Here is a 230686-nt window from a genome sequence, read left to right on the forward strand (position 1 = left end):
GCCATCTCGAATCCTCCGCTAAACTTTCTTGCTCTGATCAGGGAAATCTAAGTTCGTCAGCGCCGATCTCGGCGAAGTAAGGCGCGACCATTTCCGGCGTCACGTCCTCGATTCTTGGCGGCGACCATTTCGGATTGCGGTCCTTGTCGATTACGGCCGCGCGCACGCCCTCGCGGAAATCGTCGCTCGCGAAGACTTCCAGCGCGGCGCGATATTCTCGCACCAGACATTCCTCCAGCGAGCGCGCGTTGCGCGCCAGCCGCAGCAGCTTGAGCGTCACCACCATGCCGCGCGGCGACTTTTCGTTCAGCGTCTTCAGCGTCGCCTGCGCGAAGTCAGAGCCATCGCGCTGCAGCGCTGCGAAGATGTCTTCCATGCGATCGTGGGAGAACAACGCGTCGATCTTCGCCTGCTGCGCAGCGACCGGCCCGGCCGTTTCTCCAGTCGAGAAGCCGTCGATCAGCTTCCTGACGTCAGCCGACGTCGTGCCCGACGCCACCTTCGTCAATGCCTCGCGCAAGGCCGGCAGTTTTGATGACGGCACCACCGCATCGGCAAACTTTGCATGAATGGCATCTGGACCGTTCATGGTCTGCCCGGTCAATCCAAAATACGTGCCGATCTCGCCGGGCGAATGCGACAACAGCCAGGTGCCGCCGACGTCAGGGAAGAAGCCGAGGCCGACCTCGGGCATCGCGAGTTTCGTCTTCTCGGTGACGACGCGATGGCTCGAATGCGCGGACAGCCCGACGCCGCCGCCCATCACGATGCCATCCATGAAAGCGACATAGGGTTTTGGGAACTTCTTGATGCGGGCGTTGAGGATGTATTCATCCCGCCACAGGATCTTGCCGAGATCGCCCTTCACTTTCGAGCTTTCCCAGAGCGCGCGGATGTCGCCGCCGGCGCACAGCCCGCGCTCGCCCGCTCCTTCAAGCACGATCACGGCAACATCGGGATCCGCCTCAAAGACATCGAGCGCCTTGTCGACGTCGTGGAACATCTCCAGCGTCACGGCATTGATCGCCTTCGGCCGGTTCAGGCGGATGATGCCGGCTGAGCCTTCCTTGCGCGCGATCAGGTCGCCGTCTGCAATGGCCGCATCCGTCATCGCGCCCCCTCGATCAGCTTGCGCGACACGATCAGCCGCATGATTTCGTTGGTGCCTTCCAGAATCTGGTGCACGCGCAGGTCGCGCACGATTTTTTCGATGCCGTATTCGCTCAAGTAGCCGTAGCCGCCATGCAGTTGCAGCGCCTGGTTGGCGACCTCGAATCCGACATCGGTGCCAAAACGCTTGGCCATCGCGCACAGCATGGTGGCATCCGCATCCTTGCGGTCGAGCGCAGCCGCCGCGCGCCATACAAAAGTCCGCGCCGCTTCCAGCTCGGTCGCCATGTCGGCGAGGCGGAACTGCAGCGCCTGGAATTCATCGAGACGTTTGCCGAAGGCTTTTCGCTCCTTCATGTAGGCGAGCGACTTGTCGAGCGCGCTCTGCGCGCCGCCGAGCGAGCACGCCGCGATGTTGAGGCGGCCGCCGTCGAGGCCGGCCATTGCAATCTTGAAGCCGATACCCTCCTCGCCCAGCCGGTTTTCGACCGGCACGCGGGCGTTCTCAAACATCACCGCGCGCGTGGGCTGGGCGTTCCAGCCCATCTTGCGCTCGTTGGCGCCGAACGAGACGCCGGGCGTTTCGGCCGGAACGACAAGCGTCGAGATGCCGCCGGGCCCCTCGCCGCCAGTCCGCACCATCACGACGTAGAGATCGCCGCCACCGGCGCCGGAGATGAACTGTTTCTGGCCGTTGAGGACATAGTGATCGCCGTCGCGTACCGCGCGGGTGCGCAGCGCCGCGGCGTCCGAGCCGGAGCCCGGCTCGGTCAAGCAATAGCTTGCCAGCAGCTCCATGGTGCAGAGCTTTGGCAGCCACTTTTGCCGCTGGCTGTCATTGCCATAGGCATCGATCATCCAGGACGCCATGTTGTGGATCGAGATGAAGGCCGACACCGTCGGACAACCGGTCGCCAGCGCCTCGAAGATCAGGGCGGCGTCGAAACGGGTCATTGCGGAGCCGCCGACGTCGTCCTTGATGTAGATGCCGCCGATGCCGAGGCTCGCGGCCTCGCGCATCACTTCAACAGGAAAATGCTTCTCCTCGTCCCAGCGCAGCGCATGCGGCGCGATCTTCTCCGCGGCGAATTCGCGCGCCATGTCGCGAACCGCCACCTGGTCCTCGTTGAGAGCGAACTGCATTCTTGCCGCTTACCCCTTAAGGTTACCCCACCGTCATTGCGAGCGCAGCTAAGCAATCCACCTCGCCGCCCAGGGATAGATGGATTGCTTCGTCGCTGCGCTCCCTTGCGCAAACGCTTCGCGTTTGTCGCAGGCAATGACGGCGTCTAGCACACGACTACTTCATCAACGGAATCGAGAACTCCGCGCCTTCCTTGACACCGGACGGCCAGCGCGAGGTCACCGTCTTGGTCTTGGTGTAGAAGCGGACCGAGTCCGGACCGTGCTGGTTGAGGTCGCCGAAGCCCGACTTCTTCCAGCCGCCGAAGGTGTAGTAGGCGATCGGCACCGGGATCGGCACGTTGATGCCGACCATGCCGACATTGACCTTGGCGGCAAAGTCACGCGCCGCGTCGCCGTCGCGGGTGAAGATCGCAACGCCGTTGCCGTAATCATGTTCGGACGGCAACGCCAGCGCTTCCTTATAGTCGTGGGCGCGCACCACCGAGAGCACGGGGCCAAAAATCTCTTCCTTGTAAATCCGCATGTCCTTGGTGACGTTGTCGAACAGCGAGCCGCCAAGATAAAAGCCCTTCTCGTAGCCCTGCATCTTGAAGCCGCGGCCGTCGACGGCGAGCGTGGCGCCTTCCTTGATGCCGATATCGATGTAGTTCTTCACCTTCTCGACCGCCTCGCGCGTCACCAGCGGACCGTAATCGGCGGACGGATCGACCGAGGTGCCGATCTTGAGCGACTCCACGCGCGGGATCAGCTTTTCCATCAGGCGGTCGGCGGTGGTCTTGCCGACGGGAACGGCGACGGAGACCGCCATGCAGCGCTCGCCGGCCGAGCCGTAGCCGGCGCCGATCAGCGCGTCGACCGTCTGGTCCATGTCGGCGTCGGGCATCACGATGGCGTGGTTCTTGGCGCCGCCAAAACACTGGCAGCGCTTGCCGGTTTGGGCCGCGCGCTCATAGATGTACTGCGCGATCGGCGTCGAGCCGACGAAGCCGATCGCCTTGATATCAGGGTCGTCGAGAATAGCGTCGACGGCTTCCTTGTCGCCGTTCACGACGTTGAGGATGCCGGGCGGCAGCCCCGCTTCCATCATCAGTTCGGCCAGCCGCATCGGCACGCCGGGATCGCGCTCCGAAGGTTTGAGGATAAAGGCGTTGCCGCAGGCGATCGCGGGCGCGAACTTCCACATCGGGATCATCGCCGGGAAATTGAACGGCGTGATGCCGGCAACGACGCCAAGCGGTTGGCGCAGGGAGTAGATGTCGATGCCGGGGCCGGCGCCTTCGGTGTATTCGCCCTTCATCAAATGCGGAATGCCGCAAGCGAATTCCGCGACTTCGAGGCCGCGCTGGATGTCGCCCTTGGCGTCAGGAACTGTCTTGCCGTGCTCGCGCGCCAGCAATTCAGCGAGCTTGTCATAGTCGCGCTGCACCAGTTCGAGGAACTTCATCATCACCCGCGCGCGGCGCTGCGGATTGGTGTTGGCCCATTCGGGCTGGGCGAGTGCGGCGTTTTCGACGGCCGCGCGGACTTCCGCTTTTGACGCCAGCGCCACCTTGGCCTGGACGTCGCCGGTCATCGGCTCAAACACGTCGGCCGTCCGGCCGGACGTTCCCTTGACCTCTTTGCCGCCGATAAAGTGTCCGATTGAGCGCATGAATGATCTCCCTAAGGTCCCGTCTGGGATCGCTTTCGAGCCCCTTTTTGACCTGCATTTCTTGGGATACAAGTCCGATATATTGCACCATAGATGTGCGGAAATGCTGGATCAAGGCACCAAGACGATCGACTGGGATGACTTCCGTTTCGTGCTGGCGATCGTCCGCGGCGGCTCGGTTTCCGCTGCCGCCAAGCAGCTATCTGTCGACCATGCCACCGTGATCCGCCGTGTCGACCGGCTGGAACGGCATCTCTCCGCAAAACTGTTCAACCGCCGCAAGACCGGCTACCTCCTGACCGAAGCCGGCCAGCGCGTCGCCGACAGTGCCGAAGCGATGGAATCCACCATCGTCGCCAACCAGGAGGCGGTCGGCGGCTCGCGCGCCCAGCTCACCGGCACGGTCCGGATCGGCGCCCCCGACGGGTTCGGCAGCCATTTCCTGGCGGCGCGGCTTCTGAAATTCACCGAGCGGTATCCCGATCTCGATCTGCAGCTCGTCGCCACCGCGCGCCTGTTCAGCCTGTCGAAACGCGAGGCCGATATCGCGATCAGCCTCTCCATGCCCAAGGAGGGCCGGATCGTCGGGCGCAAGCTGCTTGACTACAGCCTCGGGCTCTATGCCGCGCCGGCCTATCTCGACCGGGCATCGAAAATCACTTCCCGCGGCGACCTGCCGGGGCATCGCTTCGTCGGCTATATCGAGGAACTGCTGTTCACGCCGGAGCTGGATTACCTGCCCCAGGTTTCGCCGAAGATCTCGGCCAAATTCCGCAGCGCCAATCTGATCGCGCAGCTCAACGCCACCATTGCCGGCTTTGGTATTGCGGTGCTGCCGCATTTCATGGCGAAGGCGCATCCCGAACTGCGCGCGGTGCTACCCGACGAGGTCAGGATCTCGCGCACGTTCTGGATGCTGATGCACGCCGACAGCAAGGACCTGGCGCGGATCAGGGCGGTGGCCGATTACATCCACGAGACGGTGGAAAGCGAGCGCGCGCTGTTTGGCGGGCGGTGAGCTGTAGGGCGGGCAAAGCGAAGCGTGCCCACCATCTTTCCGCGCGTTGGCTGGATGGTGGGCACGCTGCGCTCTGCCACCCTACGATTCCGCGATCAATTCACCTTTGCCCGCGTCTTCTTCGCGACCGGCTTCGCCTCGGCGCGCGTCAGCGCCGCATCGCGGCCGGCGAGGAGAATTTCGTCGGACAGTTCGCCGCTGCCGGCAACGCGCGACATCACCAGGGTGCCCATCATCGTCGCCAGCGTACCCATGGCCTGCCGGCGCGCCGTCTTGCGCGGCACGTCGGGAATCTGGTCGGCGATCACATCGATCAACTGCTCCAGCTTGGCGGCAAAGGCCTTGCGCGTCTTCGCGCTTTCCCGGGCGATCTCGGCACCCAACGTCGTAACGGCGCAACCGCGGCCGGGATCGTCGCGATGAACCGTCGAGACGTAGGAATCGATGATCGTCGACAGCCGCTTCTCCGGCGGCGTTTCAGCGGCGATTTTTCGCCAGTGCTCGACCGAGCGGTCCATCGCATAGGCAAAAGCCTCGATGACGAGCGCCTCGCGGGAATCGAAATGCGCGTAGAAGCCGCCATGGGTCAAGCCCGCTTCCTTCATCAGGTCGGCGACGCCGATGCCATGCGCGCCCTTTTCGCGAAGCCGCACCGAGGCTTTTTTTACGATCCGTGCGTGGGTCTCCTGCTTGTGCTCTCTCGAATAACGCATCAACGCATCCTATTAAATGTCCCTGGTCATATAATAGCAGTTGCGCGCAGGAAAAGCTGCATCTAATTCGTCTTTTCAACGCCGATGATCGTGAACGTTCCGGTCGCGTGCACTGCAAGATTGCCTGCACGGTCGCGGACGAAGCCTTCGGCATAGCTGGTCTGGCGGCCGAACTTTATCACTTTGCCTTCCGCCGAGATCGCGCCCGAGCGCACCGACAATGGCCGCAGATAGGTCAGCTTGAGGTCCAGCGTGACCGAGGCCTGCCCCGCCGGCTGCATGGTGGTGATGGCACAACCCATGGCAGTATCCAGGCGTGCCGCGGCCGTCGCGCCGTGGAGCAGTCCGATGGTGTTTTCGAGGCTTTCATCCGGATCCAGTTCCATCACGACCCGGCCGGGCTCGGCGATGCACATCTCGAAACCGATCAGCCGCGCCATCGGCGGCGGTGGCAGGATGCCGTCGCGGATCGCGCACATGGTCTCGAAGCCCGGACATTCCGAATGCCGCCCGGGCAATCGGCCCCGGCGCCTGCCATTCCACCACCCGATGCCCGCGCATATCGAACGAAAACAGATCGACAGTCTCGGTCATGGTCATGGCGGCTCCTTTAGATGACGATCATAATTCTATATCGTGCGAGCGTTCGCGCAATGCCCCCCGCCCGCCCTTGACAAGCCGGCGCAATGTCCCGGAAGTGATGGCAACGAACAGACAGGCCCGGAAAAACAGAATGGAAATGCTCAATCCTCATTGCGGCATCGACCGCGACGACAGAGGCGTCGTTCGCCTCGCGATCTGCAATGCGGGCCCTCTCAACATCCTCTCCTCCCCCGTCACCGACGGTGTGCGCGAAGGGTTCGAGCGGCTCGCCAGCGACAAAACCATTCGCGCGATCATCCTCGCCGGACGGAGCGAGAAGAGCATGATCGGCGGCGCCGACATCAAGGAGATGGCGCGCCTCGACCAGAAGTCGGCGGAAGCCTTCATCACGCGGCTGCGCGACCTCTGCGAGGCCGTGCGCCACTTTCCGGCGCCGGTGATCGCACGGCTTCCCGGCTGGTGTCTCGGTGGCGGGTTGGAAGTCGCCGCCGCCTGCGATTTCCGGATTGCGGCCCACGATGCCAAATTCGGCATGCCGGAAGTGCGCGTCGGCATCCCCTCGGTGATCCATGCCGCGCTGCTGCCGCGGCTGATCGGGTGGGGCCGCGCCCGCTGGCTGGTCATGACGGCGGAAAATATCGACGCGCCTACCGCGCTCGCCTGGGGCCTCGTCGACGTGGTCGCCAAGGAAGGCGGGCTCGATGCCGCGGTCGAGCATACGGTGCAGGCGCTGCTCGAATGCGGGCCCGAAGCGCTGCGTTCGCAGAAGGAGTTGCTGCGGCAATGGGAGGAGCTGCCGTTGACCGAATCCGTCAACTTGAGCGTCGGCATATTCGGAAAGTCCTTTCTGACCGGCGAGCCGCAGCGGCTGATGCAGGGATTTCTCGCTCGGAAGAAATAGTAGTGCCTCAGTTTGGCGGTAAGCTTCGTAAGGGAGGCCTTAGGCGATGATCTGCTTGAAAATTACCGACGAGGGAGCCGATCTCCGCGTTACTTATGACGAGTTGCTCATGCTGAACAATGCGCTGAATGAGGTCTGTAACGGTGTCCACATTCACGAAAAGGCATTTCAAACGCGGTTAGCATTTGAACGGAGCGATCTTCGCGCCTTGTTGGCACAGATCAACGAGTTGCTGCCATAAATTTCAAGCTGAGACACTGCCTCGTCGATCGATCAATTTCTCTCATGCGAATGATGAGATTTTTGATCGGATTGCCTGGTTGCGAATTCTGCTGCGCATAATATTACACCCATAATCCAATCGCCGATTTTGCGTGGATCGCGCTGGCGTCGTCGTGTCCTGAAATGAGGGAAGTACGACATTCAAGTCGGACCAACGTCACGTCAGAATACGTAAAGCCGCCTTAAGCAAACTTTCCCACCCGAATTCGCCGAGGCCCAATGATCTCGAATTGGCTTTCAGCCGCCCTCGCCCGCCGCAATATCCATTACGGCTGGGTGATGGTCGCCGTGACCTTCCTCACCGCCCTGATCTCCGCCGGCACGGTCGGCGCGCCCGGCGTCTTCATCGTGCCCTTGCAGAAGGAATTCGGCTGGACGACGGCGGAGATTTCTTCCGCGCTGTCGATCCGCTTCATCCTGTTCGGGCTGATGGCGCCCTTCGCTGCCGCGCTGATGAACCGCTACGGTCTGCGCAATGTGACGCTGTTGGCACTGCTGATCGTCGTCTCCGGCCTGGTGGCGTCGCTGGCGATGACACAGGTCTGGCAGCTCATGCTGCTGTGGGGCGTGGTGATCGGGCTCGGCACCGGCATGACGGCGCTGGTGCTGGGCGCAACGATTGCTGCACGCTGGTTCGTGGCGCGCCGCGGTCTCGTCGTTGGCATCCTGACCGCGAGCGTCGCCACCGGGCAGCTCGCCTTCCTGCCGCTGCTGGCGAGCCTGACCGATACGTATGGCTGGCGGATCGCACTGGCGCTGGTGTGCGTGATGCTCGGCGTCGCGGCCTTCGCCGTGCTGATGATCATGCGCGACCGGCCGAGCGATGTGGGCTTAAGGCCATTCGGCGACGAAGGCACCGAGCCGCTGCCGGCGCCTCCCGCAAACAACACCCCGATCATGGCAGCGGCGCTCGGCACGCTGCGCGATGCCTCGAAGTCGGGCGTGTTCTGGATCCTGTTCGCCACATTCTTCATCTGCGGCGCCTCTACCAACGGCCTGGTCCAGGTTCACCTGATTCCGATGTGCCTCGATTTCGGCATTCCGCAGGTGCAGGCGGCGAGCCTGCTGGCTGCGATGGGCATATTCGATTTCGTCGGCACCATCGCTTCCGGCTGGCTGTCGGACCGCTACGACAATCGCTGGCTCCTGTTCTGGTATTACGGGCTGCGCGGCCTGTCGCTGCTGTTTCTGCCGTTCTCCGATTTCACCCTCTACGGCCTGTCGCTGTTTGCGATGTTCTATGGACTCGACTGGATCGCAACCGTACCGCCGACGGTGCGGCTCACGGCACAGCGGTTCGGCGCGGAGCGCGCCAACTTGGTGTTCGGCTGGATTTTTGCCGGCCATCAGTTGGGGGCGGGTGTCGCGGCCTTCGGTGCGGGCCTGTCGCGGACGGTACTGCAGACCTATCTGCCGGCGTTCTTTGTCGCCGGTGCGCTCTGCGTGGTGGCGGCGTTGATTGTTCTGGCGATCTCGCGGCCGAAAGCGGCGGTGGCGTGAGAGAACACGTCATTCCGGGATGGTGCGTTAGCACCAGACCCGGAATCTCGAGATTCCGGGTTCGATGCTGCGCATCGCCCCGGAATAACATCCCATCACGGCCGCGTCGACATGTTGCTCGGCGGACCTACGCTGCGGATCGGCTCCGCCAATCGTGCGAACTCGCACAGCAGCGAACGCGTCTTGCGCGGGTCGATCACCTCCTCGACCCAGAATTTCTCGGCGGAGCGGAACGGCGAGCGCAGCTTGTTGAGGCGGTCCTCGATCTCCTTCAGCTTCGCGGCCGGATCATCCGACCCGTCGATATCGGCGCGGTAGGCAGCCTCGATGCCGCCTTCGAGCGGCAGCGAGCCCCAATAGGCCGACGGCCAGGCATAGCGCATCGAATAGCGGTTGGCCGGCTGGTGCACGACGCCGGCGACGCCGAACGCGTTGCGCACGATGATGGTGCACCAAGGCACGGTCGACTGGTTGACCGCCGCCATCGCCCGCACGCCGTGGCGGATGGTCGCCGACTTCTCGGCCTCGAGCCCGATCATGAAGCCGGGACAATCCATCAGGTAAACCACCGGCAGATGGAAGGTCTCGGCGAAATCGACCCAGCGCACCACTTTCTGGCATGCCTCCGCCGTCCACGACCCGCCATAGTGAAAGGGATCACTCGCCAGCAGCAGCACCGCGCGGCCCTCGAACCGGGCAAGGCCCGTGATGATCGGGCGGCCGAAATTGGCGTTCACTTCAAAGAACGAACCCTTGTCGACAACGGCGTCGATGATCGGGCGCATCTTGTAGACCTGGCGGCGGTTGCGCGGCACCGCCTTCAACAGCGATTCTTCCGCGCGCTCCGAATCATCCGTGCATGGCGTGGTCGGCGGCAGGTCATATACCGAGGACGGCAGATAGGACAGAAAACGCCTGGCGCGTTCGAACGCCTCCTCCTCGGTATCGACGGCATCATCGACGCCGCCGGCGCGGGTCTGGATCTCGGCGCCGCCAAGCTCCTGCTTCGTCAGGTCCTGGCCAAGACGTTTTACGACCGGCGGGCCTGCGACGAACATCGCGGAATTTCTGGTCATGACGGAATAATGGCTGGCGGCAAGCCGTGCCGCGCCAAGGCCCGCGACCGAACCGAGGCCGAGCGCGACCACGGGCACCCGCGCCATGTTCGCCGTCGTGAACCAATACCAGCGCGTGCCGCCGACCCCGCCGGGCAGATTCGCAGCGCCGCGCGTCTCGATCGTCTTCACCGAGCCGCCGCCGCCCGAGCCCTCGATGACGCGGATGATCGGCAGGCGAAAATCATGCGCCATCTCCTCGGCCATCAGCGGCTTGGCCGAGATCGAGGCATCGGCCGAGCCGCCGCGCACGGTGAAATCGTCGCCGACGACAACCACGGTGCGGCCGTCGACCCTGCCGCGGCCGAACACGCAGTTGGCCGGCGTCAGGTGCTTGAGTTCGCTGCTTTCGTCGTATTGCGGCGATGCCGGAAATCGCGCCGATCTCGTGAAAGGAATTCTTGTCGATCAGTTTGTCGATGCGCTCACGAACCGTGAGCCGGCCCTGGTCATGCTGGCGCTTGACCTTGTCAACGCCTCCCATCTCGCGCGCGAACGCTTCGCGCCGAGCGAGCTCGTCGAGCTCCGGCTTCCAGTTCATTCGTATCCTCCGTCTTGATGATCTTGTTGTTATTGTGGGCCGGCACCGGAAGCGGCTTTCTTTCGATCCGGTTGGCGAAGATATCACCCTCGGCGCCTTCCAGCAGGCCGCCGATCGCAACGCCGAGTTCGAGCATCTGCGGCGCCACTTCCTGGTGCAACCGCTCCTCGTCGAACATCGCGGCGAGAAGGCCGATCGTTACGACGACAAAGGTTTGATATTGCGGCGACCACACCGGCACCGCGCAGCCGTTGATATGCGGGCTCCAGGTGCCGCAGCCCACGACATAGCCGTGTTCGCGCAGGTGGCGGCGGTTATCTTCGATGCGCGGCTTCAACTGCCCCGCATTTTCCGGGATCTCGCGCTCCATTTCGGCGATCAGGGCGTCGCCGACGTCGGTGTCGAGCGCTGCGGTGTAGGCAAAGCCGGCCGCGGTGCTGGTCATCGAGATGCGGCTGCCGGTGCCTTCGTGCAGGCCGAGCGCATTCGCCGCGCGCGCGAATTCGAGATAGACGAGGTGATAGCGATCGGGAATCACGAAGCCGACGGTGCCCGGCAATTGATCGGCGACGTCCTGCAGACGCAGCCTGATCAGATTGCGAAGCTGCAACCCCTTCATCATCGAGGTGCTCATCGCCACCGCGCTTGGCCCGATGCGGTATTTCTGGTCGCGCGGCAGATAAACGAGCTGGCCCATCCGCGTCAGCGTGTGCGTGAGCCGCGACACCGTCGACCGCGGCAGTCCGCAGCGGCTGGAAATTTCCAGATTACCTAGTCTGGCTTCATGACCCTCGAAGCAGCGCAGGACGTCGAACGCCCGCGACACCACCTGGATCACGTCACCCTCGCCCGCCAGATCGCTGGCGAGCATTCCCTGTTTGCTAAGCCTTTCCGAGCGTCTTCCCATTGTTATGGCTCCATGGCCTAATTCCGCCCTGCGGAACAAAATTCCACTTGCAGAACAAACTACCTCAGGCAATCTGCGGCCACAACAAAAAGCCGTTCACGAGGACAGCCTGTCCGTCAGACGGTCCCCGGGAGAACGGACATGCCAGAGATCAAGATTGTCACCGAAGTCGCCGGACGCGTGTGCGCGCTTCCCGTCGCAACTGGTGGCAATGTCGGCGATGGCGACGAGATCGCTTTCGTGGAAGCCATGAAGATGGAAATTCCGGTCACGTCGACGACGGCAGGAAAGATCAAGGCCATCCTGGTCAAACTCGACGACGTTATCGCCGAAGGACAGGTTGTCGCGATCATCGAAGCTTAACCGGATCACGGCATAAACTTTTTTGAACGAGTTCCGCGACAATCTGTCCAGCTCTGGTATTGACGTGTACGCACGTGATGTTTCCATCGCCAGCCGCGATATGACATGATCGACGCTAACGAGAGAATTTTCGCATAGCGAAACAATCTGAGGGGAAAATTATGATCTACCGCTTGAAGGCGCTCGCACCACTCGCCCTTGCAGGCATCTCATGGCTGACCTTGCCGGCGGCTTATGCGGAAGACGTCAAGCTGCCGCCGACCATGGTGGTCACCGCCTATGACACCGGTACGGCAGGCTTCAACATCGCCGTCGGCGTCGGCAAGATGATGAAGGACAAATACGGCACCGACGTTCGCGTGCTGCCCGCCGGCAATGACGTGGCGCGACTGGCGCCGCTGCGCGCCAAGCGCGCGGCGATGTCCGCAATGGGTTCCGGCACCTATTTCGCCCAGGAAGGCGTGTTCGAGTTCGGTACCAAGGAATGGGGCCCCCAGCCCTTGCAGCTCGTGCTGTCCACGGTCGATTGCAACGCCGCCACGCTCGGCGTCGCCAAGGATTCCGGTGTGACCGAGATCAAGCAGCTCAAGGGCAAGCGCGTGGGCTTTGTGGTCGGTTCGCCGGCGCTGAATCAGAACGCGCTCGCCATCCTGGCTTTCGGCGACCTCAAGCAAAGCGACGTCAAGGTCGTCGAGTTCTCGAGCTACGGCGCGATGTGGAAGGGCATGATCAACAACGACGTCGACGCTGCTTTCGCCACCACCATCACCGGCCCGGCGAAGGAACTCGAGACATCACCGCGCGGCATCATCTGGCCGCCCTTGCCCCACAAAGACAAGGCCGGCTGGGAGCGCGTGAAAAAGGTCGGCTCGTTCTTTTTCCCGCACGTCGCGACCTGCGGCGCCGGCATCTCCAAGGACAAGCCGATCGAGCTCGGCAACTATCCCTACCCGATTTTCATGGCATACGGGACGCTGCCCGCCGACGAAGTCTATGCCATCACCAAGGCGATGATCACGGGCTACGACGCCTATAAGGACTCCGCGCCGGGCGCGGCCGGTCTTGCGGCCGACCGCCAGACCAAGAACTGGGTGGTTCCGGTGCATCCGGGCGCCGCCAGGGCACTGAAGGAAGCCGGTCAATGGACCGACGCGCAGGAAGCCTACAACAAGGAATTGCTGAAGCGCCAGCAAGTGCTGGCCGCCGCATGGACGGACTACGGCAAGTCCAGCCCGCCATCGGATGACAAGGCGTTTCTCGAAGGCTGGATGAAGGCACGCGCCGCGGCGCTGGCAAAGGCGAACATGCCCAACGGCTTTGAGTAGTGCTGCCTCACTCGCCTGGGGTCCAAGGCGAATACCGTCTAGGGGGAATGATGTCACCTGCTGCGAGTGATAGCGTAGCCGCGCCTGCAAATCGAATTGAGTTCGACGACCCGCATGCCAACATGCAGGAAGCCGAAGTCACGCGGGTGCGGACATTGCGCGGGGCGTGGCGCTGGACGCTGGTGGTTGCAACTGCGGTAACCATCCTGCTGTGCATCAACCAGCAATTCTCCCTGCGCTTCTTCCTCGGCTACACCCAGCTCAACACCGAGTACTTCTATCTCCTGATCGCGCTGATGCTACCGTTCACGTTCCTGATCTTTCCGGGGACCGGGAGCGCGCCGCTCGATCGAATTCCCTGGTATGACATCCTGCTGTTTGTCGCCAGTTTCGCCTGCGCAATCCTCCTGATGCGCAGCGTCCGCAAGGCGGCAGAGGCCGGCTGGGAATTCGGCGGCGCGCCGACCTACGTGATCGTCGCCGGCGTCATCATGTGGGTCGTGCTGATGGAAGCGTTGCGGCGCACCGGCGGCTGGAGCCTGCTGCTGAGCGTGCTGCCGTTTACGGTGTACCCCCTGTTCGCCGATGCGACGTGGCTGGGGCCGTTTCGCGGCACCCAATCGACACTCGAACAAGCGACGGCGTATCACGTGCTTTCGGGCGAAAGCCTGCTCGGCATTCCGATCCAGGCCTTTGCCGATACCGTGATCGGCTTTCTGGTGTTCGGCACCGCGCTGATGATGACGGGCGCCGGGAAATTCTTCATCAACCTGTCGTTTGCGATGTGCGGCACCTTCCGCGGCGGCGCCGCCAAGGTCTGCATCTTTGCCAGCGGCCTGCTCGGCATGATGTCGGGCTCGATCATCTCCAACGTGCTGACCGCCGGCACCATGACCATTCCGGTCATGAAGAAGAGCGGTTTCCGCGCCTCCTATGCCGCTGCGATCGAGGCCTGCGCCTCGACCGGCGCCGTGCTGGCGCCGCCGGTGATGGGCGCGACCGCGTTCGTCATCGCGCAGTTCCTCAACGTCAGCTACGCGGACGTCGCGCTTGCTGCGATCATTCCGGCGACCCTCTACTACATCGGCCTGTTCATGCAGGTGGATTCCTATGCCGCCCGCCACGGGTTGAAGGGCATTCCGCGCGCCGAGCTGCCGAAGGTATGGGACACGATCAAGGACGGCTGGTACTACGTTTTCGTCATCGCGCTGCTGATCGTGATGCTGCTCTACTTCAAGCGCGAGAGCCACGCGCCGTTCTACGCCACTGCGCTTCTTTTGGTGCTGAACCAGCTCTTCTCGAAGGATACCCGCTGGACGCTTGGGACGATCAGCAAGTTCCTTGAGGTCAACGGCCGCACATTCGTCGAGCTGGTCGGCATCCTTGCCGGATGCGGGCTCTTGATCGGCGCGTTCTCGATGACCGGCGTGGTCTCGAGCCTCGCCAACGACCTGTTGCGGATCGCCGGCGACAACGCACTCCTGCTGCTCGTGATGTGCGCCTTCACCAGCCTCGTGCTCGGGCTCGGGCTGACGACGACGGCCTGCTATATCTTCCTCGCCATCCTGGTGGCGCCTGCGCTGGAAAAACTCGGCCTCAACCGCATGGCCGTGCACATGTTCATCTTCTATTGGGGCATGCTGTCCTCGATCACACCGCCGGTCGCCATCGCCTCCTTTGCCGCGGCCGGCATCGCCGGCTCGCCAGCAATGAAGACGGGGTGGGAATCGATGTGGGTCGGCAGCATCATCTATTTCATCCCGTTCTTCTTCGTGCTGAACCCGGCGCTGGTGCTGCAGGGACCAAGCCCGTATCTCGAAGGGCTCGGACTGATGGCGCTGGCAGGCTTCGGCACGCTGTTCATCTGCGGCGGCATTCAGGGCTATCAGGTCTTTGTCGGCGATCTCAGAGCCGCCGGCGCGTTGGAATGGCCGCTGCGGGTGTTGTTCGTAGTTGGTGGCTTCGTGGTGGCGACGCCGGGCGGCGGGATCATGCCGTTGTCGCAGATGCAGGTGACCCTGCTCGGTCTCGCCATTCTCATTCCTACGGCGCTGGTCGCGCTGCTGCTGGTGCGCCGCCAGACGCTGGCGCCGCCGAACGGGTTGCACGCACCCTGATTGCGTTGCACAACAGGAGGCGATGAAACAATCGCCTCTTCCTTTCACGACCAGTCCCACAGCCTGGACCAGTTCGAAACCGCCGTTGCTGCGGTTCCTGAAAGCCTGCCACGCCGAATTCACCTCCGAGACCGGTGGCGCGGTCGCCGACTACATCCCTGAACTCGGCAAGGCCGATCCTGCCCATTTCGGCATCAGCCTCGCCACCCTCGACGGTCATGTCTACGAAGTCGGCGACACGCAGGTCCCCTTCACCATTCAGTCGATGTCAAAGCCCTTCGTGTTCGCGCTGGCGCTCGACACGCTGGGGGCAGCACGGGTCGAGAGCGTCATCGGCGTCGAGCCTTCGGGCGATCCCTTCAATTCGATCCGCCTCAACGCCGAGAACCATCCCTTCAACCCGATGGTCAATGCCGGCGCCATCTCCTGCTCCGGCCTGATCCACGAGGCCAAGGGCGATGCGGCATTCGAATACATCAGGCAGGCGCTGGGCCGGTTTGCCGGGCGCGAGCTCGATGTCGACGATGCCGTTTATGCTTCCGAAAGCGCGACCGGCGATCGCAATCGCGCGATCGGCTACCTCCTGCGCACCAACGCGGTGATCAAGGAGAACGTAGCCGCCGTGCTGGAGGTCTATTTCCGGCAATGCGCCATCCTGGTGACGGCGCGTGATATCGCGGTGATGGCGGCGACGCTCGCCAACCGCGGCATCAATCCGGTGACCGGCGAGCAGGTGATGACGCCGTATGCCATCTCGCGCACGCTTTCGGTGATGACGAGCTCCGGCATGTATGATTATGCGGGAGAGTGGATCTACCGGATCGGCATCCCTGCCAAGAGCGGGGTTGGCGGCGGCATTCTCGCAGCACTCCCGGCGCGGCTCGGGCTCGGCAGCTATTCGCCAAAACTCGACAAGCACGGCAACAGCGTGCGCGGCATCAAGGTCTGCGAGGCGCTATCGTCACATTACGACCTTCACATGCTCAACCGCAGCGACGATGCGCGCAACAGCATCATCGCCGATTACGACATCGGCAACAGCCCCTCGCGGCGCGTGCGGCGCGCGCAGGAGCAGACCATCCTCGCCGCGCACCACCAGGATGTCCGCGTGATCGAGCTGGTCGGGACGCTGTCGTTTTCAAACGTCGACTACGTCTCGCGCCAGCTTGCGGCCAGGCCGCGGCCGCAACTCGTCATTTTCGACCTGCGCCGCGTCACCGCCATGACCCGCGCCGGCGCCCGCCTGCTCGCCGAGGAATTCCGCGAGCTCGCCGCGCACCACGTCACGGTGATTCTGTCCGGCATCAGGCGCTCGTCGCCGGACTGGAAAATGATCGCGGAATGGACTGAGGGTCTCATCAATATCCGCAACTACTACCTGCTCGACGCCGCGATCGAATGGGCGGAAGACCAGCTCGTCTATCGCTACGGCGGCGCCATCGACTTCTTCGAGGCGACCGAACTCTCCGAGCAATCGCTGCTGGCGGGGCTGACGGAGGAGGAATTGACCGATCTCGCTTCGCTCGCGTCAATCCGGACCTATCAAACCGGCGAGAAGATCATCTCCGCCGGCGATGTCGCCGCATCGCTGTTCTTCTTGCGGAGCGGCGCAGTCCACGTCACCCTGCCCGACGGCGTGAGGCTGGCGACGTTGACGGCGGGAATGCCCTTTGGCGAAATGGCGCTGCTGGAGCCGCAACGTTCCGCCGACGTGCTGGCCGACATGGCCGCGACCGCGTATGAAGTTTCACTCAGTGATTTCGAGCGCTTCCGAAAACAGCACCCGCGCGCCGGCGAGCGCATCATGCGCAACCTTGCGCAATTGCTGGCCGATCGCCTGATCCTCGCCAACGCCAAGCTGGACCTGCTGACGTCGGGTTAGATTTGGGGCGCGGTCACGGGCCGCATGGTTCGAGACGCCCAGCGCCGCCGGGCTCCTCACCATGAGGGCTTAGAGTCAATCCAGATCTCAGACCTCATCCTGAGGAGCATCGCGAAAAGCGATGCGTCTCGAAGGATGAAGCCACCGACGGCACCTATCCCGCCTTGCCCCGCCCGTTCTTTTCGGCAGCACGCCGCAAAGCCTCCGCGAGCGCGCCGCCCTGCTCCTGCGGCTTGCGCGGCGACGACGACGTCATCGACGCCTTGGAATACTCGCGCATCTTGCTATCCGACAGCTTGGGGCCCTTGTCGCCGATTTCGTCGTCGAGCCGCAGCGTCAACGCGATGCGCTTGCGGGCGACCTCGACCTCCAGCACCTTGACCTTGACGATGTCGCCCGGCTTCACGACCTCGCGCGGGTCCTTGATGAAGTTTTTCGACATCGCCGAGATGTGCACCAGGCCGTCCTGGTGGACGCCGATATCGATGAAGGCGCCGAACGCCGCCACGTTCGTCACCGTGCCTTCCAGGATCATGCCGCGCTTGAGATCCTTGATCTCCTCGACGCCCTCCTTGAACACCGCGGCTTTGAACGCCGGGCGCGGGTCGCGGCCCGGCTTTTCCAATTCGCGCAGGATATCTGTTACCGTCGGCAGGCCAAAGGTTTCGTCGACAAAGGCCTGCGGCTTCAACTGGCGCACGACATCGGCATTGCCGATCAGCGCCTTGATATCGCTCTTGGTCGCGGCGAGAATCCGGCGCACCACCGGATAGGCTTCGGGATGCACGCCGGAGGAATCCAGCGGGTCTTCGCCATTGTTGATGCGCAGGAAGCCGGCGCATTGCTCGAACGCCTTGGGTCCGAGCCGCGGCACTTCCTTCAGCTCCTTGCGCGACTTGAACGGCCCGTTGGCGTCGCGATGCTGCACAATGCTTTGCGCAAGCCCCGCACCGATGCCCGACACCCGCGCCAGCAACGGCGCGGAAGCGGTGTTGGCATCGACGCCGACGGCGTTGACGCAATCTTCGACCACGGCATCGAGCGAACGCGCCAGCTTGGCTTCGCCGAGGTCGTGCTGGTACTGGCCGACGCCGATTGCCTTCGGATCGATCTTGACGAGTTCGGCGAGCGGGTCCTGTAGACGCCGCGCGATCGACACCGCGCCGCGCAAGGTGACGTCGAGCTCCGGCAGCTCTTCCGACGCAAAGGCCGAGGCGGAGTAGACCGATGCTCCGGCTTCCGACACCACGATCTTAGACATCTTGAGATCCGGCAGCAGCTTGACGAGCTCGGTCGCCAACTTGTCTGTCTCGCGCGAGGCGGTGCCGTTGCCGATCGCGATCAGCTCGACGCGGTGCGCGACCGCGAGTTTGCCGAGCGTCGCCAGTGCCGCATCCCATTGCCGCTGCGGCTCGTGCGGATAGATCGTCGTGGTCGCCACCACCTTGCCCGTCGCATCGACGATGGCGGTCTTGACGCCGGAGCGGTAGCCGGGATCGAGCCCCATGGTGACGCGGGCGCCGGCGGGTGCCGCCAGCAGCAGGTCGCGCAGATTCGAGGCGAACACGCGCACGCCCTCGGTCTCGGCCGCCGTCCATAGCCGCATCCGCAGGTCGATGTTGAGATGCACCTGGATCTTGGTGCGCCACGCCCAGCGCGCGGTCTCCACCAGCCAATGGTCGCCCGGGCGCTTCTGATCGGCGATGCCAAAGCGCTGCATGATCTTGAGTTCATAGGCGCTGGGGACGCCGGCCTCGGGCACATTCGCCTCGGGCTGCATCTGCAGCTCCAGAATTTCTTCCTTCTCGCCGCGGAACAGCGCGAGGATGCGGTGTGAAGGCAGCTTGTGCAGCGACTGGTTGAAATCGAAATAGTCCTTGAACTTCTCGCCTTCGAGCTTCTTGCCCTTGCGTACGGTGGAGATCATCAGCGCGCTGGTCCACATCTCCTCGCGCAGCCGTCCGATCAGGTCGGCGTCTTCGGCGAATCGCTCCACCAGAATCGCGCGGGCGCCTTCGAGGGCGGCTGCGACGTCCGCCACCTGCTTTTCGGCATCGACAAAGCCGGCAGCGACGACCTGCGGATCATTCTGCGGCTGGGTCAGCAACAGCTCGGACAATGGCTCAAGTCCGGCTTCCTTGGCGATTTCGGCCTTGGTGCGGCGCTTCGGCTTGAACGGCAGGTAGATGTCTTCCAGGCGCCCCTTGGTGTCGGCCGCCAGAATCTGTGCTTCCAGCGCAGCGTCGAGCTTGCCCTGCTCGCGGATCGAATCAAGGATCGCGACCCGGCGCGCTTCGAGCTCGCGCAAGTAAGTCAGGCGCTCTTCCAGGGTGCGCAACTGCGCGTCATCGAGCCCGCCGGTGATTTCCTTGCGGTAGCGCGCCACGAACGGCACCGTGGCGCCGCCGTCCAGCAGTTCGACCGTCGCCGCGATCTGCTCCTCGCGAACGCCAAGCTCTTGCGCAATCTGTCGATTGATATTTGCCACGCGACCTCTTTCCAAAGCCGTTTGCGGCGGGAGGACCGGCCGCGGGGACGCAGCTTATGGACCATCTCGGATTGATTTGCCAACCCGCCGCACGAAAGAAATTGATCTGTGGATCGGCCCATCGGTCAACAACCCGCACGCGGGATTCGCAGTGGAAAACACGCCGAGATAGGGGTGGATTGATGGCCTCGTAATGTGTAAACGGGCGCTCCCTCCCGGAGCTCCCATGTCGATCTGCGGTCTTGATTTCGGAACGTCGAACACGACGCTAGGCACCATGGAAGGCCCGGCGCCGGTTCTGGTGGCGCTGGAGGCGGCGCACAGCACGATTCCCAGCGCGATCTTCTATGAGGCGGATGGCGGCGTTCTGATCGGCCGCAGGGCCATGGAAGCCTATGTCGAAGGCACGGCCGGCCGCCTGATGCGCAGCCTCAAATCGGTGCTCGGTACCTCGCTGATCGAGGAAACCACCCGGCTGGGCCGAGCGCGAGTCAGCTTCCGTGATGTGATTGCCTATTACCTCGGCGCAGTCAAACGTCGCGCGGAACAGACCACGGGCCGCCAACTGCGCCATGTCGTTCATGGCCGTCCCGTACATTTCGTCGATAATGCGCCGGACGCCGACCGCAAGGCGGAGCAAACCCTGCGATCGATTGCGCAGGGGATCGGTTTCGAGGAGGTCACTTTTCAGTTCGAACCGATTGCGGCGGCGCTGGACTATGAGCGGCAAACCACTTCCGAGGAACTCGCATTGATCGCCGATATCGGCGGCGGCACATCCGACTTCTCGATCGTGCGGCTGGGTCCCGAACGCCACGGCAAGGCCGATCGTACAGCCGATATTCTCGCCAATGACGGCGTCCGCATCGGTGGCACCGATTTCGACCGTCAGCTCAGTCTCGGCGTGGTCATGCCGCTGTTCGGATTCCGCAGCGCCATGAAGCGCGCCGGGCTCGACGTGCCGTCGAGCTATTTTCACGACCTCGCCACCTGGTCGAATATCAACCGCATGTATGAACCGCGCGTGATGGCGGATATCCGCCAGGTCCGGCTGCAGGCCAGCCAGCCGGAACTTCTCGACCGGCTGATCCGCGTGGTCCACGAGCAGCGCGGCCATACGCTGGCAATGGAAGTCGAAGATGCCAAGATCGCCCTGTCCGAGAAGCGGCGGGCGGACATTCCGCTGGAGTGGGTTGCCCCCGGTCTCAGCGCCGACATCGGCCGCCCCGACCTCGTCAACCATACCAGGCAGTTGGCCGACCGCATCGCGGCGCGCATCAGGAACTGCCTCGTTCAGGCGGGATTGGCCGCTGAAGATATCGACTCCGTGTTCCTGACCGGCGGCTCGGTAAACCTCGCCCACGTCCACAAGGCAATCACCCAAGCCGTGCCGTCGGCCCGCATCGTCGAAGGCGACATCTTCGGCGCCGTCGGCAAGGGGCTGACGCTGGAGGCGCTACGGCGATACGGCCCCGCGAATTGAGATCAGCGGCTCTCGGACCCAGCCGCCGCTCACCCCACCACTTCCGTCACCGGCTGCATGTCGATGGCAAAGGTTTCCAGAAACTTCGACGTCATGACGTAGAAGCCGACCGAAAGCTGCAGTTCGACCAATGCGGCCGGCGTCAGCTTGGCGGCAATCGCGTTGAACGTTGCCTCCGTCGGTTTGTGACGCCTGACGATCTCGTCGGTGAAGGCGAGCGCGGCGCGCTGCACGTCGTTGAAGCAGGTCGCCGCCTCCCAGTTTTCCAGCGCCTCGTTCTGCTCGTCGGTCACGCCGACGTTCTTGCCAATTCGCTTATGGGCGACGATCTCGTAAGGCGCCTCGCACAGGATGCCGGTGCGGGTGATGGCGAGCTCGCGCACGATCGGGTCCAGTTCGCCCTTGTGCCTGATGGCTCCGCCCAGCCGGCAGTATTGTTCGAGGTAGCTCGGCGAGTGCGCCATCATCCGGAAGATGTTCGCATTGCGGTTTTTGCCGAGCAGTTCGCGGGTGCGATCGTTGTGCTTGGCAGGATCGCTGTATTCGATGCGGGCCATTCGTCACCTTGGGCTTTGGATTTTCTGATTTGCTGACAGAGAGATCATGCACTGCAGCAGGGAGCCGATCAACCGTCGAAACGTTGCGGTCGCAGGTTGGGCCTACGCTCAAGCCGTCAAACACGCTCCAAAAAACTCCCTTTCTCGTGCACAAACCGGCTGCGAGCGAGCCAAATTGCCGCCTCAATGCTGGTCGATTCTCCGGACTGTCGATATTCGCTGAGTGGGGACTCAAAAGAGCGAATACTCGTCGCGGGGTGTTCCGAGTAAAACCAAACTGAGCTCATCAGGCCTTCGCAGGCAAGGATGACTCATGCCCAAGTCTAGGGAGTTAGGCATGAAGGAAGCCACCAGGAAGGCGGCCTCGGAAGCACTTGCGCAGATGCTGGCGGTAACAGCGATGCTCGTCATCGCCAGCGTTGTGTTCTACTGGCACTGAATGTTGACGCGTCGAAGCACTCAGATTTTTCACCCGTTCCGCGTAATTCTGGGTTGCTTCGTTGCGTGAGCATTTTAGCTGAACCTCACTTCGTTTTCTCGAAATACGGGACCAGCCTTCCTGCAAACAGCCGATAGCTTGCAGTAACGGAATCGCCGATCGCGAGATCATTGGCGCCATGGGCCATCATGCGAAAGCCCTCGGCCGCATCGACCAGCACGATATTGTAGGGAACGTGGGCGCGGGTTTCCGGCGTCGCGGCGCGGCAGACCAGCGACGTCGCATAGACCATCGCCCTCCCGCTGGCGCGCTTCTCGACCGGATCAGGTGCCCCACAGGCGGCGCAGAAACTGCGGTGAAAATACTGCGCCTTCCCGCAAGCGCCGCAGGATTGATAGACGATGGCCTCGGCGCCCTTGGTCCAGTCGGCGCGTTTTTCGCTCATCGCACCCGCTCCAGGAACATGCTGACGTGTGACGACAGCACGCCGCCATCGCCATGCAACAGCGCGATCGAGGCATCGCGGACCTGCCGGGGGCCGGCACGCCCGGTCATCTGCAGATGCGTCTCGACGAGATGCGCCATGGCGCCACCGACGCCGCAATGGCCGTAGCTCAAGAGACCGCCATGGGTGTTGAGCGGCATGGCGCCGTTGCGGCCAAAATGCCCTGCCCGCACCCGCGCGGCTGCCTCGCCGCGCCCGGCAAGCCCGAGATCTTCCAGCAGCATCGCCAGCGTGATGGTGAAGCTGTCATAGACCGCGGCGTAACGTACGTCCGAGATCGCGAGACCGGATGCGGCCTTGGCCTTGGCGACAGCTATTTCGGCACCGAGTTCGCTTAGAGCGGGAGCCGCCGTGACGTGCTGATGGGTATGCGCCTGCGCGCAGCCGCGCACGCGAATGCCGGTCGCGCCGGTGCGCTCGCGGCTGACGACGAACGCCGCGCCGCCATCCGACACCGGGCAGCAATCCAGCAGCTTCAGCGGCATCGCAACCGGCTTTGAGGCCATCACGTCGGCGACGGTGATCGGTTCGTGGAACTGCGCACCGGGATGGGTCATCGCGTGCGCGCGCATCAGAACCGCGAACTCGGCGAGATCTTCCTCGGTGACGCCGTATTCGTGCATGTAGCGCGAGGCGACGAGGCCGTAATAGGCGGGAATGGTCGGCCCCAGCGGCACCTCGTAATCGGGATGGCCGACCTGCGCCAGCGCCTGGATCGAGGCATCACGGCTCTGGCCGGTGAGACGGTTTTCGCCGCCGACCACAAGCATATGCCCTGCGACGCCGGCGTCGACCAGATGATGCGCCAGCATGGTCATCGCAAGCCCGGTGGCGCCGCCGACCTGCACGGCATGTGCGTAGGACGGCTGGATGCCAAAATGCTCGGCGAACACGGTTGCGAGCATGATGTGCGGCGACACTGTCGAATAGCCGCAAAGAATGCCGTCGATCTCGGATCGCTTCAGCCCGGCGTCGGCGACGGCAAGCTCGGCCGCCTTGCTCATGAGATCGAGCGAGGACGAGCCTTCGTGCTTGCCATAGGACGTCAGTCCGACGCCGGTGATGAAGCTCATGGTTCTCTAACCGCGTTGAACTTCGTCATTCCGGGATGGTCCGAAGGACCAGACCCGGAATCTCGAGATTCCGGGTTCGTCGCTTCGCGCCGCCCCGGAATGACGTTGTGGGTAGACCGATTTCCCATCCTCAGTACGACTTCGGCAGCCCCAGCACCTTCTCGGCGATGAAGCTGAGGATAAGCTGCGGGCTGATCGGCGCGATGCGCGGGATCAGGGATTCCCGCAAATAGCGCTCGACGTGATATTCCTTGGCGTAACCGAAACCGCCGTGCGTCATCACCGCCTGCTCGCAGGCGTGGAAGCCGGCTTCGGCGGCGAGATATTTCGCGGCGTTGGCGGCCGGACCGCACTGCATGCCCTGGTCGTATTGCCAGCCGGCCGAGAGCACCATCAGCCACGCGGCTTCCAGTTCCATCCAGTTCTTCGCTAAGGGGTGCTGGATGCCCTGGTTCATGCCGATCGGGCGATTGAACACGACACGGTTCTTCGCATAGGCCGCGGCCCGCGATAGCGCGACCTGCCCCAGCCCCACCGCTTCCGCTGCGATCAGGATGCGCTCGGGGTTCATGCCGTGCAGGATATATTCGAAGCCGCGGCCCTCTTCACCCAGACGATCCTCGACCGGAATTTCAAAATTCTCGAAGAACAGTTCGTTTGAATCGACGGGCTTGCGGCCCATCTTCTCGATCTCGTGCACGGTGACGCGCTGCTTGTCGAAATCCGTATAGAACAGGCTCAAACCGTGGGTCGGGTTCTTCACCTCTTCCAGCGGCGTGGTGCGCGCCAGCAGCAGGATCTTGTTGGCGACCTGGGCGGTGGAAATCCAGACCTTCTGGCCATTGACGATATATCTGTCGCCCTTGCGCACCGCGCGGGTTTTCAACTGCGTGGTGTTGAGCCCGGTGTTGGGCTCGGTCACCGCAAAGCAGGACTTGTCGCGGCCGTCGATGATCGGCGGCAGCATGCGCGTGCATTGCTCCTTGGTGCCGAACACGACCACGGGATTGAGCCCGAACACGTTCATATGCACGGCGGACGCACCCGACATGCCGGCCCCGGATTCCGCAATCGTCCGCATCATGATCGCGGCGTCAGTAATGCCGAGCCCGGACCCGCCATATTCCTCGGGGATGCAGATGCCGAGCCAGCCGGCATCCGCCAGCGCACGGTGGAAGTCGGCGGGGTAGCCGCCCTCCTTGTCCTTCTTCAGCCAATAGGCATCGTCGAAGCGCGAGCAGATTTTGCCGACCGCGTCGCGGATCGATTCCTGGTTGGCGGATAGCGCGAAATCCATGTGTCCGTCCTATGTGTTTGGCACGGCCTTGGTGACACCATCGCGCACCAAAGCGGCAATGTCGTCCGCCGAGAAACCCGCTTCGCTGAGGATTTCAGCGCCGTGCTCGCTGAGGCGCGGCGCCAGCCGCTTGGTTTCAATCGGCGTTTCGGAAAATCGCGCCGATGGCTTCATGTTGCGGATGCGGCCCTCGGTCGGATGATCGACGACCGGGAAGAAATCGGTTGCGACGATGTGGGGATCGCCGAGCAGGCTCTCGAGATCATGCATCGGCATGACCGGCACGTCGGCCTTCTCCAGGATCGCCGACCATTCGGCGGTGGTTTTGGTCTCGAGGATGCGCGCCAACTCGGCATAGACAGCGTCGATATTGGCGGCGCGGCCGGCGAAGGTCGAAAATTTCGGGTGGACGCGAAGATCGTCACGCCCGGTGGCGTCGAAGAAATTCTGCCACTGCTTGTCGTTATAGACGATAACGCAGATATAGCCGTCGGAGGTCTTGTAAGGCCGGCGGTCCGGCGACAGGTGCCGGGCGTAGCCGCCCTTGTCGAGCGGCGGCTCATAGGTGAGCCCGCCCATGTGGTCGCCCATCACGAAACCGGCCATGGTTTCGAACATCGGAATATCGACGCGCTGGCCGCGCCCGGTGCGGTTACGATCGACGAGACTGGCGCAAATCGCGCCCACCGCGGTGAGCCCGACGATACGGTCGACCAGCGCATTGGGGACATAGCGCGGCACACCGTCTGCCGTTTGCGCCATCAGCGCCGGCAGTGCGGTCGCGCCCTGGATCAGGTCGTCATAGGCGGGTTTTGCTGCATAGGGCCCGTCCTGGCCGAAGCCGAATACGCCGGCGTAGATCAGGCGCGGATTGATTTTCGCGACCACGTCGTAGCCGAGGTTCAGCCGCGCCATTGCCTGCGGGCGCACATTGTAAACCAGCACGTCGGCAGATTTGATCAGCCGCAGCACGGCGTCACGCCCCGCCGGCTTCTTCAAATCGAGGCAGATCGAGCGCTTGCTGCGGTTGGTGTTGAGGAACACCGGCCCCATGCCGGGATGACGGGTCGGCCCGATCTGCCGCGTCACGTCGCCGTCGAGCGATTCAACCTTGATGACGTCGGCGCCGTAATCGCCGAGCATCTGGGTAGCATAGGGCCCCATCAGCACGGTCGTCATGTCGATGACCTTGATGCCCGCCAATGGTCCCATGGATCAGCCTGCTCCCGATACGCGGCCATCATCGGTCCGCATTGTTGTCTGGGAACCAAGTAACGGCAGGCGCTTACGAAGATCAAGGCGCGCTCAGCGTATGGGCGTATGCGCGATAGCGGTTATTTCTTCGATGGCTATTTCTTCGATAGTTACTTCTTGGCCCTGGCGTCGCGTTCCCGGGTCAGCCGTTCCAACTCTTCATTCTGCTGACTGAGCCGGTCGGCGATACGCGCTTCGTTCCGTTCGCCGGAGGCCGCGGCAGCCTGTTCGATCAACTGACGGATGTTGTCTTCCAGAATCCTGATCCGGTTGTTCAGTTCTGCCTCTGACATCGAACTTTCGTTGCTCATAATGCACGCTCCGGAAAACTGTAGGGTGGGTAAAGCCACCGGGTCGCGCGAATGCGCGCCCGATGGCAGGCTCCGCGTGCCCACCCAGTCTCACCTCTCGGCACTCATGGTGGGCACGGCGCAGGTGCGCCTTTGCCCACCCTACGGATCGGATGCCTCCCTTTCGCGCGGCACGATGCAACGCTACTTCGCGGGCTCCAGCACGGAGACGTAGTTCGCCACCGCCGCGCCGCCCATATTGAAGATGCCGGCAAGTTTTGCGTTGTTGAGCTGCATGCCCTCGGGCGCCTGGCCGACGAGCTGCATCGCGCTCATCACGTGCATGGAGACACCGGTGGCGCCGATCGGGTGGCCCTTGGCCTTCAGGCCGCCGGACGGATTGACCGGCAGCTTGCCGTCCTTCTGGGTCCAGCCCTCTTTGATGGCGCGAGCGCCTTGCCCGCGTGGCGTCAGGCCCATCGCTTCATATTCGATCAGTTCGGCGACGGTGAAGCAGTCGTGGGTTTCGACAAAAGACAGGTCGGACAGTTGAACGCCGGCCTGCGCCAGCGCGCGCTGCCAGGCCACCGTGCAGCCTTCGAACTGCAGGATGTCGCGCTTGGACATCGGCAGGAAATCCTGCGCATGCGCGGTGGCACGGAAATTCACCGCCTTGCCCATCGTCTTGGCAGTCTCCGAATCCGTCAGCACCAGCGCTGCCGCGCCGTCCGACACCAGCGAGCAATCCGTGCGCTTCAGGGGGCCGGCGACATAGGGATTCTTCTCGCTCTCGGCGCGGCAGAACTCGAAGCCATAATCCTTGCGCATCTGCGCATAAGGGTTGGCGACGCCGTTCTTGTGGTTCTTGGCCGCGATCATCGCCAGCGCGTCCGACTGGTCGCCGTATTTCTGGAAATAGCTTTGCGCGATCTTGCCGAACACGCCGGCAAAGCCGCCGACGGTATCGCCATCCTCGGGCAAATAGGACGCCTTCAGGAGGTAGCGTCCGATATCGGCCGACGGCGTCCGCGTCATTTGCTCGACGCCGACCACCAGCACGATCCTGGCCGCGCCCGAGGCGATCGCCCGGATACCCTGGTGCACCGCCGCCGAGCCGGTGGCACAGGCATTTTCGACCCGCGTAGCTGGCTTGAAGCGCAGTTTCGGGTCGGCCTGCAGCACCAGCGAGGCGGTAAAATCCTGCGGTGAGAAGCCCGCGTTGAAATGCCCGAGCACGATCTCGTCGACGTCTTCGGCCGCGATGCCGGCGTCGGCAAGCGCATCGGTCGCAACCTTGACTACGAGGCTCTCGACGGTTTCCGCGTCGAACTTGCCGAATGGCGTGTGCGCCCATCCGACGATGCTGGCTGTCATGGTCGTTCTCCCTATTTCGGTTCTGAAGGCTTATGTAGCCTATCGGGGAACAGACTTCACGCCGGTTTCAGCGATTTCATCGCCCGCGCGCACATGGCGGTTATGCCGGGCCAGTTCCCGGATCGGATGTCGGCGGGCGGGCAGAGCCAGGAACCGCCAACCGCCACGACATTTGGTTCGGCCAGCCAGGAGGCTGCATTGGCCTCCCCGATGCCGCCAGTCGGGCAAACCCTGACATTCGGAAACGGCCCCGCCAGCGCCCGAAGTGCCTTGATACCGCCGGACTGCTCAGCCGGGAAGAATTTAACGATGTCGAAGCCGGCCGCCAGCGCCTGCATCAGCTCGGAAGCGGTTGCAATCCCTGGGGCAAATGGCAGGTCGCTCGCGGCGGCGGCTTTCAAGAGCTCCGGCGTCGCGCCCGGGCTGATGCCGAATTTGGCCCCGAGCGCGCGCGCCCGCGCCAAGTCGTCGGCGTTCAGGATCGTGCCAATGCCGACGATAGCGTCCGGCACCTCTGCGATCATGGCCTTGGCGGCATCCGCGGCGACCGGCGTCCGCAAGGTGACTTCCAGCACGCGCACCCCGCCTGCCACCAGCGCACGAGCGAGCGGCACCGCGTCTTCCAGCCGCTCGATGGTGAGCACCGGGATCACCGTCGCGAACTTGAAGATCGTGGCGAGCTGTTCCTGCCTTGTGGCTGCGGTCATGGAGATGCCTTGCGAGAGGTAGCGGGAATGAGGTCGGGCGGCATCGCCGCACGCGGGATGATCGCCCCGGGGTGGCATACCACAACGCCGGCGAGGCGGTGTCCCGTGCGGGCGGCCTCAACCGGGTCCGCGCCGGCAAGGCGCGCGGCAACATAGGCGGCGGCAAAACTGTCGCCGGCCGCCGTGGTATCGACGACGGGCGCTCGCAACGGCTCGGCCTGCGTCCGATGCAGCACACCTTCAAAGCGCAGAACCGTTGCGGGTTTGAGCAATTTCAGCACGACCTCCGCGCTGGGTATGCGTGATAGCAACTCATCGTCGCTCTCGTAGGGAAAGAGCGGCAACAAATCCTCAAGCGAGGCCAGAACGATGTCAGAAATCTCAAAGGCTTCGCGAAAGACCACGCGCGCGATATCCGGATCGGGCCAGCCGCGCGCACGAAAATTAGTGTCGAACGCAAAACGCGTCCCTCTCTCCCGCGCGCGCTTGATCGCCGCAAACAGCCGCGCCCGCCCCTTCGGGCTGTAGAGCGACAGTGTAATGGCCGAGAGATAGATGACATCGTAGCTGGCGAGCGCATTCAGTATCTCCGGTGTCTCCGGTAGATCCATCAGGCTGCGGGCGGCAGCACTGTCGCGCCAGTGAAAGAACCGACGTTCGCCTTTGTCGTCGGTTTCGATCATGTAGAGACCCGGCAGTTTGCCGGGCAGCCGCGCCACGCGCGCCGTCCCTATCCCCTCCGCGGCCCAGCCTGCTATCATCTCATCGCTCAGACTATCGTCGCCAAGCGCGGTGATGTAGTCGGCGCCGGCGCCGAGGCGCGCGAGATACACGGCGGTATTGAGCGTATCGCCGCCATAGCCGCGCGAATACAGGCCGCCTTCGGCCCGCTTCAGTTCGACCATGCATTCGCCGATGCAGGCTACCTTGCTCATGACCGCATCCGCGCGATTGGACGTGAGATCGCGTCAGGCCGCGAACTTACCGCCGAGTTCATCCTCGATATGGATCCGGATGATGTCGTCAAACGTCTTTTCCGCGGTGGTGAAGCCGAGCTTGAGGGCGCGGTCGGTGGAAAAATCGCGCGGCCAGCCAGAGACGATACCGATGATGGTCGGGTCGGGCACGCGCTTGATGCGCGCGGTGACGTTCTTGCCGGCGACGCGGTCGAGCGCCGCGATCTGTTCACCGACAGTCACCGACATGCCGGGCATGCTGAGGTTACGCCGCGGCCCCATCGCGTCAAGATCCATGGTGCCGGCGTGGACCAGAAAGCCCACCGCCGATTTCGGCGAGGCGTGCCAGTGCCGCACATCCTCGGAGACCGGCAATACGGCCTCCTCGCCGGCGAGCGGCTCGCGAATGATGTTGGAGAAGAAGCCGGAGGCCGCCTTGTTCGGCCTGCCCGGCCGTACGCAGATCGTCGGCAGGCGGATCGAGATGCCGTCGAGCAGGCCCTTCCGGGTGTAATCGTTGATCAGGAGTTCGCAGATTGACTTCTGCGTGCCATAGCTCGTCAGCGGGGTATGGAAGAATTCGTCGCCGATCTTTTCCGGGAAAGGCGCGCCGAACACTGCGATCGAGGACGTGAACACCAGCCGCGGCTTGTAGCCGCCGCCGGCGTGGCGGATGGCATCGATCAGGTATCGCGTGCCGTCGAGATTGATCCGGTAGCCCTTGTCGAATTCGGCCTCGGCCTCGCCGGAAACGATCGCGGCGAGATGGAAGATCACGTCCGGTCGATGCGCGATCAGCGGCTCCGCCGCGCCGGGATCGGCAAAATCGGAAGCCACGACTTGTACAGGGATCGACGCGTTGGGCTTGGTGGGCGCCACCACGTCCTGCAGTGTCATTCGGGTGATGTCGTGCTTGCCGAGGCGGCCGTCGCGCAGCAACCGTTCGGTCAGCTTGCGGCCCACCATGCCGGCGGCGCCGAGAATCAGAATGTGCAAGACCCGTCTCCTTTTTGAACCCTGTTATCTACACGGGCCTCCAAGCGCTTACTCTTTCACGGCTCCCGTCATGGCCGACACATAATGCTCGACGAAGAAGGCGTAAAGGATGACCAGCGGCAGCGAGCCCGCCAGCGCACCCGCCATCAGCGAGCCCCAGCGATAGATATCGCCATCGACGAATTCGTTGACGATTGCGACCGGCACCGTCTTGTTGGAGGTCGATTGCAGGAACGTCAGCGCATAGATGAACTCGTTCCAGCACAGCGTGAAGCAGAAGATGAACGCCGAGATCAGGCCGGGAATCGCCAGCGGCAGCACGATCTTGATCAGGATCTGCCAGCGGCTGGCGCCATCGATCAGCGCACATTCCTCCAGCTCGAACGGGATGGTTTTGAAGTAGCCCATCAGCAGCCAGGTCGAGAACGGGATCAGGATGGTCGGATAGGTCAGGATCAACGCCATCGGCGAGTCGAACAGGCCGTACTGGAAGACGACGGTCGCCAGCGGAATGAACAGGATCGACGGCGGCACCAGATAGGCCAGGAAGATCAGGCCGCCGACCATATTGGCGCCCTTGTAGCGTAACCGGACGATGGCATAGGCCGCGAGCACGCTCGCGATGATCGACAGGATGGTGGCGCAGACCGCGACATACATCGTGTTCCAGAGCCACATCGGATAGTGGCTTTCGAACAGGAGCTTGTAAAAGTGCTTGAAGGTCGGATTCCACGTCCAGAACGGATTGTACCTGTCGAGATCGAGCAACTGCTCGTCCGGTTTGATCGCCGTCAGCCCCATCCAGTAGAACGGGAACAGCAGCACGATGACAATGATCGACAACGGCAGATAGAGCGTCACCAGCCGGCGCGGCACCGACTGCAGATAGCTCATGCCTTCGCTGTGATCGTCCCTCGCGATGGTTGGCGCCGAGCTATGCAGGACGGCCTTGAGATCGATCCGTGAGGTGGGGAGATCAGTCATTGTTTTCCCCTTGCTGCCACTTGCGGCGCTGCAGGCCGAACCAAGACACCATGATGGCGGCGAGGAGGAACGGGATCATCGCGCTCGAGATCGCCGCGCCCTCGCCCAACTGACCCGCAATGATCGCGCGCTGGTACGACAGCGTCGCCATCAGATGCGTGGCATTGACCGGACCGCCCCGCGTCATCGCCCAGATCAACTGGAAGTCGGTGAAGGTGAACAGCACCGAGAAAGTCATCACGACGGCGATGATCGGCGTCAATAGCGGATAGGTGATGAAGCGGAACATCTGCCAGCGCGACGCGCCATCGAGCGTCGCGGCCTCATAGAGCGACGGCTGCACGGTCTGCAGGCCGGCGAGCAGTGTGATCGCGACGAACGGCACGCCGCGCCAGATGTTGGCGAAGATTACGCAAATGCGGGCCCAGGTCGTGTCGCCGAGGAAATTGATGTTCTGGGTGATCAGGCCCATCTGCTTCAACGACCACGAGATGATCGAGAATTGAGAATCGAAGATCCACCAGAATGCCAGCGCCGACAGCACCGTCGGCACGATGAAAGGAATCAGAACCAGCGCCCGCAGCATCGCCTTGAACGGCATGTTCTCGTTCAACAGCAGCGCCAGATAGAGCCCTATTCCGAATTTGATGGCGCTCGCGATAAACGTGTAGAGAAGCGTGTTGAATACCGAGAGCCAGAAGATCGCGTCATCCCACAGCCATTCGTAATTCTCGGTCCCGACATACTGCCCTACCCGGCCAATACGTGTATCCGTGAATGAGAGCCAGATACCGAGGCCAAGGGGATAGGCCAGAAAGAAGATCAGGAAGGCCAGCGCCGGCACCATGAACCAGAAGCCCAGCCAGTTACGGTTGTGCTTGAGCTGGTCCCACGCGCTGGCCTCGCGGATCTCCGTCTTGGCGCGTCGTGGCGCGATTGCGATGTCAGCCATGCCTGATGTCCCGATTACTGCTTCTTGCTGCGCGTGACTTGCCGGAAAGCCGCCCCCCCCGCTTTTCCGGATCACGCCTGTATTGACGGAGCGGACGGCGGCACCCGCCGTCCGCTCCGGTTCGTCAGCGGTAGATGCGCTTCAATTGCCGTTCGGCTTCCGCGATCGCCGTCTTGGCATCCTTGGCGCCGGTTGCGTAGTTGGCGAACATGTCGACCACCAGGAAGTCGGCGATCGCAGTCGCCGCCTTCTCGCCGGGCGTACCGATGCCGGACGCAGGCAGCGCGCGCTTGCTGGCCTGGCTGAACACCTGGTTCTTCGGATCCGCCGTCCAGACCGGCGAGTTGTCGTAGGCATTGAGCGTGTGGGTGAGATAACCGCGCGCGCCCGAAAGCCACTTATCGTAGTTTTCCTTCTCCAGCATGAAGGCGACAAAAGCCTTCGCGGCGTTCGGATATTTGGTGAACTTGAACGCCAGGATCGGAACGCAAAGCTGCAGCTCGGTCGGCTTGCCGATCGGCCCAACCGGCCACAGTGCGTGATAGGTGTCTTCCGTGAGCTCCTTTTTGCTCGCATCGTCCTTTGCCGCGACATAAATCGAGATGCCGTTGGCGGTGCAATGCAGTTCGCCGGCCAGGAACGCCTTGTTGTTCGACGAATCGTTCCAGGACGCGACGCCAGGAATGAAGGTCTCCGATAGCGCCTTGCAGTATTCGAGCGCCTTCACCGTCTCCGGCGAGTTGATGATGACCTTGTTGTCCTTGTCGACGGTGTAGGCGCCGTGACCCCAGAGGATCCAGTGCAGCCAGGCATTGGCGTCGCCCGAGGCGTGGCCGAGCGGGAAACCAGCCGGCGTGTTGTTCTTCTTCAGTGCCTTGCACATCTCGAGGAAACCCGGGAAGTCCTTCGGGAATTCCTTGAAACCAGCCTTTTCCATCGACGATTTGCGATAGGTCATGTAGCCGCCGATGGTCGCGACGGGAATGCCAAGCCAGTTGTTGCCCTGCTTGCAGGTCACCGCCGCCGCATCGGTCCAGCCGCCATATTTCTTGCCGAGATAATCGGCAACATCGTTCAACTGCAGCACCTGCGCCGGGAACAGTTGCGGCAGAGTGTGCAGACCCCAGGCGAGGTCGAGGCCCGAGCCGGTGTTGGCGGCAACGGACGCCTTCGGCTGCACGTCCTCGAACGACTCCGAGAACACGTTCATTTCGGTGCCGGTCGCGGCCTTGAACGCGGCGACCATCGCGTTGAACGCATCGTCCTCCGCCGGCACGAAGCGCTTCCAGCGCATCACGGTGAGCTTGGCGCCCTGCTCCGCCTTCCACGGCGAGGCCTGCGCCCAGGCCTTGGCGAAATCGAGCAGTGCGGGTCCGGTCAATGCGCCGGCGGCTGCCAGCGCGGTGCCGCCTTGAAGCAGAGAGCGGCGGGTAAAGTCATTCATAGTCCATCCTCCCTTTGAGTATTTTTGGTTATTGCTCAGCCCATTTGGTTATTTCAGCCATTCAGTCGCTTGCCGGTCGTCTCGTCGAACAGATGCACGAGCGCCGGATCCGGCTTGAGCCGGACCTTGTCGCCCGGACTGAATTGATGCCGCTCGCGGAACACGGCGACCACCTGCTCACCGCCGAGCTTGGCGAAGACCTGGGTTTCCGAACCGGTCGGCTCGACCACGACGATCTCGGCCTCGGCGCCGTCATCGGCGATGGTGAAATGCTCGGGCCGCACGCCGTAAACCGCCGGCTGGCCTTCCGAATTGGCGGGCGCCGTCTGCAGCGGCAGCTTGACGCCGTTCGGGCCTTCGAAGCCGGCGACGCCGTTCGACTTCACCTTGCCTTTAAGGAAATTCATCGCGGGCGAGCCGATGAAGCCCGCGACGAACTGGTTGGCCGGGGTGTCATAGAGTTCGAGCGGAGTGCCCATCTGCTCGACGATGCCGTCATGCATCACCACGATCTTGTCGGCCATCGTCATGGCCTCGATCTGGTCGTGGGTAACGTAGACCGTCGTGGTCTTGAGCCGCTGGTGCAGTTCCTTGATCTCTGTGCGCATCGCAACACGCAGCTTGGCGTCGAGGTTGGACAAGGGCTCGTCGAACAGGAACACTTGGGGGTCGCGCACGATGGCGCGGCCCATGGCGACGCGCTGGCGCTGGCCGCCCGACAATTGCCGGGGATAGCGATCGAGCAACGGGGTCAGTGCCAGGATTTCCGCGGCGCGCTTGACGCCAGTCGAGATTTCCTCGGGCTTGGCGCCGCGCAGCTTGAGCGAAAAGCCCATATTGTCGGCGACCGTCATGTGCGGATAGAGCGCATAGTTCTGAAACACCATGGCAATGTCGCGCTCTTTGGGCTGGACATTGTTGACCACACGATCGCCGATCGAAATCGTGCCGGAGGTGATGTTTTCGAGGCCCGCAAGCATCCGCAGCAACGTCGACTTGCCGCAGCCGGAGGGGCCGACGAGCACGACGAACTCGCCATCCTCGATCGGAATCGACACGCCGTGCAAAACTTCAAAGTTTCCGAACGACTTGCGCACGTCGCGAATCTGTACCGACGACATCGAACTCACTCCCCTCATTTTCTGTTTTGTGGCGCCACAGACGGGCGACGACGCCATGCTGTCTTTTCGACTCTAATGCCGGAAGTCGAATTCAACGGTCATTATCATCCGCAGTTTGGCGGCTTTTAGCAATCCGATGGTAGCGCTGTCAATAATTGTTCAAACGTCTAATTTGTTGTGATATGAGCGCAAGATGGGACGAAAACAGACAAAGTCTGGCAAAATCCGCCTCACCGAGGTCGCCAAGCTCGCTGGCGTCAGCCCAATCACGGCATCACGTTTTTTCAGGAACCCCGAAGCGCTGTCGCTTAGCAAGCGGGAACGCGTCGATAGCGCCGTGAAGGAACTGGGTTACGTACCCAATCTCGCGGCGCGGGCGCTGGCCTCGCACCGTACCGAAGTCATCGGCGTTGTCATTCCTTCTCTCACCAACAACGTGTTCGCCGATGTGTTGCGCGGCATCTACGATTCCTCCGAAGGTAGCCGCTACACCATTCAACTTGCCAATACGCGCTACAGCATCCTGCAGGAGGAAAAGCTGCTGCGCCTGTTTCGGGCGCAGAAGCCTGCGGGATTGATCGTCACCGGCATCAACCAAACCGCGGAATCGCGCACGATCCTGGAGTCGATGAATTGCCCGGTCACGCAGATCATGGAGATCGGCGACAGTCCCGTCGACATGATGGTCGGCTTTTCACACTACGACGCAGCTTCTGCCGCGATTTCGCACATCCTCGAGCAGGGACGCCGCCGCATCGGATTTCTCGGTGCGCGAATGGACCCCCGCGTGCAGCGGCGGTTCGAAGGGTATCGTGATGCCATGAAAGCGGCCTCGCTGTTCGACCCGAACCTCATCGTCACCACGTCCGTGCCCACGACCGTCACGCTGGGCGGAACGCTGTTCGCCGACCTCCTTGCCCAGACGCCCGATATCGACGCCGTCTTCTGCGTCAACGACGACCTCGCGCTCGGCGTTCTCTTCGAATGCCAGCGTCGGCAGATATCGATTCCCCGTGACTTGGCAATTGTCGGCTTCAACGACCTGGAGTTCACCGCCGCCGCGGTGCCCTCGATCACCAGCGTGCGAACCAATCGCTATGAAATGGGTCGGCACGCCATCACCATGGTGATCGACGCGATCGAGGGCCGTCGTCCCCAGACGCCGGTGCTCGACCTTGGCTTTCAGTTGGTCGTTCGTGAAAGCTCAACGCGACAAAGCACCATGATGGCCGGGTCTGTGGGCATAGATTGAGCGTGGATAGAAAATGGTAGCGCTATCTTTTGGCCCGAACTAAGATCGGCTGCTCAATAGAACACGGGCGAAGCGCGTTGCAGCGGATGAAATTTTCAGCATGGTGCGATCGCCGCCGTGATTTTAGCCGCCTATGAGCTTGCAGTGCGGGAGGAACCAATGAAAAAGAACGACAACAAGACTGCCACCAATGGCAAGGGCCGAAGACTACGTTCCCTCGAGTGGTTCGATAATCCGCATAATCCGGGGATGACGGCGCTCTATCTCGAGCGCTACCTCAATTACGGCCTGACCCGGGAGGAATTGCAATCCGGCAAGCCGATCATCGGCATCGCCCAGACCGGCAACGACCTCTCCCCGTGCAACCGCCACCATCTCGAACTGGCGCATCGCGTACGCGAGGGCATTCGGGCCGCCGGCGGCATCGCCATGGAATTCCCAACGCATCCGATCCAGGAGACCGGCAAACGGCCGACGGCGGCACTCGACCGCAACCTCGCCTATCTCGGCCTGGTCGAAGTCCTGTTCGGCTATCCCCTCGACGGCGTGGTGCTGACCACCGGCTGCGACAAGACAACGCCGGCCTGCCTGATGGCGGCGGCGACCGTCAATCTGCCCGCAATCGTGCTCTCGGGCGGCCCGATGCTGAACGGCTGGCACAACGGCGAGCGCACCGGCTCCGGCACCATCGTCTGGAAAGCCCGCGAGATGCTTGCCGCCGGCGAGATCGACTACAACGGCTTCATCGAACTCGTGGCGTCCTCGACCCCGTCGGTCGGCCATTGCAATACCATGGGCACGGCCTCGACCATGAACTCGCTGGCGGAAGCGCTCGGCATGTCGCTGCCGGGCTGCGCCGCGATTCCGGCGCCGCACCGCGAGCGCGGTCAGATCGCCTACGAGACGGGAAAACGGATCGTCGAAATGGTCTGGGAGGATCTCAAGCCCTCCGACATCCTGACCCGCAAGGCGTTCGAGAACTGCATCGTGGTGAATTCAGCGATCGGCGGCTCGACCAACGCGCCGATCCACATCAACGCGCTGGCGCGGCATATCGGCGTCGAGCTCTCGATCGACGACTGGCAGAAACATGGCCACGACATCCCGCTCTTGGTGAACATGCAGCCGGCCGGCTTCTATCTCGGCGAGGAATACCATCGCGCCGGCGGCGTGCCGGCGGTGGTGCGCGAATTGATGGCGCACAAGCGCATCCACGAGGACGCCGTCACAGTCAACGGCCGTACCATCGGCGAGAACTGCCGCGAGGCGCCAAAGCCCGACGGCGACGTGATCTGGAGCTACGACAAGCCGCTGGTGAAAGATGCGGGCTTCCTGGTGCTGCGCGGCAACCTGTTCGATTCCGCAATCATGAAGACCAGCGTGATTTCGAAGGAATTCCGCGACCGCTATTTGATCAATCCGAAAGACCCGAATGCGTTCGAGGGGCGCGCCGTCGTGTTCGAGGGACCGGAGGACTATCACGACCGGATCGACGATCCCTCGCTCAATATCGACGAGCACTGCGTGCTGTTCATCCGAGGCGCCGGGCCGATCGGCTATCCCGGCGGCGCCGAGGTCGTCAACATGCAGCCGCCGGCGGCGCTGATCAAACGCGGCATCCTCTCGCTGCCCTGCATCGGCGACGGAAGGCAGTCCGGCACCTCGGGTTCACCCTCGATCCTCAACGCCTCGCCCGAGGCCGCCGCCGATGGCGGACTGGCGATCTTAAGGACCGGCGACAAGGTTCGCATCGACCTCAACACGGGCGACGCCAACATCTTGATCTCGAGCGATGAATTGAAGAAGCGCCGCGCCGAGTTGAAGGACAAGGGCGGCTTCCCCTACCCGGCCCACCAGACGCCGTGGCAGGAGCTCTACCGCTCGACCGTCGGACAGCAGGCCACCGGCGCCTGCATGGAGCTCGCCACGCGCTATCAGAATATCGCCGGCACGGTCGGCGTGGCGCGGGACAATCATTAAGCCATCGCTCATCAGGCAACCACCGTCATTGCGAGCGTAGCGAAGCAATCCAGAAATCCCTCTGCGGAAACGGTCTGGATTGCTTCGTCGCGGAGTTTATCATCGGGCCGGCCGGAGGCCGGACCCGTTGGCTCCTCGCAATGACGAACGAAGAAACAAGGAGAAAAAGACCATGTCAGACCGCCTGAAGGGCAAGCGCGCATTCGTCACCGCGGCGGCCGTTGGAATCGGCCGCGCCTGCGCCGTGGCTTTTGCGCGTGAAGGGGCGACGGTGTTCGCCACCGATATCGACGAGGCCAACCTTGCCGCGCTCAAGAGTGAAGGCATCGCCGACGTGGCAAGGCTCGACGTCCGCGACAGCGCGGCCGTCGCCGCCATGGCCAAGCGCGCCGGCAAGACCGACATCCTGCTCAACGCCGCAGGCTTCGTGCATCACGGCAACGTGCTGGACTGCTCCGACGAGGACTGGGACTTTTCATTCGACCTCAACGTCAAGTCGATGCACCGCACCATCCGCGCATTCCTGCCGGGCATGCTTGAAAATGGCCGCGGCGCGATCGTGAACATCTCTTCCGCCGCCGGCGTGTTCAAGGCCGCACCGAACCGCTACGTCTACGGTGCGACCAAGGCTGCGGTCGCGGCGCTGACGCGCTCGGTCGCCACCGACTTCGTCGCCAAAGGTATCAGGTGCAACTGCATCTGCCCCGGCACCATCGAGACGCCCTCGATGCTGGAGCGTGCGGCGGCAGCAGGCCCCAACGGGCGCGAGATGTTCATCGCGCGGCAGCCGATGGGGCGACTCGGCACCGCCGAGGAGATCGCGTCGCTCGCCGTTTATCTCGCCAGCGACGAAAGCGCGTTCACGACCGGCGTCGCGCACGTCATCGACGGCGGCTGGACGCTGTAAACGCAATCCTCATCCTGAGGAGCCGCGAAGCGGCGTCTCGAAGGATGGGCCACGGGCCTCATGGTTCGAGACGCGCAATAGCGCTCCTCACCATGAGGAACATCGAGCGGAAGGGACCATCTTCATGAACAAGATCGATCTGAACGGCCGTTGCGCCGTCGTCACCGGCGGGGCGCAGGGTTTTGGGCGCGCGATCACCGAACGCTTCGTCGCATCGGGTGCGAAGGTCGCGATCTGGGATTTTGACCTGCCGCTCGCGGAAAGAGCCGCGAAGGAAATCGGCCCGGCTGTGTCCGCCTTCAAGGTCGACGTCTCCGACCTCGCCGCTGTCGAGAAGACTCGCGACGAAACGCTGAAGACACTCGGCAAGATCGACATCCTCGTCAACAATGCCGGCATCGCCGGCATCAACAAGACGGTCTGGGAAACCGACCTCGACGAATGGCGCAAAGTGCTGCGCATCAATCTCGACGGCCCCTTCATCTGCTGCAAGGCAGTGGTGCCTGCGATGCTGCAGCAAAAATACGGCCGCATCGTCAACATCGCTTCCATCGCCGGCAAGGAAGGCAATCCCAACGCCGCGCATTATTCGGCCTCGAAGGCCGGCCTGATCGCGCTGACCAAGTCGCTCGGCAAGGAGCTCGCGCAGCACGACATCCTCGTCAACGCGGTGACGCCGGCGGCGGCGAAAACCGCGATCTTCGACCAACTGACGCAGCAGCACATCGATTTCATGCTGTCAAAGATTCCGAAGGGGCGGTTTGTGCTGGTGGAAGAACTCGCGGCGATGGTGGCGTGGCTGGCGTCGGAAGATTGCGCGTTCTCGACCGGTGCGGTGTTCGATATCTCGGGCGGCCGGGCGACGTACTAGTTAATCGACACTCGGGACAATCGCGTTGCAGGACGCCGGCCCGAAGTCGTAGCGATCCAGATGCCAGCGAACACCGCGAGGATGCCGGCAACAAGATTCCAGCGGAGCGGTTCGTCCAGCAAGGCCGCGCCAACCAGCGACGCGGTGATCGGATTGACGGTGACCGAGATCGCGACGCGGGTCGGCGTTGTGCGCGCCAGCGCGAACGCCCAAAGATAAAACGTTAGCGCGCTGCCGAAGGCACCGAGATATATGGCAGCCAGCCATTGCGGGACCTCGAAAGCTGCGACCGGCGCAAAACTGCCGCGCCAGTACGAGACCAGGACAAGACACACAGCCCCGACGCCCATGGATGCGGTCGTGAAGGGAATCGGCCCGGAGCGAGCGATGAATGGCTTGGACCAGATGCTGTAGAGCGCCATGCACAGGGCCGCGGCGATCATCAGTAAATCGCCGCGCCAGGCCCCCGGCGGCGCGGAAGCAAGGTTCGACAAAAGCGCCAGGGCGACCCCGAGCGTCGCGGTCACGACACCGATCGATTTGCGTACCGTAAGGGCCTCGCTGCCGAGCGCCGCTCCCACCACCATCGTCAGCAACGGAAGCGTCGACAGGGCCAGGGCGCCTCGCGCCGCTGTCGTGAAAATCAGAGACGCATTGAACAGGATCGGGAACAGGGCGAAGTACAGCACACCCAACCCGGCAACGCTCAACCAGTCGGGACGCCGCGGCCACTGCGCGCCTTGCAGAAGGGCCACCGGCAACAACAGCAAAAAACCGATGCCGAACCGAAACGAACCGATCGCCAGCGGATCAACCGCATTCACCAGATAGCGCGTTGCTCCGATCGAAGTCCCGCCCAGGCCGCTCGATAGGATCGCCGCCAACACGCCCCATGCCTCGCTCATACACTTTCCCCTTCCGGCTTGCGTGCAAGGTAGGGAGGGTTTAGTAATCAAGAAATGGAATTTCCGTGATGGAGGAAATAACATTTACTTATGAGCGCGCCCGTCCTCGATCCGGATCTCTTGAAGGCTTTCGTGGCGGTGGCCGACAGCCGCTCGTTCACGCGCGCGGCTACCCAGCTTAATCGAACCCAATCCGCGGTTAGCATGCAGATCAAGCGCCTGGAGGAACGCCTCGGCGTCGAACTGTTCAATCGCACGAAAGCCAATGTCGATTTGAGCTCCGCAGGCGAAGGGCTGCTCGGATACGCAAGGCGTATCCTGACGCTAAACGACGAGGCTGTCGGTAAGTTGCGGGAGCGCAAGATCGAAGGCGTTGTGCGCCTGGGCGTGATGGACGACTACGGAACGTTGATCGTTCCGCCTGTGCTGGCGAGCTTTGCCGCCTGTTACCCGCTGGTCCATGTCGAGATGGAGATAGGGCTCACCTCTTCCATGCCCGCGCGCCTCGGCAAGGCCTATGACCTCGTCATTGCGATGCACCCGGAGGGACATGGCGAGGGCGAATTCCTGCGCCGCGAACAGGCCGCCTGGGCAACCGGTGCGTTTCACCCCGTTGAGCAGCAAAATCCGTTGCCGCTTGCGCTTTATCCGCAGGGCTGCCTGTTCCGAAAATGGGCAATTGAGGCATTGGATGCCGCCAAGCGGCCCTGGCGGCTGGCTTTCGTCAGCCACAGCCTTGCGGCCGTCGAGTCGGTTGCGGCGCAGGGGCTTGCGGTGACGATCGTAAAGGCAGGTACATTTCCGCCGAAGCTACGCCCCCTGTCGGAGCGCGACGGCATGCCGCGACTGCCGGCCGCGGACATTTGCCTGCACCGCACCGCGAATCTGTCACGGGCGGGCACGCTGCTCGCGGACCACTTGCGCTCTACCATCTCAAACCATCTTGATGAGGTTTCGGTGCGGCGTGCAACGCGCGACGCTATTCCGATCGCCTTCAACTGAGCGGTGTCTCGTGAACATCTCACTCTACGGCATATCGGTCTGGGTGCTCCCACTCCTCATCGCCATCACCTTCCACGAGGCCGCCCACGCTTTCGTGGCGTATCGGCTCGGGGATAAGACCGCATGGGAGCTTGGCCGGGTTAGCTTCAACCCCTTCAAGCATATCGACCCATTCGGGACCGTCATTCTCCCCGGCATTCTGCTGCTATCGCATTCGCCGTTCGTGTTTGGTTATGCCAAGCCGGTCCCGGTGAACTTCCGGAACCTGAACAACCCCCGGCTCGACATGGTTTGGGTGGCGCTGGCCGGACCCGCCACCAACATCATTCTGGCGATCATCGTGGCGTTAGCCTTCCATGCCTTGCCTCTGGTACCGGCAGAGGCCGCCAAATGGACCGCGGACAACCTCAAAAACGCCTTCCTGATCAATATCGTGCTGGCGATCTTCAACATGATGCCGATCCCGCCGCTGGATGGCGGCCGGGTCGCCGTCGGACTCTTGCCGCGGGTGCTGGCTTACCCGCTGTCGCGGCTGGAACCGTATGGGATGCTGATTTTGATCGGCCTTCTGATCCTGCTTCCCATCATCGGCGCGCAGCTCGGCCTAAATCTTGATGTTATTTCGGCGATACTGCGGACACTGACCGGTTATGTGATCAACGCGCTTCTCTTCATCACCGGCAACGCTTAAGCTTCAAATAGAAACGAACCCACAAGGGATGAACCGACCCGGGCCATGGCGACAAAAGCTGCCGATATGTTGATTGCGCGACGCGCCGACACCCGCGCGAGGGCAGATTTTGCAACATGGAAAATGCTGGCCAAGCTCAACGGCTTCACCGCCCTGCCCGCTGAAGCGCAAAACTTTCTTGAAGGCTACAGGCAGTTGCTCCTTGCGAAGATGACCGAGGCGGACGCTTCCGAGGCCACCATCCAGCTCATGTACAAGAGCTACTATGCGGAGATGGGCGGCTCCGGAACGCCGCCCGAGATTCCTTCGCGCACGAGCGAGCCGGCCACCGACAGCGGCAACGTCACCGCTTTCCGCCGTCCGGCCCCCCGGCCAAAACAACAGGCCGCATCCGGCCAAGCGGCAAAACCGCGGCTGCCGGTGGCGCTGATTTTCATCTGCCTCGCCATCGTCTACGTCAGCATCCGCTACTTCTGGCGCTGAGCTTCGAACGAAGTAATTGCGTCGGCCCGCCGGATTGACGCGGTGACGATGGGCCGAATCCACCTTCTCCCGTTCGGAAAGAGGACGCGGCTTTCACGGCCACGCCGCGTAGGACGGACCGCTGCGTGCGTGCTCCAGTCGAATCTGCCGACGATAGCTGCCCGGTGATGCGCCGCAATACTTGCGGAAGAAGCGATTGAAATAGGCGGGATCGCGGAAACCCAGGCCGTATCCGATCTGCTCGACGGGAAGATCGAGCTGCTGCAGACGCGTACAGGCCTCGCGCACCAGGCGCTCATGGATCATCGCGCGCGGGCCGCAGTTTTTCTCCCGTTGGCAATGGGCGTGCAGCTTGTCGGATGTGACGCCGAGCGCATCCGCATAGCGCGCCACCGGCCAGCCGTCGCGGTAGTGCAGTTCGACCATTTGCAGGAAATTGCCGACCAGCGCCGGACCACCGCCACGCGCTGCAACCTCGTGACGCTCATCATGCGAGGCGCTGAGCCGGCAGAGTTGCAGACACAGCAACAGCAGATGTGACGCGATCAGCGTCGCGCCGCCGAAGCCGGGCCCGCGCAACTCCGCCACGATCGCGCGGCAGGATTCGGCGATCGTGTCGAGATGTGGAGGGAGCGTCTCGCCGGCAACCAGCGCAACGCGCTCAGTGGTCCTGCGCAGATGCAGCGCCTCGGCACTGCCCGCGATAATCTTGATCAGGAAAGCATCGTCCACCGACAACAGGAAGCCACGCGCGCCGGGACCAACGTGCAGCGCTGCATCGGTGCTGCCCGGCAACCAGAGCAGCGCCGGCGCTTCGAGCGCGACGCCCGTTCCGTGCCATGAAGCCCGGCCGCGGTCCGATTGCAGCAACAATAGATGCGCCCGGCGCTCTGCCTTCTGGCGGATGACCCACGATCGAGCCGCCAGGGCAGCCGAAAAAGCCTCCGCACGTACCGCCAGCGCGACGCCGACCGGCAGTCCGTTCAGCCCTGGTGATGCCGACATGCCCCCTCTCCTGAGACAATCCGCCGCCAGTGAAGCGGAAGATTTGCCAGAAAAGTACAATCTTTCCCCGGCTTCGTCCAATTCCAAGCTTCCGGCAACCTCCCCTAACGTCAGGGCGATCACGAGCGCCAGTTTCAATGGCGCCGGTCGACGCACCCTGGGAGGACAAGATGATGACATTCCTGACGCGGCGCACTGCCTTGCTGGCGGCCGCCACCTGCGCCGCTACGCTCGGCCTGACCGCCATCGCTGAGGCGCAAACCTCGATCAAGATCGGCTACGCGATTTCGCGCACCGGCCCCAACACCGGAGGCGCCGCGGTCACCACCATCCCCAACTACGAATTGTGGGTGAAGGAGGTGAATGCCGCCGGTGGCATCAAGCTCGGTGACAAGCGCGTGCCGATCGAGGTCGTGCAATATGACGACCGCTCCAATGCCGAAGAGGCGGTGCGCGCGCTCGAGCGGCTGATCAACCAGGACAAGGTCGATTTCATCCTGCCGCCATGGGGCACCGGCCTCAACCTCGCCGTCGGCCCGACGCTCAACCGCGAAGGCTATCCGCACCTCGCCGCCACAGCCGTGACCGACCGCGCGCCCGACCTCGCCAAGCGCTGGCCCAACAGTTTCTGGCTGCTCGGCACCAGCGCGGACGCCGCAAAATCGCTGGTCGAATTGCTGAACAAATTGCGCGACGAAAAGAAGATCGGCGACACCGTGGCGATGGTCAGCATTGCCGACGGCTTCGGGATCGATCTGTCGTCGGCGGCGCGGCCGGCACTCACCAACGCGAAGTTCAAGCTCGCTTACGACAAGAGCTATCCGATCGGCACGCAGGATCTGGCGCCGATCGTCAACGAGATCAAGGCGCTCAACCCGGATGTCTTCATTGCCTTCAGCTATCCGCCGGATACGCTGGCGCTGACCGAGCAATCGCGGATCGCAGGCCTCAATCCGAAGGTTTTCTATACCGGCGTCGGCACCGCCTTCCCGCTCTACAAGCAAAAATTCGGCAAGAACACCGAAGGCGTGATGGGCATCGGCGGCTGGAGCGGCGACAGTCCGGCGATCAAGGACTATCTCGCCCGCCACAAGGCCGCCGCCGCCAACGGGGCGGAGCCGGACCGTTGGGCGAGCGCGGTCACTTATGCCAGCCTGCAGATGCTGCAGCAGGCGATCGAGCGCGTCGGCAAGATCGACCGCGCCGCCGTGATCAAGGATCTGCAGACCGGCACGTTCGACACCGTGATCGGCAAGGTCAAGCTCGAGAACAATATGCCGACGCGTTACTGGTGGGTCGGCCAGTGGCAGGATGGCGAGTTCTATGGCATCGCACCGGCGAAGAACGAAGGCGCGCGCACCGCGATCGTCCCGAAGCCGGCGTGGGTGGCCCCGTAACGTCAAGATAGGGACGCGGCCAGCACGCCAATGACCAACGCCATTCTGACCGGCCTGATGCTGGGCGGCATGTATGCGCTCATCGCCATGGGGCTCACGCTCCAGTACGGCGTTGCGCGCATCATGAACCTCTCTTACGGCGAGTTCCTGATCGCCGCCGCCTTTGCATCGCACTGGCTGTTCACGGGCTGGGCGATCAGTCCGCTTGTCGGACTGGCGCTGGTCGTCCCCCTCGCTTTCGTGCTGAACTTTGCAATCTACAAACTGCTGCTGACGCCGTTGGTGCGCCGCGCGCCGAACCGCGACGCGCTCGAGGTCGACAGCATTCTCGCAACCTTTGGCCTCACCTTCGTCATTCAGGGCTTGATGCTCGCGCTGTTCGGCGGAGCCTATTACAGCTATTCGTTCCTGGCCTTCCCTGTGCAATTTCTCGGCGAGACTGTCGCAGCCAACCGCCTCGCCGCGCTTGGGATCACCATCCTGCTCGGTCTGGCGCTGTATGCCGCGCTGACACGGACCCGCGCCGGCACGGCGGTACGCGCCGTCGCCGTCGATCCTTTCGCCGCCCAGCTTGTCGCCATCAATGTGCCGCAGGCCTCGGCCCTGACATTTGCATTGGGTGGCGCGCTGGTCGCCGCCGCTGGCGTGCTGGTCAGCACCTTTCTCACCTTCAGCGCGTCCTCCGGCGTCGTCTTCACGATGAAGGCTTTGATCGTCGTCGTGATGGGCGGCGTCGGCAACATGCTGGGCTGCCTGGTCGCAGGCCTGGCGCTTGGTCTCAGCGAGGCGCTGGTTGCCTCCTATGTCGATCCCGGGCTCACGCTTGCAGTCAATTTCGCACTGTTTCTCGCCGTGTTGCTGGTGAAGCCGGCCGGCCTGTTTGGCAGGGCGACGCGATGAGCGCGCGTATCGCCGGCTTCGGTGCCACAGCGCTCGCAGCGCTTGCGCTGCTGGCGCTCGTTCCGCGCCTCGGCAATGCCTACTACCTCGCGCTCGCCATCAGCCTTTTGCAATACACCGTGCTGGCGACGGCCTGGGGCATGTTCTCTGGACCCACCCGCTACGTCTCATTGGCAACCACCGCCTTCTTCGGTGTCGGCGCCTATACCGTTGCCGTGCTCGGCGAGATCTTGCCATGGCCGCTCGTACTGCTGACCGCAGCCGCGCTCGGCGCCGTGGTGGCCGCCATCGTCGGACTCTCGACGCTGCGCTTGAGCGGCGTGTATTTCGTCATTTTCACCTTTGGATTGACTGAACTGATCCGCCAGCTTGTGGTCTGGTTCGAGGTCAACAAGTCGCGCGTGCTCGGGCGCTATGTCTTTGTCGACATCACGCAGGCCGATATTTACTGGCAATTGCTGGCGCTGACCGCCGCCGTATTCCTGCTGGGCTGGCTGATCGCGCGCTCCCACCTCGGCTTTGCGCTGCGGGTGATCGGCGAAGACGAGACCGTCGCAAAACATTGCGGGATCAACACCACCTTTGCCAAGGTCGCCCTGTTCACGATCAGCGCCACGGTCATGACGCTGGTCGGCGCAATCATGGCGCCGCGCTGGACCTATATTGAGCCGTCGATCGCCTTCAATTCGATGATCTCGTTTCAGGTGCTGATCATGGCGCTGCTCGGCGGCGCGCACCGGCTGTGGGGGCCGGTACTTGGCGCGGTGCCGCTTACGCTACTGTTCGAACTGCTGAGTGCGCGCTTTCCGAACACGTTCACCATCATCCTCGGCTGCATCTTCCTGCTGATCGTCTACATGCTGCCGAGGGGCGTCGCGGGATTGTTCGAGAAGCTGTCGACGACGGCGGGCGGCAAACCCACACAGCGGGTGGCCGCATGAGCCAGGGCAACGGAACACCAGTGCTGACGATCAGTGGGTTGCGGCGCGCGTTCGGCGGGCTCGTCGCGGTCAACGATCTCGACTTTACGGTCGCCCAAGGCGAAATCATGGGCCTGCTCGGCCCCAACGGGTCGGGCAAGACCACGGCGCTCAATCTGATCTCGGGCGTGCTGCGCCCCGATGCCGGCACCATCCGCCTGACGGGCCAGAACATCGCAGGCCTTGCGTCGTACCGGATCGCGCGGCTCGGCCTTGCCCGGACATTCCAGCTCGTCCGCGTGCTCGACGGCATGGATTGCCGCGAGAACATCAAGGCGGGGTTGGCGTTCCAGGGACCGCATCTGCCCGCCTCCGAGGCAGAACTGCGGATCGATACGCTGCTTGATCGCGTCGGTCTTGCCGGGCACGACCAGCGGCCCGCGGCGGACCTCACCTATATCGACCGCAAGCGCCTGGAACTCGCACGCGCCCTCGCGGCAAAGCCGCGACTGCTGCTGCTCGACGAATGGCTCGCCGGTCTCAATCCATCCGAGCTTGCGATCGGCATCGACCTGATCCGATCATTGCGGGCTGACGGAATCACCATCGTGCTGGTCGAGCATGTGATGAGCGCGGTTCGCGCGCTTTGCGACCGCTGCATCGTCATGAGCAGCGGCCGCAAGATCGCCGAAGGCGCCACTGTGGATGTGCTGAGCGATGCGGCCGTCGTGAAGGCCTATCTTGGCGGGGTAGCCGCCGATGCTTGAGGTCAAAAATCTCAGCCTCGCTTACGGCCTGCATCGGGCGCTCGACGGCGTCGCCCTCAGCGTCGGCCGCCGTGAGATCGTAACGATCCTGGGCGCCAATGGCGCTGGCAAGACCTCGCTCCTGAAAGCCATCGCGGGCGTCGTGCGTACGCTTCCCGGCAAGCAGGTGCGTCTCGGCGGCCGCGATATCTCCGCGCTTGCCGCCCACGACATCGTCGAAAGCGGGCTGGCGCTGGTGCCGGAAGGCCGCGGCATCTTTGGCGACCTCACGGTGAAGGAAAATCTTCTGCTCGGCGCCAATCCGAAGCGCGCCCGCGAGGGCGAAGCGGCGCGGCGCGAGCAGGTGCTTGCGCTGTTTCCACGCCTGCGCGAACGCGCCGCCCAAATCGCGCGCACCATGAGCGGCGGCGAACAGCAGATGCTCGCCATCGGCCGCGCGCTGATGTCCAATCCGGATATCCTGTTGCTCGACGAACCGTCGCTCGGGCTCTCGCCCGCGATGGTGCAGGAGTTGTTCGCCACCTTGCTGCGGGTGCGCGAGGCCGGTGTCGGGCTTTTGCTTGTCGAACAGAACGCGCAGGAGAGCCTGCGGATCGCCGATCGCGGCTATGTGCTCGAAAACGGTGTCATCGTCGGGCACGGCACTGCCGATCAACTGAAGTCCGATCCCGCCGTCCAGCGTGCCTATCTCGGCGGCGTACCGCCGGCCACCGCATCATCATCGTAACGCCACGCGTGAGGAGAGAAAGCTATGTATGAAATTTCGCTGCTGCTCGAAAGCAAGGATGTCCCGGCATCGAACGGCGCGACGTTCGATCGCCTCAACCCGGTCACCGGCGATCTCGCAAGCCGCGCCGCGGCAGCCCAGATCGCGGATGCGAAGCGCGCGGCCGACACTGCAGCCGCCGCCTTCCCCGCATGGTCCGCTACCGGTCCGAACGCGAGACGCACGATCCTGTTGAAGGCTGCCGATCTTCTGGCGTCGAAAGCACCCCAGTTCATCGAGCTGATGGCGGCGGAGACCGGCGCGACGGCCGGCTGGGCCGGCTTCAATGTTCACTTGGCCGCCGGCATGCTGCGCGAAGCGGCGGCCATCACCACGCAGATTTCGGGCGAAGTCATCCCTTCCGACAAGCCGGGCTGTATCGCGATGGCAGTGCGCCAGCCCGCCGGCGTGGTGCTGAGCATGGCGCCGTGGAACGCGCCGGTCATTCTCGGCGTACGCGCCATCGCGCTGCCGCTTGCCTGCGGCAACACCGTGGTGCTGAAGGCCTCCGAAATCTGCCCGGGCACCCACCGGCTGATCGCCGAATGCCTGCGCGACGCCGGCCTGCCGCCCGGCGTGCTCAATGTCATCACCAACGCGCCGGAAGATGCCCCTGCGCTGATCGAAATGCTGATCGGCCATCCCGCCGTGCGGCGCGTCAATTTCACCGGCTCGACGCGCGTCGGCCGCATCATCGCGCAGGTGGCGGCCAAGTATCTCAAGCCTGCCCTGCTCGAACTCGGCGGCAAGGCACCGATGATCGTGCTCGACGATGCCGACATCGACGCCGCCGTTGCCGCCGCAGCGTTCGGCGCCTTCATGAACCAGGGCCAGATCTGCATGTCGACCGAGCGCCTCGTCGTCGACGAGAAGATTGCTGATGCCTTCGTAACGAAGCTCGCGGCGAAAGCCGGATCGCTTGTCGCCGGCGATCCGCGCAAGGGTAACGCGCCGCTGGGATCGCTGATCGGCACCGATGCCGCGGCCCGCATCCAGGCCTTGATCAACGACGCCGTCAGCAAGGGCGCCAAGGTGGTCGCAGGCGGGCGCAGCGAGGGAACGCTGATGTCGGCGACGGTGATCGACGGCGTCAACTCGTCGATGCGGATCTACGGCGAGGAATCGTTCGGTCCGGTAGTCTGCGTCGTGCGCGTCAACGGCGCGGACGAAGCCGTTCGCGTCGCCAATGACACTGAATACGGGCTATCGGCAGCAGTATTCGGACGCGACATCGCGCGCGCGTTCGAGGTCGCCAAGCGCATCGATTCCGGCATCTGCCACGTCAACGGGCCCACGGTTCACGACGAAGCGCAGATGCCGTTCGGCGGCGTCAAGGCGTCGGGCTATGGCCGCTTCGGCGGCAAGGCCGGCATCGCCGAATTCACCGAGTTGCGCTGGATCACGATCGAAACCGGGCCACAGCATTATCCGATCTAGTTCTACTGCGTCACACCCGTTCAAACCCTCATCCTGAGGAGCCCGCAGAGCGGGCGTCTCGAAGGATGCAGGCCACAGACGGGGCCTCATGGTTCGAGACGCGCTTCGCGCTCCTCACCATGAGGAACTTATGACGCAGTAGGGCTAGTGGAATGCGCGGGCGTCAGCTCTTGTTCTTGACGCGGAAGATCACCGGCAACGTGAATGTCAGGCCTTCGTCGGCGATGACAGGCGGCGGCATCGGCACCGGATCGGAGCGGCGCACCATCGCCAGCGCCGCCTCGTCGAAGGCCGGATCGCCCGACCCCTTCTCGATATCGGTCGAGAGCACGCGGCCCATGCGGTCGAGCGTGAAGCGAATCTGAATCTCGGCGGATTTTTGCTGCCGTTCTTTCGGGTAGCGCTTGTGCTTGTCGAGATGCGCGACCAGCTCCTTTTGCCAGGTCGCGCGCGCGCGTCGTGCGCTCTCGCCGGTGCCTATCACCGGTGCGATGGAACGCTGCCCTTCCGGAATGTCCTCTGAACTCGGCGTCGCGGTCGCCTCGGAGGCAACCGACTCGGTGGAGGCCTGCGTCTGCACCGCCGCGATCTTCGGGTCGTCCTCTTCCGGCTTCTTCGACTCGTTCTCCGTCACCACCCGGTCGGCCTCTTCGGGCTCCGTCGGCTTGTCCTGCGGCAACTCGGTTTCCTTGACCTCGGCCTTCTGCTCGGCGAGCTGCGGCGATGCCGCGGAAGCATCGGTATCCGGACCCGGCGGCAGATCGGTCACCTCGCGGCGAACGGAGGCCATCTCGAGCCCGATCTCGATCGCCGACGCGCCGAGGGCGTCATCGGCTTCTTCGGTCTGCAAATGTGCGATCGCCAGCGCAGCGCCGCCGATGTGGAGCGCGAGCGCAATCACCGCGGCAGAAATCCAGAGCCGCCGCGAAGGCTTTTGTTCGTCGAGGCCGGTCAAGGCTTTGCCGGCGCCGCTTGCGCCGCCGCTGCTTCGGGAACGCCTTCGAGCGCCACCAGCTTGATTTGTGGAATAGCCGCCGGCGCGCAGGATTTCGAGCACGTCCATCAATTCGCCATAGGGCACGGCGCGGTCAGCGCGCAGGAAGACGTGGCGCTCCTTGCTGCTGTCCGGCATCGCATCGAGCGAGCGCACCAGGTCGACGCGCTTGACCATGTTCTCACCGATCGCAACCGAGAGGTCAGGCTTGATGCTGACATAGGTCGGCTTGTCCGGCTTCTTCTGCGGGGTTGCGGTCGACGTCGGCAAATCGATCGGCAGGTCGACGGTCGACAATGGCGCCGCGACCATGAAGATGATCAAGAGAACCAGAACGACGTCGATGAACGGCGTGACGTTGATCTCGTGCGATTCAGCGAAATCGCTGTCATCATCGAGGTCGTGTTCTGCGATTGACGCGCCCATCGCCTACTCCGCCGCCGCGCGGGCATGCGAGCCGCCGTGTGAACTAACGTGGGTACGGTCGAGATCGCGCGACAGCAACCGTCCCGCAGCGCCCGATGCGCGGCTGACCAGTTCCATGTAACCCTTGGTGACGCGCGCGAAGTGATTGTAGATGATGACTGCCGGGATCGCGGCGACGAGACCGATCGCGGTCGCAAGCAGCGCTTCGGCGATGCCGGGCGCCACCACGGCGAGGTTCGTGGTCTGCGATTTCGAAATGCCGATAAAACTGTTCATGATGCCCCAGACGGTGCCGAACAGTCCGACGAACGGCGAGGTCGCGCCGATGGTCGCTAGCAGGCCCATACCGAGCCGGATCCGACGCGCCTCGGCGCGCACGATCTCCGAAAAGCTCGACGCGGCGCGCTCCTTGATGCCGGCGTCGCTCGAGATGCCCGCCGATAGCCGTGCCTCGCGCATCGCTGCCGCAAGGAAGGACGACAATACGCTGCCCTTGGCGCCCAGCGCGAATTGCGCTTCCGCCAGCGACCTCGCGTCGGCGATCTTGGCCAGCGCCCGGCGCACCTTGCGCCGAACCACACTCAGTTCAATCATCTTGGCGATGAAGATGGTCCAGGTCACCAGCGAGGCAAAGGCGAGACCGATCATGACCGCCTTGACCACCACGTCAGCCGACATGAACATCGACCAGGGCGACAATTCGCGGAGTTCAGCGGCAGCCGACTTCAGCAATTTGCTCTCGCGTTCCGCAGGCGTCGCGGTTGAATCCGAAGGTGCGGCCGGCGCAGCCGCCGGCTGGGGCGGCGTGGCCGGGACCGGCGATACGGCGGGCGCCTGCTGGGCCGCAGGTGCGGACGACGCGGCAGGAGGCGTGCCCTGCTGGGCCGACGACGGCGCCGCCAGCGACAGGATCGCCAGCGCCGACATCACCGCAAATAGCTTAACGCGAGAAAGAGACATGTTCTTCATACTTCGGCCCAGTAGCGGATCAGGTGGTGATAGATACCGGTCAATTTGACCGTTTCAGGGTCGTCCCGCCCAAGCCGCTCCACCAGGGCCTGGATCGAGGTATCGAGATCGAAGATCAGGCTGCGGGCGTAGGCATCCCGTACCACGCTCTGGAGCCGGGAAAAAGATGCCACACGCATACCCCGCGTGACCGGCGCGACCAGATGCAACTAGACGCAGGACTAAGACACGAGGTCACCGGCCGCGAGCTTGATTTCGTGGGAACCGTAGAGATCCTCGACCACCAGCTCGCCGCCGTCGCTTCGTCCGGCTCCGATAGGACGTGCCGCTGATGAATTTCAGCTCGCAGCAACCGACAGGCGGCGGACAAATCCTGCACCGTGGTACCGAGCGAAACTTTCGGGGTCAACGCGGTTGGGGCGAGACGCCGCTTGAATCCATCCAGATCAAAACGATTCTAATTTGCGGTTCGTTCGACGGCCATGAATGAGATTGCGAGCCACGCGGTCGTCATGTCGATCCTCACGCGTGCGCTGCCGCAACCTTTCCAATTGTTTAGGATTCTCAAGCGCTCGTGCATGTACGCCCCGAGGGCGCCGGGACAATATCTGTCTCCGCCGGGAACCGTTCTGGGTGCCATTGCCTGTTCTCCGAAACAAGTAGGTCGGCATGTCGAGATCACGCACCATCCGTTGGGTCTTGTTGGTCGCAGCGATTGCCGGGCTGGGCTATTTGGGCTGGCAGCGATTCCATGGCGAGGAACACCTGGCGCAGGCTGACGCCGGGAAGCGCGCGCCGGCCCGCGCCGCCGTCCCCGTCAAGACTGCCCCGGTCGAGAAGGCCGATTTTCCGGTCTATCTGACCGGGCTTGGCACCGTGCAAGGCTTCAACACCGTCGTAGTGCGCAGCCGCGTCGACGGCCAGATCAACAGGATCGCCTTTCAGGAGGGCCAGCTCGTCAAGGAGGGCGATACCCTGGCCGAGATCGATCCGCGGCCGTTCCAGGCCGCGCTCGATCAGGCCAAGGCCAAGAAGGCGCAGGACGCCGCCAATCTCGCCAATGCCAGTCTCGACCTGCAGCGCTCTACCAGGCTCGGCGAATTCGCGACCCGGCAACAGACCGATACGCAGCGCTCGACCGTCGCGCAACTGACGGCGCAGGTTGAGGCCGACACGGCAGCGATCTCCAACGCCCAAACCCAGCTTGATTACGCCACTGTCAAGGCACCGATTTCCGGTATCGCCGGGCTGCGCCAGGTCGATGTCGGCAATATCGTCAACGCCGCAACCCAGACCGGCATCGTCACCATTGCCCAGATCGAGCCGATCGCGGTGATCTTTACCGCCCCGGAAGACCAGTTACCCGATATCAAGGCAGCGCTGGCCACCGCTCCTCCCCGGACCATCGCGCTCTCCACCGACGGCAAGCGGGTGCTGTCCACCGGCACGCTCTCGCTGATCAACAACCAGGTCGACACGTCGAGCGGGACGATCAGGCTCAAGGCGGTATTCGACAACAAGGATCACGCGCTGTGGCCCGGCCAGTCGGTTTCGACGCGGCTGCTCGTTGCGACGCTGAAAGACGCCACCGTGATTCCGGATGACGCCGTTCAACATGGCGCCGATGGTCTCTACGCCTACGCGGTCAACCAGGACAACAAGGCCGAGCTCCGCAAGATCAAGGTGACGCGCTCGATCGACGGCCGCTCGGTGGTCGACGAGGGACTTTCGCTCGGCGAGCAGGTGATCACGGCAGGTCAATTCAAGGTTCAGCCCGGCTCGCTCGTGACCACGGCGGTCGCCAGTTCCGATCCGGCCCAAGCCAAGGTTGCCCAGGAATGAGCGGCGGAATCTCCGCGCCCTTCATTCGCTACCCGATCGGCACCTCGCTGATGATGGCGGGGATCATGTTCATCGGCCTCGTCGCCTACCCGCTGTTGCCCGTCGCCCCCCTGCCGCAAGTCGACTTCCCGACCATCCAGGTCACCGCCAACCTGCCGGGTGGCAGCCCGGAAACCATGGCCTCGTCGGTGGCGCAGCCGCTTGAGCGCCAGTTCGCGCAGATTCCAGGCGTCGCGCAGATGACGTCTACGAGCTATCTCGGCACGACCGCTGTCAACATCCAGTTCGATCTCAACCGCTCGATCGACGCGGCCGCCAACGACGTGCAGGCCGCGATCAATGCGGCCAGCGGCCAGTTGCCGAAAAACCTCCCCTCGCCCCCGATCTACCGCAAGGTCAACCCGGCGGATTCGCCGATCCTGATCATGGCGGCTACTTCGGACACACTGCCGCTCACGACCGTCAGCGACTCCGTAGACGCCCAGCTCGCGCAGCAGATCAGCCAGATCTCAGGCGTTGCCCAGGTCATCATCGGCGGTCAGCAGAAGCCGGCGATCCGCGTTCAGATCGACCCGGCGAAACTCGTCGCCAAGGGCCTGTCACTGGAGGACGTGCGCAGCCAGATCGCGATCACGACCGTTGACAGCCCGAAGGGCAATATCGACGGCGAGCGGCGTGCCTACACCATTTACGCCAATGATCAGCTAACGGATTCCAAGGACTGGAACGACGTCATTATCGCCTATCGCAATGGCGGTCCGTTGCGGATCCGCGATATCGGCCAGGCCGTCACCGGCCCGGAGGACGCCAAGCAGGCGGCCTGGGCGAATGGTAAGCGCGGCGTATTCCTGGTGATATTCAAGCAGCCCGGCGCCAACGTCATCGAGACCGTCGACCAGATCAAGGGGACGCTGCCCCGCCTGCTCGCTGCGCTCCCACCGGCTATCAAGGTCGAGGTGATGAGTGATCGCACCACGACGATCCGTGCCGCCGTCGAGGATGTCCAATTCACCATGCTGCTCACGATCGCGCTGGTCGTAATGGTGATCTTCATCTTCCTGCGCAATTTCTGGGCGACGGTAATCCCCGCGGTGACGGTGCCGTTGGCGCTGCTCGGCGCCTGCGCGCTGATGTGGGTGTGCGGCTATTCGCTCGACAATCTCTCGCTGATGGCGCTCACGATTGCCGTCGGCTTCGTGGTCGACGACGCCATCGTGATGCTGGAAAACATTACGCGCTACATCGAGAAAGGCGAAAGGCCGCTGGCTGCTGCCTTCAAGGGCGCCAGCGAAATCGGCTTCACCATCGTGTCGATCAGCATCTCGCTGATCGCCGTGCTGATTCCGCTATTGCTGATGGGCGGCATCATCGGCCGGCTGTTTCGTGAATTCGCGGTTGTCCTCGCAATGACCATCTTCGTGTCGATGATCGTGTCGCTGACGCTGACGCCGATGATGGCCTCGCGCTTCCTGCGCGGGCATGGCGAGGTCAGGCACGGCCGGGTCTATCAATGGAGCGAGCGCGCCTTCGATGCGATGCTGCGCTTCTACGAGCGCGGCCTCGATCTCGCGCTGCGCTGGAAGTTGACGACCCTGATGATCTTCTTCGCCACGCTCGGGCTGTCCGTCTATCTGTTCGTGATCATCCCGAAGGGCTTCTTCCCGCAGCAGGACAATGGCCTGATCACCGCCACTTCGGAAGCCAGCCAGGACATCTCATTCGCCGACATGAAGCGTCGTCAGGAGGAACTCGGAAAGATCGTGCAGGCCGACCCCGATGTGGCCTCGATCGCAATGGTGATCGGTGGCTCCGGACGCGCCGGCAATAACGGCAATCTCTACATCACGCTGAAGCCGCGCGACGAGCGCAAGGCATCCGCGCAGCAAATCATCGCGCGCCTGCGTCCGCAGCTCGAGAAGGTCGATGGCGCCCGTCTCTATATGCAGGCGGCTCAGGACGTTCGCCTCGGCGGCCGGCCGACGCGAACCCAGTTCGAATTCACGCTGCAGGACGCCAATTTGGCCGAGCTGAACGAATGGGCGCCAAAAATCCTGGCCAAGATGCAGACGCTGCCGCAGCTTCGCGATGTTGCGACCGACCAGCAGACCAACGGCACCACGCTCGAGCTGAAAATCAACCGCGACACCGCCGCGCGCTACGGCATCCAGCCGCAACTGATCGACGACACGCTGTATGACGCGTTCGGCCAGCGCCAGGTGACGCAGTACTTTACGCAGCTCAACACCTACAAGGTGGTGCTCGAAGTGCTGCCGGAATTGCAGGGCAGCCTCGACACCTTGAACAAGATCTACCTGAAATCGCCAGCCACCGGCGACCAGGTGCCGCTTTCGACCTTTGCCACCTGGACCAGCGTGCCGGTGCGGCCGCTGTCGATCAGCCATCAAGGCCAATTCCCGGCGACCACGATCAGCTTCAATCTCGCGCAGGGCGTAGCACTGGGCCAGGCGACCGACGCGATTCAAAAAGCGATGGTCGAGCTCGGCGCGCCGACGACGCTCAATTCGAGCTTCCAGGGCACCGCGCAGGCGTTCCAGCAATCGCTCGGCACGGTGCCGCTGCTGATCCTCGCAGCGCTCGTGGTGGTGTACCTGATCCTCGGCATTCTCTACGAAAGTTACATCCACCCGCTCACGATTCTATCCACGCTGCCGTCCGCGGGCGTCGGTGCGCTCGCCATCCTGATGCTGTTCGGATTCGATTTCAGCCTGATTGCCCTGATCGGGATTGTGCTTCTGATCGGCATCGTGAAGAAGAACGGCATCATGATGGTCGACTTCGCGATCACGGCCGAGCGCGACGAGCAGCTCGAGCCCGAAGCCGCGATCCGAAAGGCGGCGCTATTGCGATTCCGCCCGATCATGATGACGACGATGGCGGCGATGCTCGGCGGCGTACCGCTGATGCTCGGTACCGGCACGGGATCGGAAATTCGCCAGCCGCTCGGTTATGCCATGGTCGGCGGCCTGCTCGTCAGCCAGGCGCTGACGCTGTTCACGACGCCGGTGGTCTATCTCTATCTCGACCGGCTTTCGAACGCGTTTGCTCGCTGGAGCCGTTCGACCGGTTCGCACCATGATGAGCATCCGGACGCACACGGCTCGGTCAAGCAAGCGGCCGAATGACTTGACTTTGCCCGGCAACCGACACATCCGAAGGTAGTTTCCTTCGGAGCCGGTTCAGTGAAAATTTTAATCAAATTAGCGGTTGTGGCCACAGCGATATTCGGCATGTGCGGCCATGGCCACGCCCAGGCGCTCAAGACCAAGAATGCTGCGCCGGCGGCGCAGGCAACGCCAGCTCCCGCCGCCGGCCCGGCCGAGGGCGCCAATACGCCCGCGCCTCCCGGCTGGGTTGCACGGTGCAGCAGCGCCAGCCGCGGCGCGCCACTCGAATGCGCGATCGAGCAAAGCGCCGTTCTGACCAAGACCGGTCAGTTGATCGTGCTGATCAATATCCGCGTGCCCGCCGAAACCCGCGTCCCGGTCGCCCTCGTGCAGTTGCCGCTCGGGCTCAACCTGCCGGCCGGAGCCAAGCTTCAGGTCGACGACGGCAAGACGTCCGACCTGCAGGTTCAGACCTGCGAGGCGCGCGGCTGCTACGCCAACGCCCAGATTTCGCCTGACATGCTGGCCGCGTTGAAATCCGGCAAACAGTTAAAGGTCTCGTTCCAGAATATGGCCAAGGAAACGATTACGATTCCGATGCCCCTGGCGGATTTCGCCGCGGCGTATGAGAAGATTAAGTAAGGTAAGTTTGGTCGGTTGCGGCAGCGTTGCCCCACACAAAGTTGTCATTCCCCGCGAAGGCGGGGAATACGCCGCGGCCTATCGATCAACTACTACTGCCCTCTGGAATACTGGATCGCCCGGCGGAGCCTGTCATCGGGCGCGCATTCGCGCGACCCGGTGACGGGCGACGACGGCTGAGGGCGCTCGCTACTGCCGCGCCATCTCCGCCGCAGCTACGCCGTCGCCATCCAGCTTCTGGTCGGCATGCATGTCGACCGTCACCTTCAGCAACTGCCCGGTGAATTCGAACGGCGCCTCGTAGTGCGAGACCGGGCTGGAGCGGTCGCGGCCGATGTCGAGGCCGGACCACGAGATGAAATTGTTGAAGGCAAGCTGGGTCTGGATCGAGCCTGCCGCTTCACCGTCGATCAGAAGCGTATAGGCCGTCACGCCGGTGCGGGAGCCCTTGGCCGGCGGCTCTTTGCGCACCAGACGCTCGACATGCACGCCGAGCCGGTGCGCGCCTGACGGCACCTTGCGATCGGAGGTCACGATCTCATGGCCGCCGCCGATATTGAGATCGTGCACCAGCCGGCCGTCCCTGATGTAAAGGCTGTAGCCCGAGGTCGCATCGCCATGGGCGATCAGCACGCCCTCGGCGCCTTCATCGCCGATTTCCACGTGCGCTTCGATGGTGTAGCTGCGGCTGCGGACATCGGGCGCGACGTCGGTCGGCACGTGTCCCATGCCGGCGTGAAACGTGAACTTGTTGCGTGCGCCGTGGAAACGTGCCGCGTTCTCCGCAAAGCGCGGGCCGAAGCGGTCGTCGAGCGGCAGCACGTTGTGCTTCTCGGCCTCGCTCCACCACAGCTTGATCATCGCATCAAGCCGCTCGGGATGCTCGGCTGCCAAATCGTCCGTTTCCGCAAAATCCTGCGCGAGGTGGAACAGCTCCCATTTGTCGTTCTCGAACGGCGTGCCCGAGGGATGGAAGGAGACCGCCTTCCAGCCGTCATGCCAGAGGCCGCGATGCCCGAACATTTCAAAGTATTGCGGCGATGATTTTGACGGCGCCGACGCATCGGCAATAGAGCGTACAAAACTCTCGCCTTCGAGCGGCAACTGGGGAACGCCGCCGATTTCCGAGGGCGGCTTGATGCCGATCAGGTCGAGCAAGGTCGGCGTCAGGTCGCAGGCGTGAACGAATTGATGGCGCACCTCGCCTTGCGCTGCAATCTTCTTCGGCCAGGTCAGGATAAAGGGATCGCGGATGCCGCCGCCATGGGTGTTCTGCTTGTAGCGGCGCAGCGGCGTGTTCGACGCCATCGCCCAGCCATGCGGAAAGTTGCTGTGCGAGTGCGGCCCGCCGATATCGTCGATCCGCCGCAGTTTTTCCGCCATCGGCTCGGGGCGGAAATTGTACGGCCCCATTGCGTTGACAAAGCCCCACGGCCCGCCCTCCTGGCTGGCGCCATTGTCCGACAAGACCAGGATCAGCGTGTTGTCGCGGATGCCGGCCTTATCGAGAAAGTCGATCAGCCGGGTCAGATGCTGGTCGGCGTGATCGAGCATGCCGGCGAAGGCTGCCTGCAGGCGCGTGAACACACGCTTTTCGTCCGCGCTATGCTCGTCCCATGCCTTCACGCCGTCGTTGCGCGCGGGCAATCGGGTTTCCTGCGGCACGATTCCCATCGCCTTCTGCCGCGCGATCCGCTGCTCGCGCTCGACATCCCAGCCATGGGCGAACATCGGGTCGTAGCTCTTGATGATATCGATGGGCGCCTGATGCGGCGCGTGGCAGGCGCCAAGCGCCACCCAGGTCAGCCACGGCACATCCGGACGGTCGGCGGTGTGGTCGGCGATGAAGCGGATCGACTGGTCGATCAGATCTGGCGTCAGGTGATAGCCGTCCGCATAGATGCCGGGCGGATCGATATGGGTATTGTCGGATACGAGCTCCGGCGCAAACTGATCGGTCTCTGCATCAAGGAAGCCGTAGAACCGATCGAAACCGCGCCCCAGCGGCCAGCCGTCGAACGGCCCGGTCGCGCCGCTTTCGGTCAAAGGCGTGACGTGCCATTTGCCGACCATGTAATTGCGATAGCCGTGCGGCCGCAGCATTTCCGCCAGCGTCCCCGCCTCGCGCGCGATCTTGCCGCGATAGCCGGGATAGCCGCTATCGAAATTGGCGAGACAGCCGACGCCGACCGAATGATGGTTGCGGCCGGTCAGTAGCGCCGCGCGCGTCGTCGAACACATCGCCGTGGTGTGGAAGCCTGAATAGCGCAGGCCTTCGGCGGCAAGCTTGTCGATGGTCGGCGTCCTGATCGCAGAGCCGTAGCAGCCGAAATCGGAGAAGCCGACATCGTCGAACAGCACCACCAGAATGTTCGGCGCGCCTTGCGGCGGCTTGGCCGCTTGCGGCCACCAGGGTTTTGAGCCGGCCACCGTCTTGCCGATCGTGCCGCCGAACGGTTTTGCGTTACCTGCCGCCATGCTTTTCCTCCCTCGCCTTTGGACGCGACCGCGGTTGATCCGCCGTTCGCCCGGCTCACGGCAACGCGCCAGCCGGCGCATTGCCAAAAATCATAATCCGAATTATGATTATGATTAATTCATGTGGAGACGCAAGTTCCGGATGCAGCCATCGGCCGAACTCGACCTTCCCGGCGTCACCCCGTCGCGGCAGAAGCGCAGCCGCGAGACCACGGCCGCCCTGCTCCAGGCCGGTGCCGAGATGCTGCGCACTCACAGCCTTGCGGAATTGTCGATCGAAGCGCTGTGCCGGCAGGTCGGCGCCACCGTCGGCGCGTTCTACAGCCGGTTCGAAAGCAAGGACGCCTATTTCAATGCGCTGATGGCTCTTGCTGCGCGCGACGGGGAAAGCAGACTGTCGCGGATGAAGGAGGATCAGCGATTGGCCACCGGCGATCTCGCCGACCTCAGCCGCCTGCTGGTCCGCGGAACGATCGGCTGGATACGCAAGCACGAAGGCGTGCTGCGGGCCGCACTCCAGCACGACGACACAAGGCCGGACCGGTGGTCGACCTTCAAAGGACTGGCGCGTGCCAACGTGGCGGACGCCACGCCAATCCTGCTTGGCGCCATGGGCCGGAGCAACAAGGCGGCGAAGACACGCGCCATCGCCTTCGGCTTTCAGGTCGTGCTGGGAACGCTGGTCAACGCCATCCTCAACGATCCCGGCCCGTTATCCATTCACGACCGGGAAATGGAGGAGCGGCTCGGCAGTTGCCTGCTGCTGTTGCTCCAGGCGGAGATGACGGCGCCGACAGCTCGCAGTCCGCGCGGGCGCAAAAAGCCGGTTCGTCGTTCGCCGCGGTAACGCGCGGCACGTGGCAAGCGCCGCCTGGATTACGGAGGCACACGCAGAACAGGCCCGCCGGGTTGCGAGCATGCCGCCTCCGCGGGATGCCAGGCTCGCCATGCGAAGACTGTGCTCGTGCATCCTCTTTCGACGACGCTAGAGTCAATACCCGCGTGTCAATCAAGATCCAAAGTAGAGACAACCAGAGCTCTAGATCCCCGGACCGAAGTCGTCTGCCAAGCCAAGCCGCGTAAGCTCGCGACTCTAGTCGAGGACTTGATTTCAGCTTTGTTGAAGTTGGATTTCCTCACGATGAGTTGGAGTGGACAGATTTGAATCTGCGCCCCCTGCGTCCCGAACGTAAGGAGCAGCCGAAAAGTTCAAATAGAACAATGAAGTTCAGTCGGGACTCACGGCATTCGTCGCCGTTTGTTCACGAGGTTTCGGTGGTCAATCGGTGGTCGGCTGCATTGGGGAAACAGCACCGTCATACGATCAGATCGTGCGGCACATGATGCTGCGCGACCTTGGCGTGATCGTCGGCGTTTTGCTCCGCGAGCGAAAGCCCCGCCGGTTCTGCATCCTGGATCGCTGCCAGCTCATCATGTCCGGCGACGTGCCGGCCATGCGCGGTCGAAGCCTGACCGTTGCCCACATCTGCCACAGTGTCATGGTTGGAGGCGGCTATCTCGCTCTTGAACTGGAATGAATCTCCGAGTACTGGGGCGGCTGTCATCTCTGCGTGCCCAGCATCGGCGGGGGCAGGTTGGTCCTTGCTGGCAGCGTTCGGGTTCGATCCTGAATGTGAGTTGTTGGACGGGTCTGCAGACGCTGCATGCAAGTCACGCTGCGATTGGCCGTGACTTGCACCACTCCCCGGCGTTGCATCATGCGCGGCATGCTGCTCAGTAGCTGCGGAGGCGTCTTTAGAGGCGGCGTGCAAATCACGCTGCGATTGCCCCGGTGTCACATCATGCGCGGCATGCTGCTCGGTGGCTGCGGGACCGTTTTCGGAAGTGGTATGCGAGTCGCGCTGCGATTGGCCGGGATTGGCAGCGCTTCCCGGCGTTGCATCATGCGCGGCGTGCTGCTCGGCGGCTGCGGGACCGTTTTCAGAAGTGGTATGCGAGTCGCGCTGCGATTGGCCGGGATTGGCAGCGCTTCCCGGCGTTGCATCATGCGCGGCATGCTGCTCGGCGGCTGCGGGACCGCTTTCGGAAGTGGCATGCAAGTCGCGCTGCGATTGGCCGGGATTGGCAGCGCTTCCCGGCGCTACGCTATGCTCGGCGTGCTGCGACGCGGCGGATGCGGTTGCCACGGCAAAGCCGCTATGATCGATCGTGCCTCCCGCGAGCGTGGCGGCGGCATCGTTGGTCGTCATTGCGACGGTGCTTGCGTGGATCGGCCCCTGATCGAATGTGAAGTGATCCTCCACTGGCCCGGTCGTGTAACTGCGCGGAAGCTCGATCGAAGACGCGCTGGCGAGGGTGACGGCGTCATCCCCGCCGTCTTCGGTCGCATGTCTCGGAGCTTGGCCGAGACTGGCAAACCGGGCAGAACTGGTTGGATCGACCCGCTCCCGCGCGAAATGGAAGATGAAACTCTCGTCGGCTGTGGTCCAGGTGCTATCTGTGACGCGCGCAGTCTCGCTGACAGTCGCTTCGACGGAAGCCTCGGCGCCACTCGTCGTCAGAACGTCTCCTGCCGTCATCGCGGCCAGCGCCGGATCGATCGCCTCGCCGGTGGCCGCAACGGTCGCTGTTGCCGGCTCGTGGACGAAATCCGACTCCTGAACGAACGCAGCGCCCTGAAGGTGGATTTCCAGCAGGGCCGCATCGCCTATATCGAGGGCCTGATCGGTCTGATTCACGTACACGATGGTTTGATTGTTCGCGCTGTCATAGATCCACGCGATGGTATGCGGCGGCACCGTCTTAGCTGTCGGAGAGAGCGCCATGAACGCCAGCGCGCCAAAGGCCGCCAGATTGATCCTGTCCGACCCGGATTTGAAATCGGTAGTGGTATCGAACTGGGCCGAGCTGGAATCCGCCACGGCGAGATAGGCGAAGCTGTCGTCGCCGTTGTTGCCGTTGACGGTTCCGGATCCTCCGTAGGTCGTGTCATTGCCGGATCTTGCATGCAGAGGGTCATCATTGCCGGTGTCGTTGACGGTATCCTCGCTGGCGCCCGCATAGACGATTTGAAATTGATCGCCGCCTCCCGCGATGGTGTCGCCTCGGGGAGTCCCGAAGACTGGCGGATCGGATATTTCGCGGTCCCCCAAGGCGAGGTTGTCGAAATCGTTGGGGCCCGCATCGGTGCTGCCACGGATGGTAACCGTCACCGCTTGCTTGCTGCCGCCTGCGGTAGTCACCGTGAAGGTATCGGTCAGGGTATCGCCGACATCGAGCGCCTGCACGGCGCTGTTGGCGTTGTCGAGCGTGTAGGTCCACACTCCGGCCACCGTCATCATGAAGGTGCCGTAGCTGCCAGTGCTCAGCCTCGGCGAGCTGACTGCCGTGAACGTATTGGCGGGGTTGTTGACGTCGGAATCGATGAGTTTGCCGGTCGCGGTCGGCGTGCCCGGTGTGGCATTGGGAACGCCGATAGTGACCTTATGGGTTTGGCTGCCCGAGAGCGTGCCGTCCGAAACCGTAATTGTAGAGGTTTCGATTGTGGGCGCTGTCAACGCATTGACTGTGTCATTGCTGGGAACGTAGGTGTAAACGCCGGTCGCGCCGTTGAGGTAGAGCGTATCATAGAAACCGGTCCTCGACACATCGTACGCTACGCCGTTCAACACCGTTTCACCGGTGGTGCTCCCGCTGATGCCGTAGGCCTCCTCGCGGGTGCTGCTGGCAACGAGGGTTCCGTTCGACGCGTCCGCGGCCTGGACGTCGTCCATCGTTGCGAAGGTCAGTGCCGCAAGCGCACCGAACCCGCCGTATCGTCGTGATATGGCGAGCGCCGCGAGTACCGTCCGATTGTTGATCTCAAGCTTCTGATATATGTGGTGGAGGTGCACCTTGATGGTGCCTTGGGAAATATTCAGCCGGCGCGCAATCGCTTTGTTCGACAAGCCTTCGGACACCAGACGCATGATTTCGCGCTCGCGGTCCGTCAGCACGGCCAGCACATCTTCGACATTGGCGTCGTTTACTTCCTTGCCGCTTGGCGCCAAGTCTGGGGACGGTTCTGGCAGAAAACTGATGCCCTCCACCACTAATCTCAGGGAATGCAGCAAAGTTTCGGGGCTCGCGTGCTTCGAAATCGCACTGCAAGCACCGGCAGCGATTGCCGCGGCGAGATCCTGTTCGACTGATGCGGTGAAGAAAACCAGCCGGGTGGAAAGATTCTCGGCGTTGGCAATGGCGAGAATTTCAGATGCCGTCAGGTCAGGCAATGAGTCCTCGAGAAGCGCGACATCGGGTGCCAAACTCCGAATCGCTTCAACACAGCTCGCGCCATCGCGACAGGACGCAATAATCTCGAGGTCACGATGAGCCGCGAATACTGACGTCAAGCCCTGCAGAACGATCGGGTGTCGGTCTGCGATCACCAACCGGGTACGACGCATGAGCGGTCCTCGACCTGCCCTCTGTGTAAAGCCCGCCAATCCCGCCGTACGTGGAGGGCAACGGCGGCGGCATTTACCTCATTCCGACGAATCCCAAACAATCAGGGTACGTGGTCCTTCCTGCTACCACCAACGGCATATTGATTAGCATCCTTTACAGATGCTGGTCCACTTTCGAATCTTCCGCGCGGATTTATGCGTCTTCCGGCAGCGATGGCACGGGCGTGACCGTTCCGGCGATCAGCAGCCAAGAGCTCGTGCTGCCAGCCCTATTGTCGCTTGTGCCAACAGTGATTGAACCACGGGGTGATGCCGCGCCGGTAGTCGAACCCGACGAATTGGCGGCATCTAGGGAATTCGTCCCTGGAGCATCCGGCACCTTGGCACCATTTCCAGCTCCGCTCGGATCGCTAGCCGAAGTGTTCAGTCCACCGAAGTTTGCCGGCCCGGATGGCACGCGACCGTGGCTGCCGTCCCAGCCCTGCCAGCCGTCGGTGCGCTGGCCGCCGCCGGCCGACGCTCCACCAGGCCGTCAGCCGAGTCCTGCTAGTTATCTTCAGCCCTAGCGAGTGCTTCTAGTAGGCGATTCAGGAACACTGCCTGACCTTTCAGGATCTTAAGCCGCGCCTCGGCAACGCTAAACCAGGACGCGCGATCGATCTCAGGGAATGATTGCCGTCGCCCAGATCGCGGAGGCCATTCCATCTCGAATGTGTTGCTCTGAAGATTGGCTGGATCCCAATCGTCTTGAATTGCCCACATGTGCACGACCTTTCCGCCTGGTTGCTTGGCACTGCCAAGCGGAATGGCTTCGCCGCCCGGACAGTGCCCGGTCTCTTCTGCGAACTCCCGATGTGCGGCCGAACGCGGGGTCTCGTCTGGTCCGATCAGGCCTTTCGGAATGGTCCAGGCACCTCGATCCTTACGATTCCAAAACGGGCCTCCCGGGTGCCCCAGTAAAACTTGAAGGTCCTTGTTCCTTTGACGGAACAGCAAGAGGCCTGCGCTTCGCATTTTGGATGAGGCGCTGACAGGCATCGACGGCCTAGCAAATCGTCGCATGCAATAGTTCCGCTCCCGACAACGACCGAATTTCCCGATTATAGAAAGGCCTGCTTTGTGGATCGACCAATCAGGTTGGCCACCGAAGAAGGATGCGAGTCCGGCCGAATAGGGACGCAAGGCCGCATTCCGCGGTAGGCCCCGGCGCCCCTCGTACCCGCCGTTGACAGTTTGCTGGCGCGTCCGACTCGCGGGAACGCCTGAAGCGATCCTTCGGCTAATCCAGAATGGCTACCTAACCATCGCGCTTCCAATGAGGCGGAGCTTCGCCGAAGCTCCAACCATGCGGGCCGAGGAAGTGATCCGGACGTTCGAGGCGGTAAGGAGGACAATTCCCTACGAGATCGGCAAACGGCGCACGGGCGACGTTGCCGTGTGCTACGCCGATCCGACCCTTGCCAAGGAATCCATGGGCTGGAAGGCGACACGGTCGTTGACGCAGACGTGCGCCGATCATTGGCACTGGCAATCGAAGGATCCCGACGGCCACAAAACCGATACGTCGCCTCAAGGAAGCGAGAAAATCGCGGGATGAAGCAGAGCTGCCGATCGTGAAGTTACGATGAATCCAACCGAGTACGCCTTAATCAAGCCACATAGAGGGCAATGGCCACCATACTCGACATCAACTGCCGGAACATCACGGCGGACCGGCCGCCGGTTTTGCTTGCGGCTGGACCCGTCTTGCTCCGCCCGCTCGGGATGGCGGGCATTCCGGCGATCGTTGCCTCAAGTGAGGACGCCCCGGCATTCGCCTCCCGCTATTGCGGCGGGCGCTGCATCCTTCCGCCCCGGAACGAGCCAGACGCGCTGATCGAGGCGCTTCTCGATACCGGGGACCGGCTTCTCCGCGCGCTCGGCCGCCGGGTTCCCTTGATGTATGGCGAGGACTATTTCCTCGAACTCATCTACATGCATCGCGCCCGTTTCGAGGAGAAGTTTCTGCTGCTCCTGAGCGATCCGGAAGTAGCGCTCGGGCTGCTGACGAAAGACCGCTTCGAGGCGCTGGCGCGCGGCAGAGACCTTCCGGTGCCGCGCAGCCTGCCCTGGGATTTACTTTCCGAGATCGAGGACCCGGTGCTCGCCAAGCCCCGCTCGAAATTCAGCTGGTATCATTCGCCGCTTCAGATCCAGCTTTTCAGCGACCACGGCAAGGCGCTCATTTTCGAGAACGGCCGCGCTGCAGCCGCCGATCCGCGCGTCGGGCGCTTTCGCGATCATCTCACATTTCAGGAGTACGTTCGGGGAGACGATCGCCAGCTCTGGTCATTCCACGGTGTCGCCGACGAGCATGGAAAGGTCCTTGCCTCGTTCGTCGGCCGGAAGTTGCGCACGTTTCCGCTACTAACCGGCGAGAGCTCGTTCATCGAGTTGATCCACGACGACGCTCTCGCGACGTTCGGGCGGCGGATGGCCGAGCAGGTGCCTCTGAAGGGCGCGTTCAAAATGGACTTCAAGACGGATGTGGAATCCGGCGAGCACTTTCTTCTTGAGGTGAACGCGCGCTTCAATCTCTGGCATTACCTCGGCGCGGCGAATGGCCTCAACCTCATGGAGGTCGCGTACGACTACCTTGTCGCGGGCAAGCGGCCACCGCCGCTGTCCTATCGCACGGACACGCGCTGGCTTTGCATGCCGCTCGATTGGCGCGCCTATCGTCAGCTCGCCGCACGTCGGCAGCTGAGCCTGATTGGTTGGCTGTCCTCGATCCTCTTTACGCGCACCGTCTACAACGTCTTCGCCTGGAGCGATCCGACGCCCCTGGCGATGGACTTCGTTCGCAAGGTTCGTAAATTGCTCGGGCTGATGAAGGTATGGTCGCGACGATGGCTCTCTACGGCGTGTTAGGCGATATCCACGGCAACCGCGAAGCTCTTGTCGCGACGCTCGCGGCGCTGGAAGATCACCATCCCGAACAACTCCTGTGCATCGGCGACACCATCGGCTACAACGCCGATTCTGACGATTGCGTCGCTATTTTGCGGGAGTGCGGCGTCGTCTCCATTGCGGGAAACCACGATCTTATCGGCATCAGCCGCCTCGGCTTCGAGCGCTGCTCGAACAAGGCGATGCATGCGCTCAAACGCACGCGCCGACTGCTCCAGCCCGAAACCATGGAATATCTGCGCTCGCTGCCGAGAACCGTCCAGATCGAAGACAGCGTGGTGCTCGTTCACGGCGGCGTGCGCGATGTGCAACAGTACATGACCACGCCGCTTCATATCGAAGAGAACGTCCGTTACCTTCGCGCGGACTTTCCCGGCCGCCGCGTCTGCTTCTATGGTCACGTGCATCAGCAAAAGATCTTCGAGGTCGCAGACGATGGAAGCGTTCGCGACCTTCTCGCGGACGGTGTCGTGAAACTGCGGTTGGATCGGGAATACTTCGTCAATCCGGGATCACTGGACGCTTCGCGCAAGCCAGCGCCAAAATTCGCAGAATTTGCTCTTTTTGATAGCGGTCCAATGACCGTAGAATTCTTCCGCGTGCCTTATGACGATATGCTCACTGAAGCGAAGGCGGCTGGCGCCGGCTATCGCATCGGTCCGTGGCGGGACCGCTTCTACGCCCTGCAGCGTAAGGTTCCCGGTTTTCGATGAGCACCCCGGTGGAGGAGTTGACGAAAAATCTTTTCGTGTCCGCAAACCGCACGTCAGTATCCCGACGGTCCTCGTGAGCGAGGCCTATTGAGCCGCTCGCGGGAGCCGCGCCTTGCGCGAAGTCATGTAGCAGCGGACGCAACGCACCAGGCGGCGGTCGATCCGAGCCAACGATGCGGACGATGGTCTGCGTCAGGGCATTTGCGCTTAAGCTACGCTTCCGGGTTATTCGTTTCTAACCTCGACGACTCCGAGGCGGTTCACTTTCCAGGTAGACACTCGCTCCGTCATCCTGCGAGATCGCAATGGCTGCGAGCACCGTCCGGTTGCTGATCTCAAGCTTCTGAAAGATGTGATGGAGATGCACCTTGATGGTGCCGTTGCTGATGTTCAGGCGTCGGCCAATTTCCTTGTTCGAGAGCCCTTCGGACACCAACCGCATGATCTGGCGCTCGCGGTCTGTCAGCACAGCGACGGCGTTCTCCGTGAGCGCGCTTTGCTCCCGAAATCCGGCCTGATCGGCTGCAGGCTGCGGAAACGGCCGCCGATCTCCCGCAACCTGGCGCAAGAGCTGCACGAGAATTCCGGGCTCCACCTCCTTTGAGATGAAGCTGTAACCGTCGGTAGCGGCTGACATGACCAACTCACTTTCCACTTCAGATGAAGTGAAAAAGACGAACCGCGTGGACGGATTCTCGGCATTTACGATGGAGAGAATCTCTGGCCTGCTCACGCCAGGCATCGAGCCGTCGAGAATAGCTATGTCCGGCGCTAGATTCCGAATTGCCTCGACGCAGCCCGGACCATCCGTGAAAGATGCAACAATCTTGAAATCGGAGTGGGCTCCAAGCACGTTGCTCAAGCCCTTCAAGACTACGGGATGCCGATCCGCAATCACCACGCTGATACTACGCATTGGGCAGTCCTCAGCCTGTCCCCGATGTTAACCCCGCCCCCCAGCATTTATTCATCCCCCTGCTCGATGCCAGAATATATAATCGACCATGACGGTAGGCTAAACCTCCTCTGAATGAATGGACACTTGTAGTAGGCTCGGGAAGGTGTCGAATGGAAGAACGTCCGTCACGTCAGTTGTTCCGGAGGATTACAAGCGTCGAGTTGGCGATGTCGAGCCGTCGTTCGATCACGTCGGTGGCCAAGGAACTCGGTCTGCGCGACTCGGTACCGCGGCGCTGGTGGACAAGTTCCGGCAGGAGCCGACATCGGCGGCGTGGCGCCCCACCAAGCAGACGACGCCGATGTCGGCAGACCAGGCTGGGGAGATCGCCCGGCTGCGCCAGGAGAACGAGCGGCTGCGCATCTAGCGCGACATCTTAAAAAAGTCGATCGCGATCTTTGCCGGAACGCGGACATGAGCTTCCGCTTCATTGAGGACTACCGCGACACCGTATCTGGTACGGCTCATGTGTGCCGTGCTCGAGGTCTCGCCGGCCGGCTATTATGCTGGCGCGAGCGTCCGGGTTCGCACCACCGATAGCCGTCACACTCTGCCGATCGCGCCGAACCTGATCGCGCGTGACTTCACCGCCGCCGCTCCTAGCCAGGTCTGGCTGGCCGACATCACTTACATTCCAACCGCGGAGGCTGGTTGTGTCTGGCTGCCAGCAACGGCCGGGTGCCGGATTGATCCATCATTCCGATCGCGGCGTGCAGTACGCTTCACATGAATATCGGTCGGTCCTCGCCGCAGCCGACATCATCGCATCGATGAGCCGCAAGGCCCGACGGCCGTTTGCTCTTATGACCGATACCCTGCACGTAACGGACGGCTTATAACCAAAGGTATATTTGGATAGCGGGAATTCGAATCTAACATTCGAGTCATCGAAATTCATCAACCCGACGCTGCAAAAGTAAAACAATTCCACCCGACTGAAGCTGCCAAATTCTAGAAAGACGAAGGCGAAGAAGGCTCCACCGATCGGGAAAGCCCCGATTCAAGGCCAGAATTACCGTGTTCTTGCATTTGTCGAAATTGTCAAATTGCGTAATGGCTGGGAGGGTGAAATGCGGAGGCGGCGATCTTTTGCAACGTGCATCGTCGGGAAAAGCGTACTGATCAGAGAGGGTATTGCTAGAATTCTAGGCGCGGCAAATTTTCGCACCCTAGCGTCGGTGTCATGCGCCGATGATTTGTCGCCGAACAAACTCCAATCGCACCCATCGCTGGTTCTCATTGTCCATGCGGGCGATGATTTCGAATCCGCCGTTGAACAAATTGAGCTCTCGCGGGAGCGGCATCCGAAAGCACGCATTGCGGTCGTAGCCGACCACTATCGGCTAGAAGAGATGGTTGCGGCCTTCCAGGCGGGCGCCAGCGGCTATTTCATCGATGTCATGACGTGCGATGTATTCGTCAAATCCATTGAACTGGTGATGATGGGTGAAACAATCTTTCCGCCGGCATTCATGTCATCCATTCTCCAGCCTGAAAGCGACCACTTCGCCAGGCCGGAGCCGCGCAACGACAATGCTCGGGCGATCGCCTTCACCGCGGAGCGCAGCATTACGCAACAACTGTCCCCTCGGGAACAATCAATCATGCAATGCCTGATCGCGGGCGATTCCAACAAGTCCATTGCGCGCAAGATCGATATCGCGGAGGCGACCGTAAAGGTTCATGTCAAGGCGATCCTTCGCAAGATCCGGGTCCAGAACCGGACCCAAGCAGCAATTTGGGGGATGAATAACGGTTCACTGGTGCGGCCGAAAATTAATGGCTCCGGTACAAGCGAGCAATTTCCGGATTCGCTCCCGATTGTTTCCAATAGCAAGCAGATCGAGGGAGTAGTACGGCCCCAGTTGATCCATCAACCCACCGATCGCGTGAAGGCTCCCAACATTGGCCGCCTGATACGCAGCGGAACAGCACGGCTCGGAAAATAGGCCGGGCAACTATCAGGACTCTCGCGGCCCTTGGTTCTTGAGCGGAATTATACCGAAGCTGTCGATTGGGCCTGAGCCGGTTGTGCGCATGTTGTGTAGGACAAGATCGAGGCCAGCGAGGCCCGGCATGACTGCGCAATTGCCTAACGGAAAGCTCCGACATGATCCTATTGACCGGAGGCGCTGGCTACATCGGGTCCCATGTCTCTGTCGCGTTACTTGACGCTGGGCTCGATGTCGTCGCGGTCGATAACCTCTCCAACAGCAACGAAGCGTCTCTCGAACGTGTGCAAGCCATTTGCGGACGATCGCTCGTCTTTCGACATGCCGACATCTGTAATGAAGAGGCGATCTACGAGATATTGCGTGCTTACGAAGTGACCGCCGTCATTCACCTCGCGGGGTTCAAGGCGGTAGGCGACTCCAGCGTTCGGCCCATGAGTTATTACGAGAATAACGTCTTGGGAACGATGCGGCTGGTGTCTGCCATGACGAGAGCAAGCGTGAAGACGCTCGTTTTTAGTTCGTCCGCAACCGTTTATGGGTCTCCCATGTACCTGCCGCTGGACGAGAAGCATCCCGTCGGACCGACCAATCCGTACGGCCGCACAAAGCTTTTCATCGAAGAAATACTACGGGATCTTTATAGGTCCGATGAAAGTTGGCAGATTGGTATTCTGCGCTACTTCAATCCGGTTGGCGCGCATGAAAGCGGGCTCATCGGTGAAGACCCTTTGGGCGTTCCGAGCAACCTGTTGCCGTTTGTGGCGCAAGTGGCGATCGGAAAGCGTGAGAAGCTACACATTTGGGGAAACGACTATGATACTTCGGATGGCACGGGAATCCGCGACTTTATTCATGTCGTAGATCTTGCATCCGGGCATCTAAGTGCTCTGAACCACCTGAAACAACCCGGCGTACTGACCGTCAATCTCGGAACAGGAAGCGGGAGCAGCGTCTTGGAGGTGGTTCGGACATTCGAGGTTGTGAGCGGCAGGCGAATTCCCTACGTGATCGACGAACGCAGGGTTGGTGACGTTGCAATTTGTTATGCTGATCCGACGCTCGCGAGGAAGCTATTGGGCTGGACATCGAGGCGCTCATTGACACAGATGTGCGCCGACCATTGGCGTTGGCAGATGAAAAGCCCAAACGGCTATCGTCGCACCCCGCTCTTGAAGGTTCGCGAACAGTCGCAGCCCGTCCATTGAAATCGTCCACGTATTGCGCGGCCTCCTTGGTTCCTGCAGCGTCGGCCTTCGCGTAGAGGTCTTGCGCCTTGACCGCATCGCGCGGCCATTGGCGGATGCACAACAAGCGATGGCTGTCTGCAATTTCTGTTGCGATGCGCCCCACCGATGCCAACCGTATTACTCGCAGGAGGAGCCTTCCTACCTCTTCGGACTAGGCTACCGCGCGTTGTGTCTGCCCTGCACCGGGACACAATGCCTCGAGCATTGCATTCCATCGTTCCCTCCGGTCGCGCGCCCTGGGCGACCATCTTGGCGTCCTGAGGAGCCGCCAGCGACGGAACGCATCAACTGTTTCCGTTCAAGCCTAGACGGCAACCAGATGTGGCTCCTCCTGTTTGCGGGCTCGGCGCGCGTAGTCGCGGCGAAAAAATGCAACGGTCGGCCTCAGTCCGTCTTGCAGTCTTACGGTCGGTTGCCAGCCCAATTCGGCTTTGGCGAGGGAAGTATCGGGTCGGCGTTGTCTGGGGTCGTCGCGGGGCAACGGTAAATTGACAAGTTTTGACGACGAGCCGGTTTCGGCGAGCACCAGTTCCGCAAGCTCGCGAATCGTGAATTCTCCTTCATTTCCCAAATTGACTGGTCCGATGAATGAATCTCGACTGTCCATGAGGCGCACCAGACCGTCTATCAAGTCATCAACGTAACAGAACGAACGCGTCTGGCTGCCGTTGCCATAGAGTGTAATCGGCTCGCCGCTGAGTGCCTGAATAATGAAATTGGACACTACTCGACCGTCATTCCAATGCATCCGCGGACCGTATGTGTTGAAGATACGAGCGACCTTGATTTCGACACCGCATTGTCGATGATAATCGAAGAATAAGGTTTCGGCGCAACGCTTTCCCTCATCATAGCAGGATCGAGGTCCAACAGGGTTCACGTGACCCCAATAATCCTCGGTTTGAGGATGAACCGAAGGATCGCCATAAACCTCGCTTGTCGAAGCCTGTAGAATTCGGCACTTCAGACGCTTGGCGAGGCCCAGCATGTTAATCGCGCCGAGGACCGACGTTTTTGTGGTCTGCACCGGGTCGTGCTGGTACTGAATCGGCGACGCCGGGCAGGCCAAATTGTAGATTTCGTCGACTTCGACGTACAAGGGAAAGGTGATGTCGTGGCGTATGAATTCAAAGCGCGGAGTTGCATGCAGATGTCCAATGTTGTGCTTGGTTCCCGTGAAGAGATTGTCCGCGCAGACAACGTCATGGCCGTCGGAAAGCAGTCGATCGATTAAATGGGAGCCTAGAAAGCCGGCTCCACCGGTGACCAGAACGCGTTTGCAACTATCATAATTGCGTCGCATATTACTCTCCGTTCGAAATCAATGGGCTGACGCTGCATTGTGGCAGCGGCGTCGACAGTCACCTCCCAGACGTGGCGCCCTTCCGATCCGAGGGCATCTCGCGCAGCGAATCGCCCCCGGTCGTATCGGTCCGGCCCATCGCTATGGAGTAGTTGAAGAACTGCTCTGCCTCTGGAGAGCCGCACCAAGACCGTCCTGATATCGCAGGGTGACCTCGACGGCATCCCCCGGACGCAGTTCGGTATCTTCGCTTGCGACAATCCGTTCCAGTCCCTTCTCGCTTTTTCTAACGATGGCAATCTCCGCTCTCGTGTCCGCTCCTCGTACGAGCTGTGATCGAACCATCGCGGTGTACTGAATCTTCTCGGCGACGCTCTGCAGCTTTTCGCGAATTTGGTTGAGCTTTACGCTGGTGTCCTGCAACTCGCGGAGCAGGTCGAGCCGTCGCTGGTCGTCGAGCTTTACCAGCCTTCTGGCGACCTCGTCCTGGTGCTGCTTGATCGACAGTAGTTGCGCAGAGGTCTGCAGTTTCCGAGTCGATGACAGCAGCACCCCGCGCCGGGCATCCGTAACGCGAGGGCTGGTCAATGACCCCTTGCCGTAGAGATCGGACACTTTCTGCAGCTCTTCGAGGTCTGACTGCAATCCCTCTGCCTCTTTCTTCTGCTGCTCCGAGAGCACGCGGACCTGATCCTCTCCCTGTCGGACGCTGCGCTGAAGGAACTCCTTTTCCCGCTGATAGTCACTCTGCTTTGTCTTCAGATATTCCGTTTCTGCATCGACGATTTCCGATATCGTCGATCGAGCTACGGGCACGTCCGTCAGAACGCCTGGATTGAGTTGCGTCCGCTCTCCGAGCTCATTCTTGATGCGCCACATACGCGCCTGCTCTTTGGCGAGTTCTGTCCAAAGCGATCCGTACTCGCTTCTCAAGTCCGCCGACTCGAGATAGGGATTACTCATTCTGATGCGCATGATGTCGTAGCCACCCGCCATGGCGACGAGTTGGCGCGCGGTGATGGCTGGACGATAAGAGTACTCACCCGGCTTCGACACGTCCCCATTTACGTATAGGGGCCTGTATTCGGCCACGATCGCCGTAACCTCATCTGCATCAATCACGATGACGCCCTCACGGCCATCCGGAGCCCTCTGTCGATACACCTTGCTAGCCAGTGCGGACCCAATTTTGGATCGGATCTGCGGCAGGGAGAGGCCGGCTACAGGAACCGTTCCGACTAGTGGTAATGAAATGTTCCCGTCAATTTGGACGGCAGCACGATGCCGCAGGTCCGGCACGCCTGCCACCGCGACCTCCAGTACATCTCCAACGTTTACTCGATACTCGGCGTTGGCTTGAGTGACGGAAATCGTCAGGCCGACAGCCACCAAGCCCCATCTGCAACGACCCAAGCTGCCGCCAAAGGCATCGATACGAATGCAATTGCGCTGTCTGGAGTTCGGCATGGCGGCAACTCTCTGTACGGACGTATTCACCGGAAATCCTTCGAATCGTTTCGCGGAAGGCAGCACATAGCCATCCCGCGCATCCGGCCGACCGTCGAGCCAGACGCTCCGCAAAATCAACGTTCTGTTCACTCATTGGGCGCCGGACGGCTCAGTGCCCTCTTCCGCCATGTTCGATTGATCCTCTATCAAAGTCGCATTCTCATCATTGGAATGGGCATTGCGAGCCGATTGCTTTCCAACAATTTTAGTCCCGCAATGCCGCAGCTCAATCGACCATCGTAGTTACCCCTTTCTACCCATTTATTGCCACTTCGAACCGTTGTCTCCGATGGTACTGATTTGGCCAGCGAGACAGAGTGACTGGGTGGCAAGGTGCTATGAGTTATGCCTCGTTTGCCAATGTGCCGGCCTCTACCAAGTTTCCAGCAGAGTCGGTCGACGTCGGCAGGGAAGCCCCAGTACGCATCGGCAGGGGCCGCTTGGCTGTCCTGTTGGTACTGGCAGCGGCGAGCGAATTCCTGCTCGTAACCGCTGCGGCCTATGCCGCAGCCTTCCTCTATTATCGGTTGGTGCTGCTGCACTCGCCGGATCCCGCCCAGTACATTCCGGAATCCCTTCTGATCGCTACCTTGCAATTGCTGGTTTCCATAGGGCACCGGCAATACTCACGGATTCAGACGCAGCCCCGCCACGTCTTCCTATGGAACGGCGCCAGCGGCGTCTTCCTCGTATTCTCCTTCTTTGTCTCGACGATATTCCTTTTGAAAGTCTCCGAAGACTACTCGCGCGCTACTGTCATAGCTCAAGCTGTGAGCGTTCTCCTTACGGTGCTCTGCACCCGTGCACTTTGGTTCTCATTACTACAGCCTTCGATTGCCTCAGGGTTGATAGATGCCAGGCGCGTCATTCTCATAGGAGACCCGAATCACTGCTTGCATTTTTCCGCGCGAGCAGCCGCCACCGGAATTCGAACCATCCGCTCGTTCGACTTTCCGACATTTCGCGCCGACTCTTCAGGACCGTCGCGCACCAGCACCGTCCAAGTACTGCCTGATGCCCGCTCACTGGTCGCGGATTGCCGCCCCCTTCGAGCGGATGACATTGTAATTTTGACTTCGGAGCCGGATATTCCGGTTGCTCTCGTCCTTGCCGGCGCCCTATCCGAGCTCCCAGTTGACGTTCACGTCGTCCCTGTTGGGACTGTCGATCTCATGGCCGTGTCGCGGATCACTCAGTTCGGCAACATGGTGACGATGCGGATCTTTCAGTGTCCCCTCACTCCATTCAACCGAGCAATAAAGCGAGCATTCGACGTCGTCGCTGCAATCGCCGGACTTATTGTAGCTAGCCCCGTCCTCGCTATCGTGGCGTTTGCAATCAAGCTCGACTCCCGTGGGCCCGTGCTGTTTCGTCAGAGGCGGCATGGCTACAACAACGAGCCCATTCACGTGCTTAAATTCAGATCCATGACCGTGATGGAAGAAGGCGACAATTTCAGACCTGCCACCAGACACGATCCACGTGTGACTCGTCTGGGACGTATCATGCGCCGTACGAACATCGATGAGCTTCCACAGCTATTGAATGTTCTCGTCGGCGACATGTCGCTCGTCGGGCCCCGTCCACAGCCAACCGCTCAAAACGAGGCGTTCGCTGAGCTGATTTCGTCATTTTTCCGTCGTCACAACGTCAAGCCTGGCATTACCGGCTGGGCTCAGGTCAATGGGTATCGTGGCGACACCGATACTCTCGAGAAGATGCAGCGCCGTGTGGAGCATGATCTCTACTATATCGACAACTGGTCGCTTCTTTTCGATCTCAAAATCATGGTCATGACCCTCTTTTCCAGAAAGGTGTACTGGAATGCTTATTGACGCGGCTCCGTCTGCTGCAACCAACCGACCTTTTCATTTAGTGAATCCCCAGGGTGCATTGGAATTGGGCATCCGCACCCCGTGCGCTTCGTATCATGATGTGCGGAGCCTCAGGTTGACACTACTAGCGGCAGTACAAGAAAATGCTGAAGACCAATAGACCGGACAATCCGGTAGAATCGGACGCTATGCCCCCTGAATTTCGCCTGCCGACCGAGTCGCTGGCGGGAGGGGTGGCATTTATTCGACGACGCACCTCGCTCATATTATCGACGTGTTTGATAACGCTTGGCGTTGGTCTCCTCTACCTCATTGCTGCAGTGCCGACGTTTACTGCCGACGCGCAACTCGTCGTAGAGTCGAAAGCGGCTGCGAGAGACGCCGCGTCCGTATCAACGATCGTGGAAAGTCAGATCGCAATCATAAAGTCTGAGAGTATCGCTCGTGCCGTAATAGGGAAACTAAGCCTGGCAGAGGATCCGGAATTTGTCCCGGAAAATGGCGTCCTGCGCAGCATGATCAAATCGATATCCCGGCTGCTCGGCTGGATCAAACCGGAAACGGAATCTGGCGCAACGAGGTATGCCCTGAGATCGTTCGAACGCAAGCTTTCGGCCAAGCGCGTCGGCCTTACGTACATTATCGAGATTAGCTTCGACTCCGTCGATCCTGACCGAGCGACGCAGATCCTCAACACCGTTGCGGAAACATATATCGCCGACCAAATGGACTCAAAATACAAATCGGTTTTGCGAAATGAGAAGTGGGTCAAGGATCGGATAAGCGAGCTGAGCAACGAAGCGTCGACTGCCCAAAAAGCATTGACGAACTATCGAAAGAACAGGAACGATACCGCGGATTCCGCAGAGACGGTCGATGCAGGCACACCCGCGTCCCAATTGACGGCAAGGACGCAAGGTGAGCTCCGAGAATTGGAGGCCGCCGCGGAATCCACCGCCAGGACTTATGATAATTTTCTCCGTCTCCTGCGTTACATCGAGGCGCAGCAGCAATCCTCGCCGGTATTGGAAGCCCGTCTGCTCGCCGAAGCTTCCCGTCCCTTGAGGGCCAGTTCGCCAAAAGTCGGAGTCGTGCTTGGAATATCGACCATTGGAGGCGCGCTTCTCGGCGTCGTTCTCGGAATGCTGCGCGATCTGTCAGATCGAAGCCTCCGCACCAGCGAGCAAGTCTGGAAAGCGCTTCAGATAGCCTGCATCGGAGTTGTCCCAGGGATCAAGTCCGACGGCGCCGTGCTTGGCTCGTTGTTTGCGGATAGCGCGCGTCGCCACAAGCGTGCTTTATCCAACCCTGTAGCTAGAAAGATCGCGCGTAGCGCGAGTCCAATCTGGACCATTACGGATGCGCCACAGTCTCGATTTGCGGATTCATTTATTGAGATCAAGCTAGCCATCGATTCCATGAACCGTCGGGGCAAGCGAAACCAGGTTATCGGGATTACCTCAACGCAAGCCGACGAGGGCAAGTCGACTGTTGCAGCGGCCTTAGCGTTACTCATGGCAAACACTGGGGCCAGAGTTATTTTGGTGGACTGCAACTTACGAAATCAATCACTCTCGGCCGCCTTGGCTCCGTCTGCGGAACTTGGTGTTTTGGATGTCATGTCGGGAGCGGCTTCAGTGCGCGAAACGGCGTGGATCGAGTCCACAACACAATTGGCTTTTCTACCGGTCGGCAACAAATCTCGACCAATCTACGCGAGTGAAGTCCTGGCATCTGAGCTGCTCGACAAACTGATTTGTGCTCTTCGCCAAGACTACGAGTACGTCATTGTTGATTTGCCGGCAGTGGAACCGTTTGCGGACGCGCGGGCCGCGGTGAATGTGTTGGATTCGTTCATTTTTGTGATTGAAGCGAGCCGTACGAATGCCGATGTCGTAAAGCGCGGGCTCGATGTTATTCGACATGAGAACGTCGCCGGCATCGTACTCAATAGAGCAAAATGCGATGGCGTGTAGGCGCATCTGGTATGCAAAGCGCGTGGTGCGAAGCTCTGCTGGTCCGTTCGTTAAGCAAATGCAAAGTACTGTTCGATGAGCCTGTCTATCAACAACGGAGATAGTGATCACCATCTCGGTGACCGCCGATCTGCTGAACTCGGAATGTCGCTCCGAGTCGTGCCGAAAGGACCTGCCCACAAAGCCGGTGCGCCGGGCCCGATTGCTGCGTTCGGTGAAAAGCCGGCTCGTGATTCCGAGGCGAGCCACCGACTATTCTGCGTTGCCAAGGATCGTTATCCCCCGTTTCGAGTGGACATGACCGAGCTGTTTTCACGGTGGCTCGTAGGTACGGGATGTCGCGTCGACTGGTTGATGGCGAGAAGTGGCCCCGGTCCGTCGGAGATTGTGATTGCTTCGCCTGGGGAGCGCACTTTCGTGCTCGGCAGCGGATCGATCCGCGCCCGGCTCGCAGGTCTGCGCCTCATGCTAAGGGCCGGCCTCGCCATTCTGCGCGGCGAGTACGACATTGTTCAGGCTCGCGACCGGTCGACATCATCACTTCTATTTCTCCTGCTGGCCAGATTGGCCGGTCGGCCGTTCGTATACTGGATGTCCTTTCCAATGCTGGAAGAGACACTCCAGCGGGCTCGCGACCGAAGAGAAGCTATTCCCGGCTGGCGCCGGTTGGCGATGCGGGCCTATGTGACGGCGGGAAGGCCTATCCTTTACCGCATCGTTCTGCAGGCCGCGGATCACGTCTTTGCCCAGAGCGCGCGAATGAAGGCCACACTCATTGAACGGGGGGTCGCGGCGCACAAAATAACGCCGGTTCCGATGGCGGTCTCGGTTGATCGATTCAACCTGTCGAACATAGCACCGACCGATGACCGGCGCCTGGGCGGGAGGAATGTCCTCCTCTACATCGGATCGAGCGGGCCGAGCCGCCGGATCGACGTCATCGTTCGGGCGCTGGGCGCGGTGGTGCGCAAGGGCTATGACGCCGTTCTCGTGCTGCTTGGCAACACGCGACCGACGGATCGCGACTCATTGCTTGACATCGCCAAGGAGGAAGGGATGGCTGATCGGCTGATCTTCACCGGGCATCTCCCCCTTGCACAGGCGCTCGGCTATGTCCGGCGCGCAGATGTCTGTCTGTCCCCCTACCCCGCCATCCCGATTTTAGCCGACGGAACCCCGACCAAGCTGGTGGAGTATCTTGCGATGGGCCGTCCGGTGGTCGCGAACGATCATCCCGACCAGCGCGAGATCCTGGAGGCGAGTGGAGCAGGATTGATTACCGACCTCTCTTCCGAAGGTTTCGCCGAGGCAATCGCCACTCTGCTTTCCGATAGAACCGTCGCGGAGTCCATGGCTGGGCGCGGCCCGCCCTGGATTGCTGCACACCGATCGTACGCCGTGCTTGCCGAGTTGGTCAGCTCCGTGTACGCGGAGCTTGTTCGAGTGAGACCACGGTGACGCCCGCAGGTTTGCCCCTAACCTATCAGTTCCGCGAGGAGCCTCGCCCGATACTCGCCGGGGACGTGTCCCGAAATTCTGCGAGTACGCCGGCCCATACATTCCTGATCATGTTCCTCGCAGCCGGTCTGCTGTTCGAAATCGGCGCATTCCGAATGCAGTTGTCTGGAAACGATCCCTTCGTCCCGATCGACGTGGGAGCAGCATCCATGACGGTCCAGATCCTGCTCGGATCGATCATTCTTGCTGCTGGCGGACTGCTCCTTTGCTCACGTCGGGCGAGCGACATGGCGCTCGGCACTTGGCCCATTTTCCTAATGCCGGCCATGGCGTTTGCGTCGATGCTTTGGTCTCCCGATCCCGGCTTCACGCTTCGAAAGGGCGTCGCCTTCACCGGATCGGTGCTGTTCGGGTTTTTGGTGGCGACAGTATTGAATACCCAAGACGCCGTTCGCCTGTTAGGCCGCGTCCTGTCGCTCACAATCTTGCTCAGCGTCGTTTATGTATTTCTTGCTCCGCGCTACGGAGTGCACAATGCTTCAGATTATTTCCAGTCAGTGCACGTCGGACACTGGCGCGGGGTTTTTTCCCATCGGACTGCATTGGGGCACGTCGCCGGCGTCAGCATGGGTTTGCTAATCTGCTATGGAAGCCTCATATGGCCGTCACGTATCATTCGCTATGGGATCGTGATTGTTTCAATTGCGTGTATCATTAACGCCGGCTCTGGTGGCGGCTTCCTGACGGCAGCAATCTTTCCCTCGGCGCTACTAGTCACGCAATGGTTGACCAGATTAAAACCCGCTCGCCGCGGCACGGTCCTCCTCTTGCTGCTCGCAACCATGCTGCCGGCGTTCCTTTTTGCACCGAAGCTGCTTACCGCGGTGCTTTCCGTCCTTGGTAAGCAACCCGATCTAACAGGTCGTATCCCCTTGTGGGACACGTTACTCATCTTGGCACAGGAGCACCTTCTCTTTGGATACGGATATGCCGCCGGTTTCGTCTACGAGGTCCAACCCCAGATTTTGGCCGCGACGGGATACGAATATCCGCACTGCCACAATGGGTATCTTGAGGTACTGATTGCCTTCGGCTATTTCGGGCTTGGTATCTGCTTAGCTGTCATAATCTGGCTCTTGACGGTAACGGGGCGGCTCGTTGTCGCTCCTCCCGCTCACCTCGGTCATTTGAGTGGGTTTCCCTTCGTTGTTGTCATCTACACGCTTGGCGCCAACTGCATCGAATCCTATCTGATAACCGAGTGCTACGCAGTCGTACTGCTTGCACTGGCAGCGGGCCTCACAACAAGAGCAAGGATTGAAGTGCGAGACCTCCACGCGCTTACCGCCAGCTTCCGCCGGGGTTGACCATGTATAGCCAAAGTCAATTGAGCGCTGGCGGGAGCAACCGGTCGCTCCCTGAAGGACGAGACGAAATTTACGTCAGGCCCCGAATTAGGCGTGCGCTTTGCATTCATATCAGTGCGAGAGCCGCGAACCTGATCCTCGCATTCGGATTTCAGGTCCTCGTCGTCAAGAGTCTGCCGGTCGGGGACTACGCGACCTACGCCATCCTCCTTGCCGCCTTGATGCTCGGGCAGAACATATTGTCATTCGGCATCGAACGGACGGTGTACCGGTTTGTCCCCGATCTAACATTGCGCGGAGAACGCGACGCATTGCTCGCCCTGGGGCTCGGGATCGTGGTGGCGCGCGTCGCCGGGATTACGCTGTTCCTCATCGCTATCGAATACGGCTTCCTCGACTGGTTCACGTCCGAAAAGCTTACAACCACCACGCGTATTGCATTCACCGTATGGTACATCGCGACAAGCATCTTCAGTGATGCCGATGCGCTGGCGCAGACCTGGATTGCTCATACCCGGTTAGCAATCGCGACGACCGTGGAAATCATCAGCCGCTTTGCCGCGGTCGTAGTCCTTCTCGCAACGGGCCACGCCGCTACCGCCGAGCTGATTGTTGTGAGCAGCGCCGCGACTGCCCTGCTGGCATTGGCCACGGTCGTCATCCTTCTTGTGCCAGTCGTCACCCGGTTGTGGCGAAGCCAGGTCGCCGCGGACACTCCTATGCCGATCTACGTTAAGCAAGCGCCACGCTTCGCTGCAACGATCTATCTGGCACACTTTGCCTGGGTGGTGTCGAACCCTTCCGTCGTGCGGCTGGTAGCGGCCACTGGTCTCGACGTGCTGGCCCTTGCCGGATTTTCCTTTGCACAAAGTCTCCTGGGATCGCTGCAGCGTGGCCTCCCAGGGAGACTGGTGCTGCCGGGCTTGGAGCCGATGGTCATGGCCAACATGGCCCAGGGGGTATCGCGCGAAAGACTTTTCGCTCCACTATCGCTTGTATACAAGCTCGACCTCGTTTGTAGCCTTGCTATCGTGATAGCCACTTCGGTAGCCGGCGAAGCGATCGTCCGGATACTGGCGACGCCGGCATATGCCGAATATTTCTTTGTGTTGCCGGTGCTTGCGGGCATGATGGCTATCAACACAGCCTACAGAATTTTCGAAATCGTAGGTAACTTAAATTTCAAGCAGAAGGTGTTCCTGCTCCTATCTCCCCTTGGATTGGCGTCGGCCGGTGCGATCTATGTCACCATAGGAAGGTACGGCATTTGGAGCGCACTTGCGTTCCCTATGGTAGAGAGTTTTGCAAGGTTTTGCATTTTTCTATTTGTTTATCGAAGAGAGATGGTGGGTCGTGCCATCGACCTCGTAACGATGACTCAATTCGCCCTCGTCGGCCTTCCTATTATCCTGGCGGGTTTGGCCGTCAAGGAAGTGATCGGAGTTGCCTCAGATCATGCAGCGCTAGCCGTCGCGGGCGGATGCGTCGCCGCGATGATCGGCGCCATTCTCCTCCTGCGCCCGATACGCCCGGACGAGCGGGAGGTGGCATTGAGCATCATACCTGAATCGTGGTCTGGGCCTCGCAATCTTACCGTGTGGCTAACGCATTGATCGGGGAGGATGAGATGGCCGAGTTGAAACATCCAGATTTGGTTTACGACGTCGGAATGAGCCGAGGTGAAGATACTGAATTCTATTTGAAGAAAGGCTACCGGGTTGTTGGTTTCGAGGCCGATCCGCTGCTTGTGGATCACTGCCGAAAGCGCTTTGCGGCTGCGCTCGCAGACGGTCAGTTAGATATTGTTGCAGGTGTGATCTGCCCTGATCCACCAGCGTCTGGAACTGTCGCTTTTTATCGCAGCACGAACGATCAGTGGGGTACCGCCCGTCTGGAGTGGGCCGAGCGAAACCAACAGCTCGGGAGCAGCTCTTCGGTGATACAGCTTGAGACGGTTGATTTCGCCGGCTGTCTCGCCAAGTTCGGAATCCCTCATTATATGAAGATCGATATAGAGGGTGCGGACCTCGTCTGCGCCAAGATGCTGCTGCAGTTTACGGAACGCCCAGACTATCTCTCGATCGAGTCCACAAAAACGGATTTCTCGGCTCTACTTGGCGAGTTTGATCTCTTGTCCAAGCTTGGTTACTCCCGCTTTGCGGTAGTACAGCAGCAGACGATCGATGGCAGGTCGTATAAAGGACAATCGCTTACCGGCAATACGGTACAACATGTCTTTCCGCGGGGCGCATCGGGGCCCTTCGGTAACGAGATCGCGGAGCCGTATTTGTCGCCGGCTGAAGCGATCAGGGATTATGAACGTATTTTTAGAATGTACCGATTGTTCGGCGACGACTCGCCCTTGCGGCGGAACATCATTGGCCGGCAGCTCTACAAGACCTCGTCGCGTCTGCAGAAACATCTCCGAGTGGCGATACCTGGTTGGTATGATACCCACGCGGCGCTGCATTGAAAGTGAGCTGCACGCCGCATCGAGCTCGCTCTGCATTTTGCGGCGGACGCTCGCAATCCGTCCGGTTCGATTTCTTAGGATTCCGTCATGAACACACTGACGCGGTCGTCCCAAACGGAAAGCGAAAAACGTTGCGCCGGGACCAAAGGGACGGAAGGAAGCTTAAGTCGCGATGTCAGCGGCCCCCACGTACCGGTCTCCGCACGTGCTCCAATGAGACCGAATGCTCACCCCAAGGGAACCCGCATTCAAGTGGATAACGGCACGCTCGAAATGTCCGCCGATCAGGACGCACTTCGCGTGATGGTGGTCACTCCCTTTGGCCAGTATGGCCGAGGAGGAATTGATCGGCTGACGGATCTCATCATTGATTCCATCGGCCAGCGCAAGGAACTCGGGGTTGAGGCAGAGCGACTGGTGACCAGGGGAGAGAAGAGATGGTGGCCGCTCGTTTTTGCGCGCGCACTGATTCAGTTAGTAGCCGCGACCAGACGGCGTGAGGTTGACCTGCTACACATTCAACTTGCATGGCGCGGCAGCGTCTACCGCAAACTCATGATCGCGGCGATTGCGCGGTATTCGGGAGTTCCCTACGTCGTGCATCTTCACAGCGGCCGGTTCGGGCGTTTCTGGGCTAACTCCGGAGTATATTTGGCCGGGAGGATCGACCGGCTCTTGATCGATAGTGCGGCGATCATTGTTCTGGGGCAGTGTTGGGCGCGCCTCATTGTGGATCGGCTGCCAGACGTGAGGGACAAGATCACAATTCTTCCGAACGCGTCCCCCCCGCCGAGCGGGCCAAATCGCGACCGGGCGCAGGGTGAGCCGATCCGAATTACCTTTCTGGGTCAAGTTCGACCCGAGAAGGGAGTTCCGCAACTCATTGACGCACTCGGAAGATTATCAACCCGCGCCGACTGGTCGGCGACGATAGCCGGACATGGCGAATTGGATCAGAGTCGTGCCCATGCTCAACGGTTGGCAATTGTCGATCGAGTGAATCTACCGGGCTGGCTTGGCCCCCACGAAACCGCGACGCTGCTCCGCAGCACCGATATCCTGGTGCTCCCGTCGTTCGTGGAAAATCTCCCGATGGTAGTGATAGAGGGCTTTGCCCATGGCATAGCCGTGATTGCAACGCCAGTTGGCGCAGTACCCGAAGTCATTGATCACGAACGCAACGGCCTGCTCGTGCCAGTCGGCGATATCGGGGCGCTCGCTGCTGCGCTTGATCGGCTGATCGAGAATGGGGAGTTGCGGCGAAGACTGGGCGACGCTGCTCGTCGCGACTATGCCGAGCGATATGAGATCAGCGCCTATATCACACGCCTGGTTTCAACCTGGCGAAGGGCGGCGAGATGTTGAAGTATGCGACCGTCCCTTCGCGATGGCATTTCACGGTAGAACGCATGGTCGACGGCCACACGGACGTTGTCCAGACGCTCTTGCGCCACCAGTGATGGCCCGCACACGAATTGAATAGACCTGCCGCGGTACTTTTATCGCTTCGATTATGTAGACGGGATCTCGTCATCATGAGCCTCGCCCGAAGATCTGCTGGCACTATGTCCCGAGCCTGGTTCATGACCGGCGTTGCCGACGGCGCATCCAGCAAACAGAAAGCATGGGCGTGGCCGAACTGGGTAACCCAACTGGTCGCAGCCGTTTGAAACGTGGACTAGGGAGATTTGTTTCCGGACGTTTCTGCGCGCGAGCTTTGAGATGCTGACCGAAAATTTTGTTACAACACATCGACGGTGGTTGCTACGCGGGACGACGGAATGTGGTTACACCAATCAGATCGATCAACGTGGGTACGACAGCATAGGCTGCCATCGCTGATAGTGCTAATCTTGTTGCAATTCTTCGCGCTCCCAGGCTTGGTGGCAGCAGACAGCCGGGGCAGCAGGATCTTTCCGAGCGGCACTACTTCGGGCGGTGCTCACAGCTCGACTGCGATGGATATCGCGGCTGGCACAGACCAAGTGCCGCCGGCCCCGACCAGTAGGGTGGCAACGAAAACGGAGATCACCTCGTTCTCCGGCGCCAATGACTCAACCATAGTGATCGGTGGAATCAGCGGCCGAGTCCAGAACGCAAACCAAAGTTGGAGCCTGACCTCGCCGGATAGCCACACGCTCCGTTTTGAGGTCCACCCCGGCGATCATTGGAGCAATTCCGGCTGGAGCGATCTTTTGAATAACGACGGGGCTGAGCGTTCTGAAATCGAGCTCGAACCACGGTTTGAATCCGGCACCATCGTAAGTGTGTCTTACAGCTTTATGATCGAAACCGGAGCAAAAAATACTTCACCATGGCTGGTCGTCGGTCAATTTCGTCAAACCAATGCAAACGGTCCGCCTCCATTCGCCATAGCAATGGCTGGGGAACATATGCAAATCATTATCCGAAATGTGCCCTCAACCGCGTTCGTAGCTTATCGAGACCCGAATCCCATTCAACGGGGTCGATACTATTCCATGCGCATTCAAGTGAAGTTTGGCGACAAAAAAGACGGAGCCCTCAGTGTTTGGCGGGATGACGTCCCGCTTATCAGCTACCAAGGGTCGATAGGATACGGGCGCAGTGAGACGTACTATTGGAAGGAAGGGATCTACCGCGCGCGCGGGAGTACCGCATCGATCGCGGCGTACTACCAAGATCTGCAGGTAGCCGCCGCGCGACCGGCACTCCCCCAACAGTGATACTATTGGCCGCCTCGGAACTCCTGACCGCCACACGCTGCTTCGCGTTACGGCATCAGCGCGGGCTATCGCGTCGGCTCAATTCAGGTACGGCGGCGCGCCGCTGGCGGCTTGATGAAGATCTTAGACTGAATACCCTTTCATAAGCACTTAGAAGGTTTGCCGTCTCGTGGTCCCAGGCGAGCTCGTCATGGATTCTCTTCTGGCCGAATGCGCCCATACGGTCACGCCGCGCTGGATCATCTAGAAGTTCCAGTATCTTGTCGCCGAACTCCGCTGTATCCGTATTCTGTACATATAGGGACGCCTCTCCAGCCGAAACGCGCCCTTCGGTGAGATCAAATTGGACGATAGGCTTACCAATGGCCATGTACTCCATGGTCTTATTCATCGTTGATTTGTCGTTCATCGCGTTGGGGCGGTCCGGATCCACGCAGACGTCTGCCGTCGAAAGTATTGTGAACAGTGTCTCATCATCAACACGGCCAGTAAACGTGACCAACTCGTCCAACTCAAAGGTCATTGCAAGTTTCTTGGCCTCCTCTAATGCCGGCCCACTCCCGACAATGACGAACTGGACATCATCGCGGCCTCTCTTGCGGATGTGCTTGATCGATTCCAGTAACAGATCGATCCCTTCCGGTTCTCCAATAACGCCCACATATGCGACCAGGAATTTGCTTCCCTTTTTCCAGGCCGGGTCTGGTGGAAGTGATCGCACGCGCGAAAGGTTCGGACCGGAGCGCACAACGAACACCCGGTCCGAGTTCATTCTCCCTCGTTCAATGGCGATGGTACGGTATGACTGGTTTGCCGCTATCGATAGGTCAGATAATGCGAATGTCATGCGCTCAAGCAGAACCAAGACCCGCCAGAGCAGGCCACGGCGTCCGAATTTTGCCTCGTAGAACTCCGGGTTGATGTCGTGTTGATCGTAAATGAATGACTTTCCAAACAGGAACTTATGAAATGCACCAACTACGAAAATGAGATCCGGCGGATTACAAGCGTGGACGACATCAAACCCGCGCGTTGTGAGCACTTTCATACTCAGCACGAACTCGCAAAACAATGCCGCGCCATATTCGGCGAAATAGCTTAGTACCCCGCGCCCCTCTTTCGGCAACCAGTGGCGATAAACGGCGATTCCCTCAATGATCTCAAATGAAGCCGTTGCACCCGGCCCCTTGGGACAAATTACAGACACTTCATAGCCATGCCGCGACAAGGTAGTGGCTTCCGACCACACGCGGCGATCGAATGGGACTGGAAGATTCTCGACGATGATGAGCACCCGGCGGCGAACCGAACCGCTAATGCCGGGTTGTAAAGCGGGCGCGTCGACAGCCAGTCCCGTGGGAGTAGCATCCGGGCCGGCCAATTCGCGGAGTTCGCTCTCGACGCCGACCGACTTGGGCTTCGCTAAACCCGCTTGGGCTGGGTGGCTTGCGTCGCAATCGTCACGAAAGCGTGTTAACATCGATGACCCGCCCGGCGCGTAATGCCATTGCTTTTGCCCACCCTCTGGTATCGACGACAAGGTCGAATGGCTCCGACTCGGCGACCGATTTCGGGACTAGTAGTTTGCGGAGTGCGGGCAGACTCGAGAACGCATAGCCAAGATTCTGCCCCAACAATTTTGATGGCTCGACTTGGGGATCGTAGATCGACAAGTCGATGTGCGATTGAAGGAATTTGCGAGCCAAGTCGATATTGGGACTCTCGCGAAGATCGTCGCTGTCCTCCTTGAAGGCTAGTCCAAGCATAAGCACGTGCCCGCCTGCCGGCACTGCTTTCACACAATTCTCAAACAGGAAATTCTTATGCGCATCATTCGACCTCAGAAGCGCATCCACAAGGTGAGCATGTGCCCCGACGTCGCTTGCGATGTATTGCAGCGCGCGAACGTCTTTCGGTAGGCATGAGCCGCCAAATGCGCCACCTGGCCTCAAGTAATAGGGCGAAATGTTGAGCTTCGTGTCAGAGATGAATATCCTATGGACAGTGGCCGCGCTGATACCGAGCTTGTCGCAAACGCGACCAACTTCGTTGGCAAAAGCAATCTTTACTGCATGAAATGTGTTATCGACGAATTTTGTCATCTCCGCCGCACGGTAGGTCGTGTAGAAGACCGGTGCGTTGATTGTTGCGTTCAACTCGTCGAGAGCCGGGCACCTTTCTCCGTTCTTCGTCCCAATCACGACCTTCGGTGGATTGAAGAAGTCTTCGATCGCCACGGATTCGCGCAAGAATTCTGGATTGTAGACGAGTTCGACAAGATCCATCCTACCCTTCAATGCGTCCTCAAAAATCGGGAGTACCAGTTCCTCGATCGTGCCGGGCCGCACCGTGGAGCGAAATACGACAGTCAACATCGTTGCTCGAGCGGAGCCGACCGACTCCGCGATCTGATGGGAAACCTCGACGATAAAGCTCATGTTGTGAGATCCGTCCGGCGCACTGGGCGTTCCCACACACACTATTGCCATGGCGCAACTGTCGAGATGCCCGCTCGCATCCTTGGTCGCACTCAGTAAACCTTTTCTGACGGCACGTGCTACGAACTCGTCGAGCCCGGGCTCCACGATCGGCGACTTGCCCGCATTGACTATCGCCACTTTTTCATCGCTGACGTCGACACCGATGACCTCGTGACCGTTCCTGGCAAGGCAAGCGGCCGCGGTCATGCCGACGTAACCAAGTCCGAACACTGCAATTTTCATCCTACCACAATAGTCTTGGGGTGTGCCGAGCACGTGTGAGCAAAAGGGTTGTCGTCGGGGGCTGAGTGGCTACCCAGTTGGGAGTACTCCGGTGACGAACTAATTCTTCGACCGCCGTCGTATGTGTTAATCCGCAACGAGAACGCCGAGCTCAACCACGCGCAATCGCTTTGATCGAAAAAGCCGGCTTCGCCGACTGGACCTATTGCGATTCACGCCACTCTTGTAACCAAGCGACTAAAGGTAATAGGACCAGGGGATAGGAGAGCATCTATTGTGCGCTGGTGGTCTTTGCACAGGCACTGGTCCAATTCGCTGTCGCCGCAAGCCGTCGTGGTGAGGTTGACCTAATCCACATTCAGTTCGCATGGCGCGGGAGCGCGTATCGCAAGCTGCTTATCGCGGCTGTAGCACGCTATTCTGGAATGCCTTATATCGTTCATCTTCGCGCCGGCGAGTTCGATCAGTTCTGGTCAGCGTGCGGGACATATTTGCGCGGAGCATCAACCGATTGTTCGAGGATAGTGCGGCCATTATCGTGCATGGCAACTATGGCGCGCGCGTCATTCTCGATCGGCTTCCCACCCTTCAGGATAAGATCACGATCCTTCCGAACGCAAGCACGTCACCTACCCAGCCAAAATCCGGGCCCGCCGCCCTATCTACTGCCGGCCGAGCCTGGCGCCAATCATCCGGCGACTGTTCTCCAACAATCGATGTGCAGCCAACTGGACCCCGCTCATTCGTGCAGCGAAAGATGTTTCCGAGTCAAACGAACTACTAACGCCAATGCGAGGAAGCGCGAATTGATTTAATTTATGGTTGCTTAGCTGATCGTGTCGTGTTGTTACGGCGCTAGAATAGCCCGCTTCACTGGCGAGACGCTCTTCACGCGGACCACATGCCCCGGGGGTGCCATACGGATAAGCGAGGTGCCGAACGGACAACTGAAGTAGATTCTCGAGATAGTTGCGGTTATCGACCAACTCGGCTCGCGCTGAGGACACGTCCAAGGTTGCGAGCGCTGCGTGTGAAGTTGTGTGCCCGCCAATTGATGCGAGAGGATGACGTGCCAAATTTTGAAGCGCGCACGTGTCCAGGAAGTATCGCTCGTTCAACGCTGACATCGAAATACCAGCCTTGTTGAACGTCGTCGCAAGCGCTGCGACACGCTTGTAGTCTTGGTGAACCCACTGGACCACTTTTGTTAGAGCAAGTCGCTTGCGTCGGAAGTCAGGACAGTGAATCCGAATGCCCATTGCATCGATCGTAATGTCATCACTTGAGCGAATTTGCTCGCGCAATCCCAACCACCACGATTGCAGGGTCCGCGTCAAGGCGGCGGTGGGTATGTACACCATGAATGGAGCGTTGTTGCGCTCGAGGATTGGAAGGGCCACCGAGACATTGTCTCGGTATCCGTCATCAAAAGTAAGAACCGCATAGCGACGCGATCGGTCATTCCTGGCCAACTTCTCAAGACATTCCTCAAGGCTAACAATTGCCCATCCCTCTCGCTGCAGCCAACTGATCGAGTATTCAAAAAGCTCAACCGAAGTACCGGTCATCAATTCCGACCGACAATCCCGTTGAATTTCGTGGAACATCACGATCGCTGCCCTGCCAGCGAAGATTCTGCGAAAAACTGGAAAAAGTCCAATGCCGCCGATTCCATGAAACAGGCCATTTTTTAACAACTGCTTCACTGGAGGGCGCAGCTGGAATCCATTCCGGCAGCAGCCTAACCACGTTGCGGAAACTTCCTCCCGGATTTCCGGCACACCCGAATCTCGACATTCATCGATCATCCATGAGTCAGGTGAGCCGTGCATAAGGCTCAATGACTCAGCTCTGTCTGATACGAAATTGCGCACGAGCCTCCTCCTCGCGCCGAGGTTCATTCTCGAGGTCACCCTGCGCTCAGTTTGCAGTCCGTCGCGGCGCTTGCGATGGCAAGGCGTACTCAAATACGGCGTATGAGAAGTGGAGAACAATTCGATGGCAAAATTCCTTGAGCTCCTTGTAATCGCCGCCATTCTCTGACCGAGAGAGTTCGCGAAGACGTGATGCAGTTTCGCTAGCTCAGTGAGGAATGTACGCGGGTACAACAGAGATCGAACGCACCATCACCTCCTCCTGCATGGCGCGTGTCACTTCACTGCAAGTTTAAGCAAAAGGGTCGAGACGTTCACCGGGGACGGAGAAGAGTTCACTTGGGGCATAGTGGCTACCCAATTCTGGGTACTAGACCCGCCGGACCGACCGCCAAAATGCTTCGATCAAGCCGACATCGACGACGGAGATCATGCCGTCGCGAAGTCGCTCGCTATGATGGGTTTACGTCTTCGCTGTTCGATGTTTCGGCCTCGGTCCGCGGCTGCGGTGCGCTCGTGGCGCCACGCATCTCTCAAGGTCACGCACCTTCCTGGATTACTGGACTCACTTGGACGGCGCCCGGTTGATCTGTGCTTCGTGGGCGTACCGGTTGCGGCTATTCGGCTCGCAAGGACCTCGAGCTTTCCTCGATAAGTTCTGCTCGATTATCTGCCATTCGCGCCGCTCCTTGTTCTCATGGTCGGCTGCACCGGCGCAACTCATTGCGCGTCAGCCGGCAGGCTTGCCTTCGCAGAATGGCAAGTGTCTTCACAGGCGCCAAGATGACGATCGCGCTGCTGAATCGTCTGTTCCATCACTTGGACACCGATCACGCACCCGTCGCGCTCGCGACTTCTCCGCCACGTCGACCGATTCAGTTTTGTCCGAGTGGCAGGCGGATAGTGCATGTTTTCAGCGCCATACTTCCGGGTACGTATTGCCGCCGTATACGTGTGTATAAAGTCACATTCTGAAATTTTTTTCGCCACACTTCCTAATTAGCCATCCGGCTGAGCAGTCGGGGGGCAACTTCAAAACCCACTGCCCATTGAAATCCGTTCGCGGCGCCAAGCGCGTTGCGACCATGCGCTGTGTCACTCGCCATCGCGATGCGCGGCACATGAACTCTGTTCGCTGAGCTACGCGCTGCGAACATGTGGTATGTCGCGCGTCATCGCACGCGCGGCAGTGGAATTCCCCGTCTTCAACGTTCAAAAGGATCACGGAATGGCTTCCGAACCAATCACCTCTTTCTCGGGTGCAAATGGCTCTAGCATAACAATCGATGGATATGGCGCGCGCGTCCAGAACGCGAACGAGGCGTGGAGCCTGACGTCGCCCGATTCCCAAACGCTCCGATTTTCGGTCCACTCCGGCGATCATTGGAGCAGCCCCGGCTACAGCGATTCTACAGCGGAGCGTTCCGAGATAGAGCTATCCCAACGTTATTCAAGCGGCACTCCCATAAATGTATCCTACGGTCTTACCCTAGAGCCCGGGGCGGCAAATACTGCTTCATGGATGGTCCTCGGCCAGTTTCATCAAAGCAGCATAAGCGGCTCGCCTCCATTCGCCGTCGCAATGTTCGGCGAACATATGAGTATCATCGTTCGTGACAGCTCCGGTAAGGAGAATGTCATTTATAGAGACCCGAACCCCATTCAGCGGGGGCATGAATATTCCATGAATATTCAAGTCAATTTTGACAGCTCGGGAAACGGATATGCCAAAGTTTGGCGGGATGGGGTGCAGATCGCCAATTACCAGGGTCCGATAGGATATGGGAGTGGCGAACAGTATTATTGGAAGGAAGGCGTCTACCGTGCGCCGGCCCCGGAAACGCTTACGGCGACTTACAGCAACTTGGACATCTGGACTGGGGCGGCATCGGCACCGACACAGCCGACGACCCCAACCTCGCCCACGTCGCCAACCACCCCGGAAAACCTCGCGCCGACGGTGACGCAGGCATCCGCTTCACCGGGGACGGGAGTCGCAGATAACGGCGATACCATCACAATGACGCTCGGCTTCAGCGAGGCCGTGGCCGTCACCGGCACGCCTACGCTGTCACTCAACGATGGCGGCACGGCCACCTATGTCGGTGGCTCGGGCACGAGCTCGCTCACCTTCAAAACGACCGTCGCACCGACCGACAAGGACACGCCGGCGCTCGCGATCACCGGGGTCAATCTTCCGAGCGGCGCCAGCATCAAGGATGCTTCCGGTCTTGCGGCGAACCTCTCAGGTGCGGTGAAGACGTTCACCGGTCTGCAGATCGATGCCACGCCGACCTCACCGACAACGCCGACATCGCCAACGACGCCGACATCGCCAACAACCCCTACCAACCCCACAACCCCTTCTGTCACGAAGCCGGTCCTCACCGTCGCGGATAACACGCTCTCGGTGACCGGCAGGGGCGGTAGGGTCGACCTGGGGGCCGACGTGACAACGACCGATCCCAACGATCGGGTGACCGTGAACGTCACGGGCCTGCCGAGGTACGAGAGGATCACCCCGTCCGATGGTCAGACGTTCAGGGGAAATAACATCACCTTGACGGCTGAGCAGGTTAACGGCGGCCTTGAGCTAAGCTCGTACTACAACCGTAGCGGGATCGCTCCTGCCGCTACGCTCACGCTGACCGCAACGGCGCAGGACCCGGTCACCGGCGCTGTGACTTCAGCCGCTCCGCAGACCATCACCGTGACGGATCCGCGAAGTGCGGCTACGACGACCACCACGGCGCAGCAGACCAACACCGTGACGAATCCTCCGTCTTCGACCTCAACGAGCTCGGGCGTGCTGAGCCAAAGCTCTGTACAGCAGCCGCGCGTGGAACCCGTCACGAGCACCGCCGCGTCCACCGCACCGCAGCCGATCGCCGCGACGGATGCGACCGCCGCAAGCGCAGGGTTCCTGGCAAACCAGGGCTTTGCAATGCTGCGGGACCACATGCAGTCGGGCACCAGCACTCTGGCGACCACGCAGCCGCAAGCGGTCGTGGGGGATACTCAGGCCGCGGCAGGCACGGCCACGGCGTCTCTGGCAAGCCAGAGCTACGCGCTGCTGAACCAATATCTGGCCGGCAACGTCGGCCGGGTCGATCAAGGGCAGATCGTATCGGCTGTGTCGCAACCGACGGGTTTTGGGCAGGAAGCTATCCTGGCCAGACCGCAACGTTGATCCGCGTTCGCACCCAGGCGCAGCAGCGCCTGGGTGCGGCACCACCAAAGTTTGGGAATGCAGAGAAGGAACATCAATCGCGGCCGGTAGCCGCGAGGAGTTGAGTTAAAACATTATGGCGATGCAGAATGGGAATGCCCACGCCGCAGACCATGGGCTTCGAGCCTTGGCTCTGTTCCTGCGCCTTCATGGCGTCCACACCGAACCCGATCAGCTCCGCGATAGCTGTGGAAGCAGCACAGTAGGTATCCGCGCCCTGCTTCGCTGCGCGCGCCAGTTTGGAGTCGAGGCTCGTTCGCAAACAACACGTTGGACGCGACTTGCGAGCTTTCAGCTTCCTGGAATCGCATCGCTGCGTGACGGCGGGTTTCTGCTTCTTGGCAAAGTCGACGACAACGGGGCGCTCGTGCTGCGTCCGACCGCGTCGCGTCCGGAGCTGATGACGCGCACGGAATTCGAGGAAATCTGGGACGGTCGTTTGATCCTGACGGGATCGCAGAACGTCACCAATCAGATGCTTCAAGCCCTCGCTGACATGGGTGTCACCGTACGTGGTCTGGCGCGGCGCGCCGTCGCCCCCGTAACGCGCGCCCGCGATATCGTGACGCATGCCCGCGATACATTGATGCGCGCGTGCTTCGGCGAACGAAGCGATATGGCCTTCCAGGCGGCCAGATCCGACGCCGAGGCCGTGAGCATCGTACCTCAGAGCGAGGACGAATCTGGGCTCGTGGCTGTGGCAATCCTGTTACGCTGCCACGGCATTGCGGCCGACCCTGAACAGATCCGGCATCGCATGGGTGCGGCGCCGCTAGGTGTTACCGAGATCCTGCGCTGCGCGAAGGAATTCGGGCTCAAGGCGCGAGCACAGAAGACGAGTTGGAACAGACTTGCCGTCACTCCGCTGCCCGGGATCGCCCTGCTGCGCGACGGCGGCTTCCTGATCCTCGGCAAAGTCGTCGATGACAAGCTTCTTGTTCAGCGCCCATTGTCTCCCCAGCCCGAAGCAATGACGCAGGCAGAGCTCGAGGCGATTTGGGACGGCGACATCATCCTGATGGCGCGACGCGCGTCCCTGACCGATCTCTCCCGCCGCTTCGATATCGGCTGGTTTGTCGGCGCGGTCCACAAATATCGCCGTCTTCTCGGCGAGGTGCTGGTCGCCTCGTTCTTCCTTCAGTTCTTCGCCCTCATCTCACCGTTGTTCTTCCAGGTGGTCATCGACAAGGTGCTCGTGCATCGAAGCATGAGTACGCTCGACGTCCTGATCATAGGTCTTGTGGCGCTGACGGTGTTTGAGGCCGTTCTCGAAACGCTCCGGGTCTATCTGTTCGCGCACACCACGAACCGTATCGACGTCGAGCTCGGCGCCCGGCTATTTCGTCACCTGATGGCGTTGCCGATCGCATACTTCCAGGCCCGCCGGGTCGGCGATTCCGTCGCACGCGTCCGCGAGCTGGAGAATATCCGTCAATTCCTGACGAGCTCAGCGCTTACGCTCGTTATCGATCTGTTGTTCACCGTCGTCTTCCTTGCAGTGATGTTCTACTACTCGACGACGTTGACGCTGATCGTTCTAGCGTCATTCCCGTTCTACATCGGCATTTCCGTTGGCGCTGCGCCGCTGTTTCGCCGGCGCCTCGATGAAAAGTTCAATCGGGGCTCCGAGAATCAGGCCTTCCTGGTCGAGAGCGTAACCGGCGTCGAGACACTGAAGGCCATGGCGGTCGAACCGCAGATGCAGCGCCGGTGGGAGGAGCAGCTCGCCGGCTATGTAGGCGCGAGCTTCCGCGTGCTTAGCCTGAACAATACGGCGAGCCAGGCGGTCCAGATGATCAACAAGCTGGTCATAGCGGCAACGCTTTACTTCGGCGCCAGACTTGTGATCGGCGGCGATCTCACCGTCGGTGAACTCGTCGCATTCAACATGCTGGCCGGACGTGTGAGCACGCCGGTGCTGCGTCTCGCCCAGATGTGGCAGGATTTCCATCAGGCCCGCCTGTCGATCGATCGTCTCGGTGACATCCTCAACACTATCCCGGAGCCGAGCTTCAATCCCGGCCGCGCCGCACTGCCGCCGATCCGTGGCCAGGTCACGTTCGAGCATGCGACGTTCCGCTACCGCATTGGCGGTCCCGAGGTGCTGCACAACGTGTCATTCAATGTCCAACCCGGGCAGGTCATCGGCATCGTCGGCTCGTCCGGCTCGGGCAAGAGCACCATCACCAAGTTGGTCCAGCGTCTCTATGTGCCTGAGAGCGGACGGGTGCTGATCGACGGCGTCGATCTCGCGATGGTGGACCTGACCTGGCTGCGGCGCCAGATCGGCGTCGTTCTGCAGGAGAATGTGCTGTTCAACCGTTCGATCCGCGAGAACATCGCGCTGGCTGACCCCGCCATGCCGATGGAGCGCGTTATCGAGGCGGCATCGCTCGCCGGCGCCCACGACTTCATCCTGGAACTGCCCGAGGGTTACGACACCATCGTCGGCGAACGCGGCAGCAGCCTGTCGGGCGGGCAACGCCAGCGTGTCGCGATCGCGCGCGCGCTCATTACTGATCCGCGTATCCTCATCCTCGACGAGGCGACCAGCGCACTCGACTACGAAAGCGAGCGGGCCATCCAGCAGAACATGAAGCGAATTGCCGCCGGCCGGACCGTTTTCGTCATCGCTCACCGGCTCTCGACGGTGCGCAATGCGAACCGGATCATCACGCTCGAGCATGGCCGCATCGTCGAGGACGGCAGCCATGATGAGCTGATCCGGTCGAACGGCCGTTACGCAAACCTCCACTATCTACAGGCCGGTATCCATGACGTCCGCTAGCCGCAATATCGTCCCGTTTCCGAGAAATCCGGCTCCGCCAGCTCGCCGCCGCGAGCACGAAATCGCGTTCCTGCCGGCGGCGCTCGAGATCACTGAAACCCCGCCTTCGCCGATTGGACGGGCGATCGGCGCGAGCATCATTGCGATCTTCTGCATCGCACTACTGTGGGCGTCGCTCGGCAGCGTCGATATCGTCGCCTCCGCAACCGGCAAGATCGTACCGGGCGGGCGCACCAAGCTGATCCAGCCGTTCGAGACGGGTGTCGTCCGCGCTATCCACGTCCGCGACGGGCAGACCGTAAAAGCCGGCGACGTTCTGATCGAACTCGATCCGACGATAACGGAAGCCGACAACGACCGCCAGAAGAGCGATCTCCTTGCGGCCGAACTCGATGTGGCGCGACTGCGCGCCGCGCTCGTAGAGGATCCGCTTGCCGCCTTCCGGCCGCCGCAGAGCGCGAGCGCCGCTGAGGTCGAGATGCATCGCCAGTTCCTGATCAGCCAGCGCGCCGAACAGAACGCCAAGCTCGCGGAGATCGAACGGCAACAGGGGCAGAAGGAAGCTGAACGGGCGACCACTTCGGCGAGCGTCGCCAAGCTCCAGGCGACAATACCGGTGCTGCAGGAGCGCGTGGACATCCGCAAGAATCTGGTCGACAAGGCGCTGGCTTCGAAGGTCGTCTACCTCTCCGAATACCAGGAACTGGTCGGGCTTCAGCAGGACCTCGTTCTACAGCAGAGCCGGCTGCGCGAAGCCGATGCCGCCCTGTCATTGCTGAAGGAAACCAGGGAAAGAACCGCCGCGGAGTATCGGCGCACGACCTATGACGCACTCGCGAAAGCCGAGCAGAAAACTGCGAGCGCGGCGCAGGAGGTGATCAAGGCAGAACGGCGCACCAAACTCCAGCGTTTGAGCGCGCCCGTCGATGGCGTCGTGCAGCAACTCGCTGTTCATACCGTCGGAGGCGTGGTGACTCCTGCTCAGGCGCTCGCCGTGGTGGTTCCGAGCGAGAGCCAACTCGAGATCGAGGCCATGCTTTCCAACCGCGATATCGGGTTCGTGCAACCGGGCCAGAAAGCGGAGATCAAGGTCGATACATTCAACTTCACGCGCTATGGGCTTCTTCATGGCGAAGTGCTCAGCGTTTCGTCTGACGCCATCACCCGCGACAGGCAGCAGGGCCCTTCGAATGATCGGGCAATGGGCGCGACGACGAGCAGCAGTGAACCGAAAGGTCAGGAACTGGAGTATGCCGCTCGTGTCTCGCTCGACCGTGCGGCCATGCAGATAGATGAGAAACTCGTCAAGCTAGGGCCGGGAATGGCGGTGACGGTCGAGATCAAGACAGGCTCGCGAACCATCATCAGCTACCTTCTCTCGCCGCTGGCACGATACAAGCAGGAGTCTTTGCGCGAGCGGTAGAAGACGCTGAACGCCAGCGAAGAGCATTTGCGGGGTAGCCGGAGATCGGCGGCATGGCTCGTTAACCGACGTCGCCGTCACCATTCTCCGCTACCGCGTCGGCCGCGTTACGGGCCGTCTTCATCTTGTCGACACGGTCGATTCACTATTCATCACGAGCGATGCTTCGCTCATGGGCCAATGCACGGGCGTTCGCCCCTTCTCCCTTATTACGTTTTATTCCGTTCTGCGGCTGCTCTTAAGGACTACACCGAGGGAAGCAGAAGCAACATCGTCGGCCTTGGACAAGCGGCGCGAAGCGCTTTGGCCGGCGACACGTTGGCGGCCGTCGTCGTCCAAGATCCGGTCAGTTCGGTGTCGACGAAGCCGGGCGACGTGACACGATCGTCATCGATGCGAAGATACCTGACTGCAAACTAGGTCAAGAGTTCTACTTCGGAGGTACCTCGCCCGGAAGCGCATTGCTCATCAACATCCACCTTTGCGCCGCCGACCCCGCAGGCGCGGTCGGTTAGATTCCTCCCTCCGGAGCGCGCCGGCACGGATATCTCACTGCTGCGCCACGCGACGGCGATTTTCCTACGACACGGAGGCAGACGGCATCATCACGATCGCCCGTCGGAGACAAGCGCAATCGATTTAGCGGTGAGTAAGAAGCATGGCCAAGTTGGCTGTTCCAGAGCCTGGGAAGCAGGCCGCGTCGTTCCGCGTAGAGTTTGTCCGCGACTGGACCAAAGCCTCGGCGCGCTGGGGCAACGGCGGCGACGCTACGGTCTTTCAACACAGGCACTGGCTCGATGCGTGGTATCGCGCCTTCGACACCGTCGATCCCGTGATTGCCATCATCAGCGACACGAGTACGCAGCGCGATGTCGCACTCGTTCCGCTGGTGTGCCGCAATCAACACGGCGTTCGCTCGATCGAGTTCGCGGATCTGGGCCTGAGCGACTACAACGCGCCGATACTGGCATCCAACGCGCCGCATGTTGCCGCAAGCCTGCACACGATCGGTTCCGCGCTGCTGGCGGCATTGCGCCAATTGCCTGATCGTCCCGACCTGATCCGGCTGAAAAAGATGCCGCTTGAAATCCGCGGGCGTCCCAATCCGTTGGCGGAGATCGAGGGCGCCCGACCCTGCTCGGTGAACGGCAATCTCGTCGAACTCGGCGATGATTTCGAAGTCTATCGCGCCTCGATCCGCAGAATACAGATGCCGCGGTGCTGGCGCGTCTTCACCCGCCACCCCGGAGCCCGATTTGAAATCGCCACCACCGTCGACGAAGCGCTGCGGATTCTCGATGTGATGGATCGCCAACAGCACAAGCGCATGAAGCAGTTGGGAAAGAAATTCGTTCTCGACGAACCCCGTCGCGCGAAGTTCTATCGCGACGTCGTCAGTCGCGGTCTTGCGGAAGGCTACGCCGTGGTTTCGGCGTTGATCTGCGACGACGGCGTCGTGGCCACCACCCTGGGATTCAGGCACGGCCCGCACTATTCTATGCTGCGGAACACCAACGCCGGAGAGCAGTGGTCCAATTTCTCACCGAGCCGGCTTTGCATCGAGCGGACGATGGCCGCCTTGCACGGGCAAGGTGTGCGGCACTTTGATTTCAGCATCGGCAATTACGATTACAAGCGGCGTTTTGGCGCGCAACCTCTTCCGTTGACGGATGTCGGTATCGCCCTTTCCTGGCGCGGCGTGCCCTATGTGTTGCGCGACCACGCCGTGGAGAGACTGCGACGCTATCCGCGGCTCGCCGGAAAGGTTCGGCGCGCGGCCGGCAGTCTTACAGCGGTCAAAGAACTCTGGGCACGGTGACGGGGTTGCGCGGCCCTTACGCCGCGTCGGCCGGCCGCGCGAAACACACAACGTGAACTGATGTCTCTAATGCCTTGCTGTCCGACCTGGGAGCCATTGTTTGAATGTCATCTTGCTGTACCAAGATCGTGCTACTTATCGACGGCCCCAATCTTTATGCGGCCAGCAAGACGCTTGGTTTCGATGTGGATTACAAGCGACTGCTCAAGGAGTTCCAAATTCGCGGCACGATACTTCGGGCGTTCTACTACAACGCGATCATCGAGGATCAGGAATATTCATCGATCCGGCCCCTGATCGATTGGCTCGACTACAACGGCTATACGGTGGTAACCAAAACAACCAGGGAGTTCACCGACACCAGCGGCCATCGCAAGATGAAGGGCAGCATGGACATCAAACTCGCTGTTGATGCCATGGAGCTTGCCGAGCATATCGATCAGATGATTCTGTTCTCAGGTGACGGCGACTTCCGCCCATTGGTGGAGGCGATCCAACGTCGAGGCGTTCGCGTCACTGTCGTCTCAACCATTGCCACCCATCCTCCGATGATCGGCGATGAACTTCGGCGTCAGGCCGACGCTTTCATCGATCTGGTGGATTTGAAGCCCAAGCTTAGTCGCGACCCGTCCCAACGGCCAGCCCCGCGCGACGCGCGCCATCCCACGTTATCCTCGCAACGGGACCATCACGGCTGACAACATTCTCGCCCGCAGAGGGAAAGAACCGACGCTGCAGTGCTTTCCAAACGCACCTTAAAATTTAGCCCCGAAAGAGCTGATCTAATAACGAACTCACCGCTTTAAGTGCTGGCTGCAGCCGGACGGGTCGGACGCCCGAATGGCGGAATCAAAATCAGTTTGATTATCCAACGATTTCAGGGCGCATTTAAAAAAGCTGAAAAGTCGCTCAAGTAATTCCGATAGGTTGGCAGCCGTTTCCAAATGAAAAACAGCCCTCCACGGAGGATCAGGCGCGGCGAAATCTGGGAGCGAACTGCGTCGAGGCGTCCAAGAGCTTCGGTGTCGAGCCGCGCATGCGAAGAAAGGCCAGTTTACGCGCGAGGAACTGGCCTCGCTCGTCCAACTGAACGTAGAGTCCTTGAAGGAGTTCTGCTGACCTTCGATCTGCCGCTCAGCCGACTCCGGCCGAACAGTTGCGGCTCGGCCAACTCGACAACGCTCCGCTCGATGCATCGAGCAGCTTCGGGGAAACTTTTCGCCAACAATATCCCGGTGAAATGTCCGTGAAAGCGCGCTCTAGGTACGAAGTCTCAGATCAAGCGCTTCTTTCAGTTCATCGAGAGTGACGTCGGGAATCGATTTGTGGATTCTTGCAATTATTGGCTTTTCCCCGTCTCTCAAGATCGCGACGACGGTTTCCACATCGGGACATCCTGGCTCTCGACAGGTCAACTCGCTAACCGAGATAGTCACGTCATTCGACAAGCCCAACAGCTTCTGCGTCTGCAGCTTTAATTCCTGAACTGCCTGAGGATAGCCGATTCTTTGGACCCGCCGCCCCATAGGTAAGGCAATCTTTGGCATGCTTCTGGCGTCCGAATGGATTTGCGAGGCTGTCAGCCTCAGCGTGACAACGGACAAACTCCGCTGCCATGCTGCAAGCTTGGTGCATCACCCGTGCCTTCAATCAGTGACTTGAGCCCCGACACTGCTCAAAGCCTGCCTTCAAGACGTCCTCCGGCAAATCGCGCCCGATGAAGACCAGGCGGCTTGTTCTCGGCTCATCGGGTTTCCAGGGGCGTTGATGGTCTCCTTCGAGCAACATGTGCACTCCCTGAATAACAAATCGATCGGGATCGTCCTGGAATTGGATGATGCCCTTCAGCCGCAGAATATCGGTCCCGAACTGACGAACGGTCTCCTGCATCCAGGGGAAAAACTTCTCAGGAATGAGAGGTGTCTGCGTCATCAATGACAGACTCTTTACGTGACTGTCGTGCTCATGGTCGTGAGCTTCACTGAGAAAGCCAGGCTCGAATTCAAGAACCCTGTTGAGATCGAACGCATTCCGATCCAGGACTTTCTCGAGGTCAAGGGCGCAACGTTCGGTGCGATGGATCATCGCATAGGGATTAATTGAACGAATCCTTGCCTCGACGAGCTTAAGGTCCGCCTCCGAGACCAGATCGGTCTTGTTGAGCAAGACAACGTCGGCGAATGCGATCTGCTCTTGCGCTTCGTGCGCCTGGTCGATCTCTCCAAGGAGGTGCTTTGCGTCGATGACCGTGACGATGGCATCAAGTTTCGTGTTGCGACGAACGTCGTCATCTACAAGAAAGGTTTGCGCCACGGGCGCCGGATCAGCAAGCCCGGTGGTCTCCACGATGATCCCGTCAAACTTGCCGCGCCGCTTCATGAGTCCTTCGAGAATCCTGATGAGATCACCTCTCACCGTGCAGCAGATGCACCCGTTGTTCATTTCGAATATTTCTTCGTCCGCATTGACGATCAGATCATTGTCAATTCCGACCTCGCCAAACTCGTTCACAATCACCGCATAACGCTTGCCGTGGGTCTCGGTCAGGATACGATTCAGCAGAGTCGTCTTCCCTGCCCCCAGGTACCCGGTGAGGACGGTGACCGGTGTTTGTGAAATCACATTGTTCATGCTTGGCCCTTTCAGCGTTGAGGTCTCGTTGCGTTCTGAATCACAGGCGGGGGTTCAAACCGGGCGGTGGCGCGCTCGTGAAGCAACAGCAATAGCCCTGCGACAAGCGCAAAGCCGAGAACGCTCAGACCCGCGACCGTCAGCACCAATTGCGCCTTTGCGCGCGCTGAAATGCCTGTTATCGCCGTGAACAGATTCTTGACGACCGCTTCATCAAGGCCATGAGCGATGACGACCATTCGCGTGCGACGATCGTCCGAGGGCCAGGCCGGAAGCCGGTATTGTTGAATCGCATGCTGAACGCCGTGCACGACGACAGGCCGCTCCGGATCGTCCTCCAGCCGGACAAGCCCCTTCAGACGGAGCAATTGCGGACCGCCTACGGCCTTGAGCAGTTCAATGAATGTGGCGAGATTTCGCGGCGATACGGGCCGGCTTTCGAGCAATGCCAGGCTCTGGATGCCAGCCGCCGCATGGCGGCTCGCGCCTGTGGCATCGTTGTGAGTTTGCCCTTGCTGGGCCAACGCCACCTCCAAGGCCAACCACCCCTCGACATCGGCCCCCTGTTCGGAGGGAACGTAGCGACGCGGAGCAAAGACCGCTGCGAGATTGAAGTCGTTCCCGTGACGGTCCACGATGGCCGCGGCAGCGTTGATCTGCCGGATCTTCGGCAGCAGGCCGGAGAGATCGGGAGCCGCGGCGGCTTCTGCGCCAAGATCCGTCTTGGTCAGCACGACACTATCCGCAAACGCCACCTGCTTCATGCATTCGAAGTGCCGCTCCATCGTCTCTTCGATCATGGTAACGTCGATTGCGCAGACGACGCCGGACAGTCGAAAGCATCTTGCGACGACATGGTCCCGATACCCGACCGCCGGAAGACCGCCCGGTGTGATCTGATTGATGATCGGAGCGGGATCGGCAAGCCCGGTCGTCTCGACGATCACGCGCTTGAACGGCGGGGCAGCCTTGCTCTCCACAGCGTCGTAAAGTTCGAACAGGGAAGACCTGATGTCGCTGGCAGCTGTGCAGCAGAGGCAGCCTGTCGTTGTCACCATCAGCTCGCGCTTGTTCACGCGAACAAGGTCATGATCGATGGATATATCGCCAAACTCGTTGATGATGACGGCGGTGTCTGCAAAGGCCTCGCTCGCCAAGAGCGCATTGAGGAGCGTGGATTTCCCCGAGCCCAGGAAGCCCGTGAGGATCGTCACCGGAATCGGCTGGTCTATCTTCATTGCCCGCAATCAAATCGTCCCGATGCGTAATGTTATAACATTACATTAAGTCGCGCAACAACCCTCGGGGGCCCATCACGATTGATTGTGGTCTCTGCCTTTGCAGCGCATGGGCAGGCGGGCCATTCGAAGCGGCCAGCGAAATTCAAGTCTCAGTCGCCGCCAGGCGATTACCATTCCGGTGATGCTGAACGCTGCTCCAAACGCGCATAGAACAACAATAATCGCGCTCCGCAGGCTGGGGCGCGCCATCAAGGCAGGAAAATCGAAAGTATGCAGCGCGCGATATAGCCAGCGATAGGTTCGACGCTGCGCATCAAGCTTTTCCAGGTTGGCGCCGCTAGCACCATCGATTTGGTACCAAACCTCCCCGCATATGGACCGATATACGGGAGCCGATGCAACTTCGGATGCACGGAAGTAATGGTCATCTGGCGCGACAGCCGAAGTGCCCGAGCAGCTACCGACAGCGTGCGAGATCACGACATTGATCTGATCGGCTTGCAGGAACGGGGAAGCCGGTGAAGCAGACGCTGGAACGACGACGGAAAGCTGCTGCGCGGCAACTCCCGTTCGATTACGTTGATGGATGCGGCCGCCGAAAGTGAACCACTCGATTTCACGGGTAGCCGGTGAAAGCGATGCGGGCACTGTCGCGGTCAGTTCGAGCCATGCCGGCGTCCCGGCGATCCGGTCGGCTTCCGATCTGGTAAGCACGCCGGTGGAAAAGAGACGGCCATGGTCCATCGATAGCCATCCGCTAACAATCCACGTCATCACGAACGCAGCGCACGCCAATCCGAGCCAGTGATGCCAAGCATGCCATTTTCGGAAGGGAGATACGATACGGTCTCGCACGCGCCTGAGACGAAACAGGCCTACCATGAGGCCCGACAATGCCGCGATGACGGCAGCAAGGGACAACCACCAGACCGTGACGTTCCAGGCCATCGAGTTCTTGCGCAGCACACTCGGATAGATCCAATGGACGACGCTTCCAACGTAGTTCCATGCGCGTTCACTGCGCGTCGTATCTCTCACGATCTCGCCGGTGCGTGACGAGACGTACAGCTCGGTTCCCGCAACATCGTTCAGAGCAATGCGATAGAGAGGTCGGTGTCCGTCGAGACTGTTCGGGACCGTCCATTGATCATATTCCGCCAGTTCCACGAAAGTGGCCGCAGCAGGATTCAAGCCGCGCAAGCGCGCATGCTCGGACCCGATTGCGAGTGCCACTTTCTCGGAGCCGATATCGGCCGCGCGCAGATCGTCAGCATGCAGGGCTTTCATGCCGGAGGCAGTCGACACCAGGTACACGGGACCGTCGCTGCGCTGCCACAGACGCACCCGCGTGACGCCTTTGAGCGTGCTCGCCGCGACAGCCTCGGCGGGACTTTGCCTCACCTTGGAAACGTCGAAGACGGACAATCCTCCGAAGCGCTCAGCTTCGGTGAGCGCTGGAAATGGCACAAAGTGCATCACGATCCCAGATGCAAACCACATCACGAACAGCAAGCACAGCGGGATGCTCAGCCAGCGATGGATAAGGACCAGGACCCGCAACGGGCGAACCACCATCAGAATTTGAAGGACGCCCCGACTTCGTAGGTCCGCGGTGCCCCCAGTAAGATCTGATCTGGATAGAATGGAGAGCTCCATGCCGCGTACTTCGCATCGGTGAAGTTACGTACCCGGAAGGTGACGCGCGTGCTGTCAAAATTCGGGAATGTCGGTGACTTCGGAATGTCGATAAAGGCGAAGGCATCCGCGGTCGTATAGGCGAGTAGCTTAACCGTATTGGCATCGGTGCTATACCGGTCGCCGACATGACGAACCGAAACGCCGAGCTCGACCGGCAGCCAACCCGGATTAAGGAAACGATACGAGGCCCCGCCGTTCACGACAACGGCAGGAATATTCGGCGGGGTATTTCCCGAGAACGATCCGCCCGTGAATTCGTAGTCGGCATAGCGTGCGTGGACATACGCGACGTTGCCCCAGAACTTGAGCTCAGGGGTCGGACGCACTGCCGCAGCGAACTCCACGCCCTGCGATTTGACTTTTCCAGCGATGTTGAGGCGTTGGCCAGCCTGCGCCGAATATACATTGCTGCGCTCGATGTCGAAAGCCGAGAAGGTCCATTCGGCGCGACCGTTCCACAGCAGATTCTTGACACCGGTCTCGTAGCTGCGGGCCGACGTCAAGGTCAGCGGCTGCGTCGGGCTCAAGAGGAAGATGCTGCCTACCGACAAGTCGCTCGCCGTCGCATATTGGCTGTAGAACGTCGTCCCCGGAATCGCTTCCCACGTGTATCCGATGCGGCCGGTCACAGGTTGCCAGCTTGTGGTGTAAGGGAAACCGGCCGTGCTGACACCGTTGACGTCGGTTGACGTCCGATCGAGCTGGAAGGGATTGTAGCGGAGACCGCCGATCAGCGCGAAGTTGTGCGTAACCTTCAGCCGGTCTTCGAGATTGATCGCAAAGCTGTCGATGGTTGCGGTCTGTCGCTGCGTCGTCAGCAAACCATAATAGCCACGAAAGGGATCGACCAGCGTCACTTGATCAGAAGGAAAGTTTGCCGCACCGGGTCTTGAAAAATCCAGGTGATAGAATTCGAGCGCCGTGACGAGGCGGTTTTCCATGCCGAATAGATGCGAATTCCACGTGAGATCCGTATTGTTGCCGACCAGGTTCTGGTTGTGATGGACATAGAACCGCTCGCGATCGACCAGGTTGGTGGCGGCGTTGAAAGCGCTCACCTCGTTGTTGTACCAGTCGCGGCTGGCATTGTAGTTATAGACCTGACTTCTCAGGGTGACGTTGCTCGTTAGATCCCACTCGAATCCTCCGCGCGCCCACGACTCCTTGATGGTCTTGTGGTTGTCGAGCACGTTATAGTTCGTTTTCAGCGTACGGCTGTCGATGGTGACAGGCCCGAGATTGGTGCCGTTATAATCGGACACTTTCGTTCCGGACACGATGCCCGTGGTCGCGAAAGGACCGCTAAAAGCGACCGGGACCAGCGGCGTGCCTTCATAGACCCGCGCATTGTAGTCCTTGTATTCGGTCGCGACGAAAACCTTGAACGCATTCGTGAGGCGATAATCCAGTTGCCCAGATACGTGCAGATTCTTTGTGTCGGTGTCATCAATGAAGCCGTTCTGCACAGATCGGCTGATGTCGAACCGGTAGTCGAGGCCCTGGATGTTGGTGCTGCCTCCTGAGCCAACGCCGGTGCGAACACTGCCGAACGAGTCGAAACCGACAAACGCTTCATTCCTGATCGGTCCGGTGTGAGGCGCCTTGGTGACATAGTTGATGGCACCGCCGACCGCGCCCTGCCCCGACATCAAGGACGATGGCCCCTTGAGAAATTCAACCCGATCGAGGTTGAACGTCTCCATGGTCAGCGCCGTGAAGCCCGTCGGGCCGATATTGACGCCATTGTAGGTCACGTTGACCTGTTCGCCCTGGAAACCGCGCATGGAGAACGACACGTCGTTCGGCGCGTCGCTGGCGGTCACGCCAGTTGCGCCTTTCACCGTGTCGATCGTGGTGTGGTAGCCCTGCTCCCGGATCGTTTCCGCTCCGACGACCTCGACGGTTGCGGGAATCTCCCGAGGGGGCAGCCCTAGCCGGCTCGCGCTGGGCGTAACTACATTTGTGTTCAGCGGCGTCGCCGGCACCTGCTGTTGCCCTTGCGAATGCGGTGACGCCTCGGCGATGGTTGAGGGTCGCGGATTTCTGTTTGTCCGAGAGATACGGCCTCTTTGCGAATTCGACCGCGTGGCCACTCTCGCCGTTGGTCGCCGCTGCGGCGCGTCAACGGTTATAGGCGGCAGCGAACTCGCCGGCTGGTTGGATGATGACGAAGGCGTCTGAGCTTGCGCCTCTGCCAAGCCAAAAGGCAGCACGCCTGCCAAAAGAGCTGATAGAGAAACCGAACACGACAGGTAACGCACGCTTGCCCCCACCCCGCGAACCGCCTCAACCACATCAAGGCTTCACAAGAGACATGTAATGTTATAACGTTACATTCGTCAAGGCAGCCCAACGAGCCTCGCCATGCGACCGCAGAGCGTGAAAAGCCGAATTCACCACTCTCTTTTGCTGGCGTGCCGAACGAGGCCACCTTCGATGAGCGGCCGACGTGGCCAGTGGAGGTGTACGAGAAACCATGCTCGATGCGATTGAAGTGACGAAGCAGTTTGGCGCCAAGAGTGCCCTGGATAATGTCTCGCTCAGCGTCCTGCCTGGCGAGATCTATTGCCTCTTGGGGGCGAACGGCGCGGGCAAGACGACGCTGGTCAATCTGTTCCTGAATTTTCTACAGCCGACATCCGGCAGCCTGCAAATCGGCAAGCTCGACGTCGTGCGTCACCCATTGGAGACGAAGCGGCTCCTTGCATATATCCCCGAACAGGTCACGCTCTATGGCGTGCTCTCAGGTCTGGAAAACCTGGCATTCTTCTCCTCACTCGCAATCGGACAGCATTTGCCGCGGCAGCGGTTGCTTGAACTGCTCGAGGCGGCAGGTCTGCCTCGCCAAGCAGCCGATGACAGGGTCGCGACCTACTCGAAAGGCATGCGTCAGAAGGTGGGAATTGCCATCGCACTGGCCAAGAATGCCAAAGCCCTCTTGCTCGACGAGCCCACCTCAGGACTTGACCCGTCCGCGGCCAACGAGTTCTCGGAGCTTCTCGTCAAGGCCAGCAATGACGGCGTGACCGTCCTGACGACAACACACGATCTCTTCCACGCGAAGCAGACCGGGACCCGCATCGGCATCATGAAGCAAGGGCGGCTGGTGGAAGAACTCAGGAGCGAGGAGGTCAGCCATGCCGATCTTGAAGCGCTGTACCTCAAGCACATGAAGAGTTGACGTGTTCGCAATCATCGCCGCCAAAGATCTTCGCGTGCTGACCCGCGACGGGCGTCTGCTCTGGGCCGGAGGGCTGGTCGTCATCCTCATGCTGGTGGCTCTGGCGGCCGGATGGAATCGGCAGGTTCAGCTGAATAGCGAACGGTCGGCAGGCCAAGCCCTCGACTATGACGCCTGGCTTCACCAAGGCTATCGGCACCCGCACGATGCGGCGGAACAGGGCATGCACGTGTTCAAGCCTGAACCATCGCTTGCCGTCTTCGATCCCGGCATTGGGCCATTTGTTGGCTCGACCGTCTGGCTACAGGCGCATCGCCAGAGCGAAGTCAAGTTCCGGCCGGCCCAGGATGCAACCGGCTTGCAGCGATTCGGCGAGTTATCGCCAGCTTGGCTTCTTCAGGTTTTGCTTCCCCTGCTCATTATCGTCATCGGCTTCAACTCTGTGAGCGACGAGCGCGAACGCGGAACGTTGCGCCAGCTTCTCAGCCTGGGCGCGCCCACGCGGAGCCTTCTTTACGGCAAAGCGGCGGCGCTCGCGAGCTGCGTTGGCATTCTGATTGCTCCAGTCGGCCTTGCGTTTGCAGTACTCATCGTTGCTCGCCTTCCCGCTGGAGAGCGCGTGGACGTGGTCTATCGGATTGCGTGGCTCGCGGCGGGATACGGCCTCTATCTCGGCTTTTTCGTGTTTCTGACCCTGGCGGTATCAGCCCTCGCGCGTTCGTCGCGGACCGCCCTGGTCTTACTCCTGGGCTTCTGGGTCGCCGCAACGCTGATTGCTCCGCGCACCGCCTCCGAAGCGACGAATTTGCTCCATCCCACGCCGTCCCGGCTCGACTTTGACAATCAACTCGCGCACGACGTGGCAGACGCTGGCCGCAAGGCCTGGTCGACCCATTTCGGTGCGCGAACGCCGTGGGATCCATCGGTTCCGCTCAGCAAGTGGGGCGCGGCGCTGAAAGTCGATGACGAGGCGGGTTACGGCGCACTTGATGAAAACTTCGGCAGGCTTTGGGACACATTCGAGCGTCAACAACGCGCGCAAGAGTGGGTCGGCCTTGTTGCCCCGGTCGTTGCACTGCGCGGCTTCTCCATGGGCCTGGCGGGAACAGACTTTTCCCAACACCGCGACTTCTCAACCGCAGCCGAAGCCCAACGGCGAAAGATTCAGAACATTGTCAGTGAGGACTTGATCGAACACGCCGATCGCTTGGGCAATGCGCATTTCACCTACAAGGCTGGCCCCGAGCTGTGGGCAACCGTGCCGCAATTCAAGTATGAACTTCCGTCTGTGTCGTTTGCCTTGGCGCACCATTGGGCGAGCCTTGCACTGCTCGCCGTCATGTTCTGCCTCTCCGTCGCGCTCGCGCAGTTTGCGCTCTCCCGTCCGCTGATGCGCTAGGCAGTTGAATGAAGACAATGCACCCTCGCCCGCTCTCCACCTTGTCGCTGATCGTACTGCACGAGGCCCGCATCCTTGTCCGCGATCGCACGCTGCTGTTGGTGTGTTGTGTTCTGGCTCTCATGGTGGGTTACGGACTATTTGTGGGACTGGCGCAAGCAACGCTCCGCGACCGCATGGTCAGTCAGGTCCTCAAACACGAACAAGAGGTCCACACGGCAAATAGCGGGACGCTCCAATCCGTTCTCGCTGGCCAGACCGCGCTGATACCGTTCTCCAATCCCGCGAACCCCGCTGCCATGGCCGGCACCTTGTCCGGGCGCTACGCCACAATGCCCAACGCACCACTCGCGGCGCTGGCGATCGGTCAGTCGGACATGATGCCCAATTATTACCGCATCACCTATTTGAGCAAAGTTCAGTTCATGTACGACACGGAAATCGAAAATCCCTGGAATCTGCTCAGCGGACACTTCGATCTCGCTTTCGTTATCATATTCGTGCTGCCTCTGCTGGTTACGACGCTCGGGTATAACCTGCTGTCGGCAGAGCGCGAACATGGCACCTTGCGCATGCTCTGTTCGCAACCGGTTTCCATCGCAACCTTGATGACCGGGAAAGTCGTCGTGCGCATGCTTGCGCTGCTGGCGATCGTTATTCCCTTGCCGCTCGTGGTCCTGCTTTTGATCCGTCCCGAAGCCCGCGGTGCGGAGCAACTGGTCTTGATGCTGTCGTGGTCGGCGCTGGTGGCGGCGTATACCTTGTTCTGGTTCGCGGTCGCGGCCTTGGTCAACACCGTTGGCCTCTCATCTTCGACCAATGCGTTGATCATGGTGGCACTCTGGACGATTCTTGTGCTCATCTTGCCGGTGACAATGAACCTTGCCGTGGGATTGGTTAGCCCGGCCCCCTCCCGCACCGAGTTGGCCAACCGCACGCGCGTCGCAACCGCCGAATCATTGCGCGAATACGAGGACCTCTATAGCGCGGATTATCGCTATGCCTCCGATCCGGAAGCGCTGCTGGTAAAAAATGAACGTATCGAAGTGCCTTCGCGCATGCGTGCATTTTTTCTGGCCAAGCAAAAAGTCGACGAACGAATCGAGCCGCTTTTGAAACGTTTTGATCAGCAACTGCTGCAACAGCAAAAACTTGTCGACAGGCTAAGCTTGCTATCGCCTGCGATGCTCGTCAATGAAGCACTGACCTCTATCGCCGGCACCGATTCACACCGTTTCCTCGCCTTCAAGGATCAGACAGAGGCTTTTCACAACGAATGGCGGCAGTATTTCTCTCCCAGGATCCAGGAGAGCCGCGCCATGACCATGCGTGACCTGTCATCATTGCCCCGGTGGCATTGGATTGAGATACCGGCAAGCGAAATCAACTGGAGCATCTGGTGGCGGGCCATGTTGATGCTGGCGCTCGCGTCCGTGCTTGGCGGCCTCGCGCTTGCGCGCTCGTCCCGCGGATCGATCGAATAACGGTCCAAAGCGTTTCCGATCAGGACACCTCTGGTACAGAGAGTCGCCAAAGCTATCTACAACTGCAGTGAAGCCGAGACAGGGTATGACGCTTGCCGCTGCTCGCCGGCAAGTACTCCTTACACCTAGCCGCGAGATTGACCGATCCTGCCACAAGCCATGGTTAGCGTTCGGGCGTACCCGCGCATTCCGCACACTCGCCCTCCACCTCGATCATCGGATGGCGGGGCCTGAAGCCGGTTGTTTTCGCTGCGCCCCGCAAGCCGCGCGCCACCAGTTCGGAGGCCGCCTCCTGAACCGCGCCACATTGCGCGCAAACCATGAAGACAACCGTTTCGCCTTCTCCGTGCAGATGATCGCAGGCGAAATAGGCCGAGCGGGACGCCAGCCGATGGACGCACCCTGCCTCCTGCAGAAATTCGAGCGCACGGTAGACCTGCACGGCTTTGAGCTTTCGCGCGTCACTCACTTTCTCTGCGATCTCGTAGGCGCTCATCGGCTTTCCGGACGCCGCAAGCAAGGCAAGCACGCTTTGGCGCATCGGCGTGAACGGCACCCCTTTCGATACTGCGTACGAGCGGGCGCGAGACTCAACTGCATCGCCATCGACGGGGTGACCATGCGTCTCTTCGTGCGCGCGAGTTCCGCGCGGATCTGGCTTGCGACGCATTCCGTTCACCTTGACGGTGTAACAGTATAACAGGTATTGTGCTGTTACAACATTACACCCAGGATCGTTCATGACCAAGTCCCAAACGGAGGAGCACGCCCTGCTCTCCGATGTGGTTGTTATGTTATAACATTACATATTCGGCTGTAACAGTTCAGGCTGAGGCGAGCATCGGATGGACGCGATTATCAAGACGTTAAGAACGGTCGTGCTTGCGGGACTCGTCTCACTATCACCGCTTGCTGCTGGTGCCGTGTCGACCAAGAAGCTCAATGTGGTCGCCAGCTTTTCGATTATTGGTGACTTTGCACGTCATGTGGGCGGGGACCGTATCGATGTCAGGTCACTCGTCGGAGCAAACGGCGATCCCCACGTTTACGAACCCAGGCCCGCGGACGTCCGAACGATTGCTGCCGCCGACATCGTACTCGTCAATGGCCTTCAGTTCGAAGGCTTCTTGAGACGTCTTATCGAAGCGAGTGGAACAAAGGCGCCGGTTGTCGAGCTTACGAAAGGAGTCCAGCCGCTCAAGAGCACTGAGCAGGCGCACAACCGCGAGCGATCTGGCCATCACCATCACCACGGCGACTATGATCCCCATGCGTGGCAAGCGGTTCCGAATGCCCGGATCTACGTCAAAAATATCGTAGACGCGTTCTGTTCGATCGATCCACCCGGCTGCACGACGTATGAGACAAATGCCAAAGCCTATGATGCAACTCTCAGCGTGCTCGATGAAGAGATCAGAGCGACGATCGCACGCATCCCGCCCCACAAGCGCGTTGTCATCACCGCGCATGACGCATTCGGCTACTTCGCTCACGAATACGGTTTGACATTTCTCGCGCCAGAAGGCGTTTCAACAGACGCCGAGGCCCCAGCGTCCGACATCGCCAGTCTCATCCGGCAAATCAAACGGGACAAGATCGCCGCGATCTTCGTGGAGAACATCACCGATCCCCGTCTCGTGCAGCGAATTGCCGCGGAAACGGGGTCGAAGGTCGGCGGAGAGCTCTACTCCGATGCTCTGTCCCGCCCCGACGGGCCGGCGGCCACCTACGTTGACATGATGAAGCACAACGCCTCGACAATCCGGAAGGCCATCGCGCCTGATGTCCCCTGATCGAACGCGTCTTATTCGGAATGCGAACGCTGCTTTGAGAGGAAAGATCCGATGACCAGAGTTCAATCCGGTACCATCGTTGTCCTTCTGGCCACAATCGCCCTCAACTGCGCTGCTTTGGCTGGCGAGAAGACGGCGTGGCGCCTGTTCGTCTCCGACCATTCCGAGCCAATTGTGAATGTCATCGATCTCCTCAAGCAGGAGAAGATCGAAACCTATGCAACCAAAGCGCCAGCTCGTCTCTACCGCAGCAAGACCGGACGGACGGTCCTTGCCGTGCAGAGAGGTGCGGACGTGGTCACAGCGATTGATAGTGGCATATCATTTGACGATCATGGCGATCACGGCGACATCAAAGTCAAGGCGCCGCGATTGCTTGGCCTTGAGATCGCGGGCAAGCAGCCATCGCACGTGGTCGAGTATGGTGGTGAGATCGCGATCTTCTTCGACGGCGAGGGCCGCGCTCGAATCGCATCCGAAAGGATGATCCTGGAATCGAAGTCTGTTCTGCGCGAAACCGCACCGGGGATGCCTCACCATGGGGTAGCGGTTGCGAGTGATCGCTACACGCTCCTTTCCGAGCCTAACGTCAAGAACTCAGATGCATTGCCCATTGGCATTAAGATCGTCGACAAGTCCGGTGCGCAAATCGGCGGCGTTCATTCGTGCCCGGACCTGCACGGCGAAGCAACATCAGGAAACGTCCTTGTTTTCAGCTGCGCTACCGGACTTCTCGTTGCCAGCATGGATGGGTCCGCGCCGCAGGTTAAGCACCTTCCCTACGCCGCCGCGCTGCCAAGCGGCAAGACGACCACCATGCTTGGCGGACGAGGCTTGCAATACTTCCTTGGCAATTACGGGGCGGACAAGGTCGTTCTGATGGAGCCGACTGAAGCGGAGCCGTTTCGCCTCGTGACATTGCCAATGCGGCGGGTGGATTTTTCCGTGGATCCAGTCCGAGCAAAATTCGCGTACATCTTTACCGAGGATGGACGCTTGCACCGATTGGACGTTATCGCCGGAAAGCTCGACGGATCGCTACGAGTGACCGAGCCCTATTCCATGGATGGTCATTGGAATGATCCGCGACCGCGGCTGGCAGTCGCTGGTGACAAGATCGCTGTGACTGATCCGGCAAGAGGCGTCGTTTCGCTCGTCGACGCAATGAGCCTCACCAAGGCCGGTGAAATCCGCCTCGGCGGGACACCCTTCAACATTGTTGCGGTCGGCGGGTCAGGTCAGACTCATGACGATTAGCAGCTGATCTGAACCAACGCGGCCTTTGCAGAGCGTGGCGACATCCGAGCCGAGTGCAAGATACGTGGACAAGAGAGCTGTTGCGTTGCAGTCAAGAGTGCACCTTCTGAACATTGTCGGCCTCGTCAGCATGACTGTCTTGTCCAGTTCGGACCCAGCTTTTGCGGTGAGCCAGTCATCGGCCGTGCCGGCCTGGTTGCAACCCCATGTCGGCGACAGCGAAGGTCAAATCGCACCCGTGGTCTTGGAGAGAGCTCGCGCGCTCTACCTGAAAAAGGTGCGTGCAGGCACAGTCAGAAATCCCTGTTACTTCGCCATGGACGCTACGCGGCCCAACTATGCAAGTGAAGGCAATTTGGGGCGCCGGTTCTACATTATCTGCGAGGCCGACGGGTCGTTTCGCGCAGTTTCAGCAGGTCATGGCAGCGGTCGCGATCTGAAAGGCATCGCGGATACTGCAAATGGGAAGCGGTGCGCGAAGAACTTCGGCAATGCGATCGATTCCAACCTGACAGCCGGTGGCGCCTATGTGACAGCCGAGACGAAGACTTCCGTCAAAGGCTATTACCGCGCTTCAGCAAAGCAAGACGCGATCCTCATACGCTCGTTCGTTCAGTTTGACGGTGAAGGTGAGACCGCGAATGCCAGAGAGCGCGCGATCGGTGGACACGCGGCCGTATCACTAAAGGGAGTATGTCTTCGAAGGAATCCGCGCAGCCCCTACGCAAGTCATGACGGTTACGTTCCATTTGGAACACTGGTCGATTACTCTGCAGGCCGCAGCAATGGTTGCACCAGTTGGTCGCCATCAGACGCCGAGCAAGTCATCGCGTTGATGAAAGACAATCCCAGCACGGTCTACATTTATCCTGAATCACACGACATCGACGCCATCGCGCAGGCGGTTGCGGCTGACGAGTTGCCATCGCGCCGAGGGCTATACTGGAACCGATCCTGCTTGAAAGAAATCAGGTCACCGAAATTTTGGTCAAGATCGGCTCTCGAGCCGATCCTTGCTCAGTACAAGAAGGATCATCCGGTGCCGCCGACGCCGGCACCGATTTGTAAGGAGCCGTGAAATCGGCGACAAAGGTGTGGACCTTTGGACCTGGGCGACATCGAGTTGGATCGCTTCTGCCCACCCGCCGCTGTCAGAACTTGAAGGACGCTTCGAGTTCGAGAAGCGCCGCCCATGAACTGTCGGAGAGCGCGACCACCAATCGATGGAAATCGTGGGAAATCGTAGTTTGGCGTAGAAGATCGAGGCCGTGGTAGCGGGGGGAGCGACTCGAACCACCGACCGGAGCAATTTTCGTTCTCTTAGCCAAGCCGCGCTGACGCTTAATCAGAGTCAGCTAATGGAAAGAACAATGCTATGTCCGAGGATAACGCAGCAAAGCCTACGAAAACCGCTAGATGCAGGCTGTTTCGAGGGCGATTCAACAAGGGCTGGACCGAAACCACCGGTGCAGTTATATGATCGGGACCATTTGCGAAGCATTTGCAAAAGTTTCAACAAGAAACGATGTAATATCAATGGTTTATGGGGAATGGTGTAACGGTAGCACAACAGACTCTGACTCTGTTTGTCTAGGTTCGAATCCTAGTTCCCCAGCCAACCGCGCTCTCACCCGGCAGCCACCACCGGCAACTCCGCAATCATGCGAATGCCCGGCCGTTTCCGCCAATGAATCTGCGCGGGTTCAACCGCCAGCTTCAGCCTCGGCCAGCGCGTGAACAGCGCCTGCAGCGCGCACATTCCTTCGATCCGCGCAAGCTGGTGGCCGAGGCAGAAATGTATTCCCGTCCCGAACGCGAGATGCCGGTTTGGCCGCCGCTCGAGATCGAGGCGTTCGGGGCCATCGTTCGCCTGCGGGTCGAGATTGGCCGCGACGACCATCGCCATCACCCGATCACCCTTCTTCAATTTCACGCCGTCCACATCGACGTCATGGCGCACATAGCGCGGCTTTGAAAATTGCACCGGCGAGACGAAGCGCAAAAATTCTTCCACCGCAAGGCCAGCGCGGCTCCAATCCGCCGCCAGCCAATCACGCCGCGCAGGATCTTTCAGCAATTCGAACACCGATCCGCTGATCAGATGGGTGGTGGTCTCGGAGCCCGCCCCCAGCAAGAGAAACACCATCGAGACCATTTCGTCCGGCGTGATCCGCCCGCCTTCCTTCTCGACCCGCACAAGCTCGGCAATCAATCCTTCGCCGCCCTGTTCCCGGGCGACCTGCAGACGCACTTTCAGATAGCGCCGCATCTTCATCATTCCGCCGATCAACCGCAGAAGGCCGAACGCGTTGGTGAGATTCGCGATTGAATTGGCCCAGGCGATGAATTTCGGCCGGTCGGCCGACGGCAGGCCGAGTAGTTCGCAGATCACCGCAAGCGGCAACATCCGCGCATAACGCTGCACCAGATCGGCGGGACTTCCCGCCGCAAACAATTCATCGGCGAGGCGATCGGCGATGGCGCGGATGTGTGGTTCCATGTCCATCACGGCTCGGCGACGGAACGCTTCGTCGACAATGTCGCGCAGCCGCGTGTGATCCGGCTCGTCCATTGTGAGCATGTTGTTGGCGAGTGCCCCGATTAACTTCGGCATCCACCAGGGCAAGCCGACGAGCGAGCCACCCTCCTTGCGCAGCGTGAAGGTCCTGCTGTCCTTCAGCACGCGCGCCGCCGCCTCATAGGTCGTGGTGACCCAGAGCCGGCCAAGAATGGGAAACTTTGTTGCTACCACAGGGCCGACGGCGCGCAGTTGCGCGACGCCCGCCTGTGGGTCACGCAAAAAAGCCTCGCTGGTGAAATCCACAAGCTCTGCCATCGACCACCCACGACGTCATTCGCACGTTCGCATCAAGATGGTGCGCAGCATCGCGGGCGCAAGGCCGGTCATCTTCCCCATTCTTTAGACGTCCGCTGACCGAGGGCGGGCAAACGTCGCCTCACACCGGCGGCGTGCCGTGGGTGTGAAACGACTCGATCGTCTTCAGCCCCCAGGCCTGCCCCTTCTTGCGTTCCTCCTCGGTCCAGACGATCGGCTTCCAGTCGGGCGCGAGAATGAGCCGGGCCCCGGCATTGGCGACTTCGACGCGGTTGCCGCCGGGCTCGTAGACGTAGAGAAAGAAGGTCTGCTGGATCGCGTGCTTGTGCGGACCGGTCTCGATGTGCACGCCGTTCTCGAGAAAGATATCGGCGGCGCGCAAAATCTCCTCGCGGCTGTCGAGCGCGTAAGTGACGTGGTGGAAGCGGCCGGCCTTGCCGTAGTGGTCGCGGGTATAGGCGAAGTCGTAGCTCTTGTTCGACATCGTCATCCACATCGCGGCTTCCGTTCCGTCGTTCAGCACGATCTGTTCGGTGGTGCGCAAGCCCAGATAGTTTTCGAAGAAGAGCCGGTTCGCCTTGATGTCGACGGCGAGGCAATTGAGGTGATCGAGCCGGCGAACATTGACGCCGCGCGCCGGAAAGCGTTGCGCCTGGTTCTTCAACGCCGGCTTGAGTTCGGGCGGCGCCTGATACCATTCGGTTTCGTAGTAGAGCTCGACGATATGGCCGTCGGGATCGCGACAGCGGAACGTCGGCCCCTGTCCCATATCGCCATTGATCCAGCCGATGTCGAAGCCAGAGCCTTTCAGCGCGGCGACGCGACGCTCCAGCGCCTGCGGGCTGCGCGCGCGCAACGCCATGTGCTCCATTCCGGCAGTTTTCGAGGCCGTCAGCTTCAGCGAATACCGCTCGTAATCGTCCCAGCCGCGCAGGTAGACCGACTCGCCCTTCCGGCCGCTGATCGTCATGCCCATGACGTCGACGAAGAATTTCAGGCTCTCGTCCGGCTTCGGCGTCAGCAATTCCATGTGGCCGAGATGGGCGAGATCGAAGATCGGCTCGGGGGTCATGTCGGTTCTCCTGATCGAGTTCGTTATACCCCGCCACCGGGTCTCGCCTTCGGCGAGCCCGATGACAGGCTCCAGCGCGGTATCCAGTACGCCGTGCTGTCGCGAACAAATCCGAAGCGACGCGGCGTACTGGATCATCCGCCTTCGCGGATGATGACAGCTGTGCGGGTGGCTACCAGAGCGCCCGCGTTACATCGTCGAACAACTCCTCCACCGCTAGCGCACCCGGAATGAGTTTTTGCTGCGCGGAGTAATCGATAATCAGTTGCAGCGAACGCTGCATCTCGTCCCGGCTGAAGCGCGGCGCTGCTGGCGAAGCGGTCGCGGACTCGGCAAGCAGCCGATGCACCTCCCGCACAGCATCCGGATGTTCCTCCGACAATCTCCGGCTCACCACCACCATATGATTGATCGGCACCACCCCGTGCTTCCCAAACCAAGCCTTCTCTTCAGCAGCGGCATCGGCAAACAGCGGCTTCAAATCCGGATGATCCGATTTTTCGCCGAGCACCGCATCGAGTTCGCCGTCGATCAGCATCTGGACAATCTGCTTGCCCGCAGGCGCCCGTCTGGTCGTATCGACGAATTCGGCGACATGGGCCTCCTCGAACGTCACCCACTCGATCGAATCGAGATCGACGCCATAGTCATTGGCAAGGATGCCGCGTAGCCATGCGCCGGTCGTCGTGGTGAAGGAACGAATACCAACGCGCTTGCCCTTGAGGTCGCGTGGCGTAATCTTGCCCGCGCCTTTGCATTGTAAAGCGCATGCCCATGCTGAAAGCGGGCCAATACGACATCGGGCAGCAGCACCATCGGCTTGCCGAACGATTTTGCCATTAGATAAGTGACGATCGCCATCTCCGAGACGTCGAACGCCCCCTCGCGGACCATCGGCTTAAAACCCTTGTTGGTCGGCGAATACGGCGCGAAATCGAACTCGACCAGATCCGATCTGATCGATCCATTCTTGAGCGCGGTCGTGCCGGGATGGTCGCCAAGCAAGGTGCGCAGGTGCATCGACACCTCAGTCCTCCTCCAGCTCGTCGACATAGATCAGCCCCGCCTTCGCCAGCGGCTCGCGCATCTTGTACATATCAAGCCCGAGCACGCCCGCGGCGAGTTGCTTGCGCTTGCCGTCTTCGTCGGCGACGCGCTTCTCGCCCTTGGCGACGACATCGGCGGCGTCCTTGCGTCCGATCACCACGACGCCATCGTCATCGGCAACAACCACATCGCCCGGCTTCACATTGATACCGGCGCAAACCACGGGAACGTTGACGGCGCCGAGCGTCGCCTTCACGGTCCCCTTGGCCGAGATCGCCTTCGACCACACCGGGAAACCCATTTCGCGAAGCGATTTGGCGTCGCGAACGCCGGCATCGATGACGAGGCCTCTTACGCCGCGCGCCATCAATGAGGTCGCCAGCAGATCGCCGAACATGCCGTCGGTATTATCCGTCGTGCAGCCGACCACCAGAATATCGCCGGGCCGGCACTGCTCGACCGCAACATGGATCATCCAGTTGTCGCCGGGCTGCGCCAGCACGGCGGTGCCTGATGTCTCAGCCCCGCTCCAGACCGGGCGCAGATAGGGCTTCATCAGGCCGAAACGGCCATAGGCCTCATGCGCGGTGGCAACGCCGAGCGCGCCGAGCCGTTTCACGAGCTCGGGCTCTGTGCGCTTGATATTGCGGACGACGACCGTCTTCATGCCAGTTCCTCCATCGCCATCGGGAACAACCGCTGATAGGCCTCGCCATACGTCATTGGCTTGCCGGTGTTGCGGCCACCCTGCACGCCCCGCTGCAGCGCGACCCGCTCGTAATAGGCCCAAAGATGCTTCTGGGCCGCGAGAATTTCGAATGTCTTGCGCTTGATATCCCAGACCTCGTCGATGTTGAGGATCACCTGCGGCTTGAAATTGCACATCTCCGGCTGATGCGGCTCGAACAGGAACACCGGCGGCGCCGCATAGGTGTATTTCGCGCCGGGTTTGTGGCCCATCGCCTGCGCGACCACGCGGGTTTCCTGCGCGAAGTGCGCCGCGTTCGGATGATCAAAGTTGTAGGGATCCTCCAGCGCATGGGTGAGCACGAAGGACGGATTGAGCTCGCGGTAGATATCGACCATGCGGTCGAAATGCGCCTCCGTCAGCCGCAGCGGATAATCTCCCGCGTCGAAGAACTCGATTTCCGCGCCCAGCATCTCCGCTGCGCGCTGCGCCTCGTCGCGCCTTCCGGCCTTCACCTTCTCCATCGTCGCGCCGGATTCTTTCCAGGCGAACTGGCTTTCGCCGCGCTCGCCGAACGAGAGGCAGGCAATCTTGATGCGATAGCCCTTCTTGGCGTGCAGCGCGATCGCGCCGCCCGCGCGCCAGACGAAATCGCCGGGATGCGCCGTAACGACAAGGCCCGTTTTTCCAGCATTGCTCATGATCGGGATTTCCTCCTTCGATTGTTGCACGTTGCCGGCCGCACCGGCAGCATGACTACTGTTTGGCAATTCCTGCCCGCTCGATCACATCAGCCCACTTGTCGATATCGGCCTTGAGCCGTTCCTGGATTTCCTCGGGCGAGCTGGCCTTGGCCTCGATGCCGAGATCGAGCGCGCGCTTCTTCAAGTCGGGCATTTCGAGCACTTCGCGCAGCGCGGCGTTGAGCGTCCTGATCACCTCCGGCGGCGTGCCCTTCGGCGCAAAGATCGCGTTCCAGGACCGCGCCTCGAAATCCCCGCCGCCGGCTTCCTTCACCGTCGGCACGTCAGGCAGGAACGTGGTGCGCAAGGGCCCTGAAGACGACACGGCAATCGCCGCCTTGTCGGCAATATGCGATCGCACCGCGCTGTAGTTTTCGATCGCCATCTGGATATCGCCACGCAACAGCGCGATCAGCACCTCGGGCGAACTGCGGAACGGCACGATCGTAACATCGACGCCGGCGGTCGATTTGAACAATTGCGCGGCGAGGTTCTGGGTCGATCCGACATTGATGGTGCCGACATTGAGCGCGCCGGGCTTTTGCTTCACTGCCTTGATGAAGTCAGCCAGCGTCGGATACGGCGAGCCAGCCTGGGTGACGAAGATGAAGTCGAAATAGCCCATGCTCGAAACCGGCACGAAATCGGTCACCGGGTTGAACGTCAGGTTCTTGAACAGCGATACGGAAATCGCGGTGCCGTTGCTGAACAGCGCCAGCGTATGGCCGTCCGCGGGCGCGGACAGCACAGCGCGTGCCGCATTGATGCCTCCGGCGCCCGGCATGTTCTCGATGACGAAGCGCTGGCCGAGCTTCTCGCCGAGTTTTTCGGTAACGAGCCGCGCCGTGACGTCGGCGACGCCGCCCGCGCCGAACGGCAGGATCAGCCGGACCGGTCGGTTCGGATAGCTTTGCGCGTGGGCGATTTGCGGCAGCAACAGCGCTGCCGCCAGTGCGGCCATGCCGGCGATCAACGCGCGGCGTCGACTCAGGCTATGCTGCTTTCGTTTGTTCGCCATCGCACGCGCTCCTTCAAAACTCGAACAGCCGCGCCGGATTATCGACCAGAATCTTCTGCTGCAGTTCCGGTTCCGGTGCAAACAGCGGAATGAGATCGACCAGATCGCCATCGTTGGGCATCACCTTCACATTGGGATGCGGCCAGTCGGTTCCCCAGATCACGCGGTCCGGCGCCGTCTCGACGATGCGGCGCGCGAACGGCACCGCGTCGTGAAATGGCGGCCCGCCGGAGGACACCCGCTCGCAACCGCACACCTTCACCCAGCATTTCTCGTCACGCTTCATCAGGTCGATTAGCGTCCGGAACGGAAGCTGGTCGAGACCGTCGGATGCCTTGACGCGCCCCATGTGATCGATGGTGTAACGCACCGGCAATTTTGCCAGCATCTCGGCATATTCGGGCAAGTCGATCGCGTCGAAATGCAGGTCGATGTGCCAGCCGAGCGGCGCGACCATCGCGACGATACGGTGGAACGCCGCCATGTCGGGCACCCCGCCGAGATGGCGCACGAAGTTGAAGCGGCAGCCGCGGAAACCTCCCTCGTGCAGCTCGCGAAGGCCGCGCTCGGTGATGGTATCGTCGATATTGGCGACAGCGCGAAAGGTCCCGTTGCTGACGGCAATGGCGTCGAGCGCCACGCGATTGTCTGTGCCGTGCACGCTGGCATTGACGATGACGGCGCGGCCGATCCCGAGCTTCCTGTGCAGCGCCCGGAAATCCTCGAGCGGCGCGTCCGGCGGCGTATAGGGCCGTCCGGGCGCGTAAGGGTATTTGTCGCCGGGGCCGAAGATATGGGTGTGCGCGTCACACGCCAGCGCCGGAAGCTTGAATTTTGGCGTTCGCGTGTTGGGATCGGGTCCGGGAATTGTGGGCTTGTTCATGATGCCTTCTGCAGTGCTCGGTTCGGGCAGGTACTTAGTCGGGTGAATTTTCCTTCCGCTTTCGAGCGGTACCCACCGCGTACGGTTGTATTGACTTGGTCCGGCGTGACGCGCCGTCGATGTAATTGATGTCGGATGCCTGCAGTGAGGCGACGGTCGCCGAGACGATTTGCTCGATCGCTTCCGCCATATCGGCGCCGTCGGCTTCGCCGCGGGACAGCCGCGTCACCCGCTCCGGATTGACGAGGGTGTAATAGAGCGCGCCGAGCAGGAACTGCGACCGCCAGACGATCGTCGTGCGCGGCAGATGCGGCAGGCTTTCCGCGATGGCATCGATGAATGCGTTGGTGGTGTCGTCGAAGATCTCCGCGATGATGCGCCCTACCACCGCGTTGCCTTCGGCCGACATCACCGCGCGCAGCCGCGTGAATCGTGCCCCGCCACCGGCAAGATCGCTGCTCGACGAAAACGCCGGCTGCACATAGGCGCGCACGATCGCTTCCAGCCGGTCCTGAATGTCGCGCACGCGCCTTGCCGCCACCAGCAGTTCGATGCGGCGCTTGTTCATGGGGCCGCAATGGCGCTTGTAGATTTCGAGCAGCAGCCCGTCCTTGCTCTTGAAGTGATAGGTGATGCTGCCGGGATTGGCGCCCGCCTCCAGCGCAATGTCGCGGATCGACACGGCATTGAAACCGCGCGTCGAGAACAACAGCTCCGCCGCGCTCAGGATGGCTTCCCGCATGTTGGGGTTTCGCGTCATGGCATTTGCTTTCTGCTCTCGAGTTTTGTACATTTGTACAAAATATCAGGTCTAGTCAACAAACGCCTAGGTGGGCGAGCAAACCACCGCGATAGACCGAAGGTGCAGTGAGATCGTCGAGCCGGCGTTGCGCGGTCAGATCATCGCGCATTCGCCGGTGCATGCACGTGCCAGAGATCGGCGCGCCAGTGCAGCACGATCGCCAGCATCAGCGCGAGACCGGCCGCCGCATAGACTGTGCCGGTCGCGGCAAATCCGATCTCGTCGATCAGGCTGCCGGCGGCCAACAGGCCGATCGGCAGGCCGTAGATCACCATCATGCGTACGCCCATCACCCGGCCGCGGAAATTCTCGCTCGCGGTCCGCATCAGGATGACGGCGATCGAGATCATGGCGAGGCTTTGCGAAAAGCCCGCCACCACCAGGCACACGATCGCGGTCGGCACCGTCTGCATCTGCACAAACACCAGCAGGGTCGCGTACCAGACGACGGTCGCGCCGATCATCAGCCGCGCCACCCGGATATCGCGGATCAGGCTCAACACGATCGAACCGGCCAGCGAGCCGATCGCAAAGCTCGCCGACAGATAGCCAAGCCCGGTCTGGTTGGTGCCGTAGATCGCCTTGGCGATATAGGGCAGCAGGCCGTTGGAGAGCGGATAGGCCGTCAAATTGGCCAGAAATGCCACCCAGAGCGCGGCCTGCATCCGCGGCGTGGTCCAGACATAGGCGACCCCCTCCTTGAGATCGCGCAGCGGCGAGCGCTGCAACGCCTCGCTGGCAGCCTCGCCCGCGAGTTGCGGCTTTGCCGGCGCCACGATGCACAGTGTCAGCGCGGTTGCGGTGAGATAGAGACAAACGATCGCCACATAGGCCGGGCCCATGCCGAGCGCGGCAAACAAGCCGGCACCGCTCAGCGCGCCGGCGATGCGCGCGGTATCCATCGTGGTGCGCGAGATACTGATCGCCCCGATCAATTGGCCATGCGGCATGATGGTCGCAACCAACGCGCCACGCACGCCAAGGTCCGATGGGCGGACGATGCCCATGACGGCGGCGACGATGAAGACATAAAGCGGCGCGAGGTGGCCGGACAGCGCCAACGCCATCAGCACCGCGGCCAGCACCGCGTAGGTCGCGCGCATCATGCCTAAGAGATCGCGGTGACCGATCCGGTCGCCGACGACGCCGAATATCGGCGCAACCAGCGTACCGACATAGCCGAGCGAGGCGAACACGGTGAGCAGCAGGACCGAGCCGGTCTCGACCAGCACGTACCAGCCGAGAATAATCAACTCCATCTCGAACGCCCAGGAGGTGAGCAGATCGGCCGGCCACTGAAAACGGTAGTTCCTGACGCGGAATGGTGCGAGCGCGGAAGATCGCGCGGGCTCGCTCAAGATGCGTTGTCGCGAGTCATCGCGGTCCACCCTGCCCTGCTTCTTGTTTTTCGTTCTCCGTCGATAGCAAGCTGTGCCCAGCGTTTCAAGCAGCAGACATCGCTCTGCCGGTATGCGTTAGCAACAGCCGTCTCACCTCCGCGGCCGATATCGCGGGGCTGACGGCAAACTCATCGCCGCCAAGCCGGGCCGCCACGTCGGTTTCCCTCAAGCAACCGCGCAGGCGATCGGCGACGCCTTTGAGCAATTCATCGCCGATCGGATGGCCGAGCGCGTCGTTGACGCTCTTGAACTCGTCGATGTCGATATAGAGCACCGCCAATTGCTCGCCCGGCCGGATCGCTGCAAGCGAATGTTCCAGCCCCGCCAGGCAATTTCTGGTCGCTTTCGATGCTCACCCGAGATGCTTCTCCGCGCGAAATCGCCAATCCGCGGGCGGTTGGCGATCGGTCATGCAGACGCAAGCCGGAATCCCGTTTTCCCGCCCAGCGATATTGGTACGAAGGACAATGGAAGGCGCGTTACAACTTGCGGTTAGCAATCGGTTACGTCGATACACGGGCTGGCTCCAATCACCATCGCCACTAACAGGTTATCGAGAGGTGACCCTTGGCTGGTCCTCTCCTTCGAAATGGTAAACGAAAGATTAATTCGCAGCAGAGCTCGCGCGACCCAACAAATGCGAGAAAACCCTGATTTTCCAAGCCTAACTCGCAATCGGAGCGTGAGATCGGACTCCGCTGCAAATACGGATCCTGACCGGGATGCCGCTGATTTAGCTGATACGGAACCACGCCGGTTTAACCGTTTCGCTAGTCGGGGCCGCCCATAATGCAGGCCAGACCCCAATTCATGAGATCCAGGTTCAACACCGTGACATCCTTCGGACGTGTGATTTCCGTGCGCGGCTCCCTCGCCCGGGTCGGACTTCTGGCGACAGGCCAGATGCCCCTTTCCGAAGTGCGCGCCACCGTCGGCCGCTTCATCAGTATTCGCTGTGCGACATCCACCACCATCATCGCCATGCTTACCGAGGTGTCGTGCGAGAATCAGCCAAGTTCTGATGAATACATCGCGACCGCATCGGTCGACCTGCTCGGCGAAATTTTCGGCGGCGACCGCCCGAAATTCCAACGCGGCGTCACCAATTATCCGACGATCGGCGACGCCGTCGACATCGTCACCGCCCAGGACCTTCGCACCGTCTATGCACCGAGCGGGTCGGACCAGATCAATGTCGGCACCCTGCAGCAGGACCGCTCGGTGATCGCCTATGTCGACGTCGAGGAAATGCTCTCCAAGCACTTCGCGGTCCTCGGCTCCACCGGCGTCGGCAAATCGACCAGCGTGTCGCTGCTGCTCAACGAGATTCTGAAGGCGCGGCCGAACCTGCGGGTTTTCCTGCTCGACGTGCACAACGAATATGGCCGCTGCTTCGGCGATCGCGCGGTCGTAATGAACCCGCGCAATTTGAAACTGCCGTTCTGGCTGTTCAATTTCGAAGAGATCGTCGACGTGCTGTTCGGCGGCCGCCCGGGCGTGCCGGAAGAGCTCGACGTCCTCGCCGAAGTCATTCCGATGGCGAAGGGCATCTATACCCAGTATCAGAACTCCGATCGGCTCGGGCTCAAGCGCATGGATCCCAAGTCGGGCGTCTACACCGTCGATACGCCGGTGCCGTATCGCCTCGTCGACCTGATCTCGCTGATCGACGAGCGGATGGGCAAGCTGGAGAACCGCTCCTCGCGCATCATCTATCACAAGCTGATTTCGCGCATCGAGACCGTGCGCAACGATCCGCGCTACGCCTTCATGTTTGACAACGCCAATGTCGGCGGCGACACCATGGCGGAAGTCATCAGCCATCTGTTCCGGCTGCCTGCCAACGGCCGGCCGATGACCATCATGCAGCTCGCCGGCTTCCCCGCCGAAGTTGTCGATTCCGTGGTGTCGGTGCTGTGCCGCATGGCTTTCGATTTCGGCCTGTGGAGCGACGGCGTGTCGCCGCTGCTGTTCGTCTGCGAAGAGGCGCACCGTTACGCCTCGGCCGACCGCAACATCGGCTTCGGGCCGACGCGCAAGGCGGTGTCGCGCATCGCCAAGGAGGGGCGCAAATACGGCGTCTATCTCGGCCTCGTCACCCAGCGTCCGGCCGAACTCGACGCCACCATCATTTCCCAGTGCAACACGCTGTTTGCGATGCGCCTTGCCAACGACCGCGACCAGGCGCTGCTGCGCTCGGCGGTCTCGGACGCCGCAGCCAACTTGCTGTCGTTCGTGCCCTCGCTCGGCACCCGCGAGGTGCTGGCCTTCGGCGAAGGCGTGGCGCTGCCGACGCGGCTGCGCTTCAAGGAGGTTCCGGTGCATCAATTGCCGCGCAGCGAGGCGACCATCGCGACCGTGCCGTCGGTTTCCGCCGGCCATGACATGCATTTCGTCTCGGCCGTGCTGGATCGCTGGCGCGGCGCCACCTCGCACCGGGACGTGCCGAACGATCCCTCGATCAACGATCGCCCTGCCGCCCGCGTCATGACGCCGGTCGAAGCGCCGATGCTGCAGCCCTCGATGGGGCTCGATCCCGACCGCTTCTCGCTGCTGAAAAAGCCGCTGCGCTGAGACATAACAGTTTCGCGCGATTGCTCCGCGCGGGGCGGTGTCCACTGCCCCCGAAAACGCGATATGGTTCCGGCAACGCCGCATCCCGCGGCCTTAGCCGGAACCCTTTTATGTCCAAGCCTGCCGCCAAACGATTTCAGCCGCCCGCCATCGACAAGCTTCCGGAGGACATCCGCACGCGAATTCTCGCAGTGCAGGAGAAGTCCGGCTTCGTGCCGAACGTGTTCCTGACGCTGGCCTACCGGCCCGACGAATTTCGCGCCTTCTTTGCCTATCACGACGCGTTGATGGAGAAAGACGGCGGGCTGACCAAGGCCGAGCGCGAGATGATCGTGGTGGCGACGTCGGCCGCCAACCAATGCCATTACTGCGTGATTGCCCACGGCGCGATCCTGCGCGTCCGGGCGAAAAACCCCGTGATCGCTGACCAGATCGCGGTCAACTATCGGAAGGCCGACATCACGCTGCGGCAGCGCGCCATGCTCGACTTCGCCATGAAGGTGAGCCGGGCGGCGAACGAGGTCTCCGAGGCCGATTTTGCCGAGGTCGCCAGCCACGGTTTTTCCGAGGACGACATCTGGGACATCGCGGCCATTTCGGCCTTCTTCGCGCTGTCGAACCGGCTGGCCAACGTCACCGCGATGCGCCCGAACGACGAGTTCTATATGATGGGGCGGCTGCCGAAGCAGGGCTGAGCCCGGCGTCGTTACGGTTCCATCAGACGTTGCGGAGATGGATGGCTGTCCTGCGGTTTGCAAGATTTCATGTTGGAAGCGCTGCCGCCGTGCTAAAAAGACAGCAGGATTTTTCGTCGGACGAGCGCAGTGAAAACCCAGCGGCCCATTACCACGGACGATGAGCACGTGGTGCTCAAGTTCCGGCCGCGTACCTCGGCCCACCCACCGGGCGGGCGGGAAGAACCTAGCCAGGTCAAGGGGCCGCAAACCGCGAACGATCTGTCCCGCTACGAACGGTCGCGCGACGAGGGCGACGACTTCCGTCACCGCATGCTCGCCAACATCGCAGCGCTCGCCTTCACCGTCGCCCTGACCGCGATCGGCATCTGGCTTGCGGTAAGCATCGCCGATCTCCGCAAGACCCAGGATTGCGTCCTGATGGGCCGCCGCGACTGCGCAAGGATTTCGGTGGCGCCGCAGGGGTAGCCTCCTGTTCGATGTTCACAGCCGTCATGCGTCCGGCATCCAGGATATCCATTACGCCGCGGCCTACCCACGTCATTGCGAGCGCAGCGAAGCAATCCACATTTCGGCTCGGGGATAGATGGATTGCTTCGCTTCGCTCGCAATGACGGTGGATGCGATTTCGCGTTCTCGCGACGCATTGCGCCCGAGGCTTGCACGACTCTTCTCCCAACGAGAGGGAGCAGGGAATGCCGGGTGCTTGCTGCACCCGCGGTCTCGTGTGCAGTATGCGCAAAGCAAAGCGCACACGAGCATACAGGTACAGCCGGGGCACGCCGGCATTCCCTGCGCAATGGATTGACGGCTTATGCCGTGCTCTCCCTGGAGACGAATTCCTCTTGCCTCCATCGCTGCCGGCTTGATGGCTCATTCGATCCGGTCGGTTCGAATGCGCCACCGGCAGCTTGGCACCAGCCACGGGTGTCAGGACCACACGGTTTTGCCGTACGCTTCAGCGCCGTACGTCCTGCGCGCCGTGTTCGCTCACGGCTCGATGCCGCCCAGCGAACAACCTCTCGCGCCTGACGCTGCCGCGTCCACCGCATCCCGCCCCACGTTCGTGACGATGGCCAACGCCCCTCTTGTCGGGACGGGACGGCGAAACTTGTACGGCTGATTTGGGTCTGCGGAGAAGCGGAATATTTTTGATTCCCGACCTTGACATGATTTCTGAAAATCAGAAGTGATTTGCCACGGGTTGATATGTCACAGGGTACTTCCTAAGATTGCGCTTGCGCAAAAGAGCAAATCAGTTTGCGGCGCACCCGTTCGCCGTCGCACCGAACGGGAATAAAGTGTAGGGTGCACAACATCCTGCTACGTCAAAATCACAAACAAGACGAAGAATACGAGGGAGGCACCATTGAGACTTTCAATCGCTGTCACAAGCCTTGTTCTCGCGATGCTCCTTTCGATTCCGGCGCTGGCACAGACGAGGGCTCTGGTGACCGAAGAGATGATGGTCAAGACTTCAGATCCCGGCATCGAGATTTACGTCCGCAACAAGCGGCCGGCGGATATGACTACCTTCCACCCGGAGCAGACCGTGCTTTACGTTCACGGCGCGACCTATCCTTCGGAGACGGCGTTCGACCTCAGGCTGGATGGCCTGTCCTGGATGGAATACATCGCCGCGCGCGGCTACGACGTGTGGCTTCTGGATCTGCGAGGCTACGGCAAGTCGACACGTCCTCCCGAGATGGCCGACAAGCCCGAAGCCAATCCGCCCATCGTGACCGGCCAGACCGCTGTCAGGGATATCGGCACCGCTGTCGACTTCATCCTGCAGCGCCGCAACATTCCGCGCCTCAACCTGCTCGGCTGGTCGTGGGGCACGACGCTGATGGCGACCTACACCACGCAGAACGCTTCGAAGGTCGAACGTCTCGTGCTCTACGCGCCGTCCTGGATCCGACAAACGCCCTCGCTCGTTCAGGCCGGCTCCGGCAAGCTCGGCGCGTACCGAATGGTCAACCGCGATCAGGCGAAGGAGCGCTGGTACACCGGCGTGCCCGAGGACAAGAAGGCCAGCCTCATTCCCGCCGGCTGGTTCGATGCCTGGGCCGACGCGACATTCGCAACCGATCCAGTCGGCGCGCAGATGAATCCGCCGGTCGTTCGCGCCCCCAACGGCGTCGTGCAGGACGGCGGCGAATTCTTCGGTGCCGGCAAACCGTACTACGATCCCGCCAAGATCACGGTGCCAACGCTATTGGTCGGCGCCGAATGGGACCGCGACACGCCGCCTTACATGGCGCAGACGCTGTTTCCGCTGCTGGTGAACTCCCCGGGCAAACGCTACGTGGCGCTGGCGGAGGGCACGCACACCATCATCATGGAGCGCAATCGGCTGAAGCTGTTCGAGGCGGTGCAGGCGTTTCTCGATGAGGCGAAGAAGTCGTGAGCCCTGGTAGCCCGCATGAGCGAAAGCGACATGCGGGATAACCGAAGACCCGGATGTCGCTTCGCTCATCCGGGCTACGCTTGCTTCCGCCATTGCGAGCACGCTACTGGGTGCGCTCTTTCACGATGACCGTCGCTGTTCGCAGCGCCTGCTCGTAGCGCTTCAGTTGAGCTTGCGAATTCTCCTGCATGGACCGCAACTCGTCCGTCGTCTTGTTCTTCAACTGGGCGAAGCTGGGCGACAGCGACATGTCACCATCCTCCGCCGACGGGTTCTCTCGAACTGCGAGAACGCTCTCGATACGCTGCAGTGCGAGCCGATTACGCTGCGCTCCCCTTTCGGCGTGGCCCACGTAGTATAGTAGCCTGTCGGTGGACATGGCGCGGGCGCCCTCCTCGTCCCCTTCGATCAACCGAAGCAGGCTCTCGTCAACGATGTCAGTACAGAGGTCGATGCATTCGTCGCAGATGAACACGAAGGGCCCGGCGACCAGCTTTTGCACCTCGTGCTGGCTCTTGCCGCAGAACGAGCAATAGAGGGGTTTGTCTTGTGAAGCCGGATTCTGCGAGCCGTTCGCCGAGCCGGATTGTGGCCGGGCTGCATCGATCTTCGCGGACAGAATATTCCAGTTGTCGTAGCCGAACGCTTTCGCGATCAGCTCCAAAGACTCGCTGTGCGTGGTTTGCACAGCTTTGGCAGTTAAGGCATCGCGCAGGGAACGCGCCATGGCTTTCGCATCGCGGAAATCGCGCATGAGAGCACCCGTATCGACGAACGGAGGAGATCGGTGCCTGCCTTGCCGACCCGTTCGCCAATAGCGAGGGCCGAGATATCAGATACGTTCACCATCCCAGAGGGGCGCAGGCGGCTGGTGTATCAACCGGTCATTATAGTTGGCTGGGCCGCGGTCATTGTCAACCCGACGATCAACGCGCCTCATCGTCCTTCATCGGCCCGCACTTTCTCACCGCAGCTCCGCCTCCCGTAGCGGCGCGCGGCTCAGTTCGTTGCCGGCGGCGATCGCCTTGCGCAACAGCCGCATCAGCTCCGCGCCCTCCTTGTCGGAGAGGCCGCGCAGCATGAGGCGCTGGGCGGCCTCGACGGCCGGCGTAATTCCGCGCAGCGTTCGCTTTCCGCCTTCCGTGATCTGCAGCTCGCGGGCGCGGCGGTCGCGGGGGCTTGGGTGACGCACCAGCAAGCCCTTCTGCACGAGACGATCGACCACGCCGGTGATCGTGGTTCGGTCATAGGCGATCAGGCCGGCCAGCGTCACCTGATCGATCCCGGGATTCATCTTGATGGCCGCGAGCGCTGCGTATTGAACGGGCGTGAGGTCGAAGCCCGCCTCCTCGACCTCAGCGAGGAACACGGCCACCGCAATCTGCTGGAAGCGGCGCGCCAGATGGCCGGGCATCTCACTGTTGTCTCTCACCGATCCCTCACAGCCGGGTTGCAAGCAGGTCTGGAATTGACAAGCATACTGATAATCAGCATGCTGAGCAATATCGAAGCGTGCTGGTCGCCGTATTGACCCGGCTGCCCGGTAGTCCGGCGCCCCACGCCACCGATGAACGGCAACCAATCGGTCAAAGTCACGTTGGGGCTACGGACGGGAGGAGCAGGATGCAGTTTCATCTCAATGGCTTCGAGCCGGGCGACCCGGAAATCGCCGATCCCGTCGAGCGGGTGCTACCCTCCGGCACATCCGGACCGGTTCCGGCGGAAGTCGACGTCCTGATCGTCGGCTGCGGACCGGCGGGCTTGACGCTGGCGGCGCAGCTTGCGGCGTTTGCCGACATCAAGACCTGCATCGTCGAGCAGAAGCCGAGTCGCCTCTTGCGCGGCCAGGCCGACGGCGTCGCCTGCCGCACCATGGAGATGTTCCACGCCTTTGGTTTCAGCGAGCGCGTGCTGAAAGAAGCCTGCTGGATCACCGAAACGACGTTCTGGAAGCCGGACGATCGCAAGCCCGAAAATATCGTCCGCAGCGGCCGGGTTCAGGACGTCGAGGATGGGCTATCGGAAATGCCGCATGTCATTCTCAACCAGGCGCGCGTGCATGATTGCTATCTCGACGTCATGCGCAAATCGCCAGCAAAACTCGAGCCATATTATGCGCGGCGCCTGCGCGACCTCCAGATCGCTCCTTCAGCGCGCTTCGAAGACCACGCGGTGACCGTGACCCTGGAGCGGCTCGATGCCGGGCACGCGGGCGAGATCGAGACCGTCAAGGCGCGCTATGTCGTGGGATGTGACGGCGCGCGCAGCACGGTGCGCCAGTCGATCGGGCGCGAGCTGCGCGGCGATTCCGCCAACCACGCCTGGGGCGTGATGGACGTCCTTGCCGTCACCGACTTCCCCGACATCCGCTTCAAGGTGCTGATCCAATCAGCCCGCGACGGCAGCATCATCGTCATCCCGCGCGAAGGCGGTTATCTCGTCCGGCTCTATGTCGAACTCGCCAATCTTGACGCCGGCGAACGGGTCGCCAGCCGCAACATCACGTCGGATGATCTGATCGCGAAGGCGCGGCGGATTCTCAATCCCTATGCGCTCGACGTGAAGGAGATCGCCTGGTGGTCGGTTTATGAGATCGGCCAGCGGCTGACCGACAAGTTCGACGACGTGCCGGAAGAAGAAGTTGCAACCCGCCTGCCCCGCGTGTTCATTGCCGGCGACGCCTGCCACACCCACAGCCCGAAAGCCGGCCAGGGCATGAACGTCTCGATGCAGGACGCCTTCAATCTCGGATGGAAGCTCGCCTCCGTTCTGCGCCAGCGCAGCGCGCCGCATCTCTTGCACAGCTATTCGGCGGAACGGCAGGCGGTCGCGAAGGAGTTGATCGACTTTGACCGCGAATGGGCCACGATCCTCGCTTCCGCCAAGGGCGACAACAAGGGCGCGGATGCTGCGAAAACCCAGGACTATTTCGTCCGGCACGGCCGCTATACCGCGGGAACGGCGACCCACTACGGCCCGTCCATCATCACCGCCGAACCAAACCATCAGCATCTTGCAAAAGGCTTCGTGATCGGCACGCGCTTTCACTCCGCGCCGGTCGTGGGCCTCGCGGACGCCAGGCCGGTTCATCTGGGCCACGTCGCCAAGGCAGACGGCCGCTTCCGGCTCTTCATCTTTGCCGGCGCGGGCGATCCCGCCGCCGCCAACGCCGCTCTCCGCTCGCTGTGCGTTTTCCTGAACGAAAACCCCAGATCTCCCGTCAGGAGGCACACGCCTGCGGGCGCAGATATCGATTCCGTAATCGACGTCCGCGCCATATTCCAGCAGGCCCACACCGAGCTCGCCATCGAGACGATGCCCCCGCTCCTTCTCCCACGCAAAGGACGCTACGGGCTCATCGACTACGAAAAAATGTTCTGCCCTGATCTCAGGAGCGGCCACGACATCTTTTCGATGCGCGGCATCGATCGGGACAGCGGCTGCATGGTCGTGGTGCGCCCGGACCAGTATGTCGCGGATATCCTCCCGCTCGACGGCCATGCCGAGCTTGCGGCATATTTCGACGGATTCATGCTGCGGGCGGAGTAAACGTAGCCCGCATGAGCGGCGGCGATATGCGGGGACACTCTCCTGGGGTCGCTTCGCTCGCCCGGGCAACGCTTGCTGAGTGAGAGACGGTGATTTCTTAGGCGACTCCCCGGAACCAAAATCCGCCCATCTTTGCCCCCAAATCCCTCTGCGCCCGGACCGCCTCCCTCCATTGAACTCAGCGCCCTGCTCCGATATACGGGCACTCGACTCCGGCCGAGGGAATGGGCCTTCCGGGGCCGTGCACCCGCCTCCTCCAAGCCGTTCCGGATTTTCTCCAGTATATCAAAGGCTTAATGATGTCTTCCACATTCGATCAGATCGCCAACATTATCGCGGAGACCTGCGACATTCCGCGCGACACGATCAAGCCGGAGAGCCACGCCATCGACGATCTGGGCATCGACAGCCTGGACTTCCTCGACATCGCCTTTGCCATCGACAAGGCGTTCGGGATCAAGATGCCGCTCGAAAAATGGACCCAGGAGGTCAACGACGGCAAGGCCACGACCGAGCAGTATTTCGTGCTGCAAAATCTCGCCGATCGCATCGACGAACTGGTCGCTGCCAAGAATGCAGCGCCGGGCGCCTAATCGCCCGCCATGGACCTTGATTACTTTAAGCTGATCGACCGCGTCGTCGACCTGAACCTCGACGAGAAGAGGATCACGGTCGAGGCGCAGGTGCCGGCCGCGCACACCATCTTCGAAGGGCATTTCCCTGGTTTCCCGATCATGCCCGGAGTTTTGCTGACCGAAGCGATGGCGCAGAGCTCCGGCTGGCTGATACTCGGCGTCCTGAAGTTCCAGCGCATGCCGTTCCTGGCCATCGTGAAAGAAGCCAAGATGCGGGGTTACGTCAGTCCCGGTCAGTTGCTGACGATCGATGCGAAGCTCGAGCACGAAGGCTCCGGCTTTGCCGTCACGAAGGCAAAAATACGCATCGGCAAGGAGTTGAAGTGCAGCGCCGAACTAACCTTCGGCCTTGCCCCCTTCCCCGACCCGGCCTTACGCGTGCATATGGACGCGATGGCCAACAAGATCGGCTTCCCACTGCAGGCGATAACGCATGACTGAGCCAAAATCCGCGGGCGCCAAGGAAGTCTGGATCACCGGCATCGGCATCGTCTCCTCGCTTGGCGAGGGGCTCGACGCGCATTGGGATGCGCTGAACGCCGGCAAGATCAACATCGACGACAAGCGGTTCGCGCCCTACATCGTGCATCCGCTGGCGCCTGTTAGCTTCGACGCGCAGATCCCGAAAAAGGGCGACCAACGCCAGATGGAGGCGTGGCAGCGCATCGGCACCTATGCCGCGGGGCTGGCGCTGGATTCGGCCGGCGTCAAAGGCAACAAGGAAATCCTCGGCCGCATGGACATGATCGTCGCCGCCGGCGGCGGCGAGCGCGACATCGCAGTCGATGCGGCAATCCTGTGCGCCGACGCCAAGGGCAATTCCAGCCCCGGCTTTCTCAACGAACGGCTGATGAACGATCTGCGGCCGACGCTGTTCCTGGCCCAGCTCTCCAACCTGCTTGCCGGCAACATCGCCATCGTGCATGGCGTCTGCGGCACGTCGCGCACCTTCATGGGCGAGGAAGCCGCCAGCATCGACGCGGCGCGGATTGCGCTGGCGCGGATCGAAGCCGGCCAAAGCGACATCGCGCTGGTCGGCGCGGCCCATAATGGCGAACGGTCCGACCTCCTGGTGCTCTATGAATTCGGCGATTTCAACCTGACCGAAAAGTTTTCGCCGGTGTGGCAACGCGAGGAGAGAGGCGGCTTCGCGCTCGGCTCCGCCGGCTGTTTCCTGGTGCTGGAAGCCCGCGAGCACGCCGAAGCCCGCGGCGCCAAGCCTTACGCCAAACTGACCAAGGTCGTTGCCGACCTTGCGCAGCGCAAGCAGCCGGGCGCGGTGACCAAATCGCTGGAGGCGCTGTGGCCGAAGCTCGGCGTCGGCGACAGCGGCACCCTGATCACGGGCGCAACCGGCGTCGAGCCGGTGACGTCGGACGAGAAGGCCTTTTTGCGCCAGCATCCCGGCTTTGCGGTGCGCGCCACCGGCACGATCTTCGGTCACACGCTGGAGACGCAGTTTCCGCTGGGGCTGGCGCTTGCCGCACTCTCGATCTCCCGTGGCGCGCTGTTCCCGCCCAACGACCCGACCGGCCTCGAGGTTGAAAAGCCAGGCAGCCCGGACCAGATTGTCGTGGTGGGGGCCGGTCACTGGCAGGGCGAAGGCATGGCCCTGGTCGAGGCCATCAAGTAGAGCGTGGCCGAAAGACCGCTTTCGGCACCGCCAGAGCAAACAATGAGCGCGAGCGCGCTTTCAGTTACGGCGCAACATCGGGGGAACCATGTCAGCACCACGCGATAAACTCGGCAGGCCGATCGTCGTCGTCACCGGCATGGGCGTGGTGACGTCGCTCGGCGCCGGCAAGCAGGACAATTGGGCAAAGCTGACCGCGGGTGAATCCGGCATCCGTACCGTGACGCGCTTTCCGATCGACGGCCTGAAAACGACCATGGCCGGCACCGTCGATTTCGTCACCGTCGATCCGTTCTCGTCGACCGGCCTCAGCGAACGTCTCGCCGAGATGGCGACCGGGGAAGCGCTCGAACAGGCGGCGATCGGCGCCAAGGCCGACTTTCCCGGACCGCTGTTTCTGGCAGTTGCGCCGGTCGAGGTCGAATGGCCGCAGCGGCTCGAGCTCGGACGCGCCGTCGGCAGGACCGAATTCGGCTACGAGGATATGCTGCGCGTCAGCGGCGGCGGCCGGTTCACGGCCTACCATCGCCGCTTCATGTTCGGTTCGATAGCGAGCCACCTGGCCGAAACGTTCGGCACCAAGGGATCGCCGATCTCGCTCTCCACCGCCTGCGCCTCCGGTGCCACCGCGATCCAGCTCGGCGTCGAGGCGATCCGCCGCGGCGAAGCCGATGCCGCGCTGTGCGTCGGCACCGACGGCTCGGTGAACCCGGAAGCGATGGTGCGATTCTCGCTGTTGTCGGCGCTATCGACGCAGAACGATCCGCCGCAGGCCGCCTCAAGGCCGTTTTCCAAGAACCGCGACGGCTTTGTCATGGCCGAAGGCGCCGGCGCGATGGTGCTGGAGAGCTACGAATCCGCAATCGCGCGCGGCGCGAAAATTCTCGGCGTGGTGGCCGGCTGCGGTGAATTGACCGACTCGTTCCATCGCACCCGCTCCAGCCCGGACGGCAAGCCGATCATCGGCTGCATGCGCAAGACACTGGCCGATGCCGGCCTCGAGCCGGAGCAGATCGATCACATCAACGCGCACGGCACCGCGACGCCGGAAAACGACAAGATGGAGTACAACACGACCGCGGTCGTGTTCGGCGAGCATTTGCCGAAGATTCCGGTGTCCTCGAACAAGTCGATGGTCGGGCATACGATTTCCGCCGCCGGCGCGGTGGAAGCCGTGTTCTCGCTGCTGACGCTGGAGCATCAGCGAATTCCGCCGACCATCAATTACGAGATTCCGGATCCGGCCATCCTGTTCGACGTGGTCGGCAACAAGGCGCGCGACGCCAAGGTCACCGCCGTGATGTCGAACTCGTTCGGTTTCGGCGGGCAGAACGCCTCGCTGATCCTGACGCGCGAACCGGTATAAGCCAGCTTCGCAAAAATGAACCGTCTGCTCCTACGCACCAAGGCGCGCCTGCGCGACGCCGCCAAGCCGGTGGCTGAAGCCGCTGTCGGCGCGCTGACGATCGCGCTGTTGCGCACCACGCGCTATTTCGATCCGGACAAGACCGCCGATTTCTTCGGCCGGGTCACTCGCTTCATCGGCCGCAGGCTGCGCGAGGACCGCATCGGCCGCGAGAATCTCAAGGCCGCCTTCCCCGAGAAATCGGCCGAAGAGATCGAAACCATTTTGGCCGGCGTGTGGGACAATCTCGGCCGCATCGGCGCCGAGTTCGCCCATCTCGATCACATCTGGGATTACGACCTCGATCATCCGGACAAGCCGAGCCGCATCGAGTTCCCGCCGCGGACCAAGGAAATCTTCGATTCTTTGCGCGACGACGGGAGGCCTGCGATCATCTTCGCGAGCCATCTCGGCAATTGGGAGATCCCCGCGCTCGGCGCCGTCGCGCACGGGCTCGATTGCGCGATCCTGTTCCGCCGGCCGAACATCGAGGCCGCCGACCGCGCCATCGAAAAAATCCGCGCCGTCAAGATGGGCACGCTGGTGCCGGCCGGCCGAGAGGCGCCGCTCAAATTGGCGGAGGCCCTGCAGCGGGGCCAGCACGTCGCGATGCTGGTCGATCAGTACCTGGGCAACGGCGTCGAGGTGACGTTCTTCGGCCGCAAGACCAAGGCCAACCCAACGCTGGCGCGGCTGCTGCGGCAGGTCGAATGCCCCGTGCACGGCGTGCGCATCATCCGCCTGCCCAACCACCGCTTCCGCGCCGAGCTGTCCGAAGAGGTCAAGCCGGTGCGCGACGCCTCCGGGCAAATCGACATCCAGGGCACGATGCAGGCGGTGACATCCGTGGTCGAAGGCTGGGTGCGGGAATATCCGGACCAGTGGCTGTGGCTGCACCGGCGGTGGCGGTAGAATCGTTTATGTAGTTGGCGTAGCCCGGATGAGCGCAGCGACATCCGGGACTTTTGCAACACCGCCCCCGGATATCGCTTCGCTCATCCGGGGCACGGCGTGGCCTACCCGCCGAACAGGCCGAGGCTCCACGCCTTCATCGCAACCGTCGATGCCAGGACGACGATGATCTGCAGCAGCGTGCGCGTTGAGAAGAAGGTGAGAATGTTGGTCATGTGATGCTCCCGGAAGCGAGCTATAGATTCTGCCTCGGGTTTCGGCAATAGGTGTTTGTTGGCGACGGAGTGCGGACAAGGCCATAGCATCCGGAATATTACGACACCTGCATACTGGTTCGTCATTGCGAGAAGCGAAGCGACGAAGCAATCCATCTCTGCGCTTGCGGCGCTATGGATTGCTTCGCTTCGCTCGCAATGACGGGTGCGGCAACGTCCGCGCCCCTACCCATCATCTCCCCGTCTTCACCCGTGTCCACAGCCGGTTGATCACGCGTTGCGTCGCGGGATCGCGCGCCTTGATGACGAACAGCTTTTTCTGCGTCGCTTCGTCCGGATAGATGTTGCGGTCGTTCAAAATCTTCGGATCGATCAGCTTCTGGCTCGCGAGATTGCCGTTGGCGTAGGACAGGAAATCGGAATTCTTCGCCGCGACCTCGGGGCGGTAGAGATAGTTGATCAGCTCGTAGGCTTCCGCGACGTTCTTCGCATCCGCGGGAATCGCGAGATTGTCGAAGAACATCTGCGCACCCTCTTTCGGGATGGTGTAGCCGATCTCGACGCCGTTTTTTGCTTCCGCCGCGCGGCTGCGCGCCTGCATGATGTCGCCCGACCAGCCCACCACGAAGCAGATCTCCGCCCGAGGCGAGCGCGCCCAGATATTCGGAAGAGTGAAACTTGCGAACGTTGGGCCTGATCTTGCTGACGAGATCGGCGGCCTTTTCCAGATCGGCCTGCTTGGTGGAGTTCGGATCGATGCCGAGATAACTCAGTGCCGCCGGCAGAATGTCGTCGGCGGAATCAAGCATATGGATGCCGCAGTCTTTGAATTTTGCGAGGTTCTCCGGCTTGAAGACGATATCCCAACTGTCGATCTTGGCGTCGGGCCCGAGAATCCTCGCCGCCGTCTTGACGTTGTAGCCGATCCCCGTGGTGCCCCACATGTAGTTAGCGGCGTAATTGTTGTCGGGATCATAGGTCGCAAGCTGGCTGGTCACGACAGGCCAGGCGTTGGCGAGATTGGGCAGCTTCGACTTGTCGAGCTTGAGGAAGACTTTTGCGGTGATCTGGCGCTGCAGGAAATAGCCGGTCGGCACCACGACGTCGTAGCCGGACTTTCCGGCCAGGAGGCGCGTCTCCAGCGTCTCGTTGGCGTCGAACGTGTCGTAGACCACCTTGATGCCGGTTTCCTTGGTGAAATCCTCCAGCACCCCCGGCGCCATATAGTTCGACCAATTGTAGAAGTTCACCGTGCGCTCCTGCGCCCAGGCGGGCGAGAGCGACAGCGCCACAGCCATCGCGCCGATCAGGCGCAGCGAACTTCTAATCTGATCGCGCATGCTCTACCTCCTGCGGCGGCCGTGAACTGCGTCCGACAGGCGTTCCAGCGCGGTATCCAGTGTTTCGTCCTTCTTGGAAAAACAGAACCGCACCACCGACGTCACCGCGTCCTGTTCATAGAAAGCCGACACCGGGATCGCGGCGACCTTGTAGTCGCTCACAATGCGCTTGCAGAACTCGACGTCGGTCTCATTCAGCCCAAGCGGCGACAGGTCGACGGTGAGAAAATACGTGCCCTGCGACTTCAGCACGGGAAAGCCGATGCTCTCTAGTCCCTTCGTTAACCGGTCCCGGCTCCGCGCCAGTTCCTTGCGCATGTCGTAAAAATATTCGTCTGATTTGCCGAGGCCATAGGCCACCGCCGCCTGCAGGTTCGGCGCAGTGGTGAAGGTCAGGAACTGGTGCACCTTGGCCGCCACCCGCAACAGCGGCGGCGCAGCGCAGACGAAGCCGACCTTCCATCCCGTCAGCGAAAAAATCTTGCCGGCGCTGCCGACCTTGATGGTGCGGTCGCGCATGCCCGGGATCGTGATCAGCGGAATATGCTCGCGGCCGTCGAAGATGACGTGCTCCCAGACCTCGTCGCAAATCGCAATGGTGTCGAACTTCTGGCAGAAGCGCGCCAGCAGTTCGAGGTCTTCGCGGGGATAGACGACGGCTGCCGGATTGAGCGGATTGTTGAACAGCACCGCCTTGGTCTTGGGATTGAAGACGCTGGCCAGCATCTCCTCCGTCAGTCGCCAGCCCGGCGGCTCCAGCCGCAACAGGCGCGGAATGCCGCCGGCCTGGCGGATAATCGGCAAATAGCTGTCATAGACCGGCTGGAACACGACGACCTCATCGCCGGGTTCGACCACGGCAAGAATGGACGCGGTCAGCGCCTCGGTGCCGCCCGAGGTCACCATCACTTCCGTCATCGGATCAAGCGAGAGCTTGTGCCAGCGGCCGTAATGAGCGGCGATCGCCTGCCGGAGTTCCGGAATGCCCATCATCGACGGGTACTGGTTATATCCGTTCAAGGTCGCGTCGGCCGCCGCGCGGCGGATGTCCTCCGGTCCGGGATCGTCGGGAAAGCCCTGGCCGAGATTGATGGCGTTGTTGTCGCGGGCGGCCTGCGACATCGCCTCGAACACGGTGACGGGAAGGTCGGCAAAGACCTTGTTCATGGAGGTCATTGGCAGATCAGCCGCCGGTTTTGGTCGGCAATCCCGCGGCCTTCCAGCCGATGATGCCCCCTGCCAGATGCTTGTCGTAAGGCAGCCCCGCCGCCTGCGCCGCGAGTGAGGCCGTCACCGAGCGCTTGCCCGAGCGGCAGGCGAAAACCACCTGCTTTCCCTGCGGTTCCGGAATGGCCGCCGGGTCGAAGCTTTGGAGCGGAACCACCACCCCATCCGGATAGGCCTCCACCGCCACCTCATTGGGCTCGCGGACATCGACCAGAAGATAGCGTCCCTCCGCCATCCCCTTGGAAACGTCTTCCGGCGTCAAATCGTGCACCTGATGGTCCGCCACGCAATATCCTCCTGACAACCCGCCGCGCGGGCTCCGACAGGCCCGGCCAAGCGGGCGCCAAAGTCGCCCCTCGCGCGGTGAAAATCAAGCGCCGCGAACGGTTTAAAGCGCCGTTCGAACCTCCGGCCTCAGCTTCGCCGAAAGGCGGCTATAGAAGCTGCTTCGCAATGGGCCAAGCCCCATTCGGCGACTGAGGACCATTCGCCCGGTAACCTCGACGAAGGTAGAATGCCATCGCATTCGAACTGGCTTCGGCCCGCACCGCCCGGATGCCTCGCTCGCACATCAGCCGCTCGAACATCTCCAGTAACCCCGCGCCGACACCCCGGCCGGCAAATTCCGGGTCGGCATACAGGCCCTCCAGCCAGTCGCCGCGAATGGCCCCCCACCCGGCTACGATGCCGTCCAGTTCGGCCACCCAGACTTCCAGCTCACGCAGCTTTTGCTCCATTCCGGCGCGCGTGAGCTGCACAGCCCACGCCTGCGCTTCGGCAACGGGCATCGTTGGAGGCGCGAGTTCAAGGATGGATCGCCGTCGAATGTCGTGGAGATCGCTTGCGTCCGTGCGCGTCGCCCGACGGTAAACGGTCTCCATCGTCATCTGCCTCGAGTTAAGCGAACTGCCGAACCAGCGCGACAATATCAGCTATCGAGAGATGAGTGGACTTGATGGCCGCGTACGCCGACGTCTGAGGACCCTGAGCGGACTTCAGGGTCGAGACAACGGCGGATAACCTTCAGCGTTTGGCTGAGAGATGGGCCTTGATGACCGCGACCATCCGATCCGAGGGGGTGCCCGGCGGGAAGAACCCGAGATACTTGCCGTTGCGATCCATCAGATAGATGAAACCTGAATGATCGATAGTGTATTCTGCGGCGCCTTCGATCGCGACCTTCGCGTAATAGACCCGATACAAGCGCGCGGCGTCGCGAATCTGCGTAGCATCGCCTGTTAGGCCGAGCAGGCGCGAGTGAAAGAAGGGCACGTAGTCGGCGAGATGCGCAGGCGTATCGCGGTCGGGGTCGACTGTGACGAACAACGGCTGCACCGCGTCGCCGCCAGGGCCAAGCTTATCGACGGCCTGCCCGATCGCCATCAGATCGGTCGGGCAGACGTCCGGACAGAAGCTGAACCCGAAATAGACCAGCATCACTTGCCACGGAAATCGGCGTCCGTACGAGGCTTCCCGGTGTGATCGATGAGAGCAAATGGGCCGCCGATCGGCTCCTTGCCCCACATCACTGCGTCCATCAGCTCGCCGGCGCTGCGTTCGCTCTGCGCATGCGCCACGGGCACCGCACCAAGCAGCCCCGCGGCCAGCACCGAGCTGACAAGCATCCGACGCTTCCTCATGTGCCCATAGTCATACGGACGCCGGTGGTCGAAACCAGAAGCTTGTCCGGCATCTGCGCGCGCACGGCGCGAGCGAAGTTGTCGCCGCTACAATGCATCGGGATGATCACGTCCGGTTCGAGCTTCTTGATCTCGGCGACGACTTGATTGAGATAGTCCTCGGGTGCCGGCCCGAGATGGAAGCCACCGACGATAGCATGAATCTTCTGCACGCCGGAGACTTCCTGTGCCTGCCGGACCGAATTGACGATGCCGACGTGACCGCAGGAGCTGATCACCACGAGCCCGCGGTCTTTTACATTGAAACAGGTCGCGTGCTCGTGGATGTGCTCGTCCGGAACGATCTTGCCCAGCATCTCCTCCGGCAGGTAGTGGCTCGCGTTACAGCCGAGACCATCCTTCACAGCGAAGCCGACGTGCGTGTTCGGCAACATTCTTTCGATGCCCGACCTCTTGATCTTACCCGTCGTGAAAGCGTGGTCGGCGATAACCGTCGGATTTTCCGCCAGAACGACTGAGACCTTGTTCGCAACCAGCTCGCGGCGATCGAGCGCGCCAAATTCGGTAAGTGTGCCGGGCGCGCCGCTATAGCGCTGGCAGAAGTTGTCCTCCCCGCCGGCATAGAGTTTCACATCGGCGGGCAACGCGCTGCGGTATTTCTGCAGGAAGCCGATGAGGCCGCCATAGTGATCGAAGTGGCCATGGCTCACGACCATTGCATTGATCTTACTGGGATCAGCGCCGGTCAGTTCGATATTGTTGAGCAGAGCTTCCGGCGTATAGCCGAAGTCGAGCATGATGGTGCGCTGCTCATTGCCGCGCTGCGACTGCAGGTACAGAGACAAACCCCATTGATTGTGTAGTGCACGACGATAGTCCTGCTGCCGTGGTGCCGGCTCAATCGAGACGTTCCCCACCTTGCCCGGGCGCTCGAAAATATTCTGGCTTCCATCGACCAGCACCCGGATCGAGAGTTTGTCCACCACGGGAATGTCGATCACGGCTGCTTTGGCGATTTCGATGCAGGTGAAGCTGCCGGCGGCGAAGGCTCCTCCAATAGCCACACAACCCCTCAGAAAATCGCGGCGTTTGAACTGCTCGATCATCGATCCCTCCTACAATGGAGCCAGCGTTATCAGGGCCAGGCGTTATCCTTGGCTGGATGACTCCAAAATGGCGAAGTACAGAGGGCGCGAAATCGCACCCCCCAAATTCAATATCAATGAATGAGTAATGCTTGCCGGCCGAAGGCTGGTGCTGCACTTAACTACAGAACTCCGGCACGGCCCATTGGCAACTCGTCGAAGGATACACCACTTTCGGTGCAGCCAAAAGAGCAGGTTCACTTCCGTTTTTGGCACGTTTGAGACATGGTCGAGCCGAGAGAACCATTCCTCAGGCTGGTGAAATCGGCTAGATTTGGCCCTAGCTTCGGAAGCGGACGTGCCGAATTCTTTGCATGGGACAGCGGGTAGCTAGCGTACCGTCAGCGGGCATCGCACTTCAATTAATCGACGTCTACTTCTTAGCGTGACTCACCTATCGCCGGTTCGTGTGCGCCAGCGCGCGACACGTCTCACAACACCAGGAGAGTCATATGCAATCGAGAACGCTCGTCTTGAAATACGTCGTCCTCGTATCGGTAGCGGCCATGTTCCTCGTCGCGAGTCCGTCATTCGCGCAGCAGAACGGCGCATCCTCTTCTGAGCTACAAACAAGAGAGGTGCGAGTTAATGGCCTTACATTGCATTACATTGAACGCGGGCAAGGAACTCCAGTGGTGCTGGTGCACGGCACACTGGAGGATTACCGCACGTGGGATGGACAGCTTGAGGCGTTCGCGAAGGGATATCGACTAATCTCGTACAGTCGCCGGTATCACTATCCAAATGAATGGCCCAAAGATTCAACAGATTTTTCTGTCACCATACATGCAAGAGACCTGGCTGCCTTCATCAAGGCACTCGATCTACCCCCGGTTCATCTCATTGGTCATTCGTATGGGGCGTTTATTGCGTTCCTGGTCGCGCGAGATCACCCGGAGGTCATTCGCAGTCTGACGCTGGGCGAACCGCCCATAATGCCGTTACTAAAAACCACATCTGAAGGAGATGCTGTTCTTACCGCCGCCATCACGAGATCAATCGCTATGAGCGAAGCATTCAAGCAGGGGAATGACGAAGAAGGAGTGCGTCGATTTGTGAACGGCGTGTTGGGCGATGGTTCGTACGAGAAACTCCCACCTCCCGTTCTGAAGCGCGTCATGGACAATGCCCAAGAACTAAAAGGCGCGACCTTATCGCGAAACCTCCACCCATCCATCGGATGTGAGGATGTGCAGAAGGTGAAAGCGCCAATATTGCTCCTTGACGGGGAGCGCAGTCCTAGGATGTTCCGTCTCATCAACGATAGACTAGAGCACTGCTTACCGAGCGTAGAACGTGCAACGATTCCGGCGGCATCTCATCAGATGGAGGTTGAGAACCCCCAAGCCTTCAATGAGACGGTGCTTGCATTCATTGCAAAGCACTGAACTGTTGCATCTCGTTCAAGGTCGTTGATGCCGTTTTCCGGGAGCTCGGCCGGGCGATCAAGCGCTTCCGGGCGGCCGCGGCCGACCCAACTTCTGTTTTTGGCATTTGTCAGACATGTCCCGGTTCGAGTCCGTAATGCACTTCCAGTCGGACATCGGCCGACGATCGGAATTATGAGTTCGCGCCCCTGCCGAACCAGCGCGGCGATGTCCGCCATTGAGAGATGAGCGGGCTTGGTGACTGCGTACGCCGACGTCTGAGGATGACCCAAACCGGAAATTGTCAAATCGGGATTGAAGAAAGGGGACAGACTGTTGTTACGCGTCAACCAAGAATCAGACGACTGGTCGTGTTCGCTGCTGCTTTCCGCTTCCTGTGCAAGCGGTCCACCGCTCCTCGTCCGGATTGCTGGTATGCTGGTAAGTCACGCTTTCGGAGCCAGTTGCCAAAGGCGGCTTGCGAGGCTTGATGGTCGCTGGTCGAGTCATTGAAGAGGTCCGCAGCGGTTACGTATGTGAATGCTGCTCAACAAATGGAGGCGTTTGTTTAAGCAGAAGGGCAACCAAAGGGACGAGGTAAGAATTCTAGAAGGGCAATCATGGAGGCATTTGCTCCGACAAAATTGTAACCTGCAACCCATCTGGGAGGAAACCATGAGGTATGATCTCAATTCATCATGGATGTGTGGTTGTGTTGTGCTTGCTTTGGCAGCCCCGGCGGCCGCTATCCCGGCCGCGGCGGAAGAAGCGGGCCAATGGTTCGGTCGAGCCGTCCTGGTCACCCTGTCCAGCAAGAGCGTGAAGGTGGAAGACCGGGCTGACCATACGGTGTCGGTCACCGAATACGACGGCGCCGTCTTCAACGCCGACGGCAAGCCCTTCCTCGACAAGGCCCGCTATCAGGTGGTTGATCTGACGGATGCTGGCACTTCCAGCGGCGGCCACAAGACCTTCACAGAGGCCGACGGATCCAAGGTCTTTGCCAAGTACGTCCTGAAAGACGCGAAGCCGAAAGAGTTCCGCGGCATCTTCGAGTTCACTGGCGGCACGGGAAAATATGCAGGGATCACGGGCCGCGGTGAGTACCACGTCGTGCTGGTCAGCGACACGGCCTTGTGGGATGAACTCCGGGGCGAGTACAAGATTCCGGCGCCGACCACGGGGAGCGCCGCGCCTCCACGGTAAACTGCGCGGCCGTCAACGCGGAAGATAAGGCGATCTTGATCGACGCAAAGCGTTACATCGTCATCAGGGGGCCGAGAATGTTGCGCAGGCACTTGAGCTTTGCCGGACATCAAAGGTGAACTAGCGTATGGGCTTTAGCGGAGGTCCGGTGCTGGCCCATAGCGGCAGTCGAGGGACACATCCTATTCCGCCGCTGTTCAGGCACCAGCAGACATGCGGCGAACAGGACCAAAATAGGCGGCGTAAATGACCCAACACGCTCTAAGTGGTGCTCGCGGCTGCCGATGACCATGCCTCGTCAACGCCTCTGACGATCGCGAGCTTCACCGCCCACGCCACGCGCTCCGTCGCCCAGTCGCTGTCGTGCAGCCTGTGTTCATCACTCGGGTCGACCATCCGGTCGAACGAGACCTGCTCGACCTGATGCAAGCCCTTCATGAATGCGAAGCGGCGAAACACATTGACGCCCGCGTCCTGCGCCAGTTCGCTGATCGCCCCGACCATCGCCATCGCCTTGTCCTTCTTGGCCGGCGTCAGCACGGCCGGCACATATTGGAGGTCCATCAGGATGACGTCGGCCTGCGTTTCGTCACTCAGCTTGACGAGTCCATCGCGGATCGCCCGGCATGTTTCGTCGAAAGAGGGAGGCGGAGGATTGTGGTCCGGACTTTGCCAGACTGCATTCGTCCCGACCTGCCAGATCACCAGATCGGGCTTTTCGGCGATGACGTCAGTATCGAACCGCTCGAGCTCGATCGGCGCTTCCTGGCCGCCGACTCCCTGGTTGACCATGGTGATCCTGCCTTTCGGATATTGGACCTGAAGAAGCGACAGCAGCCTTTCCGGATAGGGTTTGATCTTGCCGTCGCCGGCCGTCGTCGACGAGCCGATCGCGACGATCTTGGCCCGTCCTCTGGCGAGACTCTGCGCAAAGTGGGTCAGGCGGTGCACGAAGGGGATTGGCTCAACGGGGATCTGTGAGGGATCGCTGTCCATGGGTCACCAGTGTGTTGCAGCCGAGACAACGTGAGGTGGAAGAAGAATAGCGCGCCTCTGCGCGATCGCCTAGCTTTGCGCGCGTGGATCAGCCGCGCCGCTGCGATGAGACGCCGCGCTGGACCTTGATGGTACATCGGGCTGCTGACGTGCCGAGGCCCGCTCGGATATCTCGCACCACAGGTGAGCCAGTTCACATCAGGGCAAAATAACGAGGAATAAAGTGCCCGACGCCCACCTGGCGTGAAACAACACCCCATCGCGTGGGCGGCAAAAAGGAGTCTTCCGATGAAATCCGATTTAGGAATGTCGGCAGCTACTCTGCTGCCGGGCATCATCGCTGCCGCGCTATTGGGCGCGCCAGCGCGCGCCGATGTCGTCACTGACTGGAACGTGACCACCGGTACCCTGGTGGCCAATGACCTCGGCAACAATCCCAAACTGCGCACCTTGGCCATGGTGCATGTTGCGATGTCGGATGCGATCAATACCGTGCATAACCGCTACACCCGCGTGATCGCGACGGTTCCGGCTGCACCTGGCGCATCGGCGGAAGCCGCGGCCGCGACGGCCGCGCGGCAGATCCTTGTTCAGATCTACCCCGCAAAGAAAGACAAGATCGAAGAGACCTACGCGGCATCGCTCCAGGCGATCCCGGACGGGTCGGCCAAGACCGAAGGCATCGAGCTGGGTATGGCGGTCGCCGACGCAATACAGGCCGACCGCGCAAACGACGGCACCAACGCTCCGGACACTTACCGGCCGCACACTGCCCCAGGGGTATGGGTGCCGACCACGCCGCCGATGCGGGAGCAATACGCGCGCGCGAAGCCATGGGTGTTCAAGAATGCCGACCAGTTCCGGCCCGGCCCGCCGCCGGCACTGTCGAGCGCCGAGTGGGCGCGAGACTACAACGAGGTTAAAAGCCTCGGCGGTACCAAAAGCACGGCGCGTACCGCTGAGCAGACCGAGGCGGTAAAGTTCTGGGAAAACATTAATTTTGGCCCGGCATGGCAGGCGGCGGCGCGCGAGCTCGCCATGAAGCAGGAGATGCCGCTTGCCGAATGTGCCCGCCTGTTCGCGCTGCTCAACATGAGTCTGGCGAACGCCTACATCGTCAATTGGGAAGCGAAGTATACCTATAATTTGTGGCGCCCGGTCACCGCGATCCGCAACGGCGACCAGGACGGCAATGATGCCACTGAGCGAGATGCCGGCTGGACCTCCTTCAACCCCACGCCGATGCATCCGGAATACCCCTCGCAGGCGACGATCAACGCAACGATCGCGTCGGCAATTCTGGAGTCGATGTTCGGCCCCGTGAAGGCCATTCCTTTCACGGCAACCGATGTGCGGGATGCGAAGCGAACGCGGCAATTCGCCAGCCTGGCCGATATGGCCGAGGAGCAGAAGAATGTCCGCGTCTGGGGCGGCGTGCACTATAGATTCGCGATCCGCGTGAGCGAGGACGTGGGCCGAAAGGTCGCGGCCTACATGATCGAGAACACGCTCAAACGGGCGCCTTGAGCTCTTGTGCCAACCGCGCGCGAAGCCCCGGATGAAAATCCGGGGCTTTCACCGATGTTCGAATGTGGCGCTTAACGGACGCAACATCTCAACGGAGGGCCAGCGGCCGCAGCGTCGTGCCGGCCACGGTACCGCGGATGGCGTTTGTGGTCAGGATATAGGCGAACTCGTAGACACGATCGGCGGCGAGCCGCTCGAGGTTATTGAACTCCAGGATGTGGACGCCCTGCTGGACGAGCAGGTAGACATGGACCGGGATGAAGCTGCCGCCAACGGCCTGAGAGTCGGCTGGCTTCGGCGGCCCATATTCGAGCCCGGACGTATCGGAACCGAGCATAAGCGCGCCCTTCTCCTCGACGAGCCACTTCGCGGCTGTCAGGCCAATGCCTGCCGAGTCGTGCTGGCCGATCTTGGCGTGGTCGCGACCGTTCTCGCCCCAGTAGCGGGCGGTTCCCGTGCGTAGCAGAACGACCGTGCCCGGGGTGACGTCGACGTTCTGCGCCCTCAAAGCGCCCTCGATATCAGCGACAGTGATTTCATAGGAAGACGGAAGGGCTTCCACGTTCTTGAAGCCCGCAACGTCGACCAAGACACCCCGCGCGACGATCGGCGGGATCGTCGTCACGTCGGCCTTGCGAACGCCGAAGTCGCCGCCCCACTCGTCGGACGTGAAACCGTTGTAAAACTCGTTCTTCGGTCCATGCGTGACGTGACCGAGTCCATCAATCTGGGTCGCCACGTTGTCGTTCATGAAGATCGCGTTGCTATGCCAGGCGGTGATCCCCGTATTGCCGCCCTCCGGCGTGGTGAACGACAGATCCTTCTGGCTCCTCACGCCCGCGGGCGACCGGAAGCTCATGATTTCTCCCGGGCTGTGACCGGGCCATTTGTATGAATAGCGGTCGTATGGAAGGCCGAGATCGTAGACCTTACCCTGTGTCACGAGCTTCAAGGCGGCCAAACGTGATGCATCGGTCATCTCGTTGAGGTTTCCGACCTCGTCCTGAGGCCCCCAAACCCAGCCCCACCCTTTTCCTTTTGTCCACTTCTTCATGCCACCGTCCTGCGCATAGCCGTCGCCGGCGGCGAGTGCGAGTGCGAGAACGGTCACGGCGAGCAAGAATCGCGAAACTACCTTCATGGAATCCTCCCGGAACGACATGGATAGCTCAGCTTGGCCAGTCTAGGCCTGAGCTGACCGTGGGATCAACGAGATTGTCGGTCGGGGCCGTCACCCGCGCGGGGCACGAACGTCAGCTCGCGGCACTTTGCGAACCTCATGCAATGTCCGACCTGAGTTCGGAATACGCACCAGCGCGGACGTTGGCCGATGACTCTGAACTTATGGGTTCACGCCCTGAGCCCGGTCCGAGCAGCGATTTGAATTTGGGACAGCTTCGTTGCCCGTGTGTTGACTCGCACAATGCAACTTGTCTCATTGCCGTTGAACCTTGGCGAGGTTCCCGTGACCCACACTAAGGGGCTTTCGGGACCACAGGAGGTTCTGATGACGAGGCATCGAACGATTACTGGGTTCGTGGCTGTCGCTCTGCTCGCTGTTGCCGCAACCGCCGCTACCATGAGGTCGCACTCGCCCGAGGGTATTGTCGTCTCCGCCGGCACGAAAGGCCTTACGGTTGACGCAAGCGAGCTCCCGACCGCGAGTTTTGAGGACCGCTGGTCCGCGATGTCTTCTTCGACAATGGACACGCCTGAGCGCAGGCTGGACGTTCGCTAGGTGCTACTGCAATCGGGCCACAGCCACCTGCTCCGGGTGTTCTTGTTGCGAGACAGGTTATCGTCACACGACGCCTTGATTTCTACACTTTTTGAGCAAACAAATTGCGTCCATACGACTTTTGGAGGACACGCGATGATGGGGCGTGGGCTCGCGTTGTTACTGGTGGGGTTACTCGGCGGCTGCATGCAAGCGACGCTTGCGCCGTCATCAAATGCCAGTTTGACCCCAAGGGACCGGCAGTTACTTGGCCACGCGCGTTATGCGCAGGCGAGCATTCCGGAAACTTATCGCCGACATATCGTCGACTATACGCGCAAAGAACAGCCGGGCACGATCCTGGTCGATAGCAACGCACGTTATCTCTATTACGTGCTGCCGGGAGGCAAGGCGATCCGTTACGGTGTGACGGTGGGAGAGGAAGCGCTGGCCTGGGCCGGCGTCGCTACGGTTGGCCGCATGGCTGAATGGCCGGATTGGATCCCGACGCCGGAGATCCAGGCTCGATTGGGCCCCTACCCGAAGCGCGTTGCCGGAGGTCCGGACAATCCGCTGGGCGCGCGGGCGATCTATCTTTACGAGGGCAACAAGGACACCCTGTACCGCATCCACGGCACCAACCAGCCGGAATATATCGGTCAGGCCATCTCGTCCGGCTGCATCCGCATGACCAACGAAGACATCATCGATCTCGTCAATCGGGTGAAACTCGGCGCGATCGTCGTCGTCCTCCCGCCGGGCCGGAGTGCGTAGCGAGCTGCGCAGTGTGAGGCGCCACTGCGCTGTTCGCAGTTTTTCGTCCCGTCCACGGCGCGTGCGAAACCTGCGTCATTGCCTCGCGTGAAGCATCTGCAGCTTGGCAATGCGATCGTCGGCGCGGCGGAGCCGCCTACAAAGCTCGCGGTTGATATTCTGCATTACCATCACATACGCATGGATGTCGGTTTTGTAGCACGTGTAGAGTTTTTGGGCCGTGAGTTCGTACAGCGCGGTTGGGCTCTCCGCGACGACGGTGGCTGATCGGTTCTGCATTTCGATCAGCGTCATTTCGCCGAAGAAATCACCGGGCTCGAGACAAGCTATGCGAATGGCGCGTCCGGCATCCGCCAGCTTGCACACGACGAGCTGGCCGGAATGAACAATGAACATGGAGCGCCCCGGTTCTCCTTCCGCTACGACAGTGGCACCGGCGTTGAACCGGCGCTCGACCAGCATAGAGATCAGGAGATCGAGGCCTGCATCTGAAAGGCCACCGAAGAAAGGTGTGGCGAGCAGGAACGCTTTCAGATCGGGGGAGCTGATAGCCATTGGCAAAATATACTCCCGCTCATAGAGGCAGACCGAGAGCACCGTTTGAACGGGACGTCACCAGCCTTGCGGGTGCCGACCGATTCCTAACTTGGTATCGAACCTTCAATCGGCCGCATAGAACGCCTCCCGGACAGCATTCGAAATTGGACCGGAGCCGATAATCGCCGTCTGGGTCATGACTACGCCGATGACGCGGTTTGTCGGATCGATCCAAAACTGCGTGCCATAGATGCCGCCCCATCCATAGCTACCGGCCGGAAGACGGCTCTTGGCTGCGGCGGGATCAGTCAGGATCCCAAAGCCCAGCGTGAAGCCCCAACCCGGCCCGCGAATCGTCGGCATGTTGTCGGTCGCGTTCTGCGTCATCTGCCGGACCGTCTCAGCGCGGAGCACCCGCACGCCGTCAAGCTCGCCCTCGTTCAGCAGCATCTGCAAGAACCGCGCGTAGTCACCGATCGTGGCACTCATGCCGGCGCCGCCGGAATTGTACGCAGTCGGAGAGAAGGCGCGGTTCGGGTCGAGGCTGGCAGTGCCCTTGGTGGGTGGGAACGGCACTGCCTCAGGTCCCATCACGGGAACGTAGCCTGTGCCGAGTGCGCCCGTGACCTGTGCGGGTCGCGTCACCTGCACGAAGCGTGAGCGAAGAGCCTCAGGTGGGTTGAACACAAAACTCTCGATGCGCAAGGGCTTTGCAATGCGCTCGGTGACAAAGGATTCCAGGCTGTTTCCCGTCACCTTCTCGATGACGGCGCCGAGCACGTCCGTCGCAAGCGAGTATTCCCAGCCCGTGCCAGGCTGATAGCCAAGCGGAACGGAGGCGAGACGCTGCATTGCTTCAGCGGTGGTTACTTCGGGCTGATCCAGCCCGTCGGTCACGCGTGCGTCGCGATATGCATCCACAAGCCGAGCATTATTGATGAAGTTATAGGAGAGCCCGGCGGTATGGGTGAGCAGTTCGCGGATGGTCGGGGGCCTGTTGGCCGGCCCCTCGGCGCCGTCGGGCGCTCGCACCCGCAGCTTGGTGAACTCGGGGAGGAAGCGGCTGACCGGATCATCCAGGCCAATCTTGCCCTGCTCGACAAGGATCATCGCCGCCACCGAGGTGACAGCCTTCGTCATTGAGGCAACTCGGAACATGTCGTTTGCGCCGATCGGCGCGGTACTCCCAACCTCGCGAACGCCGACGCTGCGGCTGTAGACCGGGCGGCCGTCATGGAGGATCAGCACCACGATACCCGGAGTGCTGCGGCCTTCCACCAATCCCCGAAGGGCTTCATCGAGCTTGGCGTGGCGCGCCTCGGGCGAAAACGCCTGGGCTACCGGGACGGGGCTGAGCACGAAAGCTATTACTGCGGCCCCAAGCAGTCGGATGACAAGACGACGTGAGATCATGGTGTCCCTCCCGTAGACCTGTTCTGACGCGCCATTCTGCAGCTACTCGAGATCGAGAGCAATGTCTCGCGCACGCACATGTCCGCGTTTGCCTCATTGTGGCCGGTCCGAGCATAGCGCAGGAACTCTGCTCCAGCGCGAACGGCTCACTTTGCTTCTCGCAGCCTGCAACCTCACGCGGCCGGGCTGGACCGGATCTGCCGGGCTTGAACGCTCTCGTCTTGTTCCAGCGGCAGGGAAAATTGAAACACCGCGCCCCGCGGTTCGTTCGCGCTCGCCCACATCCGTCCGCCGTGAGCCTCGACCATCGACCGGCAGATGGCGAGGCCCATGCCCATGCCCTTGGCCTTCGTCGTATAGAAGGCCTCGAACACGCGCTCGACATCCGCCGGGTCCAGGCCCGGGCCGGAATCGCGAACCGTGACGAGCACGCCGCCCGCGGCCTCCCTCTCGCTGTTGATTCGCAGTGCGCCTGCCCGCTCGCCGACGCCCTCCATGGCTTCAATGGCATTGAGGATCAGGTTCAGGATCACCTGCTGCAGTTGGGTGCGATCGCCTTTCACCATCGGCAAGCCCGGCGCGAGGTCGGTCTGCAGCAAGATGCCGTGCTTGAACATTTCGCTCCGGGTCAGCACGACCATTTCGAGGATGGCTTCATTGAGGTCGAACCGATCGTTCCGCGGCGGCACCTTGTTGATGAGGGCCCGGATCCCGTTGATGACGTTGCCGGCGCGCTTGCCGTCCTCGACGATACGACGAAGGGAATCCCGAACTTCGCCGAGATTGGGCGGTTGAGCGCTGAGCCAGCGCAGGGCAGCCCCGGCATTGGTAACCGTCGCCGCGATCGGCTGGTTGACCTCATGGGCAATCGAGGCCGTCAATTGACCCATCGTGGTGACGCGATTGGCGTGCGCGAGCTCCGCCTGCATGGCGCGCAAGGATTCTTCGGCCCGCCTGCGTTCGGTGATGTGACGCCCGACGCCGCGGTAGCCGACGAAGCGCCCCGTCTTGTCAAACACCGGCAGCCCGGAGACGGACACGTAACGCTTGCTGCCGTCGGGGCCAGCTCGCGCAAGCTCAAAATCGCGAAACGGCAGGTGGGCATCGAGCGTTTCCCGGTGCTTGCGCCAGGCCTCTTCATCCGGCTCCAGGTAAGGCACTTCCCAACGGGTCTTGCCGATCTCGGCGCCCGGCGCCGGCGCGTCGGCAAGGGTCTCTGCGAACTCCTGGTGCGTGAAGCGATGTTGCGCATCAGTCTCCCAGTACACGTCGAAGGAGAACTGCACGAGGGTGCGAAAGCGTTCCTCGCTCTGCCGCAGCGCCTCTTCCGCCCGCTTGCGCTCGGTCAGATCGAGGACGAAACTAACACCTTGATCTGAGCTTTGTTCGAACATCACCCCGCCGAGCAGCACGGGCACGCGACTGCCGTCCTTCCGAAAATACTCTTTCTCGAATGGCTGGACGGTCCTCATCCGCTTCAGGTCCGCCACCGTGCGTGCGTCGCGGTCGTGCCATTCCGCCGGCGTCAGGTCAGTCCGGCTCAGGCAACCGGAGACAAGGTCCTCCCGACTGTAACCCAACATACGGAGAAACGCATCGTTGGCCTCGAGAATGCGACCTTCGAGATCCCAAATGATGATGCCAACGATGTTGGCGTCGACCAGGCGCCGGATCTTCTTGTCGCGCGCCAGGAGATCGCCGTGGAGCGCGACGTTCTCCGCGATCGCCTTACGCCGCCTTATCGCTTCGAGCCGTGCAAGCGCCAACGCCACCACCGCCAGGACTGCGACTATGACGATGGCGGTCGCGATCAGCCTGGCTTTGCGTTGTTCGAGTGCCTCGGCGCGCTTCTCCTGATCCACGAGCAGCAAACGCTCGTGGTCCACCATCTGGTCGATTTGCGACCTTATCTCGTCCAGGCTGCGGATCATGGTCAGCGCCGCCAGCCCGGAGGTGCTGGCCGTCTTGACGATGTCATCGATCTCACGCAGCTTTGCTGCAACTGTCAGCGCCAGATGTCCGGCACGATGGTTCTGCAACGGATCGTTCGCGACCAGAGCCTGGAGCGCCTGCGCCTCTCGCCGTACGCTTTCGTCGGAGACGCCGTAAGCCTTGAGATATGAGGGGTCGAGAGTCAGCAGATACTCGCGTCTTTGGGCCTCGACGTCGGCGATGACCGCCCGCAGCCGATCCAGCGTGTCGAGCACCTGACGACTGCGCTCGTGTACAAGACTTGCCGCTTGTCGCTCCTGCCAATATCGAAGGCCGAGAAATCCGGTCGAGACCACGGCAGCCAGAACCACCGCGACCACCAGCGTCAGCGGACGAACAAACCACCGAAAGGACTGGGTCAGAGGGACTGACATTAGCCTTAAGTCTTCGATGCTCGCGTGAGCGGCTCTTTTCTGATGCCGACGAAGAGTATTGCCAGTATAGTAAAAATACAGCCGCGGTCTGCGTAGTTTAGATAGGAACCGGCACGCTCCAACCCTGCAGATTGCACCGGCTTAGAAGCCCGTCAGTCCCCTCGCAAGGGGCCAGAACGTCACGGGTGGTATCGCTCGGCTGTTGTGAAGGCCACTCCCCGCCAGGAGCAACCAGATGGCTCCAAATGAAATGGTGCAGGGTGAAAAGCTTCCGGGCCGTCCGGGGTCGGCCAGCCGGCGCAGCTTCGTCAAGGGATTGGGCGCAGCCGGCGTCGTCCTGCCGGCCCTCGCCATCCTGCCACGGTGGGGCCTCGCAGAGGATGTCGCCGGTGTCTATGCGCACGCTGCGATAGATTGGAAGCAATTTGCCGGGCAGACGATCACGCTCGCAGGCGCGATCCATCCCTGGTCGAACGCGATCACACCGCTTTTGTGGGATTTCACCAAGCTCACCGGCATCAGCGTCGTTACCGACTTCCGATTGGAGACCGCGTACATGGGCGCGCTGCCGATCCAGCTCGCCCGCGGCAGCAGCACACCCGACGTCTTCATGTTTACGGCCTATGGCCAGGGCATCTCAAAAGGATGGCTCGAGCCGCTGAACGCCTATTATTCCGACAGGTCGCTGACCGATCTCGGCTGGTATGACGAGAACGATCTTCTCAAGACAGCCCGAGCCTTTCCGTTGTGGCGGGACGGCGAACGCTACGCCTGCCCGATCACTTCCGAGGCCGTGACCCTGTTCATCAACCGCGACGCGCTGGCAGCCAGGGATCTGCGCGTCCCCCAGACTTTCGACGAGCTGCTCGCCACCGCCAACGCGGCCAAGACCAGTGAGATGTCTGGGATCGCCATGCGAGCGCAGGCCGGCGGCAATTCGTCCGTGCCGGCCATGAGCTTCGTGTTCTCCTACGGCGGGGACATGGTCAAGGACAACAAGGCCGCTTTCGCGAGCCCGGAGGCCATCGCCGCCGTCGAGATGTACGGTCGATTGCTCAGTCAAGCCGGACCTAGCGGTGTGAGCGGCTATGAATGGTACCACGTGCTGGACGATTTCCTGCAGCGCAAGACGGCGATGGCGATCGACAGCAGCAATTTCGCTACCGACATCTCCAATCCAGCCAAAAGCCAAGTTGTGGGGCGGACTGTGTTCGCCGCCTTTCCACATGTCGCCGGTCGCACGTCCGTGCCTTTCATGTCGCACTGGCAAGCCTGCATCAATTCCCATTCACGAAACAAGCGGGCAGCGTTCTTGTTTCTGATGTGGGCGACAAGCAAGCCCACCTCGCTGCGGACTGCCGCAGCGGGGCTGGCAACGACACGCGTGTCGGCCTGGTCGAGCGAGGACTTCAAGAAGGCGTTCGGCGCACAAGCCGCCGAGGCGGCGCTGACCAACCTGCAGAACGCCGATTTTGACCGCGCCAAGGCGATCCTTTTCCATCCGCTTTCGAGGCCCATCCTGGACGCTTTCATGATCGGCGTGAATGAAGTGGTCACTGGAGCGAGACCGGCAAAGATTGCGATGACCAACGCCGCCGAGAAGGCCAATGCGGCGATCCGCGGATAGCGGAGCTATTGGCGCCTATGTTCCCCCTCCGTACGTGTAATCAGCATTCAGGCGCGGGATTTCAGGGCAATTACCTTTCGAACAAGATCGGCGAGGCTGTTGGCGCCCATCTTTTCCATCACCCAGGCACGATAATTCTCGACAGTTCGAGTGCTGATCCCCAGCTTGTGCGCGATCTCCTTATTTGACAAACCCTCCGCCACGAGTTGCATGACTTCGACCTGGCGCGGCGAAAGCTCGGCCACACGCGCTTGAAGGGCCGCGCGTTCTTTGTGCTCGCTTCTAAGGCGGTTTCCGCTTTCGATCGCCTGCGAGATGCTGGCAATCAGCCGCTCGTCGTCCAACGGCTTCTCGATGAAATCGAAAGCGCCTTGCTTGATCGCCTGCACAGCCATCGTGACATCGCCGTGCCCTGTAATGAAAATGACCGGTATCGCTCCTTCATCCTTCAGCTTCTGTTGCAGCTCGATACCTGACATCCCCGGCATGCGAATGTCCGAAACGACGCATTGGGGCACTTCAGCGGCCAGGGCATTCAGAAAGCTCTCTGCTGACGAATACGCTCGCACCGGTATCCCCCGCCCCTCAAGGAGCATGCTCAAAGAGCGCAAAATTGCGTCGTCGTCGTCGATCAGAGCTATTGTCATGCACCCGAGTCCGAACTGTGCACGGCTGGCAGCGTAAACGATGCTGTAGTGCCGTGCTTTGTGCTTTCAATTCGAAGCTCCCCGCCATGAGCTTCGATGACCGATCGTGAAAGCGAGAGACCTAGTCCCAGCCCATCTGGCTTCGTCGTGGCAAATGCAGCGATTGCGTCGTCCCCGAGATCGGGATCAATCCCTGGACCATTGTCACTCACGCGGATCGTGACCTTTCCATTCGGTCCTGTCAGACCCTCGATAACGATCTTGCCATCATACCGGCCCGCGCCGGCCAACGCTTCGGCGGCATTGCGGACAAGGTTTAGAATGACCTGCTCAATCTGCAAGCCATCCGCGAGCACCGGCGGAACATCCCGTCCAACCGACGTTTGACACCCGATGCCCCGCCGCTCCAGCTCGGGCCCGAACACCGCGACTGCCTCCGCTACGAGCGTTGTGACACTAACGGGGCTCGTCTCGATCCTTCCAAGCCGGATGAAATCGCGCAAGCGATTCACTACGGCTCCCGCTCGATCGACTTGCACGATCGCCTCCGCTGATGCTGTTGCGGCGGCTGCAGTATCAGGAGGCGTTTTCTCGACGGCCCGCTTGGCAAGCCGGGCATAGTTGCCGATCGCGGTGAGCGGCTGGTTGATCTCGTGCGCGACTGCTGCAGCAAACTCTCCCATGGTTGCGAGCCGCCATGCTCGATGAAGGGCGTCCTGGTGTATTCGGAGCTGATGTTGTGTGCGCCGCTGCTCCGAAACCAGTACTCCAATGGCAAGGCCGGTCGCCGATAGAACAGTCATCAGCGCCTGATAGGCAACGACATCAGTCGCGCTTTCATGTGACAGCTCGATCGCAGCGATCAATCCAATCTGAATGACGGCGAGGCCAAGCGTCACGCCTTCCAGACCGAACCGCACTGCGATCCAGACGACCGGAACGAAAAACACATAGAAAAGCTGGAAGCGGAGCGCCTCGGTGACGCCGAATACGCCCCAGAGTCCGACAAGAACCAGGATAAGAATGGCCGCGGCTTCCCACGAGACCACCGGAAAGCTCCGCCGCGTGAACACGATAAGAGCAAACGGCGTGAAGACGATCACGCCGATCAAGTCGCCGATGAAACCTCGCAGCGACACCTGTGCGAAATCATGTGATGCAATGATCCCATGCAGCACAAGAACAAGCGCGTGTCCAATCGACACGAGCGCAATGCTGGCGACAGCTATCGTTACGAGCCACAGCAGGGAGCTGCGGGACGACAATGAACGATCGAAGCCGAAGCGACGGTGCAGCAGCAGAAGCGCAGCCGAACCATATCCGAGGCCGGTAATCGCCACGACAAGCAACTCGACGCCGGGCGGAAGAGGCAGGTCGCGAACAATCAGATCGGCGATCAGCGGCGCCGCAAACAGCCAAGGCATGTACGCGCCGCCGAACAGCAGGATCAATGCGAAGCTGAGGCCGGTTTGCGGATTCCAGGGTGTGATGCCGAACGTGGCGAACGGATGGACGTAGCTGATCCAGTCGAGCAGCACGTAACTGACAAGATAGCCCAAGCCGATCGCAAGATACCAGCGCGACATCCGAAGCACCAGCGGCCTGCCCGAGCTCATGTTTTCGAAACTCGGTTGCCGCATGATCACAATACTCCGGGACGCACGACGTCCGCGATTAGGTAGTTTTACTCTGGGAACGACCACACCGCAAAAGCCCCGACGGTTTCGCACCGAATTGTTCGGAGGCAGCGTCGTCGTCAGTCTAGCCCGAGCGTAATGCGCACAAAAGGCGAGACTCGGTGCCGAACGAAACGCCCTTCGAAGTCGCGGCGGCGGCCGCGGCAATCTTTGCGATAGCTGTGCTGCATACATTCTCGACGCGGTCGTTCGAACGCATGGCGCATATTCAACCGCGCCATGCCGGGCTTTGGCATCTGCTCGCAGAAGTCGAGGTGGTGTTCGGGTTCTGGGCGGCGGTTCTGATTGCCTTCATGGTCGTGAAGATAGGCAGCACCGGCGCGCTCGCCTATCTTGAAAGCCGCAATTTTACAGAGCCGGCGTTTGTCTTCGTGGTTATGGTCATTGCCGCGAGCCGACCGGTCATCCAGATGGCGGCGGCGCTGCTTCGCCTCGTCTCGCACCTGATCCCCCTGTCGCAACCCACCGCCTACTACCTCTCGCTGCTCTCGGTAGGTCCATTGCTCGGCTCCTTCATCACGGAACCTGCTGCAATGACGCTGACGGCGCTGCTGCTCCGCGACCAGTATTTTGCTGGCGGAGCACCGAGAAGGTTCATGTACGCCACAATCGGTGTCTTGTTTGTCAATGTGTCCATCGGCGGTACGCTGACGCCCTACGCCGCTCCTCCCGTGCTCATGGTTGCAGAGCAGTGGGGCTTTGACCTTCCGTTCATGTTGCGAACATTCGGATGGAAGGCGGCACTCGCCGTGGCAGTCAATGCTGCAGGAGTCACATTTCTGTTCCGAGACTATCTGCGGAAGCTCGCAGTGTCGCCGGCAAAGCTGGATGTCCCAGCCTGGAGTTCCGGAGTTCATCTCGGCTTTCTCGGCGCGGTGGTCGCCTTCAATCATCATCCGATCGTTTTTCTCGCGCTCTTCATGTTCTTTCTCGGCTTTGCCGAGGCGTACAAGCGCTATCAGTCGCCGCTCATCCTGCGGGAAGGTCTGCTAGTTGCGTTTTTCCTGGCCGGCTTGGTGGTGATCGGCGGCCAGCAGAAATGGTGGCTGCAACCGCTTCTCAGTGACATGGGGCCCACCATGCTGTTCACCGGCGCCACCCTGTTGACTGCAGTAACTGACAACGCAGCCCTGACATATCTTGGTTCGCTCGTCGACGGCGTTTCCGACGAATTCAAATACTCCCTGGTCGCGGGAGCGGTGACGGGCGGTGGGCTCACCGTAATTGCAAACGCACCGAATCCGGCGGGATTCGCAATCCTGAAGAACAGCTTCGAAGACGGAACGATCAGCGCAGGCGGCCTTGTCTTGGCTGCGCTCGCTCCAACCCTCGTCGCCGCTGCGGCGTTTCAGTTGCTCCCGTGAATCCAGACGGAGATGTGCATGACAAACCAGGCTACGACAACTGCACCCGGCGGCATCGGGCATGAAGTCGCCAGTTCGGCAACAAGAGGCATGCGCTTTCTCGCCGTCGTGGATGGCAGCGAACGCACCAATCGCATTGTCGATTTCGTGGCCGCCATAGCCGAAGGCAAGGACAATGTGGAGGCCATCATTCTGAACGTGCAGGATCGACACTATGAGGGGCGCCTGCGCGGCTATCAGAGTTTCAAGAAGGAAGAAATCGAGGACCGTCTAATCAACGATGTCGGGCTGCCCATCGTCAATGCTGTGAGCAAACGGTTGGGCAAGGTGGGCGTGGTTTGCCTGTCGAAGGTCAAAATTGGCGATCCGCTGCCGATAATTCTCCGTTGCGCGGCCGAAGACAAATGCGACGCTATCGTCCTGGCGGATCCGCAACCGCAATACGTGCGGCGTTGGTTACGCGCCATAGGCTTGCCGCTTGTATCTTCCCTGATATCCCGCGTCATCACGGCCGCCTTGGTGCCGGTCGTGATTGTGAAATAGGAGTCCACGTCACCTAGCGGAACTCGATCTGCCCGACGCCCTCCTCCGCGTCTCAAGGATTGTGGTAGTGTCCCAGCACGAAATCGCGGAGGAGTTGCCATGAAAGCCTTTGAGATATTCGCGATCTACGTAACGCCTTTCGTCATCATTGCGGTGGCAATCAAGCTTTTGATGAAGCGCTATGCCGTCGATCTGACCGACGCCCGAAATCAGGGCTCCAAGCCGAGGCGCAGATTTCTGCTCGGAGCTTGGTATTCAGACGAATAAGTACCCCCTTAGCCGCACGTGACCACGTGAACTCCTGACCCTATGAGGCTCTGACACCAGAATATCCCCTTGCAAGGGGCGCGACGACAACGCGGCACGACGCGCAATTACTTCGGTGTTTGCAGCACAACCCCGTAGCGCTTGTAGATTCGATCGATTGTGCCGTCGGCCCGCAACCGCTCGACCGCCGCGTCGATGGCTTCACGCAGATTGTCATCGGGGCGGAACATGCCAACTGCGACGTTCCAGTTCAGGTTCGCCTCGCTCTCGTCACGATCCAAGATACGGAGCGCCTTGTCCGGATGCGTCAGATTGAAATAGCTCGCCGCCGCCGGCGTGACCGCCGCCGCGTCGATCTCATGGTTGGCCACGGCCTCAAGGCTGTCGACCTCAAACCCGAAGGTCGATATCGGTACGCGCCGCTGACTGATGATCATTGCTGCGAAGGATCCGACCAGGACTCCGACCTTCGTCTGCCCGTCGAGACTCTTGAACGACGTGAGCTTGCTGGCCTGCGGCACGGCCAGGATAACGCCAGTGCGATAGTAGGGTTTTGAAACCCTCAAGTTGGTCTCGCCTTGCGCCTCGCGATCGGCAATCACATCCAGAAGGATGTCGCAACCGGCGCTGCGCATCTGGTACCGGGTGATAATCCAGTCGAGCTCCAGCGAGACGCCGAGCTCACGTGCCAGCGCCCGTCCCAATTCGACCTGAAATCCTGGCGGATCGCCGGCCTTGTTCGCGAATGGAAGCGAGTTGGGATGAGCACATAATCCGAGCACGCCGGTCGAGCGGATGGCGTCGAGGGGTCGCGCCTGAGCCGAGCCGATCAGCCCGATGACGGCGCCGACCATGAACGGGAGAATTGTCTTCATTCCGTGTCCCCGTGTGGATGTCGCGGGTCTCGGCAGCTCAGCCCTCGCGCGGCTTCAAGGCCCGGATGTACTTGACCATCTGTTCGATCTGCGCGTCGGTGAAGGCCCCAGCGAAACCAGGCATCGCGCCTTCCTTGCCGTTCTTTATGCGGTCACGCAAAAAATCGTCGTCTCGTGGTGAATTCATCAACTGCGGCCCCTTGCCGGCAGCTCGGCCGCCACTGGAGTGACAAAAGCCGCAAGTCCCTGCGAACAACTGCTCGACGTCGAACGTCCCGTTGTCGGGCGCAGGGCTCGCAGGCTGCGTCCGGACCGACCCGGCACACGCCAATGACGCGCCCAGCACCGCCGATAGCAGTGCGATGTTCTTCAAGTGCAATTTCAAAACGTCCGGCTCCATTTCCCTGAAAGCCACCCAGCCGCTTCAACGCACGGGGAGCAGGCTTGCGCCCGCCCCCGGCAGATCGTTTGCGATCGCCTATTTGAGGCTGAAGACGACGAGCATGCCGTCGTCGCGCGGCATGCTCTTGTAGATGCCGCCGAAGTTTGGCCCATACTCGTCTGCCAACATGCCGCCGAAGCCCGCTGTCACGGCAATGTATTGCTTGCCGCCGACAGAGTAGCTGACGATGCCACCCTGATGGCCGGTGCCGTTGTTGTGATTCCACAGCTCGGTCCCTGTTTCGGCATCGTAGGCGTGAATGACGCCGCGCGAATCAGGCACGAACACGAGATTGCCTGCGGTCGCTAGCACACTGCCAAGCGGCGGCTCGGGGTAGCGAACCTCCCATTTCTTAACCCCGGTCACGGGGTCGCGCGCGTCGAGATGACCATAGATCTCGCCGCCCGGAGGAGGCGCCATCTTGAAATCGGCGCCGATGTTAAGCTGTGCCTGTGGAGTCGTCACCGGCGTCGTCTTCTGGACGTCGAGCGTCATGCACCATTCCTGGCCGATCTTGTAGTAGAGGCCCGTTTTCGGACTGTACGACCCGGCATTCCAGCTAATGCCGCCACCAATGAATGGGCAGAGCGGCGGGTCGGTGACCTTCCCCGCAGTGAAGTCGCGACGTCCGATCAGCGCGCCCGTCTTGGGATCGATGTCCTTGACAAAATTGATGTTCTGAACGAGCCGCCAGACGTTCTTCACGGCAAGATTGCGGTCGTAAACAAAGATGAAACCGCCCTTGTTCGGATGGACGATGAGCTTCTGGCCGTCGCGCTCGAGCATCACGAACTCGCCGACGGAGCTGTCAAAGTCCCAGGCGTCGTGCGGCAGCTCCTGATGGTAGAATTTCAATTTGCCGGTATCGATGTCGAGACCGATCACTGAGCTCGTGTAGAGATTGTCGCCGGGACGCGCGCCTTGCGTCTTATAGTCCGCTCCCGACCAATCGTAGAGCGGCGCCGGGTTGGCAGTGCCCCATAGAATCGTGTTGGTCTCGGAATCGTAGGTGCCGGGCATCCAGCCGCCGCCTCCCCCGGTGCGCCAGGAGTCACCGCCCCAGGTCTTCATGGCTTCCTCGGTGCCAGCAACCGTCAGGAACTCCCATTTCTTTTTCCCCGTGGCGGCATCGATGGCGAAGATCGGGCCGCGGCCGGGCCACTCACCGCCCTGCGCGCCAATGATCACCAAGCCCTTGGCATAGAGAGGCGCACCGGTGAAGCCGACCGTCAGCTTCTGGGAATCGATCAGCTTGGTGTCCCACGCCACCCTGCCGGTCTTCGCGTCCAGCGCGATGAGCCGACCGTCCACTGTGCCGACGTAGACTTTGCCTTCTCCAAGGGCGACACCGCGATTGTAGGGCGAGTGCGTCTGCCGCTTGACCAACGCCTCGTCCAGTTCCGGGAAATAGTGCCAGATCAGCTCGCCGGTGGCGCCGTTCAGCGCGAAGGTTCGGCTGTAGGAGCCGGTGTAGTAAAGCACGCCATCAGCCACGAGCGGCATCGACTGCACGCCGCGGGTGGATCTTCCCGGAATATGCATCCAGGCGACACCCAAGTTTCCGACGTTGCTGGTGTTGATCTGAGCGAGCGGGCTGTAGTGATGCGACTTGTACGACCCGTGATAGGTCAGCCAGTCATTCTGGCCGGCGGCCTCGATCCGCGCGGTATCAACCGTTTGTGCAAAGGCTGACGATGCGGCAAGCGTCGCACCGATCGCAACTGCAACGGGCAGAGAAAAATAACCCAAATGCTTCTTCATCCGTATTTCCTCCCCTTGGTTTTGCTCTTGCGCTGGTCACTACACTGTCCGGCCCGCCGCACCTGATCGTCTCCCGAGGCGATCGTTTTGTGCCACGCGCCGGACAATTCCGATTTCCGTTTTCATGAGACGCCCCATCCCGCTCAGGCTCCATCCGGAGCGCAAGCCAACGGTTTCCAGGTCGCGGTCGGCTCGCATCTCAGCAGCCGCTTCCTTGAACAACTGTCCGACACGATCGTGTTCCCTTTGTGGGCGACATCGATGCTGACAGCGACACTGCCGATACCGCAATTGATGCATCGCACCATCGGCTGTCGGCCTACCCTCCGCGCGCGTGGAGCATTCGCAGCACCACGTCCAATTCCTTCCCGGCCTACACGGGCTTTGCTGCAGTTTAGCGCAGTTTCACGGGATCCGCACCCGTTTCGGTCTTGTAAACCCTGACCGAACGCCAGCCGGCACCATTTCGCTCAAATGATCATCGCGATCCTGGCCTACATCGAGGACCGTCATCGAGCGCGGCGCGCGTCGGCTCGCTGGTCTCCATGACGCTCGCCAAGGGCGGCACCGCCACGGCTCCATTCGTGTATGAGGACGATATTGTCGCAGCATTGGCCAATCGCGAGATCGAGGCGGCCGCCGTCACGCCGATGACGGTCGTTCAACCTGCAGCATGCCGACAAACCGTTGCGCCTGATTCCAGCGTTCGACAACGATTCTGATTTGAACTGGAATATTGCGGCGGGGCTGCTGCGCCCCGACGACAAGCTGCAACAGCGTGTCGATGCGGCAATCGAGGCGCTGCTGGCCGATGGCACCATCGCGCGGATCTATGCGCGTTACGGCATCGAGCTGCGGCCTCCGCAGTGAGGCTATCGGATTGGTGTATTGTTATGGGACGTGCGCCCCACGCACATGGGCCGTTACTTGCGTGTTCCGCACCGTGATGACGCGCTTCACGGTAAACTGAGACCCGCCACAGGGCCTTTGTGCTAGTCTGGCGAACGCAGGTTCTGCGTGTGTGCGGTCCAGAAGCATGCCAAGGGAACCAAAAAGGCAATGCATCTTTACCGAGCGTGGTTGGCTGATTGCGCTGGCCGTCGCGGTGGGAATGTTGCTCGGCTTGGCCGGCCCCACCTCTGCACAGTTCTTTAATTTCGGCGGATATCAGCAGGGGCCACAACAGCAACGCGGCGGCGGCTGGTTTGGTAACGAACGCGGTGGCGGCTGGTATGGTAACGACACGTTCGCGCCGTACCAAGAGCACGCGCCGCAGCCTCGTTGGAATGGGCGGCAAGCCCCTCCGCCGCCGCGCGAGGATTTTTCAAAGGCGCCACCGCCCGAGAAACGCAACACTGTATCGGAGCGCCACATACTTGTGCTCGGTGACGCCATGGCAGACTGGCTCGCCTATGGGCTTGAGAACGTCTATGACGACCAGCCTGAGGTGGGTGTGATCCGCAAACACAAGACAGTTTCCGGCCTGATCAAATATCAGCCGAAGGGCGATCCAGCCGATTGGGCCGCCGCCGCCAAAGGCATTCTTGCCGCCGAAAAGGCGGATGCCATTGTCGTCTTGCTCGGGCTTCATGATCGCACCTCAATCCGCGAGCCGGCGGTCGACAAATCCGACAACAAGGCTGGGAACAAGAAGGACGCCAAGGCGAAACCTGATGGCAAGACTTCGAGCGCAAAGCCCGAGGCGAAATCGGATGACGCAGCCAAGGTGCCGGACGCCGAGTTGTCGCCAGACGATGCCGCCGAAAACAGTGAGAAGAGCACGCGTTCGCCGGACGGCATCTACGAGTTTCGCGAGAAGCGCTGGGTCGAACTCTACATGCAAAAGATCGAGGAGATGATCGGCGTACTCAAGTCCAAGGGTGTGCCTGTGCTTTGGGTGGGTCTGCCGGTGGTACGCGGCCCCAAGTCGACCGCCGACACCGCGTTTCTGAATACGCTCTATCGCGATGCGGCCGGCAAGGCCGGCATCACCTATGTCGATGTCTGGGACGGATTTGTCGATGAAACCGGCCGCTTCTTGCAGCACGGCCCCGATTTCGAGGGGCAGACCCGCCGGCTGCGCTCTTCCGATGGTGTGTACTTCACCAAGGCCGGCGCGCTGAAGCTCGCGCATTATGCCGAGCGCGAAATCAACCGCCTGTTGGCTGCGCGTTCCGCGCCGATTGTGCTGCCCACTGAGCCGGCTACACCCGACGCCAGTGCGCGGCCGGATCAGCCGGCGCCGCGTCCGCTCGCCGGGCCGATCGTTCCCTTGGCGCCCTCCTCTGTCGGCACGAATCAATTGCTCGGCGATCCGGGGGGACGGCCTGTGACGATGGATGCGCAAGCGGCGCGGGTCCTGATCACAGGGGAGCCTTTGTCGGCGCCAGCCGGTCGCGCCGACGATTTTGCCTGGCCTCGACGCGAAATCGGACGCGAAGGGGCCAAGGGTGAGACGCCAGTGGCATCAAAATCGCTCGATGCCAACGCGCGGGCGCCGGCGGCATCGCTAAAGCCGAAAAAGCAACGCCGCCAGAACGAGACCAACAATCGCTTTTGACGGTTGCAAAGAATGGCCGAAAGCCCGCTACAGTGCATAGCTATGTGGCTCAATGACAACACTGACGCGAAATCGCGCGAATGGATGCCGTAATCGCTCTCTCCGACTTGTATCCGCCCTCATTGAATTGCGACCCTTGCGTGTCGAATTCGGTGGGTGGGGTACGATATGTTTTCCATCGGCTGTGCCAGGACTTCGTTCGCCAACATCAACGCAAGCCTCATTCGCATTAGCGCGCCTTCGGGTTCGGTCTCTGGGCGAGCATGAAGCGCCGCGCGTTCATTTGTGTTCTCGGCGGTGTCGCTTCGCGATTTTGGCGCCGCGGCCGCATCATCATTGCCGCAATGGCAGCAATGATGCTTCTGCCGATCGAGGTCAGCGACGCGGGCTGGCTGTCGGACGTCTTCAAAGGCTCGTCAAAACAGGCCAAATCGCCAAAACAAGGCAAGCCGTCAAAGCACGTCACTTCGCGCAAGCCAGCCGCTTTGGCGAAGCGAGCCACCTCGTCAAAGCGCCGCACCGTGAAGCTTGCCGCCCTGGGGCCGGTCGCCTTGCCCTCTGCCGCTTTCAAGCCGGCCACACCCCTGTGCGATCCCTCCACGTTTCGGATCGTTCTGGATGTGGGACATACCGCCGAATCAGAAGGCGCGATCAGCGCCCGCAACGTCTCCGAGTTTGTCTTCAATCTGCGCCTTGCGAAGCGGATCGAGGAGAAGTTGAAGGCCGAGGGCTTTCCTGAAACCAAGTTGCTCCTGACCGAGGGCAAGGCGAGGCACAGCCTCTTCAAACGCGTGGCCGCCGCCAACAATCTGCGCGCGGATCTCTTTCTGTCGATCCACCATGATTCCGTGCCCACCAAATTCCTCGAGGACTGGGAGTTCGAGGGAAAGAAAAGCCATTTCAGCGACCGCTTCAGCGGATATTCCGTCTTCGTCTCCCGCAACAATCCGGACTTCAAGACGAGCCTCTCGTTCGCCGAACTGATCGGCAAGGAGATGAAGGCCCAGGGCCTTGATTATGCCAGGCAATATTCCCAGGCGATCATGGGTCGGCATCAGCGTCCGTTACTGAACAAGGAAACCGGCGTCTATCGCTACGATGAGCTCATCGTGCTGAGAAAGACCCGGATGGCTGCCGTCCTGCTGGAAGCGGGCTCGATCATCAACCGGGACGAAGAACTCAAGATGAGTTCGCCTGAGCGGCGGGACATTATCAGCAGCGGTGTCGCGGCGGCGGTGAAGGCATTTTGCGAGCCCCGATGGGCCATGCTCGGTCCGCTCTGACGGCGCGGTAGCGTCGCATCTGGACCCCGCTTGCCGGCTTCAACCCCTTGACTGCTTCTTGATTTCGTCGAATTTGGAAAGCGCTCGTTCAAATTTTTCGTTGAACAGCCACATCGCATCGAGAATTTCGCGGTAGGTCGCGGATGTTTTGGCCCGGTCAGCCCGTCCGAAGGTGAAAACGCTGTTGTTTCGCAGATAGGCCATGATCTTCGGGTCTGAAATTCTGTAGTCAACCAGGTTGCGCGAGCCGAGCGCAGACCTGGTTGGGCTCGGAACAATCTGGATGAGTTCAAAGAGCTTCATCTGATCGATCGGATCTGGCAGTGTTTTCACGATCGCCGGCACCTGCGGAAAGATATCCGCGTGTGCGTTCATGAGGCCATCCCGCACGGCGGTCCAGTGGTTGAACCGATGATCCAGATTGCCAACCCGGGCCTCTTCCTTGTCGTCGCGAAGGCTCATTGCAGGATCAAAGGCTGCTATCGATTTTTTTATCGCCGCCCATTTCTTCCGTCCATTTTGATCTTCGGGTACGCCTGTTTGCAAGCTGCCCTTATATTTGTTCGAGCGCGCATTCCCGATGTTCTGATTGCCATTTGTCTCGGCAAAGAACAGGCCCAGGCTGATACGGCCTGCTGCTTCGGCATTGGCCGCATCAAGGCCCTTGGCTCGCGCAATGGCCGTGCCCAGATCGACAACGTCCTTGAAGGGAGTATCTGAGTTTTGCGCGTTGCCGGGCGGCGCCTGCATCTGGTCGAAAAGTCTCCTGTACTCGTCGAGCAGCGGCTCATTGTCGGCGCTAAAATACGCCGGCGGGATTCCGTATTTGTTGGGCCCACCTATCTTGGACGGAAGAGCGTCGGTAAGATCCTTGTACGCGCTGATCATGTTGTTGCGTGCAAGGTAGAGTGCTTGTCCTGGCAAGTTCGGTAGTCGCTGGTTCGAATTGATCTGCGCGCGCCGCTGGCCCAGGATCGACTCGAAGTTGCTCCGTGCATTATTGTATGTATTGAGCGCATCCGATTGGTTTTTCGTTAGTGTGGCCGGCTCACCCATTGCAGGCGACATGAAGCTGAGATTGCCGATGGCGGCCGCCACGAGCGACGCGACCGTGGCGACGGTCGCATTGGTGGCAACGGAACCCGGCGCAGTGAAGAAGATTCCGAGAGCAAGGGCTGCCGTGGGCGCAGCAGTATGGCTTTTTATCCCCATGGCGATTTTTCCCATGCCCAGTTTCATCGGATCGCGACCGACGCGATCGTAAACAACGAACGGGCAGCTTGGCGAGGCGAAAGCTCCAAATCCGATGCAATGTCGACAGGGATCACCTAAGCGAGCCAGCGCTTGCGTCGCTTGTAGTGCTTCACATCGCGGAATGATTTGCGCTTGTCCCCGGCGATGCCAAGATAGAATTCCTTGACATCCTCATTTGCGGCGAGCGCCCGCGCCTCGCCGTCCATCACTACGCGGCCATTTTCGAGGATGTATCCGTGTCTGGCGTATTTGAGCGCCATATTGGTGTTCTGCTCGGCGAGCAGGAACGTAACATTTTCCCGGACATTGAGATCCTTGACGATCTCGAAGATCTCTTCGACGATCTGCGGAGCGAGGCCCATCGATGGCTCGTCGAGCAGGATCATCTTCGGGCGCGACATCAGCGCACGGCCGATTGCGCACATCTGCTGTTCGCCACCCGACGTATAGCCCGCGGTGGAACCGCGTCGCTCCCTGAGACGGGGAAAATAGGCATAGACCCGCTCGAGATCCTCTGCGATCGCGGACTTGCCGTCCACGCGCGTGAATGCGCCGGTCAGGAGATTTTCTTCGACGGTGAGGTGGGCGAAGCAGCGCCGCCCCTCCATCACCTGAATGCAGCCGCGCCGCACTAGATCGTTTGGCGACAGCGACTGCACTTCGACACCGTCAAACAGGATTGAGCCCTTGGTGACCTCGCCGCGCTCTGAATGCAGCAGATTGGAAATCGCCTTCAGAGTCGTTGTCTTGCCCGCACCATTGGCGCCGAGAAGTGCGACGATTCCGCCCCGCGGCACATCCAGCGATACGCCCTTCAATACCAGGATGACGTGATCGTACACGACCTCGATATTGTTGACCGACAGGAACGGCGCCGCCGCTTCTGTCGTCGTGGCGGCCTTGGGGGTTGACACGCTGCTCCCTCCGAACTGTTGTGGCTTCCGGAATATCCGGGAGGAAGCGAACGTTCCTCCCGGATCTCGGAGATGTTTTCAGCTCTCTTTCGAGCAATCGCGAGGCTGAATCTTCTTGTCCGCGGCATACTTTGCGGAAATTTCGTCAACGAGCGGTTCGGTGTCGGATTGGTTGGCCGTGTACCAGTCGGAGATGATCTTCCAACCCTTGCCGTCCCACTGCTGTACGCGCCCGTCCCGCGCGCCCTCGTGATCGGAGCAGGAAATCTTGATCGGCTTCAACATGCCCTCGAAGCCGAGTTCCTTGAGACGAGCTTCAGAGAGATTGAGGTTCTCAAGACCCCAACGGACCTGCTCGCCCGTCAGCGGCTTCTTGCCGAACTTCTCCTGCGCCTTGCGGATCCCCTCCACCCCGAGCATGGCGTTCACCATACCGCGGTTGTAGAGAACCTCGCCGACCTTGCCGGGCTCCGACGCGCCCTTGCCCTTTGCATAGACGTGCTTCTCGATCTCGGCATGCACGGGGAATTTGCCCGCACCATGCTGAAGCATCAGCGCCTTGTAGCCGACCGCTTGATCGCCTGCCGGCTGCACATCCGGCTCTGCGCCCGACCACCAAACACCGATCATCTTGTCGCGCGGATAGGCAACGGCCGCCGCTTCCTTGACTGCCGTCCCGTTCATGACGCCCCAGCCCCAGACCAAGACATAGTCCGGCCGGTTCTGGCGAATCCCCAGCCATTGCGACTTCTGTTCGACACCGGGATGCGTAACCGGGATCGGCGTGAACTCAAAGCCGTGCTTCTTGGCCAGCACCTGCAGCATCGGGATCGGCTCCTTGCCGTATGGGCTGTCGTGATAGAGCAGCGAGATCTTCTTGCCCTTCAGCTTGTCGACGCCGCCCACCTCCTTGGCAACGTGCTGGATCGCGATATCGGCCGCGGACCAGTACGTGCCGAGCAGCGGGAAATTGTAGGCGAACACGGCGCCGTTCTTGGAATCGGCGCGGCCATAGCCCATGGTGATAATCGGGATCTTGTCAGTCGTGGTTTTCTCGGTCAGGGCGAACGTGATGCCAGTCGACAGCGGATTGACGAAGGCCGCGCCGGTTGGGCCCTTCCCTTTGAGACGCTCGTAACATTCAACGCCCTTGTCGGTGGCGTAGCCGGTTTCGCATTCCTCGACCAGGAGCTTGACGCCGTTGATGCCGCCGTCGCGCTCGTTGACAAGGTTGTAATAGTCGGCCACGCCGTTTGCGTACGGCACGCCATTCACGGCGTACGCGCCCGTTCGGTAGGATAGTATCGGGATGAACTGCTCGCTCTGCGCTGCAGCAGGAGAGGCAAACGCCCCGCCTGAAAGTATGGCTGCAGCAAGTAATAGTTTGTTGCGTACCATCTAACTCTCCTCCTCGTTCAGCCCGTTTTTTCTGTACCGGGTCTTGTTTTCGCGGGCTTCCTCCTATTGCCAACGACCGCCGCTCCGCATTGCGATCTTCGGCTTGCTTCGCACTGCCCGTCCCTTCAGTAGGGAAACGGCCACAGTCTGAGCTTCTCCTTGCCAATCGATATGAGCCGGGCAAACCCATGTGGCTCCTTGATGAGAAGATAGCAGATCAACGATCCAAAGATGATGAATTCCAGATGAGTAATCGTCTCTGTCGACAGCGGCACACCGAGCTGGGTTGGAAGCAGGTTCAGCATGATGGGCAGGATCAGGATAAAGGCCGCACCGATAAATGACCCCATGATCGAACCCAACCCGCCGATGATCACCATGAACAGAAGCTGCAGCGAACGCTCGATCGAGAAGGCGAGCGGCTCCCACGAGCCCAGATAGACGAACGCCCAAAGTGCGCCCGCCACGCCGATGATAAATGAAGAGACCGCGAAAGCTGTAAGCTTCGCGTAGAGTGGCCGGATACCGATGAGCTCCGCGGCTATGTCCATGTCGCGGATTGCCATCCATTGTCTGCCGAGATTGCCTCGAACGAGATTCTTCGCCAGAAACGCGAACACGGTTACAAAGATCAGGCACAGCATATAGCGCTCGATCGGCGTGCCTACGTTCAGACCGAAGAAATCCAGCGTCGGTGCACTGACCGACCCCGACGGCGCATAATTGGTGAACCACGGCACCCGCAGGAACACCCAGTCGAAGAAGAACTGCGCTGCGAGTGTTGCGACCGCCAGATAGAGGCCCTTGATCCGCAGACTGGGAATACCGAAGAGGATGCCGACAACCGCGGCCGCCAGCCCGCCGAGCAAAATAGATAGCAGTACGGGCAACGGCGGGATCGAAATCGCAAAGCCAAGCCAGGCGAGCGGAATATGAACGCCGGTCCCCAACTTGTAGGCCGAGTAAGCGCCGATGGCCATGAACGCGCCGCTGCCGAGCGAGATCTGGCCGCAATAGCCGACAAGAATGTTTACGCCGATAGCGGCAAGCGCGAGGATCAGGAAGGGCAGCAGAATGGCGCGAAGCAGATAGTCGCTGCCGAACGGCCAAATGTCGAAGTCAGCCAGCAGCGGCACGCCAATGAAGGCGATACCAAGCAAGATCGCGAGCGCCATACGGTCCTGGCGGATCGGAAAGATCGCCATATCCTCCGCGTAGGTCGTCTTGAATTGGCCTGCCTCGCGATAAAGCACAACTAACTCCTCATCTCAGATGCGCTCGATGATGCGCTCGCCGAACAGCCCCTGCGGCCGCACGAGCAGCACCGCCAAAGCCAGCACATAGGCGAACCAATATTCGATACCGCCGCCAATATGCGACCCCAGGAACACCTCGGCGAGCTTCTCGCCCGCACCTACAATAAGCCCGCCGACGATCGCTCCTGGGACCGAGGTAAGGCCCCCAATGATCAGGACCGGCAGGGCCTTCAGCGCGAGAAACGTGATCGAGAACTGCACACCCAGCTTGGTACCCCACACGGTCGCCGCAACGAGCGCAACGAGACCGGCAACAAGCCAGACCACAAACCAGATCCAGCCGATTGGAATCCCGACCGACTGCGCTGCCATGTGATCGTCGGCAACCGCCCTGAGTGCGCGACCAGTCTTGGTTTGCTGGAAGAAGATCGCGAGACCCGCGACCAGAATGCCGGCGATAAGGCCGCCCCAGACATCAAGCTGGTTGACCAGAATCCCACCCGGAAAGTGACTTTCGAACAGGAGCCAGATGTCGGTCGGGAACAGCCGCAACGGGTAAACATCGGAACCGAAGATCATCTGCGCCGCACCCTCGAGGACGAATGTCACGCCAATGGTGGACATGAACAGGGTGAGAGCATTCTGATTGACAAGAGGTCCAATCACGAACCGCTCGATCAGCCAGGCCGTTATCGCCATGATCACGGCGGCAAAGCCGATGCCGAGGACGATCGCAACCCAAAGCGGGAAGCCGTTGGCCACGAGGAGATCGAGCGAACGAACCAGCGCCAGCCCGGCGAGCAACACCATTGCGCCTTGCGCAAAATTAAACACGCCGGATGCCTTGAAGATCAACACGAAGCCGAGCGCGACCAGCGAATACAAGAAGCCAGACATCAATCCGCCGATCAGCACCTCCAGAAATTGACCCAATGCGATCACACCATGCTCCCTAGTGCGCGATGCCGAGATAGGCGTCGATGACGCCCTGATCCTTCTTGACCTCATCCGGCGTTCCGTCGGCGATCTTCACGCCATGATCGAGCACCACCACGCGATGAGAGAGATCCATCACCACAGCCATGTCATGCTCGATCAGCGCGATCGTCGTGCCGTAATAATCGTTCACGTCGAGGATAAACCGCGACATGTCCTTCTTCTCTTCGAGGTTCATGCCTGCCATCGGTTCGTCAAGCAGAAGGAGATCGGGCTCCATCGCAAGGGCGCGGCCGAGTTCGACGCGTTTCTGCAGGCCGTATGGCAAGCGCGCGACCGGCACCTTGCGGATCGGTTCGATCTCCAGAAAATCGATGATCTCTTCGACCCGGTGCCGATGCTCGATCTCCTCCGCCAGCGCAGGGCCGTAGCGCAGCATCTGCCACAGAAGGCCCCGCCGCATCTTCAATGTGCGGCCAGCCATGATATTGTCGAGCGCGCTCATTCCCTTGAACAGCGCGACGTTTTGAAAGGTGCGCGCGATGCCGCCACGGGACGCCTCGAACGGCTGCATCTGGGCGCGGGTTCGTCCCTTGAAGGTGATGGCACCACGATTGGGATGATAGAAGCCGTTGATGACGTTGAGCATCGAAGTCTTTCCGGCGCCATTCGGTCCGATGATGGCGCGAATTTCACCTTTCCTGATGTCAAGCGAAACATCCCTCAGCGCTTTCACGCCGCCAAACGCCAGCGATACCCCCTCGACCTGAAGCAGGATTTCGCTCGTGTCCGGCATCCTCATGCGGCCCTCCCCAAGGGTTCCGTCGCGCCAATTGCCGGCACGTCGCGGATCTTTACCCGCGCCGCGATCACGCCTTTGCGGCCATCCTCAAAAGTGACTTCGGTGGAAATGTCGGCTTCATGCGAACCGTCGTAGAGCGCTGTGACCAATGGCCCATAGCGCTCGGCGATGAACCCGCGGCGAACTTTCAGCGTGCGTGTCAATTCGCCATCGTCGGCGTCGAGCTCCTTATGCAGAATCAGAAAGCGCCGAATCTGCGCGCCGGCCATCACCTTTTCCTCGGCGAGGGAGCGGTTCACTTCTTCAACGCTTTTCGTCACCAGGTCGTAGACCAGTGGATGCCCCGCCAGTTCCTGATAGGAGCCATAGGCGATGTTGTTGCGTTCGGCCCAGCTCCCCACCGCAGTCAGGTCGATGTTGAGAATGGCGCAAACGAACTCCCTGGAATCGCCGAAGGCGACCGCTTCCTTGATGCTCGGAAAGAACTTCAACTTGTTCTCAAGATACTTCGGCGCAAATATCGTTCCGTTGGCCAGCCGGCCCACATCCTTTGCGCGATCGATGATCTTCAAATGTCCCGTCTTCTCGTCGAAGAAGCCGGCGTCACCGGTCTTGACGTAACCGTCAGGCGTCAGAGCCTCCGCGGTTTTCGCCTGATCCTTGAAATATCGGACAAACATGCCGGGTGAACGGAATTGGACCTCGCCTGATTCCGCAATGCGAATGTCGACGTTCGGCGCCGCCGGCCCCACAGTATCGGAGTAGATCTCCCCGTCAGGCTGACAGGTGACGTAGAGGAACGCTTCAGTCTGACCGTAGAGCTGCTTGAGATTCAATCCGATCGAGCGGTAAAACGCGAAAAGATCCGGACCAATGGCTTCGCCTGCCGTATAGGCAACGCGCACGCGAGACAGGCCGAGAACGTTTTTAAGGGGCTCGTAGAGTATCAAGCGTCCGAGCGCATAGAGTAGCCGGCCTGACACCGGCACCGACTTTCCGGTCAAAATCGATTCGCCATGCCGTCGCGCAATGCCGAGGAAGTAGTCGAACATGCGCCGCTTGATTGGCGCAGCATCCTCCATGCGGATCGTTACCCGCGTCAGCATGTTTTCGAAAACGCGCGGTGGAGCGAAATAGAAGGTTGGTCCGATTTCGCGCAAATCCTGCTCGACCGTCTCTCCGCTCTCGGGACACGCCATGCAGAAACCGGCGGCAAGGCCCTGCGCATAGTTGAGGTAATGATCTCCCACCCAGGCGAGCGGCAGATAGGCAAGCGCCACGTCGTTCTCGGTCAACCTGTCGAACCTGACAGTATCCGTTACAGCGTCGATGCATCCTCGCGCCGACAGCATGACGCCCTTCGACGCGCCGGTCGTTCCCGAGGTGTAGAGGATGATCGAGACGTCAGAACCTTCACCCTGACGGATGATTTCATCGATCTGCTCGCCAAGCGCAGCATTAGCCGCAAGCGCGGCCCGGCCGTCTTCGATGACATCGTGGATTGCGACCAACTGGCTGTGATCGTAGTCGCGGAGTCCACGCGGTTCATCGTAAACAATCTTCCGGAGATGCGGCACCCGGTCGGATACGGACAAAATCTTGTCGACCTGCTCCTGATCTTGCGCTGCAACAAACTTCACGTCGGCGTGGGCAAGGACGTAGGCAAGCTCGTCAGCCACCGCATCCGAATAGACCGGGACCGGAATCGCACGCAGCGCCTGCGCTGCCATCACGGTCCAATAGAGCTTCGGCCGGTTTGAACCGACGATGGCAATCGTGTCGGCTGGCTGCAAACCAATCCGCTGCAAACCCGCGGCATAAGCACGTACGATCCCGGCGACTTCGGTCCAGGTCCACGTCTGCCAGATACCAAGATCCTTGTGCCGAAACGCCGGACGGTTGCCAAACTGCGCCGCGTTTCGCAGAAGCAACTTGGGGAACGTATCAAACGATCCGCCATCGGCCACGTCGGTCTCCACCCAAAAACCGGCACGTTGGTTCGCGCCTGCTTATGGTGACCTGCGCCCTTCAGGGAGCAGCCATGCGAGTTCCGCATGCTTCTCTCCACAATACAATTGATCGAAAGTCCTACAAGCCCGGTTTGGCAGCCCGAGTGCGGCTAATTGTGTTGCCGCATGTCGCGACCCAATCACCTTATGATTGTGGGCTCGAAGACGGACCTCCCGAGAATGTGGGCTATTGGCGCCACAAGCAGATATCGCACGAAGTGTTTGTTTTCATCCGAAGCCGAAATTGAATTTGTCGATATAGATCCTGGTCAACACAGCCGCGCATCGACCGCGCCCGCGAAGCTGCTCCCGCCGGCGCGGCCGCTCGACATTACGCAGCGCGAACGTAGCCGTAGCGCAGGTTCGAGGGCGCCTTGGCCGCCTGCGTATACTCGTTCTTGAGCGAAGCGAGACGGTCCTCGGAATAGGCCGGCATCCTGGTGTTGTCAGCCGCTCTCAGCTTGATCTTGTAGAACCTGGTCGCGTTGCCTGCGAAGATCAGTTGCTTGGTGGCGCTATTGGCATCGCCGAGCGGCGCAAAGCCATGTTTCTTCTGCATGTCCTCCGGGATTTCGAGCCGGCGCATCGCCTCGATCTGCCACTGCGGTGAGCCGTACCAAACCGAGTCGGTGCCCCACATCACGTGGTCGACCCCCATGCCCTTGATCAGCGTGCCGACCAGCGCGGCACAGAATTTCGGATGCGCCACTGCCGAGTTGGCAAAGCATGTACCGAGCTCGGCATAGACATTGCTGACGCCGAACTTCTGCGGGATTTCCGCGAGATCCGTGGCCCACTGGATGCGGCCGGTCTGCTCGAACTCGGCCCACGCCTTGTCCGGCAGTTCGGTGAACGGCCGTAGCGCCGAGTGATAGATCACGAAGTTCATCTGCGGCCAATCCTTGGCAGCCTTTCCGATGTCCCACGCGGTTGCATATTCCCACACGCCGGCGAACGACTTCTCGTAATCGGGCGGCAGCAGCCCTTTGTGGATGCACAGCGTGTTGATGCCGGCCTTTACCGCTTTCTCGTAAAACGGATACATCACCTGCTCGTCGTCGAGCCGCCACGGATATTTGGAGGGCGCCAGCGGATCGCCGATCGTGTAGGACTTCCAGGAATCCGGCTTGTAGACCTCGATCGCCTTGTCGACCTCCTCCATCCAGCCGGGCTGCTTTGGGGTGATGACGCTGTGCGCCAAGAGGCGGCGCGAGCCGGCGAAGTCGTTGATGATTTCGCGCGCCTTGACGATCTGCTCATTGGAAAGAAGCCACCAGCTCGGATCGTCGAACGGCGCGCCGCTTAGCAGCGCCATGTTGGTGTCGCTGTCGTAGTAGATCTCTTTCACATAATTCTGGAACTTGTAGCGGCCGAGCGAGGAGACGCCCTCCTCCTTCATCTTCGGATTCCAGTGCTGGCTCGCAAAGTCCGCCAACCCCAACAGCTCCTTGTGATCGAAGTCGTCGCGCACGAAGTGGGTCTGAACGTCGAAAATGAACTGGTCGGCTAGGCCTTGCGCGCGCGCCCGCATCAATTCGGGCTCTCGCGCCTCCGCGGGCGCAACCTGGAAAACATTGCCGTAGACGTCGTTCATGGCGAGGAATGCCGCCGCCATGCCGCAGCTCGTGTGCAGGAACTGCCGGCGGCTCAAGCCGAGGTGCTTGCCGTTCGCGTCGGCGAGCTCGTTGATCCGCGCCTCGACTTTCTTTTGCACAGCGCTCTGCGGGGGCGGCAGATACTCGCCGTTGGAAACAATCTGCGTGGGAATCGGCGTTGCTGCCGATGCCGCCTCCGCGCCTGCGACAAGACGCTGCTCTCGCTCGCTAAGCCAGGTGCTCATTGTTCTTCTCCCTGTTTGTTGGGCCACGACGGCGCTGGTCGGTGCGCGCCTCAGCTTCCCGCGTTTGGCCACTTCCGATCAGTCAGGTGGACGAAGGGTACCTCCATTCAGCCACGCATGAGGCCATCGCACCCGCCTCATGCCGAGGCCGAGTCTCTTCATCACGTCATTCTGTGAGGGTACAGACACACTTAAAAACTACTTACGGTAGTGGCGCATCTTCGCCGAATTCAATGCTCAAATTTCCAATGGCGCAAGCAAAGTTATCCGGCAGCCATGCTGTCCCAAAAAGCCCATTGCGAGCGGCTGGTTTGCCCGAGGATGTGCAAAGCGCCGGTACGAGGCGCTCATTGCCAATGAAGCATCATCCTTCGCGGACGGATGGAGGGACCCAGCCCATGCCAACTGCCCGGGGCCTAGATTCGATCACGTAGCCCTTTGACGCCTTCACCTTCGGCGCAATGCTCGCAACAGAAGAACGTGCCGGACTTCTCCAATCCGTGCCCGACGATGCGGATGCCGCAATGATCGCAGGTCGGCGCGAGCGCATGAATGGCGCACTCGAAACTATCGAAGGTATGCGCCTTGCCGTCCATTGTGACCTGAAAGGCCTTGTCATAGTCATTGCCGCAGGTTTCACATGTAGCCATTGATATCCGCCTTCACTTATGACGCGGTCGCCCTTCGCATTGATCGAATTCAATAACGGGGTCTTAAAAGGATGGTTCCTCATTGTTGTCCTCCGGAATCAGACAGCATCTTCTGGAGTATTGCCTCGACCGAGTGCGGCGATATCCCAAGCTCGGCAAATCCGGGCATATCCGGTGATGACACGGTGTCGATTTGCATCAGCTCCACTTGATTGCGCGTCAGGAATGGAATCCGGAGCGTTTCGGAGGCCCATGCGAGTGCATGCCAGGCGGCAAACGGGATTGGAAGCAGTCGAGGCGCAAGTCCAGCTTGATGCGCCACGGCTCTAAGCAACTCCTCGTAAGAGTAGACGCGAGGGCCGCCGAACTCGAAGATATCAGGCGTCTCGGCGCGCTGCATGATCCGGCCAATCGCGTCCGCAACATCATCCACATAGGCCGGCTGCAATCTGGTCACGCCGCGGCCGAACATCGGATAGACGGGAAGCTGGCGGAGCAGCTTGAGGATGACGACGAGAAACGCGTCGTCCGGTCCGAACATCACCGCCGGACGGATCAAAGTTGCCTCGGCGAAAGCGGCCCGGACCACCTGCTCGCCCTCGCCCCGCTTTCGGATGTAGTGTGATGGCGAGGTGGTATCGGAGCCGATTCCTGAAAGGTGGACGAGTCTTTTGACTCCGGCCCCGTGCGCTTGAAATGCTACCCGCCGGGCGGCCTCGACATGAACGGAATGAAAAGTCTCCGATCCGCGCTCGACGTAGAGACTGACCGCATTCACGACGCCATAAGCGCCGGCAAGCGCATCCGCCACCGACCGCTCGTCGTGAATGTTGGCCTCTACGGATTGAAGTTGCGGATCGTCAGCACCAGGCAAGGTGTAGCCGTGATCCGGATGCCTTGACGCGATCCGAACCGGAAAGCCGCGTGAGCGCAGACGTTGAACGATGCGGCGGCCCAGAAAGCCGGTTCCACCGAACACGGTGACGATCTGATCGTTCGTTGCCACCATGGCCCATTCGCCAATTCATGTCGCAACCGCGCCATTATAGCGGCTTCGAACCCTGCTGCGAGGAATAACTGCAAGTCTATGAATGACGGAATCTCCCAGCAGTCCTGCAGTACGGACGCGCAACGAGCACGCGAGGGATATGGCTATCGCGAGGCGGTGCGCCACTGGGTCGTCTTTTGACCTAAGGCGAACATCCCGCGCGCAGGTCGTTGCCATCGCAACGGAAGATTTGGCGGTGCGCCGCACACGCCGCCGGACCATCCTTGTCGCATCATTGTTTGCGAAGTTCCGGCGTCTTGCTATGATCGAAAAAAATCAATCAACAGCGATAGGGAGAAGCGTCATGAGGACCGTGCTCCGCAGTTTGGCGGCAACAGTAGCGTTGGCCGCGATGGCCATGCCGGCCGCGGCTCAGAACTATCCTGAGCGCCCGATCAAGATGATCGTGCCGTGGGCGGCAGGCGGCGATACGGATAACATCTTCCGTCCTTTTGCGCCGCTTCTACAGAAGCACATCGGTCAGCCGATCGTGATCGCCAACGTCACAGGCGCCTCCGGCACCGTCGGGGCGCGCGAAGCCAAAGGCTCACCGCCGGACGGCTATACGCTTTATGCGGTGCACGACTACATCCACCTTGTGCACTATGCCGGCGTCACAGACGTCAAATACAGCGACTTTGAGCCGATCTGCCTGCTCTCTGCGACGCCATCGGTCCTGACCGCGAGCCCCAAGACGCCCTGGAAGACCTGGGCCGAGCTTGCCGAAGACGCCAAGAAGCGTCCGGGCCAGATCACCGTGGGGGCTACCCTTGGATCGACCAGCCACATCTTCCCGGCGCTCATCGAAAAGGCAACCGGCGTCAAGTTCAAGTACGTATCGTACGAAGGCCTTGCGCCGCGCATGAATGCCATTCTCGGCGGCCATGTCGATTTGACGGATTCCAACCTGACGCAGAAGGGCAAGGTCGATGCCGGGCAGCTCAAGTTTCTTGCCATTGCTGCCGAGAAGCGCGATCCCGAAGCCCCTGACGTGCCGACGCTGAAGGAGCTCGGCATGGACATCGTCTACGCGGTTTTGCGCGGCCTGATCGTACCGAAGGGCACGCCGGCCGCGGTGCGCGCCAAGCTGGACGAGGCCTGCGGAAAAGCCGCCAAGGAGCCGGAATTCGCGGACGCGATGAAGAAGCAGGGCACGCGCGTCTCCTATCTCAACGCCGCCGAATACGGTCCATTCCTCGACAAGCTCGACCGGGAGAGCAAGGTGATCATGACCGACCTCGGTCTCGCCAAGCAATGAGATTTTAAGCAATGAGACTTGGCCGCGATAGCTTTGCCGGGCTGATTTTCCTCGCGGTCAGTCTGATCCTGCTTGTGCAATCGTTTGGACTGCCGCAGCTACCGCTGGTGCCGGTCGGTCCCGGCTTCTATCCGCGCATCGTCCTGATCTTCATGGCCGTGACCAGCGCGGCGCTGATCGTGCAGGACCTGCTCGCGCGGCGCGCTGAGCCGGCCGACGTCCCTGCTCCGGCGCAGCCGCAACGGGCCTATGGCCTGGTCGCGCTCGCCTTCGTCATTGTCGCGCTCTATTTGGTACTTCTGCCTCTGCTCGGCTATCGCATCGCCACCGTCCTGTTCGTCGCCGCGTTGCAAGCAACGCTCGAGAGGCCGACGACCTGGCGCCAATGGGTGGTCCTCGCGGCAATAGCGATTGGCACGTCGGCGGTGACGTACCTGGTCTTCGAGCGGTATCTCACCGTGCTGCTTCCTCGCGGTAGCTGGACAGACTGGTAGGCCATGTTCGAGCTTTTGGGACATGGGCTGCTGACGGTGCTGCAGTGGAATTATCTCGTTCCGCTGTTCGCCGGCACGCTCATCGGCGTGATCGGCGGCGCGCTGCCGGGCGTCACCATCACGATGACGATCATCGTCATCCTGCCGTTCACCTATGGCCTCGATCCGTTGCAGGGGCTGGCCGCGATGACCGGCGTCTATGTCGGCGGCTCCGCCGGCGGCCTGGTCACCGCCTGTCTGCTCGGAATTCCGGGCACGCCTTCGGCTATCGCCACGACCTTCGACGGCTTTCCGATGGCGCGGGGTGGCGCGCCGGGCCGGGCGATCTGGCTCGGCGTGTGGTCATCGTTCTTCGGCGGGCTGCTCGGCGGGCTGTTCCTGATCCTGGTGACCGGGCCGCTCGCGGCCATCGCACTTCAGTTCGGACCGTGGGAGTATTTCTCGCTGTTCGTGCTGGCCATGGCAATGGTGGCGGGCCTGGCCGAGTCCTCGTTCATCAAGGGCCTGCTGTCGACCGCCATCGGCCTCCTGATCACCGTCATCGGCACGGACCCGATCGGCAGCGTGCCGCGCTTCACCTTCGGGTCCGAGTTCATCAGCGGCGGCTTCCCGTTCCTGCCGGTGCTGATCGGGATTTTTGCGTTCGCGCAGATCATGTCCGACATCGAGAAGGCCCGAGCGCCAAAGACGCCCGAGGCCGTTCTGACCGCGCAGCCGAGTCTTGGGGTTTCCCTTGGGGTTTCCCACCTCAAGGTGATCGGCGAAATCCTCGGCCGTCCGTTCCTGCTCTTGTGGTCGACGATCGTCGGCATCCTGATCGGCGTGCTGCCGGCGATCGGCGGCAGCGCCGCCAATATGTTGGCCTACGACCAGGCGAAGAAGTTGTCGCGCCACCCCGAGCGTTTCGGCACAGGCATCCCCGAGGGCATCATCGCTTCTGAGTCATCCAACAATGCCAATGTCGGCGGCTCGCTGGTGACCATCATGGCGTTCGGCATCCCGGGCGACGCCGTGACCGCCGTCATGCTTGGCGCCATGACGATCCATGGCATCCAGTCGGGGCCGCTGTTCGTCTCCCAGCAACCCACCCTCGCCTACGGTATCTACGCCGCATACATTTTGGCACACCTGCTGATGGTGCTGATCCTGGCCGCGGGCGCGCTATTCATGCTTCAGATCACCCGTGTGAGGCTCGCGGTGCTTGCGCCGGTCGTGCTGGTGCTTTGCGTAATCGGTGCTTACGCGCTCAACAACACGATGCAGAGCGTGTATGTCCTGCTCATCTTTGGTGTGTTCGGCTATGCGCTGGTGAAGTGCGGATTTCCGCTGGCTCCGCTGATCCTCGGCCTCATCCTCGGCGATCAGATCGAGATCAACCTTATTCGGGCGATCATGACGGACGACAACCCGCTGCTGTTCTTCACGCGGCCGATTTCCGGCGCGTTACTGCTCTGCGCGGCGCTCTCGGTCGCCTTGGCTGTCTGGCAGCACATGCGTCATCAGGCGCGAACCGCGCATGAGGAAGCGCCCGAGTTCTGACGCCGAGTTCGACCTTGCGATATCAGCTTTCGACCCTAGGCCGACTTCTGCAGACCGTATGCGCCACTCGGGCCTTCTGAAACGACGTGATTGCTGCCGTCTTTGCGCGCGATGCCCTGGTCTGCATGATTGCTTACAAGGAACTTTCGGTCCTGTGCGGCGTCATAAGTAACGCGGCCAAGGCTTGGCACGGGAGGTGCCATGTCCAAGTTCAGCGTTACAGTAATCGCTGTCGTACTGGTGACCGCGCTGTCGAGTGCCGCCACTGCGAAAAGTCGCGGACATTTTGGTCTCGGCCCACTTGGCAGCGTGAAATCCGCGTTCGCCCGCGTGCTTGCGCCAGGACTGTTTCATAGCCGCCCCAGGCATCACCGCCGGGTGCACGTCCGTCGGATCAAAAGCGCTCCCGTCGCTTTAAAAAACGCACCCGTCGCTTTACAAAACATCCCGTCCGCGGCGAACCGGCCCTCCGGCGAGGAGGAGCTGGTTGTTGGCAGGCTTTTCACTGACCCTGCGGCACGCAGACAGATCGCCGCGACTGCCGCACTTGCTCACTGGCATGGTGACCGTAACACTACAGACGGGTGGTGGTCGCATGGCCATGGCGGATATGGCTGGATTGGGCCGCTGTTCTGGCCGTTCGCCTACAATGATATTTATGGTTATGCCCTCTTCGGCGATGTCGTGGGCTTCTGGGACTACGGGTACCCCGACATCTATGCCGGAATTTTTGGGCCTTACGGCAGTGACGAACTGGCGGCTTATATGGCACCGGGCTCTTCCGGCCGAAGCGAACGAAGGATCCCGCCGCTGCAGCAGCTCTGCGGTGATGCCGGCCGCGAAATTACCGGTCTTGCCATTGATCAGATTCAGCGGGCGATCCAGCCGACCGAGGCGCAACGGGCCGCGCTGGACCGTCTTGCCGACGCGTCGAACTCGGCCGCTCAGATCATTCAGGCATCTTGTCCGATGCAGCCCGCATCAACGGCGCCGGCCCGATTGGCCCTGATGCAGCAGCGCACTGCGGCTATTCTCACTGCAGTAATATCCCTGCAGCCGCGGCTGGGGGAACTTTATGATCTGCTGAATGACGAGCAGAAAACACGGCTCAACGCACTCGCTGATGATCAGCTCAAGACGGCGTCCGCAAATGGGGCCATGAGGGCGCCGGCCCAGGGCTGCGAAGCGTCCCTGCCCGCCGCGTTGCAATGGCCGGCTGGCGAGATCGAGGCTAGGCTACACCCGACCGATGCCCAACGCGACGCGCTTGAACGGATGCAGCGTGCCAGCGCCAGAGCTGTCGAGATGCTGAGTTATGAATGCCAGCCGAAAGACGCGATCACGCCACCCGCTCGCCTCGCCGAAGTGGATGGTCGGCTCGATACCATGCAACAAGCCATCAATCTGGTGAGCGACGCGCTGGAAGACTTCTATACTGCACTGAGTGATGAGCAGAAGTTTCAATTCGAGCTGATCGGACCAAAACGAGCGCCGTGATTGCCCTCCGATGGTCTTGAAGCGCGTCTTGGTCTATCAAGAAGCTTGGGCGGCATTCGAACTTTATCCCGTGTGGACGGCGATCGTGCGGTCCGACCGCGAAGCTCCAGCGCATACAACGGGCGGAGCCGCCTCCTTGCGCGGCGTCGCGTCCCCGTGGGCCGTGCTGGCGTGGGCCGCGCTGCTGGTGGCGATCGCCGTGTCGTTCAGGCCGGCGGTCCCGATCATCTGGGGCGACACGCCGTCCTTTGTGGAATCTGCGTTTCGCACGCTGGAGGCAGGACGGCCGACCGTGGCAGGTGGGCGCGATCCGGGCTACCCGGCGTTTCTGGCTGTGACGTTCGCGTTTGGAGGCGACCTCGGGACGGTGGTGCGCCTGCAGCAGGCGGCGTGGGTCGTCCTGATGCTGGCGCTTGCAGCAACTGCCCAGGCGACGACGCGCAACGCCGGTGGGCTCGTGCCGATCATCCTCGTGGCGACGTATCCGGGCCTGCTGTTGTTCAGGAACGTCCTCACCGCAGACCTTCTCTTTGCGGTCTTCCTCAATCTGGCAGTGGCTGGACTGCTCGTCGCTACCTTCGTCGGCAAAGCAGCGCGGTGCTGGGCGGTCGCGGCCGCTATCCTGTGCGCGGCGCTCGCGGCGTGCTTCAGATCGCAGGGAGTCCTGGTCCCAATCGCCGTCGTCGTGGTCGGCACCTGCCTCGCCCGGCCAGATACGTCCGTGCGCCTCGCCGTAATTGCCGTGTCCGTCGCGGCGGCGCTGGCGCTCCTCGCCGCCGGTTCCCGGTTCGGGGCTTCCAATTCCGACCAAGCCTCGGCCGTGTTCGTCCCCAAGACACTGTTCTGCAATCACCTGAATATCGTGCTTGCAAGCGATGCAGCGCGACACGAGATCGTATCGGCGGCCGGCGACCGCGCCGACGCCACGATGGCGCGGCTTGCCGCCAACTTCGCCGCGGAGCCAGGTCGCTGGCCCGTGCTCGGGTTCTTCGGCGACGCCTGCCTCTTCGACACCGCACTGGATCGAGACCTCGCCGACGATACCGGGAATGCCGTCGGCGCGGCCGCAGCCTATCGGCGCATCTTCCTGGCCGCCGTGCGCGACCGGCCGCTGGCCTACGCGGGCAAGTTCGTCCGTCAGATGGCCTACGGGGCCTCGATCGCATGGCCGCCCTACGGACTCGACCCTGCCATACCGGTGTCGACTGACGACGTGCCGCACGTGTCCGACATCATGACGCGGCACGGCCGCTCGGTTCAGCCGATCGATCTGCAGGGCGGACCAGTTCGGATCGGCCTACTGTCCGATTTCCCAGGTATCTCCGCCTATCTGTACAGGGCATTGTCCACCGCCTTCGTTATCGCCGTCATATTTTGGACGGTGGCCGCTGTGCGGCGCCGGCGCTCCCTGACACGTGCAGGAATCGTGATGGTGATGTGGGCGGCTTCGATCGCGACCGCCGCCGGCGCCCACACCCTCGACGTCTGGCGTTACCTGATTCCCGCAGCGCCGATGGTGGGCCTCATGCTGTCCTTTTTCACCGTCGAACTGGCCGAAGCGGTCGCATGCCGAGATTGTCGACGGACTTACGGTCTCCGCCGATCAGGAATAGAATGAGCCGACGTGCGCGGGCGCTCGTGCCCGTAGACGGGCCGCCTAGACATCGTGGCAACTCTCCGTCACGCCCGTTGGCAAAAAAGCTGAGGTCTGCCACACACGACGAATTCCATGACCGATCCCGAGCGTTTGGAAGGCGTTCCTGGCCGCTACTGGCACCGGCTCGAAGACGGGCGCATCCAATGTGATGTCTGCCCGCGCTACTGCAGGCTTAACGAAGGCCAGCGCGGCCTGTGCTTCGTGCGTGGCCGGCAGGACGACCGGATCGTGCTCACGACCTACGGCCGCTCCTCGGGATTCTGTGTCGATCCAATCGAGAAGAAGCCACTGAACCACTATCTGCCCGGAACTCCCGTGTTGTCGTTCGGTACCGCCGGGTGCAACCTGACTTGCAAGTTCTGCCAGAACTGGGACATTTCCAAAGCGCGCAAGTTCGACCGGCTCCAGGACGCAGCCTCGCCGGAAGATATTGTCGAGGCCGCGATTGCCACAGGCTCGCGCTCCATCGCCTACACCTATAATGACCCCGTCATCTTCCTTGAATATGCCGTCGACGTCGCAAGGGTGGCGCGCCGGCGCGGGATCAAGAACGTGGCGGTCACGGCCGGCTACATTGATCCGGCGGCACGGGAGGAGCTTTACACCTTCATGGACGCCGCCAATGTCGATCTCAAGGCGTTCACCGAGGCGTTCTACAATCGGCTGTGCACCGGGCGTCTCGGCGCCGTCCTCGAGACGCTCGAGTATCTGAGGCACAGGACGAAGGTCTGGTTCGAAATCACAACGCTGCTGATCCCGGGTCACAATGACAGCCCGGAGGAGCTGAAAAAGCTGAGCGAATGGGTGATGACAAGGCTTGGACCTGACGTGCCCTTGCATTTCACCGCCTTCCACCCTGACTACAAGATGTTGGATCTGCCCCGGACGCCGGCCGTCACCCTGACGATGGCCCGCGACATCGCGCGCAAGGTCGGGCTGCAGTTCGTCTACACCGGGAATGTCCATGACGAGAGTGGCCAAAGCACGTACTGTCCGGGCTGTGGCGAGCGGATCATCGGCCGAGATTGGTATGACATCACCACGTGGCGGCTCACCGGCGACGGCCGTTGCGGCATTTGCTCCACCGCAATCCCCGGCTTGTTCGAGGCACGCCCGGGCAACTGGGGACAGCGGCGCGTCCCGATCCGGATCGGCAGACTGGAACGCTCTGGCGTGAGATGATGCCGGCGTCGGGGCGCCTCACTGCTGCGCGTTAGCGGGAGCCTGATTAGGAGGTCGCGATGAAGATTGACAGCACCATATTCGGCGCGATTACGATTGACGGAAGGACGTATGAGCACGACGTGGTCGTTCGCCTTTCCGGCGAAGTTGTGAAGCGGAAAAAGAAGCTGTCAAAGAAGCTGTATGGTACCTCGCACGTACTTTCAAAAGACGAGGCAAAGTTTCTCTTCGAGAAGGGGTGCGACCAGGTCGTCATTGGCTCGGGTCAGATGGGTAACGTGCACCTATCGCCGGAAGCTGAAGCCTATTTCGAAAGAAAGGGCTGCGAGGTCGTGTTGAAGCCGACACCCGAGGCAATACGGATGTTCAACCGGTCGCGCGCAAAGAGAATCGGCCTCTTTCACGTGACCTGTTGAAGAAATGCCCTGGTGAAGCCGTGAATTTACGTTGGATCAGCCGGATCGCCGCGCCGCTCATCGCTTTTGTTTTGACCGTTGCGCCATCGGTTTCGACGGTGCACGCCGTTGAGGATGCTCGCAAGGTGAGCGTGGTGTCCTTCGGCCTTTTCGGCGATCAAGGCGTGTTTAGAAGCGAGGCGACCGGCGCAGCACGGGTCGTAGCAGGCCGTTTCGAGAACACCTCGATCAACGTGCAATACAATTCGAAGAAAGGCGGAGGTGCCACAATTGAAGGCCTTGCCATGTCTTTGCAAGCGGCGGCCAACGGGATGGACGTCGACAACGACATTCTGTTCTTGATTCTCACCTCGCACGGCTCCCGCGCCGGCCTTGCAGTCAAAGCGGGGCGCCTTACGCAAATGCTCACTCCGTCTAATCTCGCCTACATGCTGGCGCGGACCGGCATGCGATACAAGGTGGTGGTCATCTCGGCCTGCTATTCCGGGGTCTTTATCCCTCGTCTCGCGAACCCCGATACGCTGGTAATCACCGCGGCCGATGCCGACCATCCATCGTTCGGCTGCCGGGACAAAGCCAAGTGGACCTATTTCGGCAACGCCTTTTTCAATATAGCACTCCGGCAAGCCAGGAGCCTGAAGGACGCCTTTGTTGTTGCGCGCTCGCTCGTCAAAAAGCGAGAAGTGCGCGAGCGCTTCGAGCCGTCGAATCCCCTAATGGCAGGCGGCGAAAACGTACACCCGTTGCTCATTGCGCGTCCTTGAGCGACCGGCCGCCTTCGCGGCCGACGCCTGTCTGCCGAAAACTTCGTCGAGCGCGAGCTTCGGCGATCGCAACTTATCGATTCTCGCCCTAGCTAGATCGTGACCTGCGTTCCGACTTCCACCACGCGGCCTGTGGGGATCTGGAAATAGTCGGTGGCGTCGTTGGCGGCGCGGCTGAGGCGGATGAACAGCAAATCCTGCCAGCGCGGCATGCCGGAATGCGCGGCGGGTTTGAGCGCGCGGCGGGACAGGAAGAACGACGTCGACATGATGTCGAACTGCCAGCCGAGCTTGCGGGCGATCGCCAGCGTCTTCGGCACGTTGGGCGATTCCATGAAGCCGAACCGCAGCGTCACCCGGGAGAAGGTCTCGCTGAGCTGCTCCATCCGCACCCGCTCGGCATCGTCGATCCTTGGCGTCGGCGCGGTCTCGATGGTGAGGATGACGTTCTTCTCATGCAGCACCTTGTAGTGCTTCAGGCTGTGCATCAGCGCCGTCGGCGCGCATTCGGGATCGGAGGTCAGGAACACGGCCGTGCCGGGGACCCGCTGCGGCGGACGCTTCTCCAGCATCGCGACCAGTTCGGCCAGCGGGAATTCCAGCTTGCGCGATTTCTCGAACAACAGCCGGCTGCCGCGGCGCCACGTGTACATCAGGAGCATCACGATGCCGCCGAGCGCGAGCGGCACCCAGCCGCCCTCGAACACCTTCAACAGATTGGCGGCGAGGAAGGTGATGTCGAGGAACAGGAACGGGGCGATCAGGGCTGCGGCCGCGATCGGCGACCATTTCCAGACCCGCCAGATCACGACAAAACCCATCAGAGCCGTAACCACCATGGTCCCGGTCACGGAGATTCCGTAAGCCGAGGCCAACCCGCTCGACGAGCGGAACAGGACCACCAGCAAAATCACCGCGAGCAACAGCAGCAGGTTGATGCGCGGGATGTAGATCTGGCCGGAATGCGCTTCCGAGGTGTGGCGGATTTCGAACCGCGGCAGCAGCCCTAGCTGGATCGCCTGGCGCGTCAGCGAGTAGGCGCCGGTGATGACGGCCTGGCTCGCAATCACGGTCGCCGCTGTCGCAAGCGCCACCATCGGGATCAGCGCCCAGTCCGGGAACATGAGGAAGAACGGGTTTTCGATCGCCTTGGGGTCGGCGATCAACAGCGCGCCCTGCCCCAGATAATTGATCGCCAGCGACGGCAGCACGATGAAGAGCCAGGCGGTCTGGATCGGCCGCTTGCCGAAATGGCCGAGATCGGCATAGAGCGCTTCCGCGCCGGTGACGGCAAGAAACACCGCACCGAGCGTGATGAAACCTATCATGCCGTGATGGAGCATGAAGGAAACGGCGTAGAGCGGATTGAGTGCCTGCAGCACTTCGGGATGCCGCATGATCTGCGGAACGGCTGCGACCGCAATGACGGCGAACCAGACGCACATCACCGGTCCGAAGAACGCGGCGACGCGCGCGGTGCCGCGGGATTGCACAGCAAACAGCGCCACCAGAATGATGACCGTCAGCGGCACCACATAGTGCTCGAAGGTGACGGTGACGAGCTTGATGCCTTCGATGGCCGACAACACCGACAGCGCCGGCGTAAGAACCGCGTCGCCGTAAAACAGCGCGCCGGAGATGATGCCAAGCAGCACGATCGCCGCCCCGCCCTTGCCGACCGCGCGCTGCGCCAGCGCCATCAGTGCCAGCGTTCCGCCCTCGCCATTGTTGTCGGCACGCAAGAGGATGACGACATATTTCAGCGTCACCACCACGATCAGCGCCCACAGGATCAGCGAGAGCACGCCGAGCACGGCCTGTGGCGTGGCACCGGCCGCAGTCTCGCTGGCGGCGACCACCGCTTCGCGCAGCGCATACAAGGGGCTGGTGCCGATGTCGCCATAGACGACGCCGATGCTGCCGAGCATCAGCGCCTTGAAGGTGGCGGTGGAATGCGCTTCGCCATGACCATTGGCCGCGGGCGTTTCCGCCGCGGGGATCGCAAACTGGACTGACATGAGATGGGGGGCCTCGGTTCCTTACCGCACTGCACAAGTGCAGAAGCGCAGCCCTATACTCCCGGGACGAACGCACAGGTTAGCCGGAATCCAGGCCTCCGGTATGCGCTATCCGCATAGATCGTGGCGAAGGCTGCGGCCAATTTTCCATCTGAAATCAGATGGTTACCTGGGTACCCACTTCCACGACCCGCCCGGTCGGGATCTGGAAGTAGTCGGTGGCGTCATTGGCCGACCGGCTCATAGCGATGAACAGATGGTCCTGCCATAGCGGCATGCCCGACTGCGCCGAGGGCTTCAGCGACCGCCGCGACACGAAGAACGACGTCGCCATGATGTCGAACTGCCAGCCGAGCTTGCGCGCGATCACCAGCGCCTTCGGCACGTTCGGCGATTCCATGAAGCCAAACCGCAGTCGCACGGTCGAGAACTTCTCGCTGATGGTTTCCATCTTGACGCGCTCTGAAACGTCGACGCGCGGCGTCTGGGCGGTTTCGATGGTCAGGATCACATTGTGCTCGTGCAGCACCTTGTTGTGCTTGAGATTGTGCATCAGCGCGGTGGGCACGAAGCTCGGATCGGAAGTCAGAAACACCGCCGTGCCCTTGACGATGTGGGGCGGGCGCTTTTCCAGGCTCTTGATCAGGTCCATCAAGGGCACCTCGATGCGCCGCGTCTTGACGACCAGGATCGCGGCGCCGCGGCGCCAGGTCCAGATCATCACCGCGACCGCGGCGCCGAACAATAGCGGCACCCAGGCGCCCTCGAGCAGCTTCAACAGGTTTGCAGCAAAGAAGCTCATGTCGACGACGACAAACGGCAGGATCACGGCGGCCGCGGTCGCCGCGCGCCAGTTCCACAATTTCCAGATCACGACAAAGCCCATGATGCCGTCGACGACCATGGTCGTGGAGACCGCAATGCCATAGGCAGAGGCAAGACCGCTGGAGGTGCGGAATAGCAGCACCAGCAGAACCACCCCGATCAGCAGCATCCGGTTGACCCGCGGCAGGTAGATCTGGCCGGCATGGGCCTCGGAGGTGTAGCGAACCTCGAAGCGCGGCAACAGACCGAGTTGCACTGCCTGGCGGATCAGGGAAAAGGCGCCTGTTATCACCGCCTGGCTCGCGATCACGGTGGCGGCGGTCGCCAGCACCACGAGCGGGATCAACAACATCTCCGGGACCATCCGGTAGAATGAGTTTTCGATCGCCGCCGGATCGGACAACACCAGCGCGCCCTGTCCGAAATAATTGATCAGCAACGACGGCAACACGAAAAAGAGCCATGCGGCCCGGATTGGCTTGCGCCCGAAATGCCCGAGGTCCGCATAGAGCGCCTCGCCGCCGGTCACCGCCAGAAACACCAGGCCCATCGTCACCAGGCCGATGACGCCATGGGACAGCATGAACTGGATCCCATACCAGGGATTGATCGCGTAGAGCACCGTGGGATCGTCAGAGATATGGACGAGGCCCAGCACCGCCAGCGTCACGAACCAGACCACCGTGACCGGGCCGAAGGCCGAGGCGACGCGCGCGGTGCCGCTGCTCTGCACCGAGAACAGCACGACAAGAATGAAGATCGTCAGCGGCACCACATAGTGTTCGAGCGCGGGTGTGACCAGCTTGAGACCTTCGACCGCCGACAAAACCGAAATCGCCGGCGTGATCATGGAGTCGCCGATGAACATCGACGCGCCGACCACGCCGAGCGCCAATAGCGGCCAGCTCCGCCGGCCCAGCGCCCGCTGACCCAACGCCATCAGGGACAGCGTACCGCCCTCGCCGTTGTTGTCGGCGCGCAACAGCAGCAGCACATATTTGGCTGTCACCACGATCAACAGCGACCACAGGATCAGCGAGAGCACGCCGAGTACAATGATGCGCGATACCGGCTGGCCTTCGGCAGCGTGGGTGGCGGCCTCACGGAATGCATACAGCGGCGAAGTGCCGATATCGCCGAACACCACGCCGATACTGCCCAGCGTCAGGGCCCAAAAGCCGGAGGTGGCCTGCCCATCATGGGCTGCTTCGGTAGATGTGACGCTGACAGTCATGATGGAGAAGGAACGTTCTCGTCGTTGAATTGATCCGCGCGGCTATCGGCGCTTCCGCGTTGCCTGTCAATCATCGGGCGACCATAGCACCACGCGCGATGCGCGACTGGCGCAAAGTAGCCACAGCATCAGACTGGTATTATGGTAGTCTACCCAAACTACGGCTTCAGGTTGGGCGGAAGCGGTGGATTTTCGCGCATCAACGTGATGGTAACGCGACGGTTTGCCGGCAGCGTCGGATCGTCGGGAAACAGCGGCTGGCTGTCGGCCTTACCGCCGACCGCGTAGATGTGGGATGCGGGCAGCCCTTCGCGTTCGAGGATCTGGCGGACGGCGTTGGCGCGGTCCGCCGACAGATCGAAGGCGCCATATTCGCCGCGTGACGGCAGGAAGCCGGCGGAGGTGTGGCCGACAATATTGAGCCGCAGCGGTGTCGCCTTCAAGGGCACGGCCAGTTTCTGGATCAGCCGGCGGGTGCGCTCGTAGGGCACCTTGGAGCCATCGGCGAACATCGAGCGGCCATCCTGGTCGACGATTTCCAGATTGAGCCCCTCTTTGGTTTCCTCGAACATGATGTTCTTGGACATTTCGGTCAGTTCCGGCATGTCCTGCAGCGCCTGGCGCAACGAAGCCGCGGCGAGCGCGAACTCGCGATCGACTTTCAAGCGGGCGCCGTTTTCGCGCTGACGGTCCTTGTCGTCGGGCGTCGGGGTATTGGAGGCATCCTCGGGCGGAATATGCTCGACATTCTTCAGCTTCGGCCGCGTCGGCAGGCCGTCGGATTCGACGATTCCCGAATGCCGGGACTCGGTCTGCACACCAAATGCCTCCCGCATCGAGCCGGCGACGATCTTGAGCTTTTGCTGGTCCTGGCTGGAGAACGCAACCAGCATCACGAAGAACGACAGCAACAACGCCATCAGATCGGCGAACGTCACGAACCAGCCGTGACCGCCGTGCGCCTCTTCGCGTTTTTTCTTGGCCATGCTTTATGTCCGCGCCTTGATGCTATCAGCCGATCAGGCCGGAACCAGTTCGCCTTCCTCGTGGCGGTGCTTTTCGGGCAGATAGGCCAACAGCATTTCACGCACCAAGGCCGGGCTCTTGGAATCGCGGATCATCAGGATGCCGTCGATGATCAGCGTGCGGTTGGTTTCCTCGTCGATCAGCTTGCCGTGCAGTTTGTCGGCGATCGGCAGGCAGATCAGGTTCGCCACCAGCGCACCGTAAAGCGTTGCCAGCAAGGCCACCGCCATGAAGGGACCGAGCTTCGAGGGATCCGACATGTTCGAGAACATCTGCACCATGCCGAGCAGCGTGCCGATCATGCCGAACGCCGGCGCGCAGTCGCCGATCGCCCGATAGATCTTCGAACCCTCGTTCAGATGCATCAGAAAGTTGTCGCGATCGCGCTCCATGTTGTCGCGGATGAACTCGAGGTCGTAGCCGTCGGCGACGTAGCGGATGCCCTTGGCGAGAAACGGCTCGTCGGTCTCGACCTTTTCCAGTCCGACCGGGCCCTGCTTGCGGGCGATTTCCGCGATGCGCGCCAGTTCGTCGACCAGGTCGCGCGCCGAGAGCCGGCTCATGGTGAAGGCGAATTTCGCGCCGAGCGGCATGCCGTGCAGGATAGCGCTGAGCGGAAAGCGGATCAGGGTTGCGGCGAACGAACCGCCGAAGATGATGATGACGGCGTGGATGTCGTAGAACATCCGGAAGTCACCGCCCATCAAGATCAGCGTCGACAGGACAATAATGCCGACGATCAGGCCAACGAGCGTGGTGATATCCATTCTGAACTCCAACGCGTACGCGAACTACCGGCCATCCTGACCGGTCGCGCGCTCCATTCGGAGCTGGCGCAGAGGAACCCTACGACCGCGCAATTAAAGAGCCGTAAAGGTTAAACTCGAACAGGGATCGTAAAAATGCGGGGCCGCCTGCGCGATCTCAAGGATTCGCTAACCATGCCGACTTGCGCTCACTGCGCCTGGGTGCCGATGCCGGCTGACTTGATGATCGGCCACCATTTTTCGATCTCGGCCTTCTGGAAGGCGGCCAATGCTTCCGGCGTCTGCTGCGCGCGCGGCGCGACGTCGAGGCCGAGTTCGGTAAAGCGCTTCTGGATCGCGGGGTCGGCCAGCGCCTCTGTTGTCGCAGCGTTCAGCTTGGCGATGATCTCTTTCGGCGTGCCCTTCGGCGCCCAGAAGCCGAACCAGCCGGACATATAGAGACCGGGCACGCCGCTCTCGTCCGCGGTCGGAATATCCGGCATCGAGGCCGAGCGCGTCGGCGAAAGGTTGGCAAGCGCCTTTATCTTGCCGGCGCGGATTTGCGGCAGCGCCACCGCGCCCTGCACCACCAAGAGATCGACCGTGCCCGAGACGAGATCGGTCATGGCAGGTCCGGCGCCGCGATAGGGAATGAACTGCACCTTCTGCTTGGTCAGGTTCTCGAACAAAACGCCGGTGACGTTCGCCGCCGCATTCTGGTTGACGAAATTGATCTTGCCGGGGTTTTCCTTCATCCACGCCACGAGCTCGGCCAGCGTGTTCGCCGGCAGGTCTTTCTTGGCGACCATGAGCTGCGGATTGTTCGAGACAAGCGCGATCGGCTCAAAGTCCTTTTCGAGATCGTAGTCGAGCTTGTAGATGATGCTGCCGACATGGGTATCCCACTGGCCGATGTCGAAGGTATAGCCGTCAGGCGCAGCGCGGGCGACGCGACCGACGCCAATGCTACCGCCGGCGCCGCCGACATTTTCGATCACGACCGACTGCCCGAGCGTTGCCCGCATCCGCTCGCCCATGATCCGCGCGGCGGTGTCGGTCGATCCGCCCGGCGGGAACGGAACGATCAGCGTGATTGGCCGCGAGGGATAGGTCTGTGCCTGCACGGCTGCGACACCGAGAAGGAACGATAATGACAGTGCCGCCCAGAACCGTCTCATAGCGCTCCCCCTCGCCCGTTTGTTAGATCCGACTTTTCGTCAGTGAATCTCCGCCGAGCGCTTCAGCGCCTCTTTCAGTTTTTCCAGCGTGAAGTCCGGGCTGCGCGCGATCTCCAGGATCGGCGTTTCGCGCCGGCCGCAGAGTTCGGCGGCCTCCGGAATCTTTGCCGCGATGTCGATGGGGATCACGATGGCGCCGTGCTGGTCGGCGTGAATCAGATCGTCCGAATGCACCGTCATGCCGGCGACGCGCACCTCGCCACCCCAATGTTCGGCATGGACCCAGGCATGCGACGGTCCGATCGAACCGGCCAGGGCCTGGAAGCCCGGCGCCCATTGCGGGATGTCGCGGATCGAGCCGTCGGTGATGACGCCGAGGCAGCCGAGCGCCTTGTGCACGTTGCTCTGCACCTCGCCCCAGAACGCGCCATAGCCGACATCGGCGCCGTCGATATCCTGGATCACGGTGATGCGCGGGCCGAAGCCGGTGCCGACATATTCGTAATAGGCGATGCGGCGCTTCGCCTGCTCGTCGGCGGGAAGCGTGGATTTGAGCACCGAGCGGATCGTCACCGTGCGGGCGTAGCCGACCATCGGCGGCAGATCGGGGAACGGACAGACCAGCGGCTTGGTGGTGTAGCCGATCAGGCGGCGCTCCGGCGCCACGATCTCCATCGCATTGCAGATCGTCGGGGTGTCGTAGCGCGCCAGCGCCTCGAGGACGGAAGCAGGCAGCGGGGCGGTAACGGCTTTGTTCACGGCGTTCTCTCCTGATTTTCGGCCCGGCTCTTTGAGGCCGTAGGTCGCTAAGCCCTATAGCCGAGATTGGGGGAGAACCCAACTCGGCGGCGGCTCATGGCAGCTATATCGGAGAGTGGCGAGGACGCTCAGTTCAGCCGCGCCGGCCGTTCGTCCTCGGTGTCGCTGGGGGTCGGCGAGAATGTCGCCGGAGATGACGGCGTGGTTTCAGCCGTCGGAGCCGGCTGTGCGGCAAGGGCGGCGTTGCGCTCGTGGTCGCGATAGGATTTCCAGCCCCAGGGCAGGCTCACGAGGTAGAGCACCGAGCCGATCGACAGGATGTGCCAGGGGTAGCCGATCAGAAGCGCGACGAAGAACACCACGGAGACGAAGACCGGCAGCACCATTTCCGGCGGCACGCGCATCTTCACCGTCTTGCCGGAAAATACCGGCAGCCGCGACACCATCAGGAACGCGATCAGCAGCGTATAGGCCGCGGTCAATGTTGCCGGCGGCTTGGGGACGCCGAGAAACGCCAGATAGAACGGCAGCATCGCAAGGATCGCGCCGGCCGGCGCCGGCACGCCGGTGAAATAGTTCGCCGCAAAGGCAGGCTTGTTCGGATCGTCGATGCTGGCGTTGAAGCGTGCAAGCCGCAGGCCGCCTGCGATCGCAAACACCATCGCCGCAATCCAGCCGCCATTGTTCAACTCCTGGAGCTGCCAGAAATACAGCATCAGTCCGGGCGCGACGCCGAAATTGACGAAATCCGCCAAGCTGTCGAGCTCGGCGCCGAATTTCGACTGGCCCTTGATCATGCGTGCGATGCGGCCGTCGACCCCGTCAAGCACCGCCGCGAATACGATCGCGGCGACGGCAAGCTCCATCCGCCCTTCGATCGACAGGCGGATCGCCGTCAGCCCGGCGCAGATCGCGAGCAAGGTGATGACGTTGGGCACCAGCATCCGCACCGGGATCGGGCGAAACCGGCGGCGGCGCAGTTCAGGGTATTTGGGGTCCGGGATCAGCATGCCAGCCATTATATAGCAAGCGCCGGCCCGGTTTGCCATTGGCAGCCGCCTGGCCATTTAGGCGCCGAAGGTGGTTAATCGGCGCGAAAAGTCCGGCCCTGCTCGGTCGAGCCGAAATCGGCCAAAATCGTCTCGCCGGCAATCGCCGTTTGGCCCTCTGAAACCAACGATCTCGTGCCTTCGGGCAGATAGACGTCCAGACGCGAGCCGAAACGGATCAGGCCGAACCGCTCGCCGGCGCCGATCGACTGGCCTTCGCGCACAAATGAGACAATCCGCCGCGCCACCAACCCGGCGATCTGGACCACGCCGATCCGGCCGTTCGTGGTCGAGATCACCAGCGAATTGCGCTCATTGTCTTCGCTGGCCTTGTCGAGCTCGGCATTGATGAAGGTGCCGGGCCGGTAGGCGATACGGTCAATCCGGCCGGTCACCGGGCTGCGGTTCACGTGGCAGTTGAACACGCTCATGAAGATCGAAATGCGCGGCAGTGGCCGGTCGCCGAGGCCGAGTTCGGCCGGCGGCAGCACCTGAGCAACCATCGAGACGCGGCCATCGGCCGGCGAAACCACGATGCCGTCGCGCACCGGCGTGACGCGGACGGGATCACGGAAGAACAGCGCGCACCAGACGGTCAGGATGGTGCCGATCCAACCCAGCGGCGTCCAGATCCAGAACAGGATCAGGCTGACCAGCGCAAAGCCGCCGATGAACGGATAGCCCTCCGGGTGGATCGGTGGGATCTGCGCGCGGATGGAATTCGCAATCGACATTAGGGCTCGCTGTTATCTGGCCGACTTCGCTGCCTTCGGAAGTAGCGGCGGTTTTGGATTATTCCACGGCAGTTGCCAAGGGATCTTTGGCCAAGGAATCTTTGGGCTGGTCTTTGGACGGCTCATTGAGCGGATCATCGACCGGCGGCGGGGCGCGGTTCGGCGCTTCGTTGCCGTCGTCGATCTGCGCGAGCTTCTCCCGCGCCGCCTCGGCTTCGCGCTGCCTGTTCCACATGCTGGCATAAAGCCCACCGGCAGCCAAAAGCCTGACGTGGGTGCCGCGCTCGGCGATGCGCCCTTGATCCAGCACGATAATTTCATCGGCGCCAACGATCGTCGAGAGCCGGTGCGCTATCACCAGCGAGGTGCGGCCGCGTGAGACGCGCTCCAGCGCTTCCTGGATTTCATGCTCGGTGTGGCTGTCGAGCGCGGAAGTCGCCTCGTCGAGCACCAGGATCGGCGGCGCTTTCAGCACCGTGCGCGCGATCGCCACGCGCTGCTTCTCGCCGCCCGACAGTTTCAGGCCGCGTTCGCCGACCTGGGTTTCGTAGCCCTTGGGCGAGTTGCGAATGAAGCTGTCGATCTGCGCCAGTTGCGCCGCCTCTTCCACCTCGGCATCGCCGGCGCCCCAGCGGCCGTAACGGATGTTGTAGCGGATGGTATCGTTGAACAGCACGGTATCCTGCGGCACCATGCCGATGGAGGCCCGCAGGCTCGCCTGCGTCACGTTCCTGATATCCTGGCCGTCGATCAGGATTTTGCCGCTGGAGACGTCGTAGAGGCGGAACAGCAGCCGCGAAATCGTCGACTTGCCGGCGCCCGAGGGACCGACGATCGCGACCGTCCTGCCGGCGGGGACCTCGAAACTGAGGCCTTTGAGGATCGGCCGCTCCGGATCATAGGCAAAGCGCACGTCCTCGAAGCGCACGCTCCCGGCGCTGACCACGAGCGGCGCGGCGCCGGGGACGTCCTTGATCTCCGGATTGCGCGACAGCACGTTGAACATCTTCTCGATGTCGATGATCGCCTGCTTGATCTCGCGATAGACCATGCCCATGAAGTTCAGGGGCTGGTAGAGCTGGATCATCATGGCGTTGACCATGACGAAATCGCCGACCGTGTTGGTGCCGTTGCGCACGCCCAGCGCGCACATCAGCATGGTCGCGGTGAGGCCGATGGTGAAGATGACCGCCTGCCCGGTGTTGAGCACCGCGAGCGAGGTATAGGTCTTGACGCTGTTATGCTCGTAGCGCTCCATCGAACGGTCGTAGCGTTCGGCCTCGCGCTGCTCCGCGCTGAAATACTTCACCGTCTCGTAGTTGAGCAGCGAGTCGATCGCCTTGGTGTTCGCTTCGGTGTCGGAATCGTTCATCTTGCGGCGGATTTCGATCCGCCATTCGGTCGCGACATAAGTATAGTACATGTAGATCACGACCGTGATCGCGGTGACCAGCACATAGCGCCAGTCGAACTGCCACAGCAGCACCGCCATCAGGAGCGACACCTCGACGATGGTCGGGATGAGCTGCAGGATCACCATCCGCACGATCACCTCGATGCCGGTGCGGCCGCGCTCCAGGACGCGCGTCAGGCCGCCGGTTTTGCGCTCCAGATGAAAGCGCAGCGACAATTCGTGCATGTGAACGAAGGTGATGTAGGCGAGCTTGCGCACCGCATGCATGGCGACGCGGGCGAAGATGCCGTCGCGAAACTGCGTCAGCACCGCCATCAGCACCCGCACCGCGCCGTAGCTTGCGGTCATCAGCAGTGGCGAGGCGATCAGCCACAGCATCCAGTTCGAGGCCTCGACCGGTGCCGTGCCCATGCCGTTGAGCGCATCGATCGCCCATTTGAAGGTGAACGGCACCGTCAGCGTCGCGAGCTTCGCGAGCAAGAGCAGCACCATCGACCAGACGACGCGCATTTTCAGGTCGCCGCGGTCGCCGGGCCAGATATAGGGCCACAGGTGAACCAGCGTCCCGATCAGGGTCGCCTTTTCGGGAGCGTTATCGGCCGGCAGTTCGGCGATATCGGTGCGCGAATCAGAATCAGCCATCGCTGTCGCGCCCAACGCAAGATGGCGCACCGACCGCCGTCAGATGGTTTCTGATGATCTGCATATGCCCGTCATATAGAGCGTTTACCTCTCCCGTACAGCCTTGAAAGATAAATCTTTCCCCCGTTTGGTTTGATTTCGGGCCTATTTGTGCTGCATTACCGAAGTCAACCGGACTTGAGCTTTACTGGGTGCAGTGCCACATGGTCAGCATGGATCAAATCAAAACTGTCTGTGTCTATTGCGGCTCCGGCGCCGGCTCCAATCCCCGTTTTGTCGAAGCTGCCCAAGCCCTGGGAAAAACTTTTGCCGAGAACAGTATCCGCCTCGTCTATGGCGGCGGATCGGTCGGGCTGATGGGCGAGATCGCCAAGTCCACCCTGGATCATGGCGGCCTCGTCACCGGCATCATCCCGGATTTTTTGAAATCGCGTGAACTTGCGCTGTCGCGTGTCCAGGAGATGATCGTCACGCCTGACATGCACGAGCGCAAACGGCTGATGTTCGAACGCTCGGACGCCTTCGTGGCGCTGCCCGGCGGCATCGGCACGCTGGAGGAACTGGTCGAGCAGATGACCTGGCAGCAACTCGGCCGCCACTCCAAGCCGGTGCTGCTCGCCAACATCGACGGCTTCTGGGAACCGCTGCTCTCGTTGCTCGCGCATATGCGCGCGACCGAATTTATCCGCCCGGCGTTCCCAATTGACGTGCTGACAGCCGACCGCGTGGAAGACATCCTGCCGCGCCTGAGTGCTCATGCCGCCCGTACGCCGGCGGCGACAAAGGAGCTTGCGCCGGAAGTGGCGCGGAGGCTTTAGGCTCCTCAGCTCATTCGCTGGGAAACGTCACAGCTTCGATGCGGTTGCCATCGGGATCGATGACGAATGCCGCGTAATATTTTACCCGATCGTGGGGGCGAATGCCCGGTGCTCCATCGGAACGGCCGCCGGCGTTGAGCGCCGCAGCGTGAAACGCATCGACATCGGCAGTTGATTTCGCCCGAAGGCAAATATGGGTGCCGCTCTCGGGCGCCACCGGCGCCATGCCGGCGCGCAGGTTGATCCAGAATTCGGGGTAGGTTTTGCCGAAGCCGATGGTTGCGGGACGGGTGACGAGGCGTGAGAGGCCGAGGGCTGCGAGGGTTGCTTCATAGAAGCGTGCTGAACGTTCGAGTTCGCTGACGCCGACGGAAATGTGATCGATCATCGATTGCCCCCTACTCTCTCCCCGTCATTCCGGGATGGTCCGAAGGACCAGACCCGGAATCTCGAGATTCTCTGATGTGCAATTGCACATCAGAGTTCGATGCTTCGCATCGCCCCGGAATGACGACATCAATCACCTTACGCCGGAGCGCCCGATTTCACCAGCTTGTAGATCACCGAATCCATCAGCGCCTGGAACGAGGCGTCGATGATATTGGGCGAGACGCCGATCGTGGTCCAGCTCTCGCCGTTCTCGTCCTCGCTCTCGATCAGCACCCGCGTCACCGCTTCCGTGCCGCCATTGAGGATACGCACGCGGTAATCGATCAGCTTCAGGCCTTCGATGTATTTCTGGTACTTGCCGAGGTCCTTGCGCAAGGCAACGTCGAGCGCATTCACTGGACCGTTGCCCTCGGCCGCCGAGATCAGCCGCTCGCCGGCGACATCGACCTTCACGACGGCGAGCGCCACCGTGATGCGCTGGCCGTTGGCGTTGTAGCGCTGCTCGACATTGACGTCGAACTGCTCGACCTTGAAATATTCCGGCACCCGGCCGAGCGTGCGCCGCGCCAAGAGATCGAACGAGGCGTTGGCGGATTCATAGGCGAAGCCGGCCGCTTCCCGCTCCTTCAGCTCCTCGACCAGCCGCGCCAGTTTTGGATCGCTTTTCTCGTAAGGGATACCTGCGCGGTCGAGTTCGGCCATGACGTTGGAACGGCCGGCCTGATCGGACACCAGCACTTTGCGGTGATTGCCGACGGATTCTGGCGAGACGTGTTCGTAGGTCTGCGGATCCTTCAGGACGGCGGAGGCATGAATGCCGGTTTTGGTGACAAACGCGCTTTCGCCGACGTAAGGCGCATGGCGGTTCGGGGCACGGTTGAGCATGTCATCCAACGTGCGCGACACCTTCATCAGCGTCGCCATCTTCTCGTCCGTGACCCCGATTTCCAACGTGTCGGAGAATTCGTTCTTCAGCCGCAGCGTTGGGATCAGCGAGCAGAGGTTGGCGTTGCCGCAGCGTTCGCCGAGCCCGTTCAGCGTGCCTTGGATCTGCCGCGCACCCGCGCGAACCGCGGCCAACGAATTGGCGACCGCCTGCTCGGTGTCATTATGGGCGTGGATGCCGACATGGCTGCCCGGGATGTGCTTGGTGACAGCGCCGACGATGGTCTCGATCTCGTGCGGCATGGTGCCGCCATTGGTGTCGCACAGCACCACCCAGCGCGCTCCGGAATCATAGGCCGCCTTGGCGCAGGCGAGCGCGAAATCGGCATTCTCCTTGTAGCCGTCGAAGAAGTGCTCACAGTCGACCATCACCTCGCGCCCGGCAGCCTTCGCAGCAGCGACGCTGTCGCAGATCGAGGCGAGGTTTTCCTCGTTGGTGGTCTCGAGCGCCACCCGCACCTGATAAGCGCTGGACTTTGCGACGAAGCAGATCGCATCGGCCTTTGCCTCGATCAGTGCCGCCAGTCCCGGATCGTTCGAAGCCGACCGGCCGGGACGGCGCGTCATGCCGAACGCGGTGAACTTGGAATGTTGGAGTTTTGGCTTTTCGGCGAAGAATTCGGTGTCGGTCGGATTGGCGCCGGGATAGCCGCCTTCAACGTAGTCGATGCCGAGTTCATCCAGCATCTGCGCGATGATTTGCTTGTCATGCAGCGTGAAATCCACGCCGTTGGTCTGCGCACCGTCGCGCAGCGTGGTGTCGAACAGATAAAGACGTTCGCGACTCATGTCGGCGCTCCCGGCGCGGCGCTTGTCGCCAGCGTCTTCTGCATCGTGGTGTTGGCGAGCCATTCGCCGTTGAGCGAAACCGTGTTGCGCTGCTTGGCGGTATAGCCGCGCTTTCTGAACAACGGCTCGGCCGTATCGCTGGCATCGACCGTCAGGGTTTTGGCGCCCCGCGCGCCCGCCAGTTTCTCCAGCGCATCGACCAGCATCGAGGCCACGCCCTGCCCGGCCACGCTCGGATGCACGTAGAGCATATCGATCTGGTCAGCGCCCTTCAGCGAGGCGAAGCCGACCGGCGCGTTCTGGATAGTCGCGATCAGCGTCAACTGCCCGGCAAGCTTCTTGCCGAACGCGGCTTCGTCGTCGGCCGCCTGCGCCCAGGCTCCCTGCTGCGCCTCGCTATAGTCGTCGCCGGTCAGCCCCTCGATGGCGGCAACGAAGATCGCCGCCAGCATCGGAACATCCGCCGGCAAAAATGGCCGCAAGCCAGGTTTTGGCAATGCCTGTCCCATCGTCCCTACCATAATCCGTACAGCCTGGTCACCAGCGCCACGGCGCCGGCGATCAGCGCGATCTTCAGCGCGATATAATAGAGCCAGTGTTTCGGGAAAGGCGTGTCGGGCCTGGTCATCACGCAATCTCCCAGGTGGTAACGGGCTTACCGTCGGCATCCTTGCCGTCCTTGATGGCAACGCCCATCGCGGCGAGTTCGTCGCGGATACGGTCGGATTCCTTGAAGTCCTTTCGGGCGCGGGCGGCGGCACGTTCCGCAATCAGGCGGTCGACCTGCTCAGCATCGATGCCGCTCGCCTGCTGCTTCCGCCCCTTCCACTCCGCAGCGCTCATCGAGATGAAGCCGAGCAGGCGAAGCGACGCCGCAAACTCGCCGCGTTCCCGCGTGCCGCCGGACGCCGCCGCGTTGCGCAGGCTGTGCAGGACAGCCATCGCCAGCGCCGTGTTGAGGTCGTCATGGAGCGCCTCGATCATAGCCGGCGACGGCTCGCTGGCGACGGCGTCGGCTGCGATCGCATACCAATCGTCGAGCGTCTTCGCGCTCTCTTCCACACCCTTCAGGGTCCAGTCGAGCGGTGAACGATAATGCGTCTTGAGCATGCCCAAACGCAGCACCTCGCCCGGCCAGTCGGCCAGCAATTCCCGGATCGTGAAGAAGTTGCCGAGCGACTTCGACATCTTCTCGCTCTCGATCTGCAGGAAGCCGTTATGCATCCAGACATTCGCCATGCGATCGGAATGGAACGCGCAGCAGGTCTGCGCGAGTTCGTTCTCATGGTGCGGAAACACCAGATCGATGCCGCCGCCATGAATGTCGAACTTCTCGCCGAGATGCTTCCAGGCCATCGCCGAGCATTCGATGTGCCAGCCGGGGCGGCCTCCCATCTTGATGCCCGCGGGCGACGGCCATGACGGCTCGCCTGGTTTCGACGGCTTCCACAGCACGAAATCGGTGTTGTCACGCTTATAGGGGGCAACATCGACGCGGGCGCCGGCGATCATCTCGTCTAGCGAGCGTTTCGACAGCGCGCCGTAGCGCGGCATCACGGAATTGGCTTCGTTCATCGCCTGCGGCGAGAACAGCACGTGGTCTTCGGCGACATAGGCAAAGCCGCCGGCGACCAGCTTCTCGATGATCGCCCGCATCTCCGGGATGTGTTCGGTCGCGCGCGGCTGCGCCGTCGGGGCCAAGCAGCCGAGCGCGGTGACGTCGTCCTGGTATTGCTGATAGGTCTCTTCAGTGACCTTGCGGATCGCCTCGTTCAGCGGCACGCCGGGATAGTCGCGCGCGGCGCGCACGTTGATCTTGTCGTCGACGTCGGTGACGTTGCGGACATAGGTCACGTGATCGGCGCCGTAGCGATGGCGCAGCACGCGAAACAGCACGTCGAACACGATCGCCGCGCGGCCATTACCGATATGGGCGAAGTCGTAGACCGTCGGTCCGCAGGCATACATGCGGACGTTATCGGCATCGAGCGGCACGAACGGCCGCTTCTCCTTCGAAAACGTATCGTAGAGACGCAATTCCATGGCGTACCCATCCCTTGCGGCCGGGCGTCCAGTGATCTCTTTTTGAGAAAAGACGGCCTCAGCCAGCGAATCGCTAGCTAATAATCTCGCGGCAAATGGCGCAGATGGCGAGGAGACCGTTCATGGTTCCACCATTGCGGTATTGCAGGCACGCCGTCAAGGCCTTGCTTGTGCCCGATTTGGGGGCGATCAGGCCGCCGAATCCGCCATTCGCAGCCGCCCTCGGCCCTCATGGTTAATCATTATTAACGTTTTGGGCCTAATCCTGAGGGCGGTCTCTTCCCGCCGCCGGTGCCATCCATGCGACCTTCCTCCGCACTCATTGCCTGTGCCTTCCTGCTCGCCGCCTCGGCCGCTGCCGCCGACAGCCGCGTCTTCATCGTGGCCAACCAGGCCGACGGTTACGGCGTCGACGAGTGCCTCGCCAGGGGCGACAAATGTGGTGCCCATGCCGCCCGCTCCTATTGTCAGTCACGGGAATTTGCGCAGGCAATCGCCTATCGTCGCGTCGAGCCCAATGAAATCACCAACGCGGTTCCGATCGGCGCTGGCGACCGCTGCTCAGGCCCGGCGTGCGGCGAATACGTCGCCATTACCTGCCAGCGCTAAACGGACCTAATCCCGTAATTTCGAGGGCCGGTTTGCCACACCCGCGCCCCGGAAACGACGTGACGCTGCCCCGAGAAGCAGCTATTGGATGCGGCCTTGGCCGCAGAACGCCGCCTTGGCCGCGTCATCAGGCTTTCTGAGCCGCGCGGATCAGCCCTCAATGGCCGGATATGCTGGAAATTCGCAACGCTTCCCTCTCCCTTCGAATTTTGACCTGCGCCATCCTGCTCGGCATCGCTGCCCCGGGCGCACCCGCTTTGGCGCAGACGAACGAAGACGCCATGGCGCAGATGAACCAGGACGCCCCGCCACAACAGGGCGCGCAGGCCAATCCGATCTGCATCCGGCTCGAAGGACAATTGGCGACCATCGACCGTGGCGCCGGCACCGGCGACCCCGCCAAGGATGAACAGATCCGCCGCTATCAGGACGCGGAGGCCAAGCAGCAGGCCGAGCTCGATCGGGTCACGCTGCAGGCCAAGCGGATGGGCTGCGAAAGCTCGGGCTTCTTCTCGCTGTTCAGCGGCCGCTCCGCCCAGTGCGGTCCGGTGAACAACCAGATTCAGCAGATGCGCGCCAATCTCGATCAGATCACCACCAGCCTGGAGCGGCTGCGCAGCGGCGGCATCGGCGGCGCTGACCGCGAAAACCAGCGCCGCTCGGTGCTGGTGGCGCTCGCGCAGAACAATTGCGGCCCGCAATATGCCGCTGCCGCGCGCGGTCCGGGCAACTTCATCGACAACCTGTTCGGCAACAACAACACGCTGCCGCCGCCGAGCGCCGATCTCGGCGCACCATCCGGCACCTACCGCACCGTCTGCGTCCGCACCTGCGACGGCGCCTATTTCCCGGTCTCGTTCGCCACCGTGCAGGCCCGCTTCCAGGACGATGAGAGAACCTGCAAGGCGCTGTGCCCGGCAGCCGAGGCGAACCTGTTCGCCTATCGCAATCCCGGCGAAGACATCAACCAGGCAGTCTCGATCAACGGCCAGCCATATTCATCGCTGCCCAACGCGTTCAAATTCCGCACCGAGTTCAACGCATCCTGCTCCTGCAAGCCTGCGGGCCAGACCTGGTCCGAAGCGCTGAAGTCCGTCGACGACAGGGCGGCGGTCGAACAGCAGGGCGACATCATCGTCACCGAGGAAAGTGCGAGGCGGATGCAGCAGCGCGGGCAGTCGAAAGCCGCGCCGCCGCCCAAGAAGGGCGCCGCGCCCGCCGGCACCACCGCCGCGCCTGCACCGGCGACGGCTCCGGCTGATACGACGGCCGCGACCAACGACAAGGACAAGCCGATCCGCACCGTCGGCCCGACCTTCATCCCGCCGAAGCAGTAGGCGCCTCGGCACAATGGTTGAAGCAACGCGCTCGCGCTAATTCCGAGACGACGCCCTACCCTTCGAACGCATCCGCCGAGGCGCGACCGGCGCGGGCGACCAGTTTTTCGTCAGGCGCAGGCAGCGCCTTGCCGTTGTCGCGGAAGCGGTTGGTGATGGGATAGCGGCGGTCGCGGCCAAAGTTCTTTTCCGTTACCTTGACGCCGGGCGCGGCCTGCCGCCGCTTGTATTCAGCGATGTTGAGCAGGCGATCGATCCGCGTCACCATTTCAGCCGGGAAACCGGCCGCGATGATCGTGGCCAGCGGCTCCTCGCGCTCGACCAGACGCTCCAGTATGCCGTCCAGCATCTCGTAGGGGGGCAGCGAATCCTGGTCGGTCTGGTTCTCGCGCAGCTCCGCCGTCGGCGGGCGCGTGATGATGTTGACCGGGATCACCTCGCCCGACGGCCCGAGCGCGCCGTCCGGCTTCCACTCGTTGCGCAGACTCGATAGCCGGAACACTTCGGTCTTGTAGATGTCCTTGATCGGATTGAAGCCGCCGTTCATGTCGCCATAGAGCGTGGCGTAACCGACCGACATTTCCGACTTGTTGCCTGTCGTCACCACCATCGCGCCGGTCTTGTTGGAAATCGCCATCAACAGCGTGCCGCGGGTGCGCGCCTGCAAATTCTCTTCGGTGATGTCGCGCGGCAGGCCGGCAAATGGTCCGGAGAGGATTTTCTCGAAGCCGTTCACCGCATCGGCAATCGGCAGCACCTCGTAGCGGATGCCAAGTGCTTTGGCGAGTTTCGCGGCATCGTCGAGCGACACCTGCGCGGTGAAGCGGAACGGCAGCATCACGCCGCGGACCTGATCGGCGCCGAGCGCATCGACAGCGATGGCCGCGCACAGCGCGGAATCAATGCCGCCGGAGATGCCGAGCAAGACGCCCGGAAAGCCGTTCTTGCGGACGTAGTCGCGCAGGCCCAGCACGCAGGCGGCGTAATCGCCCTTGTCGCCCTCGAGCAGCGGCGCTACGGGGCCCGAGCAGCGCCAGCCGTCGGCGCCCTTGGTCCAGCGCAGCGTGACGATGCTTTCTTCGAACGCGGGCAGTTGCGCCGCCACCGAGAGGTCGGCGTTGAGCGCGAACGACGCGCCATCGAACACCAGTTCGTCCTGCCCGCCGATCTGATTGAGATAAACCAGCGGCAGCCCGCTCTCGGTGACACGGGCAACTGCGATCGACAGCCGGAGGTCGTTCTTGTCGCGCGCATAGGGCGAACCGTTAGGCACCACAAGGATTTCCGCGCCGGTCTCGGCGAGGCACTCGACGACGTTCTCGTATTCTTCTGATTCTTCGAGCCAGATGTCCTCGCAGATGGGGACGCCGACCCGAATGCCGCGGACTGTCACCGGACCCGCGGCCGGACCGCGCGCGAACAGCCGCTTTTCGTCGAACACGCCGTAGTTCGGCAGGTTCGCCTTGAAGCGCAACGCGGCGATGCGGCCCTGATCGAGCAGCGCGCAGGCGTTATACAGCTTGCCGTCTTCGACCCATGGCGTGCCGATTAGAACAGCGGGCCCGCCGCCGGCGGTCTCGCGCGCCAACTCTTCGACCGCTGCGCGGCAGGCGGCCTGGAAGGCTGGCTTCAGTACCAGATCTTCCGGCGGATAGCCGCAGATGAACAATTCGGGCAACAGCAGGAGGTCGGCGCCATCGGCTGCGGCCTTGTCGCGCGCCGCGCGGGCCTTGGCGGCGTTACCTGGCACGTCGCCGACCGTCGGGTTCAACTGCGCCAGCGTGATCGTAAAGGTGTCGGTCATGGGAGCGATGGTGCCTTGCACAAGAGCAAACTGCAATCGACGCCTTGATAGCGTTTTCGAGCGAAGCATACCCTCGGACGTGATCCGGGGGTGGACACCGGTTCGCGTGAAGAAAACGCGTCAAAACAAAAACTTAGATATGCGGTTCTGATGCAAATCAGAACCGCATATCTAAATGGCGCCCATGCGTTCCGCGAGGGCGAACAGCCAGAACAGGCCGGCCATCAACAGCGCCACGCCGACCGCCGCCGACCCCATATCCTTGACCTGGCCGATCTTCAGATCGTGATCCGTGGTCAGGCGGTCGGCGAGCTTTTCGATCGCGGTGTTGAGCAGCTCGACCACCAGGACAAAGGCGACGGCCGCGACCAGTTCCACGCGCCGCATCGTGGTCGTGCCGATCAGCCAGGCCAGCGGTACCGACAGCGCCAACGCGAACAGTTCCTCGCGAACGGCCTGCTCCGAGCGGATCGCAAAAGCGAGGCCGTTACGCGTGTTGATCGTGGCCCGCCAGAGTCGCAGCAAATCAAAGTCCCGCTGCGGCCGGCATCGGCTGAACTTTCCCGGCGCGTTCCTGCTTCAGCAGTTCGGCAATCAGGAAAGCCAGGTCGATCGATTGTTCGGCGTTGAGGCGGGGATCGCAGACCGTGTGGTAGCGGTCGTTGAGGTCCTCGTCGGTGATGGCGCGCGCGCCGCCGATGCATTCGGTGACGTCCTGTCCGGTCATCTCCAGATGCACGCCGCCGGCATGCGTGCCTTCGGCGGCGTGGATCGCGAAGAACGACTTCACCTCCGACAGCACCCGGTCAAACGGACGAGTCTTGTAGCCTGACGTCGAGGTAATGGTGTTGCCATGCATGGGATCGCACGACCAGACCACAACCCGCCCTTCCCGCTGCACGGCGCGGATCAGCGGCGCGAGATGATCGCCGACCTTGTCGGAGCCGAAGCGGTTAATCAGCGTCAGCCGTCCCGGCTCGTTGTCGGGATTGAGGATGTCGATCAGCTTGAGCAACTCATCCGGCTTCAGCGAGGGGCCGCATTTCAGGCCGATCGGATTCTTGATGCCGCGGAAATATTCGACATGGCCGTGGTCGAGCTGGCGGGTGCGGTCGCCGATCCAGATCATGTGGCCTGACGTCGCGTACCAGTCGCCGGTGGTGGAATCCACCCGGGTCAGCGCCTGCTCGTAGCCGAGCAGCAGCGCCTCATGGCTGGTGTAGAAATCGGTGGCGCGCAGTTCGGGATGGCTTTCGAGGTCCAGCCCACAGGCGCGCATGAAGTTGAGCGCGTCGGAAATTCGATCCGCCAGTTCCTTGTACCGGCGGGACTGCGGCGAATCCTTGAGGAAGCCCAGCATCCATTGGTGCACGCTGCCGAGATTGGCGAAGCCGCCGGTCGCGAATGCGCGGAGCAGATTGAGGGTGGCCGCCGACTGCCGGTACGCCATCAACTGGCGCTGCGGATCGGGGATGCGCGCTTCCGGGGTGAAGGCGATGTCGTTGATGATGTCGCCGCGGTAGCTCGGCAGCTCGACGCCGCCAACCTTTTCCGTGTTCGACGAGCGCGGTTTTGCGAACTGCCCGGCGATGCGGCCGACCTTCACCACCGGCAGCGCGCCGGCATAGGTCAGGACCACGGCCATCTGCAGCAGCACGCGGAAGAAGTCGCGGATGTTGTTGGCGCCGTGCTCGGCAAAGCTCTCGGCGCAATCGCCGCCCTGCAACAGGAAGGCCTCGCCGGCCGCGACGCGGGCCAGCGCCTTCTTCAGGTTACGGGCCTCGCCGGCGAACACCAGCGGCGGAAACGTAGCAAGCTGCGCCTCGACGTCGGCCAATGCCTTGGCATCGGGATAATCGGGGACCTGCAGCACCGGCTTGGTGCGCCAGCTATCGGGCGTCCACCGCTCGGACATGACGTTAACTCCTGAGCAAAAACCGCAACTTATCAAAGGTTACGAAGGCCGGGTTATACACAGGCCGCGGGCCGACCGCCAGTTAGATTTCCGGTAGTCCTGACAGGCTCTTGCGGCGAAATCCGAATTCGCATTTGTTACGGCCGCTCGCAAAGCTGGCAGGAGAACACGGTGGCCGAGCCGGGGCTGGACGACGTATTTAGCGATGACATCACGGTGCCCGCGACGGATGGATATCCCCTTGCCGCGACGCTGTTTCTGCCCCGCGGGGCCAAGCGCCATGCGGTCCTGGTCAATTCGGCAACCGCCGTTCCCCGCAAGCTCTACCGCGGGTTTGCCGGCTATCTCGCCCACCGCGGCTGCGCGGTTCTGACCTACGACTATCGCGGCACCGGCGACTCGAGGCCGCAGGCGCTGCCCGGCTCCATCAGGCCGAAATCGCTGGTCGGCTTCAAGGCCTCGATGTCGGACTGGGCAGCCCAGGACATCACCGCAGCGGTCGCCTGGATGCGCGAGCGTTACAAGTCGCTGCCCTTCGCCTATGTCGGGCATTCGTTCGGCGGGCAGGCGCTCGGCCTGTTGCCGAACAATTCGGAGATTTCGCGCGCACTCCTGATCGCCGCACAAGCCGGTTACTGGAAACTGATGACGGCGCCGGAGCGCTACCGCGTCTATGCCCTGCTGAATTTCGTCGGAGCCCCGTTGACCCGCGCGCTCGGCTACATGCCCGGCAAGGCCGGCCTCGGCATGGATCTGCCGAAGGATGCATTCCTGCAATGGGTCCGCTGGGTGATGAGCCCGCGCTATCTGTTCGACGATGCCAGGCTCGAAGCCGTGCAGAACTTCCCGAAATACCAGGGCGCGCTACGCGCACTCTGCATGTTCGACGATCCCTGGGCGACACGGCCGGCGGTCGAACTGTTGTGTTCGGGATTTATCTCGATCGCGCCTGAGATCATCACGGTGAGGCCCGCGGATACCGGCGTGAGCAAGATCGGGCATATGGGATTTTTCCGGCCCGAGCATCGCGACACGCTGTGGCGCGGGGCCGCGGAATGGATCCAGGCGGGGGAGTAGCTCACCTCACCACGGCGGCCGCGTCACCGTCGTCGCCGGGCAAGACGTATTCGACCGCCAGCAGCCCGCCTTCAAGGATGAGAAACGCAACCGCACCGCCTAGCCAGCCGAAGTACGCAATTGCGAAGGCCAACAGGAGCAAGGCACATACGACGTCCGCCAGGATCTTGCCGCTCCGCTCGATCGCGTCCTGTCCTCTGGAAAAGTAAGCCATGGCCTCTCCGTCCACGCGCCATCAACCACGAATGCAACGTGGCACAAAGGCGGGAGTTCCGTTCACCCTCGGCTATCGCCGAACCTCGGTCGCGACTTTACGCGTGCCCGGCAATCCCCGCCGGCTGTTGAAACCAGTTCCCATTTTCCGAATTAGCCCTCTCAATGAGGCGAGAGGCCAGCCATGGAAGGAATTCGCGACGCCGCGCATCTGTGCATCGATATGCAGAACATCTTCGCCAGGGGCGGCGTGTGGGAAACGCCATGGATGGAAAAGGTATTGCCGGTGATCTCGCAGATCGCCGCACGATATCAGGAGCGGACGGTATTCACGCGCTTCATCACACCCGAGCGGCCGGAAGACCGTCGCGGCCAGTGGCGCGTCTACTTCACCAAATGGGAGCGCGCGACGCGCGGCGATCTCGCGCCTGGCGCGCTCGATATCGTGCCGGCGCTAGCACGATATTCACCGCCGGCTCTGGTCGTCGACAAGCCCGCCTATTCGGCGTTCTTCGGATCGCGGCTCGGTCATCTGCTGGTCGAGCGTCATGTCGGCACGGTGGTGGTGTCAGGCGCGGAGACCGATGTTTGCGTGCTTGCCACGGTGCTCGGCGCGGTCGATCTCGGCTTTCGCGTCGTCATCGTGCAAGATGCGCTCTGCAGTTCCTCAGACACCGGCCATGATGCGCTGATGACCATGTACCGGACGCGGTTCAACGAGCAGATCGAGCTGGTCAGCGCCGCGGAACTGTTCGAGATCTGGCGTCCGGACTAGATGCTCTCGCTACGCCCCGGAACCGCCGCTCCGGCTCCAACGTTGAGACGGCAGCCATCATCGCGCGAAAGGATCGATCCATGGCGGCGCCGGACATTCGCAAGGAAATGCCGCCCGTCAAATTGCCGCGCGAGGAATTCGAGAGGCGCTATCGCGGCCGCTTCGTCGATCCGGTCTTCCAGCCGCTGCAGCGCGAGCTCGACGCCGTCGTCGCGGCGGCATGGGACGCCTATAGTCATTCCCGCAAAGCCCCGCTGACGCGCAAGGCGGGCGCGGGCTTCGCCGATCCCGAGTACGAAATCGCGGTGGACTGGCTCGCCGCACGCGAGGCCATTCTCGAAGCGCAGCGGCGCCACGACGATGCCGCTGCGCAGCCGCGCATCCTCATCATCAATGGCTCGGCGCGAAGCGAGCATACCTGCCCCGGCGAGGCGTCCAAGACGTGGCGGCTGGTCAAGCTCGCCGAGCCGGTGCTGGTCGAAATGGGATATGCGGTCGACATCCTGGATCTCTCGCGGCTAACGTCGGAATATGGACGGCAGATTCATCCCTGCAAATCCTGCGTCGCCACCGCGATGCCGCTCTGCCACTGGCCCTGCAGTTGCTATCCGAACTATTCGCTCGGCCAGACCGACGACTGGATGAACGAAATCTATCCGCTCTGGGTGGCCGCGCACGGCATCCTGATCGTGGCGCCGGTGAACTGGTATCACGCGCCGACGCCGCTGAAGGCGATGATGGATCGCCTGGTCTGCGCCGATGGCGGCAATCCCGATCCGACCTCGACGCACGGCAAGCACGCCGACCAGGCCAAGGCGCTCGAACTGAAGGGATGGCCCTATCCGCGGCATCTGGCCGGCCGGCATTTCGGCCTTGTGATTCACGGCGACAGTGCGGGCACGGAGACGCTGCGCCGCTCGCTTTCGGACTGGCTAACCGACATGTCGCTGATCTCGGCCGGCCGCACCGCCGAAGCCGAGGGCTATATCGGCTACATGGAGCCCTACGCCACTTCGCACCAGGCGCTGGACGAGGACCACGAATTCCACGACGAGGTGCGCAATGCGGCACGCGCGCTGGGGAATGCAGTGAAGCTGGCGCGGGCGGGGAAGCTGGAGAATCCCGCCAAGGGGCTCGTCGATCCGAACCCGAAGTAGCGGCGTGGCTTCATAGGGTGGGTTAGCGAAAGCGTAGCCCACCGCTATCCTAACGGCGGATTACGCTATCGCTATCGCTCCCCTACTTCCCGTAACTGTAAAACCCCTGCCCGGTCTTGCGGCCGAGATGGCCGGCGGCGACCATTTCCTTCAACAGCGGCGCGGGGCGGTATTTCGGGTCGTTGAAGCCCTGGTAGAATACCTCCATCACCGACAGCATGGTGTCGAGGCCGATCATGTCGGCGAGCGCCAGCGGGCCGATCGGATGGTTGCAGCCGAGCTTCATGCCGGCGTCGAGGTCTTCCGCCGTCGCCAAGCCCTCCTGCAGCGCGAAGATCGCCTCGTTGATCATCGGGCAGAGGATGCGGTTGACCGCAAAGCCCGGGCTGTTCTTCGCCGTGATCGACACCTTGCCGATCCGTTTTGCAAAGGCTTCCGCCTTGGCATGGGTATCGTCGGAGGTTTGCAAGCCCCGGATCAATTCCAGTAGCGCCATCAGCGGCACCGGATTGAAGAAGTGCATGCCGATGAAGCGGTCCGGCCGGTCGGTCGCCGCCGCGAGTTTCGTGATCGAGATCGAGGACGTGTTGGTGGCGAGCAGCGCCTGCGGCCGCAGTTTTGGGCAAAGGTCCTTCAGGATTTTCACCTTCAGATCCTCATTCTCGGTCGCCGCCTCGATCACGAGATCGCAGGTGGAAAACTTCGCCGTGTCCGTGGTCGTCGTAATGCGCGCCAGCGCCGCCTGCCGGTCGGCGTCGGTCATCTTCTGCTTGTTGACGAGGCGCTCTAGGCTGTTGGCGACCACAGACATGCCGCGCGTGAGGGCGGCATCGGAGATGTCGGTCATGACCACCGGAAGGCCCGCCGCCGCGCACACCTGCGCGATCCCGTTGCCCATCGTGCCTGCGCCTACGATACCGATCTGCTCAATCATTATTCGCCTACCTCTGTTCTTGAATACTGAATGACGTCGTTATCAGAATGTGGCGGATGTCGGTAGCCCACCGCGAGAGCCTTAGGATGGGTGGAGCGACTTGTCCGCCGTAGCTCAACGAGCGTAGGCGGAAGCGATACCCATCATTCGCGTTGCGCAGCAGATGATGGGTTTCGCAAGGGCTCCACCCATCCTTGTATCAGCACGACCTGCTAAGGTGTGAGCGTTCCGCAAGGAATGGCCCGGCCTGGGTGGCCACCCGGACCGGGCCGCCGATCGTTGGATCGTAACCCATCGAAGCATTGTGAGCTGATCTTCGTAGCCGGATCACGGTCGGCATCTTCGTCGAGGCCCGCATTGTTGAATGAGCATCAGGCTCGCATTCAAGGGAGGATCGAGAAGATGAGCAAGCGTAGCATAGTTTGCGCCGGCATCGATACTGGCAAGCACAAGCTCGATGTGGCGCTGCATGGAAGGCCGGAACGGCTGCAGGTGGCCAATACGGCCGAGGGGCACGAGGAGTTGTTCGTCTGGTTGCGGCAGCACCGGGTCAAACGGGTCGGTATCGAAGCCACTGGCGGCTACGAGCAAACGGTCGTCCGGCGGCTGCGGCAGGGCCGTTTCGTGGTCGTCGTGTTCCAGCCCGCGCAGGTGCGCGCCTATGGGCGCTTCCATCTGAGGCTGGCGAAGAACGACAAGATCGATGCGGCCTTGATTGCGGCCTGCACGTCCGACGTCAGGACCATCCATGCCCCGCCCGACCGGCGTCTGGCAGAACTGGCCGGGTTACAGACCCAGATCGACCAGATCGTCCGCGCGATGGCCCGGTTCAAGAACCATCGCGAGTCGTGCCGCGATGCCGCTCTGCGGCAGCTCTGGGACGACGAGATCCGGCGATTCCAGGGGCTTTTCCGGCAACGGCTCAAGCAGCTGGTGGCGGCGATCCGTCAGCATCCCGATCTCGCCGAGCGGCTCGACCTGATCCTCAGCGTCGATGGCATTGCGTTGCGCACCGCAAGCGCCATCGTGGTGCGCATGCCGGAGATCGGCCAGCTCAGCCGCGGCCAGGCCGGCGCGTTGGCTGGGCTTGTCCCCTACGATGACGACAGTGGCGAGCACGCCGGCGATCGCCACATCGCGGGTGGCCGCGAGCGGTTGCGCAATAATCTCTACGCCGCGGCATGGATCGCCTCGCTGCGCTGGAACCCGCAACTGACGGCGCTCTACAAGCGGCTGCGCGACGCTGGAAAGGAGCACAAGGTGGCGGTCGTCGCCTGCGCTCGCAAGCTGCTGATCTTCGCCAACGCGGTCGTCGCCCGCGGCACGCCATGGGAGGTCCGCACGATCGCCCATTGAGTTGCCGGCGAGCTCGGCAGAGCAACCACTCTCCAGTCCCTTCCAGCTTCGTTTCTTGGTTCGACCGGAGAGGCCGTTTCTTCGTCCCGACCTGCTTCAATCCGTGACGCCGCGCGCAGACGTCGTCAAGGATGGCCGTCGCGCATTGCTCAAAGCACGCTCCGTAGCTGCCAGGCCACTCCTTGACGACGTCAAGCGCGGTGTCACACTGCAGTTGGTCGGGGCGCGCTCATCCTCGTCCAACTTGATAGTTGCTACGATTCTGCCTACTCCGCCGCCTGCCTCACATACCTCGCCGTCGGCGTCCGCATGGTCACCAATTCCTCGGCCGCCGTCGGGTGCAGCGCGATCGTCGCGTCGAAATCGGCTTTGGTCGCCTTCATCTTCACCGCGATGGCAACTGCCTGGACGATTTCGGCCGCGGTGTCGCCGACGATGTGACAGCCCAGCACGCGGTCCGTAGTGCCGTCGACCACGAGCTTCATCAGCACGCGGGTGTCGCGGCCGGACATCGTCGCTTTGATCGGGCGGAAATCGGCCTTGTAGATGTCGACATGGCTTACTTGCGCGCGCGCCTGCGCTTCGGTCAGGCCGACGGTGCCGACCTCGGGCTGCGAGAACACCGCCGTCGGAATGGTGGTGTGGTCGACTGCTACCTGCCGCTTACCGAACACGGTATCGGCGAAGGCATGGCCCTCGCGGATCGCGACCGGCGTCAGGTTGAGGCGATGGGTGACGTCGCCGATCGCATAGATGTTGTCGACCGAGGTCTTCGACCACTTATCGACGGCGATGCCGCCATTCGCAGGGTTGATGACAACACCGGCCTTCTCGAGTCCGAGGTTGGCGACGTTCGGGTGGCGGCCGATCGCGAACATCACCTTCTCCGAGGCGATGCTCGAACCGCTGGATAGATGCGTGGTGTATTCGTTGCCGTGCTTGTCCACTTTATCGATGGTGCAGCCGGTGATGATCGTAATGCCCTGCTTCTCCATCTCGGCGCGCACGTGCTTGCGGACGTCCTCATCGAAACCGCGCAGAATGTTGTCGCCGCGATAGACCACGGTCACGTCGGAGCCGAAGCCGGCAAAGATGCCGGCAAACTCCAGCGCGATATAGCCGCCGCCCTGGATCACGATGCGCTTCGGCAGTTCGGTGAGGTGAAACGCCTCGTTAGAGGAAATCACGTGCTCGATGCCGGGGATCTCCCGCCCGTGGTTGGGCGCGCCGCCGGTCGCGATCAGGATGTATTTTGCGGTGACCGTTTCGCCGGTCAACAGGCGCAGCGTGTGGGCGTCTTCCAGCACCGCGCGCGTCTTGACAATGCGCGCGCCTGACTTCTCGACATTGGCAGCGTAGATGCCTTCGAGGCGAGCGATCTCCTTGTCCTTGTTGGCGACCAGCGTCGGCCAATCGAAGGAAAGTTCGGGGATGGTCCAGCCGAAACCTTTTGCGTCCTCGATCTCGTGGCGGACGTGCGAGCCGAGCACAAACAGCTTTTTCGGCACACAGCCGCGGATCACGCAGGTGCCGCCCATCCGGTATTCTTCGGCAACCATGACCTTTGCGCCATGGCCGGCAGCGATGCGGGCGGCGCGAACGCCGCCCGAACCACCGCCGATGACGAACAGATCGACGTCGAACTCAGCCATCTCAACCCCGCCCGAAGCCGCTTCTGGTTTGGATCAGATATCCTTGCCGCGCTTCTTCATCTCGGCACGGAACTGGCCGTTGATGGTTTCGGCAAAGGCCTGCGCCCACTGGTTCATGTAGGACATGCTGAACTGAATGGCGCGAGGCTCGCTCGCGAGCAGCTTCTGGCCGAGCGGCGACTTGTAGAAGGTCACAAGGTCCTTCAACTCCTGCTCAGTGAACTCATTGGCGTAGACCTGCGCCATGCCTTCGCCGATCTCCTTTTCGCGGCCGGCGAGATTCTTGGCCACGATCACGGCGACCTCGTTGAGATCCTTCTGATAGTTCAGATTGCTCTGCATCAGCACGTTCTTGGTCTGCTCGACGAGATTGGGAACGGCGTTGGCGTACATCGCCGCCGCGTTCTTCATCGCCAGGATTTCCTTGGCGGCGGCGATCGCCGCCGGTGAACCGGGCTTGAGTTGCGTGGTCCCAGGCGCCGCGGGCGCGTTCTTCTGCTGCGCGCCGGCCGGAGCGCCGGTCAGGGCCAGACCCACCGCAAGGCCGGCCGCCGACAAAATCCGTGAAAGCCTCTTCATTCCAATTCTCCTCGATTACCGGCGTTACCGCCGCTCAACTACGCGAATTCCCTGGGCACCTGCCAGGACGGCGGTGCTGGCCAGGCCAATGAACAACCCGTGTTCAACGACACCCGGGATCAGGCTCAACAGGCCCGCCAGACGCGGCGCATCGGCGATGCGCCCGAGATGGGCATCGACAATCCAGTGGCCGCCATCGGTGACAAAAACGTGGCCGTCCTTGCCCTTGCGGAGCCCCATTTGCCCGGAAACTCCGCTTTGGGCAAATGCCGCGGCCATGGCCCGCTGGGTGGCGGCCAGCCCGAACGGAATCACCTCTACAGGTAGGGGGAAGCGGCCGAGAACATCGACCCATTTGGTATCGTCGGCAATCACGATCATGCGATCGGACGCCGCCGCCACGATCTTCTCCCGGAGCAGCGCCCCACCGCCGCCCTTGATCAGGTTGAGGGCGGGATCGACCTCGTCGGCACCATCGACGGTGAGGTCGAGCCGGTCGACTTCATCGAGCGTGGTCAGCGGAATTTTGCAGGCTTCGGCCTGGGCGCGGGTCGCTTCCGAGGTCGGCACGCCGATCACCTTCATCCCGCCGGCAACCCTCTCGCCGAGCAGTTCGACAAAATGCCTGGCGGTCGAGCCGGTGCCGAGCCCGAGCTTCATGCCATCCTGCACATGCTCCAGCGCCCGTGCCGCCGCTTGCCGCTTAAGTCCATCCATATCCACGCTGACAATGCTCCCAGAATCCGCCGATCCGCGGGCGCATGTCTAGCGTCGTTTTGGCCTTGGGAATAGCGCTGCGGCCCGTCTAAATTGCCAGAAATTGGTTGTTCGCTGTGTCGGGGCGGCACTTGCATGAAGGTCCGCCTGCCGCTAGCGAATTCCGGATGAGCCTTCCCCGCACTGTAGTCTTCGACCTCGACGGCACGCTGGTCGACACCGCGCCCGACCTGATCGCCGCGCTCAATTTCGTGCTCGATCGCGAAGGATTGCCGCCGGTGCCGCTGCGTGCCGCGCGCAACATGATCGGCGCCGGCGCCCGCAAGCTGATCGAACGTGGGCTGGAGCTGGAAGGCCGTGCGGTAAGCACCGACGACGTCACCCGCCTCACCAGGGATTTTGTCGATTATTACGGCGCCCATATCGCGGTGGAATCGCGCCCCTTCGAGGGGCTGGAGGCCGCGCTCGACGATCTCGAGGCGCAGGGTTGTCGCTTTGCGGTCTGCACCAACAAGCTGGAATGGCTGTCGAAGCGGCTGCTCGACGAACTGGGCTTGAGCGGACGGTTCGCCGCGATCTGCGGCGCCGACACGTTCGGCGTCGCCAAGCCCGACCCCGTGATCCTGCAGCAGACGGTGGCGCGCGCCGGCGGGGATATTGGCGCGACCATCATGGTGGGCGACGCAGGACCTGACGTCGGCGTCGCCAGGCGGGCCGGCGTTCCCGTGATCGGCGTCGAATTCGGCTACACCGACGTTCCGATCGCCCAGCTTAAGCCCGACCGGCTGATCGGGCATATGCGCGAATTACCGGCCGCCGTGGATGGGCTCAGCAGCCGCTTTACGGACTTAACTGTTTGATTTTATAGTCGTTATTGGACCGATAATCTGCACCGGGGACTTTGCCTCGCCGCCGGCGACCATCATCGAGCCCAGCCCGGTGTTTGCGGAACTCAAACCGACCGCGCCGCCGCCGAAGCTGCGCAAGCCGATGCGGCCGAAGAAGTCCAAGACTGCCGCTGCGCCGGCGACCGCCGCCCCGGCACAGCCCGCCACGCGCTAGGTCCCCGCCCCGCGCCACGGCCCCCCTCGAGAGGTTGCGATTGTAGGCGCCTTACAAGGTGCCTACATTGTGCTAGCGAACCAGCACGCGGCCCCTTTAGAGGCAGTTTGAATGAGCGGCTCCCCGTCACCCGATCCACTGATACGTCCGATGGTCGATCCCTTCGGCCGGACCATCCGGTATCTGCGCGTATCGGTAACCGATCGCTGCGACCTGCGCTGCTTCTACTGCATGTCCGAGGACATGACGTTCCTGCCGAAGAAGGATCTCCTGACGCTGGAGGAACTCGACCGGCTGTGCTCGGCCTTCATCGCCAAGGGCGTGCGCAAGATCCGCCTCACCGGCGGCGAGCCGCTGGTCCGGCGCAACGTGATGTCGCTGGTGCGCTCGCTGTCGCGGCATCTTGGAACCGGCGCGCTCGATGAGCTGACGCTGACCACCAACGGCTCGCAACTGGCGCGCTTTGCGGCCGAACTGCACGACTGCGGTGTCCACCGCGTCAACGTCTCGCTCGACACGCTCGATCCCGCAAAGTTCCGCGCCATCACGCGCTGGGGCGATCTCGACCAGGTTTTGGCCGGCATCGAGGCCGCGCGGGACGCAGGGCTTGCGGTCAAGATCAACGCCGTGGCGCTGAAGAACATGAACGAGGAAGAGATCCCCTCGCTGATGGAATGGGCGCACGGCAAGGGCATGGCGTTGACGCTGATCGAAGTCATGCCGATGGGCGACATCGGCGAAGGGCGGATCGACCAGTATGTGCCGCTGTCGCTGCTCCGTGCCCGCCTTGCGCAGCACTACACGCTGACCGACCTCGACGACGATACGGGCGGCCCCGCCCGCTACGTCCGCGTCACTGAGACCGGCGGCAAACTCGGCTTCATCACGCCGATGACGCATAATTTCTGCGAGTCCTGCAACCGGGTACGGATCACCTGCACCGGCACGTTGCACACCTGCCTCGGCCATGAGGATGCCTCCGACTTGCGCAAGCCGTTGCGAGCCTCCGCCGACGACGACCTGCTCTCGGCAGCGATTGATCGCGCCATCGGGCTGAAGCCGAAGGGCCACGACTTCATCATCGACCGCCGGCATAATCGCCCGAGCGTCTCCCGCCACATGAGCGTGACCGGCGGCTAGTTACCACAGCCCCATATCGTCCAACGCATTTTCCGATTGACGCTGTTGCAGCGCGCTGGAATGGTGCGGCTGCTTCACGCCAGCATGGCCGGACAGGCCACCGCACCTTGACGGAGCGGCAAAGACGGCGGAAGCGCAAAAAGGGGGAGGACGATCGATGCAATCGATCGCTACATCGGCGATGGCGTCGTGGCCACCGCCCGGGCAGGCATGATGCGGCCGTTGTTAGCGCTGAGTGCCGGCATCGATCTGCTCAACGAAAAGATCGGCAATCTCTGCAATTTTCTGGTCCTCGCAGCGTGCACGGTCAGCGCCGGCAATGCGATGATCCGCTACGCGTTCGGCTATAGCTCCAACGGCTGGCTCGAACTGCAGTGGTACATGTTCGCCATCTTCGTGATGTTCGGCGCCTCCTACACCTTCAAGCGCAACGAGCATGTTCGCGTCGAAATCTTCTATTTGATGCTCTCTGAACGCGGCCAGCTCTGGCTCGACCTGATCGGAACGCTGTGCTTCCTGATCCCGGCCTGCCTGCTGCTGACCTGGCTGTCCTGGCCGTTCTTTCTGCAGGCCTACGCTGTCGGCGAGGAATCCAGCAACGCCGGAGGCCTGTTGCGCTGGCCGATCAAGCTCGTCGTGCCCGCAGGCTTCGTGATGCTCGCACTGCAGGGCGTCTCCGAGGTCATCAAGCGCGTCGCCGCGCTGCAGAATCTCGTGACCATCGACGCCAGGTACGAAAGACCGGTGCAATGATCACGCTGGAAATGATGCCGCCGCTGATGTTCGGCGGACTTATTCTGGCGATGCTGATCGGCTTTCCCGTCGCATTCACGCTGGCGGCGGTCGGCTTCTCGTTCGGCTTTCTCGCGATCCATCTCGGCTTTTTCGACTTCAGCTTCATGCAGGCGATTCCGGGCCGCATCTTCGGCAGCGTGCTGGCCAACGAATTGCTGCTGGCGATCCCTTTCTTCACGTTCATGGGCGCCGTCCTCGAACGATGCGGCCTGGCCGAAGACATGCTGGATTCGATGGGCCAGTTGTTCGGCCCGGTGCGCGGCGGACTAGGCTACTCCGTCATCATCGTCGGCTTCATTCTCGGCGCGATTACCGGCACGGTGGCGGCTCAGGTCATCGCCATGGCACTGATCTCGATGCCGGTGATGATCCGCTATGGCTACAACATGCGCTACATCACCGGCGTGCTGGCGGCCTCGGGCACGATCACCCAGCTCGTGCCGCCGTCGCTGGTGCTGATCGTGCTGGCCGATCAACTCGGCAAGTCGGTCGGCGACATGTATCTCGGCGCCTGGGGGCCGTCGCTATTCCAGATCGCGCTGTTCGCCGGCTACACCTTTCTTCTCGGCATCATCAAGCCGGACCACGTGCCGCCGGTGCCGAGGTCGGCGTTGACGCTGACCGGCTGGCCGCTGTGGCGAAAATGCCTGATGGGAATCATCCCTTCGGCGGTGCTGATCTTCGTCGTGCTCGGCACCATGATGCTGGGCCTGGCGACGCCGACCGAAGCCGGCGCAATGGGCGCCGTTGGCGCCGTCGTGCTTGCCGCAATACATCACAAGGAATTCAGCGCGGCCGGCAACAGGATTCTGCTGATCGGGATCGTCGCCGCAGGCGTCGGAACGATTCTCGGAATCCTCTACACGGGCAGTTTTCTCTTCAAGATCGCCTTCGCAATCACCTATCTCGGCGTGATCTGGATTTGTCTGGAAGCCGTGCGGATTCCCGACCTCCGCGAGCTTATCCGGCAAGGCTATCAGACGACGATGCGGATCACCTCCATGGTGGTGTTCATCCTGATCGGTTCGACCTGCTTTTCAGTGGTGTTCCTCGGCGTCTCCGGCGGCGTCTGGCTGGAGCACATGCTGACCTCGGTACCCGGCGGGGTCTGGGGCTTCCTGATCTTCATCAACCTGTTCATCTTCTTCCTGGCGTTCTTCCTCGACTTCTTCGAGATCGCCTTCATCATCCTGCCGATGGTTGCGCCGATTGCGCAAAAGGTTTTGGCGCCGGTGGTCGGCGCGGATGCGGCGCTGATCTGGTTCGGCGTGATGCTGTGCGTCAACATGCAGACGTCGTTCCTGCATCCGCCGTTCGGGTTTGCGCTGTTTTACCTGCGTGGCGTGGCGCCCAAGGAGGTCAAGAGCTCCGACATCTATTGGGGGGCGATCCCCTGGATCGGCCTGCAGGTCATCATGGTCGTGCTGGTGATCGCCTTCCCCTGGACCGTTACCGCATTGCTGGACAAGCCGGTGAGCGCGGAGGATCTCAGCAAGATCAGGATTGAGGTTCCGCAGATCGAATTGCCGCCGCTGGATTTGGGTCCGCTCAAGCAGCAGTAGAAACTGCTCCGGCAAACAATGACTCGTTGACGAAATCGTGCCCACGGCCTGCCGCCCGGGCCAAGGCGCAATGGTGTTCCGCAGACGAAATATTCCCCTTCAATATCAACAAACTTCCGATTGACGGCGGCAACGAGCGCTGGTTTGGTGCATCGGCTTCATGCTAGCTCGGCAGGATAAGCCGGCTGCGCCCAACGGCGCAGTCAAGACGGCAGAGGCGTCAGTCTGGGAGGGTCATCGTTGCAATCGCTCTTGAAATTGAGCCGGGGAATCGACGCGTTCACGCGGTGGACGGGCAAACGCCTGGCGTGGCTCATTCTGATAGCCGTAGTCATCTCGGCCACCAACGCGATCGTGCGCAAGACTTTCGACGTGTCGTCGAATTCCTGGCTGGAGCTGCAGTGGGTGCTGTTTGGCGTTGTCTTTCTGCTGTGCTCGCCGTGGACGATGCTCGACAACGAGCACATCCGCATCGATATCGTAAACAACCTGTTTTCCAAGCGCTGGCGGGATGTCGTCGACATCATCGGCCACGTATTTTTCCTGATGCCACTCTGCATCGTGATGATCATCACCGGCGGTCCGTTCTTCATGCGCTCGGTTGAAATCAACGAACAGTCCGGCAATGCCGGTGGTCTGCCGCAATGGCCGGCCAAATCGCTGATCATCATCGGGTTCGTGTTCCTGTTCGCTCAGGGCATTTCCGAACTGATCAAGCGAATCGCCGTGATGCGCGGCCTGATTCCGGATCCACACGCATCGCAGATGCATGCTCTCGAAGCCGAGGTCGAGCACCTCGTCGAGGCGATCGAAAAACGCTGATCGTCGGGCGCGATCTCAGGGGGACTAGATGACTGCTTTTCTCATCGCCAACATGGCGCCGATCATGTTCGCGTCACTGGTGATTATTCTGCTGCTGGGTTATCCGGCGGCATTTTCGCTCGGCGCGGTTGGACTGATCTTCGCCTTTGTCGGCATCGAGCTTGGCGAGTTCCGCCCTGACTTCCTGCAAGCGCTGCCTGAGCGCGTCTACGGCGTGATGAACAACGACACGCTGCTCGCCATTCCGTTCTTCACGTTCATGGGACTGGTGCTCGAACGGTCGGGCATGGCCGAGGATCTGCTCGATACGATCGGACAATTGTTCGGCACTATCCGCGGCGGCCTCGCCTATGCCGTCATTTTCGTCGGCGCGTTGCTCGCGGCGACCACCGGTGTCGTTGCCGCTTCCGTCATCTCGATGGGCCTTATCTCGCTGCCGATCATGCTGCGCTATGGCTATGACCGGAGGATGGCGTCCGGCGTCATCGCCGCTTCCGGTACGTTGGCGCAGATCATTCCTCCCTCTCTCGTCCTGATCGTGATGGCCGACCAGCTCGGCAAGTCGGTCGGCGACATGTACGAGGGCGCGTTCGTCCCGGGAATGGTGCTTGCTGGCCTGTATGCCGGCTACGCATTCCTGGTAAGCATGATCTTTCCCAAGGCTGCTCCGGGTCTGCCAGCGGAGGCGGTCGGTTTTCGCGAGCCTAATGGCAGCCGCGGACTTTGGTCGCTCGGCGTCCTCTTCATCGTCAGCTGCGTTTTCGGCTGGTTCATGATGCGCTCTTCGGAAGCGCGCGGCGCCGATTACGTCGTGCTCAGCATGTTCTATGGCATCCTGTTCGCCTTCTTCGTGGCTGTGGTGAACTGGTTGATCCACAAGGTCTCCGGCTTCCGCTTTCTCTCTGCAATGGCGCAGCAAACCACGTTCGTGATGGTACCGCCGCTGTTCCTGATCTTTCTGGTGCTCGGCACCATCTTCATCGGCGTCGCCACGCCGACCGAAGGCGGCGCGATGGGCGCGGCCGGTGCACTCATTCTCGGCGCCGCCAAGCGCCGGCTGAGCTGGGATCTGATCCGGCAAGCGACGGAATCGACGGCCAAGCTGTCGGCCTTCGTGATCTTCATCCTGATCGGCGCGCGCGTTTTCTCGCTGACGTTCTACGGCGTGAACGGCCACATCTGGGTCGAGCATCTCTTGACCTCCCTGCCCGGCGGCCAGATCGGCTTCCTCCTTTTCGTCAACGCCCTCGTCTTCGTCCTGGCCTTCTTCCTCGACTTCTTCGAACTGGCCTTCATCATCATTCCGCTGCTCGGACCTGCGGCGGAAAAGCTCGGCATCGACCTGATCTGGTTCGGCGTCATTCTCGGCGTCAACATGCAGACGTCGTTCATGCACCCGCCGTTCGGATTCGCGCTGTTCTATCTACGCTCGGTGGCGCCAAAGGAATCCTATATCGACCGCGTCACCGGCAAGCGCATGGACCCTGTGACGACCGGCCAAATCTATTGGGGCGCGGTGCCGTTCGTCGTCATCCAGGTCATCATGGTGGTGCTGGTCATCATGTTCCCGGCGATGGTGATGCACTACAAGGGCGCGGCGTCGACCATCGATCCGAACTCGATCAAGATCGAGGTGCCGCAGATCGAATTGCCGCCGCTCGATTTCGGGCAGCCCAAACAGTAGCGCCCCGGCTCAAATCATCCGCTTCCGTCAAATAAAGAACCCCGGAGCTTTCGCTCCGGGTTTTTTGCTGCCGATTTCGCTCTCGGCGGCAATCAACTCTGCGAACGGCGAGCCATGAAGTAATCGTAACCCAGTTCGGCAACCTGGAACCACTGGTATCCATTGTTCGTAAAGCTGCTCAGCGACTCGTTGACCTTCTTGAAGTCCGCGTTGCCGGCGGAGACTTCGCTGTGCAATTCCTTCGCGGCTTTGTAGCAGGCTTCCATGACTGGCGCCGGGAACGCCTGCAGCTTGGCGCCGCCGGCAATCAGCTTGCGCAGCGCGAGAGGATTGGCCTGGTCGTATTTCGCCATCATCCAGTTATTGGCCTGATGACCGGCCTGCTCGAGAACGCTCTGGTAGAATTTCGGCAGCGCATTCCACTTGTCGAGGTTGACGAACGCCAGCAGCATCGGTCCGCCTTCCCACCAGCCGGGATAGTAATAGTGGGGCGCGACCTTGTAGAAGCCGAGCTTCTCGTCATCGTAGGGACCAACCCATTCCGCGCCGTCAATGGTACCCTTCTCCAGCGCCGGATAGATATCGCCGCCGGCGATTTGCTGAGGCACCGCGCCGAGCTTCTGCAAAACTTTCCCCGAGAAGCCGCCGATACGGAATTTGAGGCCCTTGAGATCGTCGACCGTCTTGATCTCCTTGCGGAACCAGCCGCCCATCTGACAGCCCGTGTTGCCGGCCAGCAGCGAGGTGACGTTGTACTTCTTGTAGAACTCGTTGAGCAGTTCCTTGCCGCCGCCCAGCATGTACCAGGCCTGGTTCAGGCGCTGGTTCGGGCCGAACGGCACCGCGGAGCCAAAGGTGAAGGTCGGATCCTTGCCGAAATAGTAGTA

Annotated in this window: 195 protein-coding genes, 1 tRNA gene and 9 pseudogenes (2 of these 205 cut by a window edge); 97 read left to right on the forward strand and 108 right to left on the reverse strand. The window is 61.4% G+C overall.

All coding sequences use genetic code 11. The features are described from left to right. The 4 genes from mmsB to V1292_RS28785 form a co-directional block, all read right to left on the reverse strand. Positions 1–5, reverse strand: partial view of a 3-hydroxyisobutyrate dehydrogenase gene (gene mmsB / locus V1292_RS28770; protein WP_334375951.1) — the beginning only. Its footprint begins 883 nt before the window's first position; the window shows 5 of its 888 coding nt (coding positions 1–5); its start codon is at positions 3–5; its stop codon lies off the left edge, out of view. Between the two features lie 32 nt (positions 6–37). Next, entirely contained in the window at positions 38–1111 is a 1074-nt protein-coding gene (locus tag V1292_RS28775; protein ID WP_334375952.1) for an enoyl-CoA hydratase/isomerase family protein, read from the reverse strand. Further along, positions 1108–2253: an isobutyryl-CoA dehydrogenase gene (locus tag V1292_RS28780; protein WP_334375953.1), complete on the reverse strand. Its 1146-nt coding sequence runs from the start codon at positions 2251–2253 to the stop codon at positions 1108–1110. Before V1292_RS28780 ends, V1292_RS28775 begins: the two co-directional genes overlap by 4 nt. Before the next feature lie 157 nt (positions 2254–2410). Next, positions 2411–3907 (reverse strand): CoA-acylating methylmalonate-semialdehyde dehydrogenase, encoded by a 1497-nt coding sequence (locus V1292_RS28785; protein ID WP_334375954.1) that lies wholly within the window; start codon positions 3905–3907, stop codon positions 2411–2413. Between the two features lie 103 nt (positions 3908–4010). On the opposite strand from V1292_RS28785, the gene V1292_RS28790 reads away from it, so the two are divergent. Next, complete coding sequence (locus V1292_RS28790) at positions 4011–4925, forward strand: LysR family transcriptional regulator (RefSeq protein ID WP_334375955.1); 915 nt, start codon at positions 4011–4013, stop codon at positions 4923–4925. 95 nt (positions 4926–5020) lie between these two features. On the opposite strand, the gene V1292_RS28795 is transcribed toward V1292_RS28790, so the two are convergent. Further along, a complete protein-coding gene (locus V1292_RS28795) occupies positions 5021–5638 on the reverse strand; it encodes a TetR/AcrR family transcriptional regulator (protein ID WP_334375956.1) in 618 nt (205 codons plus the stop codon). Positions 5639–5700: 62 nt separating this feature from the next. After that, positions 5701–6238 (reverse strand): annotated as a pseudogene (locus tag V1292_RS28800) (PaaI family thioesterase). Between the two features lie 133 nt (positions 6239–6371). On the opposite strand from V1292_RS28800, the gene V1292_RS28805 reads away from it, so the two are divergent. The 3 genes from V1292_RS28805 to V1292_RS28815 all read left to right on the forward strand — a co-directional run bounded on the left by V1292_RS28805 (position 6372) and on the right by V1292_RS28815 (position 8924). Further along, positions 6372–7142, forward strand: coding sequence for an enoyl-CoA hydratase (locus V1292_RS28805; RefSeq protein WP_334375957.1), 771 nt, complete (start codon positions 6372–6374; stop codon positions 7140–7142). A gap of 55 nt (positions 7143–7197) precedes the next feature. Beyond that, on the forward strand, positions 7198–7383 hold the full coding sequence (locus tag V1292_RS28810; protein ID WP_334375958.1) for a hypothetical protein: 186 nt from the start codon (positions 7198–7200) through the stop codon (positions 7381–7383). A gap of 260 nt (positions 7384–7643) precedes the next feature. Further along, positions 7644–8924, forward strand: coding sequence for an MFS transporter (locus tag V1292_RS28815; RefSeq protein WP_334375959.1), 1281 nt, complete (start codon positions 7644–7646; stop codon positions 8922–8924). A gap of 95 nt (positions 8925–9019) precedes the next feature. Here V1292_RS28815 and V1292_RS28820 read toward each other — a convergent pair. Continuing rightward, positions 9020–10580, reverse strand: a pseudogene (locus V1292_RS28820) (acyl-CoA carboxylase subunit beta). Next, positions 10510–11487, reverse strand: coding sequence for an IclR family transcriptional regulator (locus V1292_RS28825; protein WP_334375960.1), 978 nt, complete (start codon positions 11485–11487; stop codon positions 10510–10512). Before V1292_RS28825 ends, V1292_RS28820 begins: the two are co-directional and overlap by 71 nt. 141 nt (positions 11488–11628) lie before the next feature. Between V1292_RS28825 and V1292_RS28830 the strand changes: the two genes are divergently transcribed. The 4 genes from V1292_RS28830 (at position 11629) to glsA (ending at position 17174) form a co-directional block, all read left to right on the forward strand. Beyond that, positions 11629–11850: an acetyl-CoA carboxylase biotin carboxyl carrier protein subunit gene (locus tag V1292_RS28830; protein ID WP_057846297.1), complete on the forward strand. Its 222-nt coding sequence runs from the start codon at positions 11629–11631 to the stop codon at positions 11848–11850. Positions 11851–12011: 161 nt separating this feature from the next. Next, positions 12012–13175: a TAXI family TRAP transporter solute-binding subunit gene (locus tag V1292_RS28835; RefSeq protein ID WP_334375961.1), complete on the forward strand. Its 1164-nt coding sequence runs from the start codon at positions 12012–12014 to the stop codon at positions 13173–13175. A gap of 50 nt (positions 13176–13225) precedes the next feature. Further along, positions 13226–15292, forward strand: a complete 2067-nt coding sequence (locus V1292_RS28840) for a TRAP transporter permease (RefSeq protein ID WP_334375962.1) — start codon at positions 13226–13228, stop codon at positions 15290–15292. A gap of 22 nt (positions 15293–15314) precedes the next feature. Beyond that, positions 15315–17174 carry a glutaminase A gene (gene glsA / locus V1292_RS28845; RefSeq protein WP_334375963.1) on the forward strand — a complete coding sequence of 620 codons (1860 nt, stop codon included), beginning with the start codon at positions 15315–15317 and terminating at the stop codon, positions 17172–17174. Positions 17175–17328: 154 nt separating this feature from the next. Here the strand turns inward: glsA and V1292_RS28850 are convergent, their stop codons facing one another. Next, positions 17329–19662: a Tex family protein gene (locus V1292_RS28850; RefSeq protein WP_334375964.1), complete on the reverse strand. Its 2334-nt coding sequence runs from the start codon at positions 19660–19662 to the stop codon at positions 17329–17331. 226 nt (positions 19663–19888) lie between these two features. On the opposite strand from V1292_RS28850, the gene V1292_RS28855 reads away from it, so the two are divergent. Next, positions 19889–21145: an Hsp70 family protein gene (locus V1292_RS28855; protein ID WP_334375965.1), complete on the forward strand. Its 1257-nt coding sequence runs from the start codon at positions 19889–19891 to the stop codon at positions 21143–21145. 29 nt (positions 21146–21174) lie between these two features. Here V1292_RS28855 and V1292_RS28860 read toward each other — a convergent pair whose 3' ends face one another. From V1292_RS28860 to V1292_RS28925, 14 genes are all read right to left on the reverse strand, one after another. Further along, positions 21175–21702, reverse strand: coding sequence for a carboxymuconolactone decarboxylase family protein (locus V1292_RS28860; protein ID WP_334375966.1), 528 nt, complete (start codon positions 21700–21702; stop codon positions 21175–21177). A gap of 524 nt (positions 21703–22226) precedes the next feature. Next, positions 22227–22586 carry a Zn-ribbon domain-containing OB-fold protein gene (locus V1292_RS28865; protein ID WP_334375967.1) on the reverse strand — a complete coding sequence of 120 codons (360 nt, stop codon included), beginning with the start codon at positions 22584–22586 and terminating at the stop codon, positions 22227–22229. Next, positions 22583–23719: a thiolase family protein gene (locus tag V1292_RS28870; RefSeq protein ID WP_334375968.1), complete on the reverse strand. Its 1137-nt coding sequence runs from the start codon at positions 23717–23719 to the stop codon at positions 22583–22585. Before V1292_RS28870 ends, V1292_RS28865 begins: the two co-directional genes overlap by 4 nt. 130 nt (positions 23720–23849) lie before the next feature. Next, entirely contained in the window at positions 23850–25016 is a 1167-nt protein-coding gene (locus V1292_RS28875; RefSeq protein ID WP_334375969.1) for an acyl-CoA dehydrogenase family protein, read from the reverse strand. Between the two features lie 9 nt (positions 25017–25025). Then, positions 25026–26228: a CaiB/BaiF CoA transferase family protein gene (locus tag V1292_RS28880; protein WP_334375970.1), complete on the reverse strand. Its 1203-nt coding sequence runs from the start codon at positions 26226–26228 to the stop codon at positions 25026–25028. Between the two features lie 152 nt (positions 26229–26380). Further along, complete coding sequence (locus V1292_RS28885; protein WP_334375971.1) at positions 26381–26581, reverse strand: hypothetical protein; 201 nt, start codon at positions 26579–26581, stop codon at positions 26381–26383. A gap of 183 nt (positions 26582–26764) precedes the next feature. Continuing rightward, entirely contained in the window at positions 26765–27934 is a 1170-nt protein-coding gene (locus V1292_RS28890; RefSeq protein ID WP_334375972.1) for an acetyl-CoA acetyltransferase, read from the reverse strand. A gap of 56 nt (positions 27935–27990) precedes the next feature. Next, complete coding sequence (eda, locus tag V1292_RS28895) at positions 27991–28641, reverse strand: bifunctional 4-hydroxy-2-oxoglutarate aldolase/2-dehydro-3-deoxy-phosphogluconate aldolase (RefSeq protein ID WP_334375973.1); 651 nt, start codon at positions 28639–28641, stop codon at positions 27991–27993. After that, a complete protein-coding gene (locus V1292_RS28900; protein ID WP_334375974.1) occupies positions 28638–29576 on the reverse strand; it encodes a sugar kinase in 939 nt (312 codons plus the stop codon). The genes eda and V1292_RS28900 overlap by 4 nt, the downstream gene beginning before the upstream one ends. A 33-nt stretch (positions 29577–29609) precedes the next feature. Next, on the reverse strand, positions 29610–30593 hold the full coding sequence (gene denD / locus V1292_RS28905) for a D-erythronate dehydrogenase (protein WP_334375975.1): 984 nt from the start codon (positions 30591–30593) through the stop codon (positions 29610–29612). Between the two features lie 48 nt (positions 30594–30641). After that, positions 30642–31577, reverse strand: coding sequence for a carbohydrate ABC transporter permease (locus V1292_RS28910; protein WP_334375976.1), 936 nt, complete (start codon positions 31575–31577; stop codon positions 30642–30644). After that, entirely contained in the window at positions 31570–32529 is a 960-nt protein-coding gene (locus V1292_RS28915; RefSeq protein WP_213249782.1) for a carbohydrate ABC transporter permease, read from the reverse strand. Before V1292_RS28915 ends, V1292_RS28910 begins: the two co-directional genes overlap by 8 nt. A gap of 124 nt (positions 32530–32653) precedes the next feature. Continuing rightward, positions 32654–33973 (reverse strand): ABC transporter substrate-binding protein, encoded by a 1320-nt coding sequence (locus V1292_RS28920; protein ID WP_334375977.1) that lies wholly within the window; start codon positions 33971–33973, stop codon positions 32654–32656. 53 nt (positions 33974–34026) lie between these two features. Beyond that, positions 34027–35094, reverse strand: coding sequence for an ABC transporter ATP-binding protein (locus tag V1292_RS28925; protein WP_334375978.1), 1068 nt, complete (start codon positions 35092–35094; stop codon positions 34027–34029). Between the two features lie 193 nt (positions 35095–35287). Here V1292_RS28925 and V1292_RS28930 point away from each other — a divergent pair, with 193 nt between their 5' ends. The 4 genes from V1292_RS28930 to V1292_RS28945 all read left to right on the forward strand — a co-directional run bounded on the left by V1292_RS28930 (position 35288) and on the right by V1292_RS28945 (position 40104). After that, positions 35288–36346: a LacI family DNA-binding transcriptional regulator gene (locus V1292_RS28930; protein WP_334375979.1), complete on the forward strand. Its 1059-nt coding sequence runs from the start codon at positions 35288–35290 to the stop codon at positions 36344–36346. Between the two features lie 159 nt (positions 36347–36505). Next, positions 36506–38326, forward strand: coding sequence for an IlvD/Edd family dehydratase (locus V1292_RS28935; RefSeq protein ID WP_334375980.1), 1821 nt, complete (start codon positions 36506–36508; stop codon positions 38324–38326). A 172-nt stretch (positions 38327–38498) separates the two neighbouring features. After that, on the forward strand, positions 38499–39233 hold the full coding sequence (locus tag V1292_RS28940; protein WP_334375981.1) for an SDR family oxidoreductase: 735 nt from the start codon (positions 38499–38501) through the stop codon (positions 39231–39233). Between the two features lie 124 nt (positions 39234–39357). Continuing rightward, positions 39358–40104 carry an SDR family NAD(P)-dependent oxidoreductase gene (locus V1292_RS28945; protein WP_334375982.1) on the forward strand — a complete coding sequence of 249 codons (747 nt, stop codon included), beginning with the start codon at positions 39358–39360 and terminating at the stop codon, positions 40102–40104. On the opposite strand, the gene V1292_RS28950 is transcribed toward V1292_RS28945, so the two are convergent. Then, a complete protein-coding gene (locus V1292_RS28950; RefSeq protein WP_334375983.1) occupies positions 40101–41009 on the reverse strand; it encodes a DMT family transporter in 909 nt (302 codons plus the stop codon). The genes V1292_RS28945 and V1292_RS28950 overlap by 4 nt on opposite strands. Positions 41010–41099: 90 nt before the next feature. Between V1292_RS28950 and V1292_RS28955 the strand changes: the two genes are divergently transcribed. From V1292_RS28955 to V1292_RS28965, 3 genes are all read left to right on the forward strand, one after another. Next, a complete protein-coding gene (locus V1292_RS28955) occupies positions 41100–42011 on the forward strand; it encodes a LysR family transcriptional regulator (RefSeq protein ID WP_083219157.1) in 912 nt (303 codons plus the stop codon). 10 nt (positions 42012–42021) lie between these two features. Beyond that, positions 42022–42702: a site-2 protease family protein gene (locus tag V1292_RS28960; RefSeq protein WP_334375985.1), complete on the forward strand. Its 681-nt coding sequence runs from the start codon at positions 42022–42024 to the stop codon at positions 42700–42702. 66 nt (positions 42703–42768) lie between these two features. After that, positions 42769–43185, forward strand: a complete 417-nt coding sequence (locus V1292_RS28965; RefSeq protein ID WP_334377197.1) for a hypothetical protein — start codon at positions 42769–42771, stop codon at positions 43183–43185. A 93-nt stretch (positions 43186–43278) separates the two neighbouring features. On the opposite strand, the gene V1292_RS28970 is transcribed toward V1292_RS28965, so the two are convergent. After that, positions 43279–44190, reverse strand: a complete 912-nt coding sequence (locus tag V1292_RS28970) for a helix-turn-helix domain-containing protein (protein ID WP_334375986.1) — start codon at positions 44188–44190, stop codon at positions 43279–43281. Between the two features lie 173 nt (positions 44191–44363). Between V1292_RS28970 and V1292_RS28975 the strand changes: the two genes are divergently transcribed. Genes V1292_RS28975 through V1292_RS29000 form a run of 6 tightly spaced genes read left to right on the forward strand, consistent with a single transcriptional unit; the run spans position 44364 to position 50377 of the window. Continuing rightward, entirely contained in the window at positions 44364–45587 is a 1224-nt protein-coding gene (locus tag V1292_RS28975; RefSeq protein WP_334377198.1) for an amino acid ABC transporter substrate-binding protein, read from the forward strand. Positions 45588–45617: 30 nt separating this feature from the next. Next, positions 45618–46487, forward strand: a complete 870-nt coding sequence (locus V1292_RS28980; RefSeq protein ID WP_334375987.1) for a branched-chain amino acid ABC transporter permease — start codon at positions 45618–45620, stop codon at positions 46485–46487. Then, positions 46484–47428, forward strand: coding sequence for a branched-chain amino acid ABC transporter permease (locus tag V1292_RS28985; RefSeq protein ID WP_334375988.1), 945 nt, complete (start codon positions 46484–46486; stop codon positions 47426–47428). The genes V1292_RS28980 and V1292_RS28985 overlap by 4 nt, the downstream gene beginning before the upstream one ends. Then, a complete protein-coding gene (locus V1292_RS28990; protein ID WP_334375989.1) occupies positions 47425–48174 on the forward strand; it encodes an ABC transporter ATP-binding protein in 750 nt (249 codons plus the stop codon). Before V1292_RS28985 ends, V1292_RS28990 begins: the two co-directional genes overlap by 4 nt. After that, positions 48167–48901, forward strand: a complete 735-nt coding sequence (locus V1292_RS28995) for an ABC transporter ATP-binding protein (protein ID WP_334375990.1) — start codon at positions 48167–48169, stop codon at positions 48899–48901. Before V1292_RS28990 ends, V1292_RS28995 begins: the two co-directional genes overlap by 8 nt. 24 nt (positions 48902–48925) lie before the next feature. Next, the gene (locus tag V1292_RS29000) at positions 48926–50377 is read left to right on the forward strand and encodes an aldehyde dehydrogenase (RefSeq protein ID WP_334375991.1); all 1452 of its coding nucleotides are present in this window, start codon (positions 48926–48928) and stop codon (positions 50375–50377) included. A 163-nt stretch (positions 50378–50540) separates the two neighbouring features. Here V1292_RS29000 and V1292_RS29005 read toward each other — a convergent pair whose 3' ends face one another. The 4 genes and pseudogenes from V1292_RS29005 to V1292_RS29020 form a co-directional block, all read right to left on the reverse strand. Next, on the reverse strand, positions 50541–51332 hold the full coding sequence (locus V1292_RS29005) for an energy transducer TonB (protein ID WP_334375992.1): 792 nt from the start codon (positions 51330–51332) through the stop codon (positions 50541–50543). Continuing rightward, positions 51329–51797: pseudogene (gene exbD / locus V1292_RS29010) on the reverse strand (TonB system transport protein ExbD). The gene V1292_RS29005 and the pseudogene exbD overlap by 4 nt, the downstream one beginning before the upstream one ends. 3 nt (positions 51798–51800) lie before the next feature. Then, the gene (exbB, locus tag V1292_RS29015; protein WP_442895570.1) at positions 51801–52766 is read right to left on the reverse strand and encodes a tonB-system energizer ExbB; all 966 of its coding nucleotides are present in this window, start codon (positions 52764–52766) and stop codon (positions 51801–51803) included. After that, positions 52763–53085 (reverse strand): annotated as a pseudogene (locus tag V1292_RS29020) (PKHD-type hydroxylase); the annotation flags it as partial. The gene exbB and the pseudogene V1292_RS29020, both read right to left, overlap by 4 nt. Positions 53086–53435: 350 nt before the next feature. Here V1292_RS29020 and V1292_RS29025 point away from each other — a divergent pair. The 3 genes from V1292_RS29025 to V1292_RS29035 all read left to right on the forward strand — a co-directional run bounded on the left by V1292_RS29025 (position 53436) and on the right by V1292_RS29035 (position 58375). Next, positions 53436–54608 (forward strand): efflux RND transporter periplasmic adaptor subunit, encoded by a 1173-nt coding sequence (locus tag V1292_RS29025; RefSeq protein WP_334375994.1) that lies wholly within the window; start codon positions 53436–53438, stop codon positions 54606–54608. Then, on the forward strand, positions 54605–57751 hold the full coding sequence (locus V1292_RS29030; protein ID WP_334375995.1) for a multidrug efflux RND transporter permease subunit: 3147 nt from the start codon (positions 54605–54607) through the stop codon (positions 57749–57751). The genes V1292_RS29025 and V1292_RS29030 overlap by 4 nt, the downstream gene beginning before the upstream one ends. 105 nt (positions 57752–57856) lie before the next feature. Beyond that, complete coding sequence (locus V1292_RS29035; RefSeq protein ID WP_334377199.1) at positions 57857–58375, forward strand: invasion associated locus B family protein; 519 nt, start codon at positions 57857–57859, stop codon at positions 58373–58375. Positions 58376–58564: 189 nt separating this feature from the next. Here the strand turns inward: V1292_RS29035 and V1292_RS29040 are convergent, their stop codons facing one another. Next, positions 58565–60853: an arylsulfatase gene (locus tag V1292_RS29040; protein ID WP_334375996.1), complete on the reverse strand. Its 2289-nt coding sequence runs from the start codon at positions 60851–60853 to the stop codon at positions 58565–58567. A gap of 121 nt (positions 60854–60974) precedes the next feature. On the opposite strand from V1292_RS29040, the gene V1292_RS29045 reads away from it, so the two are divergent. Continuing rightward, a complete protein-coding gene (locus V1292_RS29045; protein ID WP_334375997.1) occupies positions 60975–61700 on the forward strand; it encodes a TetR/AcrR family transcriptional regulator in 726 nt (241 codons plus the stop codon). Between the two features lie 469 nt (positions 61701–62169). On the opposite strand, the gene V1292_RS29050 is transcribed toward V1292_RS29045, so the two are convergent. Then, on the reverse strand, positions 62170–65259 hold the full coding sequence (locus tag V1292_RS29050) for a VCBS domain-containing protein (protein WP_334375998.1): 3090 nt from the start codon (positions 65257–65259) through the stop codon (positions 62170–62172). A gap of 546 nt (positions 65260–65805) precedes the next feature. Beyond that, positions 65806–66297, reverse strand: coding sequence for an NUDIX domain-containing protein (locus tag V1292_RS29055; protein ID WP_442895635.1), 492 nt, complete (start codon positions 66295–66297; stop codon positions 65806–65808). Between the two features lie 307 nt (positions 66298–66604). Here V1292_RS29055 and V1292_RS29060 point away from each other — a divergent pair, with 307 nt between their 5' ends. The 3 genes from V1292_RS29060 (at position 66605) to V1292_RS29070 (ending at position 68921) form a co-directional block, all read left to right on the forward strand. Continuing rightward, positions 66605–66856 carry a hypothetical protein gene (locus tag V1292_RS29060; RefSeq protein WP_334375999.1) on the forward strand — a complete coding sequence of 84 codons (252 nt, stop codon included), beginning with the start codon at positions 66605–66607 and terminating at the stop codon, positions 66854–66856. Between the two features lie 149 nt (positions 66857–67005). Continuing rightward, a complete protein-coding gene (locus tag V1292_RS29065; protein WP_334376000.1) occupies positions 67006–68169 on the forward strand; it encodes a carboxylate--amine ligase in 1164 nt (387 codons plus the stop codon). Further along, entirely contained in the window at positions 68136–68921 is a 786-nt protein-coding gene (locus V1292_RS29070; RefSeq protein ID WP_334376001.1) for a metallophosphoesterase family protein, read from the forward strand. The genes V1292_RS29065 and V1292_RS29070 overlap by 34 nt, the downstream gene beginning before the upstream one ends. A 235-nt stretch (positions 68922–69156) precedes the next feature. Here V1292_RS29070 and V1292_RS29075 read toward each other — a convergent pair whose 3' ends face one another. After that, on the reverse strand, positions 69157–69837 hold the full coding sequence (locus tag V1292_RS29075; protein WP_334376002.1) for a response regulator transcription factor: 681 nt from the start codon (positions 69835–69837) through the stop codon (positions 69157–69159). Positions 69838–69982: 145 nt separating this feature from the next. On the opposite strand from V1292_RS29075, the gene V1292_RS29080 reads away from it, so the two are divergent. The 4 genes and pseudogenes from V1292_RS29080 to galE all read left to right on the forward strand — a co-directional run bounded on the left by V1292_RS29080 (position 69983) and on the right by galE (position 73039). Further along, on the forward strand, positions 69983–70246 hold the full coding sequence (locus tag V1292_RS29080; protein WP_334376003.1) for a hypothetical protein: 264 nt from the start codon (positions 69983–69985) through the stop codon (positions 70244–70246). 162 nt (positions 70247–70408) lie between these two features. Continuing rightward, positions 70409–70661 (forward strand): annotated as a pseudogene (locus V1292_RS29085) (IS3 family transposase); the annotation flags it as partial. A 288-nt stretch (positions 70662–70949) separates the two neighbouring features. Further along, complete coding sequence (locus V1292_RS29090; RefSeq protein ID WP_334376004.1) at positions 70950–71828, forward strand: response regulator transcription factor; 879 nt, start codon at positions 70950–70952, stop codon at positions 71826–71828. A 161-nt stretch (positions 71829–71989) separates the two neighbouring features. Further along, on the forward strand, positions 71990–73039 hold the full coding sequence (gene galE, locus V1292_RS29095) for a UDP-glucose 4-epimerase GalE (RefSeq protein WP_334376005.1): 1050 nt from the start codon (positions 71990–71992) through the stop codon (positions 73037–73039). Positions 73040–73385: 346 nt separating this feature from the next. Here the strand turns inward: galE and V1292_RS29100 are convergent, their stop codons facing one another. After that, positions 73386–74384, reverse strand: a complete 999-nt coding sequence (locus V1292_RS29100) for a UDP-glucuronic acid decarboxylase family protein (RefSeq protein ID WP_334376006.1) — start codon at positions 74382–74384, stop codon at positions 73386–73388. A gap of 141 nt (positions 74385–74525) precedes the next feature. Beyond that, complete coding sequence (locus V1292_RS29105; protein WP_334376007.1) at positions 74526–75983, reverse strand: polysaccharide biosynthesis/export family protein; 1458 nt, start codon at positions 75981–75983, stop codon at positions 74526–74528. A gap of 248 nt (positions 75984–76231) precedes the next feature. Between V1292_RS29105 and V1292_RS29110 the strand changes: the two genes are divergently transcribed. The 8 genes from V1292_RS29110 (at position 76232) to V1292_RS29145 (ending at position 87707) form a co-directional block, all read left to right on the forward strand. Further along, the gene (locus tag V1292_RS29110) at positions 76232–77728 is read left to right on the forward strand and encodes an undecaprenyl-phosphate glucose phosphotransferase (protein WP_334376008.1); all 1497 of its coding nucleotides are present in this window, start codon (positions 76232–76234) and stop codon (positions 77726–77728) included. Positions 77729–77871: 143 nt separating this feature from the next. Beyond that, positions 77872–79704: a Wzz/FepE/Etk N-terminal domain-containing protein gene (locus V1292_RS29115; RefSeq protein ID WP_334376009.1), complete on the forward strand. Its 1833-nt coding sequence runs from the start codon at positions 77872–77874 to the stop codon at positions 79702–79704. A gap of 297 nt (positions 79705–80001) precedes the next feature. Beyond that, positions 80002–81162 carry a glycosyltransferase family 4 protein gene (locus tag V1292_RS29120; protein WP_334376010.1) on the forward strand — a complete coding sequence of 387 codons (1161 nt, stop codon included), beginning with the start codon at positions 80002–80004 and terminating at the stop codon, positions 81160–81162. Continuing rightward, the gene (locus V1292_RS29125; protein WP_334376011.1) at positions 81159–82529 is read left to right on the forward strand and encodes an O-antigen ligase family protein; all 1371 of its coding nucleotides are present in this window, start codon (positions 81159–81161) and stop codon (positions 82527–82529) included. The genes V1292_RS29120 and V1292_RS29125 overlap by 4 nt, the downstream gene beginning before the upstream one ends. Positions 82530–82531: 2 nt before the next feature. Further along, positions 82532–84142 (forward strand): lipopolysaccharide biosynthesis protein, encoded by a 1611-nt coding sequence (locus V1292_RS29130; protein ID WP_334376012.1) that lies wholly within the window; start codon positions 82532–82534, stop codon positions 84140–84142. Positions 84143–84156: 14 nt separating this feature from the next. Continuing rightward, positions 84157–85002 (forward strand): FkbM family methyltransferase, encoded by an 846-nt coding sequence (locus tag V1292_RS29135; protein ID WP_334376013.1) that lies wholly within the window; start codon positions 84157–84159, stop codon positions 85000–85002. An 87-nt stretch (positions 85003–85089) separates the two neighbouring features. Next, a complete protein-coding gene (locus tag V1292_RS29140) occupies positions 85090–86367 on the forward strand; it encodes a glycosyltransferase family 4 protein (RefSeq protein ID WP_334376014.1) in 1278 nt (425 codons plus the stop codon). Between the two features lie 644 nt (positions 86368–87011). Further along, the gene (locus V1292_RS29145) at positions 87012–87707 is read left to right on the forward strand and encodes a heparin lyase I family protein (RefSeq protein WP_334376015.1); all 696 of its coding nucleotides are present in this window, start codon (positions 87012–87014) and stop codon (positions 87705–87707) included. A gap of 55 nt (positions 87708–87762) precedes the next feature. Here V1292_RS29145 and V1292_RS29150 read toward each other — a convergent pair whose 3' ends face one another. The 3 genes from V1292_RS29150 to V1292_RS29160 form a co-directional block, all read right to left on the reverse strand. Further along, positions 87763–89187, reverse strand: coding sequence for a glycosyltransferase family 4 protein (locus V1292_RS29150; protein WP_334376016.1), 1425 nt, complete (start codon positions 89185–89187; stop codon positions 87763–87765). After that, on the reverse strand, positions 89168–90430 hold the full coding sequence (locus V1292_RS29155; protein ID WP_334376017.1) for a nucleotide sugar dehydrogenase: 1263 nt from the start codon (positions 90428–90430) through the stop codon (positions 89168–89170). Before V1292_RS29155 ends, V1292_RS29150 begins: the two co-directional genes overlap by 20 nt. A gap of 662 nt (positions 90431–91092) precedes the next feature. Further along, complete coding sequence (locus V1292_RS29160; RefSeq protein ID WP_334376018.1) at positions 91093–92304, reverse strand: polysaccharide deacetylase family protein; 1212 nt, start codon at positions 92302–92304, stop codon at positions 91093–91095. 1162 nt (positions 92305–93466) lie between these two features. Between V1292_RS29160 and V1292_RS29165 the strand changes: the two genes are divergently transcribed. The 5 genes from V1292_RS29165 to V1292_RS29185 all read left to right on the forward strand — a co-directional run bounded on the left by V1292_RS29165 (position 93467) and on the right by V1292_RS29185 (position 102261). Next, complete coding sequence (locus tag V1292_RS29165) at positions 93467–95494, forward strand: heparin lyase I family protein (protein WP_334376019.1); 2028 nt, start codon at positions 93467–93469, stop codon at positions 95492–95494. Positions 95495–95609: 115 nt separating this feature from the next. Further along, positions 95610–98321 carry a type I secretion system permease/ATPase gene (locus tag V1292_RS29170; protein WP_442895571.1) on the forward strand — a complete coding sequence of 904 codons (2712 nt, stop codon included), beginning with the start codon at positions 95610–95612 and terminating at the stop codon, positions 98319–98321. After that, on the forward strand, positions 98308–99744 hold the full coding sequence (locus V1292_RS29175) for an HlyD family type I secretion periplasmic adaptor subunit (RefSeq protein WP_334376020.1): 1437 nt from the start codon (positions 98308–98310) through the stop codon (positions 99742–99744). The genes V1292_RS29170 and V1292_RS29175 overlap by 14 nt, the downstream gene beginning before the upstream one ends. Positions 99745–100402: 658 nt before the next feature. Continuing rightward, positions 100403–101563: a GNAT family N-acetyltransferase gene (locus V1292_RS29180; RefSeq protein WP_334376021.1), complete on the forward strand. Its 1161-nt coding sequence runs from the start codon at positions 100403–100405 to the stop codon at positions 101561–101563. A 104-nt stretch (positions 101564–101667) separates the two neighbouring features. Continuing rightward, positions 101668–102261 carry a LabA-like NYN domain-containing protein gene (locus V1292_RS29185; RefSeq protein WP_334376022.1) on the forward strand — a complete coding sequence of 198 codons (594 nt, stop codon included), beginning with the start codon at positions 101668–101670 and terminating at the stop codon, positions 102259–102261. Between the two features lie 561 nt (positions 102262–102822). Here V1292_RS29185 and V1292_RS29190 read toward each other — a convergent pair. The 5 genes from V1292_RS29190 to V1292_RS29210 form a co-directional block, all read right to left on the reverse strand. Continuing rightward, positions 102823–103110: a nitrate reductase gene (locus tag V1292_RS29190; RefSeq protein WP_334376023.1), complete on the reverse strand. Its 288-nt coding sequence runs from the start codon at positions 103108–103110 to the stop codon at positions 102823–102825. A 103-nt stretch (positions 103111–103213) separates the two neighbouring features. Next, complete coding sequence (locus V1292_RS29195) at positions 103214–104194, reverse strand: CobW family GTP-binding protein (RefSeq protein ID WP_334376024.1); 981 nt, start codon at positions 104192–104194, stop codon at positions 103214–103216. An 11-nt stretch (positions 104195–104205) separates the two neighbouring features. Further along, positions 104206–105432: a CobW family GTP-binding protein gene (locus V1292_RS29200; protein ID WP_334376025.1), complete on the reverse strand. Its 1227-nt coding sequence runs from the start codon at positions 105430–105432 to the stop codon at positions 104206–104208. 75 nt (positions 105433–105507) lie between these two features. After that, a complete protein-coding gene (locus V1292_RS29205) occupies positions 105508–106995 on the reverse strand; it encodes a PepSY domain-containing protein (RefSeq protein ID WP_334376026.1) in 1488 nt (495 codons plus the stop codon). A gap of 14 nt (positions 106996–107009) precedes the next feature. Beyond that, the gene (locus V1292_RS29210) at positions 107010–109394 is read right to left on the reverse strand and encodes a TonB-dependent receptor domain-containing protein (RefSeq protein ID WP_334376027.1); all 2385 of its coding nucleotides are present in this window, start codon (positions 109392–109394) and stop codon (positions 107010–107012) included. A gap of 215 nt (positions 109395–109609) precedes the next feature. On the opposite strand from V1292_RS29210, the gene V1292_RS29215 reads away from it, so the two are divergent. The 3 genes from V1292_RS29215 to V1292_RS29225 are packed head-to-tail and all read left to right on the forward strand — an operon-like array spanning position 109610 to position 113197. Further along, complete coding sequence (locus V1292_RS29215) at positions 109610–110314, forward strand: ABC transporter ATP-binding protein (protein WP_334376028.1); 705 nt, start codon at positions 109610–109612, stop codon at positions 110312–110314. A gap of 1 nt (position 110315) precedes the next feature. Further along, a complete protein-coding gene (locus V1292_RS29220; protein ID WP_334376029.1) occupies positions 110316–111713 on the forward strand; it encodes an ABC transporter permease subunit in 1398 nt (465 codons plus the stop codon). A gap of 8 nt (positions 111714–111721) precedes the next feature. After that, complete coding sequence (locus tag V1292_RS29225) at positions 111722–113197, forward strand: DUF3526 domain-containing protein (protein WP_334376030.1); 1476 nt, start codon at positions 111722–111724, stop codon at positions 113195–113197. A 163-nt stretch (positions 113198–113360) separates the two neighbouring features. Here V1292_RS29225 and V1292_RS29230 read toward each other — a convergent pair whose 3' ends face one another. Then, a complete protein-coding gene (locus tag V1292_RS29230; protein ID WP_334376031.1) occupies positions 113361–113939 on the reverse strand; it encodes a Fur family transcriptional regulator in 579 nt (192 codons plus the stop codon). Between the two features lie 112 nt (positions 113940–114051). On the opposite strand from V1292_RS29230, the gene aztC reads away from it, so the two are divergent. The 4 genes from aztC (at position 114052) to V1292_RS29250 (ending at position 117865) form a co-directional block, all read left to right on the forward strand. Next, entirely contained in the window at positions 114052–114990 is a 939-nt protein-coding gene (gene aztC / locus V1292_RS29235) for a zinc ABC transporter substrate-binding protein AztC (RefSeq protein ID WP_442895636.1), read from the forward strand. A 51-nt stretch (positions 114991–115041) separates the two neighbouring features. Further along, positions 115042–116247, forward strand: a complete 1206-nt coding sequence (gene aztD / locus V1292_RS29240) for a zinc metallochaperone AztD (RefSeq protein WP_334376033.1) — start codon at positions 115042–115044, stop codon at positions 116245–116247. A 130-nt stretch (positions 116248–116377) separates the two neighbouring features. After that, the gene (locus tag V1292_RS29245; protein ID WP_334377202.1) at positions 116378–117325 is read left to right on the forward strand and encodes a hypothetical protein; all 948 of its coding nucleotides are present in this window, start codon (positions 116378–116380) and stop codon (positions 117323–117325) included. Positions 117326–117791: 466 nt separating this feature from the next. Continuing rightward, a tRNA-Gln gene (locus tag V1292_RS29250) sits at positions 117792–117865 on the forward strand. Between the two features lie 9 nt (positions 117866–117874). Here the strand turns inward: V1292_RS29250 and V1292_RS29255 are convergent. The 11 genes and pseudogenes from V1292_RS29255 to V1292_RS29305 all read right to left on the reverse strand — a co-directional run. Further along, positions 117875–119083, reverse strand: coding sequence for a cytochrome P450 (locus tag V1292_RS29255; RefSeq protein ID WP_334376034.1), 1209 nt, complete (start codon positions 119081–119083; stop codon positions 117875–117877). Between the two features lie 121 nt (positions 119084–119204). Further along, positions 119205–120155 carry a catechol 2,3-dioxygenase gene (locus V1292_RS29260; protein ID WP_334376035.1) on the reverse strand — a complete coding sequence of 317 codons (951 nt, stop codon included), beginning with the start codon at positions 120153–120155 and terminating at the stop codon, positions 119205–119207. Between the two features lie 172 nt (positions 120156–120327). Then, complete coding sequence (locus V1292_RS29265) at positions 120328–120693, reverse strand: hypothetical protein (protein ID WP_334376036.1); 366 nt, start codon at positions 120691–120693, stop codon at positions 120328–120330. Positions 120694–120767: 74 nt separating this feature from the next. Then, positions 120768–121181, reverse strand: coding sequence for a hypothetical protein (locus tag V1292_RS29270; protein ID WP_334376037.1), 414 nt, complete (start codon positions 121179–121181; stop codon positions 120768–120770). A 1-nt stretch (position 121182) separates the two neighbouring features. After that, positions 121183–121869 (reverse strand): 4-carboxy-4-hydroxy-2-oxoadipate aldolase/oxaloacetate decarboxylase, encoded by a 687-nt coding sequence (locus tag V1292_RS29275; RefSeq protein ID WP_334376038.1) that lies wholly within the window; start codon positions 121867–121869, stop codon positions 121183–121185. Beyond that, positions 121866–122591, reverse strand: coding sequence for a PIG-L deacetylase family protein (locus V1292_RS29280; protein WP_334376039.1), 726 nt, complete (start codon positions 122589–122591; stop codon positions 121866–121868). The genes V1292_RS29275 and V1292_RS29280 overlap by 4 nt, the downstream gene beginning before the upstream one ends. Positions 122592–122646: 55 nt before the next feature. Further along, on the reverse strand, positions 122647–123651 hold the full coding sequence (locus V1292_RS29285) for a Bug family tripartite tricarboxylate transporter substrate binding protein (RefSeq protein WP_334376040.1): 1005 nt from the start codon (positions 123649–123651) through the stop codon (positions 122647–122649). Between the two features lie 13 nt (positions 123652–123664). Next, positions 123665–124534, reverse strand: coding sequence for an amidohydrolase family protein (locus V1292_RS29290; RefSeq protein ID WP_334376041.1), 870 nt, complete (start codon positions 124532–124534; stop codon positions 123665–123667). A gap of 34 nt (positions 124535–124568) precedes the next feature. Continuing rightward, positions 124569–125294: a TetR/AcrR family transcriptional regulator gene (locus tag V1292_RS29295; protein WP_334376042.1), complete on the reverse strand. Its 726-nt coding sequence runs from the start codon at positions 125292–125294 to the stop codon at positions 124569–124571. 140 nt (positions 125295–125434) lie between these two features. Continuing rightward, complete coding sequence (locus V1292_RS29300) at positions 125435–126694, reverse strand: MFS transporter (RefSeq protein ID WP_334376043.1); 1260 nt, start codon at positions 126692–126694, stop codon at positions 125435–125437. Between the two features lie 160 nt (positions 126695–126854). Next, positions 126855–127055 (reverse strand): annotated as a pseudogene (locus V1292_RS29305) (diguanylate cyclase domain-containing protein); the annotation flags it as partial. Between the two features lie 491 nt (positions 127056–127546). Here V1292_RS29305 and V1292_RS29310 point away from each other — a divergent pair. The 4 genes from V1292_RS29310 to V1292_RS29325 all read left to right on the forward strand — a co-directional run bounded on the left by V1292_RS29310 (position 127547) and on the right by V1292_RS29325 (position 132415). Further along, on the forward strand, positions 127547–129310 hold the full coding sequence (locus V1292_RS29310) for an ATP-binding protein (RefSeq protein ID WP_334376044.1): 1764 nt from the start codon (positions 127547–127549) through the stop codon (positions 129308–129310). A 110-nt stretch (positions 129311–129420) separates the two neighbouring features. Then, positions 129421–130005: a peroxidase-related enzyme gene (locus V1292_RS29315; protein WP_334376045.1), complete on the forward strand. Its 585-nt coding sequence runs from the start codon at positions 129421–129423 to the stop codon at positions 130003–130005. Positions 130006–130134: 129 nt separating this feature from the next. Beyond that, positions 130135–130473: a hypothetical protein gene (locus V1292_RS29320; protein ID WP_334376046.1), complete on the forward strand. Its 339-nt coding sequence runs from the start codon at positions 130135–130137 to the stop codon at positions 130471–130473. A 901-nt stretch (positions 130474–131374) separates the two neighbouring features. Then, on the forward strand, positions 131375–132415 hold the full coding sequence (locus tag V1292_RS29325) for an alpha/beta hydrolase (protein ID WP_334376047.1): 1041 nt from the start codon (positions 131375–131377) through the stop codon (positions 132413–132415). Positions 132416–132839: 424 nt separating this feature from the next. Here V1292_RS29325 and V1292_RS29330 read toward each other — a convergent pair. The 3 genes and pseudogenes from V1292_RS29330 to V1292_RS29340 form a co-directional block, all read right to left on the reverse strand. Further along, positions 132840–132953, reverse strand: a pseudogene (locus V1292_RS29330) (ClpX C4-type zinc finger protein); the annotation flags it as partial. Between the two features lie 93 nt (positions 132954–133046). Then, a pseudogene (locus tag V1292_RS29335) lies at positions 133047–133169 on the reverse strand (glyoxalase superfamily protein); the annotation flags it as partial. A 210-nt stretch (positions 133170–133379) separates the two neighbouring features. After that, a complete protein-coding gene (locus tag V1292_RS29340; protein ID WP_334376048.1) occupies positions 133380–133847 on the reverse strand; it encodes a MarR family winged helix-turn-helix transcriptional regulator in 468 nt (155 codons plus the stop codon). A gap of 191 nt (positions 133848–134038) precedes the next feature. Between V1292_RS29340 and V1292_RS29345 the strand changes: the two genes are divergently transcribed. From V1292_RS29345 to V1292_RS29370, 6 genes are all read left to right on the forward strand, one after another. Continuing rightward, positions 134039–135964, forward strand: a complete 1926-nt coding sequence (locus V1292_RS29345) for an FAD-binding monooxygenase (RefSeq protein ID WP_334376049.1) — start codon at positions 134039–134041, stop codon at positions 135962–135964. A 299-nt stretch (positions 135965–136263) separates the two neighbouring features. Then, positions 136264–136557, forward strand: a complete 294-nt coding sequence (locus V1292_RS29350; protein WP_028346689.1) for an acyl carrier protein — start codon at positions 136264–136266, stop codon at positions 136555–136557. A gap of 9 nt (positions 136558–136566) precedes the next feature. Beyond that, a complete protein-coding gene (locus V1292_RS29355) occupies positions 136567–137040 on the forward strand; it encodes a 3-hydroxyacyl-ACP dehydratase FabZ family protein (RefSeq protein WP_334376050.1) in 474 nt (157 codons plus the stop codon). Next, positions 137033–138232, forward strand: coding sequence for a beta-ketoacyl-ACP synthase (locus tag V1292_RS29360; protein WP_334376051.1), 1200 nt, complete (start codon positions 137033–137035; stop codon positions 138230–138232). Before V1292_RS29355 ends, V1292_RS29360 begins: the two co-directional genes overlap by 8 nt. Before the next feature lie 88 nt (positions 138233–138320). Beyond that, a complete protein-coding gene (locus tag V1292_RS29365) occupies positions 138321–139598 on the forward strand; it encodes a beta-ketoacyl-ACP synthase (RefSeq protein WP_065745234.1) in 1278 nt (425 codons plus the stop codon). A gap of 15 nt (positions 139599–139613) precedes the next feature. Continuing rightward, positions 139614–140549 carry a lipid A biosynthesis lauroyl acyltransferase gene (locus tag V1292_RS29370; protein ID WP_334376052.1) on the forward strand — a complete coding sequence of 312 codons (936 nt, stop codon included), beginning with the start codon at positions 139614–139616 and terminating at the stop codon, positions 140547–140549. 447 nt (positions 140550–140996) lie between these two features. On the opposite strand, the pseudogene V1292_RS29375 reads toward V1292_RS29370, so the two are convergent. The 7 genes and pseudogenes from V1292_RS29375 to V1292_RS29405 all read right to left on the reverse strand — a co-directional run bounded on the left by V1292_RS29375 (position 140997) and on the right by V1292_RS29405 (position 146077). After that, a pseudogene (locus V1292_RS29375) lies at positions 140997–142104 on the reverse strand (polyamine ABC transporter substrate-binding protein). A gap of 3 nt (positions 142105–142107) precedes the next feature. Continuing rightward, on the reverse strand, positions 142108–143280 hold the full coding sequence (locus V1292_RS29380) for an aminotransferase (protein WP_334376053.1): 1173 nt from the start codon (positions 143278–143280) through the stop codon (positions 142108–142110). 7 nt (positions 143281–143287) lie between these two features. Continuing rightward, positions 143288–143566, reverse strand: a complete 279-nt coding sequence (locus tag V1292_RS29385; RefSeq protein ID WP_051379298.1) for a rhodanese-like domain-containing protein — start codon at positions 143564–143566, stop codon at positions 143288–143290. Between the two features lie 199 nt (positions 143567–143765). Further along, positions 143766–144218, reverse strand: a complete 453-nt coding sequence (locus V1292_RS29390; RefSeq protein ID WP_334376054.1) for a GNAT family N-acetyltransferase — start codon at positions 144216–144218, stop codon at positions 143766–143768. Between the two features lie 136 nt (positions 144219–144354). After that, on the reverse strand, positions 144355–144768 hold the full coding sequence (locus V1292_RS29395; RefSeq protein ID WP_334376055.1) for an SCO family protein: 414 nt from the start codon (positions 144766–144768) through the stop codon (positions 144355–144357). Next, positions 144768–144956: a hypothetical protein gene (locus tag V1292_RS29400; RefSeq protein ID WP_334376056.1), complete on the reverse strand. Its 189-nt coding sequence runs from the start codon at positions 144954–144956 to the stop codon at positions 144768–144770. Before V1292_RS29400 ends, V1292_RS29395 begins: the two co-directional genes overlap by 1 nt. Positions 144957–144967: 11 nt before the next feature. Beyond that, positions 144968–146077: an MBL fold metallo-hydrolase gene (locus V1292_RS29405; RefSeq protein WP_334376057.1), complete on the reverse strand. Its 1110-nt coding sequence runs from the start codon at positions 146075–146077 to the stop codon at positions 144968–144970. A gap of 491 nt (positions 146078–146568) precedes the next feature. On the opposite strand from V1292_RS29405, the gene V1292_RS29410 reads away from it, so the two are divergent. Both V1292_RS29410 and V1292_RS29415 read left to right on the forward strand, forming a co-directional pair. Then, complete coding sequence (locus V1292_RS29410; protein ID WP_334376058.1) at positions 146569–147504, forward strand: alpha/beta fold hydrolase; 936 nt, start codon at positions 146569–146571, stop codon at positions 147502–147504. Positions 147505–148158: 654 nt separating this feature from the next. Beyond that, positions 148159–148689 carry a hypothetical protein gene (locus tag V1292_RS29415; protein WP_334376059.1) on the forward strand — a complete coding sequence of 177 codons (531 nt, stop codon included), beginning with the start codon at positions 148159–148161 and terminating at the stop codon, positions 148687–148689. Between the two features lie 261 nt (positions 148690–148950). Here V1292_RS29415 and V1292_RS29420 read toward each other — a convergent pair whose 3' ends face one another. After that, positions 148951–149685, reverse strand: a complete 735-nt coding sequence (locus V1292_RS29420; protein ID WP_334376060.1) for an SGNH/GDSL hydrolase family protein — start codon at positions 149683–149685, stop codon at positions 148951–148953. Between the two features lie 288 nt (positions 149686–149973). On the opposite strand from V1292_RS29420, the gene V1292_RS29425 reads away from it, so the two are divergent. Beyond that, the gene (locus tag V1292_RS29425; protein WP_334376061.1) at positions 149974–151212 is read left to right on the forward strand and encodes a vanadium-dependent haloperoxidase; all 1239 of its coding nucleotides are present in this window, start codon (positions 149974–149976) and stop codon (positions 151210–151212) included. A gap of 88 nt (positions 151213–151300) precedes the next feature. Here the strand turns inward: V1292_RS29425 and V1292_RS29430 are convergent, their stop codons facing one another. Beyond that, entirely contained in the window at positions 151301–152353 is a 1053-nt protein-coding gene (locus V1292_RS29430; RefSeq protein WP_334376062.1) for a cyclase family protein, read from the reverse strand. A 732-nt stretch (positions 152354–153085) separates the two neighbouring features. On the opposite strand from V1292_RS29430, the gene V1292_RS29435 reads away from it, so the two are divergent. Then, a complete protein-coding gene (locus V1292_RS29435; RefSeq protein WP_028346704.1) occupies positions 153086–153703 on the forward strand; it encodes a L,D-transpeptidase in 618 nt (205 codons plus the stop codon). A gap of 75 nt (positions 153704–153778) precedes the next feature. On the opposite strand, the gene V1292_RS29440 is transcribed toward V1292_RS29435, so the two are convergent. From V1292_RS29440 to V1292_RS29450, 3 genes are all read right to left on the reverse strand, one after another. Next, positions 153779–154258, reverse strand: coding sequence for a Crp/Fnr family transcriptional regulator (locus V1292_RS29440; protein ID WP_334376063.1), 480 nt, complete (start codon positions 154256–154258; stop codon positions 153779–153781). A gap of 105 nt (positions 154259–154363) precedes the next feature. Next, complete coding sequence (locus tag V1292_RS29445) at positions 154364–155653, reverse strand: serine hydrolase domain-containing protein (protein ID WP_334376064.1); 1290 nt, start codon at positions 155651–155653, stop codon at positions 154364–154366. A gap of 173 nt (positions 155654–155826) precedes the next feature. Beyond that, entirely contained in the window at positions 155827–158019 is a 2193-nt protein-coding gene (locus V1292_RS29450; RefSeq protein WP_334376065.1) for an ATP-binding protein, read from the reverse strand. Between the two features lie 235 nt (positions 158020–158254). Between V1292_RS29450 and V1292_RS29455 the strand changes: the two genes are divergently transcribed. After that, the gene (locus V1292_RS29455) at positions 158255–159646 is read left to right on the forward strand and encodes an ABC transporter substrate-binding protein (RefSeq protein ID WP_334376066.1); all 1392 of its coding nucleotides are present in this window, start codon (positions 158255–158257) and stop codon (positions 159644–159646) included. A gap of 47 nt (positions 159647–159693) precedes the next feature. On the opposite strand, the gene V1292_RS29460 is transcribed toward V1292_RS29455, so the two are convergent. Both V1292_RS29460 and V1292_RS29465 read right to left on the reverse strand, forming a co-directional pair. Next, the gene (locus V1292_RS29460; RefSeq protein ID WP_334376067.1) at positions 159694–160293 is read right to left on the reverse strand and encodes a response regulator transcription factor; all 600 of its coding nucleotides are present in this window, start codon (positions 160291–160293) and stop codon (positions 159694–159696) included. Next, positions 160290–161879, reverse strand: coding sequence for an ATP-binding protein (locus tag V1292_RS29465; protein ID WP_334376068.1), 1590 nt, complete (start codon positions 161877–161879; stop codon positions 160290–160292). Before V1292_RS29465 ends, V1292_RS29460 begins: the two co-directional genes overlap by 4 nt. 212 nt (positions 161880–162091) lie before the next feature. Here V1292_RS29465 and V1292_RS29470 point away from each other — a divergent pair, with 212 nt between their 5' ends. From V1292_RS29470 to V1292_RS29480, 3 genes are all read left to right on the forward strand, one after another. Next, entirely contained in the window at positions 162092–163354 is a 1263-nt protein-coding gene (locus V1292_RS29470) for a putative Na+/H+ antiporter (protein WP_334376069.1), read from the forward strand. A gap of 18 nt (positions 163355–163372) precedes the next feature. Continuing rightward, the gene (locus tag V1292_RS29475; protein WP_334376070.1) at positions 163373–163897 is read left to right on the forward strand and encodes a universal stress protein; all 525 of its coding nucleotides are present in this window, start codon (positions 163373–163375) and stop codon (positions 163895–163897) included. A gap of 99 nt (positions 163898–163996) precedes the next feature. After that, positions 163997–164164 carry a hypothetical protein gene (locus V1292_RS29480; RefSeq protein ID WP_334376071.1) on the forward strand — a complete coding sequence of 56 codons (168 nt, stop codon included), beginning with the start codon at positions 163997–163999 and terminating at the stop codon, positions 164162–164164. 107 nt (positions 164165–164271) lie between these two features. Here the strand turns inward: V1292_RS29480 and V1292_RS29485 are convergent, their stop codons facing one another. The 3 genes from V1292_RS29485 to V1292_RS29495 all read right to left on the reverse strand — a co-directional run bounded on the left by V1292_RS29485 (position 164272) and on the right by V1292_RS29495 (position 167242). Next, on the reverse strand, positions 164272–165039 hold the full coding sequence (locus V1292_RS29485) for a substrate-binding periplasmic protein (protein ID WP_334376072.1): 768 nt from the start codon (positions 165037–165039) through the stop codon (positions 164272–164274). Positions 165040–165076: 37 nt separating this feature from the next. Further along, positions 165077–165412, reverse strand: a complete 336-nt coding sequence (locus tag V1292_RS29490) for a c-type cytochrome (RefSeq protein WP_334376073.1) — start codon at positions 165410–165412, stop codon at positions 165077–165079. Between the two features lie 105 nt (positions 165413–165517). Then, positions 165518–167242, reverse strand: a complete 1725-nt coding sequence (locus V1292_RS29495) for a pyrroloquinoline quinone-dependent dehydrogenase (protein ID WP_334376074.1) — start codon at positions 167240–167242, stop codon at positions 165518–165520. A 545-nt stretch (positions 167243–167787) separates the two neighbouring features. Between V1292_RS29495 and V1292_RS29500 the strand changes: the two genes are divergently transcribed. From V1292_RS29500 to V1292_RS29510, 3 genes are all read left to right on the forward strand, one after another. Beyond that, a complete protein-coding gene (locus V1292_RS29500) occupies positions 167788–167964 on the forward strand; it encodes a hypothetical protein (protein WP_334376075.1) in 177 nt (58 codons plus the stop codon). A 1-nt stretch (position 167965) separates the two neighbouring features. After that, positions 167966–168112 carry a hypothetical protein gene (locus V1292_RS29505; protein WP_334376076.1) on the forward strand — a complete coding sequence of 49 codons (147 nt, stop codon included), beginning with the start codon at positions 167966–167968 and terminating at the stop codon, positions 168110–168112. Between the two features lie 166 nt (positions 168113–168278). Further along, positions 168279–169802: an SGNH/GDSL hydrolase family protein gene (locus tag V1292_RS29510; protein WP_334376077.1), complete on the forward strand. Its 1524-nt coding sequence runs from the start codon at positions 168279–168281 to the stop codon at positions 169800–169802. 229 nt (positions 169803–170031) lie between these two features. Here the strand turns inward: V1292_RS29510 and V1292_RS29515 are convergent, their stop codons facing one another. Further along, complete coding sequence (locus tag V1292_RS29515; RefSeq protein WP_334376078.1) at positions 170032–170322, reverse strand: hypothetical protein; 291 nt, start codon at positions 170320–170322, stop codon at positions 170032–170034. Between the two features lies 1 nt (position 170323). On the opposite strand from V1292_RS29515, the gene V1292_RS29520 reads away from it, so the two are divergent. Next, positions 170324–171085 carry an N-acetylmuramoyl-L-alanine amidase family protein gene (locus V1292_RS29520; protein WP_334376079.1) on the forward strand — a complete coding sequence of 254 codons (762 nt, stop codon included), beginning with the start codon at positions 170324–170326 and terminating at the stop codon, positions 171083–171085. Between the two features lie 39 nt (positions 171086–171124). On the opposite strand, the gene V1292_RS29525 is transcribed toward V1292_RS29520, so the two are convergent. The 10 genes from V1292_RS29525 to V1292_RS29570 all read right to left on the reverse strand — a co-directional run bounded on the left by V1292_RS29525 (position 171125) and on the right by V1292_RS29570 (position 183153). Further along, positions 171125–172153: a hypothetical protein gene (locus tag V1292_RS29525; protein ID WP_334377203.1), complete on the reverse strand. Its 1029-nt coding sequence runs from the start codon at positions 172151–172153 to the stop codon at positions 171125–171127. 260 nt (positions 172154–172413) lie between these two features. After that, positions 172414–173253, reverse strand: coding sequence for an ABC transporter ATP-binding protein (locus V1292_RS29530; RefSeq protein ID WP_334376080.1), 840 nt, complete (start codon positions 173251–173253; stop codon positions 172414–172416). 78 nt (positions 173254–173331) lie between these two features. Next, positions 173332–174651 carry an ABC transporter substrate-binding protein gene (locus tag V1292_RS29535; RefSeq protein ID WP_334376081.1) on the reverse strand — a complete coding sequence of 440 codons (1320 nt, stop codon included), beginning with the start codon at positions 174649–174651 and terminating at the stop codon, positions 173332–173334. Between the two features lie 125 nt (positions 174652–174776). Continuing rightward, the gene (locus V1292_RS29540) at positions 174777–175904 is read right to left on the reverse strand and encodes a branched-chain amino acid ABC transporter permease (RefSeq protein WP_213285885.1); all 1128 of its coding nucleotides are present in this window, start codon (positions 175902–175904) and stop codon (positions 174777–174779) included. Between the two features lie 15 nt (positions 175905–175919). Beyond that, on the reverse strand, positions 175920–176849 hold the full coding sequence (locus tag V1292_RS29545) for a branched-chain amino acid ABC transporter permease (protein ID WP_334376082.1): 930 nt from the start codon (positions 176847–176849) through the stop codon (positions 175920–175922). 10 nt (positions 176850–176859) lie between these two features. Continuing rightward, a complete protein-coding gene (locus V1292_RS29550) occupies positions 176860–177645 on the reverse strand; it encodes an ABC transporter ATP-binding protein (protein ID WP_334376083.1) in 786 nt (261 codons plus the stop codon). Next, on the reverse strand, positions 177642–179612 hold the full coding sequence (locus V1292_RS29555; protein WP_334376084.1) for an AMP-binding protein: 1971 nt from the start codon (positions 179610–179612) through the stop codon (positions 177642–177644). Before V1292_RS29555 ends, V1292_RS29550 begins: the two co-directional genes overlap by 4 nt. Before the next feature lie 373 nt (positions 179613–179985). Next, the gene (locus V1292_RS29560; protein ID WP_334376085.1) at positions 179986–181494 is read right to left on the reverse strand and encodes an amidohydrolase family protein; all 1509 of its coding nucleotides are present in this window, start codon (positions 181492–181494) and stop codon (positions 179986–179988) included. A 416-nt stretch (positions 181495–181910) separates the two neighbouring features. Beyond that, positions 181911–182144: a hypothetical protein gene (locus tag V1292_RS29565; protein WP_334376086.1), complete on the reverse strand. Its 234-nt coding sequence runs from the start codon at positions 182142–182144 to the stop codon at positions 181911–181913. Positions 182145–182223: 79 nt separating this feature from the next. Beyond that, positions 182224–183153, reverse strand: coding sequence for a complex I NDUFA9 subunit family protein (locus V1292_RS29570; RefSeq protein WP_334376087.1), 930 nt, complete (start codon positions 183151–183153; stop codon positions 182224–182226). 343 nt (positions 183154–183496) lie between these two features. On the opposite strand from V1292_RS29570, the gene V1292_RS29575 reads away from it, so the two are divergent. From V1292_RS29575 to V1292_RS29610, 8 genes are all read left to right on the forward strand, one after another. Then, positions 183497–184450 carry a tripartite tricarboxylate transporter substrate binding protein gene (locus V1292_RS29575; protein WP_334376088.1) on the forward strand — a complete coding sequence of 318 codons (954 nt, stop codon included), beginning with the start codon at positions 183497–183499 and terminating at the stop codon, positions 184448–184450. 11 nt (positions 184451–184461) lie between these two features. After that, entirely contained in the window at positions 184462–184944 is a 483-nt protein-coding gene (locus V1292_RS29580) for a tripartite tricarboxylate transporter TctB family protein (protein WP_334376089.1), read from the forward strand. Positions 184945–184947: 3 nt separating this feature from the next. Continuing rightward, a complete protein-coding gene (locus tag V1292_RS29585) occupies positions 184948–186483 on the forward strand; it encodes a tripartite tricarboxylate transporter permease (RefSeq protein ID WP_334376090.1) in 1536 nt (511 codons plus the stop codon). 201 nt (positions 186484–186684) lie between these two features. Then, on the forward strand, positions 186685–187980 hold the full coding sequence (locus V1292_RS29590) for a Spy/CpxP family protein refolding chaperone (protein WP_334376091.1): 1296 nt from the start codon (positions 186685–186687) through the stop codon (positions 187978–187980). A 136-nt stretch (positions 187981–188116) separates the two neighbouring features. After that, positions 188117–189598 (forward strand): hypothetical protein, encoded by a 1482-nt coding sequence (locus V1292_RS29595; protein WP_334376092.1) that lies wholly within the window; start codon positions 188117–188119, stop codon positions 189596–189598. A 111-nt stretch (positions 189599–189709) separates the two neighbouring features. Beyond that, positions 189710–190819: an AmmeMemoRadiSam system radical SAM enzyme gene (gene amrS, locus V1292_RS29600; RefSeq protein WP_334376093.1), complete on the forward strand. Its 1110-nt coding sequence runs from the start codon at positions 189710–189712 to the stop codon at positions 190817–190819. Between the two features lie 59 nt (positions 190820–190878). After that, the gene (locus tag V1292_RS29605; protein WP_334363725.1) at positions 190879–191235 is read left to right on the forward strand and encodes an Mth938-like domain-containing protein; all 357 of its coding nucleotides are present in this window, start codon (positions 190879–190881) and stop codon (positions 191233–191235) included. Between the two features lie 20 nt (positions 191236–191255). Continuing rightward, a complete protein-coding gene (locus tag V1292_RS29610; RefSeq protein ID WP_334376094.1) occupies positions 191256–191999 on the forward strand; it encodes a C13 family peptidase in 744 nt (247 codons plus the stop codon). A 92-nt stretch (positions 192000–192091) separates the two neighbouring features. On the opposite strand, the gene V1292_RS29615 is transcribed toward V1292_RS29610, so the two are convergent. The 9 genes from V1292_RS29615 to V1292_RS29655 all read right to left on the reverse strand — a co-directional run bounded on the left by V1292_RS29615 (position 192092) and on the right by V1292_RS29655 (position 203624). Continuing rightward, entirely contained in the window at positions 192092–194017 is a 1926-nt protein-coding gene (locus V1292_RS29615; protein ID WP_334376095.1) for a potassium transporter Kup, read from the reverse strand. Positions 194018–194174: 157 nt separating this feature from the next. Next, entirely contained in the window at positions 194175–196076 is a 1902-nt protein-coding gene (locus V1292_RS29620) for a potassium transporter Kup (RefSeq protein ID WP_334376096.1), read from the reverse strand. Between the two features lie 158 nt (positions 196077–196234). Then, a complete protein-coding gene (locus tag V1292_RS29625) occupies positions 196235–197062 on the reverse strand; it encodes an OmpA/MotB family protein (RefSeq protein WP_334376097.1) in 828 nt (275 codons plus the stop codon). A gap of 33 nt (positions 197063–197095) precedes the next feature. Then, a complete protein-coding gene (locus V1292_RS29630; RefSeq protein WP_065745280.1) occupies positions 197096–197869 on the reverse strand; it encodes a motility protein A in 774 nt (257 codons plus the stop codon). A 188-nt stretch (positions 197870–198057) separates the two neighbouring features. Then, positions 198058–199026, reverse strand: a complete 969-nt coding sequence (locus V1292_RS29635; RefSeq protein ID WP_334376098.1) for a Bug family tripartite tricarboxylate transporter substrate binding protein — start codon at positions 199024–199026, stop codon at positions 198058–198060. 39 nt (positions 199027–199065) lie between these two features. After that, entirely contained in the window at positions 199066–199737 is a 672-nt protein-coding gene (locus tag V1292_RS29640; RefSeq protein ID WP_442895637.1) for an RraA family protein, read from the reverse strand. Between the two features lie 176 nt (positions 199738–199913). After that, a complete protein-coding gene (locus V1292_RS29645; protein ID WP_334377204.1) occupies positions 199914–200795 on the reverse strand; it encodes a CDP-alcohol phosphatidyltransferase family protein in 882 nt (293 codons plus the stop codon). A 74-nt stretch (positions 200796–200869) separates the two neighbouring features. Next, complete coding sequence (locus V1292_RS29650; RefSeq protein ID WP_334376099.1) at positions 200870–201568, reverse strand: phosphatidylserine decarboxylase; 699 nt, start codon at positions 201566–201568, stop codon at positions 200870–200872. Positions 201569–201626: 58 nt separating this feature from the next. Continuing rightward, positions 201627–203624, reverse strand: coding sequence for an ABCB family ABC transporter ATP-binding protein/permease (locus tag V1292_RS29655; RefSeq protein WP_334376100.1), 1998 nt, complete (start codon positions 203622–203624; stop codon positions 201627–201629). A gap of 212 nt (positions 203625–203836) precedes the next feature. Here V1292_RS29655 and V1292_RS29660 point away from each other — a divergent pair, with 212 nt between their 5' ends. Further along, positions 203837–204442: a TIGR00730 family Rossman fold protein gene (locus V1292_RS29660; RefSeq protein ID WP_334376101.1), complete on the forward strand. Its 606-nt coding sequence runs from the start codon at positions 203837–203839 to the stop codon at positions 204440–204442. Positions 204443–204452: 10 nt separating this feature from the next. Here the strand turns inward: V1292_RS29660 and V1292_RS29665 are convergent, their stop codons facing one another. The 4 genes from V1292_RS29665 to cysS all read right to left on the reverse strand — a co-directional run bounded on the left by V1292_RS29665 (position 204453) and on the right by cysS (position 208609). Continuing rightward, entirely contained in the window at positions 204453–204830 is a 378-nt protein-coding gene (locus tag V1292_RS29665; protein WP_334376102.1) for a VOC family protein, read from the reverse strand. Between the two features lie 137 nt (positions 204831–204967). Next, positions 204968–206566 (reverse strand): citramalate synthase, encoded by a 1599-nt coding sequence (gene cimA / locus V1292_RS29670; protein ID WP_334376103.1) that lies wholly within the window; start codon positions 206564–206566, stop codon positions 204968–204970. Further along, a complete protein-coding gene (locus tag V1292_RS29675; protein ID WP_334376104.1) occupies positions 206563–207075 on the reverse strand; it encodes a GNAT family N-acetyltransferase in 513 nt (170 codons plus the stop codon). The genes cimA and V1292_RS29675 overlap by 4 nt, the downstream gene beginning before the upstream one ends. Positions 207076–207193: 118 nt before the next feature. Continuing rightward, positions 207194–208609 (reverse strand): cysteine--tRNA ligase, encoded by a 1416-nt coding sequence (gene cysS, locus V1292_RS29680; RefSeq protein WP_334376105.1) that lies wholly within the window; start codon positions 208607–208609, stop codon positions 207194–207196. Between the two features lie 300 nt (positions 208610–208909). On the opposite strand from cysS, the gene V1292_RS29685 reads away from it, so the two are divergent. Next, a complete protein-coding gene (locus V1292_RS29685) occupies positions 208910–209218 on the forward strand; it encodes a hypothetical protein (RefSeq protein WP_334376106.1) in 309 nt (102 codons plus the stop codon). Between the two features lie 170 nt (positions 209219–209388). Beyond that, positions 209389–210555 carry a DUF2865 domain-containing protein gene (locus V1292_RS29690; protein WP_334376107.1) on the forward strand — a complete coding sequence of 389 codons (1167 nt, stop codon included), beginning with the start codon at positions 209389–209391 and terminating at the stop codon, positions 210553–210555. A gap of 55 nt (positions 210556–210610) precedes the next feature. Here V1292_RS29690 and V1292_RS29695 read toward each other — a convergent pair whose 3' ends face one another. From V1292_RS29695 to V1292_RS29705, 3 genes are all read right to left on the reverse strand, one after another. Beyond that, positions 210611–212359 carry an NAD+ synthase gene (locus tag V1292_RS29695; RefSeq protein ID WP_334376108.1) on the reverse strand — a complete coding sequence of 583 codons (1749 nt, stop codon included), beginning with the start codon at positions 212357–212359 and terminating at the stop codon, positions 210611–210613. Positions 212360–212530: 171 nt separating this feature from the next. Further along, on the reverse strand, positions 212531–212884 hold the full coding sequence (locus V1292_RS29700; RefSeq protein ID WP_334376109.1) for a diacylglycerol kinase: 354 nt from the start codon (positions 212882–212884) through the stop codon (positions 212531–212533). A gap of 1 nt (position 212885) precedes the next feature. Further along, positions 212886–214274 (reverse strand): class II 3-deoxy-7-phosphoheptulonate synthase, encoded by a 1389-nt coding sequence (locus V1292_RS29705; protein WP_334376110.1) that lies wholly within the window; start codon positions 214272–214274, stop codon positions 212886–212888. A gap of 171 nt (positions 214275–214445) precedes the next feature. Here V1292_RS29705 and V1292_RS29710 point away from each other — a divergent pair, with 171 nt between their 5' ends. Continuing rightward, the gene (locus V1292_RS29710; RefSeq protein ID WP_334376111.1) at positions 214446–215351 is read left to right on the forward strand and encodes an alpha/beta hydrolase family protein; all 906 of its coding nucleotides are present in this window, start codon (positions 214446–214448) and stop codon (positions 215349–215351) included. A gap of 1 nt (position 215352) precedes the next feature. On the opposite strand, the gene V1292_RS29715 is transcribed toward V1292_RS29710, so the two are convergent. Then, the gene (locus V1292_RS29715; protein WP_334376112.1) at positions 215353–215565 is read right to left on the reverse strand and encodes a hypothetical protein; all 213 of its coding nucleotides are present in this window, start codon (positions 215563–215565) and stop codon (positions 215353–215355) included. Between the two features lie 183 nt (positions 215566–215748). On the opposite strand from V1292_RS29715, the gene V1292_RS29720 reads away from it, so the two are divergent. Continuing rightward, positions 215749–216339: a cysteine hydrolase family protein gene (locus tag V1292_RS29720; RefSeq protein WP_334376113.1), complete on the forward strand. Its 591-nt coding sequence runs from the start codon at positions 215749–215751 to the stop codon at positions 216337–216339. Between the two features lie 80 nt (positions 216340–216419). Then, on the forward strand, positions 216420–217496 hold the full coding sequence (locus V1292_RS29725) for a flavodoxin family protein (RefSeq protein WP_334376114.1): 1077 nt from the start codon (positions 216420–216422) through the stop codon (positions 217494–217496). Between the two features lie 82 nt (positions 217497–217578). On the opposite strand, the gene V1292_RS29730 is transcribed toward V1292_RS29725, so the two are convergent. Then, positions 217579–218430, reverse strand: coding sequence for a 3-hydroxybutyryl-CoA dehydrogenase (locus V1292_RS29730; protein ID WP_334376115.1), 852 nt, complete (start codon positions 218428–218430; stop codon positions 217579–217581). A 402-nt stretch (positions 218431–218832) separates the two neighbouring features. Here V1292_RS29730 and V1292_RS29735 point away from each other — a divergent pair, with 402 nt between their 5' ends. Continuing rightward, entirely contained in the window at positions 218833–219786 is a 954-nt protein-coding gene (locus tag V1292_RS29735) for an IS110 family transposase (protein ID WP_334369797.1), read from the forward strand. 266 nt (positions 219787–220052) lie between these two features. Here the strand turns inward: V1292_RS29735 and gor are convergent, their stop codons facing one another. Genes gor through rpiA form a run of 3 tightly spaced genes read right to left on the reverse strand, consistent with a single transcriptional unit; the run spans position 220053 to position 222740 of the window. Then, the gene (gene gor, locus V1292_RS29740; protein WP_334376116.1) at positions 220053–221438 is read right to left on the reverse strand and encodes a glutathione-disulfide reductase; all 1386 of its coding nucleotides are present in this window, start codon (positions 221436–221438) and stop codon (positions 220053–220055) included. 33 nt (positions 221439–221471) lie between these two features. Continuing rightward, the gene (locus V1292_RS29745; RefSeq protein ID WP_334376117.1) at positions 221472–222017 is read right to left on the reverse strand and encodes a DUF2059 domain-containing protein; all 546 of its coding nucleotides are present in this window, start codon (positions 222015–222017) and stop codon (positions 221472–221474) included. Between the two features lie 24 nt (positions 222018–222041). Beyond that, positions 222042–222740: a ribose-5-phosphate isomerase RpiA gene (gene rpiA, locus V1292_RS29750; RefSeq protein WP_334376118.1), complete on the reverse strand. Its 699-nt coding sequence runs from the start codon at positions 222738–222740 to the stop codon at positions 222042–222044. 161 nt (positions 222741–222901) lie between these two features. On the opposite strand from rpiA, the gene V1292_RS29755 reads away from it, so the two are divergent. From V1292_RS29755 to V1292_RS29785, 7 genes are all read left to right on the forward strand, one after another. Beyond that, on the forward strand, positions 222902–223594 hold the full coding sequence (locus V1292_RS29755; RefSeq protein ID WP_334376119.1) for an HAD hydrolase-like protein: 693 nt from the start codon (positions 222902–222904) through the stop codon (positions 223592–223594). A gap of 79 nt (positions 223595–223673) precedes the next feature. Further along, positions 223674–223796, forward strand: a complete 123-nt coding sequence (locus tag V1292_RS29760; RefSeq protein ID WP_334376120.1) for a hypothetical protein — start codon at positions 223674–223676, stop codon at positions 223794–223796. A 111-nt stretch (positions 223797–223907) separates the two neighbouring features. Further along, positions 223908–224936 carry a GTP 3',8-cyclase MoaA gene (gene moaA, locus V1292_RS29765; RefSeq protein WP_334376121.1) on the forward strand — a complete coding sequence of 343 codons (1029 nt, stop codon included), beginning with the start codon at positions 223908–223910 and terminating at the stop codon, positions 224934–224936. A 213-nt stretch (positions 224937–225149) separates the two neighbouring features. Further along, positions 225150–225689, forward strand: a complete 540-nt coding sequence (locus tag V1292_RS29770) for a TRAP transporter small permease subunit (RefSeq protein WP_213290257.1) — start codon at positions 225150–225152, stop codon at positions 225687–225689. Continuing rightward, entirely contained in the window at positions 225686–227293 is a 1608-nt protein-coding gene (locus V1292_RS29775) for a TRAP transporter large permease (RefSeq protein WP_334376122.1), read from the forward strand. The genes V1292_RS29770 and V1292_RS29775 overlap by 4 nt, the downstream gene beginning before the upstream one ends. Positions 227294–227533: 240 nt before the next feature. Beyond that, a complete protein-coding gene (locus V1292_RS29780; protein ID WP_334376123.1) occupies positions 227534–228115 on the forward strand; it encodes a TRAP transporter small permease subunit in 582 nt (193 codons plus the stop codon). A 28-nt stretch (positions 228116–228143) separates the two neighbouring features. Continuing rightward, the gene (locus tag V1292_RS29785; RefSeq protein ID WP_028349797.1) at positions 228144–229799 is read left to right on the forward strand and encodes a TRAP transporter large permease; all 1656 of its coding nucleotides are present in this window, start codon (positions 228144–228146) and stop codon (positions 229797–229799) included. A gap of 92 nt (positions 229800–229891) precedes the next feature. Here the strand turns inward: V1292_RS29785 and V1292_RS29790 are convergent, their stop codons facing one another. Beyond that, on the reverse strand, positions 229892–230686 hold the 3' portion of the coding sequence (locus tag V1292_RS29790; RefSeq protein ID WP_334376124.1) for a TRAP transporter substrate-binding protein. It continues 294 nt past the right edge of the window; the window shows 795 of its 1089 coding nt (coding positions 295–1089); its start codon lies off the right edge, out of view; the stop codon is at positions 229892–229894.

It is taken from the genome of Bradyrhizobium sp. AZCC 1719 (genome assembly GCF_036924525.1).
GTDB lineage: Bacteria > Pseudomonadota > Alphaproteobacteria > Rhizobiales > Xanthobacteraceae > Bradyrhizobium.

Coding starts and splice junctions, on each gene's coding strand:
- V1292_RS28775 (WP_334375952.1), bottom strand. CDS start 1,111: ATGACGGATGCGGCCATTGCAGACGGCGACCTGATCGCGCGCAAGGAA.
- V1292_RS28780 (WP_334375953.1), bottom strand. CDS start 2,253: ATGCAGTTCGCTCTCAACGAGGACCAGGTGGCGGTTCGCGACATGGCG.
- V1292_RS28785 (WP_334375954.1), bottom strand. CDS start 3,907: ATGCGCTCAATCGGACACTTTATCGGCGGCAAAGAGGTCAAGGGAACG.
- V1292_RS28790 (WP_334375955.1), top strand. CDS start 4,011: ATGCTGGATCAAGGCACCAAGACGATCGACTGGGATGACTTCCGTTTC.
- V1292_RS28795 (WP_334375956.1), bottom strand. CDS start 5,638: ATGCGTTATTCGAGAGAGCACAAGCAGGAGACCCACGCACGGATCGTA.
- V1292_RS28805 (WP_334375957.1), top strand. CDS start 6,372: ATGGAAATGCTCAATCCTCATTGCGGCATCGACCGCGACGACAGAGGC.
- V1292_RS28815 (WP_334375959.1), top strand. CDS start 7,644: ATGATCTCGAATTGGCTTTCAGCCGCCCTCGCCCGCCGCAATATCCAT.
- V1292_RS28825 (WP_334375960.1), bottom strand. CDS start 11,487: ATGGGAAGACGCTCGGAAAGGCTTAGCAAACAGGGAATGCTCGCCAGC.
- V1292_RS28830 (WP_057846297.1), top strand. CDS start 11,629: ATGCCAGAGATCAAGATTGTCACCGAAGTCGCCGGACGCGTGTGCGCG.
- V1292_RS28835 (WP_334375961.1), top strand. CDS start 12,012: ATGATCTACCGCTTGAAGGCGCTCGCACCACTCGCCCTTGCAGGCATC.
- V1292_RS28840 (WP_334375962.1), top strand. CDS start 13,226: ATGTCACCTGCTGCGAGTGATAGCGTAGCCGCGCCTGCAAATCGAATT.
- glsA (WP_334375963.1), top strand. CDS start 15,315: ATGAAACAATCGCCTCTTCCTTTCACGACCAGTCCCACAGCCTGGACC.
- V1292_RS28855 (WP_334375965.1), top strand. CDS start 19,889: ATGTCGATCTGCGGTCTTGATTTCGGAACGTCGAACACGACGCTAGGC.
- V1292_RS28860 (WP_334375966.1), bottom strand. CDS start 21,702: ATGGCCCGCATCGAATACAGCGATCCTGCCAAGCACAACGATCGCACC.
- V1292_RS28865 (WP_334375967.1), bottom strand. CDS start 22,586: ATGAGCGAAAAACGCGCCGACTGGACCAAGGGCGCCGAGGCCATCGTC.
- V1292_RS28870 (WP_334375968.1), bottom strand. CDS start 23,719: ATGAGCTTCATCACCGGCGTCGGACTGACGTCCTATGGCAAGCACGAA.
- V1292_RS28875 (WP_334375969.1), bottom strand. CDS start 25,016: ATGGATTTCGCGCTATCCGCCAACCAGGAATCGATCCGCGACGCGGTC.
- V1292_RS28880 (WP_334375970.1), bottom strand. CDS start 26,228: ATGGGACCATTGGCGGGCATCAAGGTCATCGACATGACGACCGTGCTG.
- V1292_RS28885 (WP_334375971.1), bottom strand. CDS start 26,581: ATGAGCAACGAAAGTTCGATGTCAGAGGCAGAACTGAACAACCGGATC.
- V1292_RS28890 (WP_334375972.1), bottom strand. CDS start 27,934: ATGACAGCCAGCATCGTCGGATGGGCGCACACGCCATTCGGCAAGTTC.
- eda (WP_334375973.1), bottom strand. CDS start 28,641: ATGACCGCAGCCACAAGGCAGGAACAGCTCGCCACGATCTTCAAGTTC.
- V1292_RS28900 (WP_334375974.1), bottom strand. CDS start 29,576: ATGAGCAAGGTAGCCTGCATCGGCGAATGCATGGTCGAACTGAAGCGG.
- V1292_RS28910 (WP_334375976.1), bottom strand. CDS start 31,577: ATGACTGATCTCCCCACCTCACGGATCGATCTCAAGGCCGTCCTGCAT.
- V1292_RS28915 (WP_213249782.1), bottom strand. CDS start 32,529: ATGGCTGACATCGCAATCGCGCCACGACGCGCCAAGACGGAGATCCGC.
- V1292_RS28920 (WP_334375977.1), bottom strand. CDS start 33,973: ATGAATGACTTTACCCGCCGCTCTCTGCTTCAAGGCGGCACCGCGCTG.
- V1292_RS28925 (WP_334375978.1), bottom strand. CDS start 35,094: ATGTCGTCGGTACAGATTCGCGACGTGCGCAAGTCGTTCGGAAACTTT.
- V1292_RS28930 (WP_334375979.1), top strand. CDS start 35,288: ATGGGACGAAAACAGACAAAGTCTGGCAAAATCCGCCTCACCGAGGTC.
- V1292_RS28935 (WP_334375980.1), top strand. CDS start 36,506: ATGAAAAAGAACGACAACAAGACTGCCACCAATGGCAAGGGCCGAAGA.
- V1292_RS28940 (WP_334375981.1), top strand. CDS start 38,499: ATGTCAGACCGCCTGAAGGGCAAGCGCGCATTCGTCACCGCGGCGGCC.
- V1292_RS28945 (WP_334375982.1), top strand. CDS start 39,358: ATGAACAAGATCGATCTGAACGGCCGTTGCGCCGTCGTCACCGGCGGG.
- V1292_RS28950 (WP_334375983.1), bottom strand. CDS start 41,009: ATGAGCGAGGCATGGGGCGTGTTGGCGGCGATCCTATCGAGCGGCCTG.
- V1292_RS28955 (WP_083219157.1), top strand. CDS start 41,100: ATGAGCGCGCCCGTCCTCGATCCGGATCTCTTGAAGGCTTTCGTGGCG.
- V1292_RS28965 (WP_334377197.1), top strand. CDS start 42,769: ATGTTGATTGCGCGACGCGCCGACACCCGCGCGAGGGCAGATTTTGCA.
- V1292_RS28970 (WP_334375986.1), bottom strand. CDS start 44,190: ATGTCGGCATCACCAGGGCTGAACGGACTGCCGGTCGGCGTCGCGCTG.
- V1292_RS28975 (WP_334377198.1), top strand. CDS start 44,364: ATGACATTCCTGACGCGGCGCACTGCCTTGCTGGCGGCCGCCACCTGC.
- V1292_RS28980 (WP_334375987.1), top strand. CDS start 45,618: ATGACCAACGCCATTCTGACCGGCCTGATGCTGGGCGGCATGTATGCG.
- V1292_RS28985 (WP_334375988.1), top strand. CDS start 46,484: ATGAGCGCGCGTATCGCCGGCTTCGGTGCCACAGCGCTCGCAGCGCTT.
- V1292_RS28990 (WP_334375989.1), top strand. CDS start 47,425: ATGAGCCAGGGCAACGGAACACCAGTGCTGACGATCAGTGGGTTGCGG.
- V1292_RS28995 (WP_334375990.1), top strand. CDS start 48,167: ATGCTTGAGGTCAAAAATCTCAGCCTCGCTTACGGCCTGCATCGGGCG.
- V1292_RS29000 (WP_334375991.1), top strand. CDS start 48,926: ATGTATGAAATTTCGCTGCTGCTCGAAAGCAAGGATGTCCCGGCATCG.
- exbB (WP_442895570.1), bottom strand. CDS start 52,766: ATGAAGAACATGTCTCTTTCTCGCGTTAAGCTATTTGCGGTGATGTCG.
- V1292_RS29025 (WP_334375994.1), top strand. CDS start 53,436: ATGTCGAGATCACGCACCATCCGTTGGGTCTTGTTGGTCGCAGCGATT.
- V1292_RS29030 (WP_334375995.1), top strand. CDS start 54,605: ATGAGCGGCGGAATCTCCGCGCCCTTCATTCGCTACCCGATCGGCACC.
- V1292_RS29035 (WP_334377199.1), top strand. CDS start 57,857: ATGTGCGGCCATGGCCACGCCCAGGCGCTCAAGACCAAGAATGCTGCG.
- V1292_RS29040 (WP_334375996.1), bottom strand. CDS start 60,853: ATGGCGGCAGGTAACGCAAAACCGTTCGGCGGCACGATCGGCAAGACG.
- V1292_RS29045 (WP_334375997.1), top strand. CDS start 60,975: ATGTGGAGACGCAAGTTCCGGATGCAGCCATCGGCCGAACTCGACCTT.
- V1292_RS29050 (WP_334375998.1), bottom strand. CDS start 65,259: ATGCGTCGTACCCGGTTGGTGATCGCAGACCGACACCCGATCGTTCTG.
- V1292_RS29055 (WP_442895635.1), bottom strand. CDS start 66,297: ATGCCTGTCAGCGCCTCATCCAAAATGCGAAGCGCAGGCCTCTTGCTG.
- V1292_RS29060 (WP_334375999.1), top strand. CDS start 66,605: ATGCGGGCCGAGGAAGTGATCCGGACGTTCGAGGCGGTAAGGAGGACA.
- V1292_RS29070 (WP_334376001.1), top strand. CDS start 68,136: ATGGTCGCGACGATGGCTCTCTACGGCGTGTTAGGCGATATCCACGGC.
- V1292_RS29075 (WP_334376002.1), bottom strand. CDS start 69,837: ATGCGTAGTATCAGCGTGGTGATTGCGGATCGGCATCCCGTAGTCTTG.
- V1292_RS29090 (WP_334376004.1), top strand. CDS start 70,950: ATGCGGAGGCGGCGATCTTTTGCAACGTGCATCGTCGGGAAAAGCGTA.
- galE (WP_334376005.1), top strand. CDS start 71,990: ATGATCCTATTGACCGGAGGCGCTGGCTACATCGGGTCCCATGTCTCT.
- V1292_RS29100 (WP_334376006.1), bottom strand. CDS start 74,384: ATGCGACGCAATTATGATAGTTGCAAACGCGTTCTGGTCACCGGTGGA.
- V1292_RS29110 (WP_334376008.1), top strand. CDS start 76,232: ATGAGTTATGCCTCGTTTGCCAATGTGCCGGCCTCTACCAAGTTTCCA.
- V1292_RS29115 (WP_334376009.1), top strand. CDS start 77,872: ATGCTGAAGACCAATAGACCGGACAATCCGGTAGAATCGGACGCTATG.
- V1292_RS29120 (WP_334376010.1), top strand. CDS start 80,002: ATGACCGAGCTGTTTTCACGGTGGCTCGTAGGTACGGGATGTCGCGTC.
- V1292_RS29130 (WP_334376012.1), top strand. CDS start 82,532: ATGTATAGCCAAAGTCAATTGAGCGCTGGCGGGAGCAACCGGTCGCTC.
- V1292_RS29135 (WP_334376013.1), top strand. CDS start 84,157: ATGGCCGAGTTGAAACATCCAGATTTGGTTTACGACGTCGGAATGAGC.
- V1292_RS29140 (WP_334376014.1), top strand. CDS start 85,090: ATGAACACACTGACGCGGTCGTCCCAAACGGAAAGCGAAAAACGTTGC.
- V1292_RS29150 (WP_334376016.1), bottom strand. CDS start 89,187: ATGTTAACACGCTTTCGTGACGATTGCGACGCAAGCCACCCAGCCCAA.
- V1292_RS29155 (WP_334376017.1), bottom strand. CDS start 90,430: ATGAAAATTGCAGTGTTCGGACTTGGTTACGTCGGCATGACCGCGGCC.
- V1292_RS29165 (WP_334376019.1), top strand. CDS start 93,467: ATGTCGCGCGTCATCGCACGCGCGGCAGTGGAATTCCCCGTCTTCAAC.
- V1292_RS29170 (WP_442895571.1), top strand. CDS start 95,610: ATGGCGATGCAGAATGGGAATGCCCACGCCGCAGACCATGGGCTTCGA.
- V1292_RS29175 (WP_334376020.1), top strand. CDS start 98,308: ATGACGTCCGCTAGCCGCAATATCGTCCCGTTTCCGAGAAATCCGGCT.
- V1292_RS29180 (WP_334376021.1), top strand. CDS start 100,403: ATGGCCAAGTTGGCTGTTCCAGAGCCTGGGAAGCAGGCCGCGTCGTTC.
- V1292_RS29185 (WP_334376022.1), top strand. CDS start 101,668: ATGTCATCTTGCTGTACCAAGATCGTGCTACTTATCGACGGCCCCAAT.
- V1292_RS29190 (WP_334376023.1), bottom strand. CDS start 103,110: ATGCCAAAGATTGCCTTACCTATGGGGCGGCGGGTCCAAAGAATCGGC.
- V1292_RS29195 (WP_334376024.1), bottom strand. CDS start 104,194: ATGAACAATGTGATTTCACAAACACCGGTCACCGTCCTCACCGGGTAC.
- V1292_RS29200 (WP_334376025.1), bottom strand. CDS start 105,432: ATGAAGATAGACCAGCCGATTCCGGTGACGATCCTCACGGGCTTCCTG.
- V1292_RS29215 (WP_334376028.1), top strand. CDS start 109,610: ATGCTCGATGCGATTGAAGTGACGAAGCAGTTTGGCGCCAAGAGTGCC.
- V1292_RS29225 (WP_334376030.1), top strand. CDS start 111,722: ATGAAGACAATGCACCCTCGCCCGCTCTCCACCTTGTCGCTGATCGTA.
- V1292_RS29230 (WP_334376031.1), bottom strand. CDS start 113,939: ATGAACGATCCTGGGTGTAATGTTGTAACAGCACAATACCTGTTATAC.
- aztD (WP_334376033.1), top strand. CDS start 115,042: ATGACCAGAGTTCAATCCGGTACCATCGTTGTCCTTCTGGCCACAATC.
- V1292_RS29245 (WP_334377202.1), top strand. CDS start 116,378: ATGACTGTCTTGTCCAGTTCGGACCCAGCTTTTGCGGTGAGCCAGTCA.
- V1292_RS29255 (WP_334376034.1), bottom strand. CDS start 119,083: ATGGCAGAGCTTGTGGATTTCACCAGCGAGGCTTTTTTGCGTGACCCA.
- V1292_RS29260 (WP_334376035.1), bottom strand. CDS start 120,155: ATGACCCCCGAGCCGATCTTCGATCTCGCCCATCTCGGCCACATGGAA.
- V1292_RS29265 (WP_334376036.1), bottom strand. CDS start 120,693: ATGCTGATCGACGGCGAACTCGATGCGGTGCTCGGCGAAAAATCGGAT.
- V1292_RS29275 (WP_334376038.1), bottom strand. CDS start 121,869: ATGAAGACGGTCGTCGTCCGCAATATCAAGCGCACAGAGCCCGAGCTC.
- V1292_RS29280 (WP_334376039.1), bottom strand. CDS start 122,591: ATGAGCAATGCTGGAAAAACGGGCCTTGTCGTTACGGCGCATCCCGGC.
- V1292_RS29285 (WP_334376040.1), bottom strand. CDS start 123,651: ATGGCGAACAAACGAAAGCAGCATAGCCTGAGTCGACGCCGCGCGTTG.
- V1292_RS29290 (WP_334376041.1), bottom strand. CDS start 124,534: ATGAACAAGCCCACAATTCCCGGACCCGATCCCAACACGCGAACGCCA.
- V1292_RS29295 (WP_334376042.1), bottom strand. CDS start 125,294: ATGACGCGAAACCCCAACATGCGGGAAGCCATCCTGAGCGCGGCGGAG.
- V1292_RS29310 (WP_334376044.1), top strand. CDS start 127,547: ATGAGATCCAGGTTCAACACCGTGACATCCTTCGGACGTGTGATTTCC.
- V1292_RS29315 (WP_334376045.1), top strand. CDS start 129,421: ATGTCCAAGCCTGCCGCCAAACGATTTCAGCCGCCCGCCATCGACAAG.
- V1292_RS29345 (WP_334376049.1), top strand. CDS start 134,039: ATGCAGTTTCATCTCAATGGCTTCGAGCCGGGCGACCCGGAAATCGCC.
- V1292_RS29350 (WP_028346689.1), top strand. CDS start 136,264: ATGTCTTCCACATTCGATCAGATCGCCAACATTATCGCGGAGACCTGC.
- V1292_RS29355 (WP_334376050.1), top strand. CDS start 136,567: ATGGACCTTGATTACTTTAAGCTGATCGACCGCGTCGTCGACCTGAAC.
- V1292_RS29360 (WP_334376051.1), top strand. CDS start 137,033: ATGACTGAGCCAAAATCCGCGGGCGCCAAGGAAGTCTGGATCACCGGC.
- V1292_RS29365 (WP_065745234.1), top strand. CDS start 138,321: ATGTCAGCACCACGCGATAAACTCGGCAGGCCGATCGTCGTCGTCACC.
- V1292_RS29370 (WP_334376052.1), top strand. CDS start 139,614: ATGAACCGTCTGCTCCTACGCACCAAGGCGCGCCTGCGCGACGCCGCC.
- V1292_RS29380 (WP_334376053.1), bottom strand. CDS start 143,280: ATGACCTCCATGAACAAGGTCTTTGCCGACCTTCCCGTCACCGTGTTC.
- V1292_RS29385 (WP_051379298.1), bottom strand. CDS start 143,566: ATGGCGGAGGGACGCTATCTTCTGGTCGATGTCCGCGAGCCCAATGAG.
- V1292_RS29390 (WP_334376054.1), bottom strand. CDS start 144,218: ATGACGATGGAGACCGTTTACCGTCGGGCGACGCGCACGGACGCAAGC.
- V1292_RS29395 (WP_334376055.1), bottom strand. CDS start 144,768: ATGCTGGTCTATTTCGGGTTCAGCTTCTGTCCGGACGTCTGCCCGACC.
- V1292_RS29400 (WP_334376056.1), bottom strand. CDS start 144,956: ATGCTTGTCAGCTCGGTGCTGGCCGCGGGGCTGCTTGGTGCGGTGCCC.
- V1292_RS29405 (WP_334376057.1), bottom strand. CDS start 146,077: ATGATCGAGCAGTTCAAACGCCGCGATTTTCTGAGGGGTTGTGTGGCT.
- V1292_RS29410 (WP_334376058.1), top strand. CDS start 146,569: ATGCAATCGAGAACGCTCGTCTTGAAATACGTCGTCCTCGTATCGGTA.
- V1292_RS29415 (WP_334376059.1), top strand. CDS start 148,159: ATGAGGTATGATCTCAATTCATCATGGATGTGTGGTTGTGTTGTGCTT.
- V1292_RS29420 (WP_334376060.1), bottom strand. CDS start 149,685: ATGGACAGCGATCCCTCACAGATCCCCGTTGAGCCAATCCCCTTCGTG.
- V1292_RS29425 (WP_334376061.1), top strand. CDS start 149,974: ATGAAATCCGATTTAGGAATGTCGGCAGCTACTCTGCTGCCGGGCATC.
- V1292_RS29430 (WP_334376062.1), bottom strand. CDS start 152,353: ATGAAGGTAGTTTCGCGATTCTTGCTCGCCGTGACCGTTCTCGCACTC.
- V1292_RS29435 (WP_028346704.1), top strand. CDS start 153,086: ATGATGGGGCGTGGGCTCGCGTTGTTACTGGTGGGGTTACTCGGCGGC.
- V1292_RS29440 (WP_334376063.1), bottom strand. CDS start 154,258: ATGGCTATCAGCTCCCCCGATCTGAAAGCGTTCCTGCTCGCCACACCT.
- V1292_RS29445 (WP_334376064.1), bottom strand. CDS start 155,653: ATGATCTCACGTCGTCTTGTCATCCGACTGCTTGGGGCCGCAGTAATA.
- V1292_RS29450 (WP_334376065.1), bottom strand. CDS start 158,019: ATGTCAGTCCCTCTGACCCAGTCCTTTCGGTGGTTTGTTCGTCCGCTG.
- V1292_RS29455 (WP_334376066.1), top strand. CDS start 158,255: ATGGCTCCAAATGAAATGGTGCAGGGTGAAAAGCTTCCGGGCCGTCCG.
- V1292_RS29460 (WP_334376067.1), bottom strand. CDS start 160,293: ATGACAATAGCTCTGATCGACGACGACGACGCAATTTTGCGCTCTTTG.
- V1292_RS29465 (WP_334376068.1), bottom strand. CDS start 161,879: ATGTCGCGCTGGTATCTTGCGATCGGCTTGGGCTATCTTGTCAGTTAC.
- V1292_RS29475 (WP_334376070.1), top strand. CDS start 163,373: ATGACAAACCAGGCTACGACAACTGCACCCGGCGGCATCGGGCATGAA.
- V1292_RS29480 (WP_334376071.1), top strand. CDS start 163,997: ATGAAAGCCTTTGAGATATTCGCGATCTACGTAACGCCTTTCGTCATC.
- V1292_RS29485 (WP_334376072.1), bottom strand. CDS start 165,039: ATGAAGACAATTCTCCCGTTCATGGTCGGCGCCGTCATCGGGCTGATC.
- V1292_RS29495 (WP_334376074.1), bottom strand. CDS start 167,242: ATGAAGAAGCATTTGGGTTATTTTTCTCTGCCCGTTGCAGTTGCGATC.
- V1292_RS29500 (WP_334376075.1), top strand. CDS start 167,788: ATGACGCTCGCCAAGGGCGGCACCGCCACGGCTCCATTCGTGTATGAG.
- V1292_RS29510 (WP_334376077.1), top strand. CDS start 168,279: ATGCCAAGGGAACCAAAAAGGCAATGCATCTTTACCGAGCGTGGTTGG.
- V1292_RS29525 (WP_334377203.1), bottom strand. CDS start 172,153: ATGTCGCCTGCAATGGGTGAGCCGGCCACACTAACGAAAAACCAATCG.
- V1292_RS29535 (WP_334376081.1), bottom strand. CDS start 174,651: ATGGTACGCAACAAACTATTACTTGCTGCAGCCATACTTTCAGGCGGG.
- V1292_RS29550 (WP_334376083.1), bottom strand. CDS start 177,645: ATGAGGATGCCGGACACGAGCGAAATCCTGCTTCAGGTCGAGGGGGTA.
- V1292_RS29560 (WP_334376085.1), bottom strand. CDS start 181,494: ATGAGCACCTGGCTTAGCGAGCGAGAGCAGCGTCTTGTCGCAGGCGCG.
- V1292_RS29565 (WP_334376086.1), bottom strand. CDS start 182,144: ATGGCTACATGTGAAACCTGCGGCAATGACTATGACAAGGCCTTTCAG.
- V1292_RS29570 (WP_334376087.1), bottom strand. CDS start 183,153: ATGGTGGCAACGAACGATCAGATCGTCACCGTGTTCGGTGGAACCGGC.
- V1292_RS29575 (WP_334376088.1), top strand. CDS start 183,497: ATGAGGACCGTGCTCCGCAGTTTGGCGGCAACAGTAGCGTTGGCCGCG.
- V1292_RS29580 (WP_334376089.1), top strand. CDS start 184,462: ATGAGACTTGGCCGCGATAGCTTTGCCGGGCTGATTTTCCTCGCGGTC.
- V1292_RS29585 (WP_334376090.1), top strand. CDS start 184,948: ATGTTCGAGCTTTTGGGACATGGGCTGCTGACGGTGCTGCAGTGGAAT.
- V1292_RS29590 (WP_334376091.1), top strand. CDS start 186,685: ATGTCCAAGTTCAGCGTTACAGTAATCGCTGTCGTACTGGTGACCGCG.
- amrS (WP_334376093.1), top strand. CDS start 189,710: ATGACCGATCCCGAGCGTTTGGAAGGCGTTCCTGGCCGCTACTGGCAC.
- V1292_RS29605 (WP_334363725.1), top strand. CDS start 190,879: ATGAAGATTGACAGCACCATATTCGGCGCGATTACGATTGACGGAAGG.
- V1292_RS29615 (WP_334376095.1), bottom strand. CDS start 194,017: ATGTCAGTCCAGTTTGCGATCCCCGCGGCGGAAACGCCCGCGGCCAAT.
- V1292_RS29620 (WP_334376096.1), bottom strand. CDS start 196,076: ATGACTGTCAGCGTCACATCTACCGAAGCAGCCCATGATGGGCAGGCC.
- V1292_RS29625 (WP_334376097.1), bottom strand. CDS start 197,062: ATGGCCAAGAAAAAACGCGAAGAGGCGCACGGCGGTCACGGCTGGTTC.
- V1292_RS29630 (WP_065745280.1), bottom strand. CDS start 197,869: ATGGATATCACCACGCTCGTTGGCCTGATCGTCGGCATTATTGTCCTG.
- V1292_RS29635 (WP_334376098.1), bottom strand. CDS start 199,026: ATGAGACGGTTCTGGGCGGCACTGTCATTATCGTTCCTTCTCGGTGTC.
- V1292_RS29645 (WP_334377204.1), bottom strand. CDS start 200,795: ATGCTGATCCCGGACCCCAAATACCCTGAACTGCGCCGCCGCCGGTTT.
- V1292_RS29650 (WP_334376099.1), bottom strand. CDS start 201,568: ATGTCGATTGCGAATTCCATCCGCGCGCAGATCCCACCGATCCACCCG.
- V1292_RS29655 (WP_334376100.1), bottom strand. CDS start 203,624: ATGGCTGATTCTGATTCGCGCACCGATATCGCCGAACTGCCGGCCGAT.
- V1292_RS29660 (WP_334376101.1), top strand. CDS start 203,837: ATGGATCAAATCAAAACTGTCTGTGTCTATTGCGGCTCCGGCGCCGGC.
- V1292_RS29665 (WP_334376102.1), bottom strand. CDS start 204,830: ATGATCGATCACATTTCCGTCGGCGTCAGCGAACTCGAACGTTCAGCA.
- cimA (WP_334376103.1), bottom strand. CDS start 206,566: ATGAGTCGCGAACGTCTTTATCTGTTCGACACCACGCTGCGCGACGGT.
- V1292_RS29675 (WP_334376104.1), bottom strand. CDS start 207,075: ATGGGACAGGCATTGCCAAAACCTGGCTTGCGGCCATTTTTGCCGGCG.
- cysS (WP_334376105.1), bottom strand. CDS start 208,609: ATGGAATTGCGTCTCTACGATACGTTTTCGAAGGAGAAGCGGCCGTTC.
- V1292_RS29685 (WP_334376106.1), top strand. CDS start 208,910: ATGCGACCTTCCTCCGCACTCATTGCCTGTGCCTTCCTGCTCGCCGCC.
- V1292_RS29690 (WP_334376107.1), top strand. CDS start 209,389: ATGCTGGAAATTCGCAACGCTTCCCTCTCCCTTCGAATTTTGACCTGC.
- V1292_RS29695 (WP_334376108.1), bottom strand. CDS start 212,359: ATGACCGACACCTTTACGATCACGCTGGCGCAGTTGAACCCGACGGTC.
- V1292_RS29705 (WP_334376110.1), bottom strand. CDS start 214,274: ATGTCCGAGCGGTGGACGCCCGATAGCTGGCGCACCAAGCCGGTGCTG.
- V1292_RS29715 (WP_334376112.1), bottom strand. CDS start 215,565: ATGGCTTACTTTTCCAGAGGACAGGACGCGATCGAGCGGAGCGGCAAG.
- V1292_RS29720 (WP_334376113.1), top strand. CDS start 215,749: ATGGAAGGAATTCGCGACGCCGCGCATCTGTGCATCGATATGCAGAAC.
- V1292_RS29725 (WP_334376114.1), top strand. CDS start 216,420: ATGGCGGCGCCGGACATTCGCAAGGAAATGCCGCCCGTCAAATTGCCG.
- V1292_RS29730 (WP_334376115.1), bottom strand. CDS start 218,430: ATGATTGAGCAGATCGGTATCGTAGGCGCAGGCACGATGGGCAACGGG.
- V1292_RS29735 (WP_334369797.1), top strand. CDS start 218,833: ATGAGCAAGCGTAGCATAGTTTGCGCCGGCATCGATACTGGCAAGCAC.
- gor (WP_334376116.1), bottom strand. CDS start 221,438: ATGGCTGAGTTCGACGTCGATCTGTTCGTCATCGGCGGTGGTTCGGGC.
- V1292_RS29745 (WP_334376117.1), bottom strand. CDS start 222,017: ATGAAGAGGCTTTCACGGATTTTGTCGGCGGCCGGCCTTGCGGTGGGT.
- V1292_RS29755 (WP_334376119.1), top strand. CDS start 222,902: ATGAGCCTTCCCCGCACTGTAGTCTTCGACCTCGACGGCACGCTGGTC.
- moaA (WP_334376121.1), top strand. CDS start 223,908: ATGAGCGGCTCCCCGTCACCCGATCCACTGATACGTCCGATGGTCGAT.
- V1292_RS29770 (WP_213290257.1), top strand. CDS start 225,150: ATGCGGCCGTTGTTAGCGCTGAGTGCCGGCATCGATCTGCTCAACGAA.
- V1292_RS29775 (WP_334376122.1), top strand. CDS start 225,686: ATGATCACGCTGGAAATGATGCCGCCGCTGATGTTCGGCGGACTTATT.
- V1292_RS29785 (WP_028349797.1), top strand. CDS start 228,144: ATGACTGCTTTTCTCATCGCCAACATGGCGCCGATCATGTTCGCGTCA.